Raw genomic sequence first — 228,104 nt, 5'->3', positions numbered from 1 at the left:
CTGCTCGGCCCCGGCGTGGGGACGTTCGCCTTCAACGCGGTGACGGTGATCCTGCCGACCCTGCGCGAGCGGTTCGGCGCCGGGGATGTCGCCCTCGAACTCGTGATCGCGGGATACGGCATCCCCTTCGCCGTCCTGCTCATCCTGGGCGGGAGGCTCGGTGACCGCTTCGGTCGGCACCGGCTGTTCGTGGTGGGGATGGCTCTGTTCCTCGTCTCCGCGGTCGCGTGCGCTCTCGCGCCCTCCATCGAGACGCTGATCGCCGCCCGGGTGGTGCAGGGTGTCGGCGCAGCGCTGTGCACGCCGCAGGTGCTCGCGACGATCCAGGCGACCTCGCAGGGCGCCGCCCGCACGCGCGCGATCGCCGCGTTCGGGGCGAGCGGAGGGATCGGCGCAGCCGTCGGTCAGGTCGCGGGCGGTGCCCTGGCGGCGCTCTCCTTCGGTCCGGTCGAGGGGTGGCGTGCCGTGTTCGTGGTCGTCGCCCTCATCGCCGTCGCCGCGATCGCCCTCGCCCCCCTGGCGCCGCGCTCTCGCGCGCACGAGGTCGTCGCGATCGACCTGGTCGGCACGGCGGCGCTGGGACTCGGCATCCTCGCCGCCTCCGTCGCCTTGACCTTCGGGCCGGTCTGGAACTGGTCGTGGCCGGTGGCGGTGGCCCTGGTGATCGCGGCCGTGTCCCTGGTGGCGATGTGGAAGCACCAGAACGCGATCGAGCGATCCGGACGGGTGCCGCTGCTGCCGCCGAGCGTGCTGAGGCTGCGTCCCCTGCAGCTGGGCCTCCTCGCCGCGGGTCTCTTCTTCGCGGGGTATTCGGCGCTGCTGTACGTCTTCCCGCGAGCCGTCGAAGCGGGGGGACTGAGCTCGCTCGAGGCCGGGATGGCGTTGCTGCCCTTCGCCGTGGTGTTCGCGGGCGTCTCACTAGCCGTCGCGCGCATCCAGGCTCGGCTCGGTGACTCGACGCTCGTCCTCGGCGTCTCGGTGCAGATCGTCGCGCTCGCGGGGATGGCCGCGACCCTCGTCTTCGCGTGGGGGAACGACATCGGTCTGTGGCTGCAGCCCGCTCTGGTGCTGCTCGGAGCGGGTCAGGCGCTCATCTTCTCGCCGTTGACCCAGCTCGTGGTCCGCGAGGTTCCGGTCGAGGCCGCCGGCCTGTCGGGCGGCATGTTCAGTACCGCCCAGCAGCTCGCCCTGTCGTTCGGTGTCATCGTCATCGGCGGTGTCGTCACCCTCACCGGTGTCGGGGGCCGAACGGAGCTGCTCGCGGGACTCGCCCTCGACATCGTGCTCGCCGTGGCGGTGCTCGTTCTCGCCATGGCGCTGCGCGCGCGGGGGCGCCGCGCGTCGCTCTAGCTCGACGGCACCGTTCGGGTCGATGCCAGGAAGCCGCCGTCGTCCGAGCGTCACGGCCCGGCCACCCGGCGTTCACCACGGGCGGGTGTCATCGGAGGATGCGCGCGCGTCGACCGGTGACCCTGACCGCGGCGTCCGTGGTGGCGCTCGCCGGAGCGGGGGCGGTGGGACTGCGCACCCTCATCACCCGACAGGCCGCGATCGCCCGTCGCCGCATCGGCAAGCCCCTCGGCGAGCAGGCGCTCGATGCCGACCGGGTGTGGCGACGGAAGAAGCACCCGGGCGAGCCGGTCGAGCTGCTCGTGCTCGGTGACTCGATCGCCGCGGGGCTCGGCGCGGGCCACCGGCGCGACACGCTCGGGGCGCGGCTCGCCAAGGGCATCGCTCGAGAGGCAGGGCGACCGGTGCGCCTTCGCACCGCCGCGGTGGTCGGATCGGAGACCTCGGCCCTCGCTGCACAGGTGGCCTCGCTCCCCCCGGAGTATCGGCCGGATGCCGCCGTCATCGTCGTGGGCGGCAACGACGTGACGCACCGGATCCCGGCATCCCGTTCGGCGGGGCAGCTCGAACACGTCGTGCGCGACCTGCGCGCCCGCGGCGTGCCCGTCGTGGTCGGCACGTGCCCCGACCTCGGCACCCTGCGCGCGATCCCGCAGCCGCTGCGCGCGCTCGCCGCCCGGTCGTCTCGGCAGCTGGCCGCGGCCCAAGCGACCGCCGTTCACCGTGCGGGCGGCCGGGTGGTCGGGCTCGCGCGCGCCGTGGGGCCGGTGTTCGCGGAGCGCCCCGACGAGATGTTCAGCGTCGACCGCTTCCACCCCAGCGCCCTCGGGTACCGCCGAACGGCGGAGGCGCTGCTACCCGCCGTGCTGGCAGCACTCGAGCAGGCCCGGGCGCCGGAGGACGCCGGCCGCGGCTGACCTGCCCGGGGCGTGCCGAACTCCTGAGTCGCGCATCGGACGCGCGGCCCCGGCGTGCGCGCCCGGCCGCCGAGGCGCCGCGCGCGGCGGAGTCTCCGGAGTTCGGCCCGCCCCGATCCCCGGCAGACGCATAGCTCTGGGATCTACCGTTCTTCCACGCCTCCCATCGAAGTCTTCCTCAGCACCTGGCGCGCCGATCCGATCACGCTCGGCGTGCTCTTCGTGGCATCCTCGGCCTATCTCCTCGGGGTTCGGCGCGTTCGCCGTCGCGGGCAGCCGTGGCCGGTGCTGCGCACGGTCGGTTTCTTCGCTCTCGGATTGCTGCCCTACGCGGTGATCGAGCTCGGGTTCCTCGGCGTCTACTCGTCGGAGCTGCGCTGGGCGTTCTCGACGCGCGTCGCCCTGCTCATCTTCGCGATCCCCGCAGGCATCGCCGCCGGGCGCCCGCTCGATCTCGTCCCGTCGCGCCTCCGGGAGCGCTTCCTCGCCTCGCGCCTGACGCGGGTCTTCGGCAACGCCATGGTCGCCACGGTCGTGATCGCCGCGGTGTTCTGCCTGTTCTTGACGCCGGCCGCCGGCATCCTGCGCGTGAATCCCGTCGTGGAGGCGTCGCTCGGGATCGTCGTGCCCCTCGTCGGGCTCGCGATGGTGCTGCCGATGATGGCTCTCGGCGCCGTCCACACGGGCACGTTCATCGCGATCGAATTCCTGCTCGCGTTCGTCGAGCTGCTCATCGACTCCGTCCCCGGGCTTCTCCTCCGGCTCAATGACAACGTGCTGGATCTGGTTCCGGATGCCGCGCGATCGGTGTCGTGGTGGCCGTCACTGCTGCACGACCAGCACCTCGCGGGCGACATGATCTGGTTCATCGCCGAGTTCGCCGACGTGCCGATCCTCGTCATCCTCATGATCCGGTGGATGCGCAGCGACCGTGTGGAAGCGAAGGGCTTCGACGACCTCTCCGACGAGGAATACGACGAGATGACCCGCGCGCATCTGCGCGGAGAGCGTTGACCGACTCCTCTCACGCCGTCAGGCTGGGGGAGTGCCCACCCCCGAAGACGTCGACGCCTTCCTGACCGAGACCCTGGTCGGGGCGGACCCCGCGGGAGAGTCCGTTCTCGCGGCCCAGCACGACGCGGGATTGCCGGCGATCGAGGTCGCCCCCGTGAACGCGAAGTTCCTGCATCTGCTCACACGCATCGCCGGTGCACGCCGCGTGCTCGAGATCGGCACGCTGGGCGGATACTCCACGCTCTGGTTCGCGCGGGCCGTGGGGGCGCAGGGGCGGGTCGTGACGATCGAGGCCGAGCCGGCGAACGCCGAGATCGCGCAGCGCAACCTCGAACGAACCGGCGTCGCGGACCGGGTCGAGGTCCGCGTGGGTCGCGGTGCCGACGTGCTGCCGACGCTGCAGGGCCGGGAGCCCTTCGACCTCGTCTTCATCGACGCCGACAAGGAGTCGAACGAGCTGTACCTCGACTGGGCCGCACGTCTCGGGCGGTCGGGAACGGTCGTCGTGCTCGACAACGTCGTGCGCGGGGGCGACGTCGCCGACGCCGACACGGTCGACGCCAGGGTGCGGGGCGCTCGCCGCGGCATCCTCATGCTCGGTTCCGATCCCCGCTTCGACGCCACGGCGCTGCAGACCCTCGATCGCAAAGGGTGGGACGGGATCGCCCTCGCCATCGTGGTGGATCCGGCGGACACCGACTCGGATTGACACAGCGGCTCACGAGTGTCGGAGCCGGTCACTAGACTCGACCACGGACCGATGTCGCTCCGCCCCCTCCCACTCAAGAACCAACGAGGAGTCCTTCGTGGCACTTATCGAGGCTGTCAACGCGCGCGAGATTCTGGATTCGCGCGGTAACCCGACCGTCGAGGTGGAGGTGCTCCTCGACGACGGAATCGTCCAGCGGGCCGCTGTCCCCTCCGGCGCGTCCACCGGAGCGTTCGAGGCCTACGAGCTGCGCGACGGCGACAAGAGCCGCTACAGCGGCAAGGGCGTCCTCAAGGCCGTCGCCGCGGTCGTCGACGAGCTCGGCCCCGCCATCGAGGGCGTCGAGGCCAGCGAGCAGCGCATCATCGACGAGATCCTCATCGAGACCGACGGCACCGAGAACAAGTCGCGCACCGGCGCCAACGCCATCCTGGGCGTCTCGCTGGCCGTCGCCAAGGCCGCCGCCGACAGCGCCGACCTTCCCCTGTTCCGCTACCTGGGCGGTCCCAACGCGCACCTGCTGCCCGTTCCGCTGTTCAACGTCATCAACGGTGGCGAGCACGCCGACAACGGCATCGACTTCCAGGAGTTCTTCCTGGCCCCCATCGGAGCCGAGACGTATGGCGAGTCCCTCCGCTGGGGTACCGAGGTCTACCACGTCCTCAAGGGCGAACTGAAGTCCGCGGGGTACAACACCGGACTCGGCGACGAGGGCGGCTTCGCCCCCGACCTGCCCAGCAACCGCGAGGGCCTCGACTTCCTGATCCGCGCGATCGAGAAGGCCGGCTTCACCCCGGGCAAGGACATCGCCGTCGGCCTCGACGTCGCCGCGACCGAGTTCTACAAGGACGGCGTCTACACCGTCGAGGGCAAGGAGTGGAGTGTCGACACCCTCGTCGACTACTTCGCCGATCTCGTCGCGAACTTCCCGATCGTCACCATCGAAGACGCCCTCGCCGAGGACGACTGGGACGGCTGGAAGAAGCTGACGGATGCCATCGGCTCCAAGGTGCAGCTCGTCGGTGACGACCTGTTCGTCACCAACCCGAAGCGCCTGCAGCAGGGCATCGACCTCGGCGTCGCCAACTCGCTGCTGGTCAAGGTGAACCAGATCGGCACGCTGTCCGAGACGCTCGATGCCATCTCGCTGGCGACCCGCTCGGGCTACACCTCGATGCTGTCGCACCGCTCGGGCGAGACCGAAGACACCACGATCGCCGACCTCGCCGTCGCCGTCAACGCCGGCCAGATCAAGACCGGCGCCCCCGCGCGCAGCGAGCGCGTCGCCAAGTACAACCAGCTGCTCCGCATCGAGGAAGACCTCGGCGACGCCGCGGTCTTCGCGGGCCGCTCGGCGTTCCCCCGTTTCAAGGGCTGATCGTCTGACACACGAAGAGGGGGAGCCGGCCGGCTCCCCCTCTTCCGTCGTTCCGCTCCCTTTTGGCTGAGCGGACGCCGAGCCCCCGGCGCGTCCCCGGGAGCCCTTATCGCCGCGACGTAGAATCGCCTGCGGTTCGAGATCCGATCCGGGTGACGAGGGAAGGGATGCCGTGCAGCGACCGACACTGCCTCCTCGACGCCCCGTGGCATCCGAGGCCCCGAAGGCGGCGAAGAAGACCCCGAAGAGCGCGCCGAAGACGACGACCCGACCGGTGCGCTCCTCGGCCCGGCCGACCGTCGAGGAACGCCGCGTCGACGTGCGCGAGTGGCTCGGACGCGTCCGCATCTCGGGTTTCGTCGTGATCATGCTCGGGCTCGTGGTGCTGGGCACCTTCGTGCTCGTGCCGACCGTGGGCACCTACATGGACCAGCGTCAGCAGATCCAGGCGCTCCGCAGCGCCGTGCAGCTGAGCCAGTCCGAGGTCGCCGATCTGCAGACGCAGCGCGATCGGTGGTCCGACCCCGCGTACATCCGGACGCAGGCGCGCGAGCGCCTCGGCTATACCTTTCCCGGCGAGGTCGTCTACCTGATCGACAACGACCTGCCGGCCTCAGCCACCCCTCAGGAGCAGGACGACGTCAGCGGCGACGTGGGCCAGACCCGCACCGACTGGATGGCGCAGCTCGTGCGCTCGCTCACATCGTCGGCGGCGACACCCGTTGCGGTTCCCGATGTCACGGTCGGCGTTCCCGACCCGACGCCCGTGCCGGACGCACCGGCGGGCTGACGCGGGCTCGGCGGGCTGTCGGAGACGCCGGGTACCCTGGAGGCGATGACTACCGCAACGCTCCCTCCCGCCTCCGACGCCGACGTGGCCGTGCTTCGATCCCAGCTCGGCCGTGTTCCGCGCGGAGTCGTGGGAATCGCTGCGCGCTGCGTGTGCGGCAATCCGACGGTGGTGGCGACCTCGCCGCGGCTCGACGACGGCAGTCCGTTCCCCACCTTCTACTACCTCACCCACCCCGCCGCGACTGCCGCGATGTCGGTGCTCGAGGCGGGCCACGTCATGAAGGAGTTCTCGGACGAGCTCGCCGAGGACGAAGAGCTGCAGCAGCAGTACCTCGCGGCGCACGAGGCGTACCTCCGCGACCGCGCCGCCTACGGCGAGCCCGAGGAGATCGCGGGCATCTCGGCCGGGGGCATGCCCACGCGCGTGAAGTGCCTGCACGCTCTCGCGGGTCACGCGCTGGCGGCGGGCCCCGGCGTCAACCCGATCGGCGACCGCGCCCTCGCGCGCGGCACCTGGTCGCCCGAGCGGTGCCAGTGCGAAAGCCCCGGGACCGGCGGATGAAGCGCGTCGCCGCCGCCGTGGCATCCGTCATCGTGATGACGCTGCTGTCCGGCGCGACGGCGATGCCCGCGATGGCCACGACGGTTCCCGCATCGGCCTCGCCCCAGGCACCGACGAACCCCGTGCCGGAGGATCCCACGGACTCGGTCCGTGCCGGCGAGTACTGGATCGACCAGTACGGCGTGCGCGAGGCATGGAAGACCACCCGCGGCGCAGGCCAGAAGATCGCGGTCATCGACACCGGTATCGGACGCGGTCCCGCCGAGTTCAACGGGGCGGTCGTCGGCGGAACCGACGTGTCGGGCGTGGGGGCCTCCGATGGACGCACCCCGGTGGGGGCGGTCGACGCCAACCACGGCAGCTGGGTGGGCTCGCTCGCCGCAGCCCGCGGGACCGGCAACGGCCGCGGCATGATCGGCGTCGCGCCCGAGGCCGAGCTGCTGTCGATCTCGGTCGGGTTCGGAGCCTCGAGCGCGAAGCCCTTCACGGACCAGATCGCGGATGCCATCCGCTGGGCGGTCGACAACGGTGCGACCGTCATCAACATGTCGTTGACGACGAACACTCTCGACTGGGACACCAGCTGGGACACGGCGTTCGAGTACGCCTTCGACCACGACGTGGTGATCGTGGTGGCCGCCGGCAACCGGGGGAGCGGCACCGACCGCGTGGGGGCCCCGGCTACCATCCCCGGCGTGCTGGCCGTCGGCGGCGTCGATCCGACCGGCGCGGCGAGCAATGACGCGTCGACCCAGGGCATCACGATCGGTCTCTCCGCCCCGAGCGAGCGGCTCATCGGCGTCTCGGCGGACGGTTCGCTGGTGCAGTGGAACGGTACGAGCGGCGCGGCTCCCATCGTCGCCGGTATCGCGGCCCTCGTTCGCGCCGCGCATCCCGGAATGGATGCCAACAACGTCCTGAACCGCCTGATCCAAACGGCGAAGCCGGCTGCCGGCGCGTCGGCTCGTCCCGACAAGCTGTACGGCTACGGCCTGGTGGATGCCGCGGCCGCGGTGTCGGCGCGGGTCGAGACCGTATCGGAGAACCCGCTCGGGAGCTTGAAGGAATGGATCCGTCTGTATCGACGTGCGGATTCGCAGCCCTCGCCCGAGCCGACCTCGACGCCGGTGGTCATCCCGCCGCTCCCGCCCGTCGAGGCGGCGCCCGCTGCGGGCTCGCCCCTGCTGCCGTCTCGCGATAGCGTGCTCTACGGGTCGCTGCCGCTCGGTGCTGCCACACTGGCCGCTATAATGATTGCGCTCGGTGTCACTGCTGCTGCCCGGCGAATCCGACAGGCGCGCGCCTCCCGCGAGCCGAGCCGCACCACAAACGAGGAGTCCCTCACATCGTGACCACAAACGTGCCCAGAATCCTCATCGTCGGTGGGGGCTATGCAGGTTTCTACACCGCCTGGAAGCTCGAGAAGCTGCTCGGCCGAGGCGAGGCCGAAGTCACGCTCGTCGACCCGCTGCCGTACATGACGTACCAGCCCTTCCTCCCCGAGGTCGCTGCGGGCGAGATCGAGCCCCGCCACGTCGTGGTCGGCCTCCGCCGCCACCTCAAGCGCACCACGGTCATCGCCGGCAAGGTCACGGGCATCTCGCACGCCACCAAGACCGCGACGATCACGCCGATCGCCGGTGACGACACCTTCGAGCAGAGCTACGACCACATCGTCGTCACCGCCGGTGCCGTCTCGCGCACCTTCCCGATCCCCGGCATCGCCGACAACGCGATCGGGCTCAAGACCATCGAAGAGGCCGTTGCGATCCGTGACCGCCTCACGTCGAACTTCGACAAAGCGTCGGTCCTTCCCGCCGGTCCCGAGCGCGACCGTCTGCTGACCGTCGTCGTCGTCGGTGGCGGCTTCGCCGGTATCGAGGTCTTCGCCGAGCTTCGCGCCTACGCGTCTTCGCTGCTCAAGCAGTACCCGACGCTGGCATTCGATGACACGCACTTCCACCTCATCGAAGCCATGGGCCGCATCATGCCCGAGGTCTCGCAGAAGACGAGCGAGTGGGTTCTCGCCGACCTCGCGAAGAAGGGTGCCTTCGTGCACCTCGACACGCAGGTCAAGGGTGCCGTCGATGGCGTCGTCGAGCTGTCGACGGGGGAGAACCTGCCGACCGACCTGATCATCTGGACCGCCGGCGTCATGGCCAACCCCACGGTCGTCCGCGGCAGCGACCTGCCCGTCGAGGAGCGCGGTCGCATCCGCACCCGCCCCGACCTGCGTGTCGGTACCGATGAAGAGATCGTCGAGGGAGCCTGGGCCGCCGGTGACGTGTCGGCCGTGCCCGATCTGTCGGGTGGCGGCGTGGGCGGCTTCTGCGTTCCGAACGCCCAGCACGCGGTCCGCCAGGGCAAGCTCATGGCGAAGAACCTCGTGGCCGTGCTCCGCGGCGAGGAGCCCAAGGAGTACAACCACAAGAACCTCGGCGCCGTCGCCGGCCTGGGTCTGTACAACGGCGCGTTCCAGTCGGGCAACATCGCCCTGACCGGTCTGATCGCCTGGTTCGCACACCGCGGCTACCACGGTCTCGCTATGCCCACGTGGGAGCGCAAGTTCCGCGTGATCGGCGACTGGATGCAGAACTTCGTCCACGGCCGCGAGGTCGTGTCGCTCGAGGCCGTGCAGAAGCCTCGCGCAGCCTTCGAGGAGTTCGCCGCTCGCCCGCGTCCGGCCGCTCCCGCCGCCGAGACGCCCGCAGCTCCGGTCGAGAAGAAGGCCGAGCCCGTCGCGGCCAAGTAAGACTGTCCGTTCCGAGACCCTCGCGCCCTTCCGGGTGCGGGGGTCTCGGCGTTCCCGGGGCGTCAGGTGCCGTCGTGCGGAGCCCGGGACCGCGAGGCCGGGCGTTGGCATCGGCGGTCGACGTGTCTCCGCTGTTCTCCGCGGGACGGTCGACGGGCGACACCCGCGATACGGTGGAGGGCACGGGCCCCCGTAGCCCAATGGCAGAGGCAGGCGACTTAAAATCGCTTCAGTGTGGGTTCGAGTCCCACCGGGGGTACCCATCTCCTCTTGCGTGCGCATCGCCTGGGAGTACCTGTCTCCACCCGTAACGCGGCGCGACCCGCCGTTACAATGGAGGGCAATCTTCCGAACGGAGTGTGGGGACTTATGTGGGAGTGGCTCGTACCGGTCATCGTGATCGTCGGCATTCTGGTCATCGCTGGCATCTACCTGTGGGCCACCTACAACAGCCTCGTCGCGCTCAATGTGCGCGTCGACGAGGCGTGGAGCGACAGCACGGTTCAGCTCAAACGTCGCGCCGACCTGCTGCCGAACTTGATCGAGACGGTGAAGGGCTACGCCGCGCACGAGAAGGCCGTGTTCGAGAACGTCACGCGCGCTCGGGCCGAGACGCTGTCGGCGCAGAGCCCCGCCGAAGCCGGTGTCGCTGAAGGACACATGCAGCAGGCGCTGAAGTCGCTGTTCGCGGTCGCCGAGGCGTACCCGCAGCTCCAGGCGAGCCAGAACTTCCTGCAGCTCCAGCACTCGATCGTCGACACCGAGGACAAGATCCAGGCATCGCGCCGGTTCTACAACGGCGGCGTACGCGAGTTGAACACCAAGATCAAGGTGTTCCCGAACAACCTCTTCGCCCGTCAGCTCGGCTTCCACGAGCGGGAGTTCTTCGAGGTCATCGACGGCGCAGCGATCGCCGAACCGCCACGCGTGCAGTTCTGAGTCGACGCGCCCCCTCCGCTTCGGCAGAGGGGGCGCGTTTCAGTTGACGCGACCGTCGGGGTGTTCGTGCCGCTCGGCGCGCAGGGCCCCGGCCAGATCTTCCGCCGCGTCGCCCCACCGCGAGACCGTGACGCGGTCGAGGCCCTGCCAGCGCGCCGCCGTGAGCAGCTCCGCGGCGAGGCGCTCGGCGGCGTTCGACGGCGCCCCGCGCTCCCACCACGCGGACTGAACGCGCAGAGCGCGTGACGCGCGGTCGGCCTTGAGATCGATGCGTCCCACGACGTCGTCTCCCACGAGGACGGGCAGCGAGTAGTAGCCGAAGCGGCGTTGCGGCGCGGGGGTGTAGATCTCGATGCGGTAGTCGAAGTCGAACAGCCGCTCGGCGCGGTCGCGGAACCACACCACGGGGTCGAACGGGGTGAGGATGGCTGCGGCATCGACCTTGCGCGGCCGGGCGGCGTCGCGGTGCAGCCATGCCTTGGCCGGTCGACCGGCGACCTGCCAGCCCTCGACGGAGACGGGGATGAGCTCGCCGGCGTCGACCAGATCGCGGATGCCGGCCATCACCGCCGGTCGATCGCGGATGCGCCAGTAGTCGGCGAGGTCGGCCGCCGTGGCGACGCCGTACGCGATGGCGGCGCGACGCACGAGCTCTCTGATCGCCTCGGCGCGGGGAACGGAGGTCTCGAGCGCCGCCGGTGGAAGGACATCGGAGACGAGGGCGTAGCGCCGCTCGAAGCCGCGCCGGCCGGCGATGGCGACATCGCCGAACAACCAGAGGCGCTCCAGGCCGTTCTTGACGTCGTCCCACCCCCACCAAGAGCCGCGAGAGCCGCTGCGGGCGTCGTGTTCGATCTCGGCGGGACGGAGTGGACCGCGGTCGGCCAGCTCGTCGCGCAACCACCGCAGAAGAGGCTGGTTCGCCTCGGCCCACGCGTCGCGCTCGTACTTGGCCCGGAGCTCGTCGCGACGGAACTGCAGCAGGGGCCAGTCGTCGACCGAGACGAGGGATGCCACGTGCGCCCAGGATTCGACCCATTTCGGCCTGCGCGAGAAGGCGAGCTTGTCGAGCAGTGCGGGGTCGTAGCCGCCCAGTCGCGCGAACAGGGGCATGTAGTGCGAGCGGGAGAAGACGTTGACGGAGTCGATCTGCAGGATGCGCATGCGCTGCAGCGCACCGGTGATCTGACGCGTTCCCACCGTGGCGGGGCGCGGCCGGGCGAAGCCCTGAGCTGCCAGGGCGATGCGGCGAGCGTCGGCGCGGCGGAGCGTCGTGGTCATGCGTTTCACCGTACCCACACCCTCCGACATCGCCGCCAGAGCGCAGTCGGCGCGGCGGTAGGCTGGCGGGATGAGCGGAACCGGTCCCGACGAGCGAGGGTCCTTCCTCGACGCCCTCAAGCGGCGCACCGTGTCGAGTGACCTGCAGCCGCCCGTCCCACCGGGTCTGCGGCAGGCGACAGCGTACGCGTGGCGGTTGCTGGTGATCGCCGCGGCTCTCGCGGTGGTGATCTTCGTCGTTATCCAGCTGAAGCTGCTGGTGATCCCGCTGCTGGTCGCCGTGCTGATCTCGGCACTGGTGTGGCCCGGGTTCTCTTTCCTGCTGCGGCACCGCTGGCCGAAGTGGCTCGCCATCATCGTCACGGTGCTGGGCACGCTCGCGATCATCGCGGGTCTGGTGTGGGTCGCCGTGTGGCAGATCTCGCGGCAGTTCGGGTCGGTGCGCAAGCAGACCGAGGCATCCGTCCAGCAATTCCGCGAGTACTTGATCAGCGGCCCCCTGCATCTGAGCGCTCAGCAGATCGACGACGGGCTCACGCGGGCAGGGACCTTCCTGCAGCAGCAGGGCGAGGTCATTTGGACCGGGGCCCTCACGATCGGCTCCACCATCGGGCACGTCGCGACCGGCGTGCTGTTGACGCTCTTCATCCTGCTGTGCCTGCTCGCCGACGGGGGCGGCATCTGGCGGTGGACGACGCGCCTCTTCCCGCGCGCCGCCCGACCAGCGGTCGACGGTGCAGGTCGCGCCGGCTGGCGGACCATCAAGAGCTACGCCCGCACCCAACTGCTCGTCGCGACGATCGACGCGATCGGCATCGGTCTCGGCGCCTTCCTGCTCGGCGTGCCCCTGTCGATCCCGATCGGTGTGCTCGTCTTCCTCGGCGCGTTCATCCCGTTCGTCGGCGCGGTCGCGACCGGGGCGCTCGCGGTCTTCATCGCCCTCGTCTACAACGGCCCGCTCATCGCCCTGTTCATGCTCATCGTCGTCCTCGGGGTACAGCAGTTCGAGAGCCATGTGCTCCACCCGATCCTGATGGGCTCGGCCGTCAAGGTGCACCCTCTCGCGGTGGTGCTCGTCGTCGCAGGAGGCGCGATGATCGGCGGCATCGCCGGCGCCCTGTTCGCGGTTCCCCTCGCCGCATTCGTCAACGTCGTCGCCGTCTACCTCAGCACGAAAGCGTGGAAGCGCGACGGTGAGACCCTGGCATCCCCGGATCTGATCTGGCGGACCGTCCCGCGCGAGCGCGGAAGGAGATCATGAACGACACTCCCACCCTGGCCGAGTTCGAGGATGCCGCGCAGAACCTGCGCGGCATCATCACGCGAACGCCCCTCGACGAGTCGCTGCACCTGACCGAGCTCCTCGGTGTGCCGGTCAACCTCAAGCTCGAGAACCTGCAGCGCACCGGATCGTTCAAGATCCGCGGAGCGACCTACCGCCTGTCCCGTCTCACCGAGGAGGAGCGGGCGCGCGGGGTCGTCGCAGCGTCCGCGGGTAACCACGCGCAGGGCGTGGCGCTCGCCGCGCAGCAGCTCGGTATCGCAGCCACGATCTTCATGCCCCTGGGTGTTCCGGTCCCCAAGCTCCTCGCCACGCGCGGATACGGTGCCGAGGTGATCCTCGAGGGCGCGACCGTCGAGACGCCGCTGCGACTCGCCGCCGAGTTCGCCGAGCGCACGGGTGCCGTGCTCATCCACCCCTTCGACCACCGCGACATCGTCGTGGGGCAGGGGACCCTGGGCCTCGAGCTCGTCGAGGACATGCCCGATCTCGAGACGGTCATCGTCGGCATCGGCGGGGGAGGGCTCGCCGCGGGAGTCGCCGCCGCCGTGAAGGCGCGTGCCGCAGCCGAGGGCCGAGCGGTGCGCATCATCGGCGTGCAGGCGCACAACTCCGCCGCCTACCCCTCGTCGCTCGCCGCGGGGTATCCGATGCAGGTCGAGACCACCCCGACGATCGCCGACGGCATCGCGGTCGCCCGCCCCGGCGACCTGCCGTTCGAACTCATCCGGCAGTACGTCGACGAGGTCGTGACTGTCACCGAGGACGACATCGCCCGCGCGCTGCTCGTGCTCCTCGAGCGCGCCAAGCAGGTCGTCGAGCCCGCCGGAGCCGTGGGCGTGGCGGCGATCCTCGCCGGCAAGGTGAAGGCCAGCGGCCCCACGGTGACGATCCTCTCGGGCGGCAACATCGACCCCCTCCTGTTGCAGCGGGTCGTGGCGCACGGGCTCTCGGCATCCGGTCGCTACATGTCGCTGCGGATCCCGCTGCCCGACCGCCCGGGCCAGCTCGCCCGGGTATCGGAACTGCTCGCAGGCGTCGGCGCGAACGTCATCGAGGTGCTGCACACCCGCCACGGACAGGGCCTGCAGATCAGCGAGGTGATTCTCCAGCTCAGCGTCGAGACACGCGGTGAGGAGCATCGGGCGCTGGTGATCGCGACGCTCGAGAACGCCGGGTTCATCGCGACCGTCGTTCCGAACTGACGCGTCAGGGCCTCGACCGGGAGGCTGGTCGAGGCGCGTCCAGCGTGGTCGCACGGCCCCGGCCGCGGCGGTCCGGAAACATCGCGAGCCCGCCCACCCCGGCAGCGGGGGAGCGGCTCGCGAACGAAGGCGGGTTACTGACCCGAGTAGGTCTCGACCTTGACGACCTCGACCTGGATCTCTTTCCCATTGGGCGCGGTGTACGAGCCCTTGTCGCCCTCTTTGAGGCCCATGACGGCCGTGCCGAGAGGCGAGGCCTCGCTATAGACGTCGAGCTCGGAGTTGGCCGCGATCTCGCGGTTGCCGAGCAGGAACTTCTCTTCGCCGCCGGCGACGATCGCCGTGACGACGGTGCCCGACTCGACCACGCCGTGGCTCTCGGGCGCCTCGCCGACCTTCGCGTCTTTCAAGAGAGCCTGGAGGGTGCGGATGCGCGCCTCCTGCTTGCCCTGCTCGTCTTTCGCGGCGTGGTAACCGCCGTTCTCCTTGAGGTCGCCCTCTTCGCGCGCGGCCTCGATGCGCTTCGCGATCTCTTCGCGGCCCGTCGTCGAGAGGTGCTCCAGCTCGCTGTGGAGGCGGTCGTAGGCGTCTTGCGTGAGGAACGTCACCTGAGCGTCGTTGGACACGGGTACTCCTTCGTCGAGGCGCTGACGGCGGTGTCTGCAGCCGTCGGCGGGGGATATGTCGAACGCCCCGGCATCGAGCCGGGGCGCGTCGTGATTCCGCGAGTTTACGGCACCCAACAGGCGTTGACAAAACCTGTGGTCGCCAACGACAGGGTCGGAATCGTTTCCGTGAAGGCGCGAGATGCGTCGTCGGATGCCGGGTACTGCACCACCCTCCAGCCCACGGTGCCGTGGTCCTCGTCGCGGGCCTCGAGGGCGCACGCGACCGGTTCTCCCACGGGGGCGGTGATCTGGAAGCTGCTCGAGACGGTCTTGTCGTCGATGACGGTGAAGCCGGTGTCGGTGGCGGTCACCGAGGCGGCGCTGTTCGTGAACGTCGTATAGCCGAGATACCCGATGGCGCCGAGGGCGAGCACCGCGACGATCGCCCAGCCGACGATGCGTCGCCGGGGCGAACGCGTACGCCCGTACCGGTCGTCGAGCAGGGCTTGCGTCGTCATGGTCTCCCCGGGCTTTAGGCTGGAGTACCAGGCTACGCGCTTCCGTCCGGACCGAAGGACTCCATGCACTCCGTGATCGTCGCTCTCGCGACCACACCCTCCCCGGTCGTCACGCCCGACGAATCGATCGTCACCCCCGGGCCGCTAGGCTTCGCCGCGATCGCTTTCATCGGTATCGCGGTATTCCTCCTGGTATGGGACATGCTGCGTCGCATCCGCCGCGGTCGTTACCGCGAAGAGGTCAACGCCGAACTGGATGCCGAAGAACAGGCGCGCGCGGCTCAGGACGCCACCACGACCGACGACCAGGACATCGACCCGGCCGCTCCCCGCAACTGACTACCGGCCGTGAGGGGGCGGCATCCGGTATCGGTCGCCCGATGTCGACGTGTCGTGCCGAGGGCCTGAGCAGCCGCGTCGAGTCGTTCAGCCTCCGTGGTACGCCGGAGCGAGAGCGATGAGCAGGCACGCCGTCCAGTGGCAGAGAAACGCCAGCACGGTGCACACGTGGAAGATCTCGTGGAAGCCGAAGTGCCCGGGCCAGGGGTTGGGCTTCTTGAGCGCGTAGACGATCGCACCCCCGGTGTAGAGCAGGCCGCCCACGACGACCAGCACCATCATCGCGACGTTCGCCGCGAGCAGGTCGCCCAGATACATCACGGCCGCCCACCCGAGCGCGAGATAGAGCGCGACGTAGAGCCAGCGCGGCGCGTTGATCCAGAAGACGCGGAACAGGATGCCGAGGATCGCCCCGCCCCACACGATCGATAGCAGCAGCACGGTCTTCTGCGTCGGGAGAGCCAGCACGGCGAGGGGCGTGTAGGTCCCCGCGATCAGCAGCAGGATGTTCGCGTGGTCGATGCGCTTGAGCACCGCGAGGGTCCGGGGCTTCCAATGGAAGCGGTGGTACAGCGCCGAATTGCCGAACAACAGCATCGATGTAGCCATGAACACGGCTGCGGCCCACTTGCCCGCGGTCCCCTGCGCCAGGGCGATCAGCACGATGCCGGCGGCGATCGCGACGGGGAAGGTCGCGGCGTGGATCCAGCCGCGCCAGGTGGGCTTGAGATCGGCCTGCGCGCCCACGGCGCCCGCTTCCAGAAGGGGGAGCTGGGGCATGTCGGGGCCATCTGCGGGGGGCGAGCTCGTCACGACTCCGACCCTACGTCTGCGAGCATGCTTCGCGCGGAACATGGGGAATCCGCTCACCGTTCCCCCAGGGAGGATGACCCGTTTCCGAGGTCGAGGCAGCCTCGACGCGGTAGCGTAGGCGCGTGGCGCGCATGCGGAAGAACGAGGGGCGGGGACCGCTCTACCGTCTCTACATCTCGCGCCTTCGCCGTCGCATGCCGGCCACCGTGCCGCACCACGTCGCCATGATGATCGACGGCAACCGCCGGTGGGCGCGTCAGCTGGGCTTCGACAGCGCGGCGCACGGTCATCGGGCCGGCGCCGCGAAGATGCACGAGTTCCTCCGCTGGTGCGACGACCTCGGTATCGAGGTCGTGTCGCTGTACCTGCTGTCGAACGACAATCTGGTCAAGCGCGACAGCCAGGAGCTGCAGGATCTGCTCGAGATCATCGCCGAACTCGCCGCCGAACTGTCGCACGAGCCGAATTGGCGGGTCAAGCACGTGGGGCGGGCCGAGGGGCTGCCCACCGAGCTCGCCGAGGTGCTGCACGAGGCCACGGAGCGCACGCGCGGCCACGACGGACTGCACGTGAATCTCGCCGTCGGCTATGGCGGGCGTAGCGAGATCGTGGATGCCGTGCGCTCGATCATCGCGAAGCACGACCAGTCGGGCGGGTCTCTCGAGGAACTCGCCGCGAGCCTCACGCCCGAGCAGATCGGGGAGCACCTGTACACGGGGGGACAGGCCGATCCCGACCTCGTGATCCGCACCTCCGGTGAGCAGCGCCTCAGCGACTTCCTGCTCTGGCAGTCGGCGCACTCGGAGTTCTACTTCGTCGAGGCGCTCGGCCCCGACCTGCGCGAGGTGGACTTCCTCCGCGCGATCCGCGACTTCGCGGCGCGCGATCGCCGCTTCGGACAGTAAACGATCTCGACGACGGGATCGGCGTGAACATGCTGTTTACGAACTCGTCACTTTCGCGGCGTGTTAACGACCCCGGGTGGTGTCGACGGGCCGTACGGTGATCTCATCGGACACGGAGTCCGGTCGAGTCGACCTTCGGATCGCGACTCGTGACCCACAGGTCGACTCGTGAAAACCGGGTGAACACCCGGGTCGGGAGTGGGTTGTGACTGCACGAGCACCGTACGACCAGCATCACGTCGTCGAGAGCACCGAGTCCGAAGCGGGAGTCGATCAGGCCCTGCGCACGTACGTCCTGGACACCTCCGTCCTGCTGAGCGATCCGCGGGCGTTCTTCCGCTTCGCGGAGAACTCGGTGGTGATCCCCGTCGTGGTGATCACCGAGCTCGAGGGAAAACGTCACGACCCCGAGATCGGGTATTTCGCCCGCCAGGCGCTCCGTCACCTCGACGAACTCCGAATCGAGCACGGCCGCCTGGACTTCCCCGTCCCGGTCGGCACCGGTGGCACCCTTCGCGTCGAGCTGAACAACACCGACCAGCAGGTACTGCCCTCGGGCATGCGCACGGGTGGCAACGACAGCCGCATCCTGGCCGTCGCGATGAACCTCGCCCAGGACGGCGCCGAGGTCACCGTGGTGTCGAAGGACCTCCCGATGCGGGTGAAGGCGGCATCCCTCGGACTGAGTACCGAGGAGTATCTCGCCGAGCAGGCCATGGATTCCGGTTGGACCGGAATCGCGTCGATCGATCTATCGGGCGACGAGATCTCCGATCTCTACGAGACCGAGGTCGGCGTCAGCGAGGTGGTGAAGGGCCTGCCGATCAACACCGGACTCGTCATCCACTCCGAGCGCGGCTCGGCGCTCGGCCGTGTCACCGGCAAGGGGGAGTACCGCCTTGTGCGCGGCGATCGCGACGCCTTCGGACTGCACGGCCGGTCCGCCGAGCAGCGCATCGCCCTCGACCTGCTTCTCGACCCCGAGGTGGGCATCGTCTCGCTCGGGGGTCGTGCCGGTACCGGCAAGTCGGCGCTGGCGCTGTGCGCCGCCCTCGAGGCCGTGCTGGAGCGTCAGCAGCAGAAGAAGATCATCGTCTTCCGACCGCTGTTCGCCGTGGGCGGGCAGGAGCTGGGTTACCTTCCCGGCGATCAGGCCGAGAAGATGGGTCCCTGGGGCCAGGCGGTCTTCGACACCCTCGGGTCGGTCGTGTCGGGCAACGTCCTCGAAGAGGTGCTCGCGCGGGGTCTGCTCGAGGTTCTCCCGCTCACGCATATCCGCGGTCGTTCGTTGCATGATGCTTTCGTCATCGTCGACGAGGCGCAGTCTCTCGAGCGGAACGTCCTGCTCACCGTGCTCAGCCGCATCGGCCAGAACTCGCGCGTGGTGCTCACGCATGACGTCGGGCAGCGCGACAACCTGCGCGTCGGTCGCCACGACGGTGTCGCCTCGGTGATCGAGACGCTGAAGGGCCACGGCCTCTTCGGGCACGTGACGCTCACGCGGTCCGAGCGTTCGGCCATCGCCGCCCTCGTGACGGAGCTGCTGGAGGCGGGCGAGCTGTCGTAACGGTCACGGAAGAGGGGCCGGGATGCCGTGGCATCCCGGCCCCTCTTCCGTGATGTGGGAGCGACACGGGCATGCCCGGGTCGAGGCGGTTTGCGTTCGCGCTCAGAACGGCGGGGTACGCATCGTTCGACCAGGCAAATCCGGGTGCGGCGGCGCTGGCGCCTTGATGAGAGGGTTCTCATTTTGGGCTCTCCGCCTTCTCACGATGGCCCGTCAGAGTAGAGCCATCGACGAGGGAGACCTCGTCACCCGCCTCGGCGGTTCCCCCAGGAAAAACACGAGAACGTCACGTGCAGGTCACCGCTCTTCGGGTGAGTCGGAAGACCACAGTGAGCGTCTCCCCAAAACCCCCGGTTCCCCCGCCGGGGGTTTTCGGGTTGTACGCGTCATTCCCAGCGATAACCCGCGCCGCGCACGGTGACGATATGGGATTGGCCGATCTTGGCCCTCAGATAGCGCACGTACACGTCGACGACGTTCGACGAGGGGTCGAAGTCCATTCCCCACACGCGGCTCAAGAGCTGCTCACGGCTGAGCACCTGACCGGCATGGCGGATGAACTCCTCGGCCAACGAGAACTCCCTCGCGCTGAGATCGATCTCCCGGCTGCCGACGGTGGCCCGCCGGGCGAGCACGTCGAGCGAGACGTCACCGTGTGCCACGGTCATCGGGCCCACGGTGACGGGTTCTCGCATGCGCGAACGCACCCGGGCGAGGAGCTCGTCGAACTTGAACGGCTTGGCGACGTAGTCGTTTGCGCCGGCGTCGAGCCCGTCGACCGTGTCGCGCGTGCTCGTGCGGGCGGTGAGCATGATGACGGGGATCTGCGAGCCCTGCCCGCGGAGGCTCCGCAGCACCTCGAAGCCGTCCATCGTCGGTAGGCCGACGTCGAGCAGGACGAGGTCGATGTCGCCTGACAGGGCGGTGTCGAGAGCCTCGGCGCCGTCGGAGATGATGAGGGTCTGATACCCGGCGGCCTCCAGCCCCTTCGAGACGAACGCCGAGATGCGTTCCTCGTCTTCTGCGATGAGGATGCGTGTCATCCGGTGGCCTCTCTCTGCATGACGACGTCACCGGCGCGCACGGGCGTCGGAAGCTCAGCGGGGGACTGCGCCCCGGTCACGGGGATGTGCAGGGCGACCGTCGCGCCGCCGCCGGGGGTGTCACCGACGGTGCAGTGCCCGTCGTGTGCCTTGGCGATGGCATCCACGATGGACAACCCCAGCCCCGACCCGTCTACCCCGCGCCCCGTCGACAGGCGGTCGAAGCGGCGGAACACGCGGTGGCGGGCGGCGGGGGGAATGCCGGGGCCGTGATCGCGCACCCACAGGTGCGCCGTGACGTCGTCGGCGGTGCTGCCGATCTCGATCGGGGTGCCCTCGGGGGTGTACTTCGCCGCGTTGTCGGCGAGCTGCAGCCAGGCCTGCACGAGGCGATCTGCGTCGCCGTGGATGCGCACACGTGCGCGCTGCTCGACGGTCCACGTGTGCCCCGGGATCGCGCCCGCGAGTTCCGCGACGCGGTCGGTGAGGGCTCCCACATCGATGACCGCGGCCTCGAGCGCTCCGCTCTCGACATCGGCCAGGGTGTCGATGTCGTCGACGAGCCGGGCGAGGCGGTCGAGCTCGGCGATACCGAGGTCACGCGTCTCGGTCACGTCGTGGGGGTCGGCCGGGTCCATCATCTCGAGGTGGCCCCGGACGATCGTGATGGGGGTCTTCAGCTCGTGCCGCACGTCGTCGAGCAATTGCCGCTGCGCGTCCACGGACATCGCCAGTCGATCGAGCATCGAGTTGACCGAGGTCGTCAGGTCGGAGATCTCATCGTTGCCGTGTGCGCGCAAGCGCATGCCGAGGTCGTCGATGGTGATGGCGTCGGTGGTGTCGCGCAGGCGCCGGAGGGGAGAGAACAGGCGCCCCGTGACGAACCAGCCGGCGACGGCGACCAGCAGCAGCACCACGAGCCCCGAGACCCCGTAGGTGAGCGTCGAGAGCGTCACCAGTTCCATGCGCTGGTCGATGGAGATGACCTGGACGGCGACTCCGTCTCGCGTCTGCACCGCGGCATACAGCACGGGTCCGTGGGTGCTGTCGACGCGGCCCCGGTCGTTGCCGAGACTGATCTCATCGGCGAGGGATGCCACGAGCTCGGCGTCGTCGCCGATCGACAGCCCCGGTGGGGACGGGGTAGTCGCGAGTACTCGACCCCCGTCGAGCGCCACGGTGCCGTCGGTCCGGCCGGGAACGGCCGCGGCGACGAGCGTGGCGGCATCCTGGCTGCTCGTCGACAGGGTCGAGACGAACCCGTCGAGCTGGCGCTCGGCGTTGGCCACGACGCGCTCGCTCTGCACGAGGAACGTCACGCCGCCGGCGATGATCATGCCGAGCAGCACGACGCCGAGGATCGCGCCGAGGAAGCGCACGCGCGTCGAGACGGGTCTCGTCGTGCGGCTCATCCTCTGATTATGGCGCGCCTCGGCGTCGTGGTCGTGCGGGTGGGGGTGATCAGCCCGGGTGGGTCATCGACAGCAGGTCGAGTTTGGCGTCGAGAACTTCATCGGTGATCTCACCGCGCTCGACGTAGCCGAGGTCGACGACCGCCTCGCGTACCGTGATGCCCTTGGCGACCGCGTGCTTCGCGATCTTCGCCGCGGCCTCGTAACCGATGACCTTGTTCAGCGGGGTGACGATCGAGGGGGACATGCCCGCGAACGCCTCGGCGCGCGCGACGTTGGCCTCGAGACCGTCGATGGTCTTGTCGGCGAGGACCCGCATGGCGTTCGAGAGCAGACGGATGGACTCCAGGAGCGCGGTGCCCATCACCGGGATGGCGACGTTGAGCTCGAACGAGCCCGAGGCGCCCGCCCATGCGACGGTCGCGTCGTTGCCGATGACCCGCGCGCACACCATGAGCGTCGCCTCGGGGACGACCGGGTTGACCTTGCCGGGCATGATCGAGGAGCCCGGCTGCAGGTCGGGGATGTGCAGCTCGCCCAGACCGGTGTTGGGGCCGGAGCCCATCCAGCGGATGTCGTTGTTGATCTTGGTCAGCGAGACCGCGATCGTGCGGAGCGCGCCGGATGCCTCGACGAGACCGTCGCGGTTCGCCTGGGCCTCGAAGTGGTCCTCGGCCTCGGTGATGGGCAGCTGGGTCTCGGCCGCGAGCAGCTCGATGACCTTCTGCGGGAAGCCGAGGGGCGTGTTGATACCGGTGCCGACTGCCGTGCCGCCGAGGGGGACTTCGCCGACGCGGGGAAGCACGGCCTCGACGCGCTCGATGCCGAGGCGCATCTGGCGGGCGTAGCCGCCGAACTCCTGGCCGAGGGTGACGGGGGTGGCGTCCATGAGGTGGGTGCGGCCCGACTTCACGATGCCCTTCCACGCCTCGGCCTTGGTCTCGAGCGCCGCCGACAGGTGCTGGAGCGCCGGGATCAGGTCGGTGATGAGCGCCTGGGTGACGGCGATGTGCACCGAGGTGGGGAAGACGTCGTTCGACGACTGCGAGGCGTTGACGTGGTCGTTGGGGTGGACCGTGTCGCCGAGGATACGGGTGGCCAGCGTTGCGAGCACCTCGTTCATGTTCATGTTCGAGGAGGTTCCGCTGCCGGTCTGGTAGGTGTCGACCGGGAAATGTGCGTCGTGCGTGCCGGTGATGACCTCGTCGGCGGCCTGGGCGATGGCGTCCGCGATGTCTCCGTCGAGGGTGCCGAGCTCTTTGTTGGCGAGAGCGGCGGCCTTCTTGATGCGCGCGAGGGCGGCGATCTGCGTCGACTCGAGGCCCGAGCCCGAGATGGGGAAGTTCTCGACCGCGCGCTGCGTCTGCGCGGCGTAGAGGGCGTCCTTGGGTACCCGCACCTCACCCATGGTGTCGTGTTCGATGCGGTACTCGATGTCGGTCACGTCGTCGTTCCTCCGGTCGTTCGTTCGGTTGTCAGATGCGGGCGTCTTCGACCCGAGGGTCGTCGACGCGGGGGTCGTCGACATCGCCCACGATGACGACGGGGAAGGCTTCGCCCTCATCGAGGCGGTAGTTGGCGCCGACGACGGCGGTACGACCCTCGGCCACGGCTTCGCTGATCAGCTCGGACGCGCGCAGCAACTCGCCCACCGTGTGACGGAGGTGCTCGCGGCCCACGAGTTCTGGGTCGACGACGTCGGGGAGGTGGCCGTCCACGGCGGAGGCTCGCTGGACGCGGCGCACGGCCGGGACGATGGGCGCGATCTGCCGCCAGATGTAAGCGGGGAGGGTCGGGGCGTCGACGCCCGTGCTCTCGATGGCCGCGCCCACCGCCCCGCAGGCGTCGTGCGCGAGCACCACGATGAGGGGAACCTCGAGCACGCCCACGGCGTACTCGAGGCTGCCGATCACCGAGTCGGAGATGACCTGACCGGCGTTTCGCACGACGAAGAGATCGCCGAGGCCCTCGTCGAAGATGATCTCGGCCGCGAGGCGCGAGTCGGAGCACCCGAAGAGTGCGGCCGTCGGATGCTGCGAGCTCGCGAGCTCGGTGCGACGTTCGACGTCTTGGCGCGGGTGCGCGGGGGCGCCGGAGACGAAGCGCTCGTTGCCCTCCACCATCTGCTGCCAGACCTGACGGGGAGTCATGCGCTCGCTCACGGAATCTCTCTCAACTGCTCGATCTGAGACGTGACGGACGAGGCCGCCAACGCTGCGGTCTCGGGGGCGGCGTCGCCGTAGACGAGCACGTAGTCGGGCCCGGCCGGGGTGGCGAGGGCATAGTCGATGTTCCCGGTGCCGGAGGGATTCGACGGGCGGTACACGTTCCACGTGATGCCGTCGATCTCTGTGGTCTCGGTGCTACGGGTGCCGTCGAGCACCTGAGCGACCCACGTCTCGTCGGCCTCGAAACCCTGCGCGACGCGGAGGAAACCGCTCTCGCCCGAGCGAACGTAGACCATGGTCCACGCCTCGGTGCCGCCGACGCCCTCGGTGCTCGCCTGGTTGACGCGCCACCCGTCGCCGAGGGAGGGGGAGAGCACCGGTCGACCCAGGTCGCTCTGCATCTCGGACGCGAGGGCCGAGACGTCGATGTCGGGGCGGGGGGCCGGCTCGCCGCGAGGGACGGCCGCGACCACGATCAGCACCACACCGACGGTGACGATGAGCGCCGCGATCAGATTGCGGAAGGTCTTGCTGGAGCGGTACCGACGCGAGGACTCGGCCTTGCGGTCGGCCGCCTCTTGCGGGGTCTCGGGTCGGCCGAGGTGGGCGACGACGCGAGCCATCAGTCGTCACCCTCGCCGCGGGCGGCGTCGAGGCGACGCTTCGCGCCGAGCAGCCATTCCTCACAGCGGGCGTAGAGCTTCTCGCCGCGTTCCCACAGTGCGAGCGACTCTTCGAGGGTCGGGGCGCCCTGCTCGAGCTCGGCGACCACGCGCACGAGTTCGTCGCGGGCCTGCTCGAACGACAGGTTCGCGACGTCGACGGCGGGGCCGGGGGTCGTCGCGGTCATGGCATCCATTCTAGGCGCGCCCCGCCGACACCCCGTCGCCGGGTGCCTCGTCGTCGAGCGGACGATCGACGGATGCCGAGGATTCGGCCGGCTCCGCGCTCTCACGGCTGCGGGTCGCGGCTCCGTGGACGACGGCGTCGGGGACGCCGCCCTCCGAGCGGGCGGTCAGCGTTCCTTCTTCGATCGTGAGCCGAAGCGCGGTCCCGGCCGGGGCGTGAGCCGCGTCGCGCAGGACCGAGCCGTCGGGCAGCTGGGCGATCGCGTAGCCGCGGGCGAGCGTCGCCAACGGCGAGAGCGCGCGCAACCCCGCGCCCAGTTCGCTCGTGCGCCGCCGCTCGGCCTCGATGCGGCGGTCGACGATGTCGCGCCCGCGGTTCGAGAGCATCCACAGCTCCTGGGCGCGGGAGGTGAGCATGGAATGGGGAGTGCGCAGGGCCGGTCGCGAACGAATCTGCTCGAGCTGCGCGATGTCGTGCAGCACGCGTTGGGTGAGACGCCCCGTGAGCCGGGCGCGCAGCTGCGAGACGAGCGCCCGCTGCTCGCTCACGTCGGGCACCACGCGCTTGGCGGCGTCGGTGGGCGTCGAGGCGCGCACGTCCGCGACCTCGTCGAGGAGCGGCCGGTCGTTCTCGTGCCCGATGGCGCTGACGACGGGAGTGGATGCCGCGGCCACCGCGCGCAGCAAGCGCTCGTCGCTGAAACCGAGCAGCGTTTGCGGGTCTCCGCCGCCGCGAGCGATCACGATCACGTCGACCTCGGGGTCGGCATCCAGGATCTTCAGGGCCGCGAGGGTCTCGGGGACGCACCGGTCGCCCTGGACGGCGGCGTGCTGGGTGCGAAAGCGCACGCGAGGCCAGCGGAGCTCGGCGTTTCGGTGGACGTCCTTTTCGGCGTCGGAGTTCTCGCCCGTGATGAGACCGATGCAGTGGGGGAGGAACGGCAGCTTCTTCTTGCGCACCGGGTCGAACAGGCCCTCGGAGCGCAGCTGGACACGGAGGCGCTCCAAGCGCTCGAGCTGTTCTCCGAGCCCCACGTGCCGCATCGCCGAGATCGCGAACGAGAAATCGCCGGTGCGGGGGAAGTAGTCGGCCTTCACGCACGCGACGACGTGGTCGCCCACCTTCAGGTCTTTCGGCAAGCGGTTGAGGGTGCTCGACCAGATGCGGAAAGCGACCGTCGACTCGGTGCCGAGGTCTTTGAGGCGCCCGAAGACGTTGCCACCGCGGCGGTTGAACGAGGTGATCTCGCCCTCGACCCAGACCGAGCCCCAGCGCTCGATGAAGCCGCGGATCGTGTCGTTCAGTCGCGACACCGACGTGGGGGCGTCGGTGCTCGAGTCGCGGGGGTGCACGCTGTCGGCGGGCGGGGCCTGGCCCGCGATGGTCTCGGGCTGAAACGAAGTCATGGTCTCCGGAGGGTCGAGGGGGGCGGTTCGGCCGGTGTTCAGGGGCGTCCCGGTAGAATCGAGGCGTGAGCTCACCTGCCGTCCACCTGCCCGTTCCCCGTATCCCGGGTCGACGCGGGCGGCTCCAGGATATCCCCGTGAAGGGCCAGAAGAAGGTGCTGCTGGCGGCGCCCCGAGGCTACTGCGCCGGTGTCGACCGCGCGGTCATCGCCGTCGAGAAGGCCCTCGAGCGTTACGGCGCCCCGGTCTACGTGCGCAAGCAGATCGTGCACAACATCCACGTCGTGACCGAACTCGAGAAGAAGGGTGCGATCTTCGTTGAAGAGGTCGACGAGGTTCCCTCGGGCGCCCACGTCGTGTTCAGTGCCCACGGTGTGTCGCCGGCCGTCGTGTCCGCGGCATCCGACCGGGGCCTGCAGGCGATCGATGCGACGTGCCCGCTCGTGACCAAGGTGCACCGCGAGGCCGTGCGCTTCGCCCGTGACGACTTCGAGATCCTGCTGATCGGTCACGAGGGGCATGAAGAGGTCGAGGGCACGGCCGGCGAGGCCCCCGAGCACGTGACGGTGGTGAACTCTCCCGACCACGCCGACACCATCGAGGTGCGCGACCCCTCGAAGGTGGTGTGGCTCTCGCAGACCACGCTGTCTGTCGACGAGACGATGGAGACCGTGCGGCGCCTGCGCGAGCGCTTCCCGCAGCTGCAGGATCCGCCCTCCGACGACATCTGCTACGCCACTCAGAACCGGCAGGTCGCGATCAAGAAGGTCGCCGTCGGTGCGGACCTCGTCATCGTGGTGGGTTCGGCGAACAGCTCCAACAGCGTCCGGCTGGTCGAGGTCGCCCTCGAGCACGGCGCCAAGGCCGCCTACCGTGTCGACTACGTCGACGAGGTCAAGCAGGAGTGGCTCGAGGGGGTCGAGACGGTCGGCGTCACCAGCGGCGCCTCGGTCCCCGAGGTCCTGGTGACCGAGGTGCTCGACGAGCTCGCGGGAGCGGGCTACCGCGACATCGAAGAGGTGCGCACCGCCGAGGAAGACCTCATCTTCTCGCTCCCCAAGGAGCTGCGACAGGATTCCAGCGGCAAGCGCGACGAGCGCGCGCTGGGCGGCCGGGGGCGCGCGTGAGCGACGCCGAGCCGCGCACTCCGGCCGACGAGGCCCGCCCTCGTCCGCAGTACGGCGAATACGCCACCCCCGAAGAGCAGCGCGCGCGCATCCGGCGTCCCGAGGTGACCGAGGCCCTCGAGGCCGGCGTAACCCCGCAGCCGGAACCGGTCGTCGAACAGAGTGCCGCGGCGAAGCCCTCACCGATGCCCGCTCCCACCACCCGCGGGGGCCAGATCGACCGGATCGTGACGTTCGGCCTGCTCATCTACGGTCTGTTCTCGGTCGTCACCAGCATCATCCAGCTGCTCAACTTCCCCGAGTACGCGAACAACTTCGCCCGGGTCTTCCGGGTCGATGCGACGTTCACGAACCTCACGGCCGGATATCTCTGGGGCGCCGCGGCCGCGGCCGTCACCGGCATCGGATGGCTGCTCACGGCGATGTTCACCTGGCGGTCCATGAAGCGCGGGCGTATCTCGTTCTGGATCCCCATCGTCGGGGCGCTGGTCAGCACGGTCATCGCCGCCGTCCTGTCTCTGGTCGGCATGGCGAGTGATCCGCAGTTCTTGTCGGCCGTCATGGGCAGCGTCTCGAACTGAACCGTTCTGCGCGGCATCCCGTGTTCCTAGAAGAAGAGGGAAAGGGGATGCCGCGGTGCGAGACGAACACGCGCAGCTGACCGCGCTGTACGACGCGCACGCGACCCCCGTCTGGCGCTACGTCGTGAGCCTCACCGGTGATCACGCGGGAGCCGACGATGTCGTACAAGAGACGCTGCTGCGCGCCTGGCGGACGCCTCGGGTGATGAGCGACGATCCCGCGAAGCTGCGGTCGTGGATGTACACCGTCGCCCGCAACCTCGTCATCGACGAAGCGCGAAGCGCGCGGCGTCGGCACGAGCATCCGGTCGACGAACTGCCCGAGGTGGTCCGCGACGACGACACCGACGCGATGTTCGACGCCCTCCTCGTGGAAGAGGCGCTCGCCACCCTGACTCCTGACCACCGCGCCGTCATCGTCAGCGCTTACTACGGTGGGCGCAGCGTCGCTCAGGCCGCCGAGGAGCTCGGTATCCCGGCCGGAACCGTCAAATCGCGACTGCATTACGCGGTGCGGGCATTGCGGCTCGCGCTGCAGGAGAGGGGGGTGACCCGATGAACGACGAACACGATCGCCTGTCTATGTCAGACGGCGCCTACGTGTTGGGGGCCCTGTGTGCCTCGGACCGCGCCGAATTCGAGGCTCACCTGGCGGTGTGCGCCGAATGCCGAGCGTCTGTGGCCGAGCTCGCTCCCACCGCGGGCCTTCTTTCCCGGCTTTCCCCCGAACGGGCTCGAGCGCTCAGCGCGACGACCGGACCTGTTCCGCTGGCCTCACCCGACCCGGCTCTGCGGGGACGCGTCGTCGGGGCCGCCCGACGTCGTCGCACGCGCCGCGTGGCAGTGTGGACGCTCGCGGCATCCATCGCCCTGGTCGCCGTCGCGGTGCCGAGCGTCTTCGCCGTGAACAGTGCGGTGCAGCAGTCCTCGGGGACGGTCTATGCCCTCGACGACGTGGCCGGCGCGCCACTCGAAGCCTCGGTCAAGCTCACGTCGGCGCCCTGGGGCACTCGCATCGACCTCGTCTGCCAGTACACGGGGCAGGTGCTCGACGCCCCTCCGGGCGGCTGGCCCTACGCTCTCGCGATCACCGACGACTCGGGCACGACGAGCGTGCTCTCGACCTGGCGCGCCGACCCGGGCTCGACCACCGAGCTGAGCGCCGGTACCGACCTCTCCGCCTCCAACATCGGTGCGGTCGAGATCCGGTCGCTCGACGGCGACACCGTCGTGATGCGGCGGGAGTTCGAGTGACCCGCTCGTCTGCCCGTCGTCCTCCGACGATCTAGCATCGATCCATGCCTCACCTCGTTGCCGTCTGCGCCGTCCACAGCCTGCACCCGGATTCCGGATCCGTCGGGGTGACGGCGATCGACAAGCGCGCCATCGAGGGGAGCGTGCGCGTCGGCAAGCTCGGCATCCGCTCCGACGTGCAGGCGAGTCGAAAGCACCACGGCGGGCCGGACAAGGCGGTCTACGCCTACACCGAGGAAGACGCGACGTTCTGGGAGCGTGAGCTGGATCGCGAGCTGCATCCCGGCTGGTTCGGCGAGAACCTGCGCATCGCGGGACTCGACGTCAATGGTGCGCGTGTCGGCGAGATCTGGCGCATCGGCGACACCGTCGAGGTCGAGGTCACGATGCCCCGCACCCCGTGCGCGACCTTCGCGCGATGGGTCGGCGGCTCGGCGGCGCGGGGCTGGGTGAAGCGGTTCTCCGACGAGGGGCGGCTCGGCGCGTACCTGCGGGTCCGTCGCGCGGGCGACGTGCGAGCCGGGGATGCCATCGAGGTGCTGTCCTCGCCCGAGGGGGCGCCCACCGTGCTCGAGGTGTACCGGAGCTGAGCCGCGTCGTCTCACGGGTGGTCGGCGCGCCGAGACGGCATTTCGCTGACAGTTCGGTTGCAGCCTGACGCCGGATCGTCAGCGAGATGCTTTTTCGCCGGACCGAAACGCCCGGCCCGGGGCTCGGCATCCGGAAACGACGAACGCCCCGGCTCGAGCCGGGGCGTTCGCGCAGACGTGTTCGGTCAGTGCTGGGACTGGCCGTACGAGCCGAGCTGCTTCGTGGCCTCGACGACGCGGACGGCCATCGCCGACTCGGCGACCTTGCCCCAGGCGCGGGGGTCGTAGAGCTTCTTGTTGCCGACCTCTCCGTCGAGCTTGAGCACGCCCTCGTAGTTCGAGAACATGTAGCCCGCGATCGAGCGCGTGAAGGCGTACTGGGTGTCGGTGTCGATGTTCATCTTCACGACGCCGTTGGCGACCGCGAGGGCGATCTCTTCGTCGGTCGAGCCGCTGCCGCCGTGGAACACGAGGTCGAGGGGCTTGGCGCCGGTGCCGAACTTGGCAGCGATGCCCTCCTGGATCTCACCGAGCAGCTCGGGGCGGAGCTTGACGCCACCGGGCTTGTACACACCGTGCACGTTGCCGAAGGTGAGGGCCGAGATGTAACGACCGTTCTCGCCGAGACCGAGGCGCTCGACGGCCTTGGACACGTCAGCGACGGTCGTGTAGAGAGCCTCGTTCGAGCCCTCGTGCTGCACGCCGTCTTCTTCGCCGCCGACGACGCCGACCTCGATCTCGAGGATGGCGTTGATGTTCTTCATGCGGGGAAGGAGCTCCGCCGCGATGTCGATGTTCTCGTCGAGAGGAACGGCCGAGCCGTCCCACATGTGCGACTGGAAGATCGGGTTGCGGCCGGCCTTGACCTCTTCCTCAGAGGCTTCGAGCAGCGGCAGGACGAAGCCGGGCAGGGCGTCCTTGGGGCAGTGGTCGGTGTGGAGGGCGACCGTGATGGGGTAGTTCTTCGCGACCTCGGTCACGTACTTGGCGAATGCGAGAGCTCCGGTGGCGCGGGCCTTGACGGTGTGGCCTGCGAAGTAGTCGGCACCGCCCGTGGTGACCTGCAGGATGCCGTCGGAGCCGGCCTCGGTCAGGCCCTGGAGCACGGAGTTGATGGTCTGCGAGCTCGAGACGTTGATCGCGGGGTACGCGAAGCCGCCGGCCTTCGCGCGGTCCAGCATGTCGGCGTACTGCTCAGGGGAAGCGACGGGCATGGAGGTGCTCCTTGGTGTTGTCGGGACACCGTCACTCTAGCGAAGCCACCGGATCGTGACGCGGCGGGCACGGCAGGAAGAGGACACTTCTGCCGAACCGTTAAGAACCGTGATTCCTTCGTTGCACATCCGGTCAAATCCGGCGATTGTCCACGCTTTGCTGGATACAGTGGCCGCATGGTGAGCCTGACTGCCGACATGAGCCCTTTGCACCCCGACCGCAACCTGGCGCTCGAGCTGGTGAGAGCGACCGAGGCGGCGTCCATCCGTGCGGTCCCGTTCATCGGCCGGGGCGACAAGGAAGCCGCTGACGGAGCGGCCGTCGACGCGATGCGCGCGTTCTTCAGCACGGTCAACTTCGACGGAACGATCGTGATCGGTGAGGGCGAGAAGGACAACGCGCCCATGCTCTACAACGGTGAGCGCGTCGGCAGCGGCCGCGGACCCCAGTGCGATGTGGCCGTCGACCCGATCGACGGCACGTCGCTGACCGCCGCGGGGCGCCAGAACGCCCTCTCGGTCATCGCCGTCTCGGATCAGGGCACGATGCTCGACGCATCGAGCGTCTTCTACATGGACAAGCTCGTCACGGGCCCGGCCGGAGTCGGCGTCGTCGACATCCGACTCCCCATCGCCGAGAACATCCGCCTCCTGGCGAAGGCGCTCGGCAAGCCCGTCGACGAGATCGTGGTGTCGGTGTTGAACCGTCCGCGGCACGAGAAGCTCATCGCCGAGATCCGCGAAGCCGGGGCCGGCACGCGGCTCATGAGCGACGGTGACGTCGCCGGCGGCATCAACGCCGCCCGCCACAACGCCCGCACCGACATGTGCGTCGGCATCGGCGGCAGCCCCGAGGGCATCGTGACCGCGTGCGCGATCAAGGCTCTGGGCGGCCACATCCAGGGTGTCCTGGCCCCGCGCAACGACGACGAGAAGGAGAAGGGCCGGGATGCCGGCCTCCAGGTCGACGGCGAGGTCTACGAGGCCGATGGTCTGGTGAAGGGCAAGAACACGATCTTCGTCGCGACGGGCGTCACCGACGGCCAGCTCGTGCAGGGTGTGCGTCGCGAGGGGGACTTCCTGTACACCGAGAGCGTCGTGCTGCGTGGCGCCTCGGGAACGCTTCGCCGCATCTCGTCGGAGCACCTGACGTCGAAGTGGCTGTGACGTTTGGGCTGACGCTTCGGCGTTGAGTCGCTGGGCGGACGCCACGGCGTTGACGTCACGGCGCTGACGCCACGGTGCTGACGCCACGGTGCTGATGTGCGAGTGCTGACGCCACGGCGCTGGGGTCTCGCTAGGACTCTGGAGTCGGTGTCGCGATGTCGTCGTGAGCTTGTGTTGGGGGCTTTCCGTCCGAGACACCTCTGATCGTGAGACTGCATCTCGCTGACAGATCGGTTGCAAGTCGCAACTGTCTTGTCAGCGGAATGCCGTCCCGGCGGTGGGGCGGGGGCCCGGCGTCCGAGCACGCTCCGGCGCCCGGGGGAACCGGCGACGTGCCGAGAGTCCCGCGATGTGCAGATACAGCCGGGCGTGTCGTGACGCAAGCGTGACCGGCCCCGGAGGCCGTGTCTGGCAGAATCGAACGCAGTGTCAACGGCGACGCTGTGTTCTTCCGAGACCCGAAGGGGGATCGTCCATGGCAGCTCCGACGAATCACACCGCACCTCAGACAGGTGCACAGGCGGTCATCGCCAGCGCGGTCGATCCCGCGCGGCGACCGGACGTGCTGTTGCGCGTGCGTCGCGACGAGGGTCACGAGGTCAGCGCGTGGTGGATGGTCGGTGCGTTCGTCGCCGTTTCGACCGCCGTGGTCAGCCTGCTGAGCTGGGTTCCCGGCGGCGCCTGAGCCGCACGGCCGTCGTTCCGCTCGCTCCTGTGAACGCGGCGACGGGCGCGTGATCCTCTACGACTCGTCGTCGAAAAGACCCGCCCGCTCGCGAATGGCTCCCACATCGGCGTGCGCCGCCGCCTGGTCGCCCGCGGTGTCTTCCCGTGGAGCGTCGCCGTCCCCCATCTCGATCATCTCGGGTGCCGTCCACCGACGCGGTGCCGCTTCGAGAGCGGCGGGCGCGGAAACCGCGTCGAGCCTCGTCTCGTCGATCCCGGGAAACTTGCGCGCCGTCACGAGCACCCGCGACTCCAACGACCCGGCGAACCGGTTGTAGCTGTCGACGGTCTTCTCGATCGCCCGTCGCAGGTCGTTCGCGTGCTCGGCCAGCTTTCCGACGCGTTCGTACAGCTCCGTGCCCAGCGCGAAGAGCGTCCGGGCTTCGTCGGAGACGTCCTGCTGGGTCCAGGTGAACGCGACGGTCTTGAGCACCGCCCACAGGTTGACGGGGGAGGCGAGAGCAACACGTCGCGTGAAGGCGTAGTCGAGCAGGGTCGGGTCTTCGTCGAGGGCCGACGCGAGCAGCGACTCGCTCGGGAGAAAACACACGACGAACTCCGGGCTCGTGGTGAGGCCCGCCCAGTACGCCTTCTTCGCCAGGGCATCGACGTGCGCGCGCACCGCTCTCGCGTGCTTGGCGAGAAGCGCCGCACGACGGGCCCCTTCGTCGCCGTGCGCCGTCACCGGAATCGCGCTCGCCTGCAGGTACGCGTCGAGGGGGGCCTTGGCATCCACCGCCAGGGACTTGCCTCCGGGGAGGCGCACCACCATGTCGGGGCGACCAGCACCGGCATCGCTCGAGATCGCCGTCTGCAGGTCGAAGTCGACGTAGCGCGTGAGCCCGGCGGCTTCGACGACCCGGCGCAGCTGGGTCTCGCCCCAGACGCCCCGCGTGGTTCCGGAGCGCATGGCTGAGGCGAGCGACTCGGTGGTCGCGCGAAGGGCCTCGTCGGCTTCGCGGGACAGGCGCAGTTGCTCGCCGAGGGCGGAGTACTGCTCGACCCGGTCGCGCTCGAGGCCGTCGACCTTGCGCTGCATGGCGTCGAGCGTCTCGCGTACCGGGTCGAGCGCGCGCAGTACGGTCTGCTCCCGGCGCTCGCGCTCTTCGCGGGCCGCTTGGTCGGCGCGCGATTGACCCACGAGCTCGCGGTACAGCGAGATCTGGTGGTCGAGCTGCGCCTGCACGCCGTCGCGCGCGGTCTCGGCCGCGGCCACCCGTGCGCCCAGGGCCTGCTCGCCGACGGCGTGGCGGGCGGCGGTGCGCGAGGAACCCACGAACCACCCGCCGACGACGCCGACGGCGAGGGCGAGGATCGCGAAGACGAGAGCGATGGCATCCATGGGGTCAGCTTGCACCAGACCTCCGACATCGCCGGAGAGACTGTCCGATGGGGGTTAGGCGACCGCCCGCTCGGCGGGCTCGGCGACGATCTGCGAGACCCGCACGCCCAGATGCGCAGCCAGGGCGTGCACGTCATCGGCGCCCGCGCGGCGGGCGCAGTCGATCGTGATCTCGGCACAGGCGACGGCGTCGGCGAGAGCGTCGTGGTGCGCGAAGGGGGAGCAACCCGCCTCGGCGGCGACAAGCGGAAGGCGGTACGAATCGAGCGTGTACGTCTTGCGAGACATCTGCACACTGCACATGTAGCGGTACGGCGGGCACTCGTCGCCGGTCGCGGCGCACGCGCGACGCAGCACCGACATGTCGAAGCCCGCGTTGTGCGCGACCAGGACGTCGGCGCCGGCGAACGCGGTGAGACGCTCGAGCTGGGCCGACCAGTCAGGGGCGTTCACCACGTCGGAGGGCTGAATGCCGTGGATCCCGACGTTGATCGGGGCGAAGTGGTCGTGACCGGCGGGAGGCTTGATCAGCCAAGCCGCGGTTGCGACGACACGGCCGTCGCGGACACGGGCAAGACCCACCGCGCACGCCGACGCACCACTGGAGTTCGCCGTCTCGAAGTCGATCGCGGTGAAGTCCAAAGCCACGGGACCACACTGCGCCGGGACCGCCGTGTCGCGGAGGAGGCGCGCCGGGGCGGGTTCGCACAGCCGCTGTTGTCTGCCCGACCCCGGAGGCGGCCCGCTCGTGCCGTCGCGCGGAGATCATCGACGACACGCCGGCCTCTGGCATCCGCCCACGTCGTGTCGCCCCCAAACTCCGCGGGACGGATCGCGGGCGGCGGGTCGTTCGCGCCCCGCCACCCCTTTCGACCGCGAACGGGGCATGTCGGAGGGGCGGCGTAGGGTCGGGGACATGACCGATCGCGAGAAGTCGACCTCGTTCGGGCAGGCGGCCTCCGCCTACGAATCCGGGCGTCCGGGGTATCCCGCCGAGGCCGTGGCGTGGTTGCTTGCGCCCGTGCGGGAGCCGGGCCGCGCGCTCCGCGTGGCCGACGTCGGCGCGGGGACGGGCAAGCTCACACGCGCCGTCGTCGAGCTCGGCGCCGACGTGGTGGCGGTGGATCCGGATGCCGACATGCTCGCGACCCTTCGAGAGAACGCGCGGGGCGTGCCCACGTTCGTCGGGACGGCCGAGAATCTGCCCCTGCCCGATTCCGGCTTGGACGCCGTCGTCATGGGACAGGCCTGGCACTGGGTCGACGTCGAGCCGGCGTCTCTCGAGACCGCCCGCGTGCTTCGCAGCGGGGGAGTGCTCGGGCTCATCTGGAACATCCGCGACGATCGCGTCGACTGGGTGCGGCGGCTCACCGCGGCCATGGGCGGCTCGAACGCCGAGGTCCTTCTCGCCACGGGCGGCCCACGCGTCGCCGAGCCCTACGCCCACCTCGAGCACCGCGAGTGGTCATGGGAACGGCGCATCACCCTGCCGCAGTTGCGTGACCTGGTCGTCTCGCGCAGCGACATCATCACGGCCAGCCCCGAGAAGCGCGCGGGCATCGAGGCCGCGGTCGATGCAGTCGTGGCATCCGTTCCCGAACTCGTCGACGCAGGCTCGGTCGCGTTGCCGTACGTGACCCACGCGTTCCGGGCGCGTCGGCCGTGACGCGAGTGGCCGGTCTCCGGGCCGGGTAACCTGGACTCCCGTGGCTCTTACCATCGGAATCGTCGGCCTTCCCAACGTCGGAAAATCGACCCTCTTCAACGCTCTGACCAAGAACTCGGTGCTCGCGGCGAACTACCCGTTCGCCACCATCGAGCCCAACGTCGGGGTCGTGAACCTTCCCGATGTGCGCCTGCAGAAGCTCGCCGACGTGTTCGGCAGCGAGCGGCTCGTGCCCGCCGCGGTGTCGTTCGTCGACATCGCCGGCATCGTCCGCGGCGCGAGCGAGGGCGAGGGCCTCGGCAACCAGTTCCTCGCGAACATCCGTGAAGCGGATGCCATCGCACAGGTCGTCCGCGGGTTCGCCGACGACGACGTGGTCCACGTCGACGGTTCGGTCAACCCGGCGAACGACATGGAGACCATTAACGCCGAGCTGCAACTCGCCGACCTCCAAACGCTCGAGAAGGCCATCACCCGGTACGAGAAAGAGGTCAAGGGCAAGAAGCTCGACCCCTCGGTGCTCGAGGCCGCCAAAGCCGCGCAGGATGCTCTTCAGCGCGGCGTGCTGCTGTCGGCATCCGGAATCGACCTTTCACCGATCCGCGAACTGGGTCTGCTCACCGCCAAGCCGTTCATCTTCGTCTTCAACGTCGACGAGGCCGTCCTCACCGACCAGGCCCGCAAGGACGAGCTCGCCGCCCTGGTCGCGCCCGCGAAGGCCGTGTTCCTCGACGCGAAGATCGAGTCGGAGCTCATCGACCTCGACCCCGAGGACGCCGCCGAGCTGCTCGCGTCGACCGGCCAGGACGAGTCCGGTCTCGACCAGCTCGCCCGCATCGGGTTCGACACGCTCGGCCTTCAGACCTACCTCACCGCCGGTCCCAAAGAAGCCCGTGCCTGGACGATCCCGCAGGGCGCGAAAGCGCCGCAGGCCGCCGGTGTCATCCACACCGACTTCGAGAAGGGCTTCATCAAGGCCGAGGTCATCTCGTTTGACGACCTCGTCGAGCTGGGCTCGGTCGCCGAGGCCCGCGCGAAGGGCAAGGCGCGTCTCGAGGGCAAGGACTACGTCATGCAGGATGGCGACGTGGTGGAGTTCCGCTTCAACAACTGAGTCTTCCGCGAGTGCGGAGACGACAGAAGCGGCCCGCACACGCCGACCGGCCTGCTGCGCGCCTGCGCACATATCTCGTGGCCGTGACCGCCGTAGGGTCGTGAGCTCTCGCGGGACGACCGAGACGGGTGGATCGCCCGGGAACGGGACCGGGTTGGTCCCCGCGCTAACGTTGCGCCCATGATCCGGAACAACCGAGCATCTCTGTGCGTGTACAGCGATACCTACACCGTGGCGCAGATCAGCGACATGCTCGGTTTGGAACCGGAAAGCTTCGGCGACATCGGCGATCTGACTCCGTCCGGGCGTGCCGGTCGAAACCTCAAACCGCAGTATCTGACCTATCAGCGAACGCTCTGGAGTTTGCACGAGAACTCGCTCGGGGCGGATGCCGAGGACGAAACCGGGTTCTCCGCGCTGAGACGGTTGGTGGAACGGGCGCTCCCCGTCGCGGACCGGCTTGCCGATCTCCGCAACGGTGGAGAGACGATCATCTGGTGGTCGGGAGACTCCGACACCATGCAGGGCGGGTTCGTCCTGGAGGTCGACCTCATCGAGAAGTTGAGTGTTCTCGGATGCCCTGTGTACGGAACAGCCTTTCTCGGCGAAGGTGCGGAGGAGAACGAAGGATCGTGAGAAATTCAGGCATCATCATGGCTCGAGGCTGATGAGATTATGTACCGCGTTGTCGTGCAGGATCTCATTCCCCCAAGGTTGCCTCGCTCTGTCGAGCCGCTGGACCTCGGGTATAGCCTCGTCGCCGTGACGCACATTCCTCCTGCTCGTCGTGTCATCCGTCTCTTCCCTGATTACTCTCGCGACTGGCCGCTCTGGGAGAACTCGACGCCCACCTGGGATGTCGGGTACACGACGACCCCTGAGATGTACGGGCTGTCCGACGCGCTGACGAAGGAGCTCGCCGAGTGGAACACGTTGTGGGAGTCGCAGTTCGATCCGTTTGACGGTTGGAGAAGTGATTCTGCCCGAGAAGCCTGGCGGAAAGCCGGCGCGGAGATCGCGAGGCGTCTGCAGGCGGAAGTCATCGCATTCGCCGACGTTCAGTACGAGCCGTGGCCGCTCGGGATTGACGACCGGTAGCCTTTGACGCGCCATGTTGGTCGGCTCTGACGCGGACGCAGAGACCCTGCCGAGCAGACATTCGGAGGCTCGCAGGCACGTAGGGCACCCCGCTGGTCGCTCTCGGGGTCGCCCTCGGGATTACCGTGCTCGTGCTGTTCGTCGCTGGGGTCGCTGTGGGTGTCCGTGTCAGATGTCGTCGCTGCGGCGGCGGATGAGGGTCGTCGCGCCTGAGTGCGCGTTCCCCGAGATGCCTCGCGTTGCGAAGCGTTCCGTGGGGGTCGGAGTGACCGCTAGGGTCGGGCACGTGACCACCCCCGAGCCCGCCCGCGTCGACGACCTCGCCTCCTTCGCCGCAGCGAATGGCTGGACCTACCAGCCGACCGCCGAACCCCCTGCGCTTTCGGGTGACATGTGGGAGTACGCCACGGCGGGCAACGTCCAGGACCGCATCGCCGGACCGGGGTGGGAGGCCGGCCGGATCGTCGGCGGGGCGAGGAAGGCCGAGAACGTCCGCCAGAGCGGGATCGTCACGATTCGGACGAGCGTCTCGGTCAACGTGCCGGTGAAGAGCATCAACCTCGGCTACCTGGCGATCCGGTTGCGCCCGGCAACTGCCGCACTTCGTTCTCGATGCGCGGAGCAACGACGGCATCCTGTCGTCTCTCCAGCACCGACCACAGCGCAACCAGCGACTCTCGCTCGAGGGCGACTTCGACACGCACTTCCATCTCTTCGCACCGAAGGGGTACGAGCGCGACGCCCTGTACGTCTTCACGCCCGACCTCATGGCTCTGCTGATCGATGAGACGGGCGACCTCGACGTCGAGGTGCGCGATGACATGCTGATCGTCTATCGCCCGGGTGGCTTCGACCTGCACGACCCCGCGGTCTGGGATCGTTTCGCGCGCATCCGGGCCACCGTGGGGGCGAAGGCGTGGACCCAGACCGACGGGTACAGCGACGATCGCGCGGCACCGGGGCTGTCGGCATCCGTGGGTCCGGAGGGGCGCCGGCTCAAGCGCAGCCTGCCACGCTGGGTCTGGATAGGAATCGGAATTGCGGCGGCTGCCGTGCTCGTTCCGGTGGGGATCCTGATCGCGGTGTTCAGCGTGGCGACGTCGTTCTAGGCAGACGTCAGGTCCCCACGGCCGCCCGGGCTCGGCGCGAGAGCTCGGTGCCGTCGATGCCCGGCCACCCGTGCAGGCCTTCGGCATGAGAAGGCGGCAGTGCCTCGGCGCCCCAGACCGCTCCCGCCAGAGAACCGGCGATCGCGGCGACCGTGTCGGTGTCGTTCCCACCGCGGACGGCTCGCTCGATCGCGTCGAGCGGCGAGCCCGCCCCGGCGACCGCCGAAAGTGCACCCTGGAACGCTCGGACGATCCAGCCGTTCGCCTGCTGGAAGTCCCGCGGATGGCGGCCCTCGGTCGCCTCGATCAGGTCGGCCCAGCGATCCCGGCGCTCGGCGGGCACGAGGTCAAGCTGTGCGCGCATGTCGAGTTCACCGGTCAGGATGCCGTGGCGGATCGCCCCGCACCACAGGGCGCACGCGTCGAGATTGTCGTCTTCCCAGTGGGTCAGGCGGGCGACGGCTCCGGCCGCCGCGGCCATCTCCTCGCGGGGACGCTCGAGGTAGCCGAGGGCCAGGGGTCCGGTGCGCATGAGCGAGCCGTTGCCTCCGCTGCGACCCGATGCGTCGTGCACGGCACGAGAGGCCGCGGTGATGGCATCCATTCGTCCGCCGGCGGGGATGCGGGACAAGACCTGGCGCGTCTGCGCTCCGACGTCGAGCGCGTCGCGAGCCCACTCCTGCCAGCGGCGGACGATGGTCTCAAGCGACCCGGCGTCTTCGAGCCGGTGGCCGGCGGCGAGTTCGTCGAGGATCGGGACGGCCATGCTCGTGTCGTCGGTCCACTCGCGCTCGCCGTGGCCGAAGTGGCCGCGGCCGAAAGCGGGGATGACGTCGTCGGCGAGCGCGGGGCCGAACTCGTATGCCGAGCCGAGGGCGTCGCCCGCGGCGGAGACGAGCACCGCACCGACAGCGCGATCGACCTGGGCGGGGGAGAGGGGGGTCATGAGGTCAGCCTAGGAGGGCGCCCTCTCAGATATCGCTGAAGTCGTTCGCCGGCAGGATGATCCGGACCACCGAGTCGCCGTCCAGCGCGAGCATCACGTACTCCCGGCCGACCTCGCCCGGGCGTTGCAACGACTGCGTCCCGGGGGCATCGCGCGTATCCAGCCGCAGCTCGGTGGAGTCCAAGCCCTCCGTGGCGCCCGCCGCGACGGCTTCGGCGCGGGTCGAGCCGACACCGATGCCCCCCGTGGTGACGATCGGATGGCCGGAAACCGTCGGCGTGGACACGCGAACGGAGGCGCCCCGTGTGGATCCGTCGTTGGGCACGGTCAGCGTGAACCCGGGCCACTCGAGAGCGGTGAGCTCGAGGGCGCCGCCGTAGGGGCCTTGCACTGCCGACCGCGTGGGAGCCGTGCCGAGCGCCGCCGTCCAGGCGTCCACGGCGTTCAGCGTGTACTCGAGGGTCGACCCCGCGGCGATGGAGGCGCCGTCGAGAGAGACAATCAGGACGGCATCGCTCGCCGGCGCTACCGCGCCCGCGGTGGGCGAAGGCGTCGGGGTCGGCTTCACGGTCGGTGTGAACGCCGGCGTGGCCGCGTCCGTCGTCACCGGTTCCGGAGCCGGCGTCGGGACGCAGGCGCTGAGCCCGAGGGTGGAAACAACCGCGATCGTCAGGAGAAGAACCGAGCGCCTCATCCTCGAACGCTACCGGCGGGGCGGGTCGGCCTCAACGGGCCGCGGGTGCATTCGCTCGTCGAGAGCTCAGGCCTTGGCATCCCTTCGATGCGTCCTCGACGAACGGGGGCGTTCTCGGCGCTCAGCCCAGCTCGCTCGGATGGGTGAGGCGCCACCACAGGGTCGGCTCCTCGATCGCTCCCGAGATCTTGACGCTGGCGGAAGTCGTCTTCGGGCCGGCGGTCCAAACGACCGAACCGACCACCTCGCCGTCGGCGTAGTTCTGGGGGGTCGTCGTATCGAGGGTCACCGTCACCGGGGTGTCCGACCAGGTCCGGACCTTGGTGGTCTGCGCGAGCACGAGCGAGGCCTTCGATCCCCACGGCGTGGTGATCGTGCCGACGTCGTCGCCGACGGTTCCCAGCGGGATGTCGTGGAACCCGTCGCTGATGCTCTGCAGCAGCCCCTGCACATCGGCGTCGGTGCTGTCATGGGTCTCGCCGCCGAGTCGGACACCCGTGATCTTCAGGGGAGCACCGATTCCCACGTCGAGCGACGAAGTGAACAGCAGATTGAAGGTGCCGTCGCCGAGGTTGCCGGTCTTCAGACCCGTGATACCGAGCGAGCCCAACAGATCGTTGGTGTTGTAGACGGTGCCGACGCCGGTGATCTGCGCCGAGCGGGTGCCGGTGATCTGGGCGATGACGGGGTTCGCTTGCGCGAGTCCCGCGAGTGTGAGCAGATCCGTCGGCGTGCTGGCATTGCGGGGGTCGATGCCCGTGGCATCCACGATCCTGGTGTCGTTCAGGCCGTTCTTGCTCAGCCATGAACGGGCCGCCGACACGTACGCCCCCTCGGAACCGAAACCCCACCGGGCGACGGCGACGGCGTAGTTGGCGGCCGAGGGCAGAAGCATGGTCGTGAGCGAGTCGTGCAGCGACAGCTTGAGCCCATCGGGCATCGGCGCGATGACCGCACCCTGCACGTAGAACTGGTCGTAGAGGTCGGTGTCGGCCTCGGTGTACGAGATGGTCGGACCGGGATCCGTGGGGCCGGTCAGCGGGTGGGCGTCGAGGACGACGAGGGCCGTGATGAGCTTCGAGATGCTCGCGAGCGAGCGTGCCTCGTTCCCGCCCGAGGCGACGAAAGACTGGGCCGCATCGGGACCCAGGTACTCGGAGCCGCCGTCCACGCGCACCAGCGTCTCTCCGCCGGAGGGCACAGCGAGGGATGCCGGACCCCCGGCGTTCGCGGTGGGAGCGTGCGAGGTGACCGTCGGGGCAGGCAGAGCTGCCGCAGACGCCCACCACACGTATCCGCCGCTTCCGCCGAGCACGACGAGTGTGACGACGAGGAACACGATGAGGACGACACGACCGGCCCGGCCGCTGCGCGGAGGCTCGTCGGGTGCCTTCTCGAGGAGATCGCCCAAGTCGGCGAGAGTGCTCACGAAAGGTCCCCACGAATGCCCACGTTCCGAATCTATTCATATCCGTGCCTCACCACGACCTGAATTTCAAGCCCCCCTTCGCCCGCGGGGTCGCCGACCTAGCGTGGACGCACATCGGGAGATACCCGAAGACCACAACGGGAGGAGCCGACCATGGGACTCGACGACAAGATCAAGAACGCCGCGGAGAACATTGCTGGCAAGGCGAAGGAAGCCACCGGCAAGGCAACGGACAACGAGCGCCTCGAAGCCGAGGGCCAGGCCGACCAGACCAAGGCTCACGTCAAGAAGGCCGGCGAAGACGTCAAGGACGCCTTCAAGTAAGTCGCCCTCCCCGAAATGCCTCGACCCCCGCGGGTCGGGGCATTTCGTCTGTTCGGATGAAATCGACGCACGGGATGCCGGGGTGCACCTGCCGCGGCCGGGATAATGGCGACATGACCGCTGCCGTTCCCACCGAGACCCCCACCGTGGTCTCGGGTACCCCCGTCGTTCTGCGCGCCCACGGCTACGAAGCCGCGATCGCGAGCGTCGGTGCCTCCCTCCGTTCTCTCACGCACGAGGGCCGCGACCTCGTCGTCCCCTTCGACGCCGACGAGCTGCGCCCCGCCTACCGCGGCACGACCCTCGCGCCCTGGCCGAACCGGGTGGTCGACGGCATCCACCACTTCGACGGTCTCGAGCACCAGCTGCCCTTGACCGAGCCGAACCGCGGCCACGCGCTGCACGGACTGCTGTCGTGGGTGGACTGGAACGTGCTCGAGGCGTCCGACGATGCGGTGACGCTCACCGCGACCGTCACCGCGCAGGCCGGTTACCCCTGGTGGCTGGTGGTCTCGACCACGTACCGATTGGATGCCGGCGGCCTCACCCAGACCGTTCGCGCCACGAACCTGTCGGATACGCCGGCGCCCTGGGGCACCGGACCCCACCCGTATCTCGTCGCGGGTCCGGCGATGCTCGACGAGTGGACGCTCGGCCTGCCGGCCGACACCGTGCTCGAGGTTACGCCGGACCGGCTCGCGCCGGTGGCGCTGGCATCCGTCACCTCCGACGCGGAGCGCTTCGACTTCCGCGAGGAGCGAGTGCTGGGCGCCGTCGAGATCGACCACGCCTACACGGGGCTGATCCGGGATGCCGACGGCCGCGCCACCGTCACGCTCACCGATCCTTCGGGCAGCGGTGTGGCGATGAGCTGGGCGGGGGAGTGCGCGTGGGTGCAGATCCACACGGCCGACCTGCCGGACGGCCCGGGGACGCCGGGTCACCGCGCCGGCCTCGCCGTCGAGCCGATGACCTGCGCGCCCGACGCGTTCAACGACGACGCGTACGACTTCGACACGGGTGTCGTCTCGCTCGACCCCGGCGCCTCGCACGAAGCCGGGTGGACGATCTCGGCGCGCTGAGACCCCCGCAACGACAGAACCGCCCCGGAGCGATCCGGGGCGGTTCTGTTCGTACGGGCCGTCGGTCAGACGACCTGCGCGCCGCACATCCCGCAGTCGCCACCGGCCGAGACCTCGACGAAGCAGTCGGGGCACATCGCGCGCGTGGGGCGATCGGTGATCGGGGTGGGCTTCAGGCTGGGGGCGCGACGCTCCTTGGGGGCCGACGCGGCGCGGGCGCGGCGAGCCTCGATCGTCGGGGCGGGCGGCGGCGGGGGAGCGGCGGGCTTGTGCTCTTCGCAGTAGAACCGGACGAACCCGCCGTGGTGCTTGGGGTGGCGGTGCTTGACCGCCCACAGCTCGGTCCGGTCGTACAGCGGACCATCGGTGCCGCAGGCGACGCAGCGGGTGGCTTCGCCGGGAACGACCTCGGCGACGAGCACGGGAGCATCGAAGCGGATGGCATCTCGCCAGTCCTGCGACGAAACGATCTTCATGGGGGACCCTTCTGGGGCGGTTCGGGCCGCCCACCTCCAACGGTACGCTCCTCCCCACCCCGCCGGGGACGAGAATCGTGCGCGGAAGGGGTGGACAGCGCCCGAAGGCGCCCGGATAGGTTGGAGGGAATTCCCCCGCGCCGCGGTTCGCGGCGCCTGTCGAAGGAGAACCATGGAATTTGCTGCTCTGGGGGCGATCGGCATCGTCGTGGTCATCGCACTCGTCGTTGTCGTCGTCGTCCTTTTGATCATCGCGGGCTTGATACGCGGGTGGTACCGCGTTGCCAAGGCCGACGAAGCGCTGGTCATCGTCGGAAAGCGGCAGAGGGGGGCGGACGGCGAGTCCTCGCGCATCACCGTCATCACCGGTGGCGGCGCCATCGTGAATCCGCTGACGCAGCGCGGCGAGATGATCTCGTTGCGCGCACGTCAGATCAAGATGGAGCCCACGGCTCAGTCGTCGAACGGCGTCACGGTCAACGTCAGCGGCGTGGCCCTGGTGAAGATCGGTTCCGACCCCGAACAGGTGCGTCGCGCGGCCGAGCGTTTCGCCTCCCAGGACAAAGCGATCGAGCAGTTCACGACCGAGCAGCTCGAAGGCGCCTTGCGCGGGGTTGTCGCGACGCTGACCGTCGAAGAACTGATGCGCGATCGTCAGCGACTTTCGGACCAGATCGCCGAGGGCATCAAGGGTGACCTGTCGTCGCAGGGGCTGATTCTGGACTCCTTCCAGATTCAAGGCGTCACCGACAGCAACGGCTACATTTCGGCCCTGGGTGCGACCGAGGTCGAGCGCGTCAAGCGCGAGGCCGAGGTCGCCCGCATCAATGCCGTCCGCGAGATCCGCGCCCGTCAGATCGCCACCGACGAGGCGAACCTGATCGAGCAGACCAAGCTCGACAAGAACAGCGCGGCGGCGAAGGCCGAGGTCGGTCGGGCCAACGCCGAGGCCGAGCAGGCCGAGGCCCTCACGCGCGCCGAGCGTCGTCAGGCCGTTCTGCAGCAAGAGGCGCAGAACACCCAGGCCCGCTTGGAGTCCGAGGTCTCGCGCGTCGCCGACGCCGACCTGTACCAGCGTCAGAAGGATGCCGACGCCGAGGCCTATGCGCAGATCAAGGCCGCCCAGGCCCGTGCCGAGATCGCCGAGCAAGAGGCGGCCGCCGTTCGCGTGCGCGCGGAGGCCGACGCCCAGGCCGTCCGTCTCGCCGGTGAAGCCCGTGCCGAGGCGATTCGCGCCGAGGCCGAAGCCCTGTCTCACAATCAGGAGGCCCTGCTCGCGCAGCGCGCCCTCGAGGCTCTCGTGCCGATGATGGCCGAGTTCGCCAAGGGGTACGACCGGGTCGGTAACATCACCGTTCTCGGAGGGGAGGGCGCGAGCGGTCATCTCGCGGCGGAGTCGGCCACCGGCCTGCGTTCGTCGTTCGAGGCCGTGCGCGCGGCGACCGGCATCGACCTGACGCAGATCATTCAGGGCCGCGTCATGGCGGATTCGTTCGCGCACTCTCGACAGGCGGACGAGCCCACCTCGACGCCCTCGAACCCGGCCCCGAGCACGCCCCCGGCGTCGGCGGAGTCGTGATCGCGGTGACCCGTGCCTGAGGCTCCCGAGGTCGAAGCGCTCGCGCTGTTCCTGCGCGAGAGACTGACCGGTCGTCAGGTGACGGGCGTCGAGCTCGTCGAGGGGCGTGCGCTGAAAACCCGTGCGCGTCCCCTCGACGAGATCGTGGGCCGGACGATGACCGCAATCACCCGCCACGGCAAGCACATCGACCTCGATCTCGGCGGCGTGCACGTGGGGGTGGGCTTCGGCCGCGCCGGGTGGGCGACGTGGGACGAGCCCGCGCCGAACGATGCCCCCGCGCCCGTTGCGGCCGTGATCGCTCGGGTGACCTTCGAGCACGGGATCCTGGGTATCACCGATGCCGGCGAGTGGCTCTCGGTGCAGTTGCACGTCGTCGACGCGGCCGACGAGGTGCCCTCGGTCGCCAAGCTCGGACCGGATGCCGCCAGCCCGGCCTACTCGCGCGAGATGCTCTCCGAGGCCCTCGGCCGTCGGCGCAAGCAGCTCAAGGCGTTGCTGCAGGAGCAGGAGTCTCTCGCGGGGATCGGTAACGCGTACTCCGATGAGATCCTCTTCGCCGCGCGGTTGCGTCCGACGGCCCACGCGGCCGCACTGAGCGAGGACGACGTCACGCGGCTTCACCATGCTCTGCACGACACCCTCACCGCTGCGGTGCTCGCGCGTCGCGGCGTGCCGATCGCAGAGCAGAAGGCGGCGAAAGTCGCGTCGATGCGCGTGCACGGGCGCACGGGCGAGCCGTGCCCGGATTGCGGTGGAGTGATCGAGGACATCCCCGGTACCAAAGGCGGCGGGCAGTGGTGCCCCGTGTGTCAGGCGCTGCCGGCCGACGATTGAGCGGCAGAGCCGCCCTCGTGGATGCGGGCGAGTGCGCGAGAGGGAGCGGAGGTGATCGCTCGGCGAGTCCTCTCGGCCGCCGTGTGGCAGGCCGGGAACGAGCGAAGGCCCCGGAACGATGTCCGGAGCCCTCGCCGACAAAGGGGTCAGGCAGTCTGTCGCGAGTGCGTGCCCTCTGCGACCTCTTCGACGAGCTTCGCGGTGAACGCGGGCAGGTCGTCGGGGTTGCGGCTCGAGACGAGGCCCTGGTCGACGTGTACTTCTTCGTCGACCCAGGTGGCGCCGGCGTTGCGAAGGTCGGTCTGCAGCGTCGGGTAGCTCGTGAGCGTGCGGCCCTTCAGAACGTCGGCCTCGGTGAGGATCCACCCGCCGTGGCAGATGACGGCGACCGGCTTGTGCTGGTCGAAGAAGTCGCGGGTGAACGACACGGCATCCTTCACGATGCGGATGTCGTCGGCGTTCTGCACGCCGCCGGGCAGGACGAGAGCATCGAAGTCACCCGCGGAGGCACCCGCGACCGAGAGGTCGACCTTCTGCTGGTGGCCGTTCTCGCCCGTGATGCTGCCTTCGCTCGGCGAGACCAGAACGGCCTCGGCGCCGGCGGAGGTCACGGCATCCCACGGGCTGGTGAGCTCGCTGTCCTCGAAGCCGTCGGTGAGCAGGAATGCGATGCGCTTGCCGCTGAGATCAGTCATGGAAAGCCTCTCTTTCTCGATCGGGGTTCCCACGCTAGAAAGCGTCTCGACCGGAGGGGCGGGGGTTGCGGATGCCGGAGCGCGGCGTTATCGCCGACGCCGGCCCCGGTGACCGCGCGCAGGCGTAGCATGGGGCGCATGTCCGCTGACACCACGTCCGACGCGACCACCGCGTCCAAGCCGCTGATCGCGCTGCTGAACGCTCCCGCTGTCGAGGGTGAGAGCGACGACAAGCCCGCCGCGTCGCAGTGCTGCGGCGGCGGTTCCTGTTCTCTCTGAGTCCGCGCCGCACGCGTCATATCGCGCCCGCGTCGTCCATCCCGACGTGTCCGTCGCCTCGACGCGGTTGTGCGCGTGCCCCAACACGGCGGCGGTTCGTCGCGCCGGGAGGGCGAGACCGATCAGTCGACCCCGACCTCGTGTGGACTCAATGCGCGCTGACGGGCGCGTCGGTCTCTTCCGCCTCCGCCGGCTTGCGCACGAAGCACGCGAGGACGACGGCGGCCGAGGCGATCACGGCTCCGACGAGGAACGACGCGTGCACACCTGACGCGACGGCGCCGGCCTGGTCGACACCACCGGCGAGGGCGGTGCTCGAGAAGACGGTCATGATCGCGACGAAACCGGCCGTGCCCGCGGCTCCGGCGACCTGCTGAGCGGTGCCCACGACGGCGCTGCCGTGCGAGTACAGCCGGCGGGGGAGAGAGCCCAGCGCGGAGGTCATCAACGGGGTGAAGACCAGGCCGAGTCCGAGGTTGAGGCCGAGGTAGACCGTGACGATCCACCAGATGGGGGTGCCCAGGTCGAAGGTCAGAGCCATCGTCCACAGCACGGCGGCGGCGATCAGCATTCCGGGGATGACGAGGGGAGTCGGCCCGAAGCGATCGAAGAGGCGGCCGACGATCGGCGCCATGACGCCCATCAGCACGCCGCCCGGGAGCAGCATGAGGCCGACCGTGAGACTGCTGAGGCCGAGCGCCTGCTGCAGGAAGATGGGCAGCAGGATGAGCGAGCCGAACAGAGCGGCCATCACGATCGCGACCAGGGGTACCGCGAGCCGGAACGACGGGCTCTGGAACACGCGCAGGTCGAGCAGCGCGGAGTCGGACCGCTGCAGTCGGAGCTGACGGATGACGAACACGGTGACGAAGACCGCGCCGACGGCGAGGGGGATCCACACCGGCACGGACGTGTGCCCGGAGGCCGATTCTCCGATGGCGCTGAGGCCGTAGACCAGACCGCCGAAGCCGATCGCCGACAGGACGACGGAGAGCACGTCGAAGCGCGCGTCCGGGCGGGTCTGGGTGACGTTGCGGACCCAGCGGGCGCCGAGCGCGATGGAGAGCAGAGCGATAGGGAGGATCAGCCAGAAGATCGCGTGCCAGGTCAGGACCGACAGGATGAGCCCGGACACCGTTGGGCCCACGGCGGGTGCAACGGCGATGACGATCGTCACCACGCCCATGATGCGACCGCGTCGGTTCGCCGGGACGAGGTTCAGCACCGTGGTGAACAGCAGCGGCATCATCACGCCGGTGCCCATCGCCTGAATGATACGACCCGCCAGCAGGACCCCGAACACCGGCGCGAGCGCGGCGACCAGGGTGCCCAGCGCGAAGACGCTCATCGCGCTGAAGAACACCACGCGAATGGGGAAGCGCTCGAGGAGGAAGCCGGTCAGGGGGATGATGACGGCCATCGTCAACAAGAACGCCGAGGTGAGCCACTGACCGGTGGCGGCGCTGATGCCGAAGTCGGCCATGATCGCCGGAAGCGCGACCGACATCGTGGTCTCGTTGAGGATGACGACGAACGCGGCGACGACGAGCAGGGCGATGACGGGACCGGAGCGGTGCGACGGCGACGACGCGGTGCTCGCTCGGGAGACGGGAATGGTGCCGGTGGCGGCCATGACGAGGTCCTTTACATGCGGGGGGCTTCGTGGCGCCACGGAGGGCGACTGCGACGGAGACAACGGGTGCGCGGCCCGAGGTATTCCGACATCGAGATAACGGATTCGAGGTCATCCGCAAGCGACCCTATCGGGGGCGTCCGACATCGTCGCCCCGGCGCTCACCGTCGGCGGTCGGACGTAGGCTGACGAACATGAGCATGGGGATGGGCGGCAGCATGTTCCGCGGCGTGGACGCGGACATGCAGCGCCGCCGCAACGCTCAGGCTCCGCGGGTGCAGAACCTCGGGCGCCGTGTCGTCGACCTGTTCCGGCCCTATCGCGGGCGCATCGCGTTCACCGCGCTGCTCGTCGTCGTCGGCGCGGCCGTGGCCGTCATCCCGCCGCTGCTCGTGCAGCGCATCTTCGACGACGCGCTGTTCCCCGTCGATGGATCGAGCCCCGACCTGCAGCTCCTCGCGGTCCTCGTGAGCGTCATGATCGGTCTGTTCCTCGTCTCGGCCGCACTCAACGTCGGTCAGACCTGGCTGACCGCGACCGTGGGAAACCGGGTCACGGGCGACCTGCGCACGCGTCTGTTCGACCACCTCCAGAACATGGAGCTCGGTTTCTTCACGCGCACGAAGACGGGCGTGATCCAGTCACGACTCCAGAACGACGTGGGCGGCGTCTCGGGGGTGCTGACGAACACCGTCACCAGCATCCTCGGCAACGCCGTCACGGTCATCGCGTCGCTCGTGGCGATGATCCTCATCGACTGGCGTCTCACCCTCATCGCCGTCGCGCTCATGCCGTTCCTGCTCTTCGTCCAGCGCCGCGTCGGTCAGGTGCGGGCGCGCATCGCGGGAGAGACGCAGGAGTCGCTGTCCGAGCTGTCCGCGATCACGCAAGAGACGCTGAGCGTGTCCGGCATCCTGCTGTCGAAGTCCTTCAACCGTCAGCGCACCGAGTCCGCGCGCTTCGACGCCGAGAACGACAACCAGGTGCGCCTGCAGGTGCGTCGGGCCATGAGCGGTCAGGGCTTCTTCGCCGTCGTCCAGGTGATCATGTCGAGTGTTCCGGCGGTCATCTACCTCGTGGCCGGGTACCTGATCGGCGGGGGAGCGGGAGCGATCACAGCCGGAACGATCGTCGCCTTCACCACGGTGCAGGCGCGGTTGCTCATGCCCCTGATGGGGCTCATGCGCGTCGCCCTCGACGTGCAGACCTCTTCGGCGCTGTTCGCCCGCATCTTCGAGTACCTCGACCTGCGTCCGGCGATCGTCGACGTGCCCGATGCCCTGCCCGTCTCGGCGGCCCCCGGCCCCGTGGGGCGCATCGAGTTCCGCGACGTCGAGTTCCGCTACCCCGATGCATCCGTGCAGGCGCGGCCCACGCTCGACGGCGTCTCGTTCACCGTCGAGCCGGGTCAGCACGTCGCCTTCGTCGGCCCCTCGGGAGCGGGAAAGACGACGATCCTCTATCTCACCCCTCGTATGTACGAGGCGACCGGCGGAGCGGTGATGTTCTCCGGAGCAGACGTGCGCACCCTGGAGCGGGCATCGATCATCGACGAGATCGGCACCGTCTCGCAAGAGACGTACCTCTTCCACGCGAGCGTGCGCGAGAATCTGCGTTACGCCCGGCCCGACGCCACCGATGACGAGATCGAAGCAGCCTGCCGCGCGGCCAACATCCACCACGTGATCGCCTCGTTCGAGGCAGGGTACGACACCATCGTCGGCGAGCGCGGGTACCGGCTCTCGGGCGGCGAGAAGCAGCGCATCGCCATCGCGCGCGTGCTGCTGAAAGACCCGCCGGTGTTGTTGCTCGACGAAGCGACGAGCGCCCTCGACACCGTCTCGGAGCGCATCGTGCAAGAAGCGCTCGAGACCGCCTCGCGCGGGCGCACGACGCTGTCGATCGCACACCGACTCTCGACGGTCATCAGCGCCGACCGGATCCACGTCGTAGATGCCGGTCGCATCGTCGAATCGGGGACGCATTCCGAGCTGCTGGCTGCGGGGGGCCTGTACTCGAGCCTCGCGGCCGAGCAGCTCGCCGCCTCGTTCGTCCTCGCCGAAGAGCAGCACGACGCCGCGGGTCTCGCGCACGCCGCGCTCCCCGTCCGTCGCGCCGACGAGGCGCCTGCCTGAGCTGCGACGGTTCTGTCCGGTTCCGGTTCCGGTATCGGGTTCGTGAGACGGCATACCGCTGACAATCCGGTGTCAGCCTGCAGCGGAGATGTCAGCGTCTTGCAGTCTCGCGAACTCGGGCCGGCGCGAACCCGGCCGGCGTGAACCCGGCCGGCGCGAATCCGGTTGGCGCTGTGGCCGAGGGAGTGTCAGCCGGGCAGCGTCTCGAGGAATGCCTCGAGCGCGATGCCGTAGGCCGGGTCGGGGTGCGTCTCGGCGATGCGGTGCAGCGGCGGAAGGTCGAGCGTGCGGATCAGCGCTCCGCGCTCCTTCACCGCAGCCTCGGCCCCGGCCTCGCGCAGTACCGCGATCCCCTCACCGAGCGCGTCGAGATAGTCGCGCAGCACGTCGAGCTCACCGAGCCGCTGGGTGATCGACCCGCCCTCTCGGCGCTGACGCCAGTCGACGACGACGTCGGGGATGACATCGAACGCGGTTGCCCCCGTGTACATGCGCTGCGTGAGCACCTGGTCCTCGTAGTAGCGCCCCTCGGGGAAACGCAGGCCGTTCGCCCGCCAGAACTCCGCGCGGCTCATCTTCGACCACGCCACGATGTTGCCCGAGGCCGCGGGATGCTCCGCGATCGTCGTGCGCGCGCGGGCAGGAGAAGTGGATGCCGTGACCCACGGCTGCACCTCGCCCGCGGTGTAGCCGGGGGTGTCGGCATCCGGCCGCAGACGGACGTATGCGCCGACGGCGAAGTCGCTGCCGGTGCGATCGAGCGTGTCGGCCAGGCGCGTGAGCGCGTCGGGGCGGAAGCGGTCGTCGGCGTCGAGGAACGCGATGTAGGGGGTGTCGACGTGCGCGAGACCGGTGTTGCGCGCGGCACCCAGCCCACGTTGTTCGGTGTGCCGTTCGAGCCGGAAGCGGGGGTCGGCGGAGGCGGCATCGGCGAAGATGCGGGCCGTGTCGTCGGTCGAGGCGTCGTCGACGAGGACGGCGGTCCAGTGCCGGTGCGTCTGTGCGCGCAACGACCCGAGGGCTTCCTCCGCGAAGGGGGCGACGTCGAATCCGGGGACGATGACGGTGACGGGGGTGGAACTCACCCGCGCGAGCCTACGGCGGTTACGGCGACGGCGACGGCATCTGCGACGGCATCGAGAGAACCGGTCCATCTGTGCGGCAGCGTGAAGCGCACGGCGGTGCGGGCGTCGTCGTGATCGAGACCGACGGCGAGGAGCACGTGCGAGGCCTCGTCGCTGCCCGCAGCACACGCCGAGCCGCTCGACGAGACGACTCCGCGACGCTCCAGCTCGAGCAACACGGTCTCGCCGTTCGTGCCCGGGAAGACGAAGCTGGCGGTACCGGGGAGTCTGCGCTCCGGGTGGCCGGTGAGACGCGCGCCGGGCACCGTGGCGAGCACGCGCGCGGTGAAGGCCTCGCGCAGGGCTCCCACCCGCAGGGCATCGGCGGTGCGCTCCGCCTCGGCGAGCGTCAGCGCCGTGGCGATGGCCACCGCCCCCGCGACGTCGGGGGTGCCCGAGCGTCGACCGCGTTCCTGCCCGCCCCCGTGCAGCAGAGGCTCGAACGGGAGGCGCCCGCGAACGGCGAGGATCCCGGTGCCCTTCGGCGCACCGATCTTGTGGCCGGCGACGGTCATGGCATCCGCTCCGAGTCCCGCCAGGGGGAGCCACCCGGCGGCCTGGACGGCGTCGACATGGAGGGGAATCTCGCGTTCGTGAGCGACGGCGGCGAGGGCGGCGGCGTCCTGAACCGTTCCGATCTCGTTGTTGGCGTAGCCCACGCTGACGAGCGCCGTGTCGTCGCGCAGCGTTTCGGCGAGCGCCTCGGGCGTCAGCGTGCCGGTGTCGTCGACCGGAGCGTGGGTCACGCGCACCCCGTGCAGGCGTAACAGGTAGTCGGCCGAGGCCAGCACGGACTCGTGCTCGATCGCCGTCGTGACGAGGTGCGAACGCCCCGACCCCAGCACGAGCCCCTTGATCGCGGCGTTGTTCGACTCGGTGCCGCCGGAGGTGAAGACCACGTCTCCCGCGCGGAAGCCGAGGACGGCCGCGACCTGCGCGCGAGCCTCGTCGAGAGCGGATGCCGCAGCTTCACCGACCTCGTGGTGGCTCGACGGGTTGCCGAAGAACCGCGTGAGGAAGGGGGCCATGGCCTCGAGCACCTCGGGGCGCACGGGGGTGGTGGCGGCGTTGTCCAGGTACAGGCTCACGCCGTCTCGATGCGGATATCCAGGCCCAGATCGAGGGCGGATGCCGAGTGCGTCAGCGCGCCGACCGAGATGACATCGACGCCGGTCTCGGCGATGGCGCGCACGGTCTGAAGCGTCACGCCCCCCGAGGCCTCGACCTGGGCTGCTCCGGCGACACGGGCGACACCTGTGCGCAGATCGTCGAGTGAGAAGTTGTCGAGCATGATCGTGCCGACGCCGGCGGCGAGCACCGCGTCGATCTGCTCGAGCCGGTCGACCTCGACCTCGACGTGCGTGGTGTGGGGGAGTCGCGCGATGGCGCTCTCGAGTGCCTGCGTCACCGACAGTCCGCTCGCGGTCAGCACCGCGAGGTGGTTGTCCTTGGCCATGACGGCATCCGACAGCGAGAAGCGATGGTTGTGGCCGCCGCCGTCGCGGACGGCCTGACGTTCGATCGCGCGCAGGCCCGGCGTGGTCTTGCGTGTGTCGACGATGCGGGCGCCGGTGTGGGCGACCTCGGCGACGTAGCGCGCGGTGAGGGTTGCGATCCCCGACATGCGCTGCACGAAGTTGAGACCGACGCGCTCGGCCGTGAGCACGCCTCGCGCGGGTCCGGTGACCACGGCGAGGGTGTCGCCGGGAGCGAACCGCTCGCCGTCGGCGATCTGCATCTCGACGGTGATCGAGGAGTCGGTGAGCGTGAAGGCGGCGACGAACACCGCAGAGCCGCTGAACACGCCCTCGACGCGGGAGACGAGCTCGGCGCGCGCGGTCGCGTGTTCCGGGATGAGCGTCTCGCTGGTGAGGTCGCCCCAGGGGGCGTCCTCGTCGAGGGCTGCCGAGACGATCCGATCGATCGTGGCGCGGGTCAGCATGCGAGGACCTCCTGGGGTTCGATGAGGGATGCCGAGGGCTCGGTATCGGAGCGGAAGTGCGCGCCCACCGAGGTCTCGCGCGCACGGGCCGCGGCCACGACGCGCGTGGCGAGGAGGAGGAGGTTCGCATCTTCGACGCTGCGCGGTGCGGCGTCGGCATCCCACGCGGCGAGCACCGTGGCGGCGCGCCCCAGGCCCGCGGCCTCGCGCACGAGACCCGCCTCGGCCCACATGAGCTCCTGCAGGGCGCGGCGCGAGAAGGGGGGAGCGTCCACCGCGGGGGCGACGTCGAGAGGCGGGACCTCGCGCACGGGGAAGCCCGGCCACTCGCCGCCGCGAGCCACGGCGTCTCCGGCTCGCGCTCCGAACACCGCTCCTTCGAGGAGCGAGTTGGACGCCAAGCGGTTCGCCCCGTGCACGCCGGTGCGCGCCGCCTCTCCGACCGCGTAGAGCCCGGGCACGGTGGTCCGTCCGTCGAGATCGGTGACGATCCCGCCCATGAGGTAGTGCGCCGCGGGGGTCACGGGGATCGGATCGCGGCTCCAATCGAGCCCGCGATCGCGTACCGCGGCGTCGATCGTGGGAAAGCGCCGTGCGAGTCGTTCGGAGCCCAGGGCAGTGGCATCCAGCCGGACGGGCCGACCGTCCTGTGTGGTCATCGCCCGGGCGTTGGCGCGGGCGACGATGTCGCGCGGGGCGAGTTCGCCGTCGGGGTGGGAGTCGAAGGTGAACCGGCGGCCGGTGTCGTCGATGAGCACGGCGCCCTCTCCGCGCACCGCCTCCGAGACGAGGAACGGGATGCCGACGGCCAGGGCCGTGGGATGGAACTGCACGAATTCGAGGTCGGCGACAGCGGCTCCCGCGCGCAACGCCGCGGCGATCCCGTCCCCGGTGGCGCCGAGGGGGTTGGTGGTGTGGGAGTAGAGCTGGCCCGCGCCTCCGGTGGCGAGGATGACCGCGTCGGCATCGAGGCGTTTGCCGCCGTCGAGCTCGACGCCCGTCACCCGGCCCCCCGCGACGACCAGGTCGCGCAGAAGGGCGTGCTCGCGAACCTCGATAGCTGCGGCACGCACGGCTGCACCGAGAGCGGCCTGAATGGCGGCTCCGGTCGCGTCGCCGCCGGCGTGCAGCACACGGGGGACCGCATGAGCGGCCTCGAGCCCGCGCGAGAAGTCGCCGTCGTCGGCGCGGTCGAAACCGACCCCGCGCGCGACGAGCTCCGCGATCCGCTGCGGTCCTTCGCCGACCAGCACGTCGACGGCGGCGGGGTCGTTCAGTCCCGCGCCCGCGGTGATCGTGTCGACCGCGTGCGAGCCCACCGAGTCGGTGGGGGAGGTCACCGCGGCGATCCCGCCCTGCGCCCACCGCGTGTTCGTGTCGGGCAGGGCGCCCTTCGTCACGACCGTGACACGGCATCCGTTCTCGAATGCGTGCAGCGCCGCCGTGAGACCGGCGATGCCGCTGCCCACCACGACGACGGTGATCACTTCACCGCACCGTTCGGTTTCGCAGCGAGCATGCGCTCGAGCGCGACGGTGGCGGGCTCGGCGACGTCGGTGGGGACGGTGATGCGGTTGACGACGGTGCCTTCGACGAGCGATTCGAGCACCCACGCGAGATAGCCCGGGTGGATGCGGTACATCGTCGAACAGGGGCAGACGACCGGGTCGAGGCAGAAGATCTCGTGCTGCGGGTACTGGGCGGCCAAGCGCTGCACGAGGTTGATCTCGGTGCCGATCGCGAAGGTGGTGGGTTCGGTCGCCGCGGCGATGGCCCTGCGGATGATGTCCGTCGAACCCGCCTCATCGGCGGCATCGACCACGTCCATCGGGCATTCCGGGTGCACGATCACGCGGACGCCGGGGTGCTCGGCGCGCGCCTTGTCGATCTGGTCGACGGTGAAGCGGCGGTGCACCGAGCAGAAGCCGTGCCACAGGATGACGCGACTGTCGATGATCTGAGCGTCGGAGGAGCCGCCGAGGGGCTTGCGCGGGTTCCACATCGGCATCTGCTCGAGGGACACACCCATCGCCTTGGCGGTGTTCCGGCCCAGGTGCTGATCCGGGAAGAACAGCACCCGGCGTCCCCGTGCGAACGCCCACTCGAGCACCGTGCGAGCGTTGGAGGAGGTGCAGACGATCCCGCCGTGACGCCCCACGAAGCCCTTGATGGCCGCGCTCGAGTTCATGTACGTCACCGGGATCACGGGGACCAAGCCCTCGGCATCCGGGGTCTCGAGATCACCCAGCACGTCTTCGAGCTGTTCCCAGCACTCCTCGACCTGGTCGATGTCGGCCATGTCGGCCATGGAGCAGCCGGCGGCGAGGTTCGGGAGAATCACCGCCTGCTCGGGGCGCGAGAGCAGGTCGGCGGTCTCGGCCATGAAGTGCACCCCGCAGAACACGATGGCCTCGGCCTCGGGGCGGTCCTTCGCGGCGTTGGCGAGCTGGAACGAGTCGCCCACGTAGTCGGCGTGTCTTACGACCTCTTCGCGCTGGTAGAAGTGCCCGAGCACGACGACTCGGTCGCCGAGCGTCTCTTTCGCCGCGCGGATGCGGGCGTCGAGCTCGTCGTCGGACGCGTCGCGGTACCGCTGCGGCAGCTCGCCCTGCCGAGGCGCTCCGGTGGGGATGACGTCGCCCATCGACGAGCCGGGGCCGTAGCCGGGGCGCGTGTCGAAATCCCAGGGCCCGACCGCGAGATCGGTGGTGCAGGTCGCGTCGGTGGAGGCGCCGGCGACGATCGCCTGGATCGCGTGGTCGACGCTCGGGTCGATCGCGGGACGGGGCTGCAGGGTGAGGGGGGTGGCGGACATGGGCGTTCCGATCAGTGACGGGAGCGGAGCGGGCCGCGGTCGGCCAGCTCCACATCGCGGTTATAGCGGTACAGGCGGGCGGGACGATGGCTTCCGGTGCGGAAGCGCTCGGTCGGGATGAGCGTGTCGGAGATGTCGACCTGCCGACGGAAGTTGGCGGGATCGAGCCGTCTGCCGAGAATCGACTCGGTCACCTCGCGCAGGTCGGCGAGCGTGAACTCGTCGGGCAGCAACCCGTGCGCGATGCGGCTGTAACCGGCCTTGTTGCGCAGGCGCCAGAGCGTGTACTCGACGATGTCGTTGTGGTCGAAAGCCAGGGCCGGCAGGTCGGTCGCGTCGAACCATTCCACATTCTCGGGCGCATCGCCCTCCCGCGCGTGCGCGGCGACCTGCGCATCGACCTCGTCGGAGCGCAACAGTGCCCAGTACACGATCGAGACCACGCGCGTGGGGGAGCGGTCGACGGCCCCGAACGCGTAGAGCTGCTCGAGATAGCTGGGGGTGAGGCCGGTCGTCTCGGCGAGGGTGCGGGATGCCGCTGTGTCGAGCTCTTCGGTTGCGTCGAGCCAGCCGCCGGGCAGCGCCCACCTCCCATCGAACGGGTCGCGGGTGCGGCGGACGAGGGGGAGGGACAGGACCGGTTCGTCGTGTTCGTTCCGGCGGACGCTGAAGATGACGGTCGACACCGCGACGCGCACGTCGGCGTCGCGGGACTCGGGGCGAGGGGTTCGTGTCATGGTGACCATATCTCCGGGATCGATCTTAGTGTCATCTCGACTCGAAGGGCGAATCCCCGATGCCGGGACGCGCGGTCCGCGCGTCGAAAGGGTTCTCCCAGACGGGCGATCTAGCCTCGATGCGAATACAGGAGGTCGGATGCCGATCGTCGACATCGCCCTGATCGCCCTTCTGGCGGTCGCACTCGTCGCGGGGCTCTCTCGGGGCTTTCTCGCCACCATCGGCTTCTTCGCGGGCCTCGCCCTCGGCGCCGTCGCCGCCTATTGGGCGCTTCCGTTCGTGGGGCAGTGGGTCACCGACCTCGCCTGGCGCGGACCCGCCATGATCGGCGCGGGCATCGCGCTGCTCGTGATCGGCTCGGGCCTCGGCAGTGCCGTGGGCGGTTTCTTCCGTCGAGGAGCCGACCGCATCAAGCTGCGCATCCCCGAGCGACTCCTCGGCGGGGTGGTCAACGTCGCGGCCGCCGCGCTCGCGATCTCGTTCGTCGCCGGCTCCCTCACCCCGGTCGGGGTCCCCGTCGTCTCCGCAGCTCTCGGCTCCTCCGCGGTGGTGCGCACGATCGACAACCTGACGCCCGCTCCCGTGCGCGGAGCGCTCGCCGAGTTGCGCGGAACGATCTTCGCCGACGGTATCCCTCGCCTGGGCGAACTCATCCAGATCGGCCCCGTGCCGACCACCCCGAGCATCGCCCTCGACGATCCTGCGCTGACGCAGGCGGCGCAATCGGTGGCGCGGATCTCGGGCACCGCGTACGCCTGCGGCATCACCTCGAGCGGCTCGGGCTTCGTGGTCGCCGACGATCGCGTGGTCACCAACGCGCACGTCGTCGCGGGGGTCGACACCCCGCTCGTGGAGCTCCCGGGCCGCCCGGCGCGCGAGGGGCGCGTCGTCTACTTCGACCCGATCGACGACATCGCCGTGATCTCGGTCGATGGACTGGACGCCGCGGCTCTGCCGATCGCCGAGACGCTCGCGGTGGGGGCTCCCGCCGTGGTGCAGGGCTACCCGGGCGGCGGTCCGTTCACCTCCGGCAGCGCGCAGATCCTGTCGGAGGGCACGGTCCCCGTCCCCGACATCTACGACGACTCCCGAGCTCCGCGCGACATCTACGCGTTGGCCGGTATCGTGCGCCCGGGTAATTCGGGCGGACCGCTGCTGACCACCTCGGGTCAGGTCGCGGGCATCGTCTTCGCCCGCTCCGACACCGATGACGACGTCGGCTACGCCATGACCCCGGCCGAGCTGGAACCCGTGATGGCCCAGATGGGGTCGTTGTCGGCACCCGTGGCATCCGGGAGCTGTACGCGCGGCTGAGCCGCCTCCGCGCCTCGGGCGGTGGGGAGCGCCAGCACGCTGCCCGCTCCGGGGTGCGCTTTCCGCTCCGCCGGCGACGAGGGCCGTCGGCCGTGGGGCGGGTGAAATTTCCCTCTAGCACCGTGTCCCGCTGCGTGATCTGTCTATGCTCCTGCGCATGGGGGACATCTCGATATCCGTCGATGAGGTGCGGCGGGTGGCGGCGAAGATGGTCGGCGTCGTTCCCGACGAGCCCGACGTCTGGGGCTTCTCCGTCGCCGATCAGCCCGATCTGAGTCTCGCCCTGGCGGAGTTCGTCGGGTGCATGAATGACTGCACCGCCGAGCGTCGCCGTGGTGTCGAGGCACTCGTTACGGGGTTGCGCGAGGTCGCGGACATGTTCGAGAACCTGGATGCCACCAGCCAGGCCGACGTGCATGCGTTGGGCGCCGTCGAGGGGTGGGTCATCGAATGACCGCCGAGCTCGGTGAGACCCGAGACCCGTCCGCCCTCATCCCCGGCGATGTCGCCTCTCTGTACCGGGCGGCCTCTGTGTGGCGGGTGCGCGAGCAGAATGCCGACGAGGTCGGGACGGCGCTCCGTGCGACGCAGTCGATCTCGGGCTGGACCGGCGAAGCGGCCGATGCCTATGGGACGCGTGTGAGGGCGGTGGCGTCCGGTTGGTCGGCCATGGCGACCGCCTTCCGGCACGGCGAATCGGCACTCGAAGACGTCGCCGCCGCGATCGAGGCTGCACGGGCAAGGGCGGGAGACGCCGTCGATCTGTGGGACAGAGCCGACGCGCTCGACGCTGCGGCTTTCCAAGATCCATCCGCCACGCCCACCGGTTGGCTCGGGCCGGACCGACGAGCGTTCCTCGGCTCCGGACCGCGAGCAGAGGCCAAAGCGGTCCTCGCGGATGCGCGTGCGGCACTCCGCGATGCCGCGCAGAAGGCGGCTGCCAAGCTTCGCGCCGCCATCGCCGTGCCCGGCCTCGGCGCCGACGAGTGGGCGGCTCTCTTGACGGGTTGTGCGAACCCCGGCCAGGTGCTCGATGCTCTCGCCGGCGCGGACGCCGGGAGTCTGGCCGCTCTTCTGCGGGCCCGGCCGAGCCTCGCCGGGATTCTCGCCCAGGCAGAGCCGGCGGCAGTCGCGCCCTGGTGGGCGCAGCTTGACGCGGCGCAGAAAGACGCGCTCATCCACGCCGCGCCGGCGATCATCGGCAACCTCGGGGGAGTCGCCTACACCGCTCGCGACGAGGCGAACCGCATCTGGCTCGAGGACCAGCTCGCAGACGCACGCGCGGCGCTGGCCGAGGCGGAGAAGCCGCCGACATACGACGAGATCGTCGGGGGACAGGCCGCCGCCGAGGCGTATGCCGAGCGGCTCGATCGTGCGCGCTCTCGGGTGAGAGGTCTGGAAGATATCGAGTCCTCGCTGACGTCGCCGGATGGGAAGGCAGCGAGGTTTCTTGTGTCGCTGACGGCGGACTCACCGCCGCTCGCGGCGGTCTCCATCGGAGACCTCGATACCGCGGACGACATCACCTACGCGGTGCCCGGGATGGGAACGACCACGGAGGGGATGGGGGACTGGGCGCGAGCCGCGCAGAACCTCCTCACCCAACAAGATCGCTCCGACAGCGGCAGCGCGCACGCCGTCGTCGCGTGGATTGGGTATCGCACCCCTCCTGTTCCCCTCATCGGAGGCGGGTTCGACGTCATGGGCAACGAGCTCGCGCAGGCTGGGGCGCACAACCTCGCGCGCGATCTTCGCGCGGTGGACGCGGTGCGGTCGGATGTCGAGATCAACGTCGTGGCCCATTCGTACGGCACGACCACATCCTCCCTAGCCTTGACCGAAGAGGACGTGCATGTCGATACCTACGTCACCCTCGGTTCAGCCGGCTTACCACGCGAAATAGACCAGGCGACGGATTTGGGAGCCGATCAAGTGTTCGCGGGCCAAGCTCAGGACGTGTGGAAGATCGACCCGGCCGGGGGCGACGCGTGGGCGTGGACCGGTCGGCTTTCTCCGGACCATCCGACCAACCCGGTGGCCCCCGGCTTCGGGGCGCGTGCCTTCAGCGTCGCCGGCGATTCAGGACTCAATCCGGTCCTGGACCACGGGGTCACCACCCCGGCTGGAACGGGCTACCTAGACTTCGACACAGAGTCGCTTCGCAATGTGGCGCTCGCGACTACCGGGCAGAGTTCCGAGATTTCGCCTTATGTACCTCCGGGGCCCACGCCGTTGCAGCGGGCGCTGATCGAAGGGATGACTCGTGGTTTCTCGAACTGAGGGGAAATTTCTGAGGGTAGGTGCCGTATCGGCCCTCCTCATAACGGCGCTGGGGACTATGACAGCGTGTGCGGGATCGAAGGAGGAGGAAGTGAGTCCAGAGCAGGCGAGAGATGCACTCGTGTCGACCGTCGAAGACAGCGCCGCACTGCTGAACGTCTCGGGATGGACGTGGGACGGCGCGCCCGAGGTCGGAAACTGCGGGCAAAGCAGAGGCGAGCGCGTCAACTACACCTACGGCTATGGAGCTCCGCCGCCTGACGGTGACCGTGCTTCGGACGCAGAGAAGGTGGCTGACTACTGGCGCTCGTTGGGTATGGAAGTGCGAGTGGTGGACGAGCCGCTCATTGTCGTCTACGCGAAAGGGGGCCCCGTCGGCGGCCTGTCCTTCTCGACTGCGCCTGGCGACTATCACATCGCCGGCACATCACTCTGTGTTCCCGGAGACGCCAAAGCGATCCGCGATCAGGACAACGGCTGAACATCTCACGACACTCTCCCAAGCTCCGCTAGGCTGACCCCACAAGTCCACACCGGCCCCATGATCGATGCGGGAGAGCTCCGGCGAATTCAGCCGGGCACCGAAGGAGCAAGCCTCCCCGCCAATCTCTCAGGTACGCGTACCGCGTCGATCGGGCCACTCTGGAAAGAGACCCGGATGCACCGTCCCGGGTCCACCGACGGTGAAAGCCCGCGCTCGTCCTCGACCGCGCGGGTGAAACTCTCAGGTCCATGACAGAGGGGGAGTTCTCCAGGCGTCGTCCGACGTCTGTCCGTCATCGCGAACGGCAGAACTCATGACCGAAACCCCCGCTCCACCGCGCACGTCGCCACTGAACGATCGGCACGAGGCCCTCGGCGCCTCGTTCACCGACTTCGGCGGTTGGAACATGCCCGTGCGCTACACCTCCGACCTCGCCGAACACCGCGCCGTGCGTGAAGCCGCCGGCCTGTTCGACATCTCGCACATGGCCGAGTTCCGCGTCGACGGGGAGGCAGCCGCCGCGTTCCTGGACTACGTGCTCGCCGGGCGTCTCTCGACCATGAAGATCGGCAAGGCGAAGTACTCTCTGGTCCTCGCCGAGAGCGGCGGCATCGTCGACGACGTCATCGTCTACCGCACGGGGGAGCGGAGCTTCCTCGTCATCTCGAACGCGGGAAACCGGGATGCCGTGGCCTCGGCCTTCGACCTCGCCCAGCGCACGTGGATCTCGGCGGCCGACGGCCTCTTCGTCGAAGACGTCACCGACGACTACGCCCTCATAGCCCTCCAGGGTCCCGAGGCGCGCGGCATCCTGAGCTCCACCCCGGGAGTGGAGATCACCGGAACCGCCCTCGACGAGCTCGGCTACTACGCCTGGACCGAGGGGACCTTCGACGGCGTGCCGCTCTTCGTGGCCCGCACCGGCTACACGGGCGAAGACGGTTACGAGCTCATGATCCCCACCGCGAACGCGGCCGCCCTGTGGGACGCCGCGCTCGCCGCGGGCTCCGATCGGGGCCTCGTTCCGTGCGGTCTCGCCGCGCGCGACACACTCCGCCTCGAGGCGGGCATGCCGCTGTACGGCCACGAGCTCTCGCGCGACATCGTGCCCGCGCAGGCGGGTCTCGGGCGCGTCGTCGCCGTCGACAAGGAGTCGTTCGTCGGCAAGGACGGACTGTCGTCCGGCCCCGCCGACGCCCCGGTGCTCGTGGGTCTCGTGTCGGAAGGCCGTCGCGCAGGCCGCGCCGGCTACACCGTGCTGCTCGGCGACGACACCGTCGGAGAAATCACCAGCGGAGCCCTCAGCCCCACTCTCGGCCACCCCGTCGCGATGGCGTTCGTCGCCCCCGCGGCATCCGAACTCGGAACCGAACTGACCATCGACGTGCGCGGAACCCGCATCCCCGCGACCGTCACCGCCCTTCCCTTCTATCGGAGAAACGCATGACCGACCTCACCGCCCTCAGCTACACGTCCGAGCACGAGTGGATCGCCCTCGAGGGCGACATCGCCACCGTCGGCATCACCGACTTCGCCGCCGACAAGCTCGGCGACGTCGTCTTCGTCGAGCTGCCCGGCGCCGATTCGACCGTCTCGGCCGGCGACGTCTGCGGCGAGATCGAGTCGACCAAGTCGGTCGGTGAGCTCTACGCGCCCCTCAACGGCACGGTCGTCGAGGTCAACGACGCCGTGGTCGACGACCCCTCGCTCGTCAACGCCGAGCCGTTCGCGGGCGGCTGGCTCATCAAGATCCGCGTCGAGGGCGACCTTCCGGCAGACCTGCTCGACCGCGCCGCCTACGAGGACCTCACCGCATGAGCACCCTTCTTCCTCCTCGCACGGACGCGGGCACTCCGGCGGCGTTCACCGACCGCCACATCGGCATCGGCGCCGACGCGCAGGCGCACATGCTCGAGGTCGTCGGCTACGACAGCGTCGAGGCGCTCGTCGAGACCGCCGTCCCGGCCTCCATCCACGTGCAGGCCCGTGCCACCAGCGCGATCCCCACCGCGGCCACCGAGGCCGAGGCCCTGGCAGAGCTGCGGGAGCTGGCATCCGCCAACCGCTCCGCCCGCCCGATGATCGGTCTCGGCTACTACGACACCTTCACGCCGTCGGTGATCGCGCGGAACGTCCTCGAGAATCCGTCCTGGTACACCGCGTACACGCCGTATCAGCCGGAGATCTCGCAGGGCCGGCTCGAAGCGCTCATCAACTTCCAGACGATGGTGACCGACCTGACGGGCCTCGCCACGGCGAACGCCTCGATGCTGGATGAGTCCACCGCCGTCGTCGAGGGCATGCTCGTCGCCCGCCGCGCCTCGAAGGCGAAGACCGACGTCTTCCTCGTCGACGTCGATGCTCTGCCGCAGACCAGGGCGCTGCTGCACCACCGCGCCGCAGCCGTCGGTGTCCGCATCGTCGAGACCTCGTTCGAGGGCGATTTGCCGGAGGCGTTCGGCGCGTTCGTGCAGTACCCCGGCGCGACCGGCCGCATCTGGGACTTCTCCGCCGTCGCCGAGGCTGTACACGCCACCGGCGGTCTCGTCGTGGCCGCCGCCGACCTGCTCGCCCTGACCCTGCTGCGTTCGCCGGGCAGGCTCGGCGCCGATGTCGCGGTCGGCACGACCCAGCGCTTCGGCGTGCCGCTCGGCTTCGGCGGTCCGCACGCCGGCTACATGGCCGTGCGCGCGGGTCTCGAGCGCCAGCTGCCGGGTCGCCTGGTGGGAGTGTCGCAGGATGCCGTCGGCGCCCCCGCCTACCGCCTGTCGCTGCAGACGCGCGAGCAGCACATCCGCCGCGAGAAGGCGACGTCGAACATCTGCACCGCTCAGGTGCTGCTGGCCGTGATGGCGGCGATGTACGCGGTGTACCACGGGCCCGACGGGCTCCGCGCGATCGCGACGCAGGTCGCGCGCAAGGCCGACGCTCTGGCATCCGTACTCCGCTCTCATGACCTGACGCTCGTGAGCGACGCGTTCTTCGACACGGTGCGCGTGCACGTTCCCGGGCGCGCGCAGGACGTCGTCGACCGCGCCCGCGAGCGCGGTTATCAGCTGCTGTGGGTCGACGACGCGACCGTGGCCGTCTCGGTGGACGAGACGACGACGGATGCCGATATCTCGGTCGTTCTGGACGCTTTTGGTCTCGCCGCCGGCGAGCTGCCCGATGGGGTGGCGCTGCGGGGGATCGATGACGCCCTGCACCGCGACGACGAGTTCCTCACGCACCCCGTCTTCCACGCTCATCGCAGCGAGACGGCGATGATGCGGTACCTCAAGACCCTCGCCGATCGCGACTACGCGCTCGATCGCGGCATGATCCCGTTGGGCTCGTGCACGATGAAGCTGAACGCGGCCACCGAGATGGCGGCGGTGTCGTGGCCGGAGTTCTCGCGCGTGCACCCCTTCGCGCCCGGGGCCGACGTGCACGGCTACCTCGAGATGATCGACCAGCTCGAGCGTTGGCTCGCCGAGGTCACCGGGTACGACGCGGTGTCGCTGCAACCGAACGCCGGGTCGCAGGGCGAGCTCGCCGGGCTTCTCGCGATCCGCGGGTACCACCTCGCGAACGGCGACACCGAGCGCACGGTGTGCCTCATCCCGTCGTCGGCGCACGGCACCAACGCCGCTTCCGCGATCCTCGCGGGCATGAAGGTCGTCGTCGTCGCGTGCGACGAGGCCGGCAACGTCGACCTCGGCGACCTGCGGGCCAAGATCGCGCAGCACGCGGCCGAGCTGTCAGCCCTGATGATCACGTACCCCTCGACCCACGGGGTGTACGAGCACGATGTGCTCGAGATCACGCAGGCCGTGCACGATGCCGGCGGACAGGTGTACGTCGACGGCGCCAACCTCAACGCGCTGCTCGGTTTCGCCCGCTTCGGCGACCTGGGCGGCGACGTCTCGCACCTGAACCTGCACAAGACGTTCGCCATCCCGCACGGCGGGGGCGGCCCGGGCGTGGGACCGGTGGCGGCGAAGGCTCACCTGGCGCCCTATCTGCCCTCTCACCCGTTCTCGCAGCGCGCCGACCACGCCGGCGGCACGTTCGACGGCGGTCCGGTTTCGGCTGCCCCGCACGGCTCGGCGGGCATTCTGCCCATCTCGTGGGCGTACGTCCGCATGATGGGCGCAGAAGGGCTCCGCCAGGCCACAGCTGCGGCGGTGCTCTCGGCGAACTACATCGCCGCGCGCCTGCGCGAGCACTACCCGGTGCTGTACGCGGGTGAGGGCGGCCTCGTCGCGCACGAGTGCATCCTCGACCTGCGTCCCCTCAAGGAGCAGACCGGCGTCACCGTCGACGACGTCGCCAAGCGCCTCATCGACTACGGCTTCCACGCACCCACGATGTCGTTCCCGGTCGCTGGCACCCTGATGGTCGAGCCGACCGAGAGCGAAGACCTCGCCGAGCTGGACCGATTCGTGGATGCCATGATCGCGATCAAGCACGAGGCCCTTGCGGTGGCCGCGGGGGAGTGGCCCGCCGACGACAACCCCCTCGTGAACGCCCCGCACACCGCGGAGACCGTGGTCGTGGGGGAGTGGGAGCACCCGTACTCGCGCGAGACCGCGGTGTATCCCGTGCGCTCCCTGATCCGCGGCAAGTACTGGCCCCCGGTGCGCCGCATCGACCAGGCCTACGGCGACCGCAACCTCGTCTGCTCGTGCCCGCCGCCGGAGGCGTTCGCCTGACCCCTGCCCGTCCCTCGACGAGACGGCATCCCCCCAACGCTCCTTCCGCACCTCGCGGTGGGGGCTGAACGGGATGCCGTTTCGTCGTTCTAGGGGGACCCGCAGCAGACCGGGGAGATCCTCAGGAGGCGTTTAGTAAAGTGCCCCTGTGCACCACGGGCTGAACGACGTTCCTCGACCGAATCCACGCCGTGGCGGCCCGGGACGGGTGATCGCCCTCCTCGTCGCCGCAGGTCTCGCGCTGGCCGGTTGCTCGGCCACCGACCCGGCGCCTGAGCCGGCGAAAGAACAGCGCACGAGCCTGACGGTCGGCGTCGTCGGCTCCCTCACCAGCTTCAACGCCGCCAGCGCCACCGGCGACACCGCTGCCAATCGGGCGGTGTCGGCCCTTCTCGACGAGAAGCTGGGCTCCCTCGACGGCAACCTGCAGGTCGTGCCGAACAACGGGCTCGGACGCATCACCCGCGTCGACGGTGACCCGCTCACCGTCAGCTACGAGCTGTTCTCTGACCGGGTCTGGTCGGACGGCACCCCGGTGACCCTCGACGACCTGCTGTTCGGGTGGGCCGTCACCTCGCACTTCTTCGACGACGCCACCTATGACGCCAATGGGCAGCTGGTCTCGGGCACGCGCTACTTCGACACCGCTCTGCCGGCCGACCCGAACGCTCGGACGACGCGGCCCCGCCTCGATCGGGCGAACGACACGCTCATACTCACGTACGACCAGCCTTTCGCCGACTGGAACAGGCAGTGGCTGCTCGACCGGCCCGTGCACGTCGTCGCGCAGCGAGCGGGTGTGAGCGTGAAGGATCTGCTCACCGCCATCCTCACCGTGCCCGAGGGCGACCCGAAGGCGCCGGTTGCGCCGAACCCCGTGCTGGCCGCCGCCGCGCAGGCGTGGAACACCGGTTTCGACGTCGCACCGGGGACCACCCCCGATCCCGCCGGTGTCGTGTCCTCGGGCCCGTGGACCGTCTCCGAGATCACGGCCGACACCCTGCAGCTCGCTCGACGCGACAGCTACCAGGGCGCGCATTTCCCGGGCCTCGAAGGCCTCACCGTCCGGTTCTTCCCGGATCGGGCAGCGCAGTTGTCGGCGCTCGAAGCGGGCACGGTGGATGTGGCCAACGTCGGCGATCTCGACGTCGCCGAACGCAAGACCCTGACCGACGCGGGACTCAACGTGCAGGTGGGGCCCACGTCCGAAACGCTGCAACTGCGGTTCGCCACGACGACGGCTTCCGACCTCCGGCAGGCGACGACTCTGTCGCTCGACCGTTCGTCCCTCGTCCAGGACGTCCTCGGTGCTGTCCGCCCCGACGCGCAGCCCCTGCAGTCCTTCCTCTCCTCACCGGCGACCGGCCAGCTCTACAACGACCTCGTGTCGGGGAACGGGGCACCCGGGACCGGGGCCGACGTGAACGCCGCCCGCTCCGCCCTCGGCGACCGAGCGGCCGTGCTCCGCGTCGCCTACGACACCACCGACGCGACGGCGGCGCTGGTCTTCCCCCGCCTCGTGTCGATGGCCGCCAAGGCCGGGATCGCCGTCCGCGCGGCGACGGCGACGGAGGTCCCGGATGCCACCCTCACCTGGGTCGGCGAGGATGAGAGCCTCTACCGCTCGGCACGCGACCGCATCGCCGAGGGCATCGACGGAGGCGACACCGAGGAGCTCTTCGACGACCTCACCACGCACACCGATCCCGTCGACGTGCTGTCGGAGGCGAAGCTCATCGACCGCTCGCTGTTCGCCGCCTACGCGGGAGTGCCGCTGCTCGAGCGGACGGGCGCCGTGGTCAACGCCGCGGGTGTCGGGGGAGTGACCTACACCTCCGAGCCCAACGGGCTGCCACCGGCGTTCTGGACGTGGTCGCCGCCTCAGTCCTGATTCTCAGGAGCTCGGAGACGGCGCGGGGGTGGGAGCGAAGATCCCGGGCCACAACGCTGCCGCGAGGGGGTATCCCACGAAGGCGACGATGTCGATGATCGTGTGCGCGATGACGAGGGGCATCACGCGCCCCCACCGCTTGTAGCACCAGCCGAAGACCAGTCCCATGACCACGTTGCCGAGCGCCGAGGGCCATCCTTGGTACAGGTGGTAACTGCCACGCAGCAGGGCCGTGGACGCGATGATCCACGTCCACGACCAGCCGAGACGTCGCAGGCGGTCGAAGAGGAACCCCAGGAAGATGACCTCTTCGGTGAGACCGGCGCGCAACGCCGCAAGGATGAGCAGCGCGATGACCCACCACGACGAGTCCAGGGGAGCGGGGATCACCGCGATGCTCTGGCCGAGTGCGCGGCCGATGGCGTACACGCCGATTCCCGGGGCACCGATCAAGATCACCAGCAGGATCCCTCGGGCGGTGTCACCGCCGAAACGGCGGAAATCGAGGCCGATGCGGCGCAGCGCGTTGTTCGCCGGCTCCCACAGCAGGTAGACGGCCAGGGCCACCAGGGCCAGCGAGAAGAAGATGTCGAGCAACTGATAGATCGCGTCCCACAGCGGCTCGGCACTGCGCGAGGGATTCAGCTGCGTCTGCTGCTGCGAGATCGGAGCGCGCGTCGCCGCACGCACGAAGGAGACGACCGAGTAGATCGCGGACTGACCGACGCTGACGAGCAGCACGATGGCGATCTCCCACCCGAGCCGGCGTCGTCGGTAGGAGTCCGTGCGCTCGATGGCCGGAGGATACGTCCATTCCGCGGCACCGCGTGACCGGCCCGGCTTGTCAGATTGCTCCATGGAGAGCCTCTCGAGTAAATGCTGTGTAACGTTTTTCGGAGGAGTTTGGGGCACCTGGGTAAACGTGCCTAGTGTGTTCTCATCCTGCCCGACGGATCTTTCACGCGCCTTGTGCTGCGCGAAAGCCCTGCATGGGCGACGATCATCCCTTCCCTGGAGGAACTGTGAAGCGCAACAAGATTGCCCTCTCCGGCCTCGCCCTGCTGGGAGCTGTCGGGCTTATGCTCGCCGGCTGCTCGGGCGGCGGAGACAACGGCGGCGGCTCGTCATCGGGCGGCGACGCCACGGCGATCATTCGGACGAACGGCTCCGAGCCGCAGAACCCGCTGATCCCCACCAACACCAACGAGGTCGGTGGAGGAAAGATCCTCGACTCGATCTTCGCGGGTCTGGTCTACTACGACGGAACCGGCGCCCCGGTCAACGACATGGCAGAGTCCATCGTCACCAACGACCCCCAGAACCTCACGGTGACCCTGAAGAAGGGCCAGAAGTTCACGGACGGCACCGAGGTCAAGGCCGACAACTTCATCAAGGCGTGGAACTACGGCGCTCAGCTGTCGAACAACCAGGTCAGCAGCTCGTTCTTCGAGGACATCGTGGGCTTCAGCTACGACGCTGACTCCGAGCTCACGGGTCTGCAGAAGGTCGACGACTACACCTTCACGATCGCACTGTCGAAGCCGGCCGCCGACTTCGCGCTGCGCCTGGGCTACTCGGCGTTCTTCCCGCTGCCCGACGTCGCGTTCAACGACATGGCCGCTTTCGGTGAGAACCCGATCGGCAACGGCCCCTACAAGCTCAAGGGCGAGGGTGCCTGGCAGCACAACGTGCAGATCGACCTCGTCAAGAACGACGACTACCAGGGCGGTCGCACGGTCGAGAACGGTGGTCTCTCGATCATCTTCTACGCCACCCAGGATGCCGCGTACGCCGACCTGCTCGGTGGCAACGTCGACGTGATCGACGGCGTTCCCTCGTCGTCGCTGGCCACGTTCCAGTCCGACCTGGGCGACCGCGCGGTCAACCAGCCGGCGGCGATCTTCCAGTCGTTCACGATCCCCGAGCGTCTCGCGCACTTCAGCGGCGAAGAGGGCAAGCTCCGTCGCCAGGCCATCTCGATGGCCATCAACCGCGACGAGATCACCAAGACGATCTTCCAGGGCTCGCGCACCCCGGCCAGCGACTTCACCTCGCCGGTCATCGCGGGCTGGTCGGACTCGCTGTCGGGCTCCGACGTGCTGAAGTTCGACGCGGACAAGGCGAAGCAGCTGTGGGCCCAGGCCGACGCCATCTCGCCCTGGACCGGCTCGCTTCAGATCGCCTACAACGCCGACGGCGGACACCAGTCCTGGGTCGACGCGGTGACGAACTCGCTGAAGAACACCCTCGGCATCGACTCCTCCGGTGCGCCCTACCCGACGTTCAAGGAACTGCGCTCGGCGGTCACCAACCGCAGCATCGAGACCACCTTCCGTTCGGGCTGGCAGGCCGACTACCCCGGTGCGTACAACTTCCTCGCACCGCTGTACGCCACGGGTGCCTCGTCGAACGACGGTGACTACTCGAACCCCGAGTTCGACGCGCAGATCACGGCCGGCATCGCCGAGACCGACCTCGAGGCGCAGAACGCCGACTTCGCGAAGGCCCAGGAGATCCTGCTGAAGGACCTCCCGGCCATCCCGCTCTGGTACTCCAACGTCACCGGCGGCTACGCCGAGGGCGTCAACAACGTCCAGTTCGGGTGGAACTCGGTTCCGCTGTACTACGAGATCACGAAGTAACCCTTCCGATCTCACCCGCGAGGCGGTGACGGATTCGTCACCGCCTCGCGGTCTGCCAGCCAGGCCTCATCACGACGTGTGATAAAACGGCACGGGCCCTTTCGTGGCCCACGCCCCCCTAAAAACGTCGGATGAGGCGTTTCCCACGTTCGAAAAGAGAGCGGATGCTCGGCTACATCCTCAGACGTCTGCTGCAGGTCCTCCCCGTGTTCTTCGGGGCCACCCTGCTGATCTACTTCATGGTCTTCGCCATGCCGGGGGACCCGATCCTCGGCCTCTTCGGCGACAAGACCCCCGCGCCCCAGGTCGTCGAAGCCCTGCGCGCGCAGTACCACCTCGACCAGCCCTTCATCGTCCAGTACTTCCTGTACATCGGCGGGATCTTCCGCGGCGACCTCGGCACCACCTTCTCGGGCCAGTCCGTCAACGAGGTGCTTGCGCGCACGCTCCCCGTGACCGGTCGCCTCGCGGTGATGGCCCTGGCCATCGAGCTCGTCCTGGCCGTCGTGGTCGGCACCATCTCGGCGATCCGCAAGGGCAAGCTGTTCGACAACGTGGCGCTCATCGTCGCCCTGTTGTTCGTCGCCCTGCCGATCTTCGTGGCGTGCTTCCTCGCCCAGTACTTCCTGGCGATCCAGCTCGGCTGGTTCAAACCCACGGTGGGTGCCCAGAACAACTGGGGCGATCTGTGGTTGCCGGCCATCGTGTTGGGCTTCAGCCTCTTCGCCACGAGCATGCGCCTGATGCGCGGCTCGGTCATCGACACCCTGAACCAGGACTGGGTGCGCACCGCGTACAGCAAGGGCCTGTCGCGTCGCCGCGTCATCCCCGTGCACGTGCTGCGCAACTCGCTCATCCCGGTCATCACGAACTCCGCGACGAACTTCGGTGTGCTCCTCGTCGGCGCCACCGTCACCGAGGGCATCTTCAACATCCCCGGTGTCGGTAACACGCTGTATCAGGCCACCATCCGCGGCGAGGGACCCACGGTCGTCTCGTTCGTGACCGTCTTCGTCATCATCTACGTGCTGGTCAACCTCGTCGTCGACCTCCTGTACGGCCTCCTGGACCCGAGGATCCGCTATGTCAAGTAGTCAGTTCCCGGCGCCGCACTACGTCGCGCCGATCAAGACCGAGACCATCTCGGTCGACGCCGTTCGCGTCGCCGCCCGCAAGAGCAACCTGTGGCTCGACGCGTGGCGCGACCTCCGTCGTCGCCCCACGTTCTGGATCGCTCTGGCCGTCATGGCCGTCGTCATCCTCATGGCCGTGTGGCCGACCCTCTTCACCCAGGTGCCGCCCAACAACGACTGCCAGCTGTCGAACAGCAACGCCGGTCCCACATCGGGTCACATCCTGGGCTTCACCTTCCAGGGCTGCGACACCTTCTCGCGCATCGTCTGGGGAGCCCGCACGTCGCTGTCGGTCGGTCTGCTCGCAACCGCGATCGGCACGATCATCGGCCTCATCATGGGCGCGCTGTCCGGCTTCTACGGCGGATGGCTCGACGCGGTCATTTCGCGCGTCGGCGACATCTTCTTCTCGATCCCCTACATCCTTGCGGCCATCGTCGTGATGAGCGTGTTCTCGCAGTACCGCAACGTGTTCACCCTGGCGTTCGCGATCGGCGGGTTCGCGTGGGCGTCGACGGCGCGCGTCGTGCGTGCCGAGGTGCTGCGCGTGCGTCAGGCCGACTACGTCGCCGCGTCGCAGGCGCTGGGGCAGACGCGTTTCAAGACGCTCCTGACCCACGTCATCCCGAATGCCATCGCCCCGTTGCTCGTGGTCACCACGATCAGCCTCGCCGCGGCCATCGTCGCGGAGGCCACGCTGTCGTTCCTCGGCGTCGGCCTGGGCGGCGACACCATGTCGTGGGGTAACGACATCAGCCAGGCGCAGCAGTCGCTGCGTATCGCGCCGCAGGCGCTGATCTGGCCGTCCGTCGCCCTGACCGTCACGGTGCTGGCCTTCATCCTGCTGGGCGAGCTCATCCGAGACGCCATCGACCCGAGAGCGAGGGCCCGCCGATGAGCGACGCCACCATGACGCCGCTGCTGTCCGTGCGCGACCTGAAGGTCGCGTTCGAGGGAGAAGGCGGCACGCGCGAGGTCCTCCACGGAGTGAGCCTCGACGTCTACCCCGGTCAGACCGTCGCGATCGTGGGCGAGTCGGGCTCGGGCAAGTCGACCACGGCCTCGGCGGTCATCGGACTGCTTCCCGGCACCGGTCACGTCACCGGCGGCAGTATCACCCTCGACGGGCGCGAGCTGACCGACCTCAGCCAGACGCAGTTCGAGTCCGTGCGCGGCAAGGACATCGGATACGTCCCGCAGGACCCGATGTCGAACCTCAACCCGGTGTGGAGCATCGGCTTCCAGGTCAAGGAAGCGATCCGTGCGAACGGCATCGCCACCGGGCGCAAAGAGGTCGAGCAGCGCGCGATCGAGGTGCTGAAGCAGGCCGGTCTGGCAGACGCCGAGCGCCGACTGCACCAGTACCCGCACCAGTTCTCGGGCGGTATGCGCCAGCGCGCGCTCATCGGCATCGGCCTCGCGGCCGACCCGAAGCTGCTCATCGCCGACGAGCCGACCTCGGCCCTCGACGTCACCGTGCAGCGCGTGATCCTCGACCACATGGCATCCCTCACCCGTGAGCGGGGCACCTCGGTGCTGCTCATCACGCACGACCTGGGGCTCGCTGCCGAGCGCGCCGACACGATCGTCGTGATGAACCAGGGCGAGATCGTCGAGTCGGGTCCGAGCCGCGAGATCCTCGAGAACCCGCAGCACCCGTACACGCAGCGACTGGTGGCGGCCGCCCCCAGCATCGCGTCGCAGCGCATCCAGGCGACGGTCGAGGATCGCGGCATCCTGCGCGAGTCCGACATCGACGCTCCCGCGACGGTCAAGGTCACCGACCTCGTCAAGGAGTACAAGATCCGCCAGGGCGGGTTCCGCAGCGAGCAGTTCCGCGCCGTCGACGGGGTCTCTTTCGAGATCCCGCGCGGCAAGACGCTCGCCCTGGTCGGCGAGTCGGGTTCGGGTAAGTCGACGATCGCGAAGATGGTGCTCAAGCTCGAGGAGCCCACCTCGGGTTCGATCGAGGTCGACGGCGTCAACACCGGCAAGCTGAGCGCGAAGGACACCTTCAACCTCCGCCGCCGCATGCAGCCGGTCTTCCAGGACCCCTACGGCTCCCTCGACCCGCTGCGCAGCATCGGCAACCTCATCGCCGAGCCGCTCAACATCCATAAGGTGGGTGACGGTGCCTCGCGCCGCGCTCGCGTGGAGGAGCTGCTCGAGCAGGTCGCTCTGCCGCAGGAGCTGGCATCCCGTTATCCGAACGAGCTGTCCGGCGGACAGCGCCAGCGCGTCGCCATCGCGCGAGCGCTCGCTCTCAAGCCCGACATCCTCGTGCTCGACGAGGCGGTCTCGGCGCTCGACGTGCTCGTACAGGCGCAGATCCTCCAGTTGCTGGCGGAGCTGCAGTCCGAGCTGGGGCTGACGTACCTGTTCATCACGCACGACCTCGCCGTCGTCCGCGTCGCCGCCGACCTGGTGTGCGTCATGGAGCGCGGCAAGCTCGTGGAGCAGGGCACGGTCGACGAGATCTTCGCCCAGCCGTCGCAGGAGTACACGCAGCGCCTGCTCGACGCCATTCCCGGCGCCTCCCTCTCGCTGGGCGGCGCGTGACGCGCGATGAGCGCTTCCGGGGCGCGGAGCACCCACGGGTGTTCCGCGCCCCGTCGTCGATCGTCGGCCTGATCGTCGGCGCGGTGCTCGCGGTCGTCCTCTTGGGGGATGCCGCGCTCCGCGCCGGCGTCGGCGAGATGCTGCTGCTGGCGCCGTGGGTGCTGTTGGCGCTGTGGGCCGTCTACGCCCTGCTGTTCGCCCCTCACGTGCGTATCGATGCCGACGGCATCCGGATCCACAATCCGCTGCGCGTCGTCGACATCGCCTGGGCGCGCGTGGCCGACATCGACATGCGCTGGCAGCTCGAAGTGCGCACGGACGAACCACGCGTCGTGAAGGCCTTCGGCGGCCCCGTCGCCGGTCGCCCCGGTCGTCCGGCGCTTCGACGCGACGACTCCCGGGGGAGACGCGAACCTCCCGCGATCCGGGACCTGCAGCTCATTCAGGAGGCCTGGGAGAGCGCGCGCCGCACGGCGTCCGAGAGCGGCGTCGTGCGTCGCTCGTGGGACATTCCCTCGGTCATTTCCCTGCTGGTTCTGGTCTGCTGGGTTATCATCGCTTTGTTCATCTCAGGCGGTTTCGGCTGAGCGCGATGCTGCGCTCGACGGACACCGCAGTGGCAAAGCGCCATGTAAGAGCTTTGTTACGGTCGTGAAAAGTGTGTTCCCCCGGCACTCGTTTCATGGGAAGCCGACGTAGGGTCGCTGAAGATCCTTAGCCAGGCAAACGAATAGGCGGGGATCTCGAAGGCGAGAGGACCACCCATGATGCTGACCCCCGATGTGCTCCGGACGGGCTCGCGCACCTCATGACGCTGTACGTTCTGCGACGGTTCGTGAACTACGCCGTCCTGAGCCTGCTGGCGACGTGCCTCGCGTACGTGCTCGGCAGCGCCCTGCTGCGGCCCCAGGATCGCTTCTACGGCATGAACCCGCGGCCGCCGGAGGAGTCCATCATCGCGAGCCTCAACGCTCTCGGCGCCAATCCCGACGTTCCGATCCTCGTGCGCCTGTGGAACTGGCTCGTGAACCTGTTCACGAAGTTCTCGCTCGGCAACACCATCGGCGGTCAGGACGTCATGACCGAGATCGCCACGCGCGCCGGCACGAGCCTGCGCCTGCTGTTGATCGGGTCGCTGATCGGCGCGGTGGTCGGTGTGCTCATCGGCGTGTGGGGGGCGGTGCGCCAGTACCGCGCCACCGACCAGGTGACGACCTACGCCTCCTACCTGGTCTTCGCGACGCCGACCTTCGTCATCGGCGTGCTGCTGATGATCGGGGCGACCAACCTGAACAACGCCGCGGGCACGCAGCTCATCCGCTTCACGGGGGAGTACACCGCGGGCGTCGAGGGGTTCTGGCCGATGATCGCCGACCGCGCGGTGCACCTGCTGCTGCCCACCCTCGCTCTGGTGCTCATCAGCGCGGCCTCGTACTCGCGCTACCAGCGCAGCATGATGCTCGACGTCCTCGGCGCCGACTACATCCGCACGGCCCGCGCGAAGGGACTGCCGCGTACGCAGGCGCTCTTCCGTCACGGCGTGCGCATCGCGCTCATCCCGATGTCGACGTTCTTCGCGTACAGCTTCGGCACGCTCATCGCCGGTTCGACCATGCTCGAGATCGTCTTCTCGTGGCGAGGCATGGGGCAGTTCCAGCTCAACGCCGTCACCCAGCAGGACATCAACGCCGTGGCGGGGTCGACCCTGTTCGTCGCCGTGCTGGTCCTGCTGTCATCGACCCTGTCCGAGGTGCTCTACGCCGCACTCGACCCGAGAGTGAGGAGCTGACATGACCATGCAGGAAGAAGCCCTCGACGGCACGCTCGTCGCCACGAGCCCCGTCACCCGCGATCGCAAGCCGCTGTCGCGCGGCGCCCTGGTGCGCGCGCGTCTGCGAAAGATGCCCCGCTTCTGGGTCGGTGCGAGCATTCTCGTCTTCATCGTGCTCTGGGCCTTCATCGGCCCGCTGCTCTACCCCTACGACGCGACCCAGCGCGACTTCCTCAACGTCGGCCTCGGGCCCACGCAGCTGCACTGGTTCGGCACCAACGGCATCGGGCAGGACATCTACGCCCAGACGCTGGTCGGCCTGCAGAAGTCGCTCATCATCGGCGCCCTCGCCGGCATCGGTGCGACGCTGATCGCGGCGGCCGTGGGTTCGCTCGCCGGCTACCTGGGCGGCAAGATCGATGCCGTCATCGGGTGGTTGATCCACCTGCTGCTCGTCATCCCGTCGTTCTTCATCCTCGTGCTGCTGAGCCCGCTGACGCGCGGCCTGTCGTGGCTCGCGCTGACGTTCTTCCTCGCGGTATTCAGCTGGATGATCCTCGCCCAGGTCGTGCGCAACCAGACCCGGTCGTTGCGCAACCGCGACTTCGTGCGTGCCGCGCGGTACATGGGCATGCCCACCCGGCAGATCCTCGGGCGCCACATCATCCCCAACATCGCGTCGCTGCTCATCATCGACGCGACCCTCGGCATCGTCTCGGCCATCATGGCCGAGACCTCGCTCAGCTACTTCGGCTTCGGCGTCCAGGCGCCCGACGTCTCGCTCGGCACGCTGCTGGCGTCGGGCACGTCGGCCGCGGTGACCCGCCCGTGGCTGTTCGTGTACCCCGCCGGCGTGCTGATCGTGCTGCTCCTCGCCATCAGCCTCATCGGCGACGCCTTGCGCGACGCCATCGACCCCACCTCGGGAGCGAACCGTGACTGACACCCGATCCGCCACCATGCTGTCCTCGACCGGCCGCTCGCCGCTGCTGTCGGTCCGCGACCTCAGCGTCACCTTTCCTCAGCGCGAAGGCGATCCCGTCCGCGCGGTCCGCGGCATCTCGTACGACGTGCACGAGGGCGAGTTCCTCGGCATCGTGGGGGAGTCGGGCTCCGGCAAGAGCGTGTCATCGCTCGCGGTGATGGGGCTGCTGCCCTCGAACGCGAAGGTCGAGGGCGACATCCTCTACGACGGGCGCTCGCTCCTCGGCATGAACGACGGCCAGCTCTCCAAGATCCGCGGCGCCGAGCTCGCGATGGTGTTCCAGGATCCGCTGTCGGCGCTGACCCCCGTCTACACGGTGGGTGACCAGATCTCAGAGGGGCTGCGGCTGCACGACCGCGCCCTGAGCGCTCCGGCGGCGCACGCCCGCAGCGTCGAGCTGCTCAAGCTCGTCGGCATCCCGGATGCCGAGCGTCGGGCCCGCGCGTACCCGCACGAGTTCTCGGGCGGTATGCGCCAGCGCGCCATGATCGCCATGGCGATCGCGAACGACCCGCGCGTGATCATCGCGGATGAGCCGACCACCGCTTTGGACGTGACCATCCAGGCGCAGATCCTCGAGGTGCTGCAGAAGGCCCGTGAGGTGACGGGGGCCGCCGTCGTGCTGATCACGCACGACCTCGGCGTGGTCGCAGGGCACGCGGACCGCGTCGCCGTGATGTACGCCGGCAAGCTCGTCGAGCGCGGCACGGTCGACGAGATCTTCCACGACCCGCACATGCCGTACACGGTGGGGCTTCTGCGCTCGGTGCCGAACATGCAGACCGCGGGTTCCCAGCGGCTCGTGCCGCTCGAGGGACGCCCGCCGTCCCTTGCGGCATTGCCGAAGGGCTGCCCGTTCGCGGCACGCTGCCCGATCGCGATCGACGCGTGTCACGACGTCGAGCCCGCACTTGAGGTGCACGGAACGGTGCCCGACCACGTCGCCGCCTGCATCCGTTCCGGCGAGATCGCCTCGGGCGCCCTGTCGCGGCCCGACATCTTCCCGCGGCCCGAGGCGCTCGGTGAGATCCCGCCGCTGCGCCCCGACGTGACCCCCGCCGTCGAGGTCACCGACCTCGTGAAGCACTTCCCGCTCATGAAGGGTTCGGTCTTCCCGCGCCGCGTCGGCACGGTGCGCGCCGTGGACGGGATCTCGTTCTCGATCCAGCCGGGCCGGACGATGGGCTTGGTGGGGGAGTCGGGCTGCGGCAAGACCACGACGATCCTCGAGATCATGGAGATGGTCGCGCCGCAAAGCGGCAGCATCCGCATCAACGGCACCGATGTCGCCACGGTCGGTCGCAAAGACAAGGCCGTGCTGCGCAAGGGCATCCAGATCGTCTTCCAGGACCCGATGGGCGCCATTGATCCGCGCCTGCCGGTCGGCGAGGTGATCACCGAGCCGTTGCTGGTGCAGGGCGTACCCCGGTCCGAGCGCGACCGCAAGATGCGCGAGCTGCTCGATCTGGTCGGTCTCGATCCGAACATGTCCGACCGCTACCCGCACGAGTTCTCGGGCGGACAGCGCCAGCGCATCGGCATCGCCCGGGCTCTGGCGACCGACCCCGCGGTCGTCGTCCTCGACGAACCGGTCTCGGCGCTCGACGTGTCGATCCAGGCCGGTGTCATCAACCTGCTCGAAGACCTGAAGGAGCGACTCGGACTCTCGTTCCTGTTCGTCGCGCACGACCTCGCCGTCGTCCGTCAGATCGCGGACGACGTCTCGGTCATGTACCTCGGACGCATCGTCGAGCAGGGACCCGTCGACGAGGTGTTCGACGACCCACGGCATCCGTACACGAAGGCCCTCATCTCGGCGGCTCCCATTCCCGATCCGCGCATCGAGCGTGCGCGCACCCGCATCCTGCTCGACGGCGATCTGCCGAGCCCCACGCAGGAGATCTCGGGATGCCGCTTCCGCACGCGGTGCCCGCTCTATCGCCTGCTGCCCGACGCCGACCGGCGCCGGTGCGACAACGACGACCCGGGCTTGCGTCCTCAGGCGCACTCCCAGGTGGCGTGCCACTACGCCGAACGGTCCGACCTCGTCCTCGAGACGGTGTCGGCCGGTTCCCCCCGAACGTCCCCGACCGACGGCACCACGTCGACGGGGGCCCTTCCCGATCACCAACGAGAGGATTGATCACATGAGAATGCGTAAAGCGAAGGCTCTCAGCGCTCTCGCGCTGCTGAGTGCCGCCGCCCTGGCGATCGCCGGGTGCGCGCCGGGCAACACCGCAGCGCCGTCGGCCAACCCCGAAGACCAGAACTCGCTGCCGTCGACCGCGTGGGTGCGCGCCGACGCCGCAGACGTCAAGGACGGCGGCACGCTGACTCTCGCGGTCGACTCCATGCCCGTGAACTGGAACAACTTCCAGATCGACGGCAACGAGGTCAACACGAACAACATCGTCGCGGCGATGCAGGGTGGCCCCATCCGCATCGGCGAGGACGGCAAGCCCGTCGTCGACCAGAACTACGCTTCCTCCGTCGAGCTGACCAGCACCGACCCCCAGAAGGTCGAGATCAAGCTCAACCCGGATGCCAAGTGGGAAGACGGCACGCCGATCACCGTGGCCGACTACCAGGCCACCTGGAAGGCGAACAACGGAAGCAACCCCGCCTACGTCGTCATCTCGACCACCGGGTGGGACCAGATCTCCTCGGTCGAGCAGGGCACCGACCAGTTCGACGTCGTCATCACGTTCTCGTCGGTCTTCGCGGACTGGCAGAGCCTGTTCGGTCAGGTCCTGCCCGCGAGTGTCGCGAACGACCCGAACACGTTCAACACCGGGTACCTCACGAAGGCGCTTCCCTCGTCGGGCCCCTTCAAGCTCGCGAGCTTCGACTCGACGGCCGGAGTCGCGACCCTCGACCACAACCCCAACTGGTGGGGCCCGAAGCCCAAGCTCGACACGGTGGTCTTCCGCGCCGTGAGCCAGAGCCAGCAGGGCACCTCGTTCAGCAACGGCGAGATCGACGCGCTGAACATCAGCTCGAACGCCGACCTCTACCAGACCGCTCAGAACGTCCCGGGTGCCGAGATCCAGGCCTCGAACGGTCTGACCTGGACGCACATCACGATGCGCGCCTCGAGCGGACCGCTTGCCGACGTCAACGTCCGCAAGGCCGTGGCATCCATCGTCAACCGCGGACAGATCGCGAACAACGCGAACTCGCCAGTCGGCGTCCCCGCCATCACGCAGGGCAGCTACATCTTCATGCCCGGCCAGGACGGCTACACCGACGAGTCCCTGCCCTACGACGTCGACGCGGGCACGAAGTACCTCGAGGACGCCGGCTACACGAAGGACGGCGACTCCTGGACGAAGGACGGCACGGCGCTCTCGTTCACGGTGACAGTCCCCGCCGACACCACGACGAACATCCAGCGTGCCGAGCAGATCCAGGCGGACCTCGCCGAGGTCGGCATCCCCGTCGAGCTCGTCTCGGTTCCCGTCGGCAGCTACTTTTCGGACTACGTCATCAAGGGTGACTTCGAGATGGTGACGTTCTCGTGGCAGGGCACCGCCTACCCGATCTCGTCGAGCCGCTCGCTGTTCACGCCCGTCGACTCGGCGCAGAACTACACCGGCATCGCCGACCCGCGTCTGGACGCGCTGTGGGCCAAGGCCAACTCGGAGCTCGACCCCGACGCGCGCCTGCAGACCGCGCAGGAGATCGACAAGGTGCTCTGGGAGTCCGTGCCGATCATCCCGATCGCGCCGCTGCCGAACGTCTACGCCGTCAAGCAGGGCCTCGTGAACTGGGGCGCGACCCAGTTCGAGACCATCGACTGGACGATCGTGGGCTTCGCCAACTCGTGATCCGTTGACCGAGAGGGGCGGGATCCCGAGGGATCCCGCCCCTTTTTCACGCCGCCGCGCTTCCTGAACGTCTCCTGCCCGGGAGTGTCGTAGGCGCCCGGTAGACTAGGCAGGCCCGATTCCGGGCATCACCCCGAATTTTCCTGGAGACCCTCCATGGCGCACGCCCTTCGTCCTGACCTCCGTAACGTCGCGATCGTCGCGCACGTCGACCACGGCAAGACGACCCTCGTCGACGCCATGCTCCGCCAGACCGGCTCGTTCGGCGACCACGCGCACGTCGAAGAGCGCGCGATGGACTCGAACGATCTCGAGCGCGAAAAGGGCATCACGATCCTCGCCAAGAACACGGCGATCACGTACAACGGCATCCACTCGGACGTGCCGGTGACGATCAACGTCATCGACACGCCCGGTCACGCCGACTTCGGCGGCGAGGTGGAGCGCGGTCTGTCCATGGTCGACGGCGTCGTGCTGCTCGTCGACGCGTCCGAGGGCCCGCTGCCCCAGACGCGCTTCGTGCTGCGCAAGGCTCTCGAGGCGAAGCTCCCCGTGATCCTGCTGGTCAACAAGACCGATCGCCCCGACGCGCGCATCGCCGAGGTCGAAGAAGAGGCGCACGACCTCCTGCTCGGCCTCGCGTCCGATCTCGTCGACGACGTGCCCGACCTCGATGTCGACGCCCTGCTCGACGTGCCGGTCGTGTACGCCTCCGGCCGCGCGGGCGCCGCTTCGCTCAACCGCCCCGACAACGGGTCGCTGCCCGACAACGACGACCTCGAGCCCCTGTTCGCCGCGATCCTCGAGCACGTCCCGGCTCCGGCCTTCGACGACGAGGCGCCCCTGCAGGCCTGGGTCACCAACCTCGACTCCTCGCCGTTCCTCGGCCGCCTCGCGCTGCTGCGCGTCTTCAACGGCACGCTGAAGAAGGGGCAGACCGTGGCCTGGGTGCGCGCCGACGGCACCACCAGCAATGCTCGTGTCACCGAGCTGCTCAAGACCCGCGCCCTCGAGCGCTACCCCGCCGAAGACGCCGGCCCCGGCGACATCGTCGCCATCGCCGGATTCCCCGACATCACCATCGGCGAGACCATCGCCGACCCCGAAGACGTCCGCCCGCTCAAGGCGATCACGGTCGACGACCCGGCCATCTCGATGACCATCGGCACCAACACGTCGCCCCTCATGGGCAAGGTCAAGGGCCACAAGCTCACCGCGCGCATGGTCAAGGACCGCCTCGACCGCGAGCTCATCGGTAACGTCTCGCTCAAGGTCGTCGACATCGGACGCCCCGACGCGTGGGAGGTCCAGGGTCGCGGCGAGCTCGCGCTGGCCATCCTCGTCGAGAACATGCGCCGCGAGGGCTTCGAGCTCACGGTCGGCAAGCCGCAGGTGGTCACCAAGCGCGGTGAAGACGGCAAGCTCAAGGAGCCCTTCGAGCACCTGACCATCGATGCCCCCGAAGAGCACCTCGGCGCGATCACGCAGCTCATGGCCGCCCGTAAGGGCCGCATGGACAACATGACCAACCACGGCACCGGCTGGGTGCGCATGGAGTTCGTCGTCCCCTCGCGCGGTCTCATCGGCTTCCGCAGCGAGTTCCTCACGATCACCCGCGGTACCGGTATCGCCAACGCCATCTCGCACGGCTACGACGACTGGGCGGGTTCGATCACCACCCGTCAGAACGGCTCGATCGTGGCCGACCGCATGGGTGTCGTGACCCCCTTCGCGATGATCGCTCTGCAGGAGCGCATGAGCTTCTTCGTGCAGCCCACCGAAGAGGTCTACGAGGGCATGGTCATCGGCGAGAACTCCCGCGCCGACGACATGGACGTCAACATCACCAAGGAGAAGAAGCTGACGAACATGCGTTCGTCGACCTCCGACTCCTTCGAGTCGATGACGCCCCCGCGCCTGCTGACGCTGGAGGAGTCGCTCGAGTTCGCGCGCGACGACGAATGCGTCGAGGTCACGCCCGAGAAGGTGCGCATCCGCAAGGTCGTGCTCGACGCGACCGAGCGCGGCCGCACCGCCTCGCGCCTGAAGCGTCAGGATGCCAACGCCTGAGCGATCCCGCTCGCGAACGGCCCCGCCCAGCCCCGTGCTGAGCGGGGCCGTTCGGCTTTTTCCGGCCCCTTGAGTGTCCGGGAAGCTCCGACGGGTCTGGGATCCGTCGGGCTGTTTCGGGCAGTCAACCGGCTGCCGCTGTACGCATAAACGCGATCCGCGCGCAGAAACGCGCTCTGCTCCTGTTTCTGCGCGCCGGAAGCGTTTATGCGTAAACCGGTTGACGGCGCTGCCGCCGGTTCGCGACCGGAAGGCGGACGCGCCGGGCGTCCCCGGACGCGCGAGTGCGCCGCGGGTGCCGGGCGACGACCGACGTCGAGTGTCCAGAACACGCCGCGCCGGGGTGCGACCACCCGGCGTGTCATGGACACTCGATCGGGATGCCGGCCCCGGCCCCGGGCGATGGCCGTCAGCGCGACTCGACGACGCACACGGCGCTCATGCCGGGTGTGAGCGCCTCGAAGACGTGCGGGGAGTCGCCTGCGTACGAGAGGTAGTCGCCGGGGGAGAGCTCATAGGGGGCATCGGCGGGGCCGACGAGGCCGCGACCCGACACCATGACGAGGTGCTCGACCGTCCCCCGGGGGTGAGGGTCGGATCGGCGGGGCTGTCCGGGCTCGGCGGAGAGCAGGTAGATGTCGCGGCGCGCGTGCGGCGGACTCGCCGACAGCAGCACGGCGACGTACTCCGATGCCGAGGACGCCACGGCGGTTCCCGCTTCTCCGGCGCGGATCAGGGTGGGGGAGTGCGCGCCCTCATCGACGAGGTCGGCGAAGGTGATCCCGAGAGCGGAGGCCAGGGCCCAGAGCGTTTCGACACTCGGGTTCCCGCCGCCGTTCTCGAGCTGTGACACCGTCGCTTTGGCGACTCCTGCGCGCCGCGCCAGCTCGGACACGCTGAGATCGCGTCTTTCCCGCTCGCGTCGCAGGCTCGCGGCGATGCGGTTGCTCAGATCGCTCATGTGTTCATTATCGCTGCCGATCGTTCGATTTGACGAACACGCCACTATCGTTCACGATGATGCTCATGCGTTCGTTCTACCGAACACCCGAGGGGGTGGCGACCCGGCAGGGGCTCGCGGTCGCCCTCGCCACGAGTGCCTACGGCATCTCGTTCGGGGCCCTGTCCGTGGCATCCGGTCTCGACATCTGGCAGACCTGCGTGTTGAGCCTGCTGATGTTCACGGGGGGATCGCAGTTCGCCTTCGTCGGCGTCGTCGCCGCCGGGGGACCGGCCGCCGCCCCCGCGGCCATCGCCTCCTCGGCTCTGCTGGGCGTTCGCAACGCGGCGTACGCGATGCGCATGGCTCCGGTCGTCGCGGGTGGGTTCTGGCGCAAGCTGTCGGCGACGCACTTCACGATCGACGAGTCGGTGGCCGTCGGCCTCGCCCAGGATGCACCCCGCGCACGCCAGGCCGGCTTCTGGGTGACGGGGATCGCGATCTGGGTCGGGTGGAACCTCTCGACCTTGCTGGGTGCGCTTCTCGGCGACGTGCTCGGCGACCCGCGCTCCTACGGTCTCGACGCCGCCGCGGCGGCCGCGTTCCTCGCCCTGCTCTGGCCGCGCCTGCGCGGACGACAGCCCCTGGCCGTCGCGGCGGGAGCGGCGGTCGTCGCGGCGCTGCTCACGCCCTGGCTCATGCCGGGCATCCCGGTGATCGCTGCGGCCGGAGTCGCCGTCGCGGTGGGCCTGTTCGACCCGCGGGGCGCAAAGGCGTCGACGGAAGAGGAACGGATGCCATGACCCTGTGGACCGCGGTGCTCCTGGCATCCGTCATCTGCTTCGCGCTCAAGGCGATCGGGTACTCGCTTCCGGCGCACTGGCTCGACTCTCCCCGTCCGGCCCGCGTCGCGGACCTCCTCACCGTCGCCCTGCTCGCGGCGCTCGTGATGGTGCAGACGCTGGGGGCGGGGGCGGCCGTCGTGGTCGATGCGCGGCTCCCGGCCGTCGGTGTCGCCGCCCTGCTGCTGTGGGCGCGTGCGCCGTTCCTCGTCGTGGTGGCCGCCGCCGCCGTCACTGCCGCGCTGCTGCGGCTCTGGGGGTGGGCGGCGTGAGGGGGCTCGCGCTGCGCGCATAGCCGTCCCGCCTAGACTCGGGCGGTGACTTCCACGATTCTTCGCGTCGTCGGCTGGGTGGTTGCCCTGCTCGTCGGAGCCTTCTACGGAGCCGCCGGTACCGTCGGCCAGGCCTTCCTCGTCGGCCCGGTGCCGGTCGGTCTGATCCTCGCGACGATCGGCAGCGCCGCGCTGCTCATCGCCTTGCGCACCCTCACCGGCGACCGCGTCAACGCCCTCGCCGGCGGGCTCGGCATCACCGCCGCGACCTATCTCTTCTCGCAGGTGGGCCCGGGCGGCTCCGCGATCGTGGCGGCGCCCACGGCGGGCACGGAATGGATTCCGCTGGTGTGGACGGTCGTCGGCCCCGCCCTGATGGTGCTCGTGGCGTTGTGGCCCGACTTCTCCAAGCTCCAGACCCCCGCGCGTCCGGTCGAATCTTAGGCCCGAGGGCCCGTCGGCGGAGGCGATCGCCTCGGCGCGATTAGACTGGGCGGGTGACTTACGTGATCGCCCTCCCGTGTGTCGATGTCAAAGACCGCGCCTGCATCGATGAGTGTCCCGTCGACTGCATCTACGAGGGTGAACGATCGCTCTACATCCACCCCGACGAGTGCGTCGACTGTGGTGCCTGCGAGCCGGTCTGCCCCGTCGAAGCCATCTACTACGAGGACGACCTCCCCGAAGAGTGGGCCGACTACTACAAGGCCAACGTCGAGTTCTTCGATGACATCGGATCGCCCGGTGGAGCGGCCAAGGTCGGCGTGATCGCCAAGGACCACCCCGTCATCACCGCGCTGCCCCCGCAGAGCCACTGAGCCGTGGGCGTCGCCGACCTCGCCGACTACCCGTGGGACGCCGTCGCCCCCTATGCGGAGCGCGCGCGGCGACACCCCGACGGCATCGTGGATCTGTCGATCGGCTCGCCCGTCGATCCGACCCCCGTCGTGATCGCCGAGGCCCTGGCCGACGCGACCGATGCGCACGCCTACCCGGCCACGGCGGGCACTCCGGCGCTGCGTGAGGCGATCGCCGACTGGTACGAGCGCCGTCGCGGCGTTCCGGGGCTGAGCGCGGCGAACGTCCTGCCGACCGTGGGCTCGAAAGAGCTCGTCGCCCTGCTGCCGCTGCTTCTGGGCCTCGGCCCGGGCGATGCCGTCGTGCACCCCCGAGCGGCCTACCCCACCTACGAGGTCGGCGCGCGTCTCGTCGGCGCCGAGTCCGTGGCATCCGACGATCCCTCCGAGTGGCCCGCCCACACGCGTCTGGTCTGGATCAACTCGCCGGGCAACCCCGACGGCCGCGTCCTGTCGACGGACGAGCTTCGGGATGCCGTGACCCGGGCGCGCGAGATCGGTGCCGTCCTGGCCTCCGACGAGTGCTACGCCGAGCTCGGCTGGGATGCCCCGTGGGACGCGCAGCCCGTCCCGAGCGTTCTCGATCCGGCCGTCGTGGACGGCGATCTCACGGATGTGCTCTCGGTCTACTCGCTGAGCAAACAGTCGAATCTCGCCGGGTACCGTGCGGCGTTCCTGGCCGGTGACGCCGCTCTCGTGGCGCGTCTGCTGAACGGGCGGAAGCACCTCGGTCTCATGCCGCCCGCGCCCGTGCAGCGCGCGATGACCGTCGCTCTCGGCGACGATGCGCACGTGGCAGAGCAGCGCGAACGCTACGCTCGCCGTCGGGCGGTCCTCAAGCCTGCCGTCGAGGCCGCCGGCTTCACCATCGACCGCAGCGAGGGCGGCCTGTACCTGTGGGCGACCGAGGAGCGCGACGCCTGGGAGAGCGTGGACCGACTCGCCGACCTCGGCATCCTGGTCGGTCCCGGGCACTTCTACGGCGCGCACTTCCCGAACCACGTGCGCTTCTCGCTGACGGCGACAGACGAGCGCATCGCCGCCGCGGCCGAGCGCTTGACTCCCTGATTCAGCTCGAGCGGTTCCACGCCTCCCAGAGGCGCGCGTAGGGGCCGCCGGCCTCGCGCAGCTCGTCGTGCGTGCCCTCTTCGCGGATGCGGCCGGCCTCGAGCAGTACGACGCGGTCGGCGCGGGCGGCCTGGCTGAGCCGGTGCGCGACGACCAGGGCGGTGCGTCCCTCCACGATCGCGAGCGCGGCATCCTCGAGTCGGCCCGCCTCGGCCGATCCGGCCTCGGCCGTCGCCTCGTCGAGCACGACGACGGCGGGGTCGCTCAACGACACGCGCGCGAGGGCGATCAACTGCGCCTCGGCGGGCGAGAGGGGGGTGCCCGAGGCGCCGACGGGTTCGTCCAGCCCCCGGGCGAGGCGCGCGACGAGGCCGCCCGCGCCCACGCGCCGCAGCGCCTCGACGAGATCGTCGTCGCCCGCGTCGCGGGCGGCCAGGGTGAGGTTCTCGCGCAGGTCGGTGTCGAAGACGTGCACGTCCTGCGTGACGAGGGCCACCCTGCCGGGGCGACGCACCCGGCCCGCGACCGGATCGTGGACGCCCGCGGCGATGGCCGCGAGCGTGGACTTGCCGGTCCCTGAGGCGCCGACCACGGCCACGGTGGTGCCCGAGGCGACGCGCATCGACACGTCGTGCAGCACCGGGTGATTCCTCTCGTAGGCGTGCGTGATGCCCTGCAGCACGAGGTCGTCGTCTGCGCCGGTGCCGCGGTCCGGCCGCTCGTCGTCGTGGCGCGCGACGGGCCCGTTCTGCGCCCCGGCGCGGACCACGCCGACGATGCGCGAGAGCGAGGCGAGGGCCGACTGCAGGTCGTCGACGACGAACAGGAGCTGGTTGATCGGCCCGAACAGGCGCAGGAAAAGCAGCATGGCCGCGGTCGTGCCGCCGATCGTTCCCGCCCCGTTCGCCACCAGGACGAAGCCGACGACGAGCAGCCCGGCCATGCCGAGGAACTCGGCCGCGTTCAGACGAGCGAAGAACAGGTTCTGGATGCCGCGCGCGCGCATGCTCCACCGCACGACCGCCCACGATGCCGTCGCGATGCGCGACAGGTGGGCGGATTCCGTGCGGTAGGCGCGTACGGTCTCGAGTCCCCGGAGCGCGTCGAGCAGGTGCTGAGCGCGATCGGACATGGCGGCGCGTTCGGCCGCGTACACCGCGGGCGCAGCGCGCAGGTACCGGCGCACGGCGAAGACGTGCAGGGGCGTCACCACGACGAGCGCGACGGCGTACCACGGGTCGATGACGGCCATGCCGACGAGCGTCACCACGATCGTGAAGGCGGACCCGACCAGCGCCGGCACGACCTGCGGGATCGCGCCCGAGACCTCCGCGACGTCGTCTCCGGCCCGGGCGACGAGATCTCCGGTGCCCGCGCGTTCGATGTGCGCCGGCGGCAGGTGCAGGGCGGTGTCGACCATGCGCTCGCGCAGGGAGGCGAGGGCGTGCTCGAACAGCCGCGAGGCCGACACCGTCCCGACGGCCGTGAGCACCGACGCCAGCACGACGGCACCGGCCATCACCGCCGCGAGCGTCCAGGCCAGTCCCGGATCATCGCCACCCGCGCCGATCGCATCGACGACCGCGCCGAGCGCGAGCGGACCGACGACGCCGGCGGCCGCGGCGGCGAGCACGACGACGAAGAGTGCGGGCAGTCGCCACCAGCCCCGGGGGAACGCGCGCCACATCTCTCGCGCGACCGCCCCGGCGGGGGCGAGGGGCAGCGGAACGCTCACGCGTCGCCTCCTTCGGGGACGTGCACGACGCGATCGGCGACGGCGGCGAATGCGGGCGCGCGAGTGACGACGAGGGTGCGACGGTGGCGACGAGACGCGTGCACCCCTTCGGCGATGCGCGCCTCGGTGACGGCGTCGACCGCGGTCGTCGGGTCGTGCAGCACGAGCAGATCGGGGTCGTGTGCGAGTGCCCGGGCCAGAGCGACGCGTTGACGTTGGCCCCCCGAGAGTGCCGTGCCGTTCTCGCCGACGCGACTGTCGAGCCCCTGGGGAAGGATTCCGGCGAGATCGTCGCACGCGGCCGCGCGCAGAGCGGCCGCCAGGGTCTCGGCATCCGCTCCCGGCGGGGCGACGTTCTCGGCCACGGTTCCGGCGAACAGGTGCGCCACGTGCGGGGCGTGGAGGGCATCCGGATGCCGTGCGCGCAGGGCAGCGGCGACCGCCACGGACCGTTCGCCGGCGCACGCGACGACGACGAACTCGCCCGGGCGAACGGCGAGGTCGTCAGCGAGGTCGTCGGTGGGCGAACCGGCCGCGAGCAGGCTCTGTTCGGCCGGGCGCGCGGGCGCGCGGGACGCTTCGACGCCCTCGACGTCGGGTTCGGTGTCGCGGAGCACGTCGAGCAGGCGTGCCGCGGACGCCGTCGACGAGGCCCACCACGCCCCGGTGTACAGCGCCAGCACCCGGAGCGGGTCGATGAGGAACTGCGCGAGGCCCACGACCGCGACGAAGGCGCCGACGCTCAGCGATCCCGACAGTGCGAGGACGGCCGCGCAGACGGCGATCGCGGTGAGGAACAGGCCCGTCACGATGCTCATCGCCCCGCCGAACACGCCCTCGGCCCGTCGGGCGCGCACGGTGTCGGCCAGAGCGGTCCGGCTGGCCTGTCGGTAGCGGCGCGCGGCCTCGGCCTCGGCGCCGATACCGCGGATGACACGGTAGCCGCTGAGCAGGTCGGCCGCCCGGCCGGCGGCGGCGGCCGCGGCCCGCTGCTCGGCGCCGCTGCGGTCGCGCAGGGTCCGGCCCGCACGCTCGGTGAGCCACAGCAGCAACGGAGCGCCCACGAGCACGGCCAGCCCGAGGGGCCACGACAGGGTGAGCAGCACCGCGCCGCCGAAGAGCACCGCGGCCAGCTGACCGACCGGGTACACGCCGATGGACACGGCCTCCGAAAGACGATTCGCATCCGAGGTGGCGAGCGAGAGGGCGACGCCCGGCTGCTCCGAGGGGCGGCCCGCGCGTGGCGCCCGCCGCATCAGATGAGCGGCGACCGTCGTGCGCAGGCGATGCTGCACCGCGAGCGTGCCGAGCTCGGCCAGTCGCGAACCGAAGCGCCACGAGAACGACAGCATCAGGAAGTCGGCCGCCAGCAGGCCGAGCCATAGCACCAGCTGCAGCGGATCGCCGGTGGCGACCGCTCGCTCGATGGCGAGACCCATGATGACGGGGACGAGGGCCTCGCCCACCTGATGCGTGATCGACAGCGCGGCGGCGGGAACCGAGTAGCGGGGAGCAGCCCGCGCCACCCGCCACGTCAGCCCGCGTGGCGTGGTCCGATCGGTCACGGGCAGTGCACGCGTGGGAATGGGCTCCGTAGGCGCCTGAAGCAGCATCCTCATCGCGGCGCCGTTCGATCCCGTCCGAGGGCGGACACGGCGGGCGACCCCGAGACGGGATCGGGGGTGACCACGCAGCGCAGCCCGAAGACCTCCTCGACCATCTCTGCCGTCACGACCTCGGCCGGGGCGCCCTCGGCGACGACGCATCCGTCTTTCACGGCGATGAGATGGGTGCCGTAGCGGGCCGCCTGGTTGAGGTCGTGGAGCACCGCGACGAGGGTGCGCCCCTGGGCGTTGAGATCGGTGAGCAGTTCCATCAGCTCGATCTGGTGCGCGATGTCGAGGAACGTCGTGGGTTCGTCGAGCAGCAGGATGGGCGTCTGCTGGGCCAGGGCCATGGCGATCCAGACGCGCTGGCGCTGGCCGCCGGAGAGTTCCGACACGAGCCGCCCCGACAGATCGGCCGTGCCCGTGGCATCCATCGCCTCGGTCACCGCCGCTTCGTCGTCGATCGACCACTGCCGCAAGAACCCCTGGTGCGGATGCCGTCCGCGGGCGACGAGGTCGATGACCGTTATGCCGTCGGGGGCGAGCGAGGTCTGCGGCAGCAGACCCACCGCGCGCGCCAGCTCCTTCGGCTGGTACTCGCCCAGCGGCCGGTCGTCGAGGCGCACCACGCCCGCGGTCGGCGCGAGCAGGCGGGCGAGCGCGCGCAGCAGGGTCGATTTGCCGCTGGCGTTCGCCCCCACGATCACGGTGAACGATCCGTCGGGGATGGCGATCGATAGGTTCTCGGAGATCACCCGCCGGTCGTAGCCGATCGTGAGGCCCTGGGCGGTGAGGCGGGCGGGAGCGGTCATGCGCGTCTCCGGGTTTCGTGGATGAGGAGCCAGACGAGGTAGAGCCCGCCGACGACGACCGTGACCAGGCCCACGGGCAGGGGAATGGGCAGCACGTGCTGGGCGACGATGTCGGACGCGAGCAGCACGACCGCCCCGACGAGCGCCGATGGTGCGAGAGCGATGCCCGCGGTGCGGGTCAGACGGAGGGCGATCTGCGGGGCGGCCAACGCCACGAAGGCGATCGGACCGGCGGACGCGGTGACCGCGGCGGTGAGTGCGACGGCGCAGACGACCAGCCCCAGCCTCGATTTCTCGACCCGGATGCCGAGTGCCCGGGCGGCATCGTCGCCGAGCTCGAGGCGCGACAGAGCACGGGAGAACAGCCCCAGCGCAGCGCACGCGGCGACGATGACCCCGGTGGCGGGCAGCACCTGAGACCAGCCGACCGGCGAGAGCGAACCCGCGCCCCACACCGCGGCGATCATCGCGACCTCGACCTTCGCGCGCAGCAGCAGGTACGTGCTGAGCGCCTGCAGCATGGCGGAGACACCGATGCCCACCACGATCAGACGGAAACCCTGGATGCCGCGGCGGTACGCGAGCGCGTAGACGAGAGCAGCCGCGACGAGACCGCCGCCGATCGCGCCTCCCGACACCGCGACAGTGCCGGCACCGGCCCCGACCAGGAGGATGACGCTGAGCCCGCCGGCGTACGAGCCCGCGGACAGACCGATGACGTCGGGGCTGGCCAGCGGATTGCGGGTGAGCGACTGGAACACCGCGCCCGAGACGCCCAGGGCGGCACCGAAGATCAGGGCCGCGAGCACGCGCGGCAGACGCCACTCGCGCACGACGGTGGCGGTGAAGCCGCCGTCGATCCCGAGCAGGGCGCCGACCACCTGGCCGGGGGTGAGCGCCAGGTCGCCCAGGTACAGGGCGAGGATCGCCAGCGCGAGGGCGACCGCGGCGATGGCGCCGCCGACCGCGAGGGTGCGCACGCGCAGGCGCAGCGACAGCAGCCCGTGGCGCACGACGACGGTGCGGGGGCCGCCCGCGAGACCGCGACCTGCTTCCGGCCGATTGGAGCCGGGGGAGAGGGCGGTCACAGGCTGCTCGCCTTCGCGCGCCGGACGAGCGCGATGAGCACGGGCGCGCCCACGAACGCGGTGACGATGCCCACGGGAACCTCGCTCGGCCACAGCACCACCCGCCCGATCACATCGGAGAGCAGCAGCACGGTGGGGGCGATGACCATCGTGTACGGCAGGATCCAGCGCTGGTCGGGGCCGACGATCCAGCGCGCGACGTGCGGGGCCATGAGCCCGACGAAGGCGATGGGGCCGGCGATCGCGGTCGCCGACCCGGCGAGCACGGTGATCGCGACGACCGACAGCACGCGCGTGCGCACGAGGCGCGTGCCGAGGGAGGCGGCCAGGTCGTCGCCGAGGCCCAGGGCGTTCAGCGACCGCGCGCACGCGAGGGCAACGACGACGCCGGTTCCGACGAAGGGCAGCACGGGAACGATGACGTCCCAGCCGCGCTCCACGAATGACCCGGCGCTCCAGCCGCGCAGTCGCGCGAAGGTCACCGGATCCAGCAGCATCATCGCGCTGGTGATCCCCATCAGGACGGCTCCGACGGCCACACCGGCCAGGGTCAGGCGCACCGGGTCGGGCCCGCCGCGTCCGACACCGCCGATCGCGTACACCGTCACCGTGACCAGCAGTGCGCCTCCGAAAGCCCACGGTAGGAACTGCAGTGCCGTCACGGCCCCCAGCACGACGCCGACGGCGACGAACAGGGCTGCTCCGGCATCCACCCCCAGGATGCCGGGATCGCCCAGCGGATTGCGGGTGAAGGCCTGGATCAGGGCGCCGGCGAGGCCCAGGGCCACTCCGGCGACGATCGCGGCGATCGTGCGCGGCAGGCGCAGGTCGAGCACGATCTGATCGCCGACACCGCCGTCGGGGCTGGTCAGCGCGTGCCATATCTCGGTGGGGCCGAGCGCGTTCGAGCCGACCGCGATGCTCAGGCCAGCCGCGAGGGCGAGTGCCAGCACGGCGATGACGAGACCGGCGGCCCGCCGACGCAGTGGGAGCGAGGGGAGGCGGTCGCGCCGCGCGCTGGGGCGCGACGCGACCGACGGCGAGGGCGTCACCGGAGGATCAGCCCTCGACGCTCTGCGGCGAGGTCCCCGCGACGGCCTTTTCGAGGCGCGGCACGAGCTCGTCGAGAACGTACTTCTGGCTCAGCGGCGTGAGGAAGTAGATGGCTCCGGCCAGCTCCGCGTCGGTGTACACGGCTCGGCCGCCGGCGACCGCGCTCAACGAGCGGGTCGTGCCGAAGTCGAGCAGCGCGGGCAGCGACTCAGCGCTCTCGGTGGCGAAGACGATGACGTCGGCGTCGATGAGCGACATGTTCTCACCCGAGATGAGCGCCTGCGCGCCCTTCTGCTGCACGTACTTGTCGAGCCCCGGCGTGATCACGAAGCCCAGATCGGTGAGGAAATCGGTGTTCAAGCCGTCGGGGTAGACGTAGATGCTGCCCTGCCACGGGCCGCCCTGCGAGAACGACGCGGTCTTGCCCGCGAACTCGGGGTGCGCCGCGGCGGCTGCCGCGTACTTCTCTTCGATTCCGGTGATCAGGCTCTCGCCCTCGGCACTGCGCCCCATCGCCTGCGCGATCTGACGGGTCTGTCCCTTCCAGTCCGAGAAGTAGCCCTCGGTGCCGGCGACGCTCGCGATCGTGGGGGCGATGGCGCTGAGCTTGGTGTAGTCGTCGGCGGTCAGCTTGGCGTTCGTGCCGACGATGAGATCGGGCTCGAGAGAGGCGATCTTCTCGAACTCGAGGCCGTCGGTCGCGGAGAGCACGGTGGGCTCGGCGCCGTTGAGCAGATCCGTGGCCCAGGGCCAGACGGCGTAGGGCTGTTCGCCGTACCACTCGGTCGTGGCGACCGGGGGCGTGCCGAGCTCGAGCAGGACGTCCTGCTCGGTCAGGCCGACCACGACGACACGTTGCGGCTCGGCCGTGACGGTCGTCTCGCCGAACTGGTGGGTGACCGTCACGGGGAAGGTGTCGCTCGGCTGTGTCGAGTAGGTGGCGTTGCGGGCGCCGGCCTCGGCAGTGCTGCCACAGCCGGCGAGCAGGGCCGCGGCGACGGCGAGGACGGAGCCCAGTGCGGCGAGGCGTACGGGGCGGGAGCGATGGCGGGGAGCAGGCATGCGGACTCTCGGGTCGATGGGACGGGCGCCGCTAGGTTAGCCTTGCCTTATCTTGCCCGCCATCGTCGTGAGGAGACATTCCATGTTGGATCACGACACCGTGATGTCGCGTAGCGAACATCCCGGTTCGACAGATGCCGTATCCGAGGCCACCCATAGTCGCCACTGGACATCGGCGGAATTCGCGGTGATCTCGACGTCGGTCAGCGCCGGCGCCGGTTTCGACCCGCACCGCCACGAGGAGGATCAGCTCGCCTGGATGGCGTCCGGCTCCATGGAGGTCTCGGTCGGGGCCGACCGTTGGCACCTGCGCCGCGACCACCAGGTCTGGATCCCCGCCGGCGTCCTCCACGAGATGCGCTTCACCGAGCCGGGGGAACTCGTCAGTGCCTACGTCGACCAGCGTCACCGGCCCGCGCGCACGGGGTGGGAGCGCGCCCGGGTGCTCGCCCTCGACCCGCTCGGCGGCGCCCTGCTAAGCCACCTCGCCGCGGGTGATCGTGCAGAGGGGCGCCGCCAGTCGTGCTTCGCGATCCTGAGCGACCTCGTCGCCGAGGCTCCCGTCGCGCGCGAGGTCGTCGCGCTGCCGCAGGACCCGCGGGCACGGGCCGTTGCCGTCGCCCTGCTGGACCGGCCCGACGACGAGCGCGACCTGGACGCCTGGGCGGCCGAGGTGGGTGTGAGCGCCAGAACCGTCGCGCGGGCCTTCGTCGCCGACACCGGGCGCACCTTCCGCGAGTGGCGCGTGCGCGCGCGCCTGCACGCCGCAGTGGGGCTTCTGCTGCAGGGAGAACCGGTGCACGTCGTGGCCCCCGCGGTCGGATACGACTCGGTCAGCAGTTTCATCTCGGCATTCCGCCGTCGTTTCGGGGTGACTCCGGCCGTCTACGCCGGGCGATCGCGCGAGATGCCCGACTGAGACGGGACCGAGAGCGGCGACGTCACGCCGAGAATCGCTCGAGATGTTCACCCCGTCGGATGCCGGGCAGTCGCGGCTCCCGCGCGACGACGTCGATCACGGGTCGTCGTCCTCCATCGCCGTCGTGGCGACGGTCTCGGCCGAGGAGGGCAACCTCCTCAGGCGGTGTCATCCGTACGTCGGTGGGCCTACTAGGCTGTAAAAGCCTTGTGCTCGGGTGACCCTCCGGGCGAAGGCCGACCAGGATGACACCCCCGTGGCATCCATCGGTCGAGAAGATCGCGGGGTGCCGCAAGCCCCCGCGTTCGACCACACGGGCGACCAGAAATCGCAAGGAGGCGCGGTGAGCGACGCGGGCACGCAGCAGGACAAGGCCACTCTCACGGTAGGGGGCACCACCGCCGAATTCCCGGTCCTGCGAGGCACCGACGGCGTTCCGAGCATCGACATCGCGTCGCTGACGAAGCAGACCGGTCACACCACGCTCGACTATGGTTTCGTCAACACGGCGTCGACCAAGTCCGACATCACCTACATCGACGGTGACCAGGGCATCCTCCGCTACCGCGGCTACCCGATCGAGCAGCTGGCGAAGAACAGCACCTACCTCGAGGTCGCGTGGCTGCTCATCTACGGCGAGCTGCCGTCGGCATCCGAGCTGGCGTCCTTCGACGAGCGCATCCGCCGTCACACGCTGCTGCACGAAGACCTCAAGAGCCTGTTCTCGGCTCTGCCCCCGACCGCGCACCCCATGTCGGTGCTGTCGGCCGCGACGGCCGCGCTCTCGACCTACTACGAGGCAGAGTCCGACCCGCACAACCCCGAGCACGTTGAGCTCAACACGGTGCGCATGCTCGCGAAGCTCCCCGTGATCGCGGCCTACGCGCACAAGAAGAGCATCGGTCAGGCCTTCCTCTACCCCGACAACTCGCTCGGCTTCGTCGACAACTTCCTCAAGCTGAACTTCGGCGTGCACAGCGAGCCCTTCGAGGCCAACCCCGTCATGACGAAGGCCCTCGACCTGCTGCTCATGCTTCACGAGGACCACGAGCAGAACGCGTCGACCTCGACCGTGCGCCTCGTCGGCTCGACAGGGGCCAACCAGTTCGCTTCGATCTCGGCCGGTATCCAGGCGCTCTCGGGTCCCCTGCACGGCGGCGCGAACGAAGCCGTGCTGCAGATGCTCGCGCGCATCCGCGACTCGGGCGAGAGCGTCGAGCGCTTCGTCGAGCGGGTGAAGAACAAGGAGCAGGGCGTCAAGCTCATGGGCTTCGGTCACCGCGTCTACAAGAACTACGACCCGCGCGCCAAGCTCGTCAAGGAGTCGGCCGACGAGGTGCTCGAGGCCCTCGGCGTCAGCGACCCGTTGCTCGACCTCGCCAAAGAGCTCGAGCAGATCGCTCTCGAGGACGACTACTTCAAGGAGCGTCGCCTCTACCCGAACGTCGACTTCTACACCGGCGTGATCTACAAGGCGATGGGGTTCCCCACGCGCATGTTCACCGTGCTGTTCGCGATCGGACGCCTGCCCGGCTGGCTCGCGCAGTGGCGCGAGGCCATTACCGACCCGCAGACCAAGATCGGTCGCCCGCAGCAGCTGTACACGGGTGCCGCCGAGCGGAACTATCCCGGCGTCTGACCGGATCCGAAACGCCCCGTCCCTCTCGCGAGGGGCGGGGCGTTTCGCCGTGCGCGGGGCGAGCGCCAAGGGCGCGGCGCTGCGCGCGGCGGGTTCCGCGGGTGCGGCGCTGGGCCTCGTGGGCCCTGGTGGGTAGGGCGCTGCGCGCGGTGGGCTCGTCGGTGGGTGCGGCTGCACGCATAAACGCTCTTGGCGCGCGCAAACGCGAGGAGAGCGTGTTTGTGTGCGCGGGGAGCGTTTATGCGTGAGGGGCGGATGCCGTGGGCCGGGCGCGTCGCGCCCCGGGTGCAGCGCTGCGCGCGGTGGGCCCTGGTGGGTATGGCGCTGCGCGCGGTGGGCTCGTCGGTGGGTGCGGCTGCGTGAGGGGCGGATGCCGTGGGCCGGGCGCGTCGCGCCCCGGGTGCAGCGCTGCGCGCGGTGGGCCCCCGGTGGGTTCGGCCGCGGCATAAACACTCTCACCGCGCGTAAACGCGCTGTGCTCGCGTTTCTGAGCGCGGATCGCGTTTATGCGCGGGGTGGGGAGGCAGCGGGACGTCGACGCAGCGCGACACCCCGCGGCGACGCAATGCCCGCACCGCCCCGGCCCGAGCGATCGCGCCTTATGCGTGCAGCGCCTCGTTGAGGGTGACGCCGACACCCGCGCGGGCCGAGGCCTCGACGGTGCCGGTGAGCGAGTTGCGGCGGAACAGGATGCCGTCGCGGCCGGAAAGCTCCCCGGCCTTGATCGTCTCGTCACCGACCTTCACCTTGGTTCCCGCGGTGACGTACAGACCCGCCTCGACGACGCAGTCGTCGCCGAGCGAGATACCGATACCCGCGTTCGCACCGAGGAGGGTACGCGCGCCGATCGAGACGCGGTGGGTGCCGCCGCCCGACAGTGTGCCCATGATCGAGGCGCCGCCGCCGATGTCGGTGCCGTCGCCGATGACGACGCCCTGCGACACGCGGCCCTCGATCATCGAGGAGCCGAGCGTGCCGGCGTTGAAGTTGACGAAGCCCTCGTGCATCACGGTCGTGCCGGGGGAGAGGTGCGCGCCCAGGCGCACGCGCGAGGCGTCGGCGATGCGCACGCCCGCGGGGAGCACGTAGTCGGTGAGGCGCGGGAACTTGTCGAGACCCTGCAGCTCGATACCGTGACGCTTGAGCTGCGGCAGCAGCCGGGCCGCGTCGTCGGGGTGCACGGGGCCGGCGTTGGTCCAGGCGACGTTGGGAAGGTGGCCGAAGATCCCGTCGAGGTTGATCTCGTTGGGGCGCACGAGCAGGTGCGACAGCGCGTGCAGACGCAGGTAGGCATCGATCGTCGAGGCGGGGGCCTCGTCGGCGTCGATCGTGAGGGACACCGTCTCGACGACGACTCCGCGTCGCTCATCGGGGCCCGTGGAGGATGCGAGCGCCGCCTTCTCGGCATCCAGGTCGTTCGAGTCGCCCAGGACCGGCTTCGGGAACCAGGCATCGAGCACCGTCCCCCCGGTGGTTCGTGTCGAGAGGCCGGCAGCGCTGATGCGTCGTTCGTTGCTCACGGTCCCAGGGTAGTGGGGCACCGCCTGTGCGAAGATCGGGGCATGCTCGCGCTCGACCTCACCCAGTCCTCGGCCGCCCTCACCCGAGCGGTCTGCGACATCCACAGCGTCTCGGGAGATGAGACCCCTCTCGCGGATGCCATCGAGGCCGCCGTCTCCGCGTACGTCCATCTCGAGGTCATCCGCGATGGCGACACCATCGTCGCCCGCACCAATCTGGGGCGCGAGCGCCGGGTCGTGATCGCCGGGCATATCGACACCGTGCCGATCAACCGGAACCTCCCCGTCGAGGACCGCACGGTCGACGGGGTCGAGGTCATCTGGGGGCGCGGGACGGTCGACATGAAGGCCGGCGTCGCGGTGCAGCTCAAGCTCGCCGCCGAGCTCACCGAGCCCCCGGTCGACATCACGTGGATGTGGTACGACCACGAAGAGGTCGACTCCGCTCTGAACGGCCTCGGTCGGCTGTCGCGCAACCGTCCTGATCTGTTCGAGGGAGACTTCGCGATCCTCGGCGAGCCCAGCAACGGCGAGGTCGAGGGCGGCTGCAACGGAACGCTTCGCGCGATCGTGCGCACCGAGGGCGTCCGCGCGCACAGCGCGCGATCGTGGATCGGCGAGAACGCGATCCACAAGGCGGCGCCGATCCTCGCGCGCCTGGCCGAGTACCGAGCCCGCGAGATCGAGGTCGAGGGTCTCGTCTACCGCGAGGGCCTCAATGCCGTCAGCATCTCGGGCGGTGTCGCGGGCAACGTCATCCCCGACGCGTGCGCCGTCGAGGTCAACTACCGCTTCGCTCCGAGCCGCGACGCCGCGGCCGCGATCCGCGTCGTCACCGACGTGTTCACCGGCTTCGACGTCGAGATCGTCGACGTGGCCGAGGGCGCTCGCCCGGGCCTCGACGCGGCTCTCGCGAGAGACTTCGTGGATGCCGTGGGTGCCACGCCGAAACCCAAGTACGGCTGGACCGATGTGGCGCGGTTCTCGGCCCTCGGCATCCCGGCCGTCAACTACGGCCCCGGCGACCCGCATCTCGCGCACCACGACGAGGAACGAGTCCCTCTCGCGCAGATCGACGCCGTCGAGCAAGGCCTGCGCGCCTGGTTGAGCGGGTCGTGACCACCGCGGCCACGACGCGCACGCGGGTCGCCTGGGGGGAGCGTCTGCCCCTGGCGGCGCGCATCGCGATCGTCTACATCGCTGCGCGCGTGGTCACGACGGGCTTCTTCCTTCTCGCGTCAGCGCTGTCGGGCCCGGGTTCGCGCTACGGCATCGCGCCCTCGCTCGAGAAGCTCGCCCTGGGGTGGGACGCGCAGTGGTACTGGCTCGCCGCGGTGTCGGGGTACCCGGTGGATCTGCCGATCGCCGCGGGCGGTCACGTCGCCGAGAACGCCTGGGCGTTCATGCCCCTGTATTCGTACCTCTCGGCCGGGCTGGGCTTCCTGCTCGGGTCGTGGGGCGCGGGGGCCATAACGATCTCGCTGGCCGCGGGCTACGGAGCCTGTCTCGTGCTGCACTCCCTGCTGCGCGAGCGCATCGGCGCGTCGGCTGCGATGTGGGCCGTGGTCTTCTTCGCGTGCGGGCCGCTGGCAGCCCTGTTCCAGGTGGGGTACGCCGAGGCGTTGTTCCTCTTCTTCCTCTTCCTCGCTATCCGGTGTGTTCAGCGGCTGCAATGGACCTGGCTCTACCTGCTCGTTCCCGCGATGGGTTTCACACGCCCCGGCATCCTGGCTTTCGCCCTGTTCCTCGGGCTCTACGGCATCCATCGCTTCCTCCATCGTCGGACGGATCCGCTGCCGACGCGCGATATCGCGCACCTCGTGGCCCTGGGCGGACTCTCGGTCGTCGTGGGCTTCGCGTGGCAGGCGATCGCGGGCTTCGTCACCGGCGACCCCGGCGCGTATCTCGCCACCGAGCTCGCGTGGCGACGCAACTGGCTCGGCGATTCGAGCGGCGGGTTCCTCCCCGTCGACGGGTTCGTGCAGGCCGCGGGATTCTGGTTCGCCCGCTGGGGGCTGGGCGCGGCGACGGGATACGTTTTCCTGGCAGTGCTCGTGCTGGCCGTGGCCGCGCTGTTGCTGTTCTCCCCGCAGGTGAAGCGCCTCGGCATCGAGGTGCGACTGTGGTCGGCGAGCTACCTGGTCTACCTGCTGCTGGTGTTCTTCCCGCAGTCGAGCATCTTCCGGTTGCTGGTGCCGATCTCGCCGTTGTGGGGGGCTCTCGCGGTGCCGCAATCACGCCGATGGCGGATCGGCGTCCTCGCTCTCGCTCTGCTCGGACAGTGGTGGTGGATCTACAACATGTACGCCCTCGCGAACGCGTACTGGCAGATTCCCTGATCCCCGTTCACGTCCGTCGACCACGCGGTACGACCCGCCGCGCAGGATACCGGTAAACTTCTCAGGCAGACCAACGACGAAAAGGGGGCCGCGATGGCAGCCATGAAGCCGCGTACCGGCGACGGACCGATGGAGGCCGTGAAGGAGGGCCGGTTGATCATCGTGCGCGTGCCGCTCGAGGGTGGCGGGCGACTCGTCGTCTCGGTGAACGACGCCGAGGCGAAGGAACTCTACGACGTGCTCGGTGGTGTCGTCACCGCCTGACGACCATCGACGCAGAAAAGGCCGGTCCCTTCGGGGGCCGGCCTTCTTCGTGCGTTCGGAAGACTCAGACCTCGGTCGGCCGCGTCGTGAGCTGCAGCAGCCCTTCGCCGGTGGTCGACAGCGCGCCGATGACGGCGGGGGAGGACTGCACCTCCTGGATGAGCGAACGGTAGGCCGTAGTCACCGGGTCGCGGCGCACCGGGTCGGCCGCACCGTGCGCGAGGACACGGGGGATGAGCACCGTTCCGCCGGCGCGCACGAGACGCAGACCGTGCTCGACGTACTCGATGACGCCTTCGGGGTCGGCGTCGATGAAGACGATGTCGTACGACGCCTCGTTCATTCGCGGCAGGACATCCGAGGCCCGACCGGTGATGAACCGGGCGCGCGCGGCGGGTACGCGGGCGTCGATGAACGCGGAGCGGGCGGCCCCGAGGTGCTCCGGCTCACTGTCGATCGTCGTGATCGTCGCACGGGGCGAGCCGTGCAGCAGCCACAGGCCCGAGACTCCGCCTCCGGTGCCGACCTCGACGATGTTGAGAGCACGGGATGCCGCCGAGATCACGGCCGCCTGGGCTCCGACCGCGGGGCTGATCGGCGCCGCTCCGAGCTCGAGCGCGTGCGCCCGGGCGCGAGCGATGTGCTCGGGCTCGACCGTCGACTCCTGCACGAACCGTTCGTTCGCCTCATGACCGCTCACGTGGACCTCCTCAGATCAGGCTAGACGGCCGATGGTCGCTCGCCCCCTAGGCGAGGCCGGTAATCTGGTCCCATGTTCTTCGGCCTCACGATCGAGAAGCTGATGCTGATCGGCGTGATCGCAGCGGTCCTCGTCGGCCCCGAGCGCCTCCCGCGCTACGCGGAGGCGTTGGCCAAATTCACCAAGCGTGCGAAAGAGACGCTTCAGGGTGCGCGCACGCGCATGCGCGACGAGATGGGCCCGGAGTTCGACGACGTCGACTGGAAGAAGCTCGACCCGCGTCAGTACGACCCGCGCCGCATCATCCGCGAGGCGCTGCTCGACGACACCCCGACGGCGACCATGCGTGCCGCGGGCGCCGCCGCTCTCGCAGCGCGCGAGAAACCGGCATCCACCCCCTTCGTGGCGGGCGAGCTCCCGCCGTTCGACGACGAGGCGACCTGACGCGGATTCCGGCGGCTGCCCCGGGCGGAGGTCCCTGAGGCTGTCGGAGAGGCCGGAACCGGGCGGGGCGGCGTCAGACCGCGTGTCACCAGAACAGGGGATGTCACCGGAACAGGCCGATCCGCCACGAATCGTCCTGTTCTCGTGGCGGCGCCCTGTTCTCGTGACGGGAGCGGCTCGGCGGGGCGGCGCGGCGGAGAGCGCGATCCGGATGCCGTGGCCCGGGGTCGCACCGTGACGGGGGGCGGCGAGGGTCAGACGTTCAGGCGGAGCGCCTTGCCCGCGAGACCCCGCGGTCGCACGGCCAATGCGGAGGCGGCGGCGTCGATCGCGCGAGCGGCCGGGTCGTCGGGCTGCGACAGGACCACGGGTCGTCCGTCGTCACCGCCGGCGCGGAGCGCGGGGCTGAGCGGCACGGATGCCAGCAGCGGCACGCGCACGTCGTCGCTCGACAGGGCGCGGGCCACCTCCTCGCCGCCGCCCGCGCCGAACAGGTCGAGCACGGTGCCGTCGGGGAGGGTCATGGCCGCCATGTTCTCGATCACCCCGATCGGATGCTGGCCGGTCTGGCGTGCGACGAGCCCGGAGCGGACGGCCACCTCGGCGGCCGCCGCCTGCGGGGTCGTGACGACCAGCACATCGGCATGGGGGAGCAGCTGCCCCACCGAGATCGCGACGTCGCCCGTGCCCGGAGGCATGTCGAGCAGCAGCACGTCGAGGTCGCCGAAGAACACGTCGGTGAGGAACTGCTGAACGGTGCGGTGCAGCATCGGTCCGCGCCAGGCGACGGCTCCCGCGGCGTCCTCTCCGGGTCGCCGCAGGAACATGCCGATCGAGATGACCTTCACCCCGTACGCCACGGGTGGCAGGATCAGGTCGTCGAGCTTGGTGGGGGCCGGCGGCAGGCCGTCGTCGTCGACGAGGCCGAGAAGGCCCGGGATCGAGAATCCGTGCACGTCCGCGTCGATCAGCCCGACGCGAAGCCCCTTCGCCGCGAGCGCCACGGCGAGGTTCGCGGTGATGGTCGACTTGCCCACTCCGCCCTTACCGCTCGTGACGGCGATCACGCGCGTGAGCGAGTCCGGGCCGAAAGGCATCTCGCGCTTCGCGCGCCCACCGCGCAGCTTCTCGGTGAGGGCCTTGCGCTCGTCGGGCGACATCACCCCGACCCGCACGTCGACCGCGTCGATGCCAGCGACCGAGGCCGCGGCATCCCGGACGTCTCTTTCGATGCGATCCGCGGCGGGGCAGCCGACGATCGTCAGGGCGATGCCCACCTCGGCGGTCGCACCCGAGACCGTGATCTCGCGCACCATGTCGAGCTCGCCGAGCGGCCGCCGCAGTTCCGGATCGGTGACGGCGGCGACCGCTCGGCGAACGCTCTCGGCGAGGGCGTCGGTCACGAGGCGGGCCGAGGAGCGTCGTCGTGGTCGTCGAGGCGCTCGAGCGCCGCTTTCAGTTCGGCGCGCAGCGTGTCCTTCGTGATGACCTCGTCGGTCAGATCGCGCACGGCCATGCGCAGCGCCACGATCTCGCGGGCGAGGTACTCGGTGTCGGCGAGGTTTCGCTCGGCACGCTGACGGTCCTGCTCGATCTGCACGCGGTCGCGGTCGTCCTGTCGGTTCTGCGCGAGCAGGATCAGGGGAGCGGCGTACGAGGCCTGGAGCGAGAGCACGAGCGTCAGCGCGGTGAAGCCGATCGCTGCGGAGTCGAAACGCAACTCGTCGGGCGCGATCGAGTTCCAGCCCATCCACACCACGCAGAACAGCGTCAGCGACAGCAGGAAGGTGGGCGTCCCCATCGCGCGGGCGACCCACTCGGTGAACCGTCCGAAGCGGTCGCGCGAGGGCTGCGGAGCGCGCGGGGCCAGGACGCCGGTGCGGCCGCGCGGGGCGTCGAGAGCGGGCTTGCGGTTGTTGCGTGCCATCAGCGCCTCCTCGGGGTCTGCGGGGTGATCTGGGGGATGCTCGCGGTCGCGGTGGACCTCGTGGTCGTCCGGGGTCTCGGATCGTCGCTGTCGTGCGTGCGCCAGTCGTCGGGCAGCAGGTAGTCGAGCACGTCGTCGACGCTCACGCAGCCGACGAGGCGGTGCGCCTGATCGACCACGGGCAGCGACACGAGGTTGTAGCTCGCGAGCAGACGGGCGACCTCGGCCGCGGTGGCGTCTGCGGTGACCGGCTCGAGCGTGTCGTCGATGATCGCGCCCAGGCGCTCGTGCGGCGGGTACCGCAGCATGCGCTGGAAGTGGACCGTGCCGAGCAGACGCCCGGTGGGCGTCTCGTACGGGGGCAGGGTGATGAAGACGGATGCCGCGAGGGCGGGGTGCAGCTCGTGCCGCCGGATGAGGGCCAGGGCCTCGGCCACCGTCGCGTCGGCCGAGAGCACGATCGGCTCCGGCGTCATGAGACCACCGGCGGTGTCGGGGCCGTACTGCAGGAGGGCGCGGACGTCGTCGGCCTCTTCCGGCTCCATGAGGTCGAGCAGCTGCTCGGAGCGCGACTCGGGGAGCTGACCGAGAAGGTCGGCCGCGTCGTCGGGCTCCATGGCATCGAGGATGTCGGCGGCGCGTTCGTCCCCGAGCTGCTCGAGGATGTGCACCTGCTCGTCCTCGGGCATCTCCTCGAGGGCGTCGGCCAGGCGGTCGTCGCTCAGCTCTTCGGCGACCTCGATGAGGCGCTCCTCGGGAAGATCGAGCAGCGTGTTGGCGAGGTCGGCCGGCTTGAGCTCGGAGTAGGTCGCAACCAGCTGCTCGGCGGACTGCGCCTCGCCGGGCGTCTGGTTCTCGCGCACCTCGCCCCACGCGGCGAAGGTCGTCGCGCCCTTGGCGAAGGGCGACGCGCTCGTGCGCGGGCGGCGGAGGAACAGCTGCCCCACGTCCCACTCGCCCAGGCGGTTGCGCTCGATCGCGACGTCCTCGATCACGGCGGTGCCGGAACCGTCGACGAGGCGCACGCGACGGCCGAGCATCTCCGCCATGACACGCACCTCGCCCCCGCGCTGTTGGAAGCGGCGCACGTTGATCAGGCCGGTCGTGATGACCTGACCGGCCTGTATGGAGGTGACGCGCCCGATGGACACGAACACATGTCGTCGTCCGGGAATCTCGACGACGAGCCCCACGACGCGCGGCGCGGCGGACGCGCGGTAGATCACCACGACGTCGCGCACCTTACCCAGACGGTCTCCCGCCGGGTCGAACACCGTGCAGCCCGCCAAGCGGGCGACGAATACCCTTTGCGTGCTCACTGGACCAGCGTAGTCCGCACCTCCTATGCAACACCGGTGGAACGGTCAGGCGCGCGTGACAGGATGGTGAAATGAGTATGTTCGCGCAGCGTCCGGGTGCCGGCCGCGACGAGGTCGGCGAGAAGATCGCCTCGTTCCCGACCTACGAGCAGGCGCAGAAGGCCGTGTCCTCTCTCATCGCCGGAGAAGTACCCGCTCGCGACATCGCGATCGTCGGCTCGGGTCTGCGTTCCATCGAGCGCATCACCGGCAAGCTCGGCTACGCCACGGCGGCCCGCTCGGGAGCGCTGAACGGCCTCATGCTCGGCCTGCTGTTCGCTTTCATCTTTGTGCTCGGGATGCCGACCGTGCAGATCTCCGCCTTCGTCGGCGTTCTGCTGGTCGGTATGGCGCTCGGCATGATCCTCAGCATCGGCACGTATTCGATCGTGCGCCGACGTCGGGACTTCGCCTCGGTCATGCAGGTCACCGCCGACCACTACGACGTGTGCGTCGCGGCCCCGAGCGTCCACAAGGCCCGCGGGATCGTCGGCCCCTCGGGTGCCGGCACCGGTCGCAGCGGTGCCTCGCGCCCGGCGGCGCCCGACACCTCCCCGCCGCAGTACGGCGAGCGCGTCGCCCCGGGCACGGCCGCGCCGGTCGCCCCTCCGCGTCCGCCCGCGCCGACTCAGGCCCCCGCCCCGCGCGACGACGAGCCGCCGCGGTACGGCGAGCGGATCGCGCGTCCGGCCGAGCGCCCCGCGGACGACCAGCGAGACGCCGAGCGTCCCGCCGACGCTCGCGACGGCTCCGACGAGCACCCCGCCCCCACCGAGCGGTGAGCGCCGAGCCCGTCCGCATCGCCGTCGCGCTGCCGACGGGCGACACCGAGGTGTCGGGGCTGTGGTCCGCTGCCCCCGACTTTTCGGCGACCGTCGCTTTGGCGCACGGGGCGGGCGCCGGCATGGAACAACCGTTCTTGACGGGTCTCTCCGATGCGCTGGTGACCGAGGGGGTCTCGGTCCTGCGATTCGTGTTCCCCTACGTCGAGGCGGGCCGGCGTATGCCCGGACCCGCCGCGCACGCCCTCGCCACCTGGGTCGGCGTGCAGGCCTGGCTCGCTTCGGCCGAGCCCGGACCCTTCACCGCCGCGGGTAAGTCGTACGGCGGGCGCATGGCATCCGTCGCCGCCGCCGAGGGTGTGATCTCTCCCGCGGGCCTGGCGTACCTGGGCTATCCGCTGCATCCGCCGGGGCGACCCGAGAAGCCGCGCCGCGAGCACCTCCCGCGCATCACGGTGCCCCAGCTCTTCGTCGAGGGCGAGAACGACCCGTTCATCGATCCGCGGGAGCAGTTCGAAGAGGTGGTCGCGTCGTGCCAGGACGCCCGCGTGCACTGGGTCGCCGGCGGCAATCACTCCTTCGAAGTCAAAGGCGCGCGCCGCCCGGCCGACGAGATCGGCGCCGGGCTGGCGAGCGTCGTCGCCGGGTTCGCGCGGGGGGTTTAGCCGCGTCAGCGACCGGCGGCGTACCCCTGCGCACCGCGCGGGTTCGCGGCTGCCCACAGCAGTCCGTCGGTGTCGCGACCGACCGCGCTGACGCGCCCGAGAGCCCAGTCCCCGGCCCGGCGCACGCGGTGTCCGCGCCGCTCGAGGCCGGCGATCAGGTCTTCGCCCAGGCGATCTTCTACCACCGCTCCCGCCGGCGACCACGTGCGCGGCCAGAACGAGTCGACGAGCGCCGTGGTGTGCAGGGTCGGGGCATCGATCGCCTGTTGCGGGGAGTAGCCGCCGACGAGCAGGCGCAGCAGCACGGGGAGCTGCCACTGGTCTTGCTGGTCGCCGCCGGGGGAGCCGAGCGCGACGACCTCGTCGCCGCGCGTCAGCAACGTCGGGGTGAGGGTGGTCCGCGGGCGGCGACCGGGAACGAGGGATGCCGGGTGCCCGGGCTCCAGCACCACCATCTGCAGTCGAGTGCCCAGGCAGAACCCGAGTTCGGGGACGGTGGGGGAGGACTGCAGCCAGCCGCCGGACGGGGTGGCCGAGATCGCGTTGCCCCAGCGATCGATCACGTCGAGGTGGCAGGTGTCCCCTCGGGTCTGGCCCGAGCGATCGACCGTCGGTTCCCCCGTGGACCCGGACGCGACCCGCTGCGTCGTGCGCAGCGGAGGCAGGACCGGCTCGCGACCATCGGGGGAGCCGGGGCGAAGTTCGGCGGAAGCATCCGGCCCGAGGAGGGCGCGCCGTGTCGCGACGTACTCGTCGCTCAGCAGGGCGGCGGCCTCTGCGGCTTCGTCGGTGTCGCCGAACCACGCATCGCGATCGGCATAGGCGAGCTTCTGCGCCTCGAGCAGCAGGTGCGCCCCCTCCACCGAGCCGGGATCCACGTCGTCCGCGTCCTCGATCAGACGGAGCGTGTGGAGCAGAGCTGGTCCCTGCGACCAGGCGCCCGCCTTGAACACGTCCCATCCGCGGAACGACACCGACACGGCGGTTTCGAACGACGCGCGCCACGACGCGAGGTCTGCGGTCGTCAGGATGCCGGGATGATCGCCGCCATCGGCGTGCCGGTGCGGCTCGTGCAGGAACGTCGCCGCCCGGGGGAGCACCTCGCTCATCCAGCGCTCGCGCGCGGCGTCGATACGCGACTCCCGGTCGGCGGCGTCATGGCCCGCGGCCACGAGCGAGTCGAGCACATCGGCCCACGCCGTATTGCGGACCAGCGTGTCGGGTGCGGGCGGCTCGCCGGTCGGCATCCACTGGTCTTTCGACGAAGACCAATGGTCGCGGAACAGGTCGGCGACGCGGCCGATCGTGGCGGCGGCTCCCGCGACTAGCGGGTGTCCGTCGCGCGCGTAGCCCGTGGCGAAGGAGAGGACGTCGGCGAGCTCCCACGTGCCGTGATCGCGCAGCAGCAGCAACCACGCGTCGACGCCGCCGGGCACTGTCGCCGCGAGGCCGCCCGAGCCCGGGACCAGGTCGAGCCCGCGTCCGAGGAAGTGCTCGATGGTGGCGGCGGCCGGTGCCGGGCCCTGACCCATGAGAACGACGGGCTCAGCCGCTCCGGCCGGTCGCACGAGGGCGACCAGGTCACCCCCGGGGCCGTTCAGGTGCGGCTCGACGACGTGCAGCACGAAGCCGGCCGCGACGGCGGCGTCGAATGCGTTTCCTCCGCGCTCGAGCACCGCCTGCGCGGTGGCCGTCGCCGTCCAATGCGTCGACGCCGACATCCCGAATGTGCCTCGCAGCGTCGGCCGGGTGGTGAACGATGCCGGCGGCGTGAACGTCATCGCGACAGCCGGGCGATCCACTCCTCGACCTCGTCGGCCGTGCGGGGGATGCCCGCCGACAGGTTCACCGGACCGTCTGCCGTCATGACGATGTCGTCCTCGATGCGCGCGCCGATGCCGCGGTACTCCTCGGGGACGGTGAGGTCGTCGATCTGGAAGTACAGGCCGGGCTCGATCGTGAACGCCATGCCGGGCTCGAGCAGACCGTCGTAGTACATGTCGCGACGGGCCTGGGCGCAGTCGTGGACGTCGATTCCGAGGTGGTGGCTCGTGCCGTGCACCATGTAGCGACGGTGCTGGCCGCCCTTGTCGGCGTCGAGGGCCTCCTCGGCCGTGACGGGGAGCAGGCCCCACTCGGCAACGCGCGCAGCGATGACCTCCATCGCGGCCTCGTGCAGGCGCCGGAACGGTACGCCGACCTTCGCGGCGGCGAAGGAGGCGTCGGCGGCCTCGCGGACCGTCTCGTAAATGCGGCGCTGGATGTCGGTGAAGGTGCCCGAGACCGGCAGCGTGCGGGTGATGTCGGCGGTGTAGAGGCTGTCGACCTCGACGCCGGCGTCGACGAGGATCAGATCTCCGGGCTTGACCGCGCCGTCGTTGCGCGTCCAGTGCAGGTAACAGGCGTGCGGGCCCGAGGCGGCGATGGTGTCGTAGCCGACGCTGTTGCCGTCGGAGCGGGCGCGCTGGTGGAACACGCCCTCGACCAGACGCTCGCCGCGCGGGTGCGCGATGATGCGGGGGAGCTCGGCGACGATGTCGTCGAACCCGCGGCCGGTGACCTCGACGGCCAGGGCCAGCTCGGCGAGCTCGTACTCGTCCTTCACCAGGCGCAGCTCCGAGACGAACCGGGTGACCTCGTCGTCGTCGCCGACCGTGCGGTCGTTCTCGCCGACCTGGAAGTCCTCGAGGTGCGCGGTGGCCAGGTCCAGATCGGCGGCGACGCCGTCGAGGGCGGGGCGGGGGCCGATCCAGAACTCGCCGACCGTGGCATCCGAGTAGAACTCCGCCGTGGTGCGGTCGGCGCGCTCGCGGAAGTACAGCACGGCCTCGTGACCGTTTTCACGCGGTTCGAAGACGAGGACGGCGTCGGGCTCGGCGTCGCTGCCCCAGCCGGTGAGGTGTGCGAAGGCGGAGTGCGCGCGGAAGGGGTAGTCGGTGTCGTTGCTGCGCTGCTTCAGCCCACCGGCGGGTACGACGACGCGCTGGCCGAGAAAGGCCTCCGATACGCGGGCTCGGCGACGTGCAGCCCAGGCGGCCTGCTCGCGCGGCTCGGGGAGCGCGGCGGGGTGCTCGGCCCACCCGGTCGAGATCGTGTCGAGGAATCCGCGCGGGAACGGGGCCTTGCGGTTGCTGGGGGCGTCGAGCTCGACGTCCGCGGACTGCGGTTCGGCAGTCTGCGATTCGGGGATCTGAGGCTCGGCGGTCGTCGCGGTCGTGTCGCTGGTGGAGGGGGCGTCCATCGTTCCAGTCTCGCACCGTCGGGCGTCGCGTGCACGACGCCGATCGGCGCGCGCGGCCGGGTGCGCCGTGGCGGGGGTTTCGTCCTGCGCCGAACCGGGGCGTCCCGCCCGCGCCGGTGCCGTGGAGTCGGCATCCGGTCGAGGGGGGACGTGCGTCGCGGGCGCGGTCAGCCGCCCGTGCGCTCGAGCTGCACGACGATCGGGCGGTGGTCGCTGCCCGAGCCGTCGAGCGTGCGCATGACGACCGACGCCGAGACCGTCCAGTCGGGGGTGGCCATGACGTGATCGATCGGCGCGCCCAGCAGGGCGGGAGCGCTCGTCGGCCACGTGCCCACACCGCCGTTGCCGCTCTCGGACGCGGCGTCGTGGCACCGGCCCAGGGTGCCACCGTCGACGCCCATCCCGGTCATGTGATCGAGGGTCGCGTTGAAGTCGCCCGCGAGGATCACGTTGTCGGTCGCGCACTGGTCGGCCAGCCACTGCAGGTCGCTGCGCCACTGCGTCATGTACTCCTGTCGTGGCGCGACGGCGTGGGCGGCCACGATGATCGGGCCATCTCCCGAGACGGGCATGGCCACGGCGCTCGGGACGGTCGAGGTGTTGCTCGATCCGTCGAGCGAGGACTGGATGACGGAGTACTCGCCCAGCTCGGGCTTGATGAGGACGGTGGTGGAGGTGGCATCCCATCCGGTGATCCCGTACTCGCCGTACTCGGCGTGATGCGCCCACATCGGCTGGCCCATGTCGCGCATGAGCTCGGCGACCTCGGCTCCCGTCTCGATCGTGGTCTCGGGGAGGGTCACGACGTCGGCCTGCATACCCACCGCGAACTGCGCGATCGACTCGGCCGAGGTGGCCGAACCGGCGGTGTTCCACGTCATGATGCGCAGGCTCGACGCCGTCTTGGCCGGCATCTCCTCCGATCCCAGGCCGCGCTGCGAGAGCAGTGAGACGTTGACACCGCCCGCGAGAGCGAAGACGACCGCGAGGACGAAGGCGAGGGCCCGGATCGGGCGGATCAGCGCGAACAGCAGCATGAGCAGCGTTGCGGCGATGAAGGCGGCCGCCAGCGGCGCACGGAACGAGATGACCTGCGCCAGGGGGAAGGTGCGCTCGGCCCCGAACGCCGAGGGCCACGTGAGCACCGCGGCACCCGCCGCGAAAGCGAGCGCGACCAGGAGACCGACCAGACGACGCACGCACCCGACCATAGGGGAGCCGTCTGAGAGATCCACGGATGCCGGTTGAGCGCGACCTCCGCGAATACGGGGCGCTACGCTCGACGGGTGCAGCGTGAACGGCGATTCGAGGGTCCGAGCGACCTGCACCTGCATTCCTCGCACTCCGACGGAACCGAGCCGCCCGCGCAGGTCATGGCCGCCGCCCACCGTCACGGCCTGCACACCGCCGCCCTCACCGACCACGACACGACGTCGGGGTGGGCAGAGGCCGCCGAGGCGGCGACCTCGCTCGGGATGACGTTCGTGCCCGGCATGGAGCTGTCGGCCCGGCATCGGTGGCGCAGCGTCCATCTGCTGGCCTACCTCGTCGACCCCGACGACACGGCGCTTCGCGCCATGACCGACCGCATCCGCTCCTCGCGGCTGGATCGGGCCCAGATCATGGCCGAGCGCATCTCCCACGACTACGACATCGCGTGGGACGACATCCTCGCCCAGACCACGGACGGCGCGACCGTCGGGCGTCCGCACATCGCCGACGCTCTCGTCGCCCGCGGCATCGTCGCCGACCGGACCGAGGCGTTCGCCGGCATCCTGCATCCCTCCGGCGACTACTACGTCGCGCTGTACGCCCCCGACCCGGTGGCCGCGGTCGAGCTCGTCGTCGGCGCGGGCGGCGTGCCGATCATCGCTCACCCGGCGGGGCGGTCGCTGCTGCCCGACAGCGTGCTGCACGCGATGCTCGACGCGGGCCTGGCGGGCTTCGAGCTCGCGCACCGCGAGAACCTGCCCGAGCCCACGGCCCTGCTCGCCGATCTCGCCGCCGAGCGCGACCTCATCGTCACCGGCTCGAGCGACTACCACGGGCTCGGCAAGCCCAACGTCCCGGGCGAGAACACGACGGCCGACGACATGGTCGCGCGGATCTTCGCCCTGGGCCGCGGGACGGCGCCGGTCTTCCCGTAGGGGCTGCCCGCGGGGTGGGGCAGCGGCCGGGCGTCGCGTGCGGATGGGCGGGCGGTGCGGGCGTCTGTGGCTCGGCGCGGGCGTCTCTCGCTCGGCGCGCGTCGTGATGTGCAGCGGTGGCGGTAGGTCACGCATAAACGCTGTCTGCGCGAGGAAACGCGGGGAGCGCGTGTTTCTGCGTGCGGAGGGCGTTTATGCGTGGGGCGGTGACCGCGTGGCGGCGCCGCGCGCCTGGTCGCGTCGGTCCGCGCCGAGCAACCGACGCCCGAGGCCGACGATTCCGGATGCCGGTTCATACACGGAACGGCGCCGACCCCGCGGTGGGGGTCGGCGCCGTTCCGTGTAAGACGCGTCAGGCGACGGGGGCCGTCGGCGTTCCCGAGCTGCCGCCTCCGCGGCGACGGCGGCGACGGCGCGGGGCTGCGTTGCCGTCGTGGTGCTCCTTGCCGGCACCGTCGTGCGTGCCGGCGCCACCCTCTTCGCGCGAGGCGCTGTCGCCGGCGGGGGCGGTGCTCTCGGACGACGAACCACCGCGACGGCGACGGCGCGGGGCGCGGGTGCTCTCGGCATCCGGGCTCTCGTTCTTCTTCTCGACCTGCTTGGGCGCGACGGCCTTCGGCGCGGTCACGAGGCGGCCCTTGGTGCCCTCGGGGATGTTGAGGTCGGTGTAGAGGTGCGGGCTCGACGAGTAGGTCTCGGTGGGCTCGGGCTGGCCGAACTCCAGGGCGCGGTTGATGAGCGCCCACTTGTGCAGGTCGTCCCAGTCGACGAAGGTCACGGCGATACCGGTGTTGCCGGCGCGACCGGTACGACCGGCGCGGTGCAGGTAGGTCTTCTCGTCGTCGGGGATCGTGTGGTTGATCACGTGGGTGACGTCGTTGACGTCGATACCGCGGGCGGCGACGTCGGTGGCGATCAGGACGTCCTTCTTGCCGGCCTTGAACGCGGCCATCGAGCGCTCGCGGGCCTCCTGGCTCATGTCACCGTGGACGGCGGCGGCGTTGAAGCCGCGGTCGCCGAGCTCGTCGACGAGCTTCTGCGCAGCGCGCTTCGTGCGCGTGAAGATGACCGCCTTCTCGCGACCCTCCGACTGCAGGATGCGGGCGATGACCTCGTCCTTGTCGAGCGAGTGCGCGCGGTAGACCAGGTGCTTGATGTTCGCCTGCGTCAGGCCCTCGTCGGGGTCGTTGGCGCGCATGTGGATGGGGTTCGACATGAAGCGACGCGCGAGGGCGACGATGGGGCCGGGCATGGTCGCCGAAAACAGCTGCGTGTGACGCACGGGCGGGACCTTCGAGAAGATCTTCTCGATGTCGGCGAGGAAGCCCAGGTCGAGCATCTTGTCGGCCTCGTCGAGCACGACCTCGGTCGCGTTCGACAGATCGAGCAGGCGCTGGTTCGCGAGGTCGATGAGGCGACCGGGCGTTCCGACGACGATCTGCGCGCCGGCCTTGAGCTGGTCGATCTGCCCCTCGTACGCCTTGCCGCCGTAGATGGCGACGACACTGGTCGAGCGGTTGCTGGTGAGCATGTCCATGTCTTCGTAGACCTGGACGGCGAGCTCGCGCGTGGGGACGACGATGAGTGCCTTGACGCCGGGCTCGGGGTTGAGCCCCAGGCGCTGGACCACGGGGATGCCGAAGCCGAAGGTCTTCCCGGTGCCGGTCTTGGCCTGACCGATGATGTCCTGGCCGGGGAGGCCGAGGGGAATCGTCTGCTCCTGGATGGGGAAGGCATCGACGATGCCCTTGGAGGCCAGGGCATCGACGATGTCCTGGTCGATGCCGAGATCGGCGAAAGTCGTCATAGTGCGTGCCTGTTCCGGCGGCGAGAGACCGCCTGGGGGAGTCGTATCCACGCCTCACTCGTCCACAGGCGCGGGGCCCCGATCCGACGCCGGGGCTTCTCCACTCTACCCGGCGTGTCTCGGCAGCCCCCGACGCCTAGGCTGTCGTACGTGTTCGAGTGGTTCCGTCGTCGCCAGCGCCCGGTGGGCCGTACGCTCCAGCTGCGCTCGCGCGGAGACCTGGGCGAGGCCATGCGCGTCGACTTCGCCGAGCTCGCCCCCGAGATCGAGACGTTTCTCGGTCAAGCCGCCTATCTGCAGCTCGGGTTCTTCGAGACGCTCAGCGAGCTGATCGCCCTGACCCCCGAACTCGCCGAGAAGGAGTCGCTCTCCCGCGCGGCGGGAGCGGCGCTCATCAAGCACCAGGAGCTCGTCGCGCTGATCCGCGAACGCGGGGCCGATCCGACGCAGCTCATGCTGCCGTTCCGCGAGTCGCTCGACGCCTTCCGCCGCAACACGCACGGCGTTCGCCCCCAAGAGACCATGCTCACGGTGCACATCACGGCGGGACTCCTCGACGACTTCTATCTCGCGCTGTCGTCGAGCTACGGCGACACCGGCCGCCGGGTCGCGCGCATCCTGCAGGCCGATGACGACCGTCAGGCGATCGTCGACATCCTCGGAGCGACGATCGAGAGCGACGAGGAGTGGCGCTGGCTACTGGCGCTCTGGGGGCGTCGTCTCGTCGGCGACACCCTGCTCGTCGCCCGCACGGCCCTCCGCCACGGACACCTCGACCGCGCCGAGGAGGCCAAGGTCGAGCCCGTGTTCAGCGAGCTGATGGGTGCTCACGCGAGGCGGATGGATGCCATGGGGCTCGCCGCGTAACGAGCGTCACCACGGTCTGCGCGACGGGGTGAGGCAACACGCCTGTCGATGCACCGCACAGTGTCTGGACGACGCCGGGTGCCGGCATCCGCTGGTCTCTCGAGAGGTTCAGACGCCCAGGCGCACGCGATCGGCCTCGTCGCGGGCGATGCGCGAACGAGTGAGCAGCGGCACGAGCGCGAGAGTCGTGGCGGCCGGCGCCAGGACGGCGACGATCCACAGGATCGGCGAGTCGACCCCGAGACCCATCCACGTCAAGGCGGTCCACACGACCGCCGCCGCGGCCGCGCCCGCCAGAGGGGCGAGAACGACGCCGCGGAGGTGGCGGTGCGGCAGCGCGAAGTGCACGGCGAGGCCGATGACCGCGCCGATGATCAGACCGAGCAGGATCTGCACGGTTCGAGTGTCAGGCGACGAAGCCGACGCGGCGCGACTCTTCGGTGCCGAGTTCGACGAACGCGAGGTTGGCGGTCGGAACGAGGTAGGAGTTGCCCTTCACATCGGTGAAGGACACGTGGCTGGCGGAGTTGTCGAGGGCGGCGGCGACGGCCGACTTCACGGCGTCCGAGCTCTCGTTCGTCTCGAAGTTCAGCTCGCGGCCGGTGTTGGTGATTCCGATGCGGATCTCCACGATGCGTCCTTTCCCCGCGGGCCGCGGTCGGCCCGGCGCGTGATTCGACTCTAGGGCAGGCATCCGACACCCGAGCTCGCGGGAGGGCCCGCTTCGCGGACGGCGAACGCGCCTCGCGCCGACGGCGACCGGAGCGGACGCGGCGTCGAACCCGGCGATGTCGGAGGTCGCGATTAGCGTGGAGACATGCAGATCCCGGATGCCGTCGCCCTCGACGCATCTCCCGCTCGGGGAGGTGCGCTCGACGCCGAGCAGCGCGTCGTCGTCGACTGGCCCGCGACCGCGAGCGGTGTGGTCGTCGGGGCTCCCGGCTCGGGCAAGACGACCACGCTGCTCGCTCGTGTGCGTGAGCTCGTGGCATCCGGAGTCGACCCCGACGAGGTGTTGGTGCTCACGCCCACGCGACCCGCGGCGACGGCCTTGCGCGATCCCCTCGCCCTCGCCGTCGCGCGGGCGACCTCGGGCGCTCTCGCCCGGTCGGTGGCGTCGTTCGCGTTCCAGCTCGTCCGCGGCGCCGAAGTCCGGCGGGGGGTCGAACCCCCGCAGCTTCTCACCGGCGGAGACGAAGACCAGATCATCCGCGATCTGCTCGAGGGCGATGCCCTCGACGAGCTCGAGGGCGCGTCGCGTTGGCCCGCGTGGCTCGGGCCCGTCATTCGAGCGACCCGCGGTTTCCGGGGCGACCTCCGGGCGTTCCTCGCGGAGTGCACCGACCTGGGCATCGGCTCCGACGACCTGATCCAGCTGGCGCAGCGGTGGGAGCTGCCGGTCTGGGCCTCTCTCGCGTCGTTCGCCGACGAGTACCGGGCCGTGCGCTCGGCGATGCGCGGCACGCACCGCGACGCGGCCGACCTCGCTCGCGAGGCCGTCGCCGTGCTCGACGAGGCCCGCGCGGATCGCGCGCTTCTGGGGCGGTTCGCCACGTTGCGCTGCATCCTCGTCGACGACGCGCAAGAGCTCACCGCCGGCGGTATCGATCTGCTGCGCGCGTGTCGGGCCCTCGGCATCGGGGTGGTCGCGTTCGGCGACCCCGACGTCGGGTCGGGAGCCTTCCGCGGAGCGACGCCCGAGAACTTCGCTCGCCTCGCCCGTGAGCTCGGTACCGTCGCCGCTCTCGGAGAGCCCCACCGCGGGACACCGGAGCAGATCGACCTCGTCCGTCGCGTGGTGACGCGCATCGGTGCGGCCGGGATCGTCGCGCACCGACGTGCTCCCTCGGGCGCCGCGCCGCAGGGTTCGGTCCGCACCTACCTGCTGCGGTCGCCGGCGGAGGAAGCCGACGCCATCGCCCGCCTGCTGCGCGAACGGCACGTTCTCGAGGGCGTCCCGTGGGGCTCGTGCGCCGTGATCGCGCATGACTCGCGGCAGGTCGCGACCCTCGAAGCCGAGCTCGCCGCACGAGAGGTGCCCGCGCGCGCGAGCGGTCCCGGGCTGGCCCTGGGCGTGCAGCGGCCGGTCCGCGATCTCGTCGGACTGGTCGAGCTCGGCATGAAAGATCCCGACGAATGGGTCGCCGACGAGGTGGTCGACGCGCTGATCGGCACCTTCGGCGGCCTCGATCCGATCGAGCTGCGGCGTCTGCGCACGGCGCTCCGCCACGACGAGGTCGGTGCCGGGGGCGCGCGCACGGCGACCGAACTGCTCGTCTCCGGCGTGCGTTTCCCGCTCGAGCTCGAGGCCGTCGACACGCGCGAAGCACGCCGCGCCGCACGGCTGGGCGAGACCCTCGCCGCACTCCGCGCGCAGACTCTGTCGCACGCGACCCCGCACGAACTGCTGTGGACCGCGTGGGAGCGCAGCGGCCTGTCGCGGACCTGGCGCGAGGCGGTGCGCGGGCACGGGCCGATCGCCGAGCAGGCCGAGCGCGACCTCGACGCGATCGTCGCGCTGTTCCAGGCCGCGAAGCGGTTCACCGAGCGTGAGCCAGACGGGGAGGCCTCCGTCTTCCTGCGCGCGGTGCTCGACAGCGACGTCGCCGAAGACCGCATCGAACAGCCCGCCGTGGTCGACACGGTCCGCGTGCTGACCCCCGCGGCCGCCGCCGGTACGGCGTTCGACACCGTCATCGTCGCCGGGGTGCAGGACGGCGTCTGGCCCAACACCCGTCTGCGCGGCGGCCTGCTCGAAACGTGGCGACTTGTCGACGCGGTGCAGAACCCCGACCTCCCCGCCGCGGGCACGCTCGATCGCCGCCGTGCGGCGATGCACGATGAGCTACGCCTCTTCGTCCGCGCCCTCAGCAGGGCGGGGTCACTACTGGTGGTCACCGCGGTCGACGACGACGACACCGGTCCCAGCGTGCTGTTCGAGATGCTCCCGACGCCTGAGCCGGCGGCATCCATTCCCGAGCATCCCCTGTCGCTTCGCGGTCTCGTGGCGCGGCATCGCCGCTCGCTCACCGCGCCGCGCGTCGCCGTTGCCGATCGCACCCACGCGGCCGGACAGTTGGCGCTGCTCGCCGCGGCGGGTGTCGCCGGCGCCGCGCCCGAGGAGTGGTACGGCGTGGCTGCTCCCACGTCGTCGGCGCCGTTGCGCGATCTGACGCGCGAAGACGTCCGCGTCTCGCCGTCGCGCCTGCACGCCCTCGAGGAGTGCGAGCTCGACTGGGTCATCGCCGACCTCGGCGGCGACCGGGGCGGGACGACGGCGGGCATCGGCACCATCATCCATGCGGCGCTCGAGACGGCGGCATCGTCGTCTGAAGACGACCTCTGGGCGGTGGTCGACGAGCGCTGGGGTGAGCTGGCGTTCGACGCGGTCTGGCGCGAGCGCGCCGAACGCACGCGAGCGCGCGAGCTTGTGCGGCGTCTGGCGGCCTATCTGCGCCGGTTCGATGATGCGGGCGGACGCCTGATCGGCGCCGAGCGGCACTTCGAGGTGCCGATCCCCATTCCCGATGCCGGCGAGCACGGCGCCGTGCTGAGCGGCGACATCGACCGCGTCGAGGTGACGCCCTCGGGTGAGGTCGTGATCGTCGACCTCAAGACGGGTAAGAGCGAACCCCAGACGGATGCCAAGGTCGCCGACAACCCGCAGCTCGCCGCGTACCAGTTGGCGTTCTCGTCCGGGGCGATCGAGCAGGTCGCCGGGCTGCCGTCGGGCGGTGCGAAACTGCTCGTCCTGCGCCCCACCGCGGCGAAGAAGGACTACGCGGAGCCGACGCAAAAGCCGTTCGACGACGAACAGCGCGGCCAGTTCGTCGAACGCGTGCAGCGGGCGGTCGAGGTGATGCGCGGCACCAGTTTCGCCGCGCCGTACGAGGTGCACTGCCGGGACGAGTTCTCTTACGGGTTGTGCCGCATCCACACGGTGTCGGCGGTGAGCGCATCGTGACCGTCGTGCTTTCCGCGGCAACCATCGCCGCCGCCCTCGGACAGTTCCCGCCCACGATCGAGCAGACCGCGGTGATCGAAGCGCCTCTCGCGCCCGCCCTCGTCGTCGCCGGTGCGGGTAGCGGCAAGACCGAGACCATGGCCGGTCGCGTGGTCTGGCTCGTCGCGAACGGACTGGTCCGTCGCGACGAGGTACTCGGGCTGACCTTCACCCGAAAGGCCGCGGGCGAGCTCGCCGAGCGCATCCAGCGGCGGTTGCAGCGTCTGTCGGAGTTCGAGACGCGCGGACTGCTGGGTGCTCTTCCGGCGCTGCACGAGGCGGGTCGCCTGTCGGTGTTCGCCGAACTCGCACGGGTCGAAGGGGCGCGCGCAGATGCCGCCCGTCTCGAGGTTCTCGACGCCCTCGCCGCCGAGGTCGGCGCGGACGACCCCGGCCTCGACGACGGCGACCAGCTGTTGCACCGGCCCACCGTGTCGACCTACAACAGCTTCGCCGACTCGATCGTGCGTGAGCACGGCCTGCGCATCGGCCGCGACTCCGAGGCTGCCGTGCTCTCGGAGTCCGCGGCCTGGCTGCTCATGCGCCGGGTCGTGTTCACCTCCGACGACCCGCGGCTGGAGGAGCGGCAGGAGTCGCCTCGCACACTCATCGACGCGGCTCTGCGCATCGCCCGCGACGGCGTCGACAACCTCGTCGACCTCGACGAGCTCGCCGCGTTCCCCGACGAGTTCGCTCGTATCGTCGAGCGTCCGTCGACCTCGGCACGCGTCACCGTCTACAAAGAGGTGGCCGACGCCGCATCGCGTGTGTCGGCTCTGTCGCTGCTCGCGCGCCTCGCCGCCGACTACGACCGTGAGAAGGCGCGCCTGGGCGTCATGGACTTCGCCGACCAGGTGACGGGGGCCCTGCGCATCGCGCAGGAGCATCCCGCGGTCGCCGAGGAGCTGAGAGCGCGCTACCGTGTGGTCCTGCTCGATGAGTACCAGGACACGTCGGTCGTCCAGACCGACCTGTTGGCCACCCTGTTCGGGGGTACCGGTGTCATGGCGGTCGGCGACCCGCACCAGGCGATCTACGCGTGGCGCGGAGCGAGCGCGGGAAACCTCGGCGGCTTCCCCGATGCCTTCGCTCCGGAGGGCGGATGCCAGCGCTTCGCGCTGCTCACCAGTTGGCGCAACAGCGCCCGTGTGCTCGACGTCGCCAATGCCGTGCTCGCGCCCCTCGCCCACCGGGCGGCCGTGGCCGTTGAAGAGCTGCGGTCGCGTCCCGGCGCGCCCGAGGGTGTGGTCGAGATCGCCTTCGAGAACGATCTCGACGCCGAGGCCGACCGCGTCGCGTCGTGGTTCGTCGGCGTCCGTGCGGCGCGCGCCGCCGAGGGGCGCGGGACGACCGGCGCCGTGCTCTTCCGCAGCAAGAAGCACATGGTGCGCTTCGGTGATGCGCTCGGGCGGCGTGGCATCCCTCACCGCATCCTCGGGCTCGGCGGCCTGCTGACGACCCCGGAGGTCGTCGACGTGGTGTCGGTGCTGCGGGTCATCAGCGACCCCGAGGCGGGGTCGGCTCTGATCCGTCTGCTCTCCGGACCGCGGTGGGCGGTGGGGTTGGCCGATCTGCGCGCCCTCGCTCAAGTCGCGAGGCGGCTAGCGACACACGACGTCGCCCTGCAACCGCTCGCCCCCGAGGTCGTGGACCGCCTGCGCTCGACGCCGGGGGCCGATCGCGCGTCGCTGGTCGACGCTCTCGATTTCGTCACCCGCCAGACCGACGGCCACGGGTGGCTGACCGACATCACTCCCGAAGGCCGTGCGCGCCTCCGGGAAGCCGGTGCGGTGTTCGCAGCCCTCCGCAGGAGCGTCGGTGCCCCGATCCCCGAGCTCATCCGCCTCATCGAGGCGGAGCTGCGTCTCGACATCGAACTCGCCGCGAACGAGGCACGCGGCCCTGCCCGTATCGCCTCGGCGCAACTGCGCGCTTTCGTCGACGAGATCCGCGGGTTCCTGGCAGCGGACGAGTCCGGCTCCGTCTCGAGCCTGTTGGCCTGGCTCGATCACGCCGAGCAGGCCGACGAGTTCGCGCCGCGTACCGAGCCGCCCGAGGACGACGTCGTCCAGCTCCTCACGATCCACGGTTCGAAGGGCCTGGAGTGGGATGCCGTGGCCGTCGTGCGCCTCGTGACCGACGAATTGCCCTCGCTTCCGCGTGACACGAAGGGGTGGCTGGGTTTCGGCATCCTCCCCTCGCAGTTCCGAGGCGATTCTGCGTGGCTTCCGGTGTTCGGATGGCGCGGGACCCAGACGCAGCAAGAGCTGAAGGCGGCGATCGACGCGTTCGTCGCCGACAACCGAGCCCGCCAGCTCGATGAGGACCGACGGCTCGCCTACGTGGCGTTCACCCGAGCCCGCGACCACCTCATGCTCTCGGGCTCGAGTTGGTCGGGCACGAAGCGCCCTCGTCGACCCAGCGTCTTCCTCGACGAGGCCGCTGAGGCGCTCGGGGCGGAGCTGTTCGTCGACGAGGCGGGCGATGACCCCTACGACGGTGAGCGGCGCCTGCTGCACTGGCCGCTCGACCCGCTCGGGGCCCGACGCACGGCGATCTCGGCCGCGGTCGGGGCCGTCACCGCTGCGCGCGCGGCGACGCCGGTCGACGCCGATGACGACCTCGAGCTGCTGCTCGCGGAGCGTGCCGAGCGGCTCCGGCCCGTGCACACGCCGGCTCCGACGCGTATCCCAGCCTCTCGTTTCAAGGATTTCGTCGACGACTACGGACGCGCGGTCGAGGATCTTCGCCGGCCCATGCCGGAGCGCCCCTATCGGCAGACGCGCCTCGGAACGCTCTTCCACGCCTGGGTCGAGCAGCGCTCCGGGCTGGTCGGAGCGGGTGTCGGGCTCGACGACGACGGTCTGTGGGGCGACGACGAAGCGGGAGCGTCCGCAGCTGATGCCGTCGAACTGCAGCGGTTGCGGGAGTGCTTCGAACGCTCGGAGTGGGCCGCACTGCGGCCTCTCGAGGTCGAGACAGAGATCGACTTCGTCACGACGCGCCTCGACGGGCGCGAGCACGTCGTCATCTGCAAGCTGGATGCCGTGTACCGCCGCGGCGAGCGGTACGAGATCGTCGACTGGAAGACGGGGCGCCCACCCGCCAGCGAGTCCGAGCGTCGTTCGCGCATGCTGCAGCTCGAGCTCTATCGCGAGGCCTATCACGCCAAGCACGGTATCGACCTCGACCTGATCGACGTCGCCCTCTTCTACGTCGGCGATGAGCTGGTGCTGCGGGGGTGAGGGCCCGGGCCGTCCAGACCGGGAAACGTACGCGTGAGAGGTTTCGGGCAGCGACGCGCAAAAGCGCTGCTCGGATCTGCCGACTCGGTCACAGCCCGGTCACGTGACCCGGTCGCACCCCGCGCGGCTCGAGGCAGGATGTGCCGGTTGAGGCGCGAGAAAGAGCCGCCCCCGGCCACCGTCGCGAACCAGGTCGACGGCGATGAGCGGCCGCAGCAGAGCGACGGCGCCCGTCAGGCCCCGTCGCCGGAGACGCCCCAGCGGCGCAGCGCGGCGCGGCTCGCGCGAGCGGCGTCTTCTTCGTCGTCGGTGTGCGCGGCGCCGAAATCGCGCGAGGCGTCGGACGCCGTTGCGTCCGTACCCGGTGCGCCCTCTTCGCGGACGGCGGGCTCGGCGGGGTCTGTCGGCACGGCAGAGCGTGACCACAGCGAGGTCGCGTCGGTGTCGCCGCTCAGCGCGGGAGCCTGGCCACGGTTGTTCCGGGTCTCGGGGGTCTTGTCCTCCCACCCGTCGAGGTCGAGGGGCTCGGTCTCGCCGGGCTCGACGCTGTCGGGGACGGGCAGCCGGTCGACGTGGATCGCGCCGCTGTCGGCATCCGACTCTTTCGCGTTCGCGAGCGCCTCGGCGAGCGCTTCGGCGGCGGTGGCGCGGTCGCGCTCCGCCGACAGGTACAGCGACAACGCTTCGGGGTCGTAGGCGTCGGTCTGCATCGAGGTGTCGACGGCGGCCGGGGCAGAGACCGGGGGGACGCTCTCGACGAGGGCCATCGCGTCGTCGATGTCGCTTCGCGAGTCGGGCACGATGTGGTCGCCGCGCACGCCGTCGGCCAGGGCGTCGAGCAACGCGACGGCGTCGGCGACGACGTCGGTCTCGCCGGCGTCGTGTCCGTGCACGAGCCAGCGCGCGAATTCGAGCTCCGCGTAGAACCGCGCGCGTTCGCGCAGCAGGGGGTCGGGGGAGCGATCGCCGGCCGCGGCGTATCCGGCGTGGACGTCGTCGGCGGCGAGGGGAGCGGATGCCAACCAGCGCAGGTCGACGGCCGGATCGCCGACGCTGAGGCCGGCCCAGTCCAGGATGCCGACCACGTGGGGGATCTCGTCCTCATCGTCGGCGAGGAGGATGGATGAGCTCGTCGCGCCGCCTAGGACGACCGCCGACTCGAAGCGCCACAGCTCGTCGACGTCGAGGGCGCGGCGCCACCGCAGCATGAGGTCGTCGCTGACGCGACCGGTGGCGTCAGCGCGGTCGAGGAGTCGTTTGACGTCGTCCCGCACCTGCTCGGGAGAGCGCACGGGCAATCCGTCGGTGCGGACGATCGACACGGGGAGCGCGTGGACTGCGGCCAGCGCCCCGCCGATCGTCGGCGCGTACCCGGGGCCCTTGGGGAGGTGCGCCGGGTCGATGCGGTAGCCGTCGATGCGATCGACGATGAGGACACGCTGCGCTCCGGAACCGCTCTCGCCGATCACCTCGGGCACGGCGAAGGGGAGGAGGGCGCGAACGCCCGCCGTCAGAGCGTGCAGCGCTCGCGACTCCGCGGCGAGGTCGGGAGCGCCTTCTTCGCCGGCGGGCATGCGGATGACGACCTCGCGCCCGTCGGCGGTGCGGGCCAGCGCGGCATCGAAACGGCCGGCGGCGTTCTCGGTCAGAGCGCTGACGTTCGAGAAGGCTGCGCCGGGCAGGGCCGTCGTCGCCGACGCGGCTAAAATGAGGGGCGAGCGTGCCATGCCCCCAGGGTAGGTCGGGCCTTCCTTCACCGGCCCGCGCCACGCCCTTCACCGAGCAGGTCGGTCTGCCGACCGCCCACCCGTGCCCGCCGTCAGAGAGGTGTTCGATGCCGCGTCCCGCGTCTTCGCCGTCCGAGGTCCCGTTGACCGTCGACCGCGCGGGCGGTGAGCGCGACGACGAGACCCTGCTCGAGCGCGTCCTGTCTGAACCGAGCACCCTGGTCCTCGCCATCCGTCGCGATGCGGCGCCGCTGCGCGACGGACACTTGGTCTTGGGCTCGCAGGCGCGGATCGGGAGAGAGCACGTCCAGGAGTGGGCGTTTCTCGGCCGCACTCCCGATCACACCGCGGTCGTCCTCGCGGCCCTGACCGCCGGCGCCCCCGACGACCTCGTTCCGGATGCCGAGTGGGCACCCCTCCGCGCGGCCGGAGGCGACCTGCCCGACGGTGAAGCCGAACTGCTCACCACCGCCGTCGCTCTGGCGGGGTGGCTGCGCGATGCCGCGTTCTGCCCGGCGTGCGGCTCGGCGACAGAGCTGCGCCACGCCGGCTGGTCGCGGCACTGTCCTGTCTGCGGGCGTGAGCACTTCCCGCGCACCGATCCGGCGGTGATCGTGCTGGTGACCTCGGCGACCGGTGACGATCGGATCCTTCTCGGCGCGAACGCCGCCTGGGGAGGTGACCGGTACTCCTGCTTCGCCGGGTTCGCCGAGGCGGGGGAGTCGCTCGAGGATGCGGTCACCCGCGAGGTCGGCGAGGAAGCCGGGGTTCGTCTCCGCGACATCGCGTACCGCGGTTCGCAGGCCTGGCCGTACCCCCGTTCGCTCATGCTGGGCTTTCGAGCGGTCGTCGTCGACGACGCTGAAGCGGAAGCCGACGGTGAGGAGATCGTCGAGGTCCGCTGGTTCGACCGCGAAGAGATCGGCGCCGCCCTTCGCGGCGAGGGCACGGCGATGCTCCCGGGCCCGGCATCCATCGCTCGTCGCTTGATCGACGACTGGTACCGGGGCGTCGTATGACCGCGCCGCTCGAGGGACTCGACGAGCACCAGCTCGAGGCGGCGCGTGCGCTTCGCGGTCCGGTCTGCGTTCTCGCGGGTGCGGGCACCGGCAAGACGCGCGTGATCACGCGCCGCATCGCTCACGGTGTCGACACGGGCGCCTACTCGCCGCAGCGCGTGATGGCCGTGACGTTCACCGCCAAGGCCGCGGGGGAGATGCGCGGGCGTCTGCGTGCGCTCGGGGTCGCGGGGGTCTCGGCCCGCACGTTCCACGCCGCCGCTCTCGCGCAGGTCAATTTCTTCTGGCCGACGCTCGCCGGTGATCAGGCGCCTTCGATCATCGACAACAAGGTGCGCATGCTCGCGCACGCGGCCGACGGCGTGGGACTGGCCCCCGACACCGCGACTCTGCGCGACGTCGCGTCGGCGATCGAGTGGCGCAAGGTGACTCTGCGCTCCATCGAGCAGTACGCGGCGGACCGCCCCGACGGCGTCGGTCGTCTCAGCGTCGACCAGGTCGTGGCCCTGCAGAGCGCGTACGAGAAGCTCAAGGACGAGCGCCGCCAGATGGACTTCGAAGACGTCCTGCTGACCTGCGCCGGCATGATCGAGGCCGAACCGCGGGTCGCCGCGGCCGTACGCGAGCAGTATCGGCACTTCACCGTGGATGAGTACCAGGACGTCTCGCCGCTGCAGAACCGCCTGCTCGAGCTCTGGCTGGGCGATCGTCGCGACCTGTGCGTCGTCGGTGACGCGAGCCAGACGGTGTATTCGTTCACCGGCGCCGACGCGCGGTACCTGCTCGAGTTCGAGCGCACGCATGAAGATGCGCGTGTCGTGCGTCTCGAGCGCAACTACCGCTCGACGGCTCCGGTGCTCGCCGTCGCCAACGACCTCATGAGGGGTCGCGCCGGCGCCCTCGAGCTCGTCGCGGCCAGCGAAGACGACACGCCCACGCCGACCGTGCGCGCCTTCGACGACGATGAAGACGAGGCCTCTGCGGTCGCGGCCTCGATCCGCGACTCGCTCGCGCGCGGCGTCGATCCCCACGACATCGCGGTTCTGTACCGCTCGCACGCGCAGTCCGCGGGGTTGATCTCGGCCCTCGCGAAGGTGGGTGTCGCGGCGTCCGTCCTGGGCGGCCGCAAGTTCTTCGACCTTCCCGAGGTTCGGCAGGCTCTCATGGCGCTTCGCGCCGCGTCCGTGGCGCCGCTCGAGACCGGGTTCCTTCCGACCGTCCGCGACGTGCTCCGCAGCGTCGGGCTCACCGACGACCCGCCCGAGGCGGGCGGTGCGCTCCGCGAGGCGTGGGAGGCGCGCGCCGCCATCCTGCGCCTGGCGGAGGAAGCGCCGCACGGCACCGACCTGCGCGCGTTCACCGACGATCTGCAGGCGCGTGCGCGCGATCAGCACGAGCCGACGACGCGGACGGTGACGCTCGCGACGCTGCACGCGGCGAAGGGGCTGGAGTGGGATCACGTGTACCTCGTGGGATTCAGCGAAGGGCTGCTGCCGATCTCGTACGCCAAGACCTTCGAAGCGGTCGACGAAGAGCGGCGCCTCGCGTACGTGGGCGTCACGCGGGCCGCACGAACGCTGTCCGTGAGCTGGGCACGGGGTCGAGGGCGGATGGAACGGTCTCCGTCGCGCTTTCTTCGAGAGATCGGCAGTGGCAGTCTGCGCTCGGCCGATGCAGCGCCCAGGCCCGCCGGAACGAATCGGCGCGCAGGCGCAGCGAGCGCGTCGTCTGTCCGATCGGAGCGGTGAGCAGGAACCGCGCCGCCCGTCCGGCCTCGGCTGCCAGCGCCACGTCGATCTCGGGCCGCGGTCGTCCCACCAGCTGAGCGGCGACGGTCGCCCACTCCGGGTTGTCGCGGCGCTGGTCCGCGTCGAGACACGCGAGGCACGCCGTCTGTCCCGGCACCACGACGGGCCCGATCCGGGCACTCGACCCGTCGAGCACGAGCGGCAGGTGCGTCACGTCGTCGCGGACGAGCGGCCCCGCTCTGCGGGGGTCGACCCGGTGTGCGGCCAGCAGCACCACCCGTGTTCCGGGAGCGACGCTCTCGGTCGCCGTCCCCGCCCACGCCACGACGCGGGTGCGCGGGGGCAATGCCGCCAAGACGGCTCGGGCGGCTCGCGGCGGCAGGTCATCGTCGACCTGAAGGGCGAGGGGCGGATGCCGTGACCTTCGCGCCAACGCCGGAGCCACCGCCGCGAGCAGAGCGTCGGCGGCTCCGTCCTCGGCCCCGTGCACGCGGGCGAGACCCCGGACCGCGGCCGCACTCGTCCCGTCCGCAAGCGCCGCGACGACGACGTCGACCCACGAGCCGGTGAAGGGCGAGACGGCTACCGCGGGGGCGCCGAACTGCACGCTCCCATCGGAACGCCAGAGCGGGGGAGCAGCAGAATCGAGTCTGATCATCGGCCGATCATCGCGTCTGCGGAGATCCCGGATGCCGTTGTCCCCAGGGCGAAAAATGCGTGACGCCCGTGTGGAGGAATGTCATCCTCCCCACGGGCGTCACGACACGACGGGCTTCAGCCCGCCGAAGTGCTCACACCGGCCGCTGATCTCCCGGCGCCGCTCCGTCGTCGTCGCCGCCGAGGGGACCGTCGCCATGCTCCCGCGTCCCACCCGCATCCGTGCCGTCGTCCGGGGTCCCGGCATCCGGGCTCCCGCTTCCCGAACCACCGTCGCGCCGCCCGCCGTCGGCCTCTTCGGCCAACAGCTGCGCGAGGGCGTCGTCCATCGCGTCCGACGGAGCCGCTTCTCCGCGGGAGGCCGCGGTCAGTCGCGCGATCAACGCCGCGGGGTCGTCGATGTCTTCCGACGAGGGCATGAGGTCGGGGTAGTCCCACAGCCCGTCTCGACCGTCGACGCCCACGGCGTCGGTGACGGCGCGCCACATGGCCGCGGCTTCCCGCATGCGACGGGGGCGCAGTTCGAGGCCGACGAGCGAGCCGAGCGCCTGTTCAGCGGGCCCGCCCACCGCGCGACGACGACGAACCGCCTCGGCGATGCGAGCGGCCGAGGGCAGGCGCGAGGTCGCGTCCTCGGTGACCACGTCGACCCAGCCTTCGATCGTCGCGAGCAGGTTCTCGAGGCGCGTGAGAGCTGCGGTCTGCTCTTCGGAGCGCTCGGGCAGCAGCGCACCGCTCTCGAGGGCGCCGCGCAGCTCTTCGGGCTGCGAGGGGTCGAAGCGCGAGGCGAGGTCTTCCAGGGCGTCGGTGTCGACGCGGATCCCGTGCGCGAAGTCGCGCACCTGCGAGATCACGTGCAGGCGCAGCCAGCGCGCGTGACGGAACAGGCGCGCGTGCGCCAGCTCGCGCGTGGCCAGGTACAGCGCCAGCTGATCCTCGGGGATCTCGAGGTCGCGGCCGAAGTCGGCGAAGTTCTGCGGAAGGATCGCCGCGTCGCCGTCGGGCATGACCGGGATGCCGACATCTCCGCCACCCACGACCTCGGTGGACAGCCGGCCGACGACCTGGCCGAGCTGCGTGGCGAAGAGCGAACCGCCCACGGTGCGCATGAGGCGACCGGCACCGGCGATCATGTCCTGCATGTCGTCGGGTGCCTGCTGGCCGAGGGCGGCGGTGAGCGCGTCGGCGATGCTCGTGGCGACGGGTTCGGCGAGCTCCTGCCAGATCGGGAGGGTCGCACTCACCCACGCGCCGCGCGTGACGGCGCGCGGGGGGCGCGGCAAGTCGCTGATCGAGGTCGCCTCGCCCAGCCACAGGGCCGCGAGGGTGAACGCCTGGTCGAGGTCGGTGCGCTGACCGGTGGTCACGCCGAGGCCGTCCTGGTTGGCGATGTGCAGGGCCTGGCGCTCGGCCAGGCTCCAGTCGACGCCCTCCTGCGTGCCGGCGAAGGCGCCCTGCAACTGGTTCACGACGGCCTGCAGCATGGCGGGGTCGATCTGCATGCCCGACAGACGGGAGAGCTGCTCGGGGTCGATGCCGCTGACGTCTCCGGACATGAGACGGCGCATGAGTTCCTGGAACTCGTCCTCGGGGCTCCGGTCGCCGCCGGGGTTGTCGTCTGCCACGTGAGCCGCCTTTCAGCCAGGTCTGGGGGAACGGGTTCTACGCTAGTCGCACGCTTCCCCGCATCAGTCGGCTCGGCCCCCGGGCCGCTTACGCCGCGCGCGAACGACCCGGCAAAGGATTGAGACTGTGACCCTGTTCGATGAGAACGTCTCCGTCGTGCCCGCCCCGCGTCAGCGGTGGCGGCGCGGCACCGTCGTGGGCGTGTGGTCTCTCACCATCGCGGTCATCGTGCTGTTCGTGATGACGTTCCTGCCCTCGGCATACGTCATCCAGCAGCCGGGCCCGGTCTACAACACCCTCGGCACCACGGCCTCCGCCGACGGCCAGCAGGTTCCGCTCATCTCGGTGCCCGAGGGCGACGAGAAGGACTCCACCAGCAGCGGTCAGCTCGACCTGCTCACCGTGCAGGTCAGCGGCAACCGCGAGCACACCCCGTCGTGGATCGAGCTGGCCTCGGCCTGGTTCGACAGCTCGCGCGCCGTCGTGCCGATCGATCGCATCTTCCCCGCGGGGCAGAGCACCGAGCAGCGCAACAGCGAGAACGCCGCCCTCATGACCGACTCTCAGCTCGAGGCGAGCGCGGCCGCTCTCCGCGAGCTCGGCTACGACGTCCCGCAGCAGATCGCGGTCGGCACGATCGACGACTCCGGCGCCGCGAAAGACAAGCTGCAGCAGAACGATGTCATCACCTCGGTCGACGGCACCGCCGTCTCGAACATCGACGACATCCGCGCTGCGGTGCAGAAGGCCGCGGGTCAGGCCGTGAGCGTCGGTTACGAGCGTGACGGCACGGCATCCACGATCTCTATCACTCCCCGTCAGACCGAGGTGAACGGCCAGACGCAGTACCTGCTGGGCGTGGGGCTGATGATGACGTTCGACCTCCCCGTCGACGTGAAGATCCAGCTCAACGATGTCGGCGGCCCCAGCGCCGGCATGATGTTCGCCCTCGGGATCATCGACAAGATGTCGCCCGGCGACCTCACCGGCGGCCAGCACATCGCCGGCACCGGCACGATCGACGCCGACGGGAACGTGGGCCCGATCGGCGGCATCCGTCAGAAGCTCTACGGAGCGCGGGATGCCGGGGCCACCTGGTTCCTCGCCGCCCGAGGAGAACTGCAACGAGGTCGTGGGCCACGTGCCCGACGGCATCCGAGTGTTCTCCACCTCGACCTTGAAGCAGTCGCTCACCGTGCTCGAGACCATCCGCGACGGAGGGGATCTCGACGCCCTGCCGACGTGTACTTCGTGATCGATCTTTCACGGCGAACCCCAGGCAGGGCGCGCCTAGGATGGACGGGTGACCACGACCTCGGCGCCGAATCAGGCCACGCCCCCTAACCGCTCCCGACGGATCATCTCGATCACCCTGGCGGTGATCGCGGTTCTCGTCGTGGCGTTCTTCGTCTTCGCGAACCTGTACTCCGACTGGCTGTGGTTCTCGCAGCTGGGCTTCACCACCGTGCTGACCACCCAGTGGCTCGCCCGCAGCGTGATGTTCGTGGTCGGTTTCCTCGCGATGGCGTTGCCCGTGTGGGGTGTCATCCAGCTCGCCTACCGGCTCCGCCCGGTGTATGCGCGTCTGAGCTCGCAGCTCGACCGCTACCAGGAGGTCGTCGAGCCGCTGCGCCGCCTCGCCATGTGGGGCATTCCGATCTTCTTCGGCTTCTTCGCCGGCTTCGCCGCCTCCGCCCAGTGGGAGACCACGTGGCTGTGGCTGAACGGCGTCTCCACGTCCACCACCGACCCCCAGTTCGGTCTCGACACCGGTTTCTATCTGTTCGGGATGCCGTTCTACGCCGCTGCCCTCGGGTTCGCGTCGGCCGTGGTGCTGGTGTGCCTCCTGCTCACGGGTGTGGTGTCGTACCTCTACGGCTCGGTGCGGGTCGGCCAGCGAGAGCTCCGCATCTCGAAGGCCGCGCGCATCCAGCTCGCGATCCTCGCCGGTGTGTACCTGCTGCTGCAGGGTGCGAGCCTCTGGCTCGACCGTTTCCGCACCCTCGTCGAGCCGTCGGAGCGCATCACGGGCCCCGGTTACGTCGGCACCAATGCCGTCATCCCCGGCCAGACGATCCTCGCGATCGCGGCCGTCATCGTGGCCCTGGCGTTCTTCGTCACGGCCTTCCTCGGTCGCTGGCGCTACCCGCTGATCGGTACCGCGTTGCTGGTCGTCTCGGCGATCGTGGTGGGAGCTGCCATCCCCTGGGCGGTCACCACGTTCCAGGTGCGCCCGAACGAGCTCGCCCTCGAGAGCCAGTACTACCAGCGCAACCTCGACGGGACGAAGGCCGCCTACGGCCTCGACAGCATCGAGAAAGAGAACTTCCAGGCGACGACGACCGCGCAGGCGGGTCAGCTGCGCAACGATGCCGAGTCCACCGCGCAGCTGCGCATCATGGACCCGGCGATCATCGGGCCGACGGTCCGCCAGCTCGAGCAGTACCGCGCGTACTACCAGTTCAACACCCCGCTCGACGTCGACCGCTACACGATCAACGGCCAGACGCAGGACACGGTGGTCTCGCTCCGCGAGCTCAACATCGGCCAGCTCGGCGACGCGGCCTCGTGGCAGAACACGACCCTCGTCTACACCCACGGCTACGGCATGGTCGCAGCCGCCGGTAACGAGCGCACCGCCGACGGCGACCCGGTCTTCCTCGAGCAGGCCATTCCCGGCACCGGCTTCCTGACCGACCTCAACTACGAGCCCCGGGTGTACTTCGGTGAGCAGTCGCCGCCGTACTCCATCGTCGGTGGACCCGAGGGTGGCGAGCCGATCGAGCTCGACTACCCGCTCGGCGCCGACGGCGGTACCGAGACGCGTACGACCTTCGCCGGCAACGGCGGACCGAGCGTCGGAAACGTCTTCAACCGCCTCATCTACGCGCTGAAGTTCCAGTCGGAGCAGATCCTCTTCTCGGACTACGTCAACTCCGACTCGCAGATCCTCTACGACCGTGATCCCAAGCAGCGCGTGCAGAAGCTCGCGCCGTACCTGACGCTCGACAGCGACCCGTACCCCACGGTCGTCGACGGGCGCATCAAGTGGGTCATCGACGGCTACACCACAAGTGCGAACTACCCGTACTCCTCGGGCGTCTCGCTGTCGCGGGCCATCGCCGACTCGAACAACCCGGCTCCGACCTACGCGCTGGACGACATCAACTACATCCGCAACTCGGTCAAGGCAACGGTCGACGCTTACGACGGCTCGGTGAGCCTGTACGCGTGGGACGACCAGGACCCGCTGCTCAAGGCCTGGCAGAACGTCTACCCCACGACCCTCAAGCCGTGGACCGACATGTCTGCCGACCTCATGAGCCACGTGCGCTACCCGACCGACCTCATGAAGGTCCAGCGCTCGATGCTCGGTGTCTATCACGTCGATGACGCCCGTTCGTTCTTCCAGCAGGACAACCGTTGGACGACCCCGAACGACCCGCAGGACCCGGCGACCTTCCAGCCGCCGTACTACCTGACGATGAAGATGCCGAACCAGGACGACCCGTCGTACTCGATGTTCACGAGCTTCATCCCGGCATCCCAGGGCGGACAGGCGAGAAACGTGCTCACGGGCTATCTCGCCGTCGACTCCAACGCCGGTAATCAGCAGGGCACCAAACGCCCGGACTACGGCAAACTCCGGATGCTCGTCATCGATGCGTCGACGACGGTCCCCGGACCCGGCCAGGTGCAGAACACCTTCGACTCCGATACGAACGTCTCGTCTCAGATCAACATCTTGAAACAGGGGCAGTCTCAGGTGCTCAACGGAAACCTGCTGACGCTCCCGGTCGGCGGTGGCCTGCTGTACGTGCAGCCGGTGTTCGTCCAGTCGTCCGGTGATACGAAGCTGCCGCAGCTCAGACGCGTGCTCGTCGCGTTCGGTAACAAGATCGCGTTCGAGAACACGCTGAGCGAGGCACTCGACACGCTGTTCGGCGGTGATTCCGGGGCCAACACCGGCGACGAGACCGTCACCCCGAGCGACCAGAACAGCGGCACGGGCGGATCATCGGGTACTCCGGCTCCGACGGGCGACTACGCGGCTGCCCTGCAAGAGGCGCGAGATGCCCTGACCGCGCGTCAGGCAGCGCTGACCAGCGGCGACCTCGCGGGCTTCGCGACGCAGGATGCCCGTCTCACCGCAGCGGTCCAGCGCCTGCTGGACCTCGAGTCCCAGGGCCAGGGCGGCACGGCGACGACCTCGCCGGCCCCCGCCCCCTCGGCCACGCCCGCGGGCTGATCCACTCCCTCGACGCCCGCGCCCCGCATCTTCGCGGGGCGCGGGCGTCGTCGTTTCGCGCGGGACGTTCCCGTCGCGCCGGACCACGTCATCCTGGATGTGCCGCGGTCGTCCCCGGTCGAGTGCCCAGAGCACGCCGCACGCCGCGCCCCGCACCCGGCGTGTCATGGACACTCGCCGCCGGGGTTCCGGCATCCGGTCCCCGCGTCCCGAGCCGTGCCCGCGCCGCCGCCCCGGTCGAGTGTCCAGAACACGCCGCATGCCTCGCCCTGCACTCGGCGTGTCTTGGACGTTCAAGGCCGGGGTGCCGGCATCCGGACCCGTGTCCCGCTCCGCGCCCGGCGTGCCGGCGCCCGGCCCGCGCCGGCCCGCGTCCCGCGCCGCGCCCGGCGTGCCGGCGCCCGGCCCGCGCCGGACCGCGTCCCGCGCCGTGCCCGAGGTGCACCCCGCGTGAACGACGTTGAGTGTCCAAAACACCCGGACGGTTTCGGATTTCGTCCGGGTGTTTTGGACACTCAACGGGGGACACCGGATGCCGGCGCCCGCCCGCCGCGCGGAACCCACCGCCCCTCGCACGCCCCCGCCGCCACGGCGCGCTTACGCGCCCCGCGCGCTCACACGCCCCACGCGCTTACGCGTCTCATGCACGCACGCCCCCGCGCGCCTCGCCCGCGCTCACGCGGTGAGGAACCACCACCAGATCAGCAGCATCGTCGTGCCGAAACCGGCGATCTGGTTCAGCCACAAGAAGCGGTTCCAGCCCGCGGTGGCGCGGTCGCTGTCGGCATCCGTGACGTTGCGGTACGGCCAGCACACCACCAGGTAGGGCACCACCAGCACGGCGGCCAGCGGGCCGGGCCAGGCGGTGAACAGCATGGCCACGCCGGCCAGGGCGTATGCGACGAGGGCGAAGCGCACGGTCCAGCGGGCTCCGCGAGCGGTCGCGATCGACGAGATGTCGGCCGCGCGGTCGGCCTCGACGTCCTGCACGGCGCCGAAAGCGTGAGAGGCGATACCCCACAACGCGAAAGCGACCAGCACGAACACGAGCTGCGGCGTCCACACGGCCCCGGCGAGCACCAGACCGTACACCGCGGGAGAGAAGAAGTGGATGCTGCTCGTCATCGAGTCCGCGAACGGCCGCTCCTTGAGCCGCAGGGGCGGCGCGGAGTAGAACACGACGAAGAACAGGCTCAGCGCCAGCACGAGCCACGACAGCGGCGACCCGATCACCACCAGGTACGCCACGAACGGCAGGCACGTCAGCGCCGAGGCCCACAGCGTGATCGTGTGCATCCGTTTGTCGAGCACGGCGCCGTGCGTGCCGCCCTTGCGGGGGTTGCGCAGGTCGGACTCGTAGTCGAACACGTCGTTCACGCCGTACATCGCGAGGTTGTAGGGAACGAGGAAGAACAGGATGCCGATGATCAGCGGCGCATCGATCGTCCGCGTGGTCAGCAGATAGGCGGCCGCGAAAGGGAATGCGGTGTTGATCCAGCTGACCGGTCGCGACGACACGAACAGCTCCCGCAGCACGCGGCCGGGGGTGAGGGCGGCGGGAGCGGTCATGCGGTGTCCTTCGAGGGCAGGGGAGCGAAGAGGGTGTGCAGCGCCGGTAGCAGGAATGCCGCACACAGGGGATAGGCGAAGTCCTCGATGGGCGCGAGCCCGAGCTTCAGGCCGCTCAGGTGCTCCTGAGGATACGAGAACAGGTCGACGGCGATCATGAGGTTGTCGAACACGAGCGTGAGTGCCACCAGGACGAGTGCGGTGAGACCGGAAGATGTCATGCGCTCCCGGAACCGCGGCCGCTTCACCGTTGCGAGAGTGACGATGACGGTCACCACGACGAACGGCAGCACGATGAGCGGATACGTCACTCGGGTCGCCTCTCGACCGCGGCGGCGCCGGAGCGTCGAGACGCCGCCCGCCCGAAGACGGCGAACATCACCACCGTCAGGTAGCTCAGGAACAGCAGGAAGAACACTTCCTCGAGCGGCAGGTGCGGCGCGAGCACGATCCCGACGAACAGCGGGCTCTCGCCCTTCACGAACACGCCCGTCATGATCCCGACGAGGTCCCACGCGAGGAAGAACACCGTCCCCGCCACCACGGCCAGAGCGGTGCGCCACGGAGCGACCCGCAGCGCGAGCGAGTACTTCCAGTCGATCAGCATCATGCCCGTCAACGAGAAGAGGATCGCGCCCAGGTAGATCCCGGGCATGTCAGACCGCCGCGCGCGCGGGTTCCGCCAGGGGACCGGCCGTGGTGTCGCCGGTCAGGCGCTTGACCACGAGCTCGGCAGAGATGAGGCACATCGGCAGGCCGATGCCCGGCAGCACCGAGGTTCCCGCGTAGTAGAGGTTGTCGACCTTGCGCGAGCGGTTCTTGGGGCGGAAGATCGCGCTCTGATTCAGAGTGTGCGCCAGTCCCAGCGAGTTGCCGTGCCACGCGTGCAGGTCTTCCTTGAAGTCCTCGGGCGCGATCGTCTTGCGCACGACGACCCGTTCGGCCAGATCCGGGATGCCGGTCCACTCGCCGATCTGGGCGATGACACGGTCCGCGGCCTTCTCGATGCGCTCGTCGCCGGCGCCCGAGACGCCGCCACGCCCACTGTCGGGGTCGGCGGGCACGGGGACGAGGACGAACAGGTTCTCGTGGCCCTCGGGGGCGACGGAGTCGTCCGAGGCGCTGGGGCGGCAGATGTAGATCGACGCGGGGTCGGGGATGCGCTTGTTCTCGCCGAAGATGGCGTCGAAGTTCGTGTGCCAGTCGTCGGTGAACAGCAGCGTGTGGTGGGTGAGCTGCGGCAGCTCGCCCTTCACTCCGAGCAGCAGCAGCAGGGCGCCGGGGCTCGGAACCTTGTCCTTCCACCACTTCTCGGGGTACTGGCGGTCCTTCGCCTCGAGCAGATCGTTCTCGGTGTGGTGCAGATCGGCACCCGAGACCACGGCATCCGCTGCGATCACTCGACCGTCGGCGAGCCGCACGCCGCGAGCGGTGCCCGACTCGGTGATGATCGCCTCGACGGGGGCCGAGGTCTCGATCGTGACGCCGCGCTCGCGCGCCAGCTTCTCGATGGCCGTGATGATCTCGGTCATGCCGCCCTTGGGGTACAGCACGCCGTCTCCCAGGTCGAGGTGGCTCATGAGGTGGTAGAGGCTCGGCACCTCGAAGGGCGATCCGCCGAGGAACACCGCGGGGTACGCGAGGATCTGCTGCAGCCGGGTGTTCTTGAAGTCCGTGGTGACGCGCTTCCACAGCGTGCGCGTCAGCAGCGGGATCAGGGTGGGAAGGCGCTTCACGAGCGCGGGGTCGCGCAGGCCCTTGGTCGACGAGTAGGGGTCGTAGAGGAACTTCGACGTCGACAGCTCGTAGGCGTCCTTCGCCGAGTCGAGGTAGGCCTCGAGGTTCGCACCCGAACCGGGCTCGTGCTCTTCGAACAGCGCGCGCACGGCCTCGCGGCCCGAGACGATGTCAATCGGCTCTCCCTTTCCGGGAGGGCCGTAGACGCGGTACGCCGGGTCGAGGCGCACCAGGTCGAGCTGTTCGTCGGCGCTCGTTCCGAGCAGGCGGAAGAAGTGGTCGAACACCTCGGGCATGAGGTACCAGCTGGGTCCGGTGTCGAAGCGGAAGCCGTCCTTCTCCCACGAGCCCGCTCTTCCGCCGAGGGCGTCTCGCGCCTCGAACAGGTGGACGTCGTGTCCTCGGTCAGCGAGGAGAGCTGCGGTACCGAGACCGGCGATCCCGCCTCCGACGACGACGATGCGCTGGGCGCTCATGAGCGTGAACCTTTCGGGGGGCGGCCCAGGAGGGCGCGGGCGGCGAGGGTGGCTTTGACACCGTCGGGGACGCGGACGCGAGGGGCGCCGGCGGGGGAGGAGCGAAGGCGTCGAGACAGCTCGGCGAACAGGTCGTGCGCCGTCGTGACGGCGGCGCGGCAGTCGGGCGGCAGATGGGGGACGACGGATGCCGCGGCGGCGAGGTCGGCGTCGATCCGGTCGAGCACGCCCACACGTCGTTCGTCGTCGGCGGCGCCGTCGAGATAGTCACGGCCGAGGCGGGTGGCGTCGTCCGCCAGGTCGCGGAGGAAGTTCACGTCCTGGAAGGCCGCACCCAGGCGCCGCGCGCCGTCGACCAGGTCGGCGGCGGGCTTCGCGGGGGCCGACATGCCCGCGTTCAGGAACACCTGCAAGCACATCAGCCCCACGACCTCGGCCGAGCCGTAGACGTAGGCGTCGTGCGACAGATCGTCGTGTGCCGCGGTGTCGAGGTCGGTGCGCATCGACGCGAAGAACGGGGCGATCAGCTCGTCGGTGATCCCGCACTCGCGCGCCGTCCGGGCGAAGGCGTGGACGACGAGGTTGGCGCTGAAGCCGGTGGCGATGGCATCCCGAACCTCGCTCTCGAGGCCGTCGAGCACCGCGCGCTCCCGTTCGGGGCTGAGGCCGGCGTCGTGGGCGGGTCCGTCGACGATCTCGTCGGCGACGCGGACGAGTGCGTAGATGTTGCGCACGTGCGGGCGGGGACGAGCGCCGAGCAGGCGCGCGGCGATGCCGAACGAGGTGGAGTAGCGGTTGATGACCGCGGCGGCTGCGTCATCCGCCGTCTGGGAGTACAGCTCGAGGCCCGTGGGCGCGTGACTCACGGAATGCGCTCCTGCACGGCGCGCACCAGGCCGCGGAGCATGTCTCGGCAGGCCTCGGGCAGGGTCGACGCCTCGATGATGCCGAGCGTGTCTTCGAGGGTGTCGAAGATGAGGCACTCGAGATCGGCGCGGGCGCCGGACAGCGCCAGGGCGTCCTGCGCCGCGCGTACGGCGATGGGGCCGGTGTGAGCTTGGGCGAGAGCCTCGCTGACCTCGGGCCAGTACGGCGACTGGCGCGCGAGCGAGATGAGGTGGGTCTTCTTGACTTCGCGCAGGTCGCAGCCCTCTTCTTTGCCCGAGAGGGAGGACGAGCCGAACGCGCCGATCAGGTCGTCGACGAGCTGGTACGCCAGCCCCAGCTTCTGGCCGAATCGCTCGAGCGCGTAGATCGAGGGGGTCGGTGCTCCGGCGATGAGGGCTCCGGCCTGCAGCGGCGCCGAGAACGAGTACGCGGCGGTCTTGTCGCGCGTGGTTCGCAGAATGGCGTCGGCATCGACTTCGCCCGGCGAGACGGAGTGCTCGACGTCCGAGAGCTCGCCCATGGCCGAGATCAGCACGGCGTCGTCGAGCATCTCGAGCAGCGGCAGGCGCATGTGATCCGGAAGCTGCGCCAGAGCGATCATGCGTCCGGCCTCGTGCAGCAGCAGGTCTCCGGCGAGGATCGCGGCAGCGTCTCCGAGCAGGGCCGAGCCCTCGGCATCCGCGCCCTTCTTCGCCCCGCGGTCGCGGAACTCGCCGGCCACGTTGGGCAGGCCGCGGCGCTCGGTGTCGTGATCGATCACGTCGTCGTGGATGACGAAGGCGGTGTGCAGCAGTTCGAAGGCCGCGGCCACCTGGTACACGCCGATGCGGTGCTCGTCGTCGCCGCCGAGAGTGCTGAAGGCCGAGACCACGAGAAGGGGGCGGAAGCGCTTGCCGCCCTCGGTCGCGCGGCGGATGGCGGATGCCAGGTATCGAGCGCCGTCGCCGAGGTTGGTGGAGCGGCGCTGGAGGCGGGAGAGCGCCCCATCGATCTCGCGGTCGATGCCCTGGCGGGCGACGGGGGAGGAGTCGAGGCTGATCATGAGGCGCGCCTCACCTGTCGAGGGGTCTGGAAGAGGTGCAGCTGCTGCGCCTGCAGCACGAGCCACGGGCTGAAGGCCCAGGGCGTGGACTCGAGGGAGGACGCCAGTTCGAGCGGGTCGACCCAGCGGAACTCCGCCACCTCGTCGGGATTGGGCTCGGGGTCGACGTCGGCGCGGGCGACGTAGACGGGGCAGATCTCGTGCTCGACGATGCCGCTGGCATCGACCGCCCGGTACCGGAAGGTCGGCAGTGCCAGTTCGAGATCGCGGATCGCGAGACCCACCTCGAACTCGGCGCGGCGGTGGACCGCCGACAGCGCGGGCTCGGAGGGGCCGGGGTGCCCGCAGAACGAGTTGGTCCAGACGCCGGGCCAGGTCTTCTTGTGCAGCGCGCGACGCGTGACGAGAACCTCGCCCGCGGTGTTGACGACATGACACGAGAACGCCAGGTGCAATGGGGTATCGGTGTCGTGCACGGTAGCCTTGGGCGCCGTGCCGATCTCGTTTCCGAAGTCGTCCAGGAGGACGACATACTCGGTCTCGCTCATCGTGCCTCCCGTTTGCTAGTTTAGCTAGCGATGTAGCCTTGACTATACCGACGCCGAAAGGGGGTGTCCACCGTGACGAAAGCCGTGTCGACCTCTGGTACGAGGCCCGCCGTGACCCACACATTACGCGCCGTTCAGACACTCAGCGACGCCCTCGACCGCATGCATTCGGGCATGAAAGGCGAGATGGATATGAATGCCAGCGACCTCGCGACGCTGCGCATGCTCACCATCCGCGAGCACCGCGGTCAGATGGTCAGCCCTCACGACGTGGCGACCCACCTGCGCATCTCGACCGCATCGACGACGAAGCTCATCGATCGTCTGGTCGCCTCGGGGCACCTGGAGCGTCTTCCGCACCCCTCCGACGGGCGCGCCCGCGTCGTGGTGCTGACCGAGAAGTCACGGCGCGAGTTCTTCCAGCATTTCGGCGTGCACCTGGGCGCGATGCGCGAAGTGGCCGACCGCTTCGACGACGGCGAGCTCGAGACCATCAACGCGTTCCTCGACTCGCTCACCGAGTCGATCACGACAGAGGACTGACGCGGTTCGTCCCTCGCGCCACGCGCACGCCCACGTCGTCGAACGCCTCCCGCTGCAGCCCACCCCGCCGTGCCGCCGCGCGCACCTGTGCCGGCGCATCCGACCACCCGCCGCCGCGGAACACGCGCGCGTCGCTCTCGCCCTCCGGGTCGTACGGGTCGGCGCACCATTCCCACACGTTGCCCAGGGTGTCGAAGAGTCCGTGGAGGTTCGGCATCCGTCCTCCCACCTCGGCGGGAAAACGCAGGCCGTCAGCGGCCGTCCACGCCACTTCGCGGACGGGTCCGTAGGCCGACGACGTCGAGCCCGCACGGCAGGCGTACTCCCACTCGTCTTCGGTGGGTAGGCGGAACCCGTCGGAGTCGGGGTCGCCCGTGACGACCTCGCCGTCGAACGAATAGACCGGGTCGAGTCCCTCCCACTCGCTCAGCGCGTTGCACAGTCGAATCGCCCGCAGCCAGCTCAGGTGGGTCGCGGGTCGCCGTGGATAGCGAGAGGGGATGCCGAGCAGCTCGGCCATCTGCTCCTCGGTGATGGGGTAGACGCCGATCTCGAAGGCGTCGACGACGATCTCGCGCCGCTGCGCCCCACGGAGATCGCCACGCAGCACACGGCCCGCGGGGATCCGCGCCATCTCGACGTCGGTCACGACAGCTCCACCATCCACAGGTCGCTGTCGCCCGTGACGAACAGTCGTTTCTCGTCGGCGTCGAATGCGCAGTTGCTCACGACGTGCGGGGTGGGGATCACGCCCAGGCGTGCGCCCGTCTCGTCGACGATGACCACGCCCGCCTCGCTCGAGATCCAGAGCCAGTCGCGGCTGTCGACGGCGAATCCGTCCGGGATGCCGGCATCCACCGTGGCGAAGGTGCGCGGGGCGCCGACCGCCTGGCCGTCCCAGTCGCACGCGACGACGCGCGGGAGGGCGTGGGCGTTCGACTCCGCGACGTAGAGCGTCTTCTCGTCGCGGCTGAAAGCCAGACCGTTGGGCTGGTCGAGGTCGATCATGCGCTCGAGTCCGTCGCCGTCACGCCAGCGGTAGACGCTCTGGTGGCGAAGAGCGGGATCGGCCGGGTACCCCTCGCGCGGGTCCGAGATGCCGTAGGTGGGGTCGGTGAACCAGATCCAGCCATCGGATGCCACGACCAGGTCGTTCGGTGAGTTCAGCGGTTCGCCCTCGAAGGCGTCGACCAGCAGCTCGGTGCCGGCCTCGTCGGTGCGACTGATGCCGCGGCGACCGTGCTCGGCCTGCAGGAGGCGGCCCTCGGCATCCATTGCGTTCCCGTTGGCGAAGTTCGACCGATCGCGCACGGTGACGATGCTGCCGTCCTCGCGCCAGGCGAGGGTTCGGCGACCGATCACGTCACTGAACACCAGGCAACGCTCTTCGGGCCACCAGACCGGACCCTCGGCCCACGTGGCGTCGGCGTACAGCGACAGCAGGCGCGAACTGCTCGGAAGGACCGCGGCGAGCCGCTCGTCCCACACCCGCGGGCGTGCAACCTCGACCGGCTCGGGGGAACGAGGACTTTGCAGGATCTGACCGTCGAGGAAGATACGGGGCATGACACAAGTCAAACGTGTGCGCGGGGTGGGGCGAGCCGGGTTGACGGGCTCAACCGAAGGGGTGGGGAGTCGGCGCGGCCGGCGACGACGCGAACTGGACGAGCACCTGCAGGCACGGCTCGTCTCCCACGGTGCCCGAGAGGTGCCCGGCCGTGCCGTCGACCTCATCGGTGTCGGTGTCCTGTCCGAAATGGATGTCGCCGGGGCCCATCTCGACACGCGAGCCGTCCTGCGTCTCGAGGAACCAGCGCCCCCGCAGCGGAATCACCCACTGCGGATGAGGCGACGGATGCCACTGCCCCACCCACCCCACCGGGAGCGCCGCGAACAGCACCGCCGACACCTCGCCGGGGAAGGGCCGCATCCACTGGGGGTCGGCGCCGCCGCCCACGCTCTGCAGTCCGAAGCCGCGCAGTACCGACTCGTCGAGACGACTCTTGCCGTCGAGCCCCGTCCACATGTGGACGAAGGGCAGCGTGGGCGGGATGTCGGCGTCGCGTCCGTCGTTGTCGAGGGCCGTGGTGGTGGTCGTGTCCATGCGTCGAGTCAACCGCGCGCGACGCGGGGGAGCGGAGGGTTGACGACAGGGGCGGATGCCGGGTGCCGGCGCCAACGATGAAGGGGCGCCGCCGACCGAAGTCGACGGCGCCCCTTCAGGAACGCGGTGTGCGTCAGGCCTTGCCCTCGGCGCGGTTGCGACGAACCGTGGTGGCCACGGCGATCGTGCCACCGGCGAGAGCGAGAGCGCCGCCGCCGACCCAGAGGCCCAGCATCGAGCTCGCGTCGAAGCCGGTCGCGGGGAGGCCGGTGCTGCCGCCCGCGTTGTTGCCGGCGGTGCCACCCGTGGGGGTGGCGGACAGGGTGTAGGTGCCGCGGCGGTCGGCGGGGAGCGTCACGCTGACGGTTGCCGAGCCGGAGGCGTCGGCGACCTTCGTGATCGACTTCGAGCTGACGGGCAGGTTCGCCGTGGCGAGACCGGCCTGGTTGGCGTTGTAGCCGACGAGGATGAAGTTGACGGTGGCGCCCGGAGCGACGTTGAACGTGACCGGACCATTGTTGGTGATCGTCACGGTCTGCGTGCCGGGAGCGGTGGGGACGTATGCCTGGGCCACGGCGGGAGCTGCGAACAGCAGCGCGCCGGCGAGGGCGGCGGAGACGCCAGCCTTCTTGAGGGAGAGCTTCATGAGTGCCTGCTTTCGAATCCGGGCTACCGGGAGGTGGTGGTCCGCGTCCGTGCTATCCCGATGGAGCTGCAAGGGGAAGGACAACAATGAAGCGGTGGGCTGCGATGAGACCCTTCCTGAGTATTGCCCAAGCGTTCCCTGCATTGCAAACTAGCTAGGTTTCCAGTGCGTAAATTTCCGCTGACGCGCAATCTGAGGCGCATTTACGCAGTGGGTTGCTTTATTGCAGGCCGGCCACCGACGCATTGTTACAGGACGCGACGACGGTGGGGTTGAGCGACGCATCCGCGGTGGGGGTGACGATGGCCTCCGCTTCCGAGGCGGACGTTGTCGCCGCGACGACGACGGTGACACTGGCAGAGGTTTGCGGGTCCAGGTTCATACCGAAGGTGAGCACCTGGCGTCCGTCGAGCGTTGCTTCCTCATGGGCGGTTCCGTTGGAAGCCGATGCCGAGACCAGCTCGTACCCCTGCGGCAGATAGAGGTTGCTGACGATGGTGGCAGAGCCGGGGGCGACACCGTACACACCGTTCCCCGTGACGTAAGGGGGCAACGACGTCTGTGCGTCCAAGGGAGCAGTGTTACTGAGCGCGAGTGTGAGCGTCAGCTGACGCGGGGACGTGCCGCCTTCTTGCTGACATTGGTCCCAGTTCAATGAGACCTCTGGCTTGACGTAGTAGCTCATCTTCGAGCCGGTGCCGTCATTGAGATAGACGCCGAAGCGCGCCGTGCGCTCGTTCGTTGCCGGCAGCTCTCCGGCGAGCGTTGTACCCGCGACGACCGATTGCTCTTCAGGGTTCGCGGACCAGATCAGAACGCGATGCTCTTCCGTTGCTCGCGCGAGCGCTGTCAGCATTCCAGTCGTCGATCCTCGACCCTGCAGGAGTGCTTGGAAGACAGCACCGGTCGCGCTCGCGAAGAAGGCATCCTGAGCGGTGGGTGCTGAGTACCGCTCATAGACCTGATTGAGCAGCAGGGGCACGGCATTGTCTGCGGAGAGCTGTTGTCCGTCCGCAACGGTGACCGGCCCGACCGCGTGAAGCAGATAGGAGAGCACCACCGGATCTACGACGATCACGCCGGCGACGTCTGTGCCGGTCTGAGCTTTGTACATATCGCGGGCGAGAGGCCCGTCGACCGTGAAGTCGGGTATCTGGGTGAGGTTGTGGAAGTACCGGGCCGGGCGGGTCTGATAGATGGCCTGAATGTCTTCCGGGAGTTGAACGAGAGGGGCAGAGATGCCCTGGGAGAGCGAGGTGGCGGATCGAGTGTCGACGAGCGAAATGGCTCCGGCATCCGTCCTCAGAAGGATCGCTGTTCCGGTGATGCCGCCGAGGGAGCGCCACTCGGCGTTGTTCTGGACGAGAAGGAGATAGTCCCGCGGGCCGTCCTTCCCGAGCATCGCCGGAAGCAGCTTGGTCGTCCGTGACAGCGCGTCCAGGGCGTTCGACGACCTCGCGAAGAGTTCCTCGGCGTGCCCGACGGCTCTGCCGACGACGCCGATCAGGGGGGTGGGGTCGATGCTCTCGACGGCGGCTGCAGCGTCGCGCGCCGACGCGGCCGCAGCTTCGGAGGGCGCGACGAGCGTCGCCAGACCGCTGGTGTCGATGCGTCCGTCGACGGGCTTCAAACTGTCGAGTGATGTGGACTGAGCGGCGGTCGCCAGCGGAAGGAGGCTGCCGCGTAACAGCTCATCGGAAGCCGCAGCAACGGTGCCGAACGCCGCGAGCTGAGGGCCGATCCACGGCGTGCGTTCCGCAAGCTTCCACACGGGGTCGGAGGTGAGCCCGTGGGCGGCCTCCGCGTCAGAAGCCAGACGAGCCAGCGTCGGCGCAGCGCTGGACGGGTCGGAGGCCACTTCGGTGGACGCAGCGCTCCCGTCGGTTTGGATGCGCTCGAGGTGGCCGTAGGCAATCGCTCCTCGCACGCCCACCCACACCGCTGCGAGGGTGAGCAGAATGAGTACTCCTCCGAGTGCCCACGTCGAGATGCGCCCTGCAGCTCGCATCGCAGGAGGAAGTGTGTGTGCGCTCATTGCAACCTGACTTCATCGCGGACCAGGGCGCCTCTTCGGACGCGTTCTCAGGCGGATCGTAGAAGTGTCCCTCAGCCCTCGCGCTGTGTTTCCCGTGTGCCACGACGCAGCGAGAAGCCGAGCTCGTCGAGCGTCGCATCGTCGGGGGCCTCTTCCGCCACGGGCGTCGAGCCTTTGCGCTTGGCGAGCTTCCGCTCCGCGCGAGTCAATTTCTTCGGTGTCTCCGTGTATCCGTAAGCGCCGTATCCGTACCCGTATGCGGAGTAGTACGAATCGGGGCCACGGGTGGGGACCATCGACATCACGAACCCGGCGAGCTTGGCCCCAACCGTGCTCAACGCTTCGGTCGCGCCCGTCAACTGGTGTTTGGTCGTCTTGCCCGCGGCAACAACCATGAGTGCGCCGCTGGTCACGCGCGCCAAGATGGCGGCGTCGGTGACCGGCAGAAGCGGGGGAGCGTCGCAGAGCACCACGTCGAAGTCTTTCTCCAACATGTTCAGCAGAGTCCCCATCTGCGCTGAACCGAGCAGCTCACTGGGGTTCGGGGGAATCTTTCCCGCGGGCAGAACGTACAGGCTGCGGCCTCCCCAGGGCAGCATCACCTCGTTGACCTTGGCTCGCCCGATCAGAACGTCCGTCAGACCCGCTCCGCCCTCGATGCTGAGGTACTCGGCAACCTTCGGCTTGCGCAAGTCGGTGTCGAGAAGAGCGACGCGCTTGCCGGCATCCGCAAGGGCGATCGCCAGGTTGATCGTCGTCGTCGACTTTCCCTCGCTGGGTATGGAGCTCGTCACGACGAAGCTCGCACGACCCCCCATGTCGAGGAACTGCAGGTTCGTACGCAAGGCGCGGAACGACTCTGCGCGAGGGCTCAGGGGGTCGGCGTGCACGATGAGCGGCCGCTCTTTCGCCTTCGCGTCGTACGCGATTGCCCCGATGTTCGGGGCGGCGGTGATCTGTTCGGCTTCGCGCGGCACCCGAATTCGATTGTCGAGGCTCGTACGAAGAACGGCTGCCGCAAGCCCGAGTGCGAGTCCGATCAACCCGCCGAGCGCGAGGTTGAGGGGGACGTTCGGGCTGGAGGGCGATGCGGATGGCTGGGCCTCGCTCACGCGGCTCAGACGGACAGGGCTCGTACCGTCAGAGGCTTCGGGCTCGAGCTGAGGGACCACTTCTGAAAGGCTCGTAGCAACCGCGTTGGCGAGGGTTGCCGCCATCACGGCATCCGGGTCTGAAACCGTCAGCGTGATGAGGGTCGAGTTGAGAGCCCCCTGCCGCTTTGACCTCCTTGGCGAGAGCCTGCGCGGTCGTAGGAAGGCCGAGCTGAGCGATGACCGGCTCGAGAACTATCGGGGTGCTCACGAGACCCACGTAAGTGTTGATACGAGCCTGCGCGAAGCTCGACCCCTGCTGCAACTCTGCGGCAGAGCTTCCCGCTTGGGTGGAAACGAAGATGGTGCTCGAGGATTCGTAAATAGGTGTTCGCGTTGCGGTGAAACCGACAGCAGCGCCGAGGCCCACGAAAGTGAGCACGACGATGACGAGCCAATTCTTGCGGAGGATGCGGATGTATTCGCTGAGCTCCATGGTGCCTTTCGAGGACGCGCGGCCTGCCGGGGGAGAAGGCGGGGCATTTTGATCAGTCTGACACAGGCAATGTCGTTCCCTGCAGCCGATCACGTCGGTTTGGGCACGCCTTCCTGCGGACGGCGAACCGGGCGAGTGCGCTCATCTGGCCGCGAAAGATGTGCGATAGATGGACGACCTCGCGCCCGCCTGCGATCACCGCGCAGAGAGGTCAGCCGAGAGCAAGCCGAAGGACACGCTCCACCGCGGTCAGGGCCGGGTCTAGCTGCTCGGCGGATTTTACGTACGTCGTCCAGGACCGGCGATAGGGATCGACGACGTCGTCGTCTTCCGGCGCGGCAGGCGGTAGCGCTAGTCCGCGTTGTCGCGCTACCAGCGCGAGGACGGCGCGCAGTCGGTCTCGGGAATCGTTCCGAGCACCGCTTGCCGATTCTTGGGCGGCTTCGCGAATTTCGTCGTCGCTCACTCCGGCCGACAGGCGAGCAAATTCGCGCGCGGTGAACGTATTTCTCAGGCCGCTCGGAGCCAGCTCCACGATCTCGCGCCGGTGATCGCGTGCGAGGGCGATGACCAGATTCGCATTGTGCACGTCCGCCGCGGTCAGCAGCCGTGCGCCGTGGCCACCGACGACCGCGGGCACGCCGCGCGTGGCAGCGAGCTCTATCGCTTGGGCAGTCATGGGCACGCCTTCCCGCGCTCGGGTGCCGGCGCTGGAAATGGACACGGCAAGATCAGCGAGCCGATGCTCCAAGACTTTCTCGACGAGCGGAGACCGACAGATGTTGCCGGTGCAGACGGCAAGAATGTGAATCACGAGAACTTTCGGAGACGAGATCAATCGGTTCTGACCGGTCACGACCGGTAGCTTGGCCACGTGCCCGGTAAGTTTAATGACTCCGCTCGCTCCGTCGACGCTCCGACGTTCGGTGTTGCGCCAGCAGAGTCGCTCATCGGGCGGGTGTCGCCGGGGCGGAGACGACGGCGAAACGACTGGCGGCAGGGAGGGCGCTCCGTCGAGAAGTGGGACTCGCGCGTGCTGGCGGTGGCCTTGCTGGGATTGGGGGCGGGCATTCTCGGTGCGGGATTGGCCAACGTCTTGCTTCCCTCGGCGCCAATCGTGTCGACGCTCGCTTTGTGGGCAGGGCTCATCGCTGCCACGGCTTTCGCTTTCCTCCGCGCACGGCCCGCAGGGCTCATGCGTATCCGTCCGACGGATCTGCTCTGGGGGTTCGGGCTGGGGCTCATGCTCCGCGTCCTTCAAGGGTGGGTCAGCGGGGCTGACACAGCCGCCTTCCCGTCGACTTCGAGCGCGACGGGTGCCGCTGATGCATCCTGGTGGCTGATGCAATTGCTCCCCGCGGGCCTCATCGGGCCGGTGGTGGAAGAATTTTTCTTCCGAGCAGTTTTGATCGTGGCGGTGTACCAGCTGTTGCGCCGAAGCGTGGGGCCGGCCGCTGCTGCTGTGACAGCCCTGCTGGTCTCAGCGGGTATTTTCGTCATGCTGCATGGAATGCGCGGAATCCTGCTTCTCAACGACGGGCTGGTTTTCTTCGCAGTCGGGGCCGCGTGTGGGCTTGTCGTCCTCCTGACGGGCCGCCTGTGGGGGGCAGTGCTCCTCCACATGGTGTACAACGTCTCGTACCTGCTTCTTGTCCTCGTCGGCGCATCGCTGGCTTGAGGGGCTGATACTGTTTGCCGAAACGCCGTGACTGTACATATCGGACGTCGATTACGATGCACGGTTTCCCCGGGAAATCTCTTATTGCGAGCACCGACAGCGTGCCACAGATCCACATGACGAGATACCCTCTCGCGTGTGAGTCCTGTATTGCAGCGACCGAGTCATGACTGGATCAAATCGGAGGCCGTCAAATTGGCTGAGCAAAAGACTCAGATAATTGTCTCGCAGGGATATAAGGGCCACCGCCTTATGTACGTTCGTCTACTGGCCAAGGCGGCTTTGGGTAAAGACAGGGTGCCGGTTTTGGTTTTGCCGTTAGAGGCGAAGCACTCTGTAGAGTTTCGCGTCCATCTTGCAGATTTGCCTAAAAGCGTGCAAATCATCTACCTCGGAGGGCGAATAAGTGTCCGCGGGCTTGCGAAGATGCTTCCATCATCCTCCGAGGCTATGCCCGTCGTCTTCTCAGAGGGTGATTCATGGCTGGCAAAACTACTTTTCTCTCCCCGTCTGCACGGCGGGGCGACGGCGCTCATCATGAGAAAGCCGAATGCAGTCTCTGACTCTCTGTGCCGGCCCGCGCGTATAGCCGCAAAATCAGCATTGATCTGGGGTCTGCGCGCCGTGCGCCGTTACCAGGTGTTCCTCCTTCAGGACGCAATCAGCTCACCTGGGGGAAAGTGGGCGGTGGCTGACCCCGTGACAATGTCCGCGGACCCCTCGGATCGAGAGCGTCTTCGCGATGAGTGGGCCGCTCTCGTGGTCGAGAAGCCCCGCTACTGGGTTGGGGTGGTCGGGGGGATCGGCCCTAGAAAGAACGTCCCATTCGTTTCGGAAGCCGTGGCGTCTCTCGGCTCCGATTTCGGCCTTGTGGTCGCAGGCGAAGCCGAGGCCCAGGAGGCTGATATCGAAGAATGGTTATCGACAGCCCGGCGTGCCGGTACGCCGGTCGTGCGGATCGAGGGGACACTCAGCGAGCACCACTTTGACTCCATTGTCGCTGCACTAGACGTCGTAGTTGTTGCGCATTCGAATGAGGGGCCGAGCGGAATTCTCGCTAAGGCGGTCCTCGCAGAGACGCCCGTAGCCGCAGCCGGTGCCCAATCTCTTAGACTTGCGGCCGACTCATCTGATGGGGCGGTGGCCTGGTCGGAACTCAAGGCTCACCTGATTGCCGATTCTATACAATCTCTCGTTTCCGTTGACCGGAAACTGACCTCGCGGAAGAATCTATCGACATCGTCGTTCACCGATCGCCTGCTCTCCACTTCCCCAAATCGGGGCCAGCGAAGGGGGCGGCATGAAAAGTGAGGGCCGTCCGTTAAAAAAGACGGCGCTTGTTGTGAACGCGGGAACGCATCCGGAGCCCTATCAGGTTGCGGTTGGGCTTGCGGAGATTGGCTGGGCGGTTGATTACCTGACGGGGTCTCAGTTCGCGCCCTCCGAGATGACGCGTGCGCTACTAACCGTCATACCAGTCCGCCTCAGGAGTTTCATATCCGCCAGGCTCCTGGGAGATGACGTCACACGCTTGAACCAGTTTTTCTACGCAGGTTTCGGATTCGAGTTTCTTTACTTGCTGCTACGGAACCGAGTACCAGCGTGTGCCGACAAGGCACTTGCGCGGCGCACTCGCAGGGTCGCGCGTCGTGCGGTGAAGTTAGTAACACGCGGCGCCGCGTACGATGTGGTGATAGCTCAACACACCAGCGCAATTCTGCCTTTCTCGTCCGCTCCCAGGGGCACAGGTCGCGTGCTCTTGCAACCGATTCTCGACGCGGGCACCCTAAACAGTGTCTTACGCGCGGAAGCTGCGGCCAACCCGTCTTGGGCGGACCTTCTGCCCCCACCTGTGGACGCGAAGCTACAGGAGGGGGAGATTGAGACTGCGGATCTTGTGATAACCGGTAGTGAACTTGTGGCGCAGCCCATACGTGACAGGTACGGCAAGCCCGCCTTCTCGGCGCACTACGGCGGCCCTGACGTTTCCTCCGTTGATATGCGGCGGCCCTCCGACCGCTTGGGGCCACTACAGGTGCTTTTCGCAGGGCAGGTTAACCAGCGCAAAGGGATTGGCTACTTGCTGGATGCGGTGCGGGGCTTCGAGCCAACGCTTGAACTCCGTGTTGCCGGGCAGGCGGGAGATCTTGTGAAACGGCGAGCCGCGGACCTGCCTCACGTCACGTTCCTCGGGGCATTGTCACGGGCTGATCTGGAGCGAGAGTATAGGCAGGCAGATGTGCTTGTCCTGCCCAGCCTCGCGGAGGGATTCGCGCTTGTCGTGACTGAGGCGATGTCGACGGGTCTGCCGTGCATCGTCACAAATCGCACCGGCGCTCACGAAGTGATTCGTCCTGGCGAGAACGGTTTTGTCGTCGATGCAGGCGACACTGCCGCGCTTCGTAGTGAGCTCGAGCGGGTCCTTGCCGATAGGGCTACTTTGGGGATCGTCGGCGAACGCGCGCGGGCGACGGCGGGAAGTCTGACCTGGCGTAAATTTCGAGAAGCGGTGGCCGTTCGTATAGACCGACATCAGTTCGGAAACACTGAGTGAGCCGCGTTGACCGGTCGAGAGTGACCGCACCACGGATCGATCGTTACGTGTCGGTTAGCCCCTCCGTGACGTTGACAACGAGGCTGTGCACGTTGTTGATCCGGGGCTGGAGCGTCCGGGTGCGCTCCGAAGGTGTCTCTGCCGCTTCCGTGCTCGAACGGTGGAGCTCGTGATCACATTTCTGATTTTGCTCAAACGGGAGACGTGCGCGTGGTGAAACATGCTGGCCCGGGACTTCAGGCGGCGTTGCTAACGGGAGCAACTGGTGGCTCACAAGCGATGGTTGCTCTCGCTTACGTTTTGTGCGCGCGTGCGGCCTCTCCAGAATCCTTCGGCTACGTGGCTTCCGCCATCGGTCTCGGTATGGCCATGATCGGCATCGTGGATTTCGGGGCGAACTCGTTTTGGATGAGGTCCCTGGCAAATGGCGCGATGACGCTGTCAGACGCGGCGCGGCGGGCATTTTGGAAGAGTGTTACGGCCGTTTTGCTTGCGCTTATCATCCTGGCGGTAACGTCCCTGGCATCTGTGCCCTCGGAGTTTCTGGCGGCGGCTCCCGTTTTCCTGGCGATGACACTCGCTCAGTTGGCACAGGTACCTTTGCGTGCGGCCGCGCGCAGCGACTTAGTAGCCATAGCGCTCGTTGTGAGCCGGATTTTTATGTTTGTGGTTTTGTTGCTTCTGTTAGTTGCGAATGTCGACGCGACTGTCGCGTTGTGGGCTTCTCTTTCGCTGGGGGCCTTCTCGGAAAGTTTTCTCTATCTCATGTTCACGCCGAGAGTCCAACGTTTCGCGTTGAATGACTATCGTTTTATCAACCCGTGGCAGGGATCGACTAATTTCGGTGTCTACTCCATCGCGACCAGCTTCCAGAGTCTCGATGTCTCGCTTGTGACCTCATTTGCTGGTGCCCCCGCTGGCGGAAGTTACGCGGCGGTCAATCGTTGGACTCAGCCGCTCGGCCTCGCAGTAACGGGGTTCACCTCCGCGGCCGCTCCTTTCATCGCTCGCGCGGAGACATTCCGTGAAGGATGGCAGGTCATTCGGAGAGCTTGGTGGATGCTCTGGGTTGCCTTATCCGCATGCGTTTTCGCCTTTGTGCTGGCGCCGATAATTGTTCCCATTCTATTGGGGGCGGCCTATGAGGACTCTGTTCTCGTATTTCAAATCATGGCGCTCGGCACCATACCCGCACTTTTGACACAGCCGCTAGCGGTCTTCAGTCAAATGCGGGGTGCGGATCGCTCTGTTGGCATTCTCACGGCCTGTGGAATTGCAGTTCGTCTCGCCGCGACCGCAGTATTGGCCGCGGGGCTCGGAGCGGTCGGAGGTGCGCTCGCATACGCTCTCGCCCAGGCTCTGCTAGTGGTGGCCCTGGGTACCGTTTTTGTTCGTGCAGTACGAAATGAGCCGAGAGAATGAGAATTCTGCAGGTACTGCTCAGTGAGCGTATCGGCGGAGCCGAATCTGCTGCGAGTTCGCTCGCGTCCGAGTGGCGGGCTAAGGGCCACGATTCGGTGACCGTCTACTTGGATTCTAAAGGAACTCGGGCGTTCAGTCGGGTGCGATACTTATTCGAAGAGATTCGTGCGCTCAAGCCAGATGTTGTCGTATCTCATTCAGCTTTACCCAATCTCTACACACGCGCGGCGGCGATCGGGCTTGGGGTTCCAGTGGTCTGCGTGCTTCATAGCGCCGCTCGAGATTTTGACGATGTGAAGATCCGCGTTTCGGAAAGGCTCCTCCGTTTCGCAACCGCGGCGGTCGTTGCCGTAAGCGCGTCTCAAGTGTCGGAGTACCGCAGTCATTTTCCCCGCGCTCGCGTGGATCTGATACCCAACGGTGTTGAAGGAAAATTCTCGCCGGCGAGCGAGATGCCACCGGGGTTCAGGATATTGTCGGTTGGACGAGTCGTGCACCAGAAGGACCCAGATACGTGGTCGCAGATCGCACGTGCGATGTACGCGAAGGATGAGCGGCTGCGATTTGTTTGGATCGGGCCGACCGGCTTAGATTCCGACTTATCGTCCCTTGAGAATGTGCTCAAGGGGTCCGTTGAGGCGCAATTCGCGGGACCATCGAGCGATGTCGCTACGGAGCTCCGTCAGTCGCGTTTCCTTCTTCACACTGCCCACCGGGAGGCGCACAGTGTTGCGCTACTGGAGGCCGCGGCTTCAGGCCTGCCGATTGTCTGCACGCGTGAGGTCGGGGCCGGTCTACCCAACTGGGTGGTGCGCGAAGAGTTCGTCGCCGGTGACGTGGCGAGCGGCGTCCGGGCAGTCTCGCATGTCGTATCCGAGATTGAGGTGTACGAAGGTCTCGCTCGAGCGGCGGCAGCGAAGGTTGTGCGTGAGTTCGGAGTGGGCGCGTGCGCCGATCGCTATCTGCAGGTATTCAGCCGTTTGGTTTGAGCTGTTGCCGTCGGGCGCCACGGGGCACCTCGGATCGGGCTGATGTTTTCACCCTGCGCTCAAAGCCCGGACGAACACCTCGGCAAACCTGCCGGGAGTGCACGAGAGGATCTCTGGCGTCTCGATGGGACCGGCCCAGGTTCTGCGACTCTCGGCCATCGCGTGCGCAATTGCCGCCAGTTCAGGTTCGCAGAGCGAGACGCCCTTCATACTCGCTACCGACCGCGCGACGCCCGCGTCGCTCGAGACGACGGCGTGTAGGCCCGCGGCCAACGCTTCGTTTACGACCAGTCCCCACACCTCGGTAATCGAGGGGAGGACCAGGGTGTCGTGGCGGGCGAGCAGCGCGGGGATGTCCTGGTAGGAAACAGAAGGCACGATGTCGACAGCTTCGGTGAGCGCAAGCCGGTCGATCTCGGCAGCAGTAGCTGGGGCCAGCTCTCCCTTGCCGACGATGGTGAGTCGGTCGGCTTCCTCTCGGCAGTCCGCGAAGGCACGGATGAGTGAGAGGGGGTCCTTGCGGGGGACTAGCTGTCCGATGAAGAGGAAGCGGTGACCGGTACCCTCTCGACACGGGCGAGTCGACTCGCGGGCAATCCAATCGACGTCGACCGGATTGAATCCGACGTAGATTCTGGCTTCCTTCACCCCCATCGCGGCGACGGCTTCGGCAGCTGCCTCTCCAGGGACAACGACGGCATCGAGATGGCGGAAGTACCACCGACGCGCGGCGGCGACGAGGCCGTCGGCATGCCCTTGGCTTGAAAGTGTCGATTCGTAGAAGCCCACGCTGCGCACCGGGCGCCGGGCGGTCTTGATCTGCGCAAGAGCCTGCCAGTACGCCGGGGATTCCCAGCCGCCGAGTACCACGCCATCGACATGTGATCGCAGGGGCGGGCGGAGGGCGAGGTAGTAGTTCTCCTCGCCGCACTGCAGGCGCTTGGTCGACACGAACGCTGTGTCGTCGCTCTGCAGACCGATCTCGTACCAGTCTTCGGGGCGGTTACCGGGCTTGCTGTGAAATTGTGTGCTGCTTTCGAGCAGACGTATCTGGAAATCGAACCGGTTCCGTAGAGCGTCCCAGACGGGTCGCCGATAAGGTGCTGCACGGCCCGTGAGCCAGTCAACTTTCTGCATCAGTTCCACTTCCTTCGCGTCCGCGTCTCGGGCGCGCACACGCTCCACGTCTCGCGTTCTGGACCGCGGAGTCCGTGATTCAGGCGGTTTTTGGGCTCAACAATTGCCGCGCGGTACCGTCTGGGGCAGGCGCCGGGAGCGGGTTCGCGACGCCCCTCGTGATGGAGAAGACAGACGCCACGAGAGCACTTAGGAGGTTATCAGTGCAATGATGCCGTTTCGGAAATTGGCCACCATGGCCTCCATGCGCGGAGGTGCCGGCCATTCGATCGGCATTGTGTTGTTTGTGCTTTGGATAGCAGTTTCCAATGCGTCTGCGAAGTCAGCCGCGTTGTCGCGAGGCATGATGAGGCTCTCGTTCAAACGCAGATACTCGATCTCCGGCGCATGCCAGGGCCATTGGGTCGTAATGATCGCGCGGCGGGCGGTCAGTGCATCAACGGCGATGAGTCCAACCCGCCCGGGGTTGGCAATCGCCGCTGACCCCTTCAAGATGACTGCCTTCGTGTCCACATCGGCGTAGCCGACGAGAGTGACCTGGCCCCGCGCTGCCGCCGGCCTGAGCAGGTGCTCCTGCTCGCCGCGGCCAGCGACTACGACGTGCACATCGCTTCCGCGCGAGTGGAGCACGTCCAGTGAATCGGCGAGCACGTCGACCTTCTTGCTCCGGTCGAGACCACCCACGTAGGAAAGGTACGGAGCGTCTGGAATGTCGTGTTGCTCGCGAAATGCCGCGATGTCCGCGCTTGTCGTGCGCGCGAGAGCAGCCTGCAGACTCGTGGTGTCGATCGTATTCATCACGGTGGTGATGCGCTCTGCCGGTACTCCGTGCCCTCGAGCGAACGCAGCGCCGCCGGGCATGTAGGCGAAGACGTGTTGGGCATGCCGGAGTTGCCAACGTTCAATCGCGCCGTCGACCGGGTTGAGGGGCGAGGTATACGAGGCGATATGTCCCCACACGCCGACCCGACGTGGGTGCCGCCCGACCGTGGCGAGGAGGGCGTCGAGTGAGGAGCCTTGGTGGGGGACGATGACGGCATCCGAGTCCCTCCACAGATGGGACGTGCGTGTCAGGTTGAGGTTACGTGAGCCGACGGAGAATGTGCGCGTAGGCACTTGCTCGAGCCATGACGCTAGCGCTGAATCTCCCCGCTGCGCCTGTTCCTTCGACGCTTCTCCAGCGATGACGCGCAGCTTCACTCCGTCCGCTCGAAGGGCTGCGAAAAGGCCGTCGAAGAAGGGCAAGCGATATCGAGGAAGATACGGCTGCACGATGACGACCTCAGTCACGTCGCGTCGCCATCGCGTAGGCATACTCGTCCTGTAACTCGCGGGCAACGCCGCTGATGTCCAGTTCCGCTTTCACGTACGAGACAGCTCCGCGGCGCAGCGACTCAGACACATCGTCGTCGGTGCGTACGCGCCGAACCGCCTCGGCTAGCGCCTCCACCGTGCCGTCGGTGACGACAGCCGCGCCGTACCGTTCGCAATCTGCAGCGATGCCCAGTGAGGAGGTCGTGACGACCGGGGTGCCCGCCACGAAGGATTCGAGAACGGTCATCGGGAACACCTCGTTGACGGCGGGAAGCACGTAGACCCGGGCGGATGCCATGGCGGATGCCGTCTCGTCAGGGGGAAGCGCGCCGATCCACCGCAGACGATTACCCAATCCGCTGGAGGCGATTGCGCGTGTCACGGCGGTCCCTTCGCCTTCATCGGGCCCGACGATCAAGAACCTCGTGTCGGGAAGGTCACTGGCAAGTCGTTTCGCCATCTCGACGAACGCGAGCGGGCGTTTCCGCTCGTGCAGGCGCGCGAGGAAGAGCACGGTGTCGCCTCGCTCTTCCAGAGGAGTCATCTCGCGTAATTCCACCCCGTTTCGGATCGCGCGCACTCGTCCCGGAGTCGCTAGCTCGGCAAGATCCGTCCTCTCCGCGGGCGTCAGCAACAACCAACTCGCGGCGCCGACGAGCGCCCGGCGAGTGGCGATGAGGTCCAGCAGAGAGGCGAGTTTCTTTTCGGAGCCGTCGATCATGCCGTGTGTCTGTGTGACGTACGGCACGCCAGCCTTTTTGAGGGCGAGGGCAGCAGGAAGGGTCGCCAGGTCGCGAGCCAGGTGCACGTGGGCGACGTCCAGCTCGCTCGCCTGGGCGCGGACAGCAGCGCGCAGGCCGCGGGGACGCAATGTCGCGAATCCGCCGAATGGCGCGACCTTGTGTGCGGGGAACGTTCGAAGACGGAAGCCGTCTCGATCGGTGTCGCCAGCCTCGTCCGCGGGCGACCCCGCGAAAACGGTCACTTCGTGGCCGAGTTCGGCAAGCGCCTTGGCCTGTCCGAAGGCCACGCGCGTCGGCCCTCCGAAGGCTCCGTCTGCCGAGGCGTAGGTCACGACGTGCGCAATTTTCATGCGGGGTTCCGTGCATCCAATGAACGGGGCCCAACGAACGCCATCGGATTGCCGCCCCACACCTCATCTGCGGGTACCGCACGCGCCTCAACCACGCTGAGCGGACGAATGAGGGCATTACGACCGATGTGCGCTCCGCCCAGCACGATGCACCGCGAGGTGATCCAGGCGCCGGCTTCGATATGGATGGGGCGGGTGAGAAGGGCCATGTCCCGACGGTGGGCGTGACTCCCCGTCGTCAAGAGCGTCTCCTGCGAGATCACCACGTCGTGGCCCACGTGAATGTGGTCCTGGTTGTGGAACCACACACCTTCGCCTATCCAGGAGCGGTCGCCGATGTGCAGCTTCCACGGGAATTTCACTCGGGTGCGGGGGCGGAAGATCACGCCACGGCCGATCTCTGCGCCGAACGCACGCAGCACACGGATGCGGATACCAGAGCTGATTTGCCATGCATTTGTGACGAAGAGCAGTTCACACGCGGCCCAGAGGTACACCTTCCACCGCGGCTGGTCCCACGCGGCTCTCTCGCCCGGGGCTTTCGAGAGGTCGATCACGGGAATTTCGCCCACGGCGTCCCTTTCGTTTCGCTGCTCCGTCATGGTCACCGCTGTAGGGTTCGGAACGTGCAACCTTTGCGAACCCTCGTGTTCGGGCTGAACTTTCCCCCGGAGGCTACGGGAATCTCTCCCTATACGGGAGGTCTCGCGTCTGGCCTTGCGGAACGTGGCCATCTCGTGCGCTCTGTGGTGGCCCACCCCCATTATCCGGCCTGGAAGGTCGACGCCGGTTACGGACAGTGGATACGGCAAGAAAATTACAGCGGGGTGGCGGTGCAACGTCTGCGTCACTACGTCCCGAGGCGGCCATCTCCCGTTCCTCGCGCCCTTTCCGAGGTGACATTCGGCCTTCGCCAGATGCTCATTCGGTGGGGTCGTCCCGCGTCGATCATTGCGGTTTCACCCGCGTTGTTGTCGTCAGCGCTCGTACGCTTGCGGGCGTTGGCCACCCATCGGCGGACGCCCTTCGTCGTCTGGGTGCAAGACCTCTACGGCCTCGGCGTGCTCGAGACGGGGCAGGGGGGCGGCCTCGCGGCGCGAGCCATCCTCGCTGTGGAGAGATGGCTTTTGAGATCTGCGACGACTGTCGTGGTTATTCACGACCGATTTGCCGACCGTGTTCATGAAGACTTCGGCGTTCCTCGCGAGCGCATCGCCGTAGTTCGCAATTGGTCGCACCTTCCTCCGCTCCCACCGGTTGATGCGGGCGCCGTTCGGCGAGCGTACGGATGGGCCGACGACGAGGTCATCGTGGTGCACGCCGGCAATATGGGCGTCAAACAGGGGCTTCGTTATGTTGTGGAAGCCGGACGCCTTGCGAAGGTGCGCAGAGAGCGTGTGCGATTCATTCTCGTGGGCGACGGCTCTCAGAGAGAAGAACTCAAGGAGCAGATCCAGGATTCTCCAACGACGACGGAACTGATGGCACCGCTCGACAATCGCTCCTTCGGCGACGTCTTGCAGGCAGCTGACGTTCTTCTCGTGAACGAGCTGCCCGGCGTTGCCGAGATGGCAGTGCCCAGCAAACTGACCTCCTACTTCGCGTCTGGACGCCCCGTTCTGGCCGCCACGGATGCCGCCGGGATCACCGCGCAGGAGATAGCGATGGCCGAGGCGGGAATAACGGTCCCTGCGGGTGACGCCGAGGCGATCCTGAGCGGAGCGAAGCGTCTCGCCTCGAGCGGCGAGGAATCCGCTCGGCTCGGGGCAAACGGGAGACGTTACAAGGAGCACCTTCTGGGCGAAACATTCGCGATCGACCAGTTCGATAGTCTTCTCGCGGATCTCACCGCCTCCGCTGCCAAGAAGCATTCCGCTCATCCCAGATCCTCCTGAAGATTGGTTCAAAAACGTGACCAAGCGTGCTTTCATCACTGGCATCACGGGCCAGGATGGGTCCTATCTCGCCGAATTGCTCCTGTCTAAGGGGTACGAGGTTCACGGACTCATCCGACGGGCGTCGACGTTCAACACCCACCGCATCGACCACCTCTATGTCGACTCGCACGACCCGAGTGCGAAGCTTTTCCTCCACTACGGCGACCTGTCTGACGGCGCGCGGCTGGTGACGCTCATGTCTGAGATCAACCCTGACGAGGTCTACAACCTTGCGGCCCAGTCGCACGTGCGCGTCTCGTTCGACGAGCCCGAGCACACGGCCGACACCACCGGCACCGGAACTATTCGCCTGCTCGAAGCGGTGCGTCTCTCCGGTATCCAGACGAAGTTCTACCAGGCCTCCACATCCGAGCTGTATGGCGCCACGCCGCCGCCCCAGAACGAAGAGACTCCGTTCTACCCGCGCTCGCCGTATGCAGCGGCCAAGCTCTACAGCTACTGGATCACCAAGAACTATCGCGAGGCGTACGACATGTACGCGGTCAACGGCATTTTGTTCAATCACGAGTCACCCCGCCGTGGCGAGACCTTCGTGACGCGCAAGATCACACGCGCCGTCGCGCGTATCAAGGCCGGCGTTCAGAAGGACCTGTACCTCGGAAACCTCGACTCCGTCCGTGACTGGGGTTACGCGGCCGAGTACGTGGAAGGTATGTGGCGCATGCTGCAGGCCGACACGCCGGAAGACTTCGTGCTTGCCACCGGGGTGGGTTACACGATCAGGGACTTTCTCGAGGTCTCCTTCGGTCACGTCGGACTCGACTGGGCCGAATTCGTCAAGTTCGACGAGCGCTACCTGCGCCCGACCGAGGTCGACGCCCTCATCGGCGACCCGACCAAAGCTGCTGACAAGCTCGGCTGGGTGCCCTCGGTCCACGGTGAGGAACTGGCGAAGCTCATGGTGGACGCGGACGTCACTCTTCTCGAGAGGGGTTCCGAGTGGATCGACACCGTCTCGCTTCCGACCTGGACCAACCGCGACATGCTCGGAGCGCGCGCGTGAGCACCGCCGTCGACGGTGTGCAGTACACACCGGGTGAGCTCGACCGTGACGCGATGTTCTACGTCGCCGGTCATCGCGGGCTCGTCGGGTCGGCCATCGTGCGCAAGCTCGAGGCCTCCGGGTTCGAGAACGTTGTGGGGAAGCCCTCCGCCGAGCTCGATCTCAAGGACCGCGACGCCGTTTTCGCCTATATGGGGGAGACCAAGCCGAAGTACGTCGTGCTGGCCGCGGCGAAGGTAGGCGGCATCCTCGCGAACTCCACCTACCCGGTGGACTTCTTGAGCGACAACATGCGCATCCAGGTCAACGTGCTCGATGCCGCCCTCGCTAACGACGTGGAGCGGGTGCTGTTCCTCGGCTCATCCTGCATCTACCCGAAGTTCGCTGAGCAGCCCATCCGTGAAGACTCGCTGTTGACGGGGCACCTCGAACCCACGAACGACGCGTATGCCATCGCGAAGATCGCAGGCATCCTGCAGACGCAGGCCGTGCGTCGTCAGTACGGTCTGCCGTGGATCAGCGCGATGCCGACCAACCTCTACGGCCCCAACGACAACTTCTCGCCGAAGGGGTCGCACGTGCTGCCGGCGCTCATCCGTCGTTATGACGAAGCTGCGCGCTCCGGGGCGGCGAGCGTCACGAACTGGGGGACCGGAACACCGCGCCGTGAGTTCCTGCACGCCGATGACATGGCCGATGCTTGCCTGCACCTGATGGAGCACTACGACGGGCCGGACCAGGTCAACGTCGGTACTGGCAGCGACGTGACGATTCGCGAGATCGCCGAGACGATCGCTCGTGTCACGGGCTTCACCGGTGAAACCGAATGGGATACGTCCAAGCCTGACGGCACGCCGCAGAAGCTCTTGGACGTGTCCAAGCTCGCCGATGCAGGCTGGACGGCATCCATCTCACTCGAAGAGGGCATGGAGCGCACGGTCGCCTGGTACCGCGACCACGTCGACACCATTCGCGAGTAGGTGTTCCGACACGTGGTTTTGTTCCGGGTCCGTGATGACGTCACGGACCCGGACGTGTCTGCGGCCATGGACGAGCTGCGCGCAGCCGGAAATGCACTGGAGGTCACGGCGTGGACCGTCGTCCTGTCGCTCGATACACGCAAGGGGCGGATCATCGTCCAGGACGGGACCTTTCGGGACCGATGCGCGTTCGAGACGTGGCGCGCGGGGGAGGTTCACCGGCAGGTTGCCCGACGTATGGCGGGGATGGCTGACTGGTGGGTGGGGGATTGGTCGACGGAAGTCCCGTGAATGGGCCGGTCAGCGGCGTAGCTCGATCCGAGCAACGCAGCGGTTCACCTGCGCGGACAACAGACTGCGACGGCGGGCGCGACGCTTCGCCATCTCCACCTGGGCACGATAGGCCAGGTCCGGTTCGCGTCCGCCGCAGGTGACGGGCTTCGGTGACGTGCGCAAAAGGCAGAAGGCCCCGGATCTTGCGATCCGGGGCCTTCTTCTTGTTGCGGGGGCAGGATTTGAACCTACGACCTCTGGGTTATGAGCCCAGCGAGCTACCGAGCTGCTCCACCCCGCGGCACAAGAGAAAACATTACCCACAGATGAACGAACTCGCAAATCCGGGCGTACGGCCCGGGAGTGTCGCGCGAGAATAGCCTGGTGAGAGGCAACATCACAAAATCGTCGGCGGACGCCCTGATTGGCTAGCGCGCCGAGCCGACCGCAGCAGAACGGAGATTCTCTAGCGCTGAATTGAGCGCGGTCGTGGCGTCCGGGGTCGTGCGCGGCGCGTCATCCTCGTACTGTGGATCGTGGTGCCGGTGATCGTCCGGTACGGGAGAGGGAGAGGGCTCGATGAGTCACGACACCGTCGGCATTGGCGTCGCCCAGTTCGCGCCGTCGGCCTCGCGAGAGGGCAACCTCGCCGACATCGCTGATCTCGCCCGCACGGCTGCGGCCCGTGGGGCCGGTGTGGTCGTCTTCCCGGAGTACTCCAGCTACTTCGTGGACCCCTTCGACCCGTCCCTCGCGGAGAACGCCGAAGACCTCGACGGCCCGTTCGTGCAAACGCTCGTCACGTTGGCGGCGGAACTCGACATCGTCGTGGTCGCGGGGCTCGTCGAAAGAGCCGACGACGGCCGCCGCGTGCGGAACGCGGTCGTTGCGGTGGGTGCCGACGGCATCCGGTCGGTCTATCGAAAGCTGCACCTGTACGACGCCTTCGGACAGCGTGAGTCCGACTGGGTGGAGCCGGGGGAGATTGTTCCGCCCCAGACGTTCGAGGTGCGTGGTCTGCGGTTTGGTTTGATGACCTGTTACGACCTGCGGTTCCCCGAGGTGTCTCGCACGTTGGCGGATGCAGGAGTCGACGTGGCTCTGGTTCCGGCGGAATGGGTCCGTGGTCCGCTCAAGGAACACCACTGGAAGACGCTGCTGACCGCCAGGTCGATCGAGAATACCTTCTTCGTGGCTGCGGCCGACCACCCACCGCCGCTCGGTGTGGGGCATTCGATGATTATCGACCCGCAGGGCGTCACCGTGGCTCAGGTGGGCACGGCGACCGATGTGGCAGTGGCACATGTAGATCCGGCCGCGATTGCGCGTGTGAGGCGTGTGAACCCCGCTCTGGAGCTGCGACGGTACCGGGTCACGCCGCGCTGATCGACTCGAAATTTGTCACACCGATCGGTCCACGACGTTTCTGCCGTCGCCGGGAAGCGCTGCGACGTTTGCCCGTTGTATGTAGGCGAATAGGCAGACGGCACCTACCCTGCACGATCGCCGCGATACCGGCGCCCTACTTCGCAGCCAGAATCGTCAAGGGAGAGCCGACCTCGGTGCGGTCGACCGCCTACACTGCCGGCCTCACCACCCGGACCTCTGGGACTGCTATAGCGAGGAGACTGCCAGGGACGGGCGGTTCAATTTAGGCAACGCGAAAGGGCTACAGGTCGTGGCCAACCGGCTTCGCCCGGGAGGCAGAGCTCGGGCTCTGTTTTTCGTGCGGTCGCGTTCGCCTATACAAAGGCCTGAGATGCCATGGACCCGGGCGGGGTCATTGTAGGAATCTTGGGCGGCGCGTCCGGCTAGGCCGCCCCAATGCCGTATCTGCGGGATCCGCAGTGGCCTGTGTGCCCGTCCGCGTCGAGCCCGAGCGAGGTTCCTGGGCAGAAGCCCCGGCAATGAAGAGAAAGACGACGAACGCGGCCATGATGTAGGGCCTGCCGGGTGCCGAGAATACTTCGGTAATCGACATGACGCAGAGGACGCCGGCGAGTGCCGTCGTGAAGAGACGTGACTCAAGCTGGCACTGGGCGCGGCACGCATAGACCACCGCAACCACGAACGCTCCGACTCCGACGACCCCGAACGAGACGAGAAGTTCAAGAAACAGGTTATGGGTGGAGTAGTTCAGTTGTATGCCGTCGGTGCCGCCGCCTCGAACCCAGAACGACGAGCCGTACCCGAACCATGGCTGCGCTTCGATAAGCCGCTGCGCGTAAAGCCACAGGGCGCCACGCTCCGTGAAGTCCAGGCCTGTCCAGCCGAGAAACGTGAATGAGGCGGTCACGACGCCCGCTGCAACGGCCGCAGTTGTGACGAAGAATTTCCGGCCCGTCTGCTTGGACAATTGGTAAGCAAGTGCGATGCCGACTGCAGCGATCCACGAGTACAGTGCCGAGCGGCTGCTAGTCAGGTCGACCAGGATGTAGCTGCTCATCACGACGACGCCAAAACGGACTGGCGATGACGTGGTGAGAAGGCTTACAGCTGCGCTGGCCGCGACAACGAGTCCGAGGGCGTTGCCAGTTCCAAGTGGACCGAGCGATTCGCCCCACATCGAGCACTTGTCTAGGCGGCAGGCGCCAATGACAAGGGGCCCGTTGATAGCCGCAATTCCCGCAATGGCAACGAGGCCGACTGTGATGCCTACACGGCTGCCGTCCAGGATGGCCTGCAGATCGTAACCTCGAGAGGGCGTAACGATGGCCGGGAGGAAAAGCAGAAACGACAGGACGACGATGGGTGAGGGCGTCTGTATCGATTGGGCGGCGAGAACACCAAACGCGAGTAGAAGCCACGCCCCGCTTGCGGGGATGCGCGCTCTTGTCACTAGTGAGCGTACGACTGCAATGAACCCGAAGGCGAGTATGGGTGCGAGTCGTATGGCCACGTCCAGGTCGGATGATCCGACGGACCCCACCGATGCGATGTTTAGAGCGGGAAAGCTCATGCCGGCGGCGAACGCGGAGAGCGTCCACCAGAACTCGATCCGTTCAGCGGACGGGTGGGTTCGTTTGCTGGGACGGCGAATCGCGAGAAACCAAAGTGCCACGGCACAGAGCAGAGCTATCAGCGCAAGTGACATGCGGTCAGCCTAACCAAGTCCTCGACTGCATCAGTCGTGCGCAGACTTCGTCGCCTCTGCGTGAAGCTGACGTGTGGGAGACATGTGCTTTCAGGGCCCCGGATGAGGCCCCGAGTGTTCCCGCAGGTTGAGCCGCGCTAGCTATCGATGCCGAGGATGCAATCAGACAACGATCCCGGCGGAGGCGATGTGCTCCGTCTCCACCACCGCAGTCGGGTGAAGCGACGTGCCGTGGGCGGATGGAGATACCGATGCACGCGAGACCGGACGTCCCTCAGTCGACAGGCTGGCGCACCCTTCGACACGACGCTTCAATGAGGTCCTGGCCAGGCGGCATCCCTAGTTAGAGTTCGCGCTCGTGGCGTCTCGTCGTTGGCGGTCGTCACCAGCCCGAGCCGTTGAGTTCGATCCCGTCCGCGCGGTCGACCACGCGAAGCTGATGCGCGGGTCCAGAACACGGGCAGAACGTTCGCGTCATCGACGCCGTCTCGGAGTACTCGAAGCTCGCACACGTTGTCCAAGAGCACCGCCCGGGCGTGACACGTTCCACGAACACCGCGAGTTTGCTGCGTCGCAGCCCGACGGCTGCGTGGCCGCAGGCTCGACACGATCCGGTCGACGCGGAGGTCAAACCGTCAGAGCTGGCCACGGGCTTGCGCTCTCACTGCGGCGACGACGGACTCGTGGGACGGATGGACGAACAGCACCCCGACGCCCTGGTGGAAGCTACCAGGCCGGATCGCGAAGGTGTAGCGAACCTCGACGGTCGGATCGTCGCGAAGTACCCGACGTATCACTTCTTTCACGCCCTCGGTCACACGGCCTCCAACCAACGCGGGTTCGTCATGGCGCACCGCTACGTTTTCACGTGTGAGACCTGCGATGCGGGTTTGTTGACCATTCGACAATATTTCGTATTTTGTCCGCAACAAACGTCACGCTTTCGGAGGGAAAGGGGGCGGCTTCTGTGTGGTCGACATCTCTCCCGGACGGCGGGGTGATTCGACGGCGGGAAGCGTGTACTCGTCGACGCTCAGCGACTGTCTGCGCGCCTCGGCCGCCTCAGTTGAACGTCATCCCCGCCAATCGCTCCGCCGCATCCTGCAGCACCTCCACCCGCTTGCACGCGGCGAACCGCACGAGCGTCGCGTAGTCGCCGCGGTGCTCGGGCGTCACGAACGCGGTGAGCGGAATACCGACCACCCCGGCGCGGGCGGGCAGCTCGCGGCAGAACGCGTCGGCGTCGGTGGCGCCGAGCGGGGCGGCATCCACCACCGTGAAATACGACCCCGCGGGCGTCGAGACGTCGAACCCGGCGGCGCGCAGCCCCGTGCCCAGCAGGGCGGCCTTGGCCGCCATCTCGGACGCGACCGAGGCGAAGAACGCGTCGGGGAGGCGCAGGCCCACCGCGATCGCCGGTTGAAAAGGCGAACCGCCCACATAGGTGAGGTACTGCTTGACGGCGAGCACGGCGGTGACGAGATCGGCGGGGCCGGTGACCCACCCGGTCTTCCACCCGGTCAGCGAGAACGTCTTGCCGCCCGACGAGATCGACAGCGTCCGCTCCGCGGCTCCGGGGAGGGTGGCGATCGGCACGTGCGGTCCGTCGAACACCAGGTGCTCGTAGACCTCGTCGGTGACGATGATCGCGTCGTGCCGGTGGGCCAGGCGAACGACCTCGTCGAGCACCTCGCGCGAGAAGACCGTGCCGGTCGGGTTGTGCGGGTCGTTCACGAGGATCACGCGGGTGCGATCCGTGACGGCCGCTGCGAGCTGCGCGAGGTCGGGTTGAAAGTCGGGCCACCGCAAGGGCACGGGCACGAGTTTCGCGCCCGACAGGGCCACGCAGGCCGCGTACGAGTCGTAGTACGGCTCGAACACCACGACCTCGTCGTCGGGGGAGTCCACGAGCGCCAGCAGGGTCGCGGCGAGCGCCTCGGTCGCTCCGACCGTCACCAGCACCTCGCGCTGCGGGTCGAGCTCGATCCCGTAGAAGCGCCTCTGGTGCTCGGCGACGGCGGCCAACAGGTCGGGAAAGCCGCGTCCCGGGGCGTATTGATTGACGCCCGACGAGATGGCCGAGCGGGCGGCATCCAGAACCGCTTCCGGTCCGTCCTCGTCGGGAAAGCCCTGGCCGAGGTTGAGGGCGCCGGTCGCGGTGGCGAGGGCGCTCATCTCGGCGAAGATCGTCGGAACCGATGAGCCGTCGGGCGCGAGCAGTCCCGCGCCTTGAGCGGTGCGCTGCCAGGCGCCGGGAATGTGTCGCATGGATCCAGGATGCCGCACCCTCGCGCAGCGCAAGCGGGAATGCCGCGCGGGTCTCTCCTGCTAGACCCATAGAGACGGCCCACGCCCGTCATAGGTGGTCCACAGGAACGGTGGTCATCGTAGAAGCACCTGGAACAAGGAGCATCCCATGAGCGACACCACGGACAACCGTCCCGAGGGCAACGACAACAGCCACCAGAACAACCCGGCCGCGAACGGCGCCGTTCCCGCGTCGCCGCAGCCCGAGTCCACCGCCCCCGCCGCCCCGCGCTACGACGCGCCGCCGGTCCCCACCCGTTCGCCGGCCTCGGCCGCCGCGGCCTGGCCGCCGCCCGCCGCGGGTGCTGCCGCGCCCCAGCAGCCCGGTTGCGCCTCGGCCCCCTCGGGCTCCACCTCGCCGACCGGTCAGGCCTTCGGCCCCGCTGCGACCGACGCGCACCCCACGCTGGCGATGCCGTCCTCGGCATCCACCGCTCCCCGCAAGAAGAGCGCGGCACCGCGGATCGCCGCTCTGCTGGTCGCGGCCGCCCTCGTCGGCGGTGGCGCAGGTCTCGGCGGCACCTACGCCGGCCTCAGCCTCTGGGGCGGATCGAACTCCTCGGTCGCCTCGGGGCCGCAGGCGATCACCGTCAACAACCCCGACAGCGTCAACAACACCTCCGCGGTCGCCGCGAAGGTCGTCCCGAGCGTCGTGACCATCAGCGCCACGGCCGGGCAGTCGGGCGGCACCGGTTCGGGCGTCATCCTCAGCCAGGACGGCTACGTGCTCACCAACACCCACGTGGTCACCCTCGACGGTCAGAGCGGCAGCGCGAGCATCTCGGTCACCACGTCGGACGGCAAGGTCTACGCGGCCAAGGTGGTCGGAACCGACCCCACCTACGACCTCGCGGTCATCAAGCTCGAGAACGCTTCAGGTCTGACCCCGATCGAGTGGGCCGATTCGTCGAAGCTCAATGTCGGCGACAACACCATCGCCGTCGGCGCTCCCCTCGACCTACCCAACACGGTCACCACGGGTATCGTCAGCGCGCTGAACCGCTCGATCCAGGTCGCTTCGTCGGCCGCTCCGAGCGACGGCTCCGACCAGCAGCAGCAGGAGCCCGGCCAGGAGAGCCCGTTCCGCTTCGACTTCGGTCAGGGTCAGCAGCAGCAGTCGACCAGTCAGACGATCAAGATCGCCGTCATCCAGACCGACGCCGCCATCAACCCCGGCAACTCGGGCGGGGCGCTCGTCGACAACCAGGGCAAGCTCATCGGCATCAACGTCGCCATCGCGAGCGCCGGCGGGTCGTCCTCGGGCGGGCAGTCGGGCAACATCGGCGTCGGCTTCTCGATCCCCTCCGACATCGCCAAGCGCGTCTCCCAGGAGATCATCGACAACGGCTCCGCCACGCACGGCCTGCTGGGTGCCTCGGTTCAGGATGCCGCGTCCATCCAGGGCGCCACCACGACCGGTGCCTACATCGCCGACGTGTCCAGCGGCGGCGCGGCCCAGGCCGCCGGGCTGCAGAAGGGTGACGTGATCACCAAGTTCAACGGCATCCCGATCACGAACTCCATCGACCTGACCGCTCAGGTGCGCGCTCTCGCCGCCGGCAGCAAGGCGGAGGTCACGTACAACCGCGGCAACGCCGAGAAGACCGCCGAGGTGACCCTGGGGTCCATGCCCACGAGCTGACCCCGCGGTTCCCGCGAAGAACGCCACCCCGCTGAATCCCAGCGGGGTGGCGTTCTTCGTGGGTTTCGGGCCCCGTCAGTGCAGGGGTGCCAACCGCCCGATCGCCGCGAGGGGGATGCCCACCCAGTCCGGGCGGTTGCGCGTCTCGTAGATCGCCTCGTACACGGCTTTGTCGAGCTCGAAGGCCTTCAACAGAGCGTCGTCGTCGGTGCGGGGGCGGCCGGTCGTGGCGGCGTACCCGTCGAGGAACGCCTGCTGCGCAGCGATGACCCACGCGCGCACGGCTTCGCCGTCGTCGTCGGCGACCGCGCCCGAGACGTAGTCGAACGAGCGGAGCATTCCCGCGACATCGCGCACGGCGACGTCGGGCTGCAGACGCTCGTTGATCGGGCGAAGCGGCTCGCCCTCGAAGTCCAGGAGCACCCAGCCGTTCGAGGCGGTGTCGAGCACCTGCCCGAGGTGCAGATCGCCGTGAATGCGCTGAAGAGCCGGCCACCTCACGTCGAGGGCCCTGTCGTAGACCTCGTGGATCTGCTCCTCGTAGGGCTTGAGGGCGGGCACCTCCATCAGTGCGATGGTCAGGCGGCGTTCCCAGGCGCTGTTCACCGACGACTTGTCGGCCGCACTCGGGGGGAATGTCGAGAACCGCTCGGCCAGGGCCACGTGCATGCCGGCGACACTCGCTCCGAGGGCGTACGCACGCTCCGAGAAGTCGTCGCCTGCGGCGGCGGCATCGAGCGCGACGCGCCACGCATCTTCGACGCCCTCGAAGAACTCCTGCGCGAAGGCGAGCGAACCGCTGACGGGAACGCCCTCCGGGGTCATCCAGATTCCGCGTACCTCACCGATCGCTCCGGGCACGAATGAGGCCCCGCCGGCGGCCAGCGCGGACTGGAGCTCGACGTCGGGATTAATCCCCGGATTCACCTGACGGAACAACTTACAGATGACGGGTACACCCGTTTCTTCACCCTCGAGACGGTAGATGATCGAGGTGTTCGACTGCTCGCCGCTGAGCACGCGGGCCGTCGTACGCGAGGCCAACGGGCGCCCGTTGGTCGCCCCGAGCGCGATGCCCCGGAAGCCGTCCTCCGGCGCCCCCACCTCGCCGCCCGCGGTGACCAGCGCGTACAGCGCGTCGGTGAAGGCGGGGTCGGTGGTGGCATCCGTCCATACCTGTCCCTCGGCTGCGGCGCCGATCAGGCTCCCCGGCGGAACCGAGCCTTCCGCTCGGCGTGCGACGGGCACCTGGTACACGATCGCCGGTTGCACGGCTTCGTCGCGCACCAGCAGCACTCGCGCGTCGGCGGCGTCGAGCGGCCAGTCGGCCACGAGAGTCAGCCGCGGGTCGCGGCCCTTTGTTCCGTACCAGCGCTGACGCGGCATCCAGACAGCGAGGAGTTCGAGGAGGTCGCCCATGCGGGCAGGCTAACGCGCCGTCGAGTCCTTCGTGCAGGTCTTGCGCGCGGCCCCTCGTCGGTGAGAGAGGGCGAGATTCAGGATGCCGGCCTCTCGTCGTCGCCGCCCGGCTCGAGCTCGGGGGACTCTGAGCGGTGCTCGTGGCGCGAGAGGGCCCTGCGGGCGATCGCGCCGGTTCGGCGTCCCGCCCCCGCGAGGGCGTCACCGGCACGACGAATCCCGCCGAACGCGGCCCGCTCGAGGGGCTCGGTACCGGGCCGCGGCTCGAGGTCTGCGGGAAGCATCGACGGGGGAGCGCCGAACGCGCGACGGGCATTGACCAGAACGCGACGACCCAGGATGTTGTTTCCCGCCCCGCCCACGACGGCGCCGACGCCGAAGGGGAGGGCCTTGCCGATCCACGAGGCACCGCCACGCGCGGCGAACTGACGCACGAACGTCGTCTTGAGCCGGTCGACGAGGGGGCCGACCATCGCGCGCGGCAGCGTCTTGGTCACCATCTCGCCCCAGTAACTGGAACGCGAGCCCCCACGGCCGGCGGCCTGAGAGGCCAGCTGCGAGACGAGGTCGATGCCCTCCTTGCCGAGCATCAGCGCGAGCACCAGCGCGCGGCCGCGATCGGGGTCTTCGACCACGACCCCGTGCACCTCGGCGACCGACTGCGCGTACAGAGCGGTCGCCTCGAGAAAACCCACCGTCTCGACGCCGCTGAGCGCCAGGGTGACGCCGGTCCCGATACCGGGGACGACGGCGGTCGCTCCCACCGCGGCCCCGCCGGTGGTGACGGCCGCGAGATAGCGCCGCTCGAGGATCTTCAGGATGTCGTCGACGCCGGCATCCGGATGCCGCAGACGAATGCTGCGCAGGTGCGCGAGCACCGCGGGGCGCTGGACCGACAGCACGCGATCGAGCATGCGGATGGTGCGCGGGTGCTCCTCCGACCCCACCGGGGGTAGGCCGCCCTTCCAGGGGGCGTCGTCGGGCAGGGTGTGAATGCGGTGCACCTTCTCAGCCATGCTTCCATCCTCACCCGGAGGACGGATCGGGCGGGGGTGCTTGACGGCCGCGGGGCGCGGTGCGGCGTGCACAGCCACGAAGTGCGGTTGCGAGTCGACCCCGAGAGCACCTGCGCACGTACGCGCCCGGGATGTCGAAGAGGACGTCATCCGTTCAGATGAAATGTTTTGCGGGGATCCACCGGCCTTTCGTTATCTGTGAGTGTGTGGGGCGCGCGACTGAGCGTCGGTCGGTGTCGGAGGGGGTTGGTAGTTTGGTGCGATGACAGCGTCGCTGCCGGAGCCCCCCGAAAAGTCCTCTTCAGATACCGAGGGCGCGGCGGCGAGCGCCGAAGCCGCGGTGTCACCCCCGGCCAAGCCCCGCGCGCCGCGTGCGACCACGCCGCGAGCTCCGCGGCGCCCGGCGGCGAAGGCTGCGGACGCCGATTCGGCAGAGACGCCCCAGGCGACCGCCCCGCCGCGCACCCCGCGGACGACTGCCGCGCGCGCCGCCTCGGCCGCGGAGACGACCGGCCGGACGCCCGCGGCGAAGAAAGCGACCGCGCCGAAGAAGCCCGCCGCGCCGAGGAAGCCTGCTGCTCCCCGCACGACGGCGGCGAAGGCTGCGGGGACGAAGGCGGCGGCGGCGAAGCCCGCCGCTCCCAAGAAGCCCGCGGCTCCGCGTCAGACGGCTGCGGCGAAGGCCGCGGCTGCCAAGGCGGCAGCGGAGGCGGCTGCTCTCGAGCAGTCGCGGGCCGAGGCGACCGTGAGCGCGCCGGACGTCGCCATGCCGCCGCTTCTGCCCGATGACATCGTGGTGCCGCCGCGCCCGCCGCTACCGGCTGTCGGCGCGACGACCGAGAGCGACGACGCCAATGCAGAGCCCGACCAGGCGGTCGCCGAGCCGGACGCGGTGGTCACACCGGATGCGGTGAGCTCCGCTCCGGCTGACGATTCCGCCGAGAACTCGTCCGCTGCCGGTGACGCCGAGTCGGAGACCGTTGCCGACCCGAGCCCCGCCGATGTCGCTGTCGAGGAGCCGGTCGTCGATTTGGCTCCCGCCGATGTCGCGGTCGCCGATCCGATCGTCGCCGACGTCGTCGTCGAAGAACGGGTCGCCGATACGACTCCCGCCGATGTCGCCGTCGAGGAGCCGGCCGCGCAAACCGTGGCCGACCCGACGCGGGCCGACGTCGCCGTCGAGGAGCCCGCGACTGACGCAGTAGACACGCCCCAGCAGACCGACCCGTCGTCCTCACTGGTCACGTCGTCGTCCACCGAGGTCGTCACCGAGACGCCGCTCGAGCATGACCTCCCTGCCGACTCGGCAGCTCCGGCCGCCACCCCGCCGAGCGAGGGGTCACCCGCGAGCGCCGACGGCGTGAGCGTGCAGGAAGACCCCACCCCCGCCGACGTGCGCGTCGACGAGGCCGAGCCCGCGGACTCCGAGACCGCCCCGTTCGTCGCTCCGGAGTCGACCGAGGTGCCCGAGACCACCGGCGTCGATGCGGCGGGCGCCGAAGACGACGGACAGACCGCCGTCCTCGACGCATCTCCGGCCGAGACGCTCGAGCGCGCCGTCGACCCCGAGCCCCGCTCCGAGCTGGACGAGCCCGTCACCCAGGTCGACGACGCGCTCGTACCTACCGCGGTGGATGCGCAGCCGGTCGATGCGCCCACGGCATCCGACGACGAAACCGCCGTCCCGGCTCTCGCCCTGCGCACGATCACGAAGAGCTTCGGCGAACTGCGTGCCGTGGACGCGATCGATTTGACCGTGCCCGCGGGGGCGTTCTACGGCCTGGTCGGACCGAACGGCGCCGGAAAAGACCACGACCCTGTCGATCATCGCGGGCCTCCTGCGTCCTGACCGCGGCACCGTCACGATCAACGGTGTCGACGCGGCCAAGCGCTCGCGCGAGGCCAAGAAGCTCATCGGCGTGCTGCCCGACCGGCTGCGCACCTTCGACCGGCTCACCGGCCGTCAATTGCTGTCGTATTACGGCGCGCTGCGCGGGCTGCCCGCCCCGCTGGTCGAGAGCCGCACCGCCGACCTCGCTCGTGCCTTCGACCTCGTCGAAGCGCTCTCGCGCCCGGTGTCGGACTACTCCGCCGGTATGACCAAGAAGGTCATGCTCGCGGGGGCCATGATCCACTCGCCGCGTCTGCTCGTGCTCGACGAGCCCTTCGAGGCCGTCGACCCGGTGTCGAGCGGCGTGATCCTCGACATCCTCGGCACCTACGTCGAACACGGCGGCACGGTCATCCTTTCGAGCCACGGCATGGAGCTCGTCGAGCGCGTGTGCTCACGCGTCGCCGTCATCGTGTCGGGTCAGGTGCTCGCCGAGGGCACCATCGACGAGGTGCGCGGCGAGGGAACGCTCGAACAGCGCTTCCGCGAACTCTCCGGTGGTCTCGGCGACGTGGAGGGACTCGAGTGGTTGCACACGTTCTCCGCCTGAGACTCGCCATGATGCTGGGCGCTCTCCGGGGCGACCGGCGCGAGGTCGTCCGGCGCGCCATCGGCGTCGTCATCCTCGTTGCCGCCACCATCGTGGCGGCGACGAGCGCCGCCGGTCTGGCGGATGCCAGCCCCCTCACCACCGCCGTCGTCACGGTGCTCGCGGGGTCGGCGGTGACGCTCGGCTTCGCGGTCGGTCCGCCCGTGACCGCCTCGATCGACCCCCTCGACCCGCGCCGCTTCGCCGTCGTCGGGCCCGAGCCCCGCCCCCTGGCCGGCGCGCTGCTGCTGGCCGGGTTTCTCTCCGTGCCGGTGCTGGTCGTGCTCGTCCTCGGGGTCAGCCTCGCCCTCGCGTGGGGCGCGCACGGCGCCTCGGCCTGGGCGAGTGCGGCATCGGTCGTTCTGGGGCTCGCGACCTGTGTGCTGTTCGCGCGCGTGAGCATGGCGCTCGGCGCCCTCGTGCAGCGACCGCGGCAGTCGCGCGAACTCGTCGGGGTGTATCTCATCGCCGTTCTCGTCGTCGTCGTGCCGGTGGGTGTCTTCCTCGGATCGCTGGAGTGGCGGGGGGTCGTGCCGTCGCAGCTCGCCTCGGCGGCAGAGGTGCTCGCGTGGACCCCGATCGGGGCTGCGTGGGGTATCGCCCTCGCACCGTCGGCGGGAGCGGCCGTCGGCAGCCTCGTCGTGGCCCTCGCAACCGTCGCCGCTCTGGGACTCTCCTGGTTCGCCCTCGTCAACGTCCTGCTCACCACCACCCGTCGTCCGGCCGCGGTGCGCGAGCGCGGCGGCCTCGGCTGGTTCGCGATCCTGCCGGGCACGCCGGGGGGAGCGGTCGCAGCCCGCAGTCTCTCGTACTGGTTGCGCGACCGCCGGTACATCGTCAACGTCGTCATCGTGCCGATCGCCGCCGTCGTCTCGACGGTGCCGTTGCTCGTCGCCGGCGTCCCGTTCGAGCTCGCCGTCCTGCTGCCGGTGCCGATCATGGCGCTGTTCTTCGGGTGGCTGCCGCACAACGACCTCGCGTACGACTCCACCGCGCTCTGGATGCACATCGCCAGCGGCATGCGCGGGGCTCCCGACCGCATCGGGCGTCTGGTGCCCGTGCTGCTCATCGGCATCCCGATCCTCGCCGTCACCCTGCCGCTCGCCATCGTCGCGCACGGGCGCTGGGCGATCTTCCCGGCGATGGTCGGGGTGTGCGCGGCTCTGTTCCTGGCGGGGCTGGGACTGTCGAGCATCTCCTCGGTGGTGGCGCCCTACGCGGTCTCTCGACCGGGGGACAGCCCCTTCCAGCAACCGCAGCGCACGGGCTCGGGCGGCGTCGTCGCCCAGGGGCTCGTCATGGCCGGCGCGATCGTCGCGGCCTCGCCTGCGGCATGGCTCACGTGGCGGGCGATCAACGGCGAGACCGTCGACACGGTGCTCGCGCTCTGGGTTGGTATCGGCGCCGGAGCGATCGTGCTCGTCGTCGGCGTCGCGATCGGTGCGGCTCTGTTCGAGCGCCGCGGAACGCGTCTCATGGAGTTCGCCGAAGCGACCTGACCTGGCTCGCGACCGACCCGTCAGGGCTGACCGCGGCTACACTGGCTCTCCATGAGCACGCCTCTCGACAGTCCTGACAGCGGGGGTCTCGCGACCCTGGATCGTGAGCTCGAAGAGCTCATCCGCGAAGAGAACATCGAGCCCGGTGATCACGAGCGCTTCTCCCATTACGTGAAGAAGGACAAGATCCTCGAGTCCGCCCTCAGCGGCAAGCCGGTGCGCGCCCTCTGCGGCAAGAAGTGGACGCCGGGGCGCGACCCCGAGAAGTTCCCCGTCTGCCCGCAGTGCAAAGAGATCTACGAATCCCTCATCAACTGAGGCCTTCCCGCTCCTCGTGAGGGGCCGAAAGCGCCGCCCCGGCCAGCGCTCGGCGACGCTCTCCGGCCCCTCACGCGCGTCCGCGGCGTGAAGGGCCCGTGCGCCCCGGACCCGCCGCTCAGCGCGCGCGCAGGGGCTCACCGCGTTTCGCGGTACTCCGTCGGCAGCGCCGGGTCGGCCTTGCTCAGCGCCAGGGCGCGCACGGGCAGTTCCTCACGCACGCGGGAGTGATGGGCGCGCGCGGCCTGGACTCCGGCCGAGCCGAGAGCACCGGCATCCGCCTCGCCGTGCTCCATGAGCGTCGCCTGCAGCGCACGCGCATCGGGGTGCTCGGCCGCGGTCGAGAGTTCTTCGAATCCGTCGCTGACGACGATGAGCTCCGAGGTCGCGGTGCCGGAGTCCAGGGTGCGGAACGCGGCCTTCCGCCCCCCGTGCGAGGCCTTCTGCGCGGATGCCTTGGCCACGGCCACCCACGAGCCGTCGGCGGCCTCTCGGGCCACGAGCTTGAAGACCAGCCCCGCGGTCGGGACGCCCGAGCCTGTCGCGACCGAGGTACCCACGCCGTACGAGTCGACGGGTGAGGCCGCCAGGGCGGCGAGAGCGTACTCGTCGAGGTCGCTGGTCACCGTGATGCGGGTGCTCGTGGCGCCCAGTTCATCGAGCAGCGCGCGCACCTCGCCCGCGACGATCGGCAGGTCGCCGGAGTCGATGCGCACCCCGCCCAGGTCGGTGCCGGCGACGCGGACGGCGGTCTTGACCCCCTCGGTGATGTCGTACGTGTCGATCAGCAGAGTCGTCCCGGCGCCGAGAGCGTCGATCTGCGACCGGAAGGCGTCTTCTTCGCTGTCGTGCAGCAGCGTCCAGGCGTGAGCGGCGGTGCCCATGGTCGGCACACCCCAGCGGCGACCGGCTTCGAGGTTGCTGGTGGCCGAGAACCCGGCGATGTACGCCGCGCGGGCCGCGGCGACCGCGGCCTCTTCGCTCGCACGGCGCGACCCCATCTCGGCGAGTGGTCGGTCGCCCGCGGCCACGCTCATGCGGGCGGCGGCGGTGGCGACGGCGGAGTCGTAGTTCAGGATGCTGAGTGCGAGCGTCTCGAGCAGTACGGCCTCGGCGAACGTTCCCTCGATCGTGAGCAGGGGAGACCCGGGGAAATAGACCTCGCCCTCGCGATATCCCGTCACCGACCCCGTGAAGCGGTAGTCGGCGAGGAAGTCGAGGGTTGCGCCATCGACCACCCGGTTGTCGCGGAGGAAGCGCAGTTCATCGTCGCCGAAGCGGAAGTCGCGGATCGCTTCGAGCAACCGGCCGGTCCCGGCGACCACGCCGAACCGGCGCCCGCCCGAGAGGCGGCGCCCGAACACTTCGAAGACGCACCGGCGCGAGGCCGTGCCGTCGCGGAGGGCCGCGTCGAGCATCGTGAGTTCGTAACGGTCGGTGTGCAGGGCGGTGCTGCGGCTCATGGCGCCAGCCTATTCCGGCCCCGTGGCCGTGCCCGCGCGGACTCCCGCGCTTGACAGTCGCCGCCCGGCGTACCGAACTCCTGAACTTTCGGGGGGATGCGAGCCATGGATGCCCTGGCACCGCGAACCGTCGGATTTCCTCAGGAGTTTCGCGCGCCGCGCGTCCCCCGCCACCCCCGCCCCCGGCCACCCCCGCCCCCGGCCACCCCCGCGCCGGCCACCCCCGCGCCGCGCCCGCGCCGGCCACCCCCGCGCCGCGCCCGCGCCGGCAACCAGCCCGAGCGCCCGCACCCGCGCCGCGTCGTGCGAAACTCCCGACTTTCCGACCGTGAGACGGCCGAACGGCAGCACATGGCGCCTCTTCGCCTCGTTTCTCAGGAGTTCGACACCACCCGATGTCGGAGACCAGCCCGGTCCACCCCCTCCCGATAGGCTGGAGCCCTATGAACGACGCGCCGATCGGGATCTTCGACTCAGGAGTCGGCGGACTCACCGTCGCCCGGGCCGTCTCTCAGCAGCTGCCGCGCGAGTCCATCCTCTACATCGGCGACACCGCCCGCTCGCCCTACGGCCCGAAGCCGATCGCCGATGTGCGCAAGTACTCGCTCGAGGTGCTCGACACCCTCGTCGATCAGGGCGTCAAGATGCTCGTGATCGCGTGCAACACCGCCTCGGCCGCGATGCTCCGCGACGCGCGCGAGCGCTACGACGTGCCGGTGGTCGAGGTCATCGGCCCCGCCGTCCGCACCGCGATGTCGACCACCCGCAACGGCCGCATCGGCGTGATCGGCACCGTCGGCACCATCGGCTCCCGCGCGTACCAGGACATGCTCGAGGTCAACGAGCGCCTGACGGTCTTCGCCGAGGCCTGCCCGCGCTTCGTCGAGTTCGTCGAGGCCGGGGTCACCGACTCGCCCGAAGTCCTCGCCACCGCCGAGCAGTACCTCGCGCCGCTCCGCCACGCCGGCGTGGACACCCTCGTGCTCGGCTGCACCCACTACCCGTTCCTCGAGGGCGCCATCAGCTACGTCATGGGCCCCGAGGTCAGCCTCGTCTCGAGCGACAGCGAAACCGCGAAAGACGTCTATCGCCAGCTCGTGTCGCGCGACCTTCTCGCGACACCGGATGCCGTGCCCACCGCCCGCTACGAAGCCACGGGCTCATCGGCCGACGACTTCGTGCGCCTCGCTCACCGCCTCATGGGCCGCGAGGTGCGCGAGGTGCAGCTCGTGCAGACCGGCGCCATCGACCTGCCGCGCTGAGTCGCGGCATCCATTCCCGTTCCCCTGGAGGACCCATGACCCGCAAAGACGGTCGCACCAACGATCAGCTCCGTCCCGTCACCATCGAGCGTGGCTGGTCGGCTCACGCCGAGGGCTCGGCCCTCGTCACGTTCGGCGGCACCAAGGTGCTGTGCACCGCGTCGTTCACGAACGGCGTTCCGCGCTGGCTGACCGGCAAGGGCAAGGGTTGGGTCACGGCGGAGTACGCGATGCTGCCGCGCGCGACGAACAGCCGCAACGACCGCGAGTCGATCAAGGGCAAGGTCGGCGGGCGCACGCACGAGATCTCGCGCCTGATCGGCCGTGCCTTGCGTGCGGTGGTCGACACGAAGGCGCTGGGCGAGAACACCATCGTCATCGACTGCGATGTGCTGCAGGCCGACGGCGGCACGCGCACCGCGGCGATCACCGGTGCCTACGTCGCCCTGGCGGATGCCATCGCCTGGGGACGCGAGAAGAAGTTCATCGGTCAGCGTGCCGAGGTGCTGCGTGACTCGGTCGCCGCGGTGTCGGTGGGCATCATCGACGGCGAGCCGATGCTCGACCTGGCGTACGTCGAGGACGTGCGCGCCGAGACCGACATGAACGTCGTCGTCACCGGTCGCGGTCTGTTCGTCGAGGTGCAGGGGACGGCCGAGGGCGCGCCGTTCGACAAGCGCGAGCTCGATCAGCTGCTCGAGCTGGGCGTGAACGGCTGCGCCGAGCTGCGCGGCATCCAGGTCTCGACGCTCGAGGGCTGAGATGGCTCGCATCGTCCTGGCCACGCACAATCCGCACAAGGTCGAGGAGTTCCAGGCGATCGTCGCCGAGGTGCGCCCCGACCTCGAGGTCATGGGGTACGACGGCCCGGAGCCGGTCGAAGACGGCGTGACGTTCGCGGCGAACGCGCTGATTAAGGCGCGCGCGGCGGCGGCGCACACAGGTCTGCCGGCTCTGGCCGACGACTCCGGCGTGGCCGTCGACGTACTGGGCGGTTCGCCGGGGGTGTTCTCGGCCTACTGGGCGGGGCACAAGAAAGACGCCACGGCGAACCTCGAGCTGCTGCTCGACCAGCTCTCGGACGTCGCCGACCCGCACCGCACGGCGCAGTTCGTCTCGGTCATCGCGCTCGTGCATCCCGATGGCACCGAGCAGACGGTCGAGGGCCGCTGGCCCGGCCGCCTCGCCACGGCCCCGGCCGGTCCCGGCGGCTTCGGCTACGACCCGGTCTTCATCCCCGACGGCCAGCCCGCGGGGCGGGAGCGCACGGTCGGTGAGTGGTCCGCGGCCGAGAAGAACGCCGAGTCGCACCGGGCCCGCGCGTTCCGGGAGTTGGCGCCGCTGTTGGAGACGCTCTGATCTCATCTGGATGGGCGAGGCGTCGGAGGGACCCTCGTGAGGGCCGGAGCGAGAGACGATGTGCCGACTGGTCGGTTCCGCCGGTGTCGGACGTCCGCACTATCTTCCTCGCATGGACGTCCTGCTCTGGACCGGTTGGCTCTGCACGCTGATCGTTCTGTTCTTCATCGTCGCCATCGGCGTCTTCGGTTCCTTCGCGCTCAAGGCTCCTCACTGGGAACGCGAGTTTCAAGCTCTCGCGCGATACGACTGGATGCGACGTGGTCTGACGGACCGAGTGCAGTCGGAATCGGAGCAGTTGCAGATGCGGCGCTTCATCGGAGACGGGCAGGTGGCGGAAGCACCTGACCCTGCTGAGAGAACGCGGATTGTTCGCACCATCGGCGTCCTCGTGGGGGAGGACGACCACGAGACCCTGCAGGCTCAACTCGATGCGCGCAGCCAGGTGCTTCTTGAAGCGGCGTTGACAGGCGTGTTCGCATCGGTGGCGAACATTGCGAACCTCGATCTCGCGAGCAGGGTCTGGGCGTTTCGCCGGAAATTCGCCTTGGCCGTCGTTCTTTGGCGCGGCTTGGTGTGGTTCGCGCCTCGTTGTTTCAAGAGCGTTTCCCAGGTGGCCGAACGCTACCTGCTCGTCGCGACGATCCTGGGCATCACAGGCGGGCTGCTCGCCTGGGGGTTCACGCACAGATTGACCGACTCAGGCGAGGCAGGTGTCGCCTGGATGTCTTTCGTGGGTGTGGTGGTGACTGTCAGCACGGTTGTCGCACTCGTTCTCGCCCTCGGCCGACGGTTCTGGAAGGTCGCTGTGACCGTGATCGGTCCGACCAGCACATGGACGACGAGAGGGATCGTGACCGCAGGTCTTGCACTAACCCTCCCGCTAGCGCTGATCACGCTGAACCAGACGGGAGTGCTGCAGCAGTGGCAGCTCGACGCGAACAGCTTCGCCACGACGCATCTGACAGACACCGCCGCTGGTCGCTGGATTGGTGGGATGCTCTTCGTTGCGATCGTCGGATTCGTCGCGCTCAGGGCTCTCCGGCGCGCAGCCATCCGAAGGACGAAGACGATGGACCGCGTAGGGGCGCTGGGCGGGGCAGTCGTAATGATCCTCTTTTGTGTTCTCGTGTTCCTGTTCCTCTTCGGAGTGTCGAGCGAGGTCGCGCTTCCCGTGATCTACGTCATTGCTATTGCTCTCATCCTCTGCGGTGCCGGGCAGGCAGTTCTCGATGTGGTCGGCTGGGTCGTGAAGTACCGCGCGCTACGCGATGCGGGGGTCGACGTGCGGAGAGGATGGTTCCGGTGGTGGATCTTGTGGACGTGGATGGGTTTGGCCGCGGTCGTAGTGGCGTCCACCTCCGTTCCGCCGGTCTTCTTGAGAGCGTTGCAGGCCACGCCGTACGCGGTTCCGTGGGTCATCTCGTCGGTTCTGGTCACGTGCGCTCTCGCTCTGTCCTTCTGGCCCGGCGTCTTCACCGTTGCGCGCTTCGTGATGAGGGTGCATAACACCCACGCTCGATACGAGTTCGAGGTGAGCAAGGCGCGCTTCGAGGCCTCGTTGAGTACCTGGGCTGACGGGGCCAGAGATCCGTCCAGGCACTGTCGTTCGATGTGACGAGTCCGCTCGCAACGCTGCCGACGGCGGGACCAACCCCGTCCGCGTGCACCTTCTCGGCGAGACCGACACCGGTTCTCATTCCCGACTTGGCCGAACCACCGCGGCGGAGCCTGTGCCCGTTCTAGCCTGGAACTATGCACGATCACGCGCCCTCCGGCGGCATCCGAGATGCCAGCAATCGGCGCCTGCTCGCGACCGCCCTGGCCCTGACGGCCACGGTGATGCTCGTGCAGATCGTCGGGGCTGTCCTGACCGGCTCGCTCGCCCTGCTCGCCGACGCCGCGCACATGTTCACCGACGCGGCCGCTCTGGTGGTCGCGCTCATCGCCACCGCGATCGCCGCGCGCCCGGCCGATGATCGTCGCACCTTCGGGTACCAGCGTGCCGAGGTGCTGGGGGCCCTCGCCAACGGCGTGATCCTCATCGTGCTGTGCGCGTGGGTCGGCGTCGAGGCGGTGCAACGTCTGCTCGCCCCGGCCGAGACCGAGGTGCAGGGCGGACTGATGCTGGTGGTGGCCACCGTCGGCATGATCGCCAACGCCGTGTCGATGTTCCTGCTCTCTCGCGCGCAGAAGCGCAGCATCAACGTGCGCGGCGCCTATCTCGAGGTGCTGGGCGATCTCGTCGGATCGATCGCGGTGATCATCGCGGCCCTTGTCATCGTGACGACGGGATTCATGCAGGCGGATGCCATCGCCTCGCTGCTGATCGCGGTGCTCATCGTCCCGAGGGCGATCGGTCTGCTGCGCGAGGTCGTCGTGGTGCTGACGGAGTCGGCCCCGGTGGGGGTGCACGTGGCCGAGATCCGCGAGCACCTGCGCGAGGCCGACGGGGTGGTCGACGTGCACGACGTGCACGTGTGGCAGCTCACACGCGGAGCGCCGGTGTTCAGCGCTCACGTGATCGTGGAAGATGCCGCGCTCGCCGATGGGCGCGCCGCCGCGATCCTCGCTTCGCTCCAGACGTGTCTCGCCGACCATTTCGACGTCGAGCATTCCACTTTTCAGCTGGAGCCCGCGGGGCACGTGGAGCACGATTCGCGTCACGCGTGAATGTCGGTGCCGTCCGGTAGCCTTCGGACAGGCACCCGCACCCCCGGAAGGTTCCTCATGTTCTCGTCACTCGTCATCGACCATTGGCTGCCGTCTCCCGCGAGCGCGTTCTCTGATGACGACGCGGTCGTCGTCGTCGATCCGGAGGCGCCCGAGAACCGGTCCGTCTCGATCCTGCGCATCGGCGACGGGGCGACGGTCGTCTCGCTGAGCCCCGAGCGAGCGGATCAGCTCGGTGTGTCCGACGGAGAACGTCTCGCCGCCGATGAGGTTCTGGAGCGCATCGACGCGGCGGGCATCGCGCTGAACGACCTCGACCACCTCTTCTACCTTCCGGTCGAAGAGCATGCCAACGTCACCGCACCCGAGCCGCAGGCGAACACGCGCCGGCTGACGGCTGAAGACGCCGACGCCTTCGCCGCCCTCGTCGCGGCGGCGCCCGAAGACGAGCTCGACGAAGCGTTCGTCGAGCTCGATCACTGGCTCGTGTTCGGCACGTTCGTCGACGGCACGCTGGCTGCTGCGGCGAGCATGTATCCCTGGAGGGGCACGCGCCTCGCCGACCTCGGCGTGATCACTCTTCCGGAGTTCCGCGGCCGCGGCCTGGCGAGGGCGACTGTGCTGGCGATGGCCGCCGATGCGCTGGAGCGCGGCTACGAGCCGCAGTACCGGTGTCAGCTCGACAACGCCCCGTCGGTGGCTCTCGCGCTGGCATCCGGATTCCGCCGTTTCGGCGAGTGGATCGTCGTCGACGACTGAACGGCATCACGGCGTTCAGTTCTCGCGCACGACCTCCGCGGGCGACTTGTCGGGGCGGAGGCCGCGCCACCGCGCCTGGCGGAGGATCCCGCCGGGGGTGAACTCCGCGAACTCGACCTCTGCCACCAGGCTGGGGTGCACCCACAGGGCGTCGCGCGCGTCGGCGGCCGGCACACCGACGAAGGGGTTCGCATCGGCGCGTAGCGGCTCGAGCGCCTTCGTCAGTCGGGCGAGGGTCTGCTCGCCGAACCCGGAGCCCACCCGCCCCGCGTACTGCAGTCCGCCCGCCGTGGGCACCCCCACCAGCAGCGAACCGATCGTGCCGGAACGGTTTCCTCTACCGGGTCGGATCCCGCCGATCACGACCTCCTGCGTACGCGAGTGCTTGACCTTCAGCCACCGCTCGGATCGCACCCCGCGGCGGTAGGTCGAGCCCGGGTCCTTCACGACGACGCCCTCGAGCCCGAACCGGCCGCTCGTGGAGACCGCGGCATCCACGTCGTCGAACACGGGAGGCACGACGACCGGACCCCCGGCCTCGGCGGCCAGCTCCTCGAGCACGTCGCGCCGCTCCGACAGGGGGAGGGATGCCACATCCCGCCCACCCGCCGACAGCACATCGAAGAGGTAGAGGTGAACGGGGGTTCGCTCGGCCTCGCGGGCGATCTCGCGCGCCTTCGCGAGGTTCATGCGCCTCTGCAGAAGCGGAAAGCTCGGCCGTCCCTGCTCGTCGAGCGCGACGATCTCTCCGTCGAAGACGGCCGGGTCGGGACCGAGACCCAGGTCGACGCTCGTGAGCTCGGGGTAGGCGTCCGTCAGGTCGTTGCCGTTGCGCGATCGAAGGCGCAGCCGTTCGCCGTCCCAGGTTCCCAGACCCCGGATGCCGTCCCACTTCATCTCGACCCAGGGCGTGCCGCCCCAGCGCTCGGCGGCGGCGCGGGCGATCCCCGGCGTCGCGGAGGTGGCGAGCATGGGCTCGATGTCGCCGTCCCTGTCGACGCTCGGTGGGACCTCGGTCGATGCAGGGGGATCAGCGGAGCCGTGGTCCAGGGCCACCACGGGGGCTCCGCCGCTCTGCGGTCGGCCCGCGGCATCCGTCTTCATGCGGTGCAGCAGCCACTGCGATCTCTCACCCTGCCCCTCGGTGCGGATGAGGGCGAGTCGCACGCGGCCGAGCGGTCCGTCGGTTCTGCCCTCGAGGGTGGCGATGACCTCGTCGTCGCGCCACTTCTCGAGCTCGTACGTACCGGTGTCCCAGACCGTCATGGTGCCCGCGCCGTACTCACCGCGGGGGATCTCGCCGGCGAAGTCGAGGTATTGCAGCGGGTGGTCCTCGGTCATGACGGCGAGGCTGTTCTTCGCTGTGGTGGGCGGCACACCCCGGGGGACGGCCCAGCTGACGAGCACGCCGTCGCGTTCGAGGCGGAGGTCCCAGTGCAGACGTGAGGCGTGGTGCTCTTGGATGACGAACCGGGGGAGCCCCTCGGCGGCGGGCGCGCCGTGGGGAGCCTCGGGCACCGGCTCGGGGGTCTTTCCGGCTGTGCGCTTCGCGATGTAGGCGCGCAGGGGCCCGTGCGCCGCGTCGACCGAGGCGAGCGGGTCTTCGGTTCTCCCGAGGACCTCGGTGAACAACAGGTGTCGGAGGTCGGGGTCGTCCAGCTCGTCCCAGGTGCGCGGGGCGGCGACGTAGGGGCGCGGGCGGCCGCGCAGCGAGTACGGCGCGATCGTCGTCTTCGAGCCGTTGTTCTGACTCCAGTCGATGAACACCTTGCCGGGGCGTGCAGCCTTCGACATCTGGCTGACGACGAGGTCGGGGTGATCGGCCTCGATCGCGCGCGCGAGCTCTTTCGCGACGACGCTGACCGCGTCGCTGGACTGGCGCCCGTCGAGGCGGGCGTACAGATGGATGCCCTTGCTCCCACTCGTCACGGGCAACGGGTCGAGCCCCATGCCTTGCAGGATCGCGCGCGCCCACCGCGCGACCTCGGCACACTCGGCCAAGCCCACGCCCGGACCGGGGTCGAGATCGAGCACGAGGCGGTCGGGGTTCTGCCTCTCGCCGTCGCTCGAGAAACGCCACTGCGGCACGTGCAACTCGAGGCTGGCGACCTGCGCGAAGTAGACGAGGGCGGGGAGGTCGTCGACGAGCGGGTAGTCCTTGGCGCCCGAGGAGTGGTCGATCGGAAAGCGCCGTACCCATGCCGGAGCACCGGGCTCGAGGGCCTTGGCGAAGAACGGTTCGCCGGGGTCGGCATCCGTGCCCACTCCGTCGGGCCAGCGCTTGCGCGTGAGCGGGCGGTCGGCGACGTGCGGGAGGAGCAGGGGAGCGATCCGCGAGTAGTAGTCGATCACCTCGCCCTTTGTGGTGCCGGTCTCGGGGTAGAGCACCTTGTCGAGGTTCGACAGGCGCAGGCGACGACCGCCGATGCGCACCGTCTGCTCCGTCATCGCCCCAGCGTAGAGCGGAGGGGGAGAGGGATGCCGAGGGGGTTGCGGCGAACTCGGGGTTCCGGTGGCTTCGAGACGCTCAGCCACCCGGGGGCCAGGTCCGAGGTCTGCTCGAGGGGGCCGGACACGTTCGCGCGCAAGGGTCTCGGCATCCACCGCTCTCCCGGTGTTCACTGGGCACATGCGATCGATCTGGAAGGGCGCCCTGACGTTCGGCCTCGTCAACGTGCCCGTCAAGGTGTACTCGGCGACCGAGGACCACGACGTCTCGTTGCATCAGGTGCACAACAAGGACGGCGGCCGCATCCGGTATCAGCGCGTCTGCGAGGTGGACGGCGAGGTCGTGCCGTACCAGGACATCGACAAGGCTTACGACGACGGCGAGCAGACGGTCGTGCTGACCAAGGACGATCTGGCGTCGCTGCCGAGCGAGCGCAGCCGGGAGATCGAGGTCGTGGAGTTCGTGCCGAGCGACCAGGTCGACCTGCTGACGCTCGACAAGGCGTACTACCTCGAGCCCGACTCGTCGTCGCCCAAGGCGTACGTGCTGCTGCGCAAGACCCTCGAGCAGACCGACCGCACGGCGATCGTGCGGTTCTCGCTACGACAGAAGACCCGGCTGGCGGCTCTTCGCGTCCGCGGGGACGTGCTGGTGCTGCAGACGCTGCTCTGGGCCGACGAGGTGCGCGAGGCGGCTTTCCCGGCTCTCGATGAGAGTGTGCGCATCTCGGCGAAGGAGCTCGAGATGTCGGCGTCTCTCGTCGAGAGCTTCTCGAAGGACTTCGAGCCTGAGGAGTTCACCGACGCGTACCAGGAGGAGCTGCGCACCCTGATCGACGCGAAGCTCGAGCAGGGCGATGCGATCGATACCGACGCCACCTTCGGAAAGCAGGAAGAGGAGGACGGCGGCGAGGTCATCGATCTGATGGAGGCGCTGCGGGCGAGCGTGGAGCGCAGCCGGGCGGCACGATCGGGCACTGCGGCCACCGACGGCACCACAGTAAAGAAGAAGGCCGCCGGCACGAAGCCGGCGGCCAAGAAGAAGAACTCGAAGGCGTCTTAGCGAGCGGGCTGATCGCCGTCTTCGAGGGTCTTCGGGTCGAGGGTGAGCGACTTGGCCTCGGCCGCGGTGACGGCGCCCTCGCGCTTGGCGGCGGCGCGCTCACGGAAGTAGTGGATCGCGATGAAGATCACGGTGCCGGCGACGGCGGCGAGCAGGATGACGTCGATGTACTCGGTCACGATGTCGCGGACGAACGGGATGTAGCCCACCAGGTAACCCAGCATCGTCAAGCCGATGCCCCAGATGATCGCGCCGATCAGGTTGTACAGCGAATACTTGCGCCACGGCATGTGACCGACACCGGCGGCAATCGGCGCGAAGGTGCGCACCACGGGCACGAAGCGCGCCAGGATCACGGTCAGTCCGCCGAAGCGCTCGAAGAACGCGTTCGTGCGTTCGACGTTCTTCTTGCTGAACAACCCGGACTCTTTGCGCTCGAAGATCGAAGGCCCGGCCTTATGGCCGATGAGGTAGCCCACCTCACCGCCGATGAATGCCGCGACACCGATCGCGAGAGCTACCCACCAGGCGTTGATCCCGAAGACGCCGTGCGGAGCCGCGTCGGTGGAGTGCGACAGCAGACCCGCCATGATCAGCAGGGTGTCGCCCGGCAGCAGGAAGCCGATCAGCAGACCGGTCTCGGCGAAGATGATGAAGCAGACGACCAGCAGCGCCCAGGGCTGGGAGTTGGTGATGATCGTCGCGGGGTCGAGCCACGGGAGCAGCGCGCTGGTGGTGTGGATCACATCGGTCCCGTCGGGTCGGAATGTCGGTGCAGGGGATGACTACTACCGTGCGGAAGGGGGGACTTGAACCCCCACGCCCGAAGGCACAGGAACCTAAATCCTGCGTGTCTACCGATTTCACCACTCCCGCGAGTCTGATCATTGTAGGCGGGTGGAGTGCGCGCACGTTGTGAAGCCGCCGTCAACCCCGGGAGTCGTCCCCCCTCGCCGACGCGCCGCGGGGAATGCTGAACGACATGGCATCCGTTCTCTCCTTCATGAAAGCGATCACGTACTCCCAGCCCGGTGACTCCTCCGTCCTCTCGCTCGAGGACCGCCCGTTGCCCGAACCCGCCGCGGGAGAGGTGCGCGTACGCCTGACCGTGTCGGGGGTGAACCCGACCGACTGGAAGGCCCGCGCCACCACCGGCCGCCCGCTTCCCTTCGACGAGGTCACGCCCAACCAGGACGGAGCGGGAGTGGTGGATGCCGTCGGCGAGGGCGTCGACGTCCTGTCGGTCGGTCAGCGGGTGTGGGTGTATCTCGCGGCCCACCAGCGCCCGTTCGGCACGGCGGCGGAGTACACGGTCCTCCCCGCGTCGCGGGCCGTGCCGCTGCCCGACATCGCATCGTTCGAGCTCGGCGCGAGCCTCGGCGTTCCGGCGATGACCGCCCACCGCGCCCTCACCGTGCACGAGGACGGCCCCTCGCGCCTCGCTCCCGGGGCGCTCGCCGGACGCACCGTCCTGGTGCAGGGCGGTGCCGGAGCCGTGGGGCACGCCGCCATTCAGCTCGCCGCTTGGGCCGGAGCCACGGTCATCGCCACCGTTAGCAGCGACGAGAAAGAGGCACTGGCCCGTTCTGCCGGCGCCCACCACGTGCTGCAGTACCCGAGCGAGTCGCTGGCCGCCGACATCCGGGAACTCGCGCCGAAGGGTGTCGAGCACATCGTCGAGGTCGCCATCGCCGACAACGCCGGTCTCGATGTCGAGGTCGTCGCCAATCACGGAACGATCGGGTACTACGCCGACAACGGCGGGGCGGAGTTCACGGCCCGCGTGCGCGAGAGCTTCGCCAAGAACGTGCGCTGGCAGGGACTGCTGCTGTACACCGTGGGGGAGCGGGCGCTGCTCGCCGCCGCCGAGGACGTGGCCGCGGCCGTCGCCGACGGGGCGCTTCCGGTCGGGCACGACGCCGGGCTGCCGCTCACGTGGTTCGCGCTCGATGAGACCGCCGCCGCGCACGACGCCGTCGAGCAGGGTGCGCTCGGGAAGGTGCTGATCCGCGTCGCGGAGTGAGCCCGAGGGCGGCGTCCTCGAGGGGGCGCCGCCCTAACGGGTACGAGGCACGTACCGCGGGACCCAGCGGATGAAGCCGGCCGCACCCAGGACGGCGATGAGGCCCATCGCGCCGACACCGACCGACAACGATGCGACGGCGGTCAGGGCGGAGACGATCAACGGGGCCACAGCTCCGCCGGCATCCGTCAACGTCCTCCACGAACCCAGGAACGCTGCGGGGTCGCTGGGCGGAGCCACATCGGCGCCGAGAGTGAGCAGGATGCCGCTCGACAGGCCGTTGCCGACCCCCAGGACCGCGGCGAACATCGCGTACCACATGGCCGCCGACGACAGTTCGTGCGTGACCGACAGGGCGAAGAACCCCGCACCCATGAGGACCATGGCGGGAAGGGCCGCCCAGAGGCGCCCGAAGCGGTCCATCACCTGGCCGCTGGCGTAGAACAGGGCGAAATCGATCGCTCCCGAGACCCCGACGACCACCGCGATCGTTCCGGCATCCAATCCGAGCGAGACGCCCCACAGGGGCAGCACCACCTGACGAGCCGAGCGCACGGCCGACAGCGACGAGGCGGCGAGTCCCAGACGCGCGAGCACCCCGCGGTACCGCCACATCGTGCGGAACACGCCGACCCTCTCCACGGTCGGGATGGAGCCGGTGACGGGCTCGCCGGTGTCCTCTGCGTCGCGGGAGTCGCCCGCGTCTCGCCGGGTGGCAGACCCCGCCCCCACCGGGACGGCCTTCTCGGGGTCGGGACCGAAGAAAACCAGCAGGATCGTGGCGATCTGGCAGACGGCGAAGAAGACGATGGATGCCGTCTCGGTGCCGAACACCGCCAAGAGGGCCGCCGAGATGAACGGACCGACGAACATGCCCAGGCGGAACGTGCCGCCCAGCAGCGACAGTGCCCGGGCGCGGAAGGTGAGCGGGACCCGCGTGGTCATGAACGAGTGGCGGGCCAAGGCGAAGGACGCGGCGCAGAAGCCGATGAGGAACACCGCCCCGGTGAAGAACGCCAACGACTGGGCGAGGACGATTCCCACCAGACCGGCCAGGACGACGATGCCGGCGACGCCCATCGTCACGCGCTCGCCGAAGCGGGCCACGGCCCACCCGGCGGGGATGTTGCCGCAGAGCTGCCCGACGACCAGCGCGGCGGCGACGAGAGCGGCCACCGCGACGTCGGCGCCGAGGCGGTCGGCGATGACGGGGATGAGGGGGATCACGGCGCCTTCGCCCACGGCGAAGAGCAGCGTGGGGCCGTAGATCATCGGTGCGAAGCGCACCAGCACGTTCCGGGGAGAGTCGGCTGTCACTGTCTCCACGATAGGCTTGATGTCAAATGCTCGAACTCGATTTGACCGCCGACATCCAGGCGCTGCGCTCGACCTTCGCCGATATCCAGGCCGTGGTCGACGTCGACGCACTCAAAGCCGACATCGATCGCCTGAGCGAAGAGGCCGGTGCTCCCGACCTCTGGGACGACGTCGAGAACGCTCAGAAGGTCACCAGCCGTCTCAGCCACCGCCAGGCGGAGCTCAAGCGCGTCTCGGAGATCGAGCAGCGGCTCGACGACCTCGAGGTGCTGGTGGGTCTCGCCATCGAGATGGACGACGAGGAGTCCGCCGACGAGGCTCGTCGCGAACTCGCCTCGCTGAAAGACGTGATCGGCCAGCTCGAGGTGCAGACGCTTCTCGACGGCGAGTACGACCCGCGTTCGGCGGTCGTCACGATCCGCTCGGGTGCCGGCGGCGACGACGCCACCGACTTCGCCGAGATGCTGCTGCGCATGTACCTGCGTTGGGCCGAGCGTCACAAGTACCCCGTCAAGGTCATGGACACCTCTTACGCCGAAGGCGCCGGCATCAAGTCGGCCACCTTCGAGGTCGACGTGCCCTACGCCTACGGCACGCTGTCGGTCGAGGCCGGCACGCACCGTCTCGCGCGCATCAGCCCCTTCGGCGGCGCCGACAAGCGCCAGACGAGCTTCGCCGCGGTCGAGGTCATCCCCGTGATGGAAGAAGCCGTCGAGGTCGAAGTCCCCGAGGGCGACATCCGCGTCGACGTCTTCCGCTCCTCGGGCCCGGGTGGTCAGTCGGTCAACACCACCGACTCCGCCGTGCGCATCACGCACCTTCCCACGGGCCTGGTCGTCTCGATGCAGAACGAGAAGTCGCAGATCCAGAACCGCGCGGCCGCCATGCGCGTGCTGCAGACCCGCCTGCTGCTGCTCAAGCGCGAAGAAGAGGCCGCGAAGAAGAAGGAGCTCGCCGGCACGATCACCGCGAGCTGGGGCGATCAGATGCGCTCCTACTTCCTCTACGGTCAGCAGCTCGTGAAAGACCTGCGCACCGGCTACGAGGTCGGAAACCCCGCGGTCGTCTTCGACGGCGACCTCGACGGTCTGATCGCGGCCGGCATCCGCTGGCGCAAGCGCAAGGACGACGACTGAGCCTTCCCCGCGGGGGAGAGAGCCCTATGGATGCCGCTGACCCGGCATCCACAGGGCTCTCTCGGTTTCGCGACACGGCGCGTCCTCTCGGCCTGATTGGGACCCGCGCTTAGGCTCATCGAGCCATGATCCGGTTCGAGAACGTCACCAAGCGGTATCGCGGCACCGCGAAGCCCGCCCTGAACGCCGTCGACTTCGAAGTGCAGCGGGGGGAGTTCGTCTTCCTCGTCGGCGCTTCGGGCTCCGGCAAGTCGTCGTGCCTGCAGCTCATCCTGCGCGCCGAGACCCCCAGCGACGGCCGTGTCGTCGTGCTCGGTCGCGACCTGCGCACGCTGTCGAACCGCAAGGTTCCCTACTTCCGCCGTCACATCGGTTCGGTGTTCCAGGACTTCCGCCTGCTGCCGAACAAGACGGTGCACCAGAACGTCGCCTTCACGCTGCAGGTGACCGGCGCCTCGCGCGGGTTCATCCAGCAGGCCGTGCCCGAGGTGCTGGCGCTCGTCGGCCTCGACGGCAAAGAGAAGCGTCTTCCGCACGAGCTGTCGGGTGGAGAACAGCAGCGCGTGGCGATCGCGCGCGCACTCGTCAACCGCCCGCAGGTACTGCTCGCCGACGAGCCGACCGGAAACCTCGACCCCGGCACGTCGATCGACATCATGCGCCTGCTCGCGCGCATCAACGCCGGTGGCACGACCGTCGTCATGGCCACCCACGAGGCCGGCTTCGTCGACCAGATGCAGCGTCGCGTGATCGAGCTGCGCGGCGGTGAGATGGTGCGTGACGAACGTCACGGCGGCTACGGCGACACATCGAGCCTTCCGCGACTCGCGCCCGAGGTCGAGCGCGGTGCGGCGGCTGTGGCCGCTCTCACCGCCGTTCTCGAGGTGCAGCGCGAGGTCACCGGGCTCACGGGTCCGGTCGAGCCGTTGACGAAGCCGGCTGTCGCGGAGCCTGCTCCCGCGGCATCCGAGGCTCCCGCCCAGAACTCCGAGCCCGAGGCTCCCGTCGCCGCCGAGCCCCGTGAGCCTGGCACCAACACACGCTCCATCCCGGTCACCCGCCCCGACGTCGACGCTCTCGGTCTTGCCGACCGGCTCGGACTGGGCGAGAAGAAAGACCGCAACGACGAAGTGGGACCCACGTCATGAGGTTCGGGCTCATCCTCTCGGAGGCCTTCACCGGTCTTCGTCGCAACGCGTCGATGGTGATCTCGGTCATCCTCGTCACCTTCGTGTCGCTGACCTTCGTCGGGGCCGCGATGCTCATGCAGATGCAGATCGGCAAGATGCAGTCGTACTGGGCCGACCGCGCCCAGGTGGCGGTGTTCATGTGCGCGGCTTCATCGAACGCTCCGACCTGCGTGGCCGGTGAGCCGGCGACCCAGGACCAGATCGACGCCGTCAAGGCGACGCTCGACGGTCAGGCGCTCGCACCGCTGATCCGCGACTACACGTTCCAGACCAGCGACCAGGTCTTCGAGAACGCGAAGCAGCAGTTGCCCGAAGACATCGCGGGCGTCGTGACGGCGGATCAGTTCAACGCGACCTTCAGCATCAACCTGGTCGACCAGAGCCAGTCCGACGTCATCGCCGAGGCTTTCAGCGGGCAGAACGGTGTCGAAGCGGTCACCGACCAGCTGCAGTACCTCGAACCCCTTTTCCAAGCCCTCACCGTCGCGACCTACGTCGCGGTGGGGATCGCCGGGCTCATGCTGATCGCGGCTGTGCTGCTGATCGCCACGACCATCCGGCTCTCGGCGTTCGCGAGACGCAAGGAGCTCGGGATCATGCGTCTGGTGGGTGCGTCCAACCGTTTCATCCAGACGCCGTTCATCGTCGAGGGCGTGCTGGCCGCCCTCATCGGTTCGGCGCTCGCGAGCGTGGCGGTGTGGGCGATCGTCGGCGTCGGGGTGAATCAGTACCTCAGAGACCGGATCGGCTTCATCACCTCGTGGGTGGACTTCGGCGACGTGGCGATCGTGATCCCGCTTCTGGTCGTGATCGGCATCGTGCTCGCGGCTCTGAGTGCCAGCTTCGCCATCCGCCGCTGGCTGCGCGCCTAGCAGCTCGCGGTATCGCGCTCGGCCGGCATCCGGTGTGGGTAAACTGTAAGGCTCTGTGTGCCCACGATCATGAGGAGGTGGCACCATGCCTCGTGAGCAGGGTGAGAAGCTCATCGCGTCGAACAAGAAGGCGCGTCACGACTACGCCATCGAGAAGACGTACGAAGCCGGATTGGTGCTAACAGGCACCGAGGTGAAGTCGCTACGGCAAGGACGCGCGAACCTCACCGACGGCTACGCCTACATCGACGGCGGCCAGGCCTTCCTCGATGCCGTCCACATCCCCGAGTACTCGCAGGGCCACTGGACGAACCACTCGGCCAAGCGCACGCGCAAGCTGCTGCTGCACAAGGAAGAGATCATCAAGCTCTCGCACGCGGTGTCGGCGGGCGGATACACGCTCGTTCCGCTGCGGCTGTACTTCCTCGACGGGCGCGCGAAAGTCGAGATCGCGGTCGCCAAGGGCAAGCGCGAGTTCGAGAAGCGTCAGACGATCCGCGAGCGCGAGGACAAGCGCGAGGCCGAGCGCGCGATGCGCACGAAGAACCGCCTGGGCGACTGACCTCTTCGCCTGCGGGGCGCGTCACTCGGCGTGGAAGCGCCCCTCGACCACCGAGGTGACGACGATCTCGGGCGGCTGCAGGCTGAACGACGGTCCGGTGGCGGACGCGGCCATCAGGCGCGCGCCCATCGGAGCCGGAGTCTCGGGGTGGGCGGCGAGCAAGCCGGCATCCGCGATCTCGACGGCGGAGACGGATGCCAGCCCGAGAGCGTCCGCATACGCCGTCGCGCGCTCCACGGCGACGTGCACGGCGTCGGCGGCGACCTCTCGCTCGACCCGGGCGCGGGTGGTGGGGGACAGGCGCCACTCCACGGCGGTGACCTGCACGTCGTCGGATTCGGCGACATCGCCCAGCCACCACGACAGGGCTCCCGCGTCGGTGAAGGTGGCGGACAGCTCCACCGCGGCGTGATGGACGAGGGGGAGCTGCGCGCCTTCGTTGTTCCAGGGGCGGTCGGACCAGACGGACACACGGGCGCTCGACCACTCGGACACCTCGCCGGAGCGGAGGTGGGCGACCAGCCCGTCTTGCACGCTCGCGGCGCGCTCTTGAGCCCGCTCGACGACCGGACCGCGCGCGGGGCCATCGGTCGAGACGGTCACCCGGACGGCGGCCTCTTCGGCGCGGACGCGGGCGTTGCTCTCGCCCCGGACGGTGATGACGACCTCACTCATGCGGTGAGCCTACGGGACGGGGGTGGGATCCCGTCGAGCGGGAATCACCCGGGCCCGGGATCCGCTATAGACTGTGATGCTCGGGTGCTTCGGTTCCCGAGGTGGCAATTCAACAGAGTGACAACGGCCGCTCCATCACGGAGTTCCCGGGGCTGATCGGTTTCGACAGCGCCTGCGAACCCGCGAGAAGCGGGCCGAGGATGTGGGGTTATCTCGTAAACGCTCCCTGCAAAACAATAAGTGCCAATGCTAAGCGCACTGACTTCGCCCTCGCTGCGTAAGCGAGCCCGATAGTCCGTCAGACCGTGTGTGACCCCGCCACGGAATCTGGCGTCATTTAGGGGTCTTGCTGTGTGACGGCGTCTGGACGTCACGCGGGACTTTTCCCAGGCTGGGCTTGTCGACTTAGGTGTCTGTGACAAAGGTCGGAGCCGAGCAGAACGTCTGCACAGACTGCGCCCGGAGAAAACGCGGAGACCCAGCGTTGGACGGGGGTTCGATTCCCCCCAGCTCCACGAGCCGTTGTCACGAAGAGGTTGTCACGAAGAGAAAGCCCCCGCTCCCGCCCGTTTCGGTGGGAGCGGGGGCTTTCTCGCGTTCGCTCAGCCCGCGGTGCGGGTGTGGATGTCGCTCTCGCCCGAAACGCCGTTGAGTTCGAGGTAGATGCGCCCCTCGGTGCGGGTGAGGGTGGCGGTGTTGCGGCGTTCGATGGCGTCGGCGAGCTTCTCGACGAAGCCGGGCTCGAAGCTGTGCAGCAGCACCTCGTCGGCGCGGTGGATGCGCTTGCCGGCCCAGGGCGCTGCGACCTTGTCGGGGTCGCGGTGCGTGTAGACGGCGACCCTCTCGGCCTTCATGCTGCCGGTGTGCAGGCGGGCGGCATCCGGAGCCCCGACCTCGACCCAGGCGACGAGCGCACCGGTGAGATCGCGGACCATCACGGCGGGCTCGTCGGTGGCGGCGACACCCTCGCTGAAGCCGATGCCCTCCTCGTACTCGAGGCAGTACGCCAGCACGCGCGTCAGCATGTACGGAGCGGTCTCGGACGGATGCCGGGCGACGCGCAACGGCAGTTCGTCGTACACGCCGCGGTCGACGTCGGAAAGTTGCACCGTGAAGGTGTGAATGGTCGAGCCGATAGCCACGAGGATCGAGCCTACGTTGTCGCGTCCGTCCTGTCGGGCAGGAGGGAACCCGTGGTCCTCGTGAACCGGCTAGCGTCGGGGCATGCCCGACCCGCGTAGCTCCCGCATCGACATCGGTTCGTTCCGCCTCGAGCCCTTGCCGGATTTGGCGCGCTGGCGGGCCGTGGCACGTGAAGACGGCGGTCCGGTAGAAGGCGGGTGGAGCGATTGGGTCGCTCTGGCCCACCGGGTGCTGCGAGCCGACGAGCTGTGGCGGGAGCGCGAAGCGCGCGGAGACGCGTGGGACGAGGGATTCGCGGCAGGACAGGATGCCGCGGCGGTGAACCCGTACCGATGAGTCGGCGCGGGCGCACCCCTTACTGCGGCGTCTCGACGAGGAGCAGGCTCTGGCGGGTGTCGGCGAACTTCACCCAGCCGTCACCGAAGAGGTAGGTCAAGCCGTAGCCGTCCGCACCGCGACCGCCGAGCCAGTCGGGATTCTCGGTGACGTAGTCTCCGGTGGCGTCGCGCTCGAGCTTCCAGCCCGAGGCGACGAGGTCTTTCTCGGCCTGTTGCGCGGTCGCGTCGTCGATGGGGGCCCAGCCGAAGATCTGCACGCGGTCCGAGGCGACCTTCGCGTCGCCCCACTTGCACTGGATGCCCTCGTCGAGCGCGGTGGCCCCGATGCGGAACGGCTCCTCTTGATACGTCCAGCCCAGACTCTTGAAGTCGTCTGCGGTGGACTTCGGGATGATGTTCTCGCACGTCGGATCGATCGGAGCCGTCGTCGGAGTCGCGTTGGCGGCGGAATCGGGAGCGGGTACCTCGGTCGCCGTGGCGCTGGCGGCGACGCTCGGCGCGGCGTCGGGCGTCGAGGTGCAGCCGGAGAGGGCGAGCGCCGCGAGCAGGCCGGCGGTGATCAGCAGGGGCTTGTGTGGGCGCATCAGCGGGGGCCGTCCTCGTGGAGCAGGGCGAAGAAGTCGTCGTGCAGAACGCCGTTCGTCGCGAGCGAGGATCCCGCGTTGAGACGGTCGGTGCCGTCGAAAGCGGTGAAGCGACCTCCGGCCTCGCGGACGATCGGGGCGATCGCGGCGATGTCGTACTCTTTCACGCCGAACTCGGCGACGAGCTCAAGGCGACCCTCGGCGAGCCACATGTAGGGGAGGGCGTCGCCGTACGCGCGGTCGCGCCACACGGCCCTCGCGAGCTTCTCGAGGGTGGGGACGAGGTCGACGTCGTCCCACTGCTCGATGCTCTGGAAGCTGATGCTGGATGCCGAGACCTCATCGATCGCGGACACGGAGATGCGGCGGGTGTGGCCGTCGGCGGTGGCAGTCCAGGCGCCGTGTCCGACGGCGGCCCACCAGCGTCGGCCGATAGCGGGCTGGCTGACCACGCCGACCAGGGGGACGCCGTCCACCGTCAGCGCGATGAGAGTCGCCCACACGGGGATCCCCCGCATGTAGTTGTGCGTGCCGTCAATGGGGTCGATGACCCAGCGTCGGGAGGTGTCACCCGAGGTGCCGTACTCCTCACCGAGGACGGAGTCGCCGGGGCGCTCGGCATCCAGGATCTGACGGATGGCCCGCTCGGTGGCGAGGTCGGCCTCGGTGACGTGCGTGCGGTCGGGCTTCGTATCGATCCGCAGGTCAGCCGAGTCGAAGCGTTCCATCGTCACCGCATCGGCGGCATCGGCCAGACGAAGGGCGAGCGCGAGATCGTCGGTCAGGTCCGCGAGGGGCGCGGCGGGCTCTTCGATGGAGGACACGGCTCAAGGATAACGGGCGCTCCTGGCTCGATTTGGTGTGCTCGAGTCACGCCTGGTAATGTCATTCCTCGGCGCGGAGAGCGAAACTTCGGCCGAAAAGAACGCACCTCTAGCTCAATCGGCAGAGCAACTGACTCTTAATCAGTGGGTTCTGGGTTCAAGTCCCAGGGGGTGCACAAGTTACCGCCCCGCACCAGGCATCACTGGTGCGGGGCGGTTCGTCGTTCTGCGGATGCAAGATCACTTCAGAAGCGAGCGGTCGAATCGAGTCGGCCAAGCAAGCGCTGCACCCCTGATGATGACTACCCAGCCCAGGAAGAACGCGGCCAACCCTCCGACGAGCGTGAGCGCGGGCCAGAAGAAGTCATAGGCCGGTATCGGCTTCGGAGCGGCTTCGGTGAAGATGGGCACGTAGCTGAACCATGCCCCGAACACCTGGACACTCATGCCGATCATCTGAGACCCCTTAATCACGGTGAGCACCGTGCCCCCCACGAGAAGGGCTGCCCCGCCGATCAGGAGGCCGGTGATAGCCAAGCCGCGCTGCCCAGCCTTCATGTGCCCCCCAAAGGAATCGCGTGCGGCGATTCTGGCACGCGCCGCATGCGTGATCGCGTACGCGACGTGCGAAGAACCGTGAAGACAGTGTGGGGCCTTCGCGCCTCAGTTCTCGGCGAGGGTCTCATTCGCCTTGGCACGCGCCCATGCGTCAGGCGGCGCGTTGCTCCGTCAGTTCCGCGATGAGCGCGATCTCGTGCGGCTGCCATCCGTACTCGTAGGGCAGATACGCCGTGAGCACCTGCATCGGTGACGAGAGGGTTGTAGAGATGCCGTGGCGCGCGTTCCGGGCGTCGGGATCTCGATCGCGGACGGCGGTCTGAAGTTCGGACACGAGTTCTCGGGCGCGCAGGATCCCGTAGGCGTCGACCACGAGACGCCAGTCCGCGATGGTCAGGGTCGTCCATGCTCGTGAGGCGGCGGTGGTCTCTCGGGCGACGGGCAGGAAAAGCAGGAGAATCGCGGCGGCGACGCATGCGTTGGCGAGGAGTGCCGCAGCCAAGGTGCTCACACCGAACGGCGCCGCGCCGAAGGCGGCGTCAGGTCCGCTCGTCAGATACGCCAGTGCCCGCGTCGCGCAGTGGAGTGCGTAGAAGGCTGTCGCGACGGCGATGACGATCCGAGGCGGCCGGGGTAAGACCGTGTTGCTCAGCGCCAGTGTCGCGCAGGCAACGCCGGTGAGAGTCAGCGTGCACAGCAGCACGATGCGGGCTACGCCCGGTGGAAGCAACACCGAACTCGTGGCGACCGTCAGCCCCGCGACGAGTGTTGCGCCCGCTGCGGAGCGTGCGAGACGCTGCCGCGCCATGGTCATTGCGACGCACATGAGGCCGATGGACAGAACGAACGCGGTGTCGGCGGGGAAGGTGGCGGAGACGACGTTCACATCGCGGTCTCCGATGAGACGCATGACGGCCGACCCGACGGACAGCGCCGCGGCCGCGGCGGCGATTCTCAACGCCGCGGCGCGGGGATCCAGGGGGCGGGGTCGGGCGAAGGCGTACGCAGCGACGACGACGGCGACAGCGACAGAGACGACGACGACGCCCACCGACAGCAGCAGCATGGTTCCCCGTGACCCCCCGGCTCGGAACGCTACTGCGGGATTCTGTGCCGTTCAAATCAAGCACTGCTCGCCCGCGCAATCCTCCTGTACGGGGTTCCGGGGCCCGGCAGGATGGAGCGATGCGCTGCACGCGGCGCACGACGAACCCGGGAGGTTTCGATGGCCGACGACGAGATGTGGGATGTCACCGACATCCAGGGCACCCCGACGGGGACGTTGCACCGACGCGGCGATGGTCCCGTGCCGGCGGGGTCGTTCCACATCGTGGCATCCGTGTGCCTGGTGTCGTCGAGTGGGCGGGTCTTGATGAGCCTGCGGGCAGCGGGTAAGGACTACCCGTTGGCGTGGGAGTTCCCCGCCGGCAGCGCGTTGCGCGGAGAGACCAGCCGTGAGGGCGCGGTGCGCGAGCTCGCCGAGGAGACCGGGATGGTGCGGGCTCCCGACGATCTCGTGCTCGTCGGACGCATCGTGGAAGAGAGCGCCCTGTTCGACCTGTGGGTGGCTCGCATCGAGGGCGAGCCGGTGCCCGTGCCCGACCCGGAGGAGGTTCAGGATGCCGAGTGGGTCACCCTCGACGTCGTGCACCAGCGGTGGCAGGACGGTGTCTTCGCGACACCCTGGAACGCCCGGTTCGATCAGCTGTGGGAGACGCTGGGTCAACGGGTCGCAGAGATCCACGGCAACGCCGACGGCGTCTAGAACGGCATCGGGCCAACCTCTTCCCAGGACGCCCACGAAGCATCCCCTCCGCGGCGATTCGCCGGACGGAGGGGATGTTCGTGTGCGCGACGAGTGGTCTCCGCACTGGCTGGGCGTGGCGCCTACGGCGCCTGTACCAGGAGGTTCGGCGAGGTGAGGGCGTTGCTGATCCGGCCCGAGACGGCGTCGCCCAGGATCGTGGAGGTCACCTCTGCGGGAGACGCCCCCGGCGACTGCTGAAGCACGAGCGCGGCGACGCCCGCGACGTGCGGTGACGCCATGGAGGTGCCGGAGATGGTGTTCGTCGTGCCGTTCAGCCAGGTCGAGGTGATGTCGACACCCGGAGCGAACAGATCGACGCAGCTGCCGAAGTTCGAGAACGACGCCCGGGCGTCGGTGCGTGAGCTGGCGGCGACCGTCAGCGCCGACGCGGCGGACGCCGGAGATGAGGTGCACGCGGGCAGGGAGTCGTTGCCGGCGGCGACGGCGACCGTGATGCCCTTGTCGGTCATGCGCTGGATGGCCTCGTTGGTCGCCGAGCTGTATACGCCCCCGAGGCTCATGTTCGCCACCGCTGGTCCTGCGGCGTTGCTCGCGACCCAGTCCATGCCGGCGATGACGCCCGACGTCGACCCCGATCCGTCGCACCCGAGGACGCGGACTGCGACGAGGCCGACGTCGGTCGCGACGCCCCAGGTCTCGCTGCCGACGGTACCGGCGACGTGCGTGCCGTGGCCGTTGCAGTCGTCGGTGCCGCGCCCGTCGGAGATCGCGGTGTAGCCCGGAGTCACTCGACCGGTGAACTCCGGATCGGTCGGCACTATGCCGGTGTCGATGATGTAGGCGGTCACCCCTGCGCCGGTGCCGTTCGGGGTGTAGGAGTTGTCGAGAGGCAGATCGGGCTGGTCGATCCGATCGAGGCCCCACGTGACCAATGTCGTCATCTCGGAGTCGCGCTCCACGCTATCGACGAGCGGGCTCTGCGAGAGCAGCTCGGCTTGGGTCGTGCTCAGCGTGGCGACGAATCCGCCGAGGGTGTCGAACGTCCGCGTCACTGCTCCGGCGGGAAGGAGCCCGCCCAGCCGCTGTGAGATCCGGTCGACGGCGGTGCCGCCCTCGAGCATGACGATGTAGTCGTCTTCTGATTCGGGTGCGGCCACCGCTGCCGGGGCGAGGCACAGAGCGGTCAGCGCTCCGGCGACGGTGACGACGGCGGAGGCGATGGTCCGACGCGTTCGGGGAGGGGTCGTCGATGACATGGGGATCCTCTCTCGCCCGACGAGGCGGGCAGGCTCGGCGTCGACCGGGGGAGCGACGCTGACTCCGGGGGAAGTCATGCACCGAAGGTACGGCCCTGAGTGACCGATCGGAGAGGATCTGGGGGAGATTTAACGTTTCCGAAACGGGACAACGTCTTCGTTAAACGTCGCCCCGAGGGGACGGGCGAGCAGCCGACGTCCGCGCACGGTCGGCGTCCGTCGACCGGGATGCACGGAGGGGCCGTACCTTGCGGCCGGCCCCTCCGTGTCGGGTTTTGCTGCTCGACGTCAGGCTGCGTCTCCGATGAGAACGGCGGCGCCCTCGTCAGCGGCATCCGGGTGCGATCCATCGACGTGTGCGAGAAGACGCCGTCCGAAGAAGATGCACGCGGCCGAGATCACGACCGACACCGCGGCCATGACGTAGGGCACTCCGGCGCCGTAGGCGTGCCACAGCAGCGCAGCGAGCGGCGGGGCGACCGCGCCACCCAGGAAGCGCACCGCGGAGTACGCCGACGACGCCACCGATCGCGGCAGGTCGGTCGCTTCCATCACGGCTTCGGTGAGCGCGGTGTTGACGACACCGAGCACCAGACCGCCCACGATGATGCAGACGACCAGCGCCACGGCCGACGACACGATGAACGCCGCGACGAGGAGGTCGAGGGCGAGCAGAGGCAGCGCGATCAGCAGCACCGTCGTCAGGCGCAAGCGACGCAGCAGCAGGGGAGCGACCCACACACTCGTGATCGCAAGTCCCAGGCCCCAGCCGAAGAAGGTCAGGCCGATGCCCATCGCCCCGAAGCCGAGAGGGAAGGGCGAGAACGCCAGCAGCGTGAAGAATCCGATGTTGTAGAACAGCGCGGTCGCGGCGAGGATCGCCAGCGCCGGACGGCCCAGGGCTCGGAAGGGCGCGCTGAAGGGGAGGGGTTTGCGCTCGGGGGCGGGGCCCCGAAGCAGTGCGAGCACCGCGAGGAACGCGATCGCCATCAGCACCACGACGCCGAAGAACGGCCCGCGCCAGCTGACCTCGCCCAGGATGCCGCCGAGCAGCGGCCCCACGGCGATACCGAGACCCAGAGCGGCTTCGTAGAGGATGATCGCGGCCGAGCTCCCACCGGAGGCGGCGCCCACGATGGTTGCCAGCGCCGTCGAGATGAACAGGGCATTGCCCAGGCCCCAGCCGGCGCGGAAGCCGATGACGGCGTCGACGCTGCCGCTGATGGCGCAGAAGAAGGCGAAGACGACGATCAGGCCGAGACCGACCAGCAGCGTCGCCTTTGCTCCGATGCGGCTCGAGATCCAGCTCGTGACGAGCATCGCAAGGCCCGTGACCACGAGGTAGCTGGTGAACAGCAGCTCGGTCTCGACGGGGGATGCCTTCAGCGACTCGGCGATCGCGGGAAGGATCGGGTCCACCAGCCCGATGCCCATGAAGGCCACGACGCACGCGAAGGCGACGGCCCACACCTGCGCGGGCTGTTTCCAGACGCTGGGCGCTTTGCTGACTACTGCGGTACCGGCAGTCACCGGACCACCTCCTGTTCTTCTGCGTCACCCGCGAGGGCTCCGCGATCATCGGTCGTATCGGCGTCGTCTTCGTCGTCGGGGGTTTCGTGGTGTCCTGTCCCGGTCGGCGTCATTCCCACGCGCAGCGAAAGGGCAGAGGCGGCGAGACTCACGGCATCCCACTCGCTCTGCGAGAGGTCGGCGACGTGGGGTGCGAGGGCGGTGCGGAACTGCTCGTACCAGCCGGCCAGCGCTGCGATCCCCTTCGCGGTCGCGGCGATGACACTCACGCGGGAGTCATCGGGGTGGCGGCGTCGCTCCACGAGCCCGGCCGCGTCCATCTGGTGGACGAGCCGGGTCATGCCGGGTTGCGTCACACGGCTCAACGTGGCGAGGTCACCCAGGCGCTGAGGGCCGTGATCGCGCAACAGGGTGAGCGTGCGCCACTGGGCGGCGGGAGCTTCGTTCTTCGTGTCCAGAGCGGCGATCCGGGTGAGCGCATGTACGGCGAGCAGGAGGGTCTGCAGGTCATCGTCACGGGTCACACGAAGAAGTATACCCCCGATATATACCTGGGGTATCTATCTCGAGGGTCAGCGAGACGAGATCCGTGACGACAGCTCGTGGGCGTGCGCGAGCAGGATCCTCCCCAGCTCCGCGAGGCGCTCGCCGCCGAATCGGAACTCCACGCCCGTCAGGCTCAGCGCCCATTGCGGATCTCCCGCCCGTGTGAAGACGGCTGCCCCGACACCCCAGCTGCCCTCGACGATCAGTCCCGGGTTCACCGCGTATCCGCGAGCCTGCGTATCGCCGATCCGGGCACGCAGTCGCGCGGGGGAGTGCGATGCTCCCCATCGTCGTGCGAGCTCCGGATGCCGCTCGAGATACGCGTCGACCTCGTGCGCAGGCAGGAACGCCAGGATCGCCAACCCCGCCGAGGCCACCCCGAGGGGGAATCGCACCCCCTCCGACAAGACGAACGAGCGGATCGGGAAACTTCCGTCCTCGCGCACCAGGCACACCGTCTCGTCCCCGCGCCGCACCGAGAGGAATGCGCTCTCCTCGGTGCGCACGGCGAGGGATCGCACGATGTCGCGAGCGGTCGCGGTGATGTCGAAACGGGATGCCGCGACACTGCCCATCAGATACAGCTCCGGCCCCGGCAGCCATCGACCCGTCGTCTCGTCGCGGTCGACGAGCCCCTCCACCCGGAGCGCGCTCAACAGTCGGTGCGTGGTCGGTCGGGTCAGGTCGGCGTCGCGCGCGAGATCGCCCACCCACGCGCCGCCGTCGCCGGAAGCCGTCACGAGTCGGAGGAGCCGGGCAGCCCGAGAGATCGCCTGAGCGCCGGGTACGGAACCGGGTGCGGTGTCCACGATGTGGACGCTACGCCCCGCGGCATCCACATGACAAGCGCGGGGTCGCGGACGCCGCGGGCGGGGCGGCACGGTGGAGTTGCACCACGACAGAGGAGTTCGCGTGATCGACAAGACCTTCGCCACCGCCGCCGAAGCGGTCGCCGACATCCCCGACGGCGCGTCGCTCGCCGTCGGCGGCTTCGGCCTTTCCGGCAACCCCATCGCCCTCATCGAGGCGGTGCTCGCCCGGGGGACCCGCGATCTCTCGGTGGTGTCGAACAACTGCGGCGTCGACGACTGGGGGCTCGGAATCCTGCTGGGTGCCGGACGCATCCGCAAGATGACCTCGTCGTACGTCGGCGAGAACAAGGAGTTCGAGCGCCGGTTCCTCTCCGGCGAGCTCGAGCTCGAGCTCACCCCGCAGGGCACCCTCGCCGAGAAGCTCCGCGCGGGCGGTGCGGGTATCGCGGCGTTCTTCACGCAGACCGGTGTCGGCACGCAGGTCGCCGAAGGCGGGCTCCCGCGACGCTACGACGGGTCCGGCGGTGTCGCGGTGGCCTCGCCGGCAAAGGACGTCCGCACGTTCGTGGTGGACGGCGAGCCGCGCGAGTTCGTGCTGGAAGAAGCGATCACCACCGACTTCTCGCTCGTGCACGCCTGGAAGGGCGACCGCCACGGCAACCTCGTGTTCCGCAGGGCCGCGCGCAGCTTCAACCCGCTCGCCGCGATGGCGGGGCGCACCTGCATCGTGCAGGTCGAGCACCTCGTCGAGCCCGGAGAGATCGATCCGGATGCCGTGCACCTGCCCGGCGTGTTCGTGCACCGCATCGTCGAGGTCGGCGAGATCGAGAAGCGCATCGAGAAGCGCACCGTGCGAGAGGAAACCCGCTGATGCCCCTGTCCCGCACCGAGATGGCCGCTCGCGCCGCGCTCGAACTCGTCGACGGCTCTTACGTCAACCTCGGCATCGGCCTGCCCACTCTCGTGCCGAACCACGTCCCCGATGGCGTGACCGTCGTGCTGCAGTCCGAGAACGGCATCCTCGGCGTCGGCCCGTATCCCACCGAGGAGAACGTGGATGCCGACCTCATCAACGCCGGCAAAGAAACGGTCACCACCCTCGCCGGCGCCGCCTTCTTCGACTCGGCGCTGAGCTTCGCCATGATCCGCAGCGGCAAGATCGACGCCGCCATCCTCGGGGCGATGCAGGTGTCGGCATCCGGAGATCTGGCGAACTGGATGATCCCCGGCAAGATGGTCAAGGGCCCGGGAGGGGCGATGGACCTGGTCCACGGCGCCGCGCGCGTGATCGTGCTGATGGAGCACGTGGCCCGGGACGGCTCTCCCAAGATCGTCGACTCGTGCTCCCTGCCGCTCACCGGCCGCGGCGTCGTCGATCGCGTCATCACCGACCTTGCCGTCATCGACGTGACCGAGGATGGACTCGTGCTCGTCGAGCTCGCTCCCGGGGTGAGCGTCGACGAGGTGCGGGCCGCCACCGAGCCTGCCTTGATCGTCCGACTCACCGAGGAGCAGAACGCATGACCGCTCAGAACGACGTCGTCATCGTCGCCGCCGCCCGCACCCCCCAGGGACGCCTGAAGGGTCAACTCGCGCCGCTGACCGCCGTGCAGTTGGGCGCCGCCGCCATCCGGGGAGCGCTCGAGCGCGGCGGCATCCCGGCCGACACGGTCGACGCCGTGCTCGTCGGGCAGGTGCTGCAGGCCGGGACCGGCCAGAATGCCGCGCGCCAGGCCGCGGTCGCCGCGGGCATCGGGTGGGACGTGCACAGCGCCACGATCAACAAGGTCTGCCTCTCGGGACTCACGGCGGTCATCGACGCCGCCCGCATGCTGCGCCTCGGCGACGGCCACGGTCGTGGTCGCCGCGGGCATGGAGTCCATGACCCGCGCCCCGCACCTGCTGATGGACTCGCGAGAGGGCTACGCGTACGGCTCGGTCGAGGTGCTCGACCACCTCGCGTACGACGGCCTGACCGACGCGTACGACCGCGAGAGCATGGGCGCCTCGACCGAGCGCGCGAACGCCCGGTACGAGGTCACCCGACAGCAACAGGATGCCGTGGCCGCCCGCTCCCACCAGCGCGCCGCCGCAGCGCAAGCGGCCGGCGTGTTCGACGCCGAGATCGTGCCGGTCGAGATCCCGCAGCGAAAGGGCGACCCGGTCGTCGTCACCGCCGACGAGGGGATTCGTGCCGACACGACGGTCGAGACGCTCTCGCGGCTGCGCCCCGCCTTCGCCGAGGGCGGGTCGATCACCGCGGGCAACGCCTCGCAGATCTCCGACGGGGCCTCCGCCGTGGTGATGACCACGCGCGAGGTCGCCGGGGAGCACGGCTGGGATGTCCTGGCCGTCGTCGGGGCGGCCGGTCAGGTCGCCGGCCCCGACAACTCCCTGCACGACCAGCCGGCCCGCGCGATCGCCCGGGCGCTCGAGAAGCAGGGGTTTGCGGCATCCGACCTCGATCTCGTCGAGATCAACGAAGCCTTCGGCGCGGTCGTCGCCCGTTCGCAGGCCGAGCTCGGGATCCCCGACGACGTCGTCAACCCGCACGGGGGCGGCATCGCGATCGGGCACCCGATCGGCGCCTCCGGCAACCGTCTCGTGGTGCACGCCGTGCACGAGCTCGTTCGGCGGGGGAGCGGCACGGCCGCGGTCGCGCTGTGCGGCGGCGGCGGTCAGGGCGACGCGCTGATCCTGACGCGCTGACCCCAGCCCGCAGATACGGCGAACGGATGCCGCGACCCCGAGGGCACGGCATCCGTTCGGCTTTTGCTCCGGGTCAGCGCGCGAGGCGCTTCTTGAACAGCTTCTCTTGCTTCTTGGAGACGGGGGAGTCGCCCGCGATCACGCGGCCGCGGCGCGCGCGACGCGTGTCGACGACCGCGCCGATGGCGAGAGCCAGCGTGATGCCCCAGCTGAGCCAGGCCAGCGCCGTGCGCCAGGTGAACGGTTCGTCGTTCTTGAGACCCCGCAAGAGGGTGACGCCGCCGGTGATGGCGCTGAGAAGACCGGTTCCGAAGATGTACTGCCGCATGCGCCCAACCTACCGAGCGGGGCGCCTCGGCGGCGGACCTTGACAGCAGCGGGCCGATTCCCGGAGTGCCCTCGCGCACTCCGTCCACCCCCTCGACGCGATCGCGCCCGCTGTTAGCCTGAGGAAGATCCCCGAGGAGGACCTGTGACCCAGGCCGATTTCGTCGTCGTCGCCAACCGACTGCCCGTCGATCGCACCCCCGATGGAGAGGGGTGGAGACGCTCGCCCGGCGGGCTGGTCACCGCCCTCGAACCCGTCATGCGTCGCGCCGGGGGCGCGTGGGTGGGGTGGGCCGGACAAGCCGACGCCACCGTGGAGCCCTTCGAATTCGAGGGCACGCACCTCGTTCCGGTGACCCTCTCGGCCGCCGACGTGCAGCTGTACTACGAGGGCTTCTCGAACGACACCATCTGGCCGCTCTACCACGACGTCATCGCCGCGCCGACGTACAAGCGCGCCTGGTGGGACGCCTACGTCAAGGTCAACGAGCGCTTCGCGAAAGCCGCGGCCGACGTCACCGCCGAGGGCGGGATCGTCTGGGTGCAGGACTATCAGCTGCAGCTCGTTCCGAAACTGCTGCGCGAGCTCCGCCCCGACCTCACCATCGGGTACTTCCACCACATCCCCTTTCCCGCCTACGGCCTGTACTCCCAGCTGCCGTGGCGCAAGCAGGTACTCGAAGGACTGCTCGGCGCCGACGTCATCGGCTTCCAACGGGTGGCCGACGCGGGCAACTTCGCCCGGGCGGTGCGGCGCCAGTTGCGGTACGAGACCAAGGCCAGCGGCATCCTGGTCCCGGACGCCTCGGGCGGCACGCGCGTGGCTCTCGCGAAGGCCTTCCCCATCTCGATCGACGCCGACTCGTACATCGAGCTGGCGCAGAAGCCCGAGATCCAGCAGCGGGCGAGAGAGATCCGCGAGGGACTCGGCAACCCGCGCAAGATCCTGCTCGGCGTCGACCGCCTCGACTACACCAAGGGCATCCGCCACCGCCTGAAGGCCTGGGGGGAGCTGCTCGAGGACGGCCGCGCGACGGTCGAAGACGCCACTCTCGTGCAGGTCGCGAGCCCCAGCCGCGAACGCGTCGACGCGTACATGCAGCTGCGCGACGAGATCGAGATGACGGTCGGTCGCATCAACGGCGACTACGACACCACGACCCACACCGCGATCCGCTACCTGCACCAGTCGTACCCGCGTGAAGAGATGGTGGCGCTGTTCCTCGCCGCCGACGTCATGCTGGTCACCGCGCTGCGCGACGGCATGAACCTCGTCGCCAAGGAGTACGTGGCCAGCCGCACCGACAACCGCGGAGTGCTGGTGCTGAGCGAGTTCGCGGGTGCCGCCGACGAGATGGGCAGCGCGCTGCTCATCAATCCGCACGACATCGACGGTCTGAAGGATCAGATCCTGCGAGCCATCGACATGCCGGCCGCCGAGCAGGGCCGCCGCATGCGCGCCCTGCGCAAGCGGGTGCGCGACCACGACGTCGAGGACTGGTCGCGCGAGTTCCTCGATGCGCTGTCCGTCTTCCACGAGAAGTCCTCCAGCGCCGCCGCGGCCGCCGAGGTCGGCGAGGACGACGACGGCTCGGTTCCCGAACGCGAGTCCATCGACGAGACGGATGCCGAGTGACCGCCGCCGACGCGGCGATCGAGGCCGTCGCCACGACCGACACCCTGCTGATCGCGCTCGACTTCGACGGCACCCTGTCGCCCCTGGTCGATGAGCCGATGTCGGCGCGGATGACTGCGGGTGCCCGCGCCGCGGTCGACGCCCTCGCCGCGCTGCCGGGCACCGTCGTCGCGCTCGTCTCAGGTCGTTCGCTGGGACACCTTCGCGAGATCTCCGAACACGACGACGCCTCGCCGATCTGGCTCGCCGGTTCGCACGGCGCACAGTTCTGGGTCCCCGGCGCGGGCATCGAGGCCGCAGGTGACGACGAGGCCGACCTCGCGCTGCGCGACCGCCTCCAGAGCGAGGTCGCCGACCGTACCGCCCGCATGCACGGTGTCTGGATCGAACCGAAGGAGTACGGCCTCGGCGTGCACACGCGCACCGCGGATGCCGACACCGCCGACGCCGCGCGATCGCTCGTCGACCAACTGCTCGCGGCGGAGGCGCCGTCGTGGCGTCGTCGCACCGGTCACGACATCCTCGAGTTCTCGTTCCGCCACGAGGGCAAGGACTCGGCCGTCGCGCACCTGCGCGCCCGGGTCGGTGCCACGGCCGTGCTCTTCGCCGGCGACGACGTCACCGATGAAGATGCGCTGAATTCGCTGGAAGCCGGTGACCTGGGCGTGCGCGTCGGCGGGGGAGAGACCGCCGCGACGCTTCGCGTGCCGGACATCGACGCTTTCGTGGCGGTACTGGAGGCCGTCGCCCGGCTGCGCCGATCGCACATCCGCTGAACAGTTGCCGGTTCGACCGGCTCCGTTCGCGTCACGCCCTCGGCGCGCGCAATAGACTTCGACAATGCCCGCACCGCAGAATCCGAACACCGGCGAGTTCGACATCAAGCCCCGCAGTCGCGTCGTCACCGACGGCATCGAAGCCACCACCTCTCGCGGAATGCTCCGCGCGGTCGGCATGGGCGACGAGGACTGGGACAAGCCCCAGATCGGCATCGCGTCGAGCTGGAACGAGATCACCCCCTGCAACCTCAGCCTCGATCGGCTCGCGCAGGGCGCGAAAGAGGGGGTGCACGCCGGCGGCGGGTACCCGCTGCAGTTCGGCACCATCTCCGTCTCCGACGGCATCTCGATGGGCCACGAGGGCATGCACTTCTCGCTCGTCTCGCGCGAGGTCATCGCCGACAGCGTCGAGACCGTCATGATGGCCGAGCGCCTCGACGGCTCCGTGCTGCTCGCGGGCTGCGACAAGTCGATTCCGGGCATGCTCATGGCATCCGCTCGACTCGATCTCTCGAGCGTCTTCCTCTACGCGGGGTCGATCGCGCCGGGCTGGGTCAAGCTCAGCGACGGCACCGAGAAGGACGTGACGATCATCGACTCGTTCGAGGCCGTGGGTGCATGCCTCGCGGGCAAGATGAGCGAGGCCGACCTCAAGCGCATCGAGTGCGCGATCGCCCCCGGTGAGGGCGCGTGCGGCGGCATGTACACGGCCAACACGATGGCCTCGGTCGCCGAGGCCCTGGGCCTCAGCCTTCCCGGTTCGGCTGCGCCGCCGTCGGCGGACCGCCGCCGCGACTACTTCGCGCACCGCTCGGGCGAGGCCGTGGTCAACCTGCTGCGCCAGGGCATCACCACGCGCGACATCCTCACCAAAGAGGCGTTCGAGAACGCCATCGCCCTCGCCATGGCGCTCGGCGGCTCGACCAACGTCGTGCTGCACCTGCTCGCCATCGCCAACGAGGCCGAGGTCGAGCTCAACCTGCACGACTTCAACCGCATCGGCGACCGCACGCCGCACGTGGCCGACATGAAGCCCTTCGGTCAGTACGTCATGAACGACGTCGACCGTCACGGCGGCATCCCCGTCATCATGAAGGCGATGCTCGACGAGGGCCTGCTCCACGGCGACGCGCTCACCGTCACGGGCAAGACGCTCGCCGAGAACCTCGCCGACCTCGCCCCCGACCCGGTCGACGGCAAGGTCATCCACTCGTTCGACAACCCGATCCACGCCACCGGCGGTATCACGATCCTCCACGGCTCGATGGCCCCCGAAGGTGCCGTGGTGAAGTCGGCCGGCTTCGACGGCAACGTCTTCGAGGGTCCCGCCCGCGTGTTCGAGCGCGAGCGCGGCGCGATGGACGCCCTCGAGGCGGGCGAGATCGTCGCCGGCGACGTCGTCGTCATCCGCTACGAGGGCCCCAAGGGCGGCCCCGGCATGCGCGAGATGCTCGCCATCACGGCCGCCATCAAGGGCGCGGGGCTCGGAAAAGATGTACTACTGTTGACGGACGGACGATTCTCAGGCGGCACAACCGGCCTGTGCATCGGCCACATAGCTCCCGAAGCGGTGGACGCAGGTCCCATCGCCTTCGTGCGCGATGGTGATCTGATACGGGTCGATATCGCCGCTCGCACTCTCGACTTGATCGTCGATGAGGCCGAGCTGAGTTCCCGCCGCGAAGGCTGGGAACCGCTCCCCCCGCGCTATACCCGTGGCGTTCTGGCCAAGTACTCCAAGCTCGTGCACTCCGCCGCGGAGGGCGCTGTCACGGGCTGACGGCCGTCCCCCTTTTCACCTTCTCCCGGTTCTCGAGGTACTCCCATGTCCATCGATTCCCCTACGGCGGCCATTCCCCGGCCGCCCGCCCGCACCGCTCCGGCGCCCGTGATGACGGGAGCACAGGCGGTCGTCCGATCGCTCGACCTGCTCGGCGTCACCGATGTGTTCGGCCTCCCGGGCGGCGCGATCATGCCTGTCTACGACCCGCTCATGGACGACGAGCACGTGCGCCACATCCTCGTGCGTCACGAGCAGGGCGCCGGCCACGCCGCCGAGGGCTACGCCGCCGCCTCGGGCAAGGTCGGCGTCGCCATCGCGACGTCCGGGCCCGGCGCGACCAACCTCGTCACCGCGATCGCCGACGCCTACATGGACTCGGTGCCGCTCGTCTGCATCACCGGCCAGGTGTTCTCGACCCTCATGGGAACGGACGCCTTCCAGGAGGCCGACATCGTCGGCATCACCATGCCGATCACCAAGCACTCCTTCCTGGTGAAGTCGGCCGACGAGATCCCCGGCGCGATCGCCGCGGCCTTCGAGATCGCCTCGACCGGTCGGCCCGGGCCCGTCCTCGTCGACATCACCAAGGACGCGCAGCAGGCCGAGGCGCCGTTCGTCTGGCCGCCGAAGATCGAGCTGCCCGGGTACCGCCCGGTGACCAAGGCGCACGGCAAGCAGATCCAGGCCGCGGCCCAGCTGCTCGCCACCGCGCAGAAGCCCGTGCTCTACGTGGGCGGCGGCGCGATCCGCTCCAACGCCTCCGCCGAGCTCAAGGTGCTCGCCGAGGCGACCGGGGCTCCCGTCGTCACGACGCTCATGGCGCGCGGGGCCTTCCCCGACTCCCACGAGCAGCACCTCGGCATGCCGGGCATGCACGGCACCGTGCCCGCGGTGCTGGCCCTTCAGGAGAGCGACCTGATCGTCTCGCTCGGTGCCCGGTTCGACGACCGCGTGACCGGTAAGGCGGCGCTGTTCGCCCCCCACGCGCAGGTGGTGCACGTCGACATCGACCCCGCCGAGATCTCCAAGATCCGCACGGCCGACGTCCCGATCGTGGGTGACCTGCGCGAGGTCCTCATCGACCTCGATGCCGCGTTCCGCGCCGCCGACGCCGAGCACCCGCACGACTACACCGAGTGGTGGACCTACCTGAACGGGCTCCGCGAGGAGTTCCCGCTCGGCTACACGCCCACCACCGACGGTCTGCTCTCGCCCCAGCACGTCATCCAGCGCATCGGGGAGATGACCGGACCCGAGGGCGTCTACGCCTCGGGCGTCGGCCAACACCAGATGTGGGCGGCGCAGTTCATCAAGTACGAGCGCCCCAACGCATGGCTGAACTCCGGCGGCGCCGGCACCATGGGCTATGCGGTTCCCGCGGCCATGGGCGCGAAGGTGGCCCAGCCCGAGCGCGCCGTGTGGGCCATCGACGGGGACGGCTGCTTCCAGATGACCAACCAGGAGCTCGCGACCTGCGTCATCAACGACATCCCGATCAAGGTCGCGATCATCAACAACTCCTCGCTCGGCATGGTGCGCCAGTGGCAGACGCTGTTCTTCGACGGCCGCCACTCCAACACCGACCTGAACACGGGGCACGGCACGCGCCGCGTCCCCGACTTCGTCAAGCTCGCCGAGGCCTACGGGTGCCTGGCGATCCGCGTTGAGAAGGAAGACGAGATCGACGCGGCCATCCAGCTCGCGCTCGACACGAACGACCGCCCGGTCGTGATCGACTTCGTCGTGAGCGCCGACGCGATGGTCTGGCCGATGGTCCCGCAGGGCGTCAGCAACAGCTACGTCCAGTACGCGCGCGACCACTCGCCCACGTTCAACGAGCAGGAGGACTGAGATGTCTCGTCACGTTCTGAGCCTCCTCGTCGAGGACAAGCCGGGTCTGCTCACGCGCGTCGCGGGCCTTTTCGCCCGTCGCGGCTTCAACATCGAGTCGCTCGCCGTGGGCGTGACCGAGGTGCCGGGTCTCTCGCGCATCACGGTCGTCGTCGACGTCGAGGGTCTCCCGCTCGAGCAGGTGACCAAGCAGCTGAACAAGCTGATCAACGTCATCAAGATCGTCGAGCTCGACGCCGCCAGCTCCGTGCAGCGCGAGCACGTGCTCGTCAAGGTGCGCGCCGACAACGCCAGCCGCTCCAACGTGCTCGAGGTCGTCAACCTCTTCCGCGCCTCGGTCGTCGACTACGCCCACGACGCCGTCGTGATCGAGATCACGGGCGACAAGGGCAAGGTCGATGCCTTCCTCAAGGCGATCGAGCCCTTCGGGGTGAAGGAGCTCGCGCAGTCGGGCCTTCTCGCCGTCGGCCGCGGTGGCAAGAGCATCACCGAGCGCGTTCTGCGCGGCTGAGAAATTCCCCAACTTCCACTCACCAGCGGCCCCTGAGCGGGGGCCACGATTCAAGGAGAAACATCCTCATGGCAGAGATCTTCTACGACGACGACGCCGACCTCTCGATCATCCAGGGCAAGAAGGTCGCGATCGTCGGCTACGGCTCGCAGGGTCACGCGCACGCGCAGAACCTCCGCGACTCCGGCGTCGAGGTCGTCATCGCGCTCAAGGACGGCTCGAAGTCGGCCGCCAAGGCGCAGGAAGACGGCTTCGAGGTCAAGAACGTCGCCGACGCCGCCGAGTGGGCCGATCTCATCATGATCCTGGCGCCCGACCAGCACCAGCGTTCGATCTTCGCCGACTCGATCAAGGACAAGCTCACCGAGGGCAAGACGCTCGCCTTCGCGCACGGCTTCAACATCCGCTTCGGCTACATCGACGCTCCCGAGGGTGTCGACGTCATCCTCGTCGCTCCCAAGGCCCCCGGTCACACCGTGCGTCGCGAGTACGTCGCGGGCCGCGGCATCCCCGACATCATCGCCGTCGAGCGCGACGCCTCGGGCTCGGCCTGGGACACCGCCCTCTCGTACGCGAAGGCGATCGGCGGCACCCGCGCGGGCGTCATCAAGACGACGTTCACCGAAGAGACCGAGACCGACCTGTTCGGCGAGCAGGCCGTGCTCTGCGGTGGCATGAGCCACCTCGTCCAGGCGGGCTTCGAGACCCTGGTCGAGGCCGGATACCAGCCCCAGATCGCGTACTTCGAGGTGCTGCACGAGCTCAAGCTCATCGTCGACCTGATGTGGGAGGGCGGCATCGCCAAGCAGCGCTGGTCGATCTCCGACACCGCCGAGTACGGCGACTACGTCTCGGGCCCCCGCGTCATCTCGTCCGACGTGAAGGCCAGCATGAAGGCCGTCCTCTCCGACATCCAGTCGGGGGCGTTCGCCGAGCGCTTCATCGCCGACCAGGACAAGGGCGCGCCCGAGTTCCTCGAGCTCCGCGAGAAGGAGCAGGGTCACCCGATCGAGGCGACCGGTAAGGAGCTGCGCGGTCTGTTCGCGTGGAAGCAGCAGGACACCGACTACGTCGAAGGCTCGGCCGCGCGCTGAGTTCCTCGTCTTCGAACGCCCCGGGATCTCACGATCCCGGGGCGTTCGCCTTTTCCGCGGCGCCGTTCGGATCCGGATGCCGCGGACCCCGGTGACCGGCGGGGCGCGACCCGGTCGCGGGGGAGCGCCGCTAGCGTGGTCGCGTGAGCACTCCGCGCGATGACGACGCCCTGTCCTGGGGCGGTGACGACGACCCCACCCTCGACGTCGGTGAGAAACATGCGCCGACGCGTCCCGCCGGCGGTGAGCCGCGGGTCGAAGCCGAGCCCCTCGAGCCTCTGCAGCCCGAAGCGCCTGCTGCGGCCCCGGTCACCCGGCATCCCGAGCCTGCTCCTTCCGAGCCGACCGCCGTCGAGGCGACCGAGGACGAGGACCCGGATGCCGCGCACGCGGCACCCCTCGGAAACGTGGGCCTCGTCGGGATCGGCATGGTCGCGGCGACCTTCCTGCTGTTCGCGATCGGGTGGCTGCTCGCGGGATTGCGCTTGAACGGACTGGGGCTTCCCATCCCGTCGGTGACGGTGATCGCGCTCACCATCGGCGCGGCTCTCGCGCCCGTCGTCTGGTTCGTCGCCGTGCTCGCGCTGACGCGCAGCTGGCGCACGTGGCAGCGCTTCCTGCTGCTGATCGTCGGTATCGTGCTGCTCGTTCCCTGGCCGTTCCTGTCGTTGGGAGCCTTCGCATGAGCACTGCCGCCCGTACCCGCCACCTGCCGACCTGGCTGCTCGTGGCCATCTCCGGTCTCTTCGGTCTCTTCTACGCCTACGTCGTGTGGAGTTCGGTCGCCCTGCTCGTCCAGCAGGTCAACGGCCCGCTCGGGCTCAACGGCCTGGGCTGGTTCGTGTACATCCTGCCGATCGTGTTCCCGCTCCTCGCCTTCGGTATCGCCTTCGCGATCGGCCAGCGCCGTAAGGCGGGGGAGCTCGCCATCGCTCTGCTCGCGGGGCTGACGCTGTCGGCGGCGTTCTGGCTCGCCGTCGTGGGCTACGGCACGACCTCGTACGGGCTGTACGGCGGCTGATCCGCGGGGGTCGCGGCATCCGGGATCCGGTGCCCAACGGGCGCGCGTCGCCTCAGGTCGCTGGTCTCTTCTGGTCGCGAGACTGCATCTCGCTGACATCTGCGTGTCAGGCTGACGCGGGTTTGTCAGTGAGTTGCCCGTTCGCGCTCTCGGTTGCCGCGGGTGTCGGGCGCGCCGTCGTCCGCCGTCACACGGTCGGGGGCGCCCTCGCCCCCGCGCTAGGCTGACAGACGGCCCGCACGGGTCGCGCGCCCGGTTCGCGCCGGTGATGTGCGACGGTGCGCGGCAGCCCCCAGCACCGTTTCGAAGGACGCATCCGTGACGAAGCCCGTCGTGCTCATCGCCGAAGAACTCTCTCCCGCCACGATCGACGCGCTCGGCCCCGACTTCGACGTGCGCAGCGTCGACGGGACCGATCGCCCCGCATTGCTCTCGGCCCTGGCCGAGGCGCACGCGGTTCTCGTGCGCTCGGCCACCCAGATCGATGCCGAGGCCCTCGCGGCCGCGCCGTCTCTCAAGGTCGTCGCTCGCGCCGGTGTCGGCCTCGACAACGTCGACATCAAGTCGGCCACCGCGGCCGGCGTCATGGTCGTCAACGCGCCGACCTCGAACATCATCTCGGCGGCCGAGCTCACCGTCGGGCACGTGCTGAGCCTCGCTCGCCGCATCCCCGCGGCGCACGCCTCGCTCGCCCAGGGCCTCTGGAAGCGCAGCTCCTTCACCGGCACCGAGCTGTTCGAGAAGACCGTCGGCATCATCGGCCTCGGCCGCATCGGTGCACTCATCGCGGCGCGCCTGCAGGGCTTCGACATGCGTGTCATCGCGTACGACCCCTACGTCACCGCCGCTCGGGCGCAGCAGCTCGGCGTGCAGCTCGTCTCACTCGACGAACTGCTCGAGCAGAGCGACTTCGTCACGATCCACATGCCGAAGACGCCCGAGACGACCGGCATGATCGGTGCCGAGCAGCTGCGCCGCATGAAGAAGACCGCGTACGTCATCAACGTCGCGCGCGGAGGTCTCATCGACGAGGAGGCGCTCTTCGAGGCGCTCACCGGCGGCGAGATCGCCGGAGCGGGTCTCGACGTGTTCTCGACCGAGCCCCCGGCCGAGGGCGGCCCCGCGCGCAAGCTCCTCGACCTCCCCAACGTCGTGGTCACTCCGCACCTCGGCGCGAGCACCGAGGAGGCGCAGGAGAAGGCCGGCGTCTCGGTCGCGCGCTCGGTCAAGCTGGCGCTCGAGGGAGACCTCGTTCCGGATGCCGTGAACGTCGCCGGTGGCGCGATCGACCCGTTCGTTCGCCCCGGTATCGCGCTCGTCGAGATGCTCGGACAGTTCTTCAGCGGTCTCGCCGACAGCGCTCTCACGAGCCTCGACATCGAGGTGCGCGGAGAGCTCGCGCAGTACGACGTGAGCGTCTACCGTCTCGCCGCGCTCAAGGGGTACTTCAGCCGTATCGTCAGCGAGAGCGTGTCGTACGTCAACGCCCCGCTGTTTGCCGAGCAGCGCGGTGTCGAGGCGCGCCTGGTCGTCGAGGCCGAGAGCCCGCTGTACCGCAACATCACGATCCTCCGCGGCACGCTGGCCGACGGGTCGACCCTCGAGGTCGCGGGCACGCTCGCCGGCACGCGGATGGTGCCGAAGGTCGTCTCGATCAACGGCTACGAGATCGAGGTGCCCATCGAGCAGCACCACGTCGTCATGCGCTACGCCGATCGCCCCGGCATCGTCGCCATCTACGGCCAGAAGCTGGGCGAGGCCGGCATCAACATCGCGGGTCTCCAGGTGGCGGCTCCGGATGCCACGGGCCGGGCGCTCTCGGTGCTCACCGTCGATTCGCCCGTCCCCGACGAGATCCTCGGCGCGATGCGCGAGGCGGTCGGCGCCGACCTGTTCCGCCAGATCGACATCGTCGAGGGCTGAGGGTCCGATCGTTCGGGGAGGGGGTCGCTTCGGCGGCCCCCTCCTTCGGCGTTCTGGGCGGGCGCGTCGGAGATTCAGGGCCCCCGCAAAACCGAGGGGTTCACACTGCGCGAGTGGCCCTCGTCCTTCGCGTCGTCTCCGCCGGTTTCGGCATCCTGTTCCTCGTCGCGGGGGTGGCCGATGTCGTGCGTCGCACTCCGTGGGGGTTTCTCGGCGTGATCGGGGGAGTGCTGATCCTGCTCGGGGTCGTCATCGACCTGCGGCGTGAGCGCCGGGAGCGTCGCAGCGCGCGCGAGAGGGCGCGGGGGGACCTCTAGGTCGCCGAGGCGACGACTCGGGCGATCAGTGCGTCGAGGTCCGCTCCTTCGAGTGCCGGACCGGCGACCGCGTTCAGATCGAGAACGGCGTTGAAGTACAGGCCGTCGCTCACCAGCAGCACCATCTGCAGCGCCGTCTCGTCGCGGGTGTGTGCGCGAAGGCTCTCTTCCCAGAGCTCTCGAACTCGTCGGAGGGATGCCGAGGCGGCATCGCTGCCGTTCTGCGCGAGGCGTGACACCGCGAGGATCGTCAGGTCGAGGGGGGAGCCGGTGTTCTGCGACGAGCGCAGGTGCGCCGCGACGACGCCCTCGTTCGACCTCTCGATTTCGTCGACGTCTTCCTCGGCGAGCCGCTCGAGCCGCTCCACGAGCGCCGCCTCGAGAGCAATCTTCGAACTGAAGTGATAGAGCAGACCACCCTTCGACACCCCGGCTGCGCGAGCGGTGGCATCCATCGTCGCGGCGCGCTCGCCCTCGTCGACGAGGATGCGGCTGAAGGCGTCGAGGACGGCTTCGCGGGCGAGAGGGGGGCGGCTCATGACTCCTCGATCGTAGTGGCGGGCGCCGGGTTCACTCTGTTACTATACCGGCTGGACGGTTAAGAAAGGGATTCGCGCATGCTCACCTCGTCGTTGCCCACCTCGGAGATCACCGTGGCTCGCGCCGGGTGGCGTGGATGGTTCGCACTGACGGTGCTCATGCTTCCCGTGTTGCTCGTCTCGGTCGACAACACGGTCCTGAGCTTCGCGTTGCCCGAGATCGCGCTGTCTCTGCGCCCCTCGAGCATCGAACAGCTGTGGATCATCGACGTCTACCCGCTCGTGCTCGCCGGGCTTCTCGTGACCATGGGCACCCTGGGCGACCGCTTCGGACGTCGCCGCATGCTGTTGATCGGGGCGACCGGCTTCGCGGCCGTGTCCGCGCTGTCGGCGTTCGCGCCCACCGCGGCCCTGCTGATCACGGGCCGCGCGCTCATGGGTGTTTTCGGCGCCATGCTCATGCCGTCGACCCTCTCGTTGCTGCGGAGCATCTTCCGCGACCGTGACCAGCGTCGGATCGCGATCGCCGTCTGGGCCTCTGGTTTCTCGGCGGGAGCGGCCCTGGGCCCCATCGTCGGCGGCTTCCTGCTCGAGCACTTCACGTGGGGTTCCGTCTTCCTCATGGCTGTTCCCGTACTCGTACCGCTCCTCGTCCTCGCCCCGTTCTTCGTGCCCGAGAGCCGCGACCCGAAGCCGGGTCGGTTCGACCCCCTCAGCGTCGTCCTCTCGCTCGCGACCATGGTGCCGATCGTCTACGGCATCAAGAAGCTCGCCGTCGACGGTCCGATGTCGCTGGCCCCGGTGCTCTTCGTCCTCGGAGTGGTCTTCGGGTGGTTGTTCGTCCGCCGCCAGCGCCGCTTGGCGACGCCCATGCTCGACATGACACTGTTCCGCCAGGGCACGTTCTCGGGTGCGATCCTGGTCAACCTGCTCAGCGTCGTGGGCCTGGTCGGCTTCCTCTACTTCGTCGCCCAGCACCTGCAGCTGGTGGTCGGCCTCTCGCCGATGGTCGCGGGCTTCGCCCTGTTGCCCGGTCTCGTGCTCATGATCATCGCGGGGCTCGTGGTGGTCCCCGTGGCCAAGCGCTTCGCGCCGCGGATCGTCGTGCCCGTCGCTCTGTCGTTCTCGGTCGTCGCGTACATCATGGTCGCCCTCTCGACGTCCGACCTGACGCTGTTGATCGTCGCCTTCGCGCTGCTGGGTGTCGGCATCGGCGCCGCCGAGACCGTCTCGAACGAGCTGATCCTCTCCAGTGCCCCCTCGGCGAAGGCGGGTGCGGCCAGCGCGGTCTCCGAGACCGCCTACGAGGTCGGCGCCGTCCTCGGCACCGCCGTGCTCGGCGGCATCCTCGCCGCGTTCTACCGGGCGCAGCTCGTTCTGCCCGCAGGGCTTCCGGATGCCGCGGCTCACGCTGCCCGCGAGACCCTCGCCGGAGCGGTCTCCGTCGCCGACACCCTCGACGACGTCGCGCTGGCCGAGGCCCTGCGCGCCGCCGCCGCACACGCCTTCGACTCGGGCGTCGTCGTCACCGCCCTCATCGGCGCGGCGCTGATCGTCGTGGCCGCGGTCGTCGCTGCCACTACCCTGGGAGGATCCCGCAGCGCGTCGAAGAAGTGACGTGCCCGAGCTCTGAGGAGAGCGATGTCGCGTGTCGTGAAGCTGGCCGTCATCCCCGGTGACGGCATCGGTCCCGAGGTCGTCACCGAGGCCGTGAAGGTGCTCGACGCCGTCACCGCCGGATCCGACGTGTCGTTCGACAAGACGCCGTTCTCGCTGGGGGCCGGCCGCTTCCTCGAGACCGGAGACACTCTCACCGACGACGACCTCGCCGCGATCGCCGCACACGACGCGATCCTGCTCGGCGCCGTCGGGGGAGTGCCCGGCGACCCCCGCCTGAAAGATGCGAACATCGAGCGCGGCCTGCTGCTCAAACTCCGCTTCGAGCTCGACCACTACGTCAACCTGCGCCCGTCGAAGCTCTACCCGGGGGCCACCGGCCCGCTTGCGGAGCCGGGCGAGATCGACTTCGTCGTGGTGCGCGAAGGAACGGAAGGGCCGTACGTCGGCAACGGCGGATCTATCCGCCGCGGCACGCCCCACGAGGTCGCGAACGAGACCTCGGTCAACACCGCCTACGGCGTCGAGCGCGTGGTCCGCTACGCCTTCGCTCTCGCCGAGCGCCGCCGCCACAAGCTCACGCTCGTGCACAAGACGAATGTGCTCGTGCACGCGGGTGGCATGTGGAAGCGGATCGTGGATGCCGTGGCATCCGAGTTCCCCGGGGTCGACGTAGACTACCTGCACGTCGACGCGGCAACCATCTTCCTGGTCACGAACCCGAGCCGCTTCGACGTGATCGTCACCGACAACCTCTTCGGCGACATCCTGACCGACCTGGCCGGCGCCGTCACCGGTGGCATCGGCCTCGCCGCTTCGGGCAACATCAACCCCGACGGCGCGTTCCCCTCGATGTTCGAGCCCGTGCACGGTTCGGCGCCCGACATCGCGGGAAGCCAGAAGGCCGACCCCACGGCCGCGATCCTCTCCGTCGCCCTCCTGCTCGACCACCTCGGGCTCACCGACGAGGCCGCCCGCGTGACCCGCGCGGTCGAGGACGACATCGCCAGCCGCGACGGGGTCCGCACCACCGCCCAGATCGGCGACGCCATCGCCGAGCGCGTCCAGGCGTAACCTGGACCGATCGGCGAGCATCGCCTCCGGCACTCGAGAAGCTTTGGACAACGAATGACCACCATCGACACCGATCCCGACACCGGACTCGAGCCCCTCGAGTTCTCGGTCACGCGCAACCTCGCCGCCAAGAACGCGGCCGACCGCGACGCGATCCTCGCCAACCCCCGGCTTCGGGCAGAGCTTCACCGACCACATGGTCGACATCTGCTGGTCGGTTCGCGGCGGCTGGCACCGCCCGCGCGTCTCGCCCTACGGCCCGATCTCGCTCGACCCGGCCGCCGCGGTCCTGCACTACGGCCAGGAGATCTTCGAGGGCATCAAGGCCTATCGCCACGCCGACGGCTCGGTGCATACCTTCCGCCCCGACCAGAACGGGCGCCGCCTGCAGCGCTCCGCGCGACGACTCGCCCTTCCCGAGCTGCCGGTGCCGTACTTCCTGCAGTCGCTGAAGGAGCTCATCGCCGTCGACGGCGCGTGGGTTCCCTCGGGTGAGGACCAGAGCCTGTACCTGCGTCCGTTCATGTTCGCGAAAGAGGCGTTCCTCGGGGTCCGCCCCGCGCACAAGGTCGCCTACTACCTGATCGCCAGCCCCGCGGGCGCGTATTTCAAGGGTGGCGTGAAGCCCGTCTCGATCTGGCTCAGCGAGGACTACTCGCGCGCCGGCAAGGGTGGCACGGGCGCGGCCAAGACCGGCGGCAACTACGCCGCCAGCCTGCTGCCGCAGTCGGAGGCCTACGAGAACGAGTGCGATCAGGTCGTCTTCCTCGACCAAGACCGCAATGTCGAGGAGCTCGGCGGTATGAACGTCGTGTTCGTCTACAAGGACGGCACGATCGTGACCCCGCAGTCCGACTCGATCCTCGAGGGGATCACGCGCGACTCGCTCCTGCAGCTCGCTCGCGACCGCGGTCACCACGTCGTGGGCCGCAACGTCTCGCTGGACGAGTGGCGCCAGGGAGTGGCATCCGGAGACATCGTCGAGGTGTTCGCGTGCGGCACCGCCGCGGTCGTCACCCCGATCGGCGTGCTCAAGGGTCGCGACTTCATCGACGAGCAGCCCACCGGCACGCTCGCGCTCGAACTGCGCGAGGAACTCACGAACATCCAGTACGGCCGCGCCGAAGACAAGCACGGCTGGCTGTACCGCCTCGACGCGTAAGCGTCGCGCGCACTGAGGGGCTCCCGTATACCCGGGGGCCCCTCCGTCGTCTCCGCTCACCGTCCGCGACCGCGTGCGGTGGGGCCCTGTACCGGCAAGCGTGTAGAAACGCGCTCCGCGCTCATAAACGCGTGGTGCGCGTGTTTCTGAGCGCGGATCGCGTTTATGCCCGGGGTGGCGGGGGAGCGGCCTCGGGTTCCACGCATAAACGCGATCTCCGACGGGAAACGCGTGGTGCGCGTGTTTCTGAGCGCGGAGCGCGTTTATGCGTGGGGTGGCGGGACGCGGTGTTGTGCCTGGGGTGGCGGGGCGCGGGGTTGTGCCTGGGGTGGTGGGACGCGGTGTGGTGCCCGAGGTAGCGGGCTCCGGCGCGGGTGTCGTGCGCCGAGCGTGGCGGCGGCGGGGGAGCGGCCTCGGGTTCCACTCATAAACGCGATCTGCGACGGGAAACGCGTGGTGCGCGCGTTTCTGCGCGCGGATCGCGTTTATGCGTGGGTGAGCGGCGTCACGCCGGGCGCGCGTGCGGCGGCCGAGCGCGAGTGAGGCCTCGGCGGACCCGGTGCGATGTCGGGGGCCGCGGATAGGCTGGCTCCGTGAAGATCGCTCGATTCAGCTATCAGGATGCCATTCGCTACGGAATCGTCGACGAGGGCGAGCTCGTGGTCCTCGCCGGAGACCCGATGTTCGCCGGGTTCGACACGACGGGCGAGCGCGTGCCTCTGGCCGACGTGGTCCTGCTCGCGCCGGTAATCCCGCGTTCGAAGGTCGTCTGCATCGGCAAGAACTACCACGATCACGCCGCGGAGATGGGCGGCGAGGCGCCGGCCGAACCGCTGATGTTCCTCAAGCCGAACACGTCGGTTGTCGGCCCGGACGACGTCATCGTGCGCCCCACGAGCCTGAGCTCGCACACCGACTACGAGGGCGAGCTCGCCGTCGTGATCGGCCGCATCGCGAAGAACGTCCCCGCCGAGCGCGCGAGCGACTACATCTTCGGCTACACGGTCGCCAACGACATCACGGCACGCGATCTGCAGCGCACCGACGGCCAATGGTCGCGCGCAAAGGGCTTCGACACCTTCTGCCCCGTGGGGCCGGTGATCGAGACCGACCTCGACCTCGACGCGGCCCGGATCACGACGCGCGTCAACGGCGAGGTGCGTCAACAGGGTCCGGTCTCCGACATGATCCACGGCATCGGCGCGCTCGTCGCCTACGCCTCCGCGGTGTTCACGCTCCTCCCCGGCGACCTCATCCTCACGGGCACGCCGGCCGGCGTCGGTCCGTTCGAAGCGGGCGACACCGTAGAGGTCGAGGTGAGTGGCATCGGCATCCTGCGCAATACGGCGCGCGATGCCTGATTCCCGCGTGGCGGCGGGGGCGGTGCTCACCGAGCGCGACCTCGCCGTCACGCAGCGCCGCACGGTCCGCGTGCTGGCAGCGGGGCAGGTGCTCACGGGCGTCGCCTTCGGGGCGACCCTCTCGCTCGGAGCGCTCCTCGCCGCCGACCTGTCGGGGCAGGAGGCCCTTTCGGGCCTGGCCACGGCCTCGGTCACGTTGGGTGCGGCCCTCACAGCGATCCCGCTCGCCCGGCTGGCCGGTCGTCGAGGCCGCCGGGTGGCGCTCACCACGGGCAACGTCGCGGCCCTGGTCGGCATCGCCGTGGTCATCGCGGCCGCCGCACTCCGGCTCTTCCCCCTGCTGCTGGTGGGGATCGCGCTCATCGGCGCGGGGAACGCCGCGACCCTGCAGTCGCGTTTCGCCGCCACCGACCTCGCCCGCACCGCCCGCCGCGGGCGTGACCTGGCCACGGTGGTCTGGGCCACCACGATCGGCGGAGTGGTCGGCCCCCTGTTGCTCGCGCCCGGCGAGCTCATCGGAGCCAGCGTCGGGATGCCGCGCCTGACCGGCGCCTACCTCTTCTCGTTCGCCGCCCAGGTCTGCGCCTTCGCGTTGTACGTGCTCGTCCTGCGGCCCGACCCGCTGTTGCTGGCCCAACGTCTGGAACGGGACGCCTCGGCATCCGTCACCGCTTCCGCACCGCAGGCGGATCGACCGGGTCTCGCGCGCTTCGCGATACTGGCCGTCGCGGCGTCGCACGTGACCATGGCCTCGGTCATGGCGATGACTCCGGTGCACCTCTCGCACATCGTCGCTCCGGATGCCGTGACCTTCGCCGTCGGCATCACGATCGCCGCACACGTGTTCGGGATGTACGGCCTCTCACCCGTGTTCGGCGCTCTGGCCGATCGTCTCGGACGCATCGGCGTGATCGTCCTCGGTCAGGTGCTGCTCGCGGCGTCGCTGGCGGTTGCGGCGACCCTGCCCGACTCGCAGGCCGGTGTGCTCGTCGCCCTCGTGCTGCTCGGCCTCGGGTGGAGCGCGGCGACCGTCTCGGGATCGGCGCTGCTCACCGAGGCGACGCCTCTCGCGCTTCGCCCGCGCCGCCAGGGCCGCAGCGACACGCTCATGACGGCCTGTGCGGCCGTCGGCTCGGTGCTGGCGGGCCTGGTCCTCGGGGCGGTCGGCTACGACGGTCTGGCGCTCTGGGCGCTGGTGCCGGTCACCGCCGTCTGCGTGGGCGCGGTCGTGGTCGGCAGAAGCCGCGCCTCGGCATGAGCCTCGCGGAGAAGCCGGCGGTTCCGCGCAGGGCTGCTGCCGGCGCCCCTCGCCGACGGCGGCCCGGGACGGGTCAGATCGCGTAGACCAGGCCGTCGAACGCCGACAGGTCCTCGCCGCCACGCACACCGAGTGCGTGCAGCGCCCGGTCGACGTCGAGTTCGTCGTTGAAGACGTGGAACGCCACGCGGGCGCGACCCGCGCGGCCCGACGCCGTGATCCCGTGGGCGGTGAGCTGAGCGAGCGCTTCGCCCGTGGCATCCGGCCAGGTGACGATCGCCGAGGGACGCTCGGGGTGTTCGAGTCCGAGGCCGTCGCGGAAGCGCGCCGCCAGGCCCGTCACGTGTGCGTAGGTCGCGGTGATGTCGGCGTCGGCGAAGAGAGCCAGGGCGGGGGCCGCCCCGACGAACGCCTGCCAGGCGGGCGAGACATCGAACCGGCGGGCATCGGCGGCGAGCGTGCCCCCGGTGCCGTAGCACGACGACCACGGGTCGTCGCCGGAGTACCAGCCGGCCTGAACGGGACGGATCTCGCCCGCGAACGCGGGCGAGAGAGTGAGGAACGACACCCCGCGCGGGCAGCAGAGCCACTTGTACGCGTGGCAGACGGTCGCATCGAACATCGTCGCGTCGACGGGAAGCCACCCGGCGGCCTGGGTGAGGTCGCAGAGCGTGCGGGCGCCGGCACGGGCGGCCGCGGCGGCGATGCCCGCGGCATCCGCGACCTCTCCGGTCGCCGACTGCACGAGCGAAAACGCGACGAGCCACGTGTCGGGGGAGATCGCGGCGGCCAGCTCCTGCAAGGGGGCGGTGCGCAGGCGCACGCCTCGACCGGCGTGAGCGAAGGGGGCGACGAGAGACGAGAAGTCCCCCTCGGCGCAGAGCACCTCGGCGCCGTCCGGCACCGATGCGGCGAGGAGCGAGACCTGCACCGACGTCTGCGAGCCGATCGCGACGTCACCGACCGGGCAGCTCACGAGGTGCGCGTACGAGGCCCGGGCCTGTTCGACGGCCTGCGACGCGGCGACGACATCGGGGCGACCGGATGCCGCGGACTCGAGGTCGGCGCGGACCGCGGCCACCGTGGCGCGCGAGGGCAGGCCGAGGGTGCAGGCCGCGAGGTAGTCGCGGCCACCGGCGAAGTGCGAGGCGAGGCTGCTCATGCCATCAGGATCGCGCCCTCAATGACATTGCACTAGAGCAGGTGTTGCATGAGAAGCATCACATCTGCTTATGTGTGGGCATGGCCGCCACCGATGACTCCCTCGACGCGAACGCCCTGCGCGTGGTCAAGGCGATCGCCGACACCGGGTCGATCACCGCGGCCGCCCGGATCCTCGGCTACAGCCAGCCGGCGGTGAGTCAGCAGCTGCGCCGGCTCGAGCGGCGTGCGGGAATGCCAATCGTCGAGCGCGTCGGACGAGGCGTGCGTCTCACCGAGGCGGGGTCGATCCTCGCCCGCCACGCCGCCGCCGTCACCACCGCGCTCGACGCGGCCGCCGCAGACCTGGCCGAGCTGCGGGGCCTGCGGGCCGGTCGCGTACGGATCGCCGCGTTCCCGTCGGCGTCATCGACGGTCGTTCCGCGCGTCATCGCCGCCGTGACCGCTCGCCGACCGGGTGTGTCCATCAGCTTCGTCGAGGCCGAGCCGCCCGAGGCCATCGCCGCCGTTCGCGAGAACCGCGCCGACATCGCCCTCACCTACAGCTACCCCGGCGACCGCCGCGAACACCTGGAGTCCGCGGCATCCGGACTCGCGGCCCGACTCATCGGCGCCGACGATACCGTGGTGGTCGTTCCCGCCGACCACCCCGCGGCAGCCCATGACCCCATCGATCTCTCGCGACTCGCGGGGGAGCGGTGGATCGCGGGCTGCCCGCAGTGCCGCGGCCATCTGCTCGAGGCGTGCGGACGCTCGGGGTTCACCCCCGACATCGCTTTCGAGACCGACAACTTCATCGCCGTCGAGAACCTCGTCGCCCAGGGGGTGGGCATGGCGATCCTGCCGCGGATGGCCGTGGCATCCCTCCCGATGCTTTCGGGCATCGCGGCGCCGCGGCTGCCCGCCGCCGAAGCGCGGACCCTGCACGTGATCACCGCTCGGGGAGCCGAGCACGTGCCCGCGGTCGGAGCCGCACTCGAGGTCATGGGCGAGGTCCTGGCCGATCATCTGCGGCACTCGGGAAGCGCCACCGCCCGCCGATAGGATCAAGGGGATGTCTGCCACGCCCGATCCCCGCACCACGACCGCCACCGGCGCCGACGTTCGCGTCCGCTTCTGCCCCTCACCCACGGGGTTGCCGCACGTCGGTCTCATCCGCACCGTCCTGTTCAACTGGGCCTACGCCCGGCACAACGGCGGCAAGCTCATCTTTCGTATCGAAGACACCGACGCCGCGCGCGACAGCGAAGAGAGCTACCAGCAGCTCCTCGAGGCACTGCGGTGGATGAACATCGACTGGGACGAAGGCGTCGAGGTCGGCGGCCCGCACGCGCCGTACCGGCAGTCGCAGCGCCACGAGATCTACCGGGAGGTACTCGACAAGCTCATCGCCGCGGGAGCGGTGTACGAGAGCTACTCCACCGCCGAAGAGATCGACGCGCGCAACGAGGCCAACGGCCGCGCCAAGCAGCTCGGCTACGACAACTACGACCGCGACCTCACGGACGAGCAGAAGGCCGCCTTCCGTGCCGAGGGGCGCGAGCCCGCGTGGCGCGTGCGCGTTCCCGATGAAGACCTCACCTTCGTCGACCTGATCCGCGGCGAGGTGACCTTCCCCGCCGGATCCTTCCCCGACTTCGTCATCGTGCGCGCCGGGGGGATTCCGCTCTACACCTTCGTGAACCCGGTCGACGACGCGCTCATGGGTATCACCCACGTGATCCGCGGCGAAGACCTCATGCCCTCCACCGCCCGCCAGCTGGCGCTCTACCGCGCGCTTCTCGATGCCGGCGTCACCGATTACGTGCCGCGATTCGGCCACATGCCGCTCGTGCTCGGCGAGACCGGCAACAAGAAGCTGTCCAAGCGCGACCCTCAGGCCGATCTCTTCCTGCAGCGCGAGAAGGGCTTCATCCACGAGGGGCTGCTGAACTACCTCTCGCTTCTCGGCTGGTCGCTCTCGGCCGACCGTGACGTGTTCTCGCTCGACGAGATGATCGCCGCCTTCGACATCGCCGACGTGAACCCCAACCCCGCGCGCTTCGACCAGAAGAAGGCCGAGGCCATCAACGGCGATCACATCCGCATGCTGGATGCCGCAGACTTCGCGGCCCGCATCGTCCCCTACCTCGCGGGTGCGGGTTACATCGCCGAGCAGCCGAGCGACGAGCACCGCGCGATCATCGCCCAGGCGGCGCCGCTCGTCCAGGAGCGCGTGCAGCTGCTGGGGGAGGTGCCGGGCATGCTCGGCTTCCTCTTCGTCTCGGACGTCGACTACGCCGAGGACGCACTCAAGGGCCTTCCCGCGAACGCGCCCGAGGTGCTCGCGGCATCCGTCCGCGCTCTTGAGGGCGTCGACGACTTCACCGCCGCCGCGGTGCAGGAGGCCCTGTCGGGCGCCCTGGTCGACGACCTGGGGCTCAAGCCGCGTGTCGCCTACGGCCCGCCCCGCGTCGCCCTCACCGGCCGCCGCATCTCGCCGCCGTTGTTCGAGTCGATGGAGCTGCTCGGAAAGGCCGAGTCGATCCGTCGCCTCGAGGCGCTGGCGGCGCACCTGGGCTGAGACGCTCGACCTCGATCCCCGTGGCCTCGTCGGCCGCGGGTATCGCCGCTGTGGGCGCCGTGCGCGGGGAAGGGTCGACAAGCAGCACGGAACGCGCAGAGCGGGATGCGTCTCCGGCGTTCCCGCGCGAAATTCGCGAGGTTCGTTCGCGTGCGCGAGTCCGTCTCGTGGCCCGAACCTCGAGCCCCGGGACGCGCCCGGGACGCGTGGCGCGGGGCTCTGGTTTGGCGCTGGGCCCGGTCTCGCGTAAGCTTGATCCTCGGCACGAGTTACGGCTCGAAGCCATTGGGGTATGGTGTAATTGGCAACACGGCGGTTTCTGGTTCCGTTGTTCTTGGTTCGAGTCCAGGTACCCCAGCTTCGCGAAAAGGCCCGATGATCTCTGAGATCTCGGGCCTTTCGCCTATCCCCGTCCCGGCACGGCAGACGGTCGGGAGAGCCCGTTCCGAGGCGAACCGTAGGATGACCCGATGCGCCTCCGCCCGCTCGTCGTCCTCGCCGC

General features: G+C 69.2%; 209 protein-coding genes, 5 tRNA genes, 1 other RNA gene, 5 pseudogenes and 1 riboswitch (2 of these 221 cut by a window edge). Of the genes and pseudogenes, 130 read left to right on the top strand and 90 right to left on the bottom strand.

What is annotated here, in order from left to right; all coding sequences use genetic code 11:
- The 11 genes from QE416_RS15575 to QE416_RS15525 form a co-directional block, all read left to right on the top strand.
- Nucleotides 1-1,350: the 3' portion of an MFS transporter gene (locus QE416_RS15575; RefSeq protein ID WP_307317557.1), read on the top strand. It extends 96 nt beyond the left edge of the window; the window shows 1,350 of its 1,446 coding nt (coding positions 97-1,446); its start codon lies off the left edge, out of view; its stop codon occupies nt 1,348-1,350.
- Nucleotides 1,351-1,466: 116 nt separating this feature from the next.
- On the top strand, nt 1,467-2,267 hold the full coding sequence (locus QE416_RS15570; protein WP_373458865.1) for an SGNH/GDSL hydrolase family protein: 801 nt from the start codon (nt 1,467-1,469) through the stop codon (nt 2,265-2,267).
- Between the two features lie 222 nt (nt 2,268-2,489).
- Nucleotides 2,490-3,281, top strand: coding sequence for a cytochrome c oxidase assembly protein (locus QE416_RS15565; protein ID WP_307317552.1), 792 nt, complete (start codon nt 2,490-2,492; stop codon nt 3,279-3,281).
- Between the two features lie 31 nt (nt 3,282-3,312).
- Entirely contained in the window at nt 3,313-3,990 is a 678-nt protein-coding gene (locus tag QE416_RS15560) for an O-methyltransferase (RefSeq protein ID WP_307317549.1), read from the top strand.
- A gap of 97 nt (nt 3,991-4,087) precedes the next feature.
- Nucleotides 4,088-5,368, top strand: coding sequence for a phosphopyruvate hydratase (gene eno / locus QE416_RS15555; protein ID WP_210074229.1), 1,281 nt, complete (start codon nt 4,088-4,090; stop codon nt 5,366-5,368).
- A gap of 172 nt (nt 5,369-5,540) precedes the next feature.
- Entirely contained in the window at nt 5,541-6,158 is a 618-nt protein-coding gene (locus tag QE416_RS15550) for a septum formation initiator family protein (RefSeq protein WP_267786827.1), read from the top strand.
- A 45-nt stretch (nt 6,159-6,203) separates the two neighbouring features.
- Nucleotides 6,204-6,722 carry a DUF501 domain-containing protein gene (locus tag QE416_RS15545; protein ID WP_210074231.1) on the top strand — a complete coding sequence of 173 codons (519 nt, stop codon included), beginning with the start codon at nt 6,204-6,206 and terminating at the stop codon, nt 6,720-6,722.
- Nucleotides 6,719-8,074 (top strand): S8 family serine peptidase, encoded by a 1,356-nt coding sequence (locus QE416_RS15540; RefSeq protein WP_307317543.1) that lies wholly within the window; start codon nt 6,719-6,721, stop codon nt 8,072-8,074. The genes QE416_RS15545 and QE416_RS15540 overlap by 4 nt, the downstream gene beginning before the upstream one ends.
- Nucleotides 8,075-8,082: 8 nt before the next feature.
- Nucleotides 8,083-9,474 (top strand): NAD(P)/FAD-dependent oxidoreductase, encoded by a 1,392-nt coding sequence (locus tag QE416_RS15535; RefSeq protein ID WP_307317973.1) that lies wholly within the window; start codon nt 8,083-8,085, stop codon nt 9,472-9,474.
- 186 nt (nt 9,475-9,660) lie between these two features.
- A tRNA-Leu gene (locus QE416_RS15530) sits at nt 9,661-9,733 on the top strand.
- 110 nt (nt 9,734-9,843) lie between these two features.
- Nucleotides 9,844-10,413, top strand: coding sequence for a LemA family protein (locus QE416_RS15525; RefSeq protein WP_307317972.1), 570 nt, complete (start codon nt 9,844-9,846; stop codon nt 10,411-10,413).
- Nucleotides 10,414-10,452: 39 nt separating this feature from the next.
- Here the strand turns inward: QE416_RS15525 and QE416_RS15520 are convergent, their stop codons facing one another.
- Nucleotides 10,453-11,694, bottom strand: a complete 1,242-nt coding sequence (locus QE416_RS15520) for a winged helix-turn-helix domain-containing protein (RefSeq protein WP_307317540.1) — start codon at nt 11,692-11,694, stop codon at nt 10,453-10,455.
- 70 nt (nt 11,695-11,764) lie between these two features.
- Between QE416_RS15520 and QE416_RS15515 the strand changes: the two genes are divergently transcribed.
- Both QE416_RS15515 and ilvA read left to right on the top strand, forming a co-directional pair.
- Nucleotides 11,765-12,955 carry an AI-2E family transporter gene (locus QE416_RS15515; RefSeq protein WP_210074237.1) on the top strand — a complete coding sequence of 397 codons (1,191 nt, stop codon included), beginning with the start codon at nt 11,765-11,767 and terminating at the stop codon, nt 12,953-12,955.
- Nucleotides 12,952-14,181, top strand: a complete 1,230-nt coding sequence (ilvA, locus tag QE416_RS15510) for a threonine ammonia-lyase (protein WP_210074239.1) — start codon at nt 12,952-12,954, stop codon at nt 14,179-14,181. Before QE416_RS15515 ends, ilvA begins: the two co-directional genes overlap by 4 nt.
- A gap of 134 nt (nt 14,182-14,315) precedes the next feature.
- Here ilvA and greA read toward each other — a convergent pair whose 3' ends face one another.
- Entirely contained in the window at nt 14,316-14,807 is a 492-nt protein-coding gene (gene greA / locus QE416_RS15505; RefSeq protein WP_103210960.1) for a transcription elongation factor GreA, read from the bottom strand.
- Nucleotides 14,808-14,911: 104 nt separating this feature from the next.
- Nucleotides 14,912-15,307 (bottom strand): DUF4307 domain-containing protein, encoded by a 396-nt coding sequence (locus tag QE416_RS15500; RefSeq protein WP_267786838.1) that lies wholly within the window; start codon nt 15,305-15,307, stop codon nt 14,912-14,914.
- 63 nt (nt 15,308-15,370) lie between these two features.
- Here QE416_RS15500 and QE416_RS15495 point away from each other — a divergent pair, with 63 nt between their 5' ends.
- Nucleotides 15,371-15,646, top strand: a complete 276-nt coding sequence (locus QE416_RS15495; RefSeq protein ID WP_210074243.1) for a hypothetical protein — start codon at nt 15,371-15,373, stop codon at nt 15,644-15,646.
- A gap of 87 nt (nt 15,647-15,733) precedes the next feature.
- Here the strand turns inward: QE416_RS15495 and QE416_RS15490 are convergent, their stop codons facing one another.
- The gene (locus tag QE416_RS15490; RefSeq protein ID WP_210075304.1) at nt 15,734-16,426 is read right to left on the bottom strand and encodes a hemolysin III family protein; all 693 of its coding nucleotides are present in this window, start codon (nt 16,424-16,426) and stop codon (nt 15,734-15,736) included.
- A gap of 164 nt (nt 16,427-16,590) precedes the next feature.
- On the opposite strand from QE416_RS15490, the gene QE416_RS15485 reads away from it, so the two are divergent.
- Nucleotides 16,591-17,364 carry an isoprenyl transferase gene (locus tag QE416_RS15485; RefSeq protein ID WP_267789395.1) on the top strand — a complete coding sequence of 258 codons (774 nt, stop codon included), beginning with the start codon at nt 16,591-16,593 and terminating at the stop codon, nt 17,362-17,364.
- A gap of 205 nt (nt 17,365-17,569) precedes the next feature.
- The gene (locus QE416_RS15480) at nt 17,570-18,931 is read left to right on the top strand and encodes a PhoH family protein (protein WP_373458864.1); all 1,362 of its coding nucleotides are present in this window, start codon (nt 17,570-17,572) and stop codon (nt 18,929-18,931) included.
- 386 nt (nt 18,932-19,317) lie between these two features.
- Here the strand turns inward: QE416_RS15480 and QE416_RS15475 are convergent, their stop codons facing one another.
- Genes QE416_RS15475 through xseA form a run of 7 tightly spaced genes read right to left on the bottom strand, consistent with a single transcriptional unit; the run spans nt 19,318 to nt 25,809 of the window.
- The gene (locus QE416_RS15475) at nt 19,318-19,974 is read right to left on the bottom strand and encodes a response regulator transcription factor (RefSeq protein ID WP_210074244.1); all 657 of its coding nucleotides are present in this window, start codon (nt 19,972-19,974) and stop codon (nt 19,318-19,320) included.
- Nucleotides 19,971-21,386 carry a cell wall metabolism sensor histidine kinase WalK gene (locus QE416_RS15470; protein WP_307317533.1) on the bottom strand — a complete coding sequence of 472 codons (1,416 nt, stop codon included), beginning with the start codon at nt 21,384-21,386 and terminating at the stop codon, nt 19,971-19,973. Before QE416_RS15470 ends, QE416_RS15475 begins: the two co-directional genes overlap by 4 nt.
- Nucleotides 21,387-21,435: 49 nt before the next feature.
- Entirely contained in the window at nt 21,436-22,830 is a 1,395-nt protein-coding gene (locus tag QE416_RS15465; protein WP_307317531.1) for a class II fumarate hydratase, read from the bottom strand.
- 31 nt (nt 22,831-22,861) lie between these two features.
- Nucleotides 22,862-23,548 carry a carbonic anhydrase gene (locus QE416_RS15460; RefSeq protein ID WP_373458863.1) on the bottom strand — a complete coding sequence of 229 codons (687 nt, stop codon included), beginning with the start codon at nt 23,546-23,548 and terminating at the stop codon, nt 22,862-22,864.
- Complete coding sequence (locus QE416_RS15455; RefSeq protein ID WP_307317529.1) at nt 23,545-24,177, bottom strand: DUF4245 family protein; 633 nt, start codon at nt 24,175-24,177, stop codon at nt 23,545-23,547. The genes QE416_RS15460 and QE416_RS15455 overlap by 4 nt, the downstream gene beginning before the upstream one ends.
- Nucleotides 24,177-24,404, bottom strand: a complete 228-nt coding sequence (locus QE416_RS15450; RefSeq protein WP_210074251.1) for an exodeoxyribonuclease VII small subunit — start codon at nt 24,402-24,404, stop codon at nt 24,177-24,179. The genes QE416_RS15455 and QE416_RS15450 overlap by 1 nt, the downstream gene beginning before the upstream one ends.
- A 10-nt stretch (nt 24,405-24,414) precedes the next feature.
- Entirely contained in the window at nt 24,415-25,809 is a 1,395-nt protein-coding gene (gene xseA, locus QE416_RS15445) for an exodeoxyribonuclease VII large subunit (protein WP_307317526.1), read from the bottom strand.
- A 65-nt stretch (nt 25,810-25,874) separates the two neighbouring features.
- Here xseA and QE416_RS15440 point away from each other — a divergent pair, with 65 nt between their 5' ends.
- The 6 genes and pseudogenes from QE416_RS15440 (at nt 25,875) to QE416_RS15420 (ending at nt 29,361) form a co-directional block, all read left to right on the top strand.
- Nucleotides 25,875-26,936: a 4-hydroxy-3-methylbut-2-enyl diphosphate reductase gene (locus QE416_RS15440; RefSeq protein WP_210074255.1), complete on the top strand. Its 1,062-nt coding sequence runs from the start codon at nt 25,875-25,877 to the stop codon at nt 26,934-26,936.
- Nucleotides 26,933-27,517, top strand: coding sequence for a DUF6264 family protein (locus QE416_RS15435; protein ID WP_307317523.1), 585 nt, complete (start codon nt 26,933-26,935; stop codon nt 27,515-27,517). Before QE416_RS15440 ends, QE416_RS15435 begins: the two co-directional genes overlap by 4 nt.
- Nucleotides 27,518-27,572: 55 nt before the next feature.
- Nucleotides 27,573-28,076 carry a sigma-70 family RNA polymerase sigma factor gene (locus QE416_RS15430; protein ID WP_267786848.1) on the top strand — a complete coding sequence of 168 codons (504 nt, stop codon included), beginning with the start codon at nt 27,573-27,575 and terminating at the stop codon, nt 28,074-28,076.
- Nucleotides 28,073-28,177: pseudogene (locus QE416_RS16540) on the top strand (zf-HC2 domain-containing protein); the annotation flags it as partial. The gene QE416_RS15430 and the pseudogene QE416_RS16540, both read left to right, overlap by 4 nt.
- Before the next feature lie 177 nt (nt 28,178-28,354).
- Nucleotides 28,355-28,771 (top strand): hypothetical protein, encoded by a 417-nt coding sequence (locus QE416_RS15425; RefSeq protein ID WP_307317518.1) that lies wholly within the window; start codon nt 28,355-28,357, stop codon nt 28,769-28,771.
- A gap of 44 nt (nt 28,772-28,815) precedes the next feature.
- A complete protein-coding gene (locus tag QE416_RS15420) occupies nt 28,816-29,361 on the top strand; it encodes an MOSC domain-containing protein (RefSeq protein WP_307317516.1) in 546 nt (181 codons plus the stop codon).
- A gap of 185 nt (nt 29,362-29,546) precedes the next feature.
- On the opposite strand, the gene fbaA is transcribed toward QE416_RS15420, so the two are convergent.
- A complete protein-coding gene (fbaA, locus tag QE416_RS15415) occupies nt 29,547-30,575 on the bottom strand; it encodes a class II fructose-bisphosphate aldolase (protein ID WP_210074264.1) in 1,029 nt (342 codons plus the stop codon).
- A gap of 177 nt (nt 30,576-30,752) precedes the next feature.
- Here fbaA and glpX point away from each other — a divergent pair, with 177 nt between their 5' ends.
- Nucleotides 30,753-31,742 carry a class II fructose-bisphosphatase gene (gene glpX / locus QE416_RS15410; RefSeq protein WP_210074266.1) on the top strand — a complete coding sequence of 330 codons (990 nt, stop codon included), beginning with the start codon at nt 30,753-30,755 and terminating at the stop codon, nt 31,740-31,742.
- A gap of 475 nt (nt 31,743-32,217) precedes the next feature.
- Entirely contained in the window at nt 32,218-32,427 is a 210-nt protein-coding gene (locus QE416_RS15405; RefSeq protein ID WP_210074268.1) for a UDP-N-acetylmuramyl pentapeptide phosphotransferase, read from the top strand.
- Nucleotides 32,428-32,484: 57 nt separating this feature from the next.
- On the opposite strand, the gene QE416_RS15400 is transcribed toward QE416_RS15405, so the two are convergent.
- Together QE416_RS15400 and QE416_RS15395 are read right to left on the bottom strand one after the other, a co-directional pair.
- Nucleotides 32,485-33,810 (bottom strand): DNA recombination protein RmuC, encoded by a 1,326-nt coding sequence (locus QE416_RS15400; protein ID WP_307317514.1) that lies wholly within the window; start codon nt 33,808-33,810, stop codon nt 32,485-32,487.
- Between the two features lie 54 nt (nt 33,811-33,864).
- The gene (locus QE416_RS15395; RefSeq protein ID WP_307317511.1) at nt 33,865-34,458 is read right to left on the bottom strand and encodes a 3'-5' exonuclease; all 594 of its coding nucleotides are present in this window, start codon (nt 34,456-34,458) and stop codon (nt 33,865-33,867) included.
- Nucleotides 34,459-34,726: 268 nt separating this feature from the next.
- On the opposite strand from QE416_RS15395, the gene QE416_RS15390 reads away from it, so the two are divergent.
- The 4 genes from QE416_RS15390 to QE416_RS15375 all read left to right on the top strand — a co-directional run bounded on the left by QE416_RS15390 (nt 34,727) and on the right by QE416_RS15375 (nt 37,688).
- Nucleotides 34,727-35,476: a class I SAM-dependent methyltransferase gene (locus QE416_RS15390; RefSeq protein WP_307317508.1), complete on the top strand. Its 750-nt coding sequence runs from the start codon at nt 34,727-34,729 to the stop codon at nt 35,474-35,476.
- 40 nt (nt 35,477-35,516) lie between these two features.
- Nucleotides 35,517-36,590 carry a redox-regulated ATPase YchF gene (ychF, locus tag QE416_RS15385; protein WP_103210940.1) on the top strand — a complete coding sequence of 358 codons (1,074 nt, stop codon included), beginning with the start codon at nt 35,517-35,519 and terminating at the stop codon, nt 36,588-36,590.
- Between the two features lie 180 nt (nt 36,591-36,770).
- A complete protein-coding gene (locus QE416_RS15380; protein WP_307317505.1) occupies nt 36,771-37,226 on the top strand; it encodes a hypothetical protein in 456 nt (151 codons plus the stop codon).
- A 54-nt stretch (nt 37,227-37,280) separates the two neighbouring features.
- A complete protein-coding gene (locus tag QE416_RS15375) occupies nt 37,281-37,688 on the top strand; it encodes a hypothetical protein (protein WP_307317504.1) in 408 nt (135 codons plus the stop codon).
- Nucleotides 37,689-38,039: 351 nt separating this feature from the next.
- Here QE416_RS15375 and QE416_RS15370 read toward each other — a convergent pair whose 3' ends face one another.
- A complete protein-coding gene (locus QE416_RS15370; protein WP_307317502.1) occupies nt 38,040-38,243 on the bottom strand; it encodes a hypothetical protein in 204 nt (67 codons plus the stop codon).
- A 212-nt stretch (nt 38,244-38,455) separates the two neighbouring features.
- Here QE416_RS15370 and QE416_RS15365 point away from each other — a divergent pair, with 212 nt between their 5' ends.
- The gene (locus QE416_RS15365; protein WP_307317500.1) at nt 38,456-38,797 is read left to right on the top strand and encodes a hypothetical protein; all 342 of its coding nucleotides are present in this window, start codon (nt 38,456-38,458) and stop codon (nt 38,795-38,797) included.
- 7 nt (nt 38,798-38,804) lie between these two features.
- On the opposite strand, the gene QE416_RS15360 is transcribed toward QE416_RS15365, so the two are convergent.
- From QE416_RS15360 to QE416_RS15350, 3 genes are all read right to left on the bottom strand, one after another.
- Nucleotides 38,805-39,743: an ADP-ribosylglycohydrolase family protein gene (locus QE416_RS15360; RefSeq protein WP_307317498.1), complete on the bottom strand. Its 939-nt coding sequence runs from the start codon at nt 39,741-39,743 to the stop codon at nt 38,805-38,807.
- A gap of 25 nt (nt 39,744-39,768) precedes the next feature.
- Entirely contained in the window at nt 39,769-40,437 is a 669-nt protein-coding gene (locus QE416_RS15355) for a hypothetical protein (RefSeq protein WP_307317495.1), read from the bottom strand.
- A 121-nt stretch (nt 40,438-40,558) separates the two neighbouring features.
- Complete coding sequence (locus tag QE416_RS15350) at nt 40,559-41,866, bottom strand: D-alanyl-D-alanine carboxypeptidase family protein (RefSeq protein ID WP_307317492.1); 1,308 nt, start codon at nt 41,864-41,866, stop codon at nt 40,559-40,561.
- A gap of 153 nt (nt 41,867-42,019) precedes the next feature.
- On the opposite strand from QE416_RS15350, the gene QE416_RS15345 reads away from it, so the two are divergent.
- Complete coding sequence (locus QE416_RS15345; RefSeq protein WP_103210933.1) at nt 42,020-42,190, top strand: CsbD family protein; 171 nt, start codon at nt 42,020-42,022, stop codon at nt 42,188-42,190.
- A 113-nt stretch (nt 42,191-42,303) separates the two neighbouring features.
- Nucleotides 42,304-43,272 (top strand): aldose 1-epimerase family protein, encoded by a 969-nt coding sequence (locus QE416_RS15340; RefSeq protein ID WP_307317489.1) that lies wholly within the window; start codon nt 42,304-42,306, stop codon nt 43,270-43,272.
- A gap of 65 nt (nt 43,273-43,337) precedes the next feature.
- Here QE416_RS15340 and QE416_RS15335 read toward each other — a convergent pair whose 3' ends face one another.
- Nucleotides 43,338-43,748, bottom strand: coding sequence for a glucose-6-phosphate dehydrogenase (locus QE416_RS15335; RefSeq protein WP_210074305.1), 411 nt, complete (start codon nt 43,746-43,748; stop codon nt 43,338-43,340).
- Between the two features lie 172 nt (nt 43,749-43,920).
- On the opposite strand from QE416_RS15335, the gene QE416_RS15330 reads away from it, so the two are divergent.
- On the top strand, nt 43,921-45,327 hold the full coding sequence (locus QE416_RS15330) for a flotillin family protein (RefSeq protein ID WP_267786865.1): 1,407 nt from the start codon (nt 43,921-43,923) through the stop codon (nt 45,325-45,327).
- 12 nt (nt 45,328-45,339) lie between these two features.
- The gene (locus QE416_RS15325) at nt 45,340-46,164 is read left to right on the top strand and encodes a DNA-formamidopyrimidine glycosylase family protein (protein WP_307317485.1); all 825 of its coding nucleotides are present in this window, start codon (nt 45,340-45,342) and stop codon (nt 46,162-46,164) included.
- Nucleotides 46,165-46,310: 146 nt separating this feature from the next.
- Here QE416_RS15325 and QE416_RS15320 read toward each other — a convergent pair whose 3' ends face one another.
- Entirely contained in the window at nt 46,311-46,859 is a 549-nt protein-coding gene (locus tag QE416_RS15320) for a type 1 glutamine amidotransferase domain-containing protein (RefSeq protein ID WP_307317483.1), read from the bottom strand.
- A 138-nt stretch (nt 46,860-46,997) separates the two neighbouring features.
- On the opposite strand from QE416_RS15320, the gene QE416_RS15315 reads away from it, so the two are divergent.
- Complete coding sequence (locus QE416_RS15315) at nt 46,998-47,138, top strand: hypothetical protein (protein WP_210074312.1); 141 nt, start codon at nt 46,998-47,000, stop codon at nt 47,136-47,138.
- A 148-nt stretch (nt 47,139-47,286) separates the two neighbouring features.
- On the opposite strand, the gene QE416_RS15310 is transcribed toward QE416_RS15315, so the two are convergent.
- On the bottom strand, nt 47,287-48,771 hold the full coding sequence (locus QE416_RS15310; protein WP_267786869.1) for an MDR family MFS transporter: 1,485 nt from the start codon (nt 48,769-48,771) through the stop codon (nt 47,287-47,289).
- 194 nt (nt 48,772-48,965) lie between these two features.
- Between QE416_RS15310 and QE416_RS15305 the strand changes: the two genes are divergently transcribed.
- Nucleotides 48,966-50,906, top strand: a complete 1,941-nt coding sequence (locus QE416_RS15305; protein WP_307317480.1) for an ABC transporter ATP-binding protein — start codon at nt 48,966-48,968, stop codon at nt 50,904-50,906.
- A gap of 188 nt (nt 50,907-51,094) precedes the next feature.
- On the opposite strand, the gene QE416_RS15300 is transcribed toward QE416_RS15305, so the two are convergent.
- The 6 genes from QE416_RS15300 to QE416_RS15275 are packed head-to-tail and all read right to left on the bottom strand — an operon-like array spanning nt 51,095 to nt 57,524.
- Entirely contained in the window at nt 51,095-51,991 is an 897-nt protein-coding gene (locus QE416_RS15300) for a glycosyltransferase family 2 protein (protein ID WP_307317478.1), read from the bottom strand.
- A complete protein-coding gene (locus QE416_RS15295; protein WP_307317476.1) occupies nt 51,988-53,118 on the bottom strand; it encodes a cysteine desulfurase family protein in 1,131 nt (376 codons plus the stop codon). The genes QE416_RS15300 and QE416_RS15295 overlap by 4 nt, the downstream gene beginning before the upstream one ends.
- A complete protein-coding gene (nadC, locus tag QE416_RS15290) occupies nt 53,115-53,972 on the bottom strand; it encodes a carboxylating nicotinate-nucleotide diphosphorylase (RefSeq protein ID WP_210074319.1) in 858 nt (285 codons plus the stop codon). The genes QE416_RS15295 and nadC overlap by 4 nt, the downstream gene beginning before the upstream one ends.
- Nucleotides 53,966-55,459, bottom strand: a complete 1,494-nt coding sequence (nadB, locus tag QE416_RS15285) for an L-aspartate oxidase (protein ID WP_307317474.1) — start codon at nt 55,457-55,459, stop codon at nt 53,966-53,968. The genes nadC and nadB overlap by 7 nt, the downstream gene beginning before the upstream one ends.
- On the bottom strand, nt 55,456-56,787 hold the full coding sequence (nadA, locus tag QE416_RS15280) for a quinolinate synthase NadA (protein WP_307317472.1): 1,332 nt from the start codon (nt 56,785-56,787) through the stop codon (nt 55,456-55,458). The genes nadB and nadA overlap by 4 nt, the downstream gene beginning before the upstream one ends.
- An 11-nt stretch (nt 56,788-56,798) precedes the next feature.
- The gene (locus QE416_RS15275) at nt 56,799-57,524 is read right to left on the bottom strand and encodes an NUDIX domain-containing protein (protein WP_373458862.1); all 726 of its coding nucleotides are present in this window, start codon (nt 57,522-57,524) and stop codon (nt 56,799-56,801) included.
- A gap of 139 nt (nt 57,525-57,663) precedes the next feature.
- On the opposite strand from QE416_RS15275, the gene QE416_RS15270 reads away from it, so the two are divergent.
- The 9 genes and pseudogenes from QE416_RS15270 to QE416_RS15235 all read left to right on the top strand — a co-directional run bounded on the left by QE416_RS15270 (nt 57,664) and on the right by QE416_RS15235 (nt 68,188).
- On the top strand, nt 57,664-58,839 hold the full coding sequence (locus QE416_RS15270) for a MarP family serine protease (RefSeq protein ID WP_267786878.1): 1,176 nt from the start codon (nt 57,664-57,666) through the stop codon (nt 58,837-58,839).
- A gap of 157 nt (nt 58,840-58,996) precedes the next feature.
- Nucleotides 58,997-59,293 carry a hypothetical protein gene (locus tag QE416_RS15265; protein WP_307317467.1) on the top strand — a complete coding sequence of 99 codons (297 nt, stop codon included), beginning with the start codon at nt 58,997-58,999 and terminating at the stop codon, nt 59,291-59,293.
- Nucleotides 59,290-59,790 (top strand): annotated as a pseudogene (locus QE416_RS16535) (putative T7SS-secreted protein); the annotation flags it as partial. The gene QE416_RS15265 and the pseudogene QE416_RS16535, both read left to right, overlap by 4 nt.
- A 75-nt stretch (nt 59,791-59,865) precedes the next feature.
- The gene (locus QE416_RS15260) at nt 59,866-61,119 is read left to right on the top strand and encodes an alpha/beta hydrolase (protein ID WP_307317465.1); all 1,254 of its coding nucleotides are present in this window, start codon (nt 59,866-59,868) and stop codon (nt 61,117-61,119) included.
- A 121-nt stretch (nt 61,120-61,240) separates the two neighbouring features.
- Nucleotides 61,241-61,600 (top strand): hypothetical protein, encoded by a 360-nt coding sequence (locus QE416_RS15255; protein WP_307317463.1) that lies wholly within the window; start codon nt 61,241-61,243, stop codon nt 61,598-61,600.
- Between the two features lie 60 nt (nt 61,601-61,660).
- Nucleotides 61,661-61,755: riboswitch (glycine riboswitch) on the top strand.
- Between the two features lie 161 nt (nt 61,756-61,916).
- Nucleotides 61,917-63,050, top strand: coding sequence for a glycine cleavage system aminomethyltransferase GcvT (gcvT, locus tag QE416_RS15250; RefSeq protein WP_267786884.1), 1,134 nt, complete (start codon nt 61,917-61,919; stop codon nt 63,048-63,050).
- On the top strand, nt 63,047-63,421 hold the full coding sequence (gcvH, locus tag QE416_RS15245) for a glycine cleavage system protein GcvH (RefSeq protein ID WP_210074337.1): 375 nt from the start codon (nt 63,047-63,049) through the stop codon (nt 63,419-63,421). The genes gcvT and gcvH overlap by 4 nt, the downstream gene beginning before the upstream one ends.
- Nucleotides 63,418-66,297 carry an aminomethyl-transferring glycine dehydrogenase gene (gcvP, locus tag QE416_RS15240; RefSeq protein ID WP_307317459.1) on the top strand — a complete coding sequence of 960 codons (2,880 nt, stop codon included), beginning with the start codon at nt 63,418-63,420 and terminating at the stop codon, nt 66,295-66,297. The genes gcvH and gcvP overlap by 4 nt, the downstream gene beginning before the upstream one ends.
- Before the next feature lie 208 nt (nt 66,298-66,505).
- The gene (locus QE416_RS15235) at nt 66,506-68,188 is read left to right on the top strand and encodes an ABC transporter substrate-binding protein (protein ID WP_307317457.1); all 1,683 of its coding nucleotides are present in this window, start codon (nt 66,506-66,508) and stop codon (nt 68,186-68,188) included.
- Nucleotides 68,189-68,191: 3 nt separating this feature from the next.
- Here the strand turns inward: QE416_RS15235 and QE416_RS15230 are convergent, their stop codons facing one another.
- Nucleotides 68,192-69,046 carry a CPBP family intramembrane glutamic endopeptidase gene (locus tag QE416_RS15230; protein ID WP_307317455.1) on the bottom strand — a complete coding sequence of 285 codons (855 nt, stop codon included), beginning with the start codon at nt 69,044-69,046 and terminating at the stop codon, nt 68,192-68,194.
- A 164-nt stretch (nt 69,047-69,210) separates the two neighbouring features.
- On the opposite strand from QE416_RS15230, the gene QE416_RS15225 reads away from it, so the two are divergent.
- The 10 genes from QE416_RS15225 (at nt 69,211) to typA (ending at nt 83,175) form a co-directional block, all read left to right on the top strand.
- Nucleotides 69,211-70,830, top strand: coding sequence for an ABC transporter substrate-binding protein (locus QE416_RS15225; RefSeq protein WP_307317454.1), 1,620 nt, complete (start codon nt 69,211-69,213; stop codon nt 70,828-70,830).
- Between the two features lie 164 nt (nt 70,831-70,994).
- Nucleotides 70,995-71,924, top strand: a complete 930-nt coding sequence (locus QE416_RS15220; protein ID WP_103210912.1) for an ABC transporter permease — start codon at nt 70,995-70,997, stop codon at nt 71,922-71,924.
- Entirely contained in the window at nt 71,914-72,861 is a 948-nt protein-coding gene (locus QE416_RS15215; RefSeq protein WP_210074345.1) for an ABC transporter permease, read from the top strand. Before QE416_RS15220 ends, QE416_RS15215 begins: the two co-directional genes overlap by 11 nt.
- Nucleotides 72,858-74,522, top strand: a complete 1,665-nt coding sequence (locus QE416_RS15210; RefSeq protein WP_307317450.1) for an ABC transporter ATP-binding protein — start codon at nt 72,858-72,860, stop codon at nt 74,520-74,522. Before QE416_RS15215 ends, QE416_RS15210 begins: the two co-directional genes overlap by 4 nt.
- A 38-nt stretch (nt 74,523-74,560) precedes the next feature.
- Nucleotides 74,561-75,109, top strand: a complete 549-nt coding sequence (locus tag QE416_RS15205; RefSeq protein ID WP_307317448.1) for a PH domain-containing protein — start codon at nt 74,561-74,563, stop codon at nt 75,107-75,109.
- A 221-nt stretch (nt 75,110-75,330) separates the two neighbouring features.
- On the top strand, nt 75,331-76,311 hold the full coding sequence (locus tag QE416_RS15200; protein WP_210074350.1) for an ABC transporter permease: 981 nt from the start codon (nt 75,331-75,333) through the stop codon (nt 76,309-76,311).
- Between the two features lies 1 nt (nt 76,312).
- Nucleotides 76,313-77,236 carry an ABC transporter permease gene (locus tag QE416_RS15195; RefSeq protein ID WP_307317445.1) on the top strand — a complete coding sequence of 308 codons (924 nt, stop codon included), beginning with the start codon at nt 76,313-76,315 and terminating at the stop codon, nt 77,234-77,236.
- Between the two features lie 16 nt (nt 77,237-77,252).
- Nucleotides 77,253-79,421 (top strand): ABC transporter ATP-binding protein, encoded by a 2,169-nt coding sequence (locus QE416_RS15190; protein ID WP_307317970.1) that lies wholly within the window; start codon nt 77,253-77,255, stop codon nt 79,419-79,421.
- 4 nt (nt 79,422-79,425) lie between these two features.
- Nucleotides 79,426-81,105, top strand: coding sequence for an ABC transporter family substrate-binding protein (locus QE416_RS15185; RefSeq protein WP_307317443.1), 1,680 nt, complete (start codon nt 79,426-79,428; stop codon nt 81,103-81,105).
- 156 nt (nt 81,106-81,261) lie between these two features.
- Nucleotides 81,262-83,175: a translational GTPase TypA gene (typA, locus tag QE416_RS15180; RefSeq protein ID WP_210074354.1), complete on the top strand. Its 1,914-nt coding sequence runs from the start codon at nt 81,262-81,264 to the stop codon at nt 83,173-83,175.
- Between the two features lie 409 nt (nt 83,176-83,584).
- Here typA and QE416_RS15175 read toward each other — a convergent pair whose 3' ends face one another.
- Nucleotides 83,585-84,136 (bottom strand): helix-turn-helix domain-containing protein, encoded by a 552-nt coding sequence (locus QE416_RS15175; protein WP_210074356.1) that lies wholly within the window; start codon nt 84,134-84,136, stop codon nt 83,585-83,587.
- 65 nt (nt 84,137-84,201) lie between these two features.
- Here QE416_RS15175 and QE416_RS15170 point away from each other — a divergent pair, with 65 nt between their 5' ends.
- Genes QE416_RS15170 through dapC form a run of 5 tightly spaced genes read left to right on the top strand, consistent with a single transcriptional unit; the run spans nt 84,202 to nt 87,154 of the window.
- A complete protein-coding gene (locus QE416_RS15170) occupies nt 84,202-84,918 on the top strand; it encodes an AzlC family ABC transporter permease (protein WP_307317440.1) in 717 nt (238 codons plus the stop codon).
- Nucleotides 84,915-85,229 carry an AzlD domain-containing protein gene (locus tag QE416_RS15165; protein ID WP_307317437.1) on the top strand — a complete coding sequence of 105 codons (315 nt, stop codon included), beginning with the start codon at nt 84,915-84,917 and terminating at the stop codon, nt 85,227-85,229. The genes QE416_RS15170 and QE416_RS15165 overlap by 4 nt, the downstream gene beginning before the upstream one ends.
- A 45-nt stretch (nt 85,230-85,274) precedes the next feature.
- Nucleotides 85,275-85,673, top strand: a complete 399-nt coding sequence (locus tag QE416_RS15160; RefSeq protein ID WP_210074360.1) for a DUF6113 family protein — start codon at nt 85,275-85,277, stop codon at nt 85,671-85,673.
- A 53-nt stretch (nt 85,674-85,726) separates the two neighbouring features.
- The gene (fdxA, locus tag QE416_RS15155; RefSeq protein WP_307317433.1) at nt 85,727-86,047 is read left to right on the top strand and encodes a ferredoxin; all 321 of its coding nucleotides are present in this window, start codon (nt 85,727-85,729) and stop codon (nt 86,045-86,047) included.
- Nucleotides 86,048-86,050: 3 nt separating this feature from the next.
- Entirely contained in the window at nt 86,051-87,154 is a 1,104-nt protein-coding gene (gene dapC / locus QE416_RS15150) for a succinyldiaminopimelate transaminase (RefSeq protein WP_307317430.1), read from the top strand.
- Between the two features lies 1 nt (nt 87,155).
- Here dapC and QE416_RS15145 read toward each other — a convergent pair whose 3' ends face one another.
- The 6 genes from QE416_RS15145 to QE416_RS15120 are packed head-to-tail and all read right to left on the bottom strand — an operon-like array spanning nt 87,156 to nt 94,511.
- Complete coding sequence (locus QE416_RS15145) at nt 87,156-88,889, bottom strand: ABC transporter ATP-binding protein (RefSeq protein ID WP_307317427.1); 1,734 nt, start codon at nt 88,887-88,889, stop codon at nt 87,156-87,158.
- A complete protein-coding gene (locus tag QE416_RS15140) occupies nt 88,886-90,454 on the bottom strand; it encodes an ABC transporter ATP-binding protein (protein ID WP_307317425.1) in 1,569 nt (522 codons plus the stop codon). The genes QE416_RS15145 and QE416_RS15140 overlap by 4 nt, the downstream gene beginning before the upstream one ends.
- A gap of 50 nt (nt 90,455-90,504) precedes the next feature.
- Nucleotides 90,505-91,308 (bottom strand): ABC transporter ATP-binding protein, encoded by an 804-nt coding sequence (locus QE416_RS15135; protein WP_210074368.1) that lies wholly within the window; start codon nt 91,306-91,308, stop codon nt 90,505-90,507.
- Nucleotides 91,305-92,396 (bottom strand): iron chelate uptake ABC transporter family permease subunit, encoded by a 1,092-nt coding sequence (locus tag QE416_RS15130; RefSeq protein ID WP_307317423.1) that lies wholly within the window; start codon nt 92,394-92,396, stop codon nt 91,305-91,307. Before QE416_RS15130 ends, QE416_RS15135 begins: the two co-directional genes overlap by 4 nt.
- The gene (locus tag QE416_RS15125; RefSeq protein WP_307317421.1) at nt 92,393-93,448 is read right to left on the bottom strand and encodes an iron ABC transporter permease; all 1,056 of its coding nucleotides are present in this window, start codon (nt 93,446-93,448) and stop codon (nt 92,393-92,395) included. The genes QE416_RS15130 and QE416_RS15125 overlap by 4 nt, the downstream gene beginning before the upstream one ends.
- Before the next feature lie 7 nt (nt 93,449-93,455).
- Nucleotides 93,456-94,511, bottom strand: a complete 1,056-nt coding sequence (locus tag QE416_RS15120; protein WP_307317418.1) for an ABC transporter substrate-binding protein — start codon at nt 94,509-94,511, stop codon at nt 93,456-93,458.
- Nucleotides 94,512-94,593: 82 nt separating this feature from the next.
- Between QE416_RS15120 and QE416_RS15115 the strand changes: the two genes are divergently transcribed.
- The 3 genes from QE416_RS15115 to QE416_RS15105 all read left to right on the top strand — a co-directional run bounded on the left by QE416_RS15115 (nt 94,594) and on the right by QE416_RS15105 (nt 97,069).
- Entirely contained in the window at nt 94,594-95,430 is an 837-nt protein-coding gene (locus tag QE416_RS15115) for an AraC family transcriptional regulator (protein ID WP_307317415.1), read from the top strand.
- A 43-nt stretch (nt 95,431-95,473) separates the two neighbouring features.
- On the top strand, nt 95,474-95,632 hold the full coding sequence (locus tag QE416_RS15110; protein ID WP_307317413.1) for a hypothetical protein: 159 nt from the start codon (nt 95,474-95,476) through the stop codon (nt 95,630-95,632).
- Between the two features lie 141 nt (nt 95,633-95,773).
- A complete protein-coding gene (locus QE416_RS15105) occupies nt 95,774-97,069 on the top strand; it encodes a citrate synthase (RefSeq protein WP_115918874.1) in 1,296 nt (431 codons plus the stop codon).
- 599 nt (nt 97,070-97,668) lie between these two features.
- On the opposite strand, the gene dapD is transcribed toward QE416_RS15105, so the two are convergent.
- Complete coding sequence (gene dapD / locus QE416_RS15100) at nt 97,669-98,589, bottom strand: 2,3,4,5-tetrahydropyridine-2,6-dicarboxylate N-succinyltransferase (protein ID WP_267786920.1); 921 nt, start codon at nt 98,587-98,589, stop codon at nt 97,669-97,671.
- Nucleotides 98,590-98,631: 42 nt separating this feature from the next.
- On the opposite strand from dapD, the gene dapE reads away from it, so the two are divergent.
- From dapE to QE416_RS15085, 3 genes are all read left to right on the top strand, one after another.
- Nucleotides 98,632-99,708 (top strand): succinyl-diaminopimelate desuccinylase, encoded by a 1,077-nt coding sequence (gene dapE, locus QE416_RS15095; RefSeq protein WP_267786921.1) that lies wholly within the window; start codon nt 98,632-98,634, stop codon nt 99,706-99,708.
- Entirely contained in the window at nt 99,705-100,928 is a 1,224-nt protein-coding gene (locus QE416_RS15090) for a hypothetical protein (RefSeq protein WP_307317409.1), read from the top strand. Before dapE ends, QE416_RS15090 begins: the two co-directional genes overlap by 4 nt.
- Nucleotides 100,929-101,021: 93 nt before the next feature.
- Nucleotides 101,022-101,192 (top strand): DUF3117 domain-containing protein, encoded by a 171-nt coding sequence (locus tag QE416_RS15085; protein ID WP_074615842.1) that lies wholly within the window; start codon nt 101,022-101,024, stop codon nt 101,190-101,192.
- A 64-nt stretch (nt 101,193-101,256) separates the two neighbouring features.
- Here the strand turns inward: QE416_RS15085 and QE416_RS15080 are convergent, their stop codons facing one another.
- The gene (locus QE416_RS15080; protein ID WP_210074385.1) at nt 101,257-101,892 is read right to left on the bottom strand and encodes an O-methyltransferase; all 636 of its coding nucleotides are present in this window, start codon (nt 101,890-101,892) and stop codon (nt 101,257-101,259) included.
- A 72-nt stretch (nt 101,893-101,964) separates the two neighbouring features.
- On the opposite strand from QE416_RS15080, the gene QE416_RS15075 reads away from it, so the two are divergent.
- Nucleotides 101,965-102,336, top strand: coding sequence for a Sec-independent protein translocase TatB (locus tag QE416_RS15075; RefSeq protein ID WP_210074387.1), 372 nt, complete (start codon nt 101,965-101,967; stop codon nt 102,334-102,336).
- A gap of 254 nt (nt 102,337-102,590) precedes the next feature.
- Here QE416_RS15075 and QE416_RS15070 read toward each other — a convergent pair whose 3' ends face one another.
- From QE416_RS15070 to QE416_RS15060, 3 genes are read right to left on the bottom strand one after another with little or no spacing between them, the layout of a single operon-like run.
- Nucleotides 102,591-103,739 carry an Mrp/NBP35 family ATP-binding protein gene (locus QE416_RS15070; protein ID WP_307317406.1) on the bottom strand — a complete coding sequence of 383 codons (1,149 nt, stop codon included), beginning with the start codon at nt 103,737-103,739 and terminating at the stop codon, nt 102,591-102,593.
- Nucleotides 103,736-104,263 (bottom strand): DUF1003 domain-containing protein, encoded by a 528-nt coding sequence (locus QE416_RS15065; RefSeq protein WP_210074399.1) that lies wholly within the window; start codon nt 104,261-104,263, stop codon nt 103,736-103,738. Before QE416_RS15065 ends, QE416_RS15070 begins: the two co-directional genes overlap by 4 nt.
- Complete coding sequence (locus QE416_RS15060; protein ID WP_210074401.1) at nt 104,263-105,582, bottom strand: magnesium transporter MgtE N-terminal domain-containing protein; 1,320 nt, start codon at nt 105,580-105,582, stop codon at nt 104,263-104,265. Before QE416_RS15060 ends, QE416_RS15065 begins: the two co-directional genes overlap by 1 nt.
- A 71-nt stretch (nt 105,583-105,653) precedes the next feature.
- Between QE416_RS15060 and QE416_RS15055 the strand changes: the two genes are divergently transcribed.
- Nucleotides 105,654-106,403: a general stress protein gene (locus tag QE416_RS15055; protein ID WP_307317404.1), complete on the top strand. Its 750-nt coding sequence runs from the start codon at nt 105,654-105,656 to the stop codon at nt 106,401-106,403.
- Nucleotides 106,400-107,068, top strand: a complete 669-nt coding sequence (locus tag QE416_RS15050) for an alpha/beta family hydrolase (protein ID WP_307317402.1) — start codon at nt 106,400-106,402, stop codon at nt 107,066-107,068. The genes QE416_RS15055 and QE416_RS15050 overlap by 4 nt, the downstream gene beginning before the upstream one ends.
- Before the next feature lie 5 nt (nt 107,069-107,073).
- Here QE416_RS15050 and QE416_RS15045 read toward each other — a convergent pair whose 3' ends face one another.
- The 3 genes from QE416_RS15045 to QE416_RS15035 form a co-directional block, all read right to left on the bottom strand.
- Nucleotides 107,074-108,849 carry a gamma-glutamyltransferase family protein gene (locus tag QE416_RS15045; RefSeq protein ID WP_307317399.1) on the bottom strand — a complete coding sequence of 592 codons (1,776 nt, stop codon included), beginning with the start codon at nt 108,847-108,849 and terminating at the stop codon, nt 107,074-107,076.
- A complete protein-coding gene (locus QE416_RS15040) occupies nt 108,846-110,309 on the bottom strand; it encodes an aminopeptidase P family protein (protein ID WP_307317395.1) in 1,464 nt (487 codons plus the stop codon). Before QE416_RS15040 ends, QE416_RS15045 begins: the two co-directional genes overlap by 4 nt.
- A gap of 167 nt (nt 110,310-110,476) precedes the next feature.
- On the bottom strand, nt 110,477-111,508 hold the full coding sequence (locus QE416_RS15035; protein ID WP_210074409.1) for an endonuclease/exonuclease/phosphatase family protein: 1,032 nt from the start codon (nt 111,506-111,508) through the stop codon (nt 110,477-110,479).
- Between the two features lie 87 nt (nt 111,509-111,595).
- Here QE416_RS15035 and QE416_RS15030 point away from each other — a divergent pair, with 87 nt between their 5' ends.
- Nucleotides 111,596-112,456: a PHP domain-containing protein gene (locus QE416_RS15030; RefSeq protein ID WP_307317968.1), complete on the top strand. Its 861-nt coding sequence runs from the start codon at nt 111,596-111,598 to the stop codon at nt 112,454-112,456.
- A gap of 352 nt (nt 112,457-112,808) precedes the next feature.
- On the opposite strand, the gene QE416_RS15025 is transcribed toward QE416_RS15030, so the two are convergent.
- Nucleotides 112,809-114,263 (bottom strand): DEAD/DEAH box helicase, encoded by a 1,455-nt coding sequence (locus QE416_RS15025; RefSeq protein ID WP_307317391.1) that lies wholly within the window; start codon nt 114,261-114,263, stop codon nt 112,809-112,811.
- 150 nt (nt 114,264-114,413) lie between these two features.
- Between QE416_RS15025 and QE416_RS15020 the strand changes: the two genes are divergently transcribed.
- A complete protein-coding gene (locus QE416_RS15020) occupies nt 114,414-115,130 on the top strand; it encodes a ferritin-like fold-containing protein (RefSeq protein ID WP_210074414.1) in 717 nt (238 codons plus the stop codon).
- Nucleotides 115,131-115,238: 108 nt separating this feature from the next.
- On the opposite strand, the gene QE416_RS15015 is transcribed toward QE416_RS15020, so the two are convergent.
- Nucleotides 115,239-115,526: a hypothetical protein gene (locus QE416_RS15015; protein WP_267786936.1), complete on the bottom strand. Its 288-nt coding sequence runs from the start codon at nt 115,524-115,526 to the stop codon at nt 115,239-115,241.
- Between the two features lie 10 nt (nt 115,527-115,536).
- Entirely contained in the window at nt 115,537-115,761 is a 225-nt protein-coding gene (locus QE416_RS15010; RefSeq protein WP_144835131.1) for a DUF3107 domain-containing protein, read from the bottom strand.
- A gap of 186 nt (nt 115,762-115,947) precedes the next feature.
- Here QE416_RS15010 and QE416_RS15005 point away from each other — a divergent pair, with 186 nt between their 5' ends.
- Nucleotides 115,948-119,094 (top strand): ATP-dependent DNA helicase, encoded by a 3,147-nt coding sequence (locus QE416_RS15005; protein ID WP_307317388.1) that lies wholly within the window; start codon nt 115,948-115,950, stop codon nt 119,092-119,094.
- Nucleotides 119,088-122,378, top strand: coding sequence for a UvrD-helicase domain-containing protein (locus QE416_RS15000; RefSeq protein ID WP_373458886.1), 3,291 nt, complete (start codon nt 119,088-119,090; stop codon nt 122,376-122,378). Before QE416_RS15005 ends, QE416_RS15000 begins: the two co-directional genes overlap by 7 nt.
- 233 nt (nt 122,379-122,611) lie before the next feature.
- Here QE416_RS15000 and QE416_RS14995 read toward each other — a convergent pair whose 3' ends face one another.
- Complete coding sequence (locus QE416_RS14995) at nt 122,612-124,105, bottom strand: phosphotransferase (RefSeq protein ID WP_307317383.1); 1,494 nt, start codon at nt 124,103-124,105, stop codon at nt 122,612-122,614.
- 107 nt (nt 124,106-124,212) lie between these two features.
- On the opposite strand from QE416_RS14995, the gene nudC reads away from it, so the two are divergent.
- Nucleotides 124,213-125,124, top strand: a complete 912-nt coding sequence (gene nudC / locus QE416_RS14990) for an NAD(+) diphosphatase (protein WP_307317380.1) — start codon at nt 124,213-124,215, stop codon at nt 125,122-125,124.
- Nucleotides 125,121-126,872, top strand: coding sequence for an ATP-dependent helicase (locus QE416_RS14985; RefSeq protein ID WP_307317378.1), 1,752 nt, complete (start codon nt 125,121-125,123; stop codon nt 126,870-126,872). The genes nudC and QE416_RS14985 overlap by 4 nt, the downstream gene beginning before the upstream one ends.
- Before the next feature lie 791 nt (nt 126,873-127,663).
- On the opposite strand, the gene QE416_RS14980 is transcribed toward QE416_RS14985, so the two are convergent.
- Nucleotides 127,664-129,154: a zinc-dependent metalloprotease gene (locus QE416_RS14980; protein ID WP_307317376.1), complete on the bottom strand. Its 1,491-nt coding sequence runs from the start codon at nt 129,152-129,154 to the stop codon at nt 127,664-127,666.
- A 127-nt stretch (nt 129,155-129,281) separates the two neighbouring features.
- Between QE416_RS14980 and QE416_RS14975 the strand changes: the two genes are divergently transcribed.
- The gene (locus QE416_RS14975; RefSeq protein ID WP_307317372.1) at nt 129,282-130,499 is read left to right on the top strand and encodes a PDZ domain-containing protein; all 1,218 of its coding nucleotides are present in this window, start codon (nt 129,282-129,284) and stop codon (nt 130,497-130,499) included.
- A complete protein-coding gene (locus QE416_RS14970; protein WP_307317370.1) occupies nt 130,459-133,404 on the top strand; it encodes a UPF0182 family protein in 2,946 nt (981 codons plus the stop codon). Before QE416_RS14975 ends, QE416_RS14970 begins: the two co-directional genes overlap by 41 nt.
- Nucleotides 133,405-134,079: 675 nt before the next feature.
- Here QE416_RS14970 and QE416_RS14965 read toward each other — a convergent pair.
- The 7 genes from QE416_RS14965 to idi are packed head-to-tail and all read right to left on the bottom strand — an operon-like array spanning nt 134,080 to nt 139,664.
- Nucleotides 134,080-134,973, bottom strand: coding sequence for a prenyltransferase (locus QE416_RS14965; protein ID WP_307317367.1), 894 nt, complete (start codon nt 134,971-134,973; stop codon nt 134,080-134,082).
- On the bottom strand, nt 134,970-135,284 hold the full coding sequence (locus QE416_RS14960) for a lycopene cyclase domain-containing protein (RefSeq protein WP_307317364.1): 315 nt from the start codon (nt 135,282-135,284) through the stop codon (nt 134,970-134,972). The genes QE416_RS14965 and QE416_RS14960 overlap by 4 nt, the downstream gene beginning before the upstream one ends.
- A complete protein-coding gene (locus QE416_RS14955; protein ID WP_307317361.1) occupies nt 135,281-135,628 on the bottom strand; it encodes a lycopene cyclase domain-containing protein in 348 nt (115 codons plus the stop codon). The genes QE416_RS14960 and QE416_RS14955 overlap by 4 nt, the downstream gene beginning before the upstream one ends.
- 1 nt (nt 135,629) lies before the next feature.
- The gene (crtI, locus tag QE416_RS14950) at nt 135,630-137,186 is read right to left on the bottom strand and encodes a phytoene desaturase family protein (protein ID WP_307317358.1); all 1,557 of its coding nucleotides are present in this window, start codon (nt 137,184-137,186) and stop codon (nt 135,630-135,632) included.
- Nucleotides 137,183-138,052 carry a squalene/phytoene synthase family protein gene (locus QE416_RS14945; protein WP_307317357.1) on the bottom strand — a complete coding sequence of 290 codons (870 nt, stop codon included), beginning with the start codon at nt 138,050-138,052 and terminating at the stop codon, nt 137,183-137,185. The genes crtI and QE416_RS14945 overlap by 4 nt, the downstream gene beginning before the upstream one ends.
- Nucleotides 138,049-139,116 (bottom strand): polyprenyl synthetase family protein, encoded by a 1,068-nt coding sequence (locus QE416_RS14940; protein WP_307317355.1) that lies wholly within the window; start codon nt 139,114-139,116, stop codon nt 138,049-138,051. Before QE416_RS14940 ends, QE416_RS14945 begins: the two co-directional genes overlap by 4 nt.
- A complete protein-coding gene (idi, locus tag QE416_RS14935; RefSeq protein WP_210074443.1) occupies nt 139,113-139,664 on the bottom strand; it encodes an isopentenyl-diphosphate Delta-isomerase in 552 nt (183 codons plus the stop codon). Before idi ends, QE416_RS14940 begins: the two co-directional genes overlap by 4 nt.
- 111 nt (nt 139,665-139,775) lie before the next feature.
- On the opposite strand from idi, the gene QE416_RS14930 reads away from it, so the two are divergent.
- A complete protein-coding gene (locus QE416_RS14930) occupies nt 139,776-140,207 on the top strand; it encodes a MarR family winged helix-turn-helix transcriptional regulator (RefSeq protein WP_307317350.1) in 432 nt (143 codons plus the stop codon).
- Here QE416_RS14930 and QE416_RS14925 read toward each other — a convergent pair.
- From QE416_RS14925 to QE416_RS14895, 7 genes and pseudogenes are all read right to left on the bottom strand, one after another.
- Complete coding sequence (locus QE416_RS14925; protein WP_210074445.1) at nt 140,191-140,856, bottom strand: SUMF1/EgtB/PvdO family nonheme iron enzyme; 666 nt, start codon at nt 140,854-140,856, stop codon at nt 140,191-140,193. The two genes, QE416_RS14930 and QE416_RS14925, sit on opposite strands and share 17 nt — an antisense overlap.
- Nucleotides 140,853-141,773, bottom strand: coding sequence for an SMP-30/gluconolactonase/LRE family protein (locus QE416_RS14920; protein ID WP_307317345.1), 921 nt, complete (start codon nt 141,771-141,773; stop codon nt 140,853-140,855). Before QE416_RS14920 ends, QE416_RS14925 begins: the two co-directional genes overlap by 4 nt.
- A 49-nt stretch (nt 141,774-141,822) precedes the next feature.
- Nucleotides 141,823-142,311 carry a hypothetical protein gene (locus tag QE416_RS14915; RefSeq protein ID WP_307317342.1) on the bottom strand — a complete coding sequence of 163 codons (489 nt, stop codon included), beginning with the start codon at nt 142,309-142,311 and terminating at the stop codon, nt 141,823-141,825.
- A 133-nt stretch (nt 142,312-142,444) separates the two neighbouring features.
- Nucleotides 142,445-142,957, bottom strand: coding sequence for an LPXTG cell wall anchor domain-containing protein (locus QE416_RS14910; protein WP_307317340.1), 513 nt, complete (start codon nt 142,955-142,957; stop codon nt 142,445-142,447).
- 220 nt (nt 142,958-143,177) lie between these two features.
- Nucleotides 143,178-144,896 carry a DUF4012 domain-containing protein gene (locus QE416_RS14905; protein WP_307317337.1) on the bottom strand — a complete coding sequence of 573 codons (1,719 nt, stop codon included), beginning with the start codon at nt 144,894-144,896 and terminating at the stop codon, nt 143,178-143,180.
- Nucleotides 144,897-145,063: 167 nt separating this feature from the next.
- A pseudogene (locus QE416_RS14900) lies at nt 145,064-146,579 on the bottom strand (polysaccharide biosynthesis tyrosine autokinase).
- A gap of 211 nt (nt 146,580-146,790) precedes the next feature.
- Complete coding sequence (locus QE416_RS14895) at nt 146,791-147,453, bottom strand: low molecular weight phosphatase family protein (RefSeq protein ID WP_307317334.1); 663 nt, start codon at nt 147,451-147,453, stop codon at nt 146,791-146,793.
- A gap of 159 nt (nt 147,454-147,612) precedes the next feature.
- On the opposite strand from QE416_RS14895, the gene QE416_RS14890 reads away from it, so the two are divergent.
- The 5 genes from QE416_RS14890 (at nt 147,613) to QE416_RS14870 (ending at nt 153,222) form a co-directional block, all read left to right on the top strand.
- Nucleotides 147,613-148,257 (top strand): CPBP family intramembrane glutamic endopeptidase, encoded by a 645-nt coding sequence (locus tag QE416_RS14890; protein ID WP_307317332.1) that lies wholly within the window; start codon nt 147,613-147,615, stop codon nt 148,255-148,257.
- A gap of 375 nt (nt 148,258-148,632) precedes the next feature.
- Nucleotides 148,633-149,568, top strand: coding sequence for a glycosyltransferase (locus QE416_RS14885; RefSeq protein WP_307317330.1), 936 nt, complete (start codon nt 148,633-148,635; stop codon nt 149,566-149,568).
- A gap of 541 nt (nt 149,569-150,109) precedes the next feature.
- Nucleotides 150,110-150,811, top strand: coding sequence for a glycosyltransferase family 4 protein (locus QE416_RS14880; RefSeq protein WP_307317328.1), 702 nt, complete (start codon nt 150,110-150,112; stop codon nt 150,809-150,811).
- A 339-nt stretch (nt 150,812-151,150) separates the two neighbouring features.
- Nucleotides 151,151-152,233, top strand: coding sequence for a lipopolysaccharide biosynthesis protein (locus QE416_RS14875; protein WP_210074460.1), 1,083 nt, complete (start codon nt 151,151-151,153; stop codon nt 152,231-152,233).
- The gene (locus QE416_RS14870) at nt 152,230-153,222 is read left to right on the top strand and encodes a glycosyltransferase (RefSeq protein ID WP_307317326.1); all 993 of its coding nucleotides are present in this window, start codon (nt 152,230-152,232) and stop codon (nt 153,220-153,222) included. Before QE416_RS14875 ends, QE416_RS14870 begins: the two co-directional genes overlap by 4 nt.
- Before the next feature lie 48 nt (nt 153,223-153,270).
- On the opposite strand, the gene QE416_RS14865 is transcribed toward QE416_RS14870, so the two are convergent.
- From QE416_RS14865 to QE416_RS14850, 4 genes are all read right to left on the bottom strand, one after another.
- Nucleotides 153,271-154,407 (bottom strand): glycosyltransferase family 4 protein, encoded by a 1,137-nt coding sequence (locus QE416_RS14865; RefSeq protein ID WP_307317325.1) that lies wholly within the window; start codon nt 154,405-154,407, stop codon nt 153,271-153,273.
- Nucleotides 154,408-154,548: 141 nt separating this feature from the next.
- Nucleotides 154,549-155,649 (bottom strand): glycosyltransferase, encoded by a 1,101-nt coding sequence (locus QE416_RS14860; RefSeq protein ID WP_307317322.1) that lies wholly within the window; start codon nt 155,647-155,649, stop codon nt 154,549-154,551.
- A complete protein-coding gene (locus QE416_RS14855; RefSeq protein ID WP_307317319.1) occupies nt 155,642-156,766 on the bottom strand; it encodes a glycosyltransferase in 1,125 nt (374 codons plus the stop codon). The genes QE416_RS14860 and QE416_RS14855 overlap by 8 nt, the downstream gene beginning before the upstream one ends.
- Nucleotides 156,763-157,368: an acetyltransferase gene (locus QE416_RS14850; RefSeq protein ID WP_210075339.1), complete on the bottom strand. Its 606-nt coding sequence runs from the start codon at nt 157,366-157,368 to the stop codon at nt 156,763-156,765. Before QE416_RS14850 ends, QE416_RS14855 begins: the two co-directional genes overlap by 4 nt.
- A gap of 24 nt (nt 157,369-157,392) precedes the next feature.
- Between QE416_RS14850 and QE416_RS14845 the strand changes: the two genes are divergently transcribed.
- The 4 genes from QE416_RS14845 (at nt 157,393) to QE416_RS14830 (ending at nt 160,998) form a co-directional block, all read left to right on the top strand.
- Entirely contained in the window at nt 157,393-158,661 is a 1,269-nt protein-coding gene (locus QE416_RS14845; RefSeq protein WP_307317317.1) for a glycosyltransferase, read from the top strand.
- 16 nt (nt 158,662-158,677) lie between these two features.
- Entirely contained in the window at nt 158,678-159,727 is a 1,050-nt protein-coding gene (gene gmd, locus QE416_RS14840; RefSeq protein WP_210074473.1) for a GDP-mannose 4,6-dehydratase, read from the top strand.
- A 53-nt stretch (nt 159,728-159,780) separates the two neighbouring features.
- On the top strand, nt 159,781-160,707 hold the full coding sequence (locus tag QE416_RS14835; protein ID WP_307317967.1) for a GDP-L-fucose synthase: 927 nt from the start codon (nt 159,781-159,783) through the stop codon (nt 160,705-160,707).
- A gap of 66 nt (nt 160,708-160,773) precedes the next feature.
- The gene (locus QE416_RS14830) at nt 160,774-160,998 is read left to right on the top strand and encodes a Dabb family protein (RefSeq protein ID WP_307317315.1); all 225 of its coding nucleotides are present in this window, start codon (nt 160,774-160,776) and stop codon (nt 160,996-160,998) included.
- Between the two features lie 209 nt (nt 160,999-161,207).
- Here QE416_RS14830 and QE416_RS14825 read toward each other — a convergent pair.
- Nucleotides 161,208-161,281: transfer RNA gene (locus tag QE416_RS14825), tRNA-Met, on the bottom strand.
- A 278-nt stretch (nt 161,282-161,559) separates the two neighbouring features.
- Here QE416_RS14825 and QE416_RS14820 point away from each other — a divergent pair.
- Nucleotides 161,560-162,366 (top strand): carbon-nitrogen hydrolase family protein, encoded by an 807-nt coding sequence (locus tag QE416_RS14820; RefSeq protein WP_307317314.1) that lies wholly within the window; start codon nt 161,560-161,562, stop codon nt 162,364-162,366.
- A gap of 394 nt (nt 162,367-162,760) precedes the next feature.
- On the opposite strand, the gene QE416_RS14815 is transcribed toward QE416_RS14820, so the two are convergent.
- From QE416_RS14815 to QE416_RS14805, 3 genes are all read right to left on the bottom strand, one after another.
- A complete protein-coding gene (locus QE416_RS14815) occupies nt 162,761-164,074 on the bottom strand; it encodes an O-antigen ligase family protein (RefSeq protein ID WP_307317312.1) in 1,314 nt (437 codons plus the stop codon).
- A gap of 635 nt (nt 164,075-164,709) precedes the next feature.
- Nucleotides 164,710-164,892: a hypothetical protein gene (locus tag QE416_RS14810; RefSeq protein ID WP_307317309.1), complete on the bottom strand. Its 183-nt coding sequence runs from the start codon at nt 164,890-164,892 to the stop codon at nt 164,710-164,712.
- A gap of 244 nt (nt 164,893-165,136) precedes the next feature.
- Complete coding sequence (locus QE416_RS14805) at nt 165,137-166,342, bottom strand: aminotransferase class I/II-fold pyridoxal phosphate-dependent enzyme (RefSeq protein ID WP_307317308.1); 1,206 nt, start codon at nt 166,340-166,342, stop codon at nt 165,137-165,139.
- 148 nt (nt 166,343-166,490) lie between these two features.
- Here QE416_RS14805 and QE416_RS14800 point away from each other — a divergent pair, with 148 nt between their 5' ends.
- Nucleotides 166,491-168,023 carry a S1C family serine protease gene (locus tag QE416_RS14800; protein ID WP_307317306.1) on the top strand — a complete coding sequence of 511 codons (1,533 nt, stop codon included), beginning with the start codon at nt 166,491-166,493 and terminating at the stop codon, nt 168,021-168,023.
- A 75-nt stretch (nt 168,024-168,098) separates the two neighbouring features.
- Here the strand turns inward: QE416_RS14800 and QE416_RS14795 are convergent, their stop codons facing one another.
- Both QE416_RS14795 and QE416_RS14790 read right to left on the bottom strand, forming a co-directional pair.
- Nucleotides 168,099-169,442, bottom strand: coding sequence for an aminoglycoside phosphotransferase (locus QE416_RS14795; protein WP_307317301.1), 1,344 nt, complete (start codon nt 169,440-169,442; stop codon nt 168,099-168,101).
- A 77-nt stretch (nt 169,443-169,519) separates the two neighbouring features.
- Nucleotides 169,520-170,458 carry a hypothetical protein gene (locus QE416_RS14790; RefSeq protein WP_307317298.1) on the bottom strand — a complete coding sequence of 313 codons (939 nt, stop codon included), beginning with the start codon at nt 170,456-170,458 and terminating at the stop codon, nt 169,520-169,522.
- 262 nt (nt 170,459-170,720) lie between these two features.
- Here QE416_RS14790 and QE416_RS14785 point away from each other — a divergent pair, with 262 nt between their 5' ends.
- From QE416_RS14785 to QE416_RS14770, 4 genes are read left to right on the top strand one after another with little or no spacing between them, the layout of a single operon-like run.
- The gene (locus QE416_RS14785) at nt 170,721-172,307 is read left to right on the top strand and encodes a hypothetical protein (RefSeq protein ID WP_307317296.1); all 1,587 of its coding nucleotides are present in this window, start codon (nt 170,721-170,723) and stop codon (nt 172,305-172,307) included.
- Nucleotides 172,276-172,899, top strand: a complete 624-nt coding sequence (locus QE416_RS14780; protein WP_307317965.1) for an ABC transporter ATP-binding protein — start codon at nt 172,276-172,278, stop codon at nt 172,897-172,899. The genes QE416_RS14785 and QE416_RS14780 overlap by 32 nt, the downstream gene beginning before the upstream one ends.
- Before the next feature lie 11 nt (nt 172,900-172,910).
- Nucleotides 172,911-174,437 (top strand): hypothetical protein, encoded by a 1,527-nt coding sequence (locus QE416_RS14775; RefSeq protein ID WP_307317293.1) that lies wholly within the window; start codon nt 172,911-172,913, stop codon nt 174,435-174,437.
- A gap of 51 nt (nt 174,438-174,488) precedes the next feature.
- A complete protein-coding gene (locus tag QE416_RS14770; RefSeq protein ID WP_056230575.1) occupies nt 174,489-174,755 on the top strand; it encodes a DUF3039 domain-containing protein in 267 nt (88 codons plus the stop codon).
- A gap of 137 nt (nt 174,756-174,892) precedes the next feature.
- Here QE416_RS14770 and QE416_RS14765 read toward each other — a convergent pair whose 3' ends face one another.
- A complete protein-coding gene (locus tag QE416_RS14765) occupies nt 174,893-176,218 on the bottom strand; it encodes a nicotinate phosphoribosyltransferase (RefSeq protein WP_307317289.1) in 1,326 nt (441 codons plus the stop codon).
- A gap of 443 nt (nt 176,219-176,661) precedes the next feature.
- On the opposite strand from QE416_RS14765, the gene murI reads away from it, so the two are divergent.
- The 6 genes from murI (at nt 176,662) to QE416_RS14735 (ending at nt 182,271) form a co-directional block, all read left to right on the top strand.
- Nucleotides 176,662-177,480 (top strand): glutamate racemase, encoded by an 819-nt coding sequence (gene murI / locus QE416_RS14760; RefSeq protein ID WP_307317287.1) that lies wholly within the window; start codon nt 176,662-176,664, stop codon nt 177,478-177,480.
- Between the two features lie 35 nt (nt 177,481-177,515).
- Entirely contained in the window at nt 177,516-178,241 is a 726-nt protein-coding gene (gene rph, locus QE416_RS14755) for a ribonuclease PH (RefSeq protein WP_210074494.1), read from the top strand.
- Between the two features lies 1 nt (nt 178,242).
- Nucleotides 178,243-178,839, top strand: a complete 597-nt coding sequence (gene rdgB / locus QE416_RS14750) for an RdgB/HAM1 family non-canonical purine NTP pyrophosphatase (RefSeq protein ID WP_307317285.1) — start codon at nt 178,243-178,245, stop codon at nt 178,837-178,839.
- 112 nt (nt 178,840-178,951) lie between these two features.
- The gene (locus tag QE416_RS14745; RefSeq protein ID WP_307317283.1) at nt 178,952-180,457 is read left to right on the top strand and encodes a hypothetical protein; all 1,506 of its coding nucleotides are present in this window, start codon (nt 178,952-178,954) and stop codon (nt 180,455-180,457) included.
- 137 nt (nt 180,458-180,594) lie between these two features.
- A complete protein-coding gene (locus QE416_RS14740; RefSeq protein ID WP_210074498.1) occupies nt 180,595-181,512 on the top strand; it encodes a cation diffusion facilitator family transporter in 918 nt (305 codons plus the stop codon).
- 57 nt (nt 181,513-181,569) lie between these two features.
- Nucleotides 181,570-182,271, top strand: coding sequence for a GNAT family N-acetyltransferase (locus QE416_RS14735; RefSeq protein ID WP_307317274.1), 702 nt, complete (start codon nt 181,570-181,572; stop codon nt 182,269-182,271).
- Between the two features lie 15 nt (nt 182,272-182,286).
- On the opposite strand, the gene QE416_RS14730 is transcribed toward QE416_RS14735, so the two are convergent.
- A complete protein-coding gene (locus tag QE416_RS14730) occupies nt 182,287-184,719 on the bottom strand; it encodes an ATP-dependent DNA ligase (RefSeq protein WP_307317272.1) in 2,433 nt (810 codons plus the stop codon).
- Between the two features lie 181 nt (nt 184,720-184,900).
- Here QE416_RS14730 and QE416_RS14725 point away from each other — a divergent pair, with 181 nt between their 5' ends.
- A complete protein-coding gene (locus QE416_RS14725) occupies nt 184,901-185,782 on the top strand; it encodes a Ku protein (RefSeq protein ID WP_307317271.1) in 882 nt (293 codons plus the stop codon).
- On the opposite strand, the gene QE416_RS14720 is transcribed toward QE416_RS14725, so the two are convergent.
- Together QE416_RS14720 and QE416_RS14715 are read right to left on the bottom strand one after the other, a co-directional pair.
- A complete protein-coding gene (locus QE416_RS14720) occupies nt 185,779-186,528 on the bottom strand; it encodes a DedA family protein (RefSeq protein ID WP_307317269.1) in 750 nt (249 codons plus the stop codon). The two genes, QE416_RS14725 and QE416_RS14720, sit on opposite strands and share 4 nt — an antisense overlap.
- A gap of 48 nt (nt 186,529-186,576) precedes the next feature.
- A tRNA-Leu gene (locus tag QE416_RS14715) sits at nt 186,577-186,658 on the bottom strand.
- A 127-nt stretch (nt 186,659-186,785) separates the two neighbouring features.
- On the opposite strand from QE416_RS14715, the gene QE416_RS14710 reads away from it, so the two are divergent.
- Complete coding sequence (locus tag QE416_RS14710) at nt 186,786-187,805, top strand: NADPH:quinone reductase (protein ID WP_307317964.1); 1,020 nt, start codon at nt 186,786-186,788, stop codon at nt 187,803-187,805.
- 33 nt (nt 187,806-187,838) lie between these two features.
- Here the strand turns inward: QE416_RS14710 and QE416_RS14705 are convergent, their stop codons facing one another.
- Complete coding sequence (locus QE416_RS14705) at nt 187,839-189,077, bottom strand: MFS transporter (protein WP_307317963.1); 1,239 nt, start codon at nt 189,075-189,077, stop codon at nt 187,839-187,841.
- Nucleotides 189,078-189,148: 71 nt separating this feature from the next.
- Here QE416_RS14705 and prfB point away from each other — a divergent pair, with 71 nt between their 5' ends.
- The 4 genes from prfB to smpB all read left to right on the top strand — a co-directional run bounded on the left by prfB (nt 189,149) and on the right by smpB (nt 192,882).
- Nucleotides 189,149-190,258 (top strand): peptide chain release factor 2, encoded by a 1,110-nt coding sequence (prfB, locus tag QE416_RS14700; RefSeq protein ID WP_210074509.1) that lies wholly within the window; start codon nt 189,149-189,151, stop codon nt 190,256-190,258.
- Between the two features lie 125 nt (nt 190,259-190,383).
- Nucleotides 190,384-191,406, top strand: coding sequence for a cell division ATP-binding protein FtsE (gene ftsE / locus QE416_RS14695; protein ID WP_210074511.1), 1,023 nt, complete (start codon nt 190,384-190,386; stop codon nt 191,404-191,406).
- Entirely contained in the window at nt 191,403-192,320 is a 918-nt protein-coding gene (gene ftsX / locus QE416_RS14690) for a permease-like cell division protein FtsX (RefSeq protein ID WP_210074513.1), read from the top strand. The genes ftsE and ftsX overlap by 4 nt, the downstream gene beginning before the upstream one ends.
- 85 nt (nt 192,321-192,405) lie before the next feature.
- A complete protein-coding gene (gene smpB, locus QE416_RS14685) occupies nt 192,406-192,882 on the top strand; it encodes an SsrA-binding protein SmpB (protein WP_094734236.1) in 477 nt (158 codons plus the stop codon).
- A 21-nt stretch (nt 192,883-192,903) separates the two neighbouring features.
- Here smpB and QE416_RS14680 read toward each other — a convergent pair whose 3' ends face one another.
- On the bottom strand, nt 192,904-193,557 hold the full coding sequence (locus tag QE416_RS14680) for an SIMPL domain-containing protein (protein WP_307317262.1): 654 nt from the start codon (nt 193,555-193,557) through the stop codon (nt 192,904-192,906).
- A 148-nt stretch (nt 193,558-193,705) separates the two neighbouring features.
- Here QE416_RS14680 and ssrA point away from each other — a divergent pair.
- Nucleotides 193,706-194,075, top strand: a transfer-messenger RNA (tmRNA) gene (gene ssrA / locus QE416_RS14675).
- An 84-nt stretch (nt 194,076-194,159) separates the two neighbouring features.
- Here ssrA and QE416_RS14670 read toward each other — a convergent pair.
- Nucleotides 194,160-194,699, bottom strand: a complete 540-nt coding sequence (locus QE416_RS14670; RefSeq protein ID WP_307317260.1) for a YaeQ family protein — start codon at nt 194,697-194,699, stop codon at nt 194,160-194,162.
- Between the two features lie 82 nt (nt 194,700-194,781).
- Here QE416_RS14670 and QE416_RS14665 point away from each other — a divergent pair, with 82 nt between their 5' ends.
- Complete coding sequence (locus QE416_RS14665; protein WP_307317257.1) at nt 194,782-195,036, top strand: hypothetical protein; 255 nt, start codon at nt 194,782-194,784, stop codon at nt 195,034-195,036.
- A 19-nt stretch (nt 195,037-195,055) separates the two neighbouring features.
- Here the strand turns inward: QE416_RS14665 and QE416_RS14660 are convergent, their stop codons facing one another.
- Both QE416_RS14660 and QE416_RS14655 read right to left on the bottom strand, forming a co-directional pair.
- A complete protein-coding gene (locus QE416_RS14660) occupies nt 195,056-195,622 on the bottom strand; it encodes a hypothetical protein (RefSeq protein WP_307317255.1) in 567 nt (188 codons plus the stop codon).
- Nucleotides 195,622-196,446, bottom strand: coding sequence for an inositol monophosphatase family protein (locus QE416_RS14655; RefSeq protein WP_307317253.1), 825 nt, complete (start codon nt 196,444-196,446; stop codon nt 195,622-195,624). Before QE416_RS14655 ends, QE416_RS14660 begins: the two co-directional genes overlap by 1 nt.
- Nucleotides 196,447-196,549: 103 nt before the next feature.
- On the opposite strand from QE416_RS14655, the gene QE416_RS14650 reads away from it, so the two are divergent.
- A tRNA-Lys gene (locus QE416_RS14650) sits at nt 196,550-196,622 on the top strand.
- A 64-nt stretch (nt 196,623-196,686) separates the two neighbouring features.
- Here the strand turns inward: QE416_RS14650 and QE416_RS14645 are convergent.
- Nucleotides 196,687-197,004: a hypothetical protein gene (locus QE416_RS14645; RefSeq protein WP_307317250.1), complete on the bottom strand. Its 318-nt coding sequence runs from the start codon at nt 197,002-197,004 to the stop codon at nt 196,687-196,689.
- A gap of 151 nt (nt 197,005-197,155) precedes the next feature.
- Entirely contained in the window at nt 197,156-198,070 is a 915-nt protein-coding gene (locus QE416_RS14640; RefSeq protein WP_307317247.1) for a hypothetical protein, read from the bottom strand.
- A gap of 159 nt (nt 198,071-198,229) precedes the next feature.
- Here QE416_RS14640 and QE416_RS14635 point away from each other — a divergent pair, with 159 nt between their 5' ends.
- Nucleotides 198,230-198,769, top strand: a complete 540-nt coding sequence (locus tag QE416_RS14635) for an NUDIX domain-containing protein (protein WP_307317244.1) — start codon at nt 198,230-198,232, stop codon at nt 198,767-198,769.
- Nucleotides 198,770-198,891: 122 nt separating this feature from the next.
- Here the strand turns inward: QE416_RS14635 and QE416_RS14630 are convergent, their stop codons facing one another.
- The 4 genes from QE416_RS14630 to QE416_RS14615 form a co-directional block, all read right to left on the bottom strand.
- Nucleotides 198,892-200,028, bottom strand: coding sequence for a S8 family peptidase (locus QE416_RS14630; RefSeq protein WP_307317242.1), 1,137 nt, complete (start codon nt 200,026-200,028; stop codon nt 198,892-198,894).
- 288 nt (nt 200,029-200,316) lie between these two features.
- Complete coding sequence (locus QE416_RS14625) at nt 200,317-201,558, bottom strand: MFS transporter (protein ID WP_210074533.1); 1,242 nt, start codon at nt 201,556-201,558, stop codon at nt 200,317-200,319.
- Entirely contained in the window at nt 201,555-202,082 is a 528-nt protein-coding gene (locus tag QE416_RS14620; protein WP_307317240.1) for a MarR family winged helix-turn-helix transcriptional regulator, read from the bottom strand. Before QE416_RS14620 ends, QE416_RS14625 begins: the two co-directional genes overlap by 4 nt.
- Before the next feature lie 48 nt (nt 202,083-202,130).
- Complete coding sequence (locus QE416_RS14615; protein WP_210074537.1) at nt 202,131-202,913, bottom strand: IclR family transcriptional regulator; 783 nt, start codon at nt 202,911-202,913, stop codon at nt 202,131-202,133.
- A 103-nt stretch (nt 202,914-203,016) separates the two neighbouring features.
- On the opposite strand from QE416_RS14615, the gene QE416_RS14610 reads away from it, so the two are divergent.
- From QE416_RS14610 to QE416_RS14600, 3 genes and pseudogenes are all read left to right on the top strand, one after another.
- A complete protein-coding gene (locus QE416_RS14610; RefSeq protein ID WP_307317238.1) occupies nt 203,017-203,787 on the top strand; it encodes a CoA transferase subunit A in 771 nt (256 codons plus the stop codon).
- Nucleotides 203,787-204,440, top strand: coding sequence for a 3-oxoacid CoA-transferase subunit B (locus QE416_RS14605; protein ID WP_307317237.1), 654 nt, complete (start codon nt 203,787-203,789; stop codon nt 204,438-204,440). Before QE416_RS14610 ends, QE416_RS14605 begins: the two co-directional genes overlap by 1 nt.
- A pseudogene (locus QE416_RS14600) lies at nt 204,437-205,625 on the top strand (acetyl-CoA C-acetyltransferase). The gene QE416_RS14605 and the pseudogene QE416_RS14600 overlap by 4 nt, the downstream one beginning before the upstream one ends.
- Nucleotides 205,626-205,698: 73 nt before the next feature.
- Here the strand turns inward: QE416_RS14600 and QE416_RS14595 are convergent.
- Nucleotides 205,699-205,953, bottom strand: coding sequence for a hypothetical protein (locus QE416_RS14595; RefSeq protein WP_210074544.1), 255 nt, complete (start codon nt 205,951-205,953; stop codon nt 205,699-205,701).
- A 144-nt stretch (nt 205,954-206,097) separates the two neighbouring features.
- Between QE416_RS14595 and otsA the strand changes: the two genes are divergently transcribed.
- From otsA to QE416_RS14545, 10 genes are all read left to right on the top strand, one after another.
- A complete protein-coding gene (gene otsA, locus QE416_RS14590) occupies nt 206,098-207,588 on the top strand; it encodes an alpha,alpha-trehalose-phosphate synthase (UDP-forming) (protein WP_267787051.1) in 1,491 nt (496 codons plus the stop codon).
- Nucleotides 207,585-208,364 carry a trehalose-phosphatase gene (gene otsB, locus QE416_RS14585; protein WP_267787052.1) on the top strand — a complete coding sequence of 260 codons (780 nt, stop codon included), beginning with the start codon at nt 207,585-207,587 and terminating at the stop codon, nt 208,362-208,364. Before otsA ends, otsB begins: the two co-directional genes overlap by 4 nt.
- A 64-nt stretch (nt 208,365-208,428) precedes the next feature.
- Nucleotides 208,429-210,147, top strand: a complete 1,719-nt coding sequence (gene ilvD, locus QE416_RS14580; RefSeq protein ID WP_210074548.1) for a dihydroxy-acid dehydratase — start codon at nt 208,429-208,431, stop codon at nt 210,145-210,147.
- A gap of 45 nt (nt 210,148-210,192) precedes the next feature.
- A complete protein-coding gene (locus QE416_RS14575) occupies nt 210,193-212,001 on the top strand; it encodes an acetolactate synthase large subunit (protein ID WP_210074551.1) in 1,809 nt (602 codons plus the stop codon).
- A gap of 1 nt (nt 212,002) precedes the next feature.
- Nucleotides 212,003-212,512: an acetolactate synthase small subunit gene (gene ilvN / locus QE416_RS14570; protein WP_150957382.1), complete on the top strand. Its 510-nt coding sequence runs from the start codon at nt 212,003-212,005 to the stop codon at nt 212,510-212,512.
- Nucleotides 212,513-212,580: 68 nt separating this feature from the next.
- On the top strand, nt 212,581-213,606 hold the full coding sequence (ilvC, locus tag QE416_RS14565) for a ketol-acid reductoisomerase (protein WP_056230637.1): 1,026 nt from the start codon (nt 212,581-212,583) through the stop codon (nt 213,604-213,606).
- Nucleotides 213,607-213,749: 143 nt separating this feature from the next.
- On the top strand, nt 213,750-214,292 hold the full coding sequence (locus tag QE416_RS14560; RefSeq protein ID WP_307317227.1) for a DNA polymerase III subunit gamma/tau: 543 nt from the start codon (nt 213,750-213,752) through the stop codon (nt 214,290-214,292).
- Nucleotides 214,289-214,627, top strand: coding sequence for a bacitracin resistance protein (locus tag QE416_RS14555; RefSeq protein ID WP_267787059.1), 339 nt, complete (start codon nt 214,289-214,291; stop codon nt 214,625-214,627). The genes QE416_RS14560 and QE416_RS14555 overlap by 4 nt, the downstream gene beginning before the upstream one ends.
- Nucleotides 214,628-214,945: 318 nt before the next feature.
- Nucleotides 214,946-216,550 (top strand): phosphoglycerate dehydrogenase, encoded by a 1,605-nt coding sequence (gene serA, locus QE416_RS14550; protein ID WP_307317223.1) that lies wholly within the window; start codon nt 214,946-214,948, stop codon nt 216,548-216,550.
- Nucleotides 216,551-216,663: 113 nt separating this feature from the next.
- Nucleotides 216,664-216,867, top strand: coding sequence for a hypothetical protein (locus QE416_RS14545; RefSeq protein ID WP_210074559.1), 204 nt, complete (start codon nt 216,664-216,666; stop codon nt 216,865-216,867).
- Here the strand turns inward: QE416_RS14545 and QE416_RS14540 are convergent.
- On the bottom strand, nt 216,864-217,406 hold the full coding sequence (locus QE416_RS14540) for a TetR/AcrR family transcriptional regulator (protein ID WP_307317219.1): 543 nt from the start codon (nt 217,404-217,406) through the stop codon (nt 216,864-216,866). The two genes, QE416_RS14545 and QE416_RS14540, sit on opposite strands and share 4 nt — an antisense overlap.
- A 78-nt stretch (nt 217,407-217,484) precedes the next feature.
- Here QE416_RS14540 and QE416_RS14535 point away from each other — a divergent pair, with 78 nt between their 5' ends.
- The 5 genes and pseudogenes from QE416_RS14535 (at nt 217,485) to QE416_RS14515 (ending at nt 223,878) form a co-directional block, all read left to right on the top strand.
- The gene (locus tag QE416_RS14535; RefSeq protein ID WP_307317217.1) at nt 217,485-219,023 is read left to right on the top strand and encodes an MFS transporter; all 1,539 of its coding nucleotides are present in this window, start codon (nt 217,485-217,487) and stop codon (nt 219,021-219,023) included.
- 24 nt (nt 219,024-219,047) lie between these two features.
- On the top strand, nt 219,048-220,097 hold the full coding sequence (locus tag QE416_RS14530) for a 3-isopropylmalate dehydrogenase (protein WP_307317215.1): 1,050 nt from the start codon (nt 219,048-219,050) through the stop codon (nt 220,095-220,097).
- A gap of 54 nt (nt 220,098-220,151) precedes the next feature.
- A pseudogene (locus QE416_RS14525) lies at nt 220,152-221,259 on the top strand (branched-chain amino acid aminotransferase).
- Between the two features lie 593 nt (nt 221,260-221,852).
- Nucleotides 221,853-222,620 (top strand): fumarylacetoacetate hydrolase family protein, encoded by a 768-nt coding sequence (locus tag QE416_RS14520; RefSeq protein ID WP_307317213.1) that lies wholly within the window; start codon nt 221,853-221,855, stop codon nt 222,618-222,620.
- Complete coding sequence (locus QE416_RS14515) at nt 222,613-223,878, top strand: MFS transporter (protein WP_307317211.1); 1,266 nt, start codon at nt 222,613-222,615, stop codon at nt 223,876-223,878. Before QE416_RS14520 ends, QE416_RS14515 begins: the two co-directional genes overlap by 8 nt.
- A gap of 73 nt (nt 223,879-223,951) precedes the next feature.
- On the opposite strand, the gene QE416_RS14510 is transcribed toward QE416_RS14515, so the two are convergent.
- Nucleotides 223,952-225,040 carry an aminotransferase class V-fold PLP-dependent enzyme gene (locus QE416_RS14510; protein ID WP_307317209.1) on the bottom strand — a complete coding sequence of 363 codons (1,089 nt, stop codon included), beginning with the start codon at nt 225,038-225,040 and terminating at the stop codon, nt 223,952-223,954.
- Nucleotides 225,041-225,120: 80 nt separating this feature from the next.
- Here QE416_RS14510 and QE416_RS14505 point away from each other — a divergent pair, with 80 nt between their 5' ends.
- The 4 genes from QE416_RS14505 to QE416_RS14490 form a co-directional block, all read left to right on the top strand.
- Nucleotides 225,121-226,083, top strand: coding sequence for a LysR family transcriptional regulator (locus QE416_RS14505; protein ID WP_307317206.1), 963 nt, complete (start codon nt 225,121-225,123; stop codon nt 226,081-226,083).
- A gap of 10 nt (nt 226,084-226,093) precedes the next feature.
- Nucleotides 226,094-227,602 carry a glutamate--tRNA ligase gene (gltX, locus tag QE416_RS14500; protein WP_307317204.1) on the top strand — a complete coding sequence of 503 codons (1,509 nt, stop codon included), beginning with the start codon at nt 226,094-226,096 and terminating at the stop codon, nt 227,600-227,602.
- Between the two features lie 286 nt (nt 227,603-227,888).
- A tRNA-Gln gene (locus QE416_RS14495) sits at nt 227,889-227,960 on the top strand.
- 112 nt (nt 227,961-228,072) lie between these two features.
- Nucleotides 228,073-228,104, top strand: the 5' portion of a protein-coding gene (locus QE416_RS14490) for a PHB depolymerase family esterase (RefSeq protein ID WP_307317201.1). The gene runs 880 nt beyond the window's last position; only the first 32 of its 912 coding nucleotides appear in the window; it begins with the start codon at nt 228,073-228,075; the stop codon falls past the right edge of the window.

Origin of the sequence: Microbacterium sp. SORGH_AS_0421, from assembly GCF_030818635.1 — a bacterium.
Lineage (GTDB): Bacteria > Actinomycetota > Actinomycetes > Actinomycetales > Microbacteriaceae > Microbacterium.
This window is presented reverse-complemented; position numbering and strand designations above follow the sequence as displayed.

What these genes read in the sequence shown, in the direction of transcription:
- QE416_RS15340 (WP_307317489.1), top strand. Translation starts at nt 42,304, where the DNA reads ATGACCGCTGCCGTTCCCACCGAGACCCCCACCGTGGTCTCGGGTACC.
- QE416_RS15475 (WP_210074244.1), bottom strand. Translation starts at nt 19,974, where the DNA reads ATGACACGCATCCTCATCGCAGAAGACGAGGAACGCATCTCGGCGTTC.
- QE416_RS15110 (WP_307317413.1), top strand. Translation starts at nt 95,474, where the DNA reads ATGTTCACCCCGTCGGATGCCGGGCAGTCGCGGCTCCCGCGCGACGAC.
- QE416_RS14510 (WP_307317209.1), bottom strand. Translation starts at nt 225,040, where the DNA reads ATGAGCAGCCTCGCCTCGCACTTCGCCGGTGGCCGCGACTACCTCGCG.
- QE416_RS15515 (WP_210074237.1), top strand. Translation starts at nt 11,765, where the DNA reads ATGAGCGGAACCGGTCCCGACGAGCGAGGGTCCTTCCTCGACGCCCTC.
- QE416_RS15215 (WP_210074345.1), top strand. Translation starts at nt 71,914, where the DNA reads ATGTCAAGTAGTCAGTTCCCGGCGCCGCACTACGTCGCGCCGATCAAG.
- QE416_RS14785 (WP_307317296.1), top strand. Translation starts at nt 170,721, where the DNA reads ATGACAGCGTCGCTGCCGGAGCCCCCCGAAAAGTCCTCTTCAGATACC.
- QE416_RS15495 (WP_210074243.1), top strand. Translation starts at nt 15,371, where the DNA reads ATGCACTCCGTGATCGTCGCTCTCGCGACCACACCCTCCCCGGTCGTC.
- QE416_RS15400 (WP_307317514.1), bottom strand. Translation starts at nt 33,810, where the DNA reads ATGGATGCCATCGCTCTCGTCTTCGCGATCCTCGCCCTCGCCGTCGGC.
- QE416_RS15455 (WP_307317529.1), bottom strand. Translation starts at nt 24,177, where the DNA reads ATGGCTCGCGTCGTCGCCCACCTCGGCCGACCCGAGACCCCGCAAGAG.
- QE416_RS15200 (WP_210074350.1), top strand. Translation starts at nt 75,331, where the DNA reads ATGACGCTGTACGTTCTGCGACGGTTCGTGAACTACGCCGTCCTGAGC.
- fbaA (WP_210074264.1), bottom strand. Translation starts at nt 30,575, where the DNA reads ATGCCCGTCGCTTCCCCTGAGCAGTACGCCGACATGCTGGACCGCGCG.
- QE416_RS14775 (WP_307317293.1), top strand. Translation starts at nt 172,911, where the DNA reads ATGCTGGGCGCTCTCCGGGGCGACCGGCGCGAGGTCGTCCGGCGCGCC.
- crtI (WP_307317358.1), bottom strand. Translation starts at nt 137,186, where the DNA reads ATGAGCGCCCAGCGCATCGTCGTCGTCGGAGGCGGGATCGCCGGTCTC.
- ftsX (WP_210074513.1), top strand. Translation starts at nt 191,403, where the DNA reads ATGAGGTTCGGGCTCATCCTCTCGGAGGCCTTCACCGGTCTTCGTCGC.
- typA (WP_210074354.1), top strand. Translation starts at nt 81,262, where the DNA reads ATGGCGCACGCCCTTCGTCCTGACCTCCGTAACGTCGCGATCGTCGCG.
- QE416_RS15055 (WP_307317404.1), top strand. Translation starts at nt 105,654, where the DNA reads ATGAGTATGTTCGCGCAGCGTCCGGGTGCCGGCCGCGACGAGGTCGGC.
- QE416_RS14535 (WP_307317217.1), top strand. Translation starts at nt 217,485, where the DNA reads ATGCTCACCTCGTCGTTGCCCACCTCGGAGATCACCGTGGCTCGCGCC.
- QE416_RS15170 (WP_307317440.1), top strand. Translation starts at nt 84,202, where the DNA reads ATGCGTTCGTTCTACCGAACACCCGAGGGGGTGGCGACCCGGCAGGGG.
- QE416_RS15380 (WP_307317505.1), top strand. Translation starts at nt 36,771, where the DNA reads ATGATCCGGAACAACCGAGCATCTCTGTGCGTGTACAGCGATACCTAC.
- QE416_RS14770 (WP_056230575.1), top strand. Translation starts at nt 174,489, where the DNA reads ATGAGCACGCCTCTCGACAGTCCTGACAGCGGGGGTCTCGCGACCCTG.
- QE416_RS15165 (WP_307317437.1), top strand. Translation starts at nt 84,915, where the DNA reads ATGACCCTGTGGACCGCGGTGCTCCTGGCATCCGTCATCTGCTTCGCG.
- QE416_RS14665 (WP_307317257.1), top strand. Translation starts at nt 194,782, where the DNA reads ATGCCCGACCCGCGTAGCTCCCGCATCGACATCGGTTCGTTCCGCCTC.
- QE416_RS14635 (WP_307317244.1), top strand. Translation starts at nt 198,230, where the DNA reads ATGGCCGACGACGAGATGTGGGATGTCACCGACATCCAGGGCACCCCG.
- QE416_RS15085 (WP_074615842.1), top strand. Translation starts at nt 101,022, where the DNA reads ATGGCAGCCATGAAGCCGCGTACCGGCGACGGACCGATGGAGGCCGTG.
- QE416_RS15025 (WP_307317391.1), bottom strand. Translation starts at nt 114,263, where the DNA reads ATGACGACTTTCGCCGATCTCGGCATCGACCAGGACATCGTCGATGCC.
- QE416_RS15490 (WP_210075304.1), bottom strand. Translation starts at nt 16,426, where the DNA reads ATGCCCCAGCTCCCCCTTCTGGAAGCGGGCGCCGTGGGCGCGCAGGCC.
- QE416_RS15345 (WP_103210933.1), top strand. Translation starts at nt 42,020, where the DNA reads ATGGGACTCGACGACAAGATCAAGAACGCCGCGGAGAACATTGCTGGC.
- QE416_RS14575 (WP_210074551.1), top strand. Translation starts at nt 210,193, where the DNA reads ATGTCCATCGATTCCCCTACGGCGGCCATTCCCCGGCCGCCCGCCCGC.
- QE416_RS14910 (WP_307317340.1), bottom strand. Translation starts at nt 142,957, where the DNA reads ATGAAGCTCTCCCTCAAGAAGGCTGGCGTCTCCGCCGCCCTCGCCGGC.
- QE416_RS15420 (WP_307317516.1), top strand. Translation starts at nt 28,816, where the DNA reads ATGCCTCACCTCGTTGCCGTCTGCGCCGTCCACAGCCTGCACCCGGAT.
- QE416_RS15330 (WP_267786865.1), top strand. Translation starts at nt 43,921, where the DNA reads ATGGAATTTGCTGCTCTGGGGGCGATCGGCATCGTCGTGGTCATCGCA.
- QE416_RS15310 (WP_267786869.1), bottom strand. Translation starts at nt 48,771, where the DNA reads ATGGCCGCCACCGGCACCATTCCCGTCTCCCGAGCGAGCACCGCGTCG.
- QE416_RS15500 (WP_267786838.1), bottom strand. Translation starts at nt 15,307, where the DNA reads ATGACGACGCAAGCCCTGCTCGACGACCGGTACGGGCGTACGCGTTCG.
- QE416_RS14725 (WP_307317271.1), top strand. Translation starts at nt 184,901, where the DNA reads ATGCGATCGATCTGGAAGGGCGCCCTGACGTTCGGCCTCGTCAACGTG.
- QE416_RS14940 (WP_307317355.1), bottom strand. Translation starts at nt 139,116, where the DNA reads ATGATCAGCCTCGACTCCTCCCCCGTCGCCCGCCAGGGCATCGACCGC.
- QE416_RS15195 (WP_307317445.1), top strand. Translation starts at nt 76,313, where the DNA reads ATGACCATGCAGGAAGAAGCCCTCGACGGCACGCTCGTCGCCACGAGC.
- QE416_RS14995 (WP_307317383.1), bottom strand. Translation starts at nt 124,105, where the DNA reads ATGGCACGCTCGCCCCTCATTTTAGCCGCGTCGGCGACGACGGCCCTG.
- QE416_RS14730 (WP_307317272.1), bottom strand. Translation starts at nt 184,719, where the DNA reads ATGACGGAGCAGACGGTGCGCATCGGCGGTCGTCGCCTGCGCCTGTCG.
- QE416_RS15390 (WP_307317508.1), top strand. Translation starts at nt 34,727, where the DNA reads ATGACCGATCGCGAGAAGTCGACCTCGTTCGGGCAGGCGGCCTCCGCC.
- QE416_RS14815 (WP_307317312.1), bottom strand. Translation starts at nt 164,074, where the DNA reads ATGTCACTTGCGCTGATAGCTCTGCTCTGTGCCGTGGCACTTTGGTTT.
- QE416_RS15270 (WP_267786878.1), top strand. Translation starts at nt 57,664, where the DNA reads ATGCCGATCGTCGACATCGCCCTGATCGCCCTTCTGGCGGTCGCACTC.
- QE416_RS14605 (WP_307317237.1), top strand. Translation starts at nt 203,787, where the DNA reads ATGCCCCTGTCCCGCACCGAGATGGCCGCTCGCGCCGCGCTCGAACTC.
- QE416_RS15320 (WP_307317483.1), bottom strand. Translation starts at nt 46,859, where the DNA reads ATGACTGATCTCAGCGGCAAGCGCATCGCATTCCTGCTCACCGACGGC.
- QE416_RS14660 (WP_307317255.1), bottom strand. Translation starts at nt 195,622, where the DNA reads ATGCGCCCACACAAGCCCCTGCTGATCACCGCCGGCCTGCTCGCGGCG.
- glpX (WP_210074266.1), top strand. Translation starts at nt 30,753, where the DNA reads ATGGTGAGCCTGACTGCCGACATGAGCCCTTTGCACCCCGACCGCAAC.
- ilvC (WP_056230637.1), top strand. Translation starts at nt 212,581, where the DNA reads ATGGCAGAGATCTTCTACGACGACGACGCCGACCTCTCGATCATCCAG.
- QE416_RS14630 (WP_307317242.1), bottom strand. Translation starts at nt 200,028, where the DNA reads ATGTCATCGACGACCCCTCCCCGAACGCGTCGGACCATCGCCTCCGCC.
- QE416_RS14595 (WP_210074544.1), bottom strand. Translation starts at nt 205,953, where the DNA reads ATGCGGCAGTACATCTTCGGAACCGGTCTTCTCAGCGCCATCACCGGC.
- QE416_RS14965 (WP_307317367.1), bottom strand. Translation starts at nt 134,973, where the DNA reads ATGACCGCTCCCGCCGCCCTCACCCCCGGCCGCGTGCTGCGGGAGCTG.
- QE416_RS15065 (WP_210074399.1), bottom strand. Translation starts at nt 104,263, where the DNA reads ATGGCACGCAACAACCGCAAGCCCGCTCTCGACGCCCCGCGCGGCCGC.
- QE416_RS15120 (WP_307317418.1), bottom strand. Translation starts at nt 94,511, where the DNA reads ATGCCTGCTCCCCGCCATCGCTCCCGCCCCGTACGCCTCGCCGCACTG.
- gltX (WP_307317204.1), top strand. Translation starts at nt 226,094, where the DNA reads ATGTCTGCCACGCCCGATCCCCGCACCACGACCGCCACCGGCGCCGAC.
- QE416_RS14955 (WP_307317361.1), bottom strand. Translation starts at nt 135,628, where the DNA reads ATGCCCGGGATCTACCTGGGCGCGATCCTCTTCTCGTTGACGGGCATG.
- QE416_RS14645 (WP_307317250.1), bottom strand. Translation starts at nt 197,004, where the DNA reads ATGAAGGCTGGGCAGCGCGGCTTGGCTATCACCGGCCTCCTGATCGGC.
- QE416_RS15545 (WP_210074231.1), top strand. Translation starts at nt 6,204, where the DNA reads ATGACTACCGCAACGCTCCCTCCCGCCTCCGACGCCGACGTGGCCGTG.
- idi (WP_210074443.1), bottom strand. Translation starts at nt 139,664, where the DNA reads ATGAGCGAGACCGAGTATGTCGTCCTCCTGGACGACTTCGGAAACGAG.
- smpB (WP_094734236.1), top strand. Translation starts at nt 192,406, where the DNA reads ATGCCTCGTGAGCAGGGTGAGAAGCTCATCGCGTCGAACAAGAAGGCG.
- rph (WP_210074494.1), top strand. Translation starts at nt 177,516, where the DNA reads ATGACCCGCAAAGACGGTCGCACCAACGATCAGCTCCGTCCCGTCACC.
- QE416_RS14850 (WP_210075339.1), bottom strand. Translation starts at nt 157,368, where the DNA reads ATGACGGAGCAGCGAAACGAAAGGGACGCCGTGGGCGAAATTCCCGTG.
- QE416_RS15525 (WP_307317972.1), top strand. Translation starts at nt 9,844, where the DNA reads ATGTGGGAGTGGCTCGTACCGGTCATCGTGATCGTCGGCATTCTGGTC.
- QE416_RS15485 (WP_267789395.1), top strand. Translation starts at nt 16,591, where the DNA reads ATGCGGAAGAACGAGGGGCGGGGACCGCTCTACCGTCTCTACATCTCG.
- QE416_RS14915 (WP_307317342.1), bottom strand. Translation starts at nt 142,311, where the DNA reads ATGGACACGACCACCACCACGGCCCTCGACAACGACGGACGCGACGCC.
- QE416_RS15520 (WP_307317540.1), bottom strand. Translation starts at nt 11,694, where the DNA reads ATGACCACGACGCTCCGCCGCGCCGACGCTCGCCGCATCGCCCTGGCA.
- QE416_RS15370 (WP_307317502.1), bottom strand. Translation starts at nt 38,243, where the DNA reads ATGCTCTTCACCGGCACGTTGACCGAGACGCTCGTCCGAATCGTGACG.
- murI (WP_307317287.1), top strand. Translation starts at nt 176,662, where the DNA reads ATGAACGACGCGCCGATCGGGATCTTCGACTCAGGAGTCGGCGGACTC.
- QE416_RS14735 (WP_307317274.1), top strand. Translation starts at nt 181,570, where the DNA reads ATGTTCTCGTCACTCGTCATCGACCATTGGCTGCCGTCTCCCGCGAGC.
- QE416_RS15075 (WP_210074387.1), top strand. Translation starts at nt 101,965, where the DNA reads ATGTTCTTCGGCCTCACGATCGAGAAGCTGATGCTGATCGGCGTGATC.
- QE416_RS15540 (WP_307317543.1), top strand. Translation starts at nt 6,719, where the DNA reads ATGAAGCGCGTCGCCGCCGCCGTGGCATCCGTCATCGTGATGACGCTG.
- QE416_RS15230 (WP_307317455.1), bottom strand. Translation starts at nt 69,046, where the DNA reads ATGGAGCAATCTGACAAGCCGGGCCGGTCACGCGGTGCCGCGGAATGG.
- QE416_RS14530 (WP_307317215.1), top strand. Translation starts at nt 219,048, where the DNA reads ATGTCGCGTGTCGTGAAGCTGGCCGTCATCCCCGGTGACGGCATCGGT.
- ilvD (WP_210074548.1), top strand. Translation starts at nt 208,429, where the DNA reads ATGCCCGCACCGCAGAATCCGAACACCGGCGAGTTCGACATCAAGCCC.
- dapE (WP_267786921.1), top strand. Translation starts at nt 98,632, where the DNA reads ATGCTCGCGCTCGACCTCACCCAGTCCTCGGCCGCCCTCACCCGAGCG.
- QE416_RS14765 (WP_307317289.1), bottom strand. Translation starts at nt 176,218, where the DNA reads ATGAGCCGCAGCACCGCCCTGCACACCGACCGTTACGAACTCACGATG.
- QE416_RS14745 (WP_307317283.1), top strand. Translation starts at nt 178,952, where the DNA reads ATGGACGTCCTGCTCTGGACCGGTTGGCTCTGCACGCTGATCGTTCTG.
- QE416_RS14830 (WP_307317315.1), top strand. Translation starts at nt 160,774, where the DNA reads ATGGACGAGCTGCGCGCAGCCGGAAATGCACTGGAGGTCACGGCGTGG.
- QE416_RS15045 (WP_307317399.1), bottom strand. Translation starts at nt 108,849, where the DNA reads ATGACGTTCACGCCGCCGGCATCGTTCACCACCCGGCCGACGCTGCGA.
- QE416_RS14705 (WP_307317963.1), bottom strand. Translation starts at nt 189,077, where the DNA reads ATGATCTACGGCCCCACGCTGCTCTTCGCCGTGGGCGAAGGCGCCGTG.
- QE416_RS15210 (WP_307317450.1), top strand. Translation starts at nt 72,858, where the DNA reads ATGAGCGACGCCACCATGACGCCGCTGCTGTCCGTGCGCGACCTGAAG.
- QE416_RS15135 (WP_210074368.1), bottom strand. Translation starts at nt 91,308, where the DNA reads ATGACCGCTCCCGCCCGCCTCACCGCCCAGGGCCTCACGATCGGCTAC.
- QE416_RS15450 (WP_210074251.1), bottom strand. Translation starts at nt 24,404, where the DNA reads ATGACCGCGACGACCCCCGGCCCCGCCGTCGACGTCGCGAACCTGTCG.
- QE416_RS15220 (WP_103210912.1), top strand. Translation starts at nt 70,995, where the DNA reads ATGCTCGGCTACATCCTCAGACGTCTGCTGCAGGTCCTCCCCGTGTTC.
- QE416_RS15115 (WP_307317415.1), top strand. Translation starts at nt 94,594, where the DNA reads ATGTTGGATCACGACACCGTGATGTCGCGTAGCGAACATCCCGGTTCG.
- QE416_RS14555 (WP_267787059.1), top strand. Translation starts at nt 214,289, where the DNA reads ATGAGCACTGCCGCCCGTACCCGCCACCTGCCGACCTGGCTGCTCGTG.
- QE416_RS15185 (WP_307317443.1), top strand. Translation starts at nt 79,426, where the DNA reads ATGAGAATGCGTAAAGCGAAGGCTCTCAGCGCTCTCGCGCTGCTGAGT.
- QE416_RS15365 (WP_307317500.1), top strand. Translation starts at nt 38,456, where the DNA reads ATGGCTCTGCTGATCGATGAGACGGGCGACCTCGACGTCGAGGTGCGC.
- QE416_RS15335 (WP_210074305.1), bottom strand. Translation starts at nt 43,748, where the DNA reads ATGAAGATCGTTTCGTCGCAGGACTGGCGAGATGCCATCCGCTTCGAT.
- QE416_RS14505 (WP_307317206.1), top strand. Translation starts at nt 225,121, where the DNA reads ATGGCCGCCACCGATGACTCCCTCGACGCGAACGCCCTGCGCGTGGTC.
- QE416_RS14835 (WP_307317967.1), top strand. Translation starts at nt 159,781, where the DNA reads ATGTTCTACGTCGCCGGTCATCGCGGGCTCGTCGGGTCGGCCATCGTG.
- ftsE (WP_210074511.1), top strand. Translation starts at nt 190,384, where the DNA reads ATGATCCGGTTCGAGAACGTCACCAAGCGGTATCGCGGCACCGCGAAG.
- QE416_RS14680 (WP_307317262.1), bottom strand. Translation starts at nt 193,557, where the DNA reads ATGAGTGAGGTCGTCATCACCGTCCGGGGCGAGAGCAACGCCCGCGTC.
- QE416_RS15005 (WP_307317388.1), top strand. Translation starts at nt 115,948, where the DNA reads ATGCAGATCCCGGATGCCGTCGCCCTCGACGCATCTCCCGCTCGGGGA.
- QE416_RS15190 (WP_307317970.1), top strand. Translation starts at nt 77,253, where the DNA reads ATGCTGTCCTCGACCGGCCGCTCGCCGCTGCTGTCGGTCCGCGACCTC.
- QE416_RS14800 (WP_307317306.1), top strand. Translation starts at nt 166,491, where the DNA reads ATGAGCGACACCACGGACAACCGTCCCGAGGGCAACGACAACAGCCAC.
- QE416_RS15175 (WP_210074356.1), bottom strand. Translation starts at nt 84,136, where the DNA reads ATGAGCGATCTGAGCAACCGCATCGCCGCGAGCCTGCGACGCGAGCGG.
- QE416_RS15315 (WP_210074312.1), top strand. Translation starts at nt 46,998, where the DNA reads ATGTCCGCTGACACCACGTCCGACGCGACCACCGCGTCCAAGCCGCTG.
- QE416_RS14710 (WP_307317964.1), top strand. Translation starts at nt 186,786, where the DNA reads ATGAAAGCGATCACGTACTCCCAGCCCGGTGACTCCTCCGTCCTCTCG.
- QE416_RS14740 (WP_210074498.1), top strand. Translation starts at nt 180,595, where the DNA reads ATGCACGATCACGCGCCCTCCGGCGGCATCCGAGATGCCAGCAATCGG.
- gcvT (WP_267786884.1), top strand. Translation starts at nt 61,917, where the DNA reads ATGACCGAAACCCCCGCTCCACCGCGCACGTCGCCACTGAACGATCGG.
- QE416_RS15305 (WP_307317480.1), top strand. Translation starts at nt 48,966, where the DNA reads ATGAGCATGGGGATGGGCGGCAGCATGTTCCGCGGCGTGGACGCGGAC.
- nadA (WP_307317472.1), bottom strand. Translation starts at nt 56,787, where the DNA reads ATGTCCGCCACCCCCCTCACCCTGCAGCCCCGTCCCGCGATCGACCCG.
- QE416_RS14870 (WP_307317326.1), top strand. Translation starts at nt 152,230, where the DNA reads ATGAGAATTCTGCAGGTACTGCTCAGTGAGCGTATCGGCGGAGCCGAA.
- QE416_RS14985 (WP_307317378.1), top strand. Translation starts at nt 125,121, where the DNA reads ATGACCGCGCCGCTCGAGGGACTCGACGAGCACCAGCTCGAGGCGGCG.
- nadC (WP_210074319.1), bottom strand. Translation starts at nt 53,972, where the DNA reads ATGCTGACCCGCGCCACGATCGATCGGATCGTCTCGGCAGCCCTCGAC.
- nudC (WP_307317380.1), top strand. Translation starts at nt 124,213, where the DNA reads ATGCCGCGTCCCGCGTCTTCGCCGTCCGAGGTCCCGTTGACCGTCGAC.
- QE416_RS14795 (WP_307317301.1), bottom strand. Translation starts at nt 169,442, where the DNA reads ATGGGCGACCTCCTCGAACTCCTCGCTGTCTGGATGCCGCGTCAGCGC.
- QE416_RS15470 (WP_307317533.1), bottom strand. Translation starts at nt 21,386, where the DNA reads ATGAGCCGCACGACGAGACCCGTCTCGACGCGCGTGCGCTTCCTCGGC.
- QE416_RS14855 (WP_307317319.1), bottom strand. Translation starts at nt 156,766, where the DNA reads ATGAAAATTGCGCACGTCGTGACCTACGCCTCGGCAGACGGAGCCTTC.
- xseA (WP_307317526.1), bottom strand. Translation starts at nt 25,809, where the DNA reads ATGACTTCGTTTCAGCCCGAGACCATCGCGGGCCAGGCCCCGCCCGCC.
- QE416_RS14805 (WP_307317308.1), bottom strand. Translation starts at nt 166,342, where the DNA reads ATGCGACACATTCCCGGCGCCTGGCAGCGCACCGCTCAAGGCGCGGGA.
- rdgB (WP_307317285.1), top strand. Translation starts at nt 178,243, where the DNA reads ATGGCTCGCATCGTCCTGGCCACGCACAATCCGCACAAGGTCGAGGAG.
- ilvA (WP_210074239.1), top strand. Translation starts at nt 12,952, where the DNA reads ATGAACGACACTCCCACCCTGGCCGAGTTCGAGGATGCCGCGCAGAAC.
- QE416_RS15265 (WP_307317467.1), top strand. Translation starts at nt 58,997, where the DNA reads ATGGGGGACATCTCGATATCCGTCGATGAGGTGCGGCGGGTGGCGGCG.
- prfB (WP_210074509.1), top strand. Translation starts at nt 189,149, where the DNA reads ATGCTCGAACTCGATTTGACCGCCGACATCCAGGCGCTGCGCTCGACC.
- QE416_RS15405 (WP_210074268.1), top strand. Translation starts at nt 32,218, where the DNA reads ATGGCAGCTCCGACGAATCACACCGCACCTCAGACAGGTGCACAGGCG.
- gcvP (WP_307317459.1), top strand. Translation starts at nt 63,418, where the DNA reads ATGAGCACCCTTCTTCCTCCTCGCACGGACGCGGGCACTCCGGCGGCG.
- QE416_RS14640 (WP_307317247.1), bottom strand. Translation starts at nt 198,070, where the DNA reads ATGCTGCTGCTGTCGGTGGGCGTCGTCGTCGTCTCTGTCGCTGTCGCC.
- gcvH (WP_210074337.1), top strand. Translation starts at nt 63,047, where the DNA reads ATGACCGACCTCACCGCCCTCAGCTACACGTCCGAGCACGAGTGGATC.
- QE416_RS15040 (WP_307317395.1), bottom strand. Translation starts at nt 110,309, where the DNA reads ATGGACGCCCCCTCCACCAGCGACACGACCGCGACGACCGCCGAGCCT.
- QE416_RS14540 (WP_307317219.1), bottom strand. Translation starts at nt 217,406, where the DNA reads ATGAGCCGCCCCCCTCTCGCCCGCGAAGCCGTCCTCGACGCCTTCAGC.
- QE416_RS15355 (WP_307317495.1), bottom strand. Translation starts at nt 40,437, where the DNA reads ATGAGGCGCTCGGTTCTTCTCCTGACGATCGCGGTTGTTTCCACCCTC.
- QE416_RS15275 (WP_373458862.1), bottom strand. Translation starts at nt 57,524, where the DNA reads ATGACACGAACCCCTCGCCCCGAGTCCCGCGACGCCGACGTGCGCGTC.
- ilvN (WP_150957382.1), top strand. Translation starts at nt 212,003, where the DNA reads ATGTCTCGTCACGTTCTGAGCCTCCTCGTCGAGGACAAGCCGGGTCTG.
- QE416_RS14790 (WP_307317298.1), bottom strand. Translation starts at nt 170,458, where the DNA reads ATGGCTGAGAAGGTGCACCGCATTCACACCCTGCCCGACGACGCCCCC.
- QE416_RS14820 (WP_307317314.1), top strand. Translation starts at nt 161,560, where the DNA reads ATGAGTCACGACACCGTCGGCATTGGCGTCGCCCAGTTCGCGCCGTCG.
- QE416_RS14515 (WP_307317211.1), top strand. Translation starts at nt 222,613, where the DNA reads ATGCCTGATTCCCGCGTGGCGGCGGGGGCGGTGCTCACCGAGCGCGAC.
- QE416_RS15360 (WP_307317498.1), bottom strand. Translation starts at nt 39,743, where the DNA reads ATGACCCCCCTCTCCCCCGCCCAGGTCGATCGCGCTGTCGGTGCGGTG.
- QE416_RS14920 (WP_307317345.1), bottom strand. Translation starts at nt 141,773, where the DNA reads ATGCCCCGTATCTTCCTCGACGGTCAGATCCTGCAAAGTCCTCGTTCC.